Below are 225,581 nucleotides of genomic sequence, written 5' to 3'. Positions count from 1 at the left end.
CCGGGGCGCCTTGAGCGTCTGCCGGCGGTCGATCGTGCTCGACCGCTCGTCCCTCGCGGCCTCCGCGCGTTCTCCCTTTCGGCACCCGCGCGCCCCTTCGGCTCACTCGCCGGAGCTTGCCAGGGCTTGCGGCGGGACAACGACCGTGTCAGGGCGAGGCGATGGACGCGACAACGGCGATCACCACGGTGATGGCGATCATCACGCCGAAGACGTAGAGGAGCTTCTTCTGGCCATTCGGGGGATTCGGGTCGAGCACAGGCATGGAGCCAGTCTCGCACCTCAGCATTCGTCCTCGATCGTCCGGTCCCGGCCGGCCAGGATGCCGACGGCGATCTGCGGCACGATCAGCCCCGCCATCAGCGCGATCGGCAGCCCCCAGCCGCCACTGTGCTGGTAGAGCACGCCCACCAGCAGCGGTCCGGGAATGGAGATCAGATAGCCGGTGGACTGCGCGAAGGCCGACAGCCGTACCACGCCGATGCCGGTCCTCGACCGCATGCCGATCAGGGTGAGGGCGAGCGGGAAGGCGCAGTTGGAGATACCCAGCAGCAGCGCCCAGGCCCAGGCTCCGGCGGCCGGCGCGAAGAACAGGCCCGCGTAGCCGGTCAGTCCGCACAGGCCGAGGGCGACGACGATCGGGCCCTGGGTCCTCATCCGGGTGGCCAGCCGCGGGATGACGAAGGCGAGCGGCACGCCCATCACCATGGTCACGGCGAGCAGCACGCCGGCCGTGCCGGCCGAGACCCCCGCGTCACGGAAGATCTGCGGCATCCAGCCCATGGTGATGTACGCGCCGGTGGCCTGGAGGCCGAAGAAGCAGCCGAGCGCCCATGCGGTGCGGCTACGGGTGACCCGTGGGGCCCGGATGTCCTGGGCCGGTGCGGCCGGAGTGCTCCGCGCGGCCGCGCCGCGGTCGCGGACCAGGCCTGTCCAGGGCAGTACGGCGAGGGCGGCGAGGACCGCCCAGATCCCGAGGCCGACCCGCCAACTGCCGCCCAGCGCCTCGGTCATGGGCACGGTGGCAGCCGCGGCGGCAGAGGTGCCGAGCGCCAGCGCCATCGAGTAGAGCCCGGTCATGGAGCCGACACGGTCGGGGAAGTACCGCTTGATGATCACCGGCATCAGGACGTTGCTGACGGCGATGCCCATGAGGGCGAGCGCGCTGGCGGCGAGGAAGCCGACTGTGCCGCCGGCGAAGGGCCGGATCAGCAGCCCGGTCGCGATGGCGGCCATGCCCGCGCAGACGACGGCCCCGGCGCCGAAGCGCCGGGCAAGCCGCGGTGCCGCGATCCCGAAGAGCGCGAAACAGAGCGGCGGTACGGAGGTGAGGACGCCGGCCACGCTGCCACTCATGTGCAGCCCGACCCGGGCCTCTTCGAGGAGCGCGCCGAGGCTGGTGATGGCGGGGCGGAGATTGAGTGCCGCGAGGACGATGCCTGCGATCACGAGCCGGGTGAGCCAGGCCGCGGGCCGCGAGGCCAACGGTTCCGCGGCGGTACGGTCGGTGGTGGCGGGGCTCAGCGTCTGGGTCTCGTCGGGCATGTGGCCATCATAGAATCATGGGATGATTGGTTGTCCAATCCCGTACGAGTCTTGTGCACAAGGAGCACCATGGCGCTGACCTCTCCCCGGCGTTCCGCACTCTCCGACCAGGTGATCGCCCAGCTGCGGAACCAGATCACCTCGGGCGAGTGGCCGGTAGGTTCCCGGATCCCCACCGAGCCGGAACTGGTCGAGCAGCTGGGCGTGGCCCGCAACACCGTCCGCGAGGCGGTCCGCGCGCTCGCGCACAACGGACTCCTGGACATCCGGCAGGGTTCGGGGACGTATGTCGTGGCGACGAGCGAACTGGCCGGCGTCATGCACCGCCGCTTCGCGGACGCCAACCCCCGGCATATCGCCGAGCTGCGCTCCACCCTCGAGTCCTCCGCCGCCGAGCTGGCCGCCGAGCGGCGTACGGAACGCGATCTCAAGCAGCTGGACACCCTCCTCGCCCGCCGCGAGGAGGCGTGGGCCACGGGCGACGCGGAGCAGTTCGTCGCCGCGGATGCGACATTCCATCAGGCGGTGGTGGCCGCTTCGCACAATGAGGTGCTGACCGAGATCTACGCCGACCTGGGCGATCTGCTGCGGGACTGGCTGCGCGACGACATCGGCCGCGAACTGCGCCCGGAGAACCATATGGACCACGCGCGGATGGTCGAGGCGATCCGCGCGGGCGACGGTGACGCGGCGGCCGCGGAGGCGGCGGGCTACCCGTTCATGTGCCTGCGGAATCCCGCAGGGGCTGGTGGCTGACCCAGACCGTGCTCACCTCCTTCCAGCAGCGGTCGGTGAGCTCTGCGTAGCCGGCCGGGCCTATCTCGACGGGCGCGCTGTCCGCGTCGACGTCCCACCAGCGCTCGCACTCGATGTGCAGCCGGACGCGGTCGGTCTGGGGGTACGGGTTGTGGCAGTAGGCGGTGGCCCGGGAGCCGTCGACGACGGTGCGGCAGTCGGCCTTGAAATCCCGCGGCTCGGACTGGGGCTTCGAATCTTCGGGGGGCGGCTGGGAAACGGCGGTCGGCGGCGCCCACAGCAGGGCCAGCACCGTCACCGTGGTCAGTACGGAGGCGAAGCACAAGGTCGTACGCACAAGCAGGACCTCCTCGGCCGTACTGCGGCGCGAAATAGCCGCGGCTGCACCACAAGGGGGATTGCCTCTCCAGCGTCGCCTTCCCGGCGGTGCGCCGCGCGCTCCGGGGGCCCGAACGGGCGACGCCCCGCTCCCCGCACAGGGCGGGAAACGGGGCGTCGTTCTCGTACGAGGGGGTTCTTGTACGGAGGGTTCAGGCACCCATCATGTGCACGCCACCGTCGACATGGACGATCTCGCCGGTCGTGCGCGGGAAGAAGTCCGAGAGCAGACCGACGACACCGCGGCCGGCCGGGTCAGGGTCGGCCAGGTCCCAGCCGATCGGGGCGCGGTGGTTCCACACGTCCGCGAGCTCCTCGAAGCCCGGGATGGACTTCGCGGCAATCGACTTGATCGGGCCGGCCGCGATCAGGTTGCAGCGGACGTTCTTGGCGCCGAGGTCGCGGGCGAGGTAGCGGTTGGTGGACTCCAGGGCCGCCTTGGCCACGCCCATCCAGTCGTACTTCGGCCAGGCGATCGTCGCGTCGAAGGTGAGGCCGACGACCGAACCGCCGCGCTGCATCAGCGGGAGGCAGGCCATGGTGAGCGACTTGTAGGAGTACGCCGAGACCTGGACGGCCGTGGAGACGTCCTCCCAGCTCGCTTCGAGGAAGTTGAACGCGCCCTGCGGGCCGAAGGCGATCGAGTGCACGATGCCGTCGAGGCCCGAGTCGTCGCTGGAGTGCTCACGGATCTTGTCCGCGAGGCCGTCCAGGTGCTCCTGGTTGGTGACATCCAGCTCGATGACCGGGGCGGGCTTGGGCAGCCGCTTCGCGATGCGCTCGACCAGTGAGAGTCGGCCGAAGCCGGTGAGGATGACCTCCGCGCCCTCCTCCTGGGCCACCTTGGCGGCGTGGAAGGCGATGGACCCCTCGGTGAGGACGCCTGTGACGAGAATGCGCTTGCCGGCGAGGATTCCACTCATGTGATCAGTGACCCATGCCCAATCCGCCGTCAACGGGGATGACGGCTCCAGTGATGTACGAGGCGTCGTCGGAGGCGAGGAAGCGCACCGTGGCGGCGATCTCCTCCGGCTGCGCATAGCGGCCGAGCGGCACCTGCGAGACGATGCCCGCGCGCTGCTCGTCCGTGAGCACCTTGGTCATGTCGGTGTCGACAAAACCGGGTGTGACGACGTTGAACGTGATGTTCCGCGAGCCGAGCTCACGGGCGAGGGAGCGGGCGAAGCCGACGAGACCGGCCTTCGATGCGGCGTAGTTCGCCTGCCCCGCCGAGCCCAGCAGACCGACCACGGAGGAGATCAGTACGACGCGGCCCTTCTTGGCCCGCAGCATGCCGCGGTTGGCGCGCTTCACGACCCGGAAGGTGCCGGTGAGGTTGGTGTCGAGGACGGTGGTGAAGTCGTCCTCGGACATCCGCATCAGCAGCTGGTCCTTGGTGACACCGGCGTTGGCGACCAGCACCTCCACCGGACCGTGCTTCTCCTCGATCTCCTTGTAGGCCTGCTCCACCTGCTCGGTGTCGGTGATGTCGCACTTGACGGCGAGGAAGCCGGCCGGCGGCTCGCCGGAGCGGTACGTGATCGCGACCTTGTCGCCGGCTTCGGCGAACGCGCGGGCGATGGCGAGGCCGATGCCCCGGTTTCCTCCGGTGACGAGAACCGAGCGGCTCAACGGATCACCCTTTCGATAGCGGTCTGGTACCTCGAAAACCTATCGGTCCCGCCCGCATTACGGAGAATCGGGCCCTGACAGCGCCGTACTGCAGTCACTGTCGGGTCCCTACAGAATTACCGAGCCGCGGCTTTGCACGAGCCGCCGCGCGAGCTCGTCGATGCGGCCCTTCGGCTCCGACTACGGCAGGCCGATTCATTCGCCCCGGCCGGCCGGCCCTGCACGCGGTGTACGGAACGGATGGGGGACACCGGCCCCCGGGTACTCCCCATTCGTCAGGCGACGGCCACTGGGGTGGTGGGCGCCACCGCGCCGTTGTCGATGACGAGCAGCAGGTCGCCCACGGTCGCGTCCCTGCCGAGCCCCAATTCCGAGACGGGCCGTGAACCGGGGATCTCACGTGCGCTGACAGGAGGGAGATACAGCTCGTTCTCTCTCCCCTGGAAGGCGAGGATCACCCATGTCTCGTCGCGTCCTATGCGTGAGGCCACAGTGTCAAGACGGTCGGGAAGCACAGCGCAGACCACGGTGAGCCGTTGATGTTCGGCTCGGGGGAAGGCCGAAATCATCTCCAGGACGCCGGGGGCGGAGAGGGTGCCTTCCAGCAGTTGCGCGACGGCGGCTCGGTCTGCCGAACGGTCGTCGTCCTGCACCGCGTGGACGAACCGCACGATCGGCAGACCGTCGTCGAGCACCTGCCGCCAGCGCGACAGCATGAAGTCGATGTGCAGGGCGTCCTCGCGGGCCGCTCCTACGTCACCGGCCTTCTCGCCGATCGCCGCCAGCCAGGCGTTGACCTCTGCCCAGCGCCAGACGAGGGAGCGGCCGACCGTACCCTCGGGCTCCGGGAACGCCGGGGCGTCATGACGCCGCTCGCCGTTCACCCACTGCAGGACGTTCTGCCGGGTGCGGCCGGCCCGCTCGGCGATGTCCGATACGCCGACCAGGTCCGGGTCGAGCCGGAGCAGACGCAGCTGGGGCAGCTCCTGGTGCAGCCGCACGACCAGGCGGTGCGCCGCGTCAATGGCACTGTCCCCGCTTTCCGACACATCCAGGAGATGCTTGCCCCGGTGCCGGGTGAGCAGCCCGTCGAACTCGTCGAAGATGACGCCGACCGCCACGTCGTCGTCCACGCTGATGCCGTCCACGACGAAGACAAACTCGTATTCCATCGCGCCCCAACCCCCCTTGATCGTGCTCCACGAACCCGCGCCAGGGTCCGCCACCCCTCTGAGGGCAGACTTACCCAGTGCACGTACGTTGTCAAACGACAACACCGCCACCCGGGGCACGGCGCGGGTCCCCCTCAGGGAGCGGGCACAGCTTCGCGCGCCGCGCGAGGTTCCGTGCCGTGCGCCCGGGATTCTTCGCCGTACCCGGCACCGGGATGGTGAGGCACCCTTCGGCACAGGTGCAGTACAGCCGCCCCCAGTGCCCTTCCTTGCGCAGTGTCCAGCCGGCGGCAACGAGCCACTTGAGGACTTCGCGGATCTCTTTGTGCTGGTGATCCGCCGGTGACACTTCGCGCCCGACCATCCACCATCTCCCCAACGCTCACGGCGGTACCGGGAGTTGACTGTCAACTCCGCGTGACCGAGAGACTACCCCTGGGGTACGACAATCGGCGAAATCGCACGTCGATGCGGCATTTGAGACCTCCGGCCGGTCATTCGCGGTCAGCGGTCACGAGGGAGGAGGCAGCGGATCTGCCTGCCGACGGGTGTCGGCCGTGACGTCCCAGCCGGGCGCGAGCAAATCCATGAGCGGGAGCCCACAGCCGGACTCGGCAGTGGGGGCGCCGAGTTGGACGCCAGTGCGGCGTGATGCGAGTGGTCCGCGGTTCCTGGACTACTCGGCGAGCTCCACCTGGTGGGGATCCGGTGCGCAGCGCCGCCTGTGCTCATGAGGTAGTTACCGCGATTTCCGGTTCGGAGCCGGGTGGGAGGCGTGCTTCACTTCCGCGTAGTGATCCGAGGCCGTGAGAAGGGGAGGCCGCTTGTGGCCCATGACATCGATCAGACGTTCACCGCGCTGCCGCTGCGGGCCCTCGCCGACGCGGCACTCGCGCGGGCGCGGGCGCTCGGCGCCGAGCACGCCGATTTCCGCTTCGAGCGCGTGCGCAGTGCGGCGTGGCGGCTGCGCGACGCCAAGCCCGCCGGTTCATCGGACACCACGGACCTGGGGTACGCGGTGCGGGTGGTCCACGGCGGTGCCTGGGGCTTCGCCTCAGGGGTCGATATGACGATGGACGCGGCCGCCAGGGTCGCCGGCCAGGCGGTCGCGATGGCGAAGCTCTCGGCGCAGGTGATCGCGGCGGCGGGCTCCGACGAGCGGGTGGAGCTGGCGGACGAGCCGGTGCACGCGGAGCGGACCTGGGTCTCCGCATACGAGATCAACCCGTTCGAGGTGCCCGACGAGGAGAAGACGGCGCTGCTCGCGGAGTGGAGCGCGCGGCTGCTGCGGGCGGACGGCGTTGCGCATGTGGACGCCTCGCTGCTCACGGTCCAGGAGAACAAGTTCTACGCGGACACGGCGGGCACCGTCACCACGCAGCAGCGGGTGCGGCTGCATCCGCAGCTCACGGCCGTCGCCGTCGACGAGACGACTGGCGAGTTCGACTCGATGCGCACGATCGCGCCGCCGGTGGGGCGCGGCTGGGAGTATCTGACCGGCACGGGCTGGGACTGGGAGTCCGAGCTGGAGCAGATCCCGGCGCTGCTGGCCGAGAAGATGCGCGCGCCGAGCGTCGAGGCGGGACGCTACGACCTGGTGGTCGACCCGTCGAATCTCTGGCTGACCATCCATGAGTCGATCGGCCATGCCACCGAGCTGGACCGGGCGCTGGGGTACGAGGCGGCGTACGCCGGGACGTCCTTCGCCACCTTCGACAAACTGGGGAAGCTGGCGTACGGCTCCTCGATCATGAATGTGACGGGCGACCGGACCGCCGAGCACGGTCTCGCCACGGTGGGCTTCGACGACGAGGGCGTCGAGGCTCAGTCGTGGAACCTCGTCAAGGACGGCACGCTGGTGGGTTACCAGCTGGACCGGCGGATCGCGAAGCTGACGGGTCTCGGCCGGTCCAACGGCTGCGCCTACGCGGACTCCCCGGGCCATGTGCCGGTGCAGCGGATGGCGAACGTGTCACTGCAGCCGGAGCCGGGCGGCCTGTCGACGGAGGATCTGATCGGCGGGGTGGAGCGCGGCATCTATGTGGTCGGCGACCGGTCGTGGTCGATCGACATGCAGCGCTACAACTTCCAGTTCACCGGGCAGCGCTTCTTCCGTATCGAGAACGGCAGGCTGGCCGGTCAGCTGCGCGATGTCGCGTACCAGGCGACGACGACGGACTTCTGGGGCTCGATGGAGAAGGTGGGAGGCCCGCAGACGTACGTCCTGGGCGGCGCCTTCAACTGCGGGAAGGCCCAGCCGGGCCAGGTCGCGGCGGTCTCCCACGGCTGCCCGTCTGCGCTGTTCCGCGGCGTCAACATCCTCAACACGACGCAGGAGGCGGGCCGATGAGAGCGCCCCGCACGCCGTTCAGTCTCAACACCACGCAGGAGGCCGGTCGATGAGCCGCAACAGCAAGCCGCACGAGACGGTCGAGCGGGCGCTGGAGCTGTCCACCGCCGACAGCTGTGTCGTCATCGCCGACGAGCACTCCTCCGCCAATCTGCGCTGGGCCCGCAACGCCCTGACCACCAACGGTGTGACCCGCGGCCGCACCCTCACCGTCATCGCGACCGTCGACGGCGCCGAGGGCACCGCCTCCGGTGTCGTGTCGCGGTCCGCCGTCACCGCTGCCGATCTCGAGCCGCTGGTACGGGCCGCGGAGGCCGCCGCACGCACAGCCGGGCCCGCCGAGGACGCCCAGCCGCTCGTCGAAGGGGTCCCGGCCTCCCCGGACTTCACGGACGCGCCCCTCGAGACGTCCTCAGCCGTCTTCGCAGACTTCGCGCCCGCGCTGGGCGAGGCCTTCGCCCGCGCCAAGGCCGGTGAGCGTGAGCTCTACGGCTTCGCCAACCATGAGCTGACCTCCACCTACCTCGGTACGTCGACCGGGCTGCGGCTGCGGCACGACCAGCCGAACGGGACGCTGGAGCTCAACGCCAAGTCCCCGGACCGCGCCCGTTCCGCCTGGGCCGGCCGTTCGACGCGGGACTTCAAGGACGTGGACCCGGCGCAGCTGGACGCGGAGCTCGCGCAGCGCCTCAGCTGGGCTCAGCGCCGAATCGAGCTGCCCGCCGGGCGGTACGAGACGCTGCTGCCGCCCACCGCCGTGGCCGATCTGCTGATCTACCAGCTGTGGTCGTCGACGGCGCGGGACGCGGTGGAGGGCCGTACCGTCTTCTCCAAGCCGGGCGGCGGCACCCGCGTCGGCGAGAAGCTGTCCGATCTTCCGCTCACGCTGCGCAGCGATCCGAACGAGCCGGGCCTGGAGTCCGCGCCCTTCGTGATCGCGCACTCCTCCGGCGACGACGCCTCGGTCTTCGACAACGGCCTGCCACTGTCGAGCACCGACTGGGTACGCGACGGAAAGCTGGAGCATCTGGTCACCACCCGGCACAGCGCCGGTCTGACGGGCCTGCCGGTCGCGCCAGGCGCCGGCAATCTGATCCTGGACGGCGGCGGTGAGCGTTCGCTGGACGAGATGGTGTCCGCGACGGCCCGCGGGCTGCTGCTGACCTGCCTCTGGTATATCCGCGAGGTCGACCCGGCGACGCTGCTGCTGACCGGTCTCACCCGGGACGGCGTCTATCTCGTGGAGAACGGCGAGGTCGTCGGCGAGGTCAACAACTTCCGCTTCAACGAGTCGCCGGTCGACCTGCTGTCGCGGGCCACCGAGGCCGGCCGCACCGAGAAGACGCTGCCGCGCGAGTGGGGCGACTGGTTCACCCGGGCCGCGATGCCCGCGCTCCGGGTCCCGGATTTCAATATGAGTTCGGTCAGCCAGGGCGTATAACCTCGGAGGAGTCTGTATGCACAGACGTCCCCCCCAGCACACCGAAGGAGACGCGAGACCCGTGACGGACATCGTCGACGAACTGCAGTGGCGAGGGCTGATCGCTCTCTCCACTGACGAGGACGCATTGCGCAAGGCGTTCGCGGACGGTCCCGTCACGTTCTATTGCGGCTTCGACCCGACCGCGCCCAGCCTGCACCTCGGCAACCTGGTCCAGATCCTCACCATGCGCCGGATCCAGCAGGCGGGGAACCGCCCGCTGGGCCTCGTCGGCGGTGCCACCGGTCTGATCGGTGACCCGAAGCCGAACTCGGAGCGCACGCTGAACGCTCCGGAGGTCGTCGCGGCCTGGGTGGAGCGGCTGCGCGGGCAGATCGAGCGCTTCCTCGATTTCGACGGTCCGTACGCCGCGACCATGGTCAACAACCTGGACTGGACGTCGGGGCTCTCCGCGATCGACTTCCTGCGCGACATCGGCAAGTACTTCCGGGTCAACAAGATGATCGCGAAGGAGGCGGTCGCCCGGCGGCTGAACTCCGACGCGGGTATCAGCTACACCGAGTTCAGCTACCAGATCCTGCAGGGCATGGACTTCCTGGAGCTGTACCGGCGGTACGGCTGCACCCTGCAGACAGGCGGCAGCGACCAGTGGGGGAACCTCACCGCGGGCACCGACCTGATCCACCGGGTCGAGCCCGAGGCCGAGGTGCACGCGCTGGCCACACCGCTGATCACCAAGGCCGACGGCACGAAGTTCGGCAAGACGGAGTCCGGCACGGTCTGGCTCGACCCGGAGCGGACCACGCCGTACGCCTTCTACCAGTTCTGGCTGAACGCGGACGACCGGGACGTCTCCAAGTTCCTGCGGATCTTCAGCTTCAAGTCCCGCGAGGAGATCGAGGAGCTGGAGAAGCTGACCGAGGAGCGGCCGCAGGCGCGTGCCGCGCAGCGGGCGCTGGCCGAGGAGCTGACGACGCTGGTGCACGGCGCTGACCAGTGCGCCGCGGTCGTCAATGCGTCGAAGGCGCTCTTCGGGCAGGGCGAGCTGGCCGAGCTCGACGAGCCGACGCTGCGGGCGGCGCTCTCCGAGCTGCCGCACGCCCAGGTCGCCGAGCTGGGCCCGGTCGTGGATCTGCTCGCGGAGGTGGGTCTCGCGCCGAGCAAGTCGGCCGCCCGCCGCACGGTGAAGGAGGGCGGGGCCTACGTGAACAACGTGAAGGTCACCGCCGAGGACGCCGTACCGGCGAAGGAGGAGCTGCTGCACGGCCGCTGGCTCGTGCTGCGCCGGGGCAAGAAGAACCTGGCTGCGGTCGAGGTCACGGCCGGCTGATCAGCCGCTGCAGAAGAACCGAGTCCGGTGGCGGCCGGGTGAGCTTCGTTGCTCACCCGGCCGCCGCCGTACCCGGCTCAGGCTCTCTGCCTCTTGCTCCGCATCGCGGTGTAGGCCATTTCGCCGAGGAAGACGATGACGACGGCCGCCAGGAGCTGGAGTCCGTGCCGGCCCCAGTCGATGCCCTTGGTCTCGGCGATGCCGAGACCCATCGCGAGCCAGTTGCCGAGCGCAGCGCCGACGATGCCGCAGATGGTGGCCAGCCACAGGGGCATGTGCTGCTTGCCGGGAAGGATCGCTTTCGCGATCAGGCCCAGCACGAAGCCCACGATGATCGCCCACAACCAGCCCATGGCTGCCTCCTCGTACGTGCTCCGCATGAGCAGTTACGCCGTCAGTCTCGGCCTGTCCGCGATACAGCGCATGTCGGGCGGCGCCATACGCGCTACGGCGCAGTCGGGACACGCAGGCGGGGCTCCCCCCGCTCTCGTAGGTGTCGGAGTCGCGGCGTACGGTGGAAGGCGTCAGGACCTGGGAGCGTCCGGCGTGGAAAATCGGTGGTGGAACCTGATGCGGAAGCATGGCAGTACGGAGGTCTTCCGGATCACGGGAGCCCGGCAGGGGCTCGCGGACGACGTCCGTGGCCGGCAGCGCCGCTATGTGATTTCGATGTCGGTGCGGACCGTGGCGGTGATCCTCGCCGCCGTCCTGTGGAACGTCGAACGTCATGTGGCGATCGTGGCGCTGGTGCTCGGTGGGCTTCTTCCCTACATTGCCGTGGTGATCGCCAACGCGGGCCGGGAGAACGCGCCTTCGCTGCCGTCGACCTTCGTTCCAACCCCTTCCCGGCCGATGATCACGCCTTCCCCGGGACCGCCCACAGCCGCCGCGGCGGAGGACGAGCCGGAAGCCGGAGCCTCCGAGCGGGACCGTCGAGAGCGCGACCAGAGCTGATTTCACGGGGGCTGCGAAGCTCAAGAAAAGCTCAGATCAATCATGAAGTTCCGGTGCACCACACCCCGTTCCCCGTGACATACTTCGTAAGCGCTCCGCATCCCCCGTCGGAGCGACGGACCGACGCCGGGCAGCTCCCCCCGTGGCTGCTCGGCGTCGCCTTGTTTGGGATGAACATCAGTGAGTGACGAAACACCGATCTGCTCCGCCAAGGGCTGCCGCACCCACGCCGTCTGGGTACTGGCGTGGAACAACCCGAAGCTGCACACTCCTGAGCGCCGCAAGACCTGGCTCGCCTGCGACGAGCACCGTGAGCATCTCTCCCACTTCCTTGACCTGCGCGGTTTTCTCAAGGATGTGGTGACGCTCGAGGAGTGGGAGCGTGGCTCCTCCGGAGCGGGCTCGGGCTAGGATGCCGACTCGGGCTCGGATGCCGGCTCGCGCGGCCCGGAATCCGGCTCAGCCGCCGATCGCTGACATCGGCCGGTCGGGCTGCAGGAACGACGGGTCGTCAAGGCCCGATCCCGCCTTCTTGCCCCACATCGCCACCTTCCAGATGCGCGCGATCTCCGCGTCGGGTGCGTCCGAGCGCAGCGCGTCGCGCAGGTCCGTCTCCTCGCGGGCGAACAGACAGGTGCGCACCTGGCCGTCGGCGGTGAGGCGGGTGCGGTCGCAGGCCTGGCAGAACGGGCGGGTGACGGAGGCGATGACGCCGACCCGGTGCGGTCCGCCGTCCACGGTCCAGCGCTCGGCGGGCGCGGATCCACGCTCCTCGTCGCCCTCCGCGGTGAGCGTGAAGCGCGTACGCAGGGACTCCAGGATGTCGCCGGCGGTGATCATGCCGTCGCGCTTCCAGCCGTGCTGAGCGTCGAGCGGCATCTGCTCGATGAAGCGCAGCTCGTAGTCGTTGGCCACGGCCCAGGCGAGCAGGTCGGGGGCTTCGTCGTCGTTGAGCCCCGGCATCAGAACCGTATTGACCTTGACGGGGGTGAGGCCGGCGGCGCGGGCGGCCTCCAGGCCGTCCAGCACATCGCGGTGGCGGTCGCGGCGGGTGAGGGTCTTGAAGACGTCGGGCCGCAGAGTGTCGAGCGAGACATTGACCCGGTCCAGGCCGGCGGCTTTGAGCGCGGCTGCCGTGCGCTTGAGTCCGATGCCATTGGTGGTCAGCGACATCTGGGGGCGGGGCTCGAGAGCGGCGCACCGCTCGACTATGCCGACCAGCCCCGGCCGCAGCAGCGGCTCCCCGCCGGTGAAGCGGACCTCGGTGATGCCGAGGTCGGTGACGGCGATACGCATCAGCCGGACGATCTCGTCGTCACTGAGCAGATCCGGCTTGGCGAGCCACTGCAGACCTTCTTCCGGCATGCAGTACGTACACCGCAGATTGCACCGGTCGGTCAGCGAAACTCGCAGGTCAGTGGCCACACGGCCATAGGTGTCGATGAGCACGGTGGGCCCCCTCCCCGCTTGGCGGATCTTATTGCCTCTGAGCCTACGCCAGAGGGCTGACAACTCCGGGGCCCGATTGTCACGAGGAGCGGCACGGCCGTGTCGTAGGACTCTACGACGCGGCCGTGCCCGGCACTCGGTACTGCGTCCCGGATCAGTGTGCTCCGATCCCGGTGAGGGACTTGACCTCGAGCTCCGCGTACTTGCCCTTGTCGGCCTCTTCCTTCGACAGGAGGGAGCCGAGCCAGCCGAGGAGGAAGCCCAGCGGGATCGAGACGATGCCCGGGTTCTCCAGCGGGAACCAGTAGAAGTCCGCTGTCTTGAACATCGAGGTGGGCTTGCCGGAGACGACCGGCGAGAAGAGCACCAGCACCACCGACGCGGTCAGGCCGCCGTAGATGGACCACAGGGCGCCCTGTGTGGTGAACCTCTTCCAGAACAAGCTGTAGAGGATCGTCGGCAGATTCGCCGATGCGGCCACCGCGAAGGCGAGTGCGACCAGGCCCGCCACGTTCAGATCACGGGCGAGCGCTCCGAGCGCGATGGAGACGACGCCGATGGCGACCGTCGCCCAGCGGGCCGCGCGGACCTCCTCCTTCTCGGTGGCCTTGCCCTTGCGGATGACATTCGCGTAGATGTCGTGCGCGAAGGACGAAGAGGACGCCAGGGTGAGGCCCGCGACCACCGCGAGGATGGTGGCGAAGGCGACCGCGGAGATCACCGCCAGCAGAATCGAGCCTCCGGCGGATCCCGCTCCGCCGCCGATCTCCAGGGCTGCCAGCGGAGCCGCCGTATTGCCCGCCTTGTTCGAGGCGATGATGTCGCCGGGCTTGAGCAGCGCGGCGGCACCGAAGCCGAGCACGATCGTCATCAGATAGAAGGCGCCGATGATGCCGATCGCCCAGATCACCGACTTACGGGCGGCCTTGGCGGTGGGCACGGTGTAGAAGCGGATCAGGATGTGCGGCAGGCCCGCGGTGCCCAGTACCAGCGCGATACCGAGCGAGATGAAGTCCAGCTTCGAGGTGCCGGTGGCGCCGTACTTGAGGCCGGGCTCCAGGAACGCCGATCCCTTGCCGCTGTTCTTCGCCGCCGAGCCGAGCAGGTCCGAGAGGTTGAAGTTGAACTTCAGCAGGATCAGGAAGGTGATGAGCACGGTGCCCGCGATGAGCAGGACGGCCTTGACCATCTGCACCCAGGTGGTGCCCTTCATACCGCCGATGGTCACGTACACGATCATCAGTACACCGACCAGCGCGACGATCGCGATCTTGCCCGCGTCGCTGGTGATGCCGAGCAGCAGCGAGACCAGTACGCCCGCGCCCGCCATCTGCGCCAGCAGATAGAAGATCGAGACGACGATGGTGGAGGTGCCGGCGGCGGTGCGGACCGGGCGCTGGCGCATCCGGTAGGCGAGGACGTCGCCCATGGTGTAGCGGCCGGAGTTGCGCAGCGGTTCGGCGACCAGCAGCAGCGCGACCAGCCAGGCGACCAGGAAGCCGACGGAGTACAGGAAGCCGTCGTAGCCGAAGAGGGCGATGGCGCCCGCGATTCCGAGGAAGGAGGCGGCGGACATGTAGTCGCCGGAGACCGCGAGGCCGTTCTGGAAGCCGGTGAACTGGCGGCCGCCGGCGTAGAAGTCGGATGCGCTCTTGGTCTGACGGCCGGCCCACACGGTGATGAAGAGGGTCGCGACGACGAAGCACGCGAACAGTGTGATGATCAGCGGCCGGTGCTCGCTCGCCCCTCCTCCGGCGGCGAACTGGACCGTGGGATACGCGGCGTACGCGGCGCTCATGCGTCGGCCTCCATACGGGACTTGATCGCCTCGGCCTTCGCGTCGAGCTTCGTGGAGGCGTAACGCGCATACAGCCAGGCGATGAGGAAGGTGGTGGCGAACTGGGAAAGTCCGAAGACGAGGGCGACGTTGATGTTGCCGATGAGCTTCGTGCCCATGAAGCCGCCGGCGTAGTTGGACAGCAGGACGTACAGCAGGTACCAGGCGATGAAGGCGACGGTCAGGGGGAAGGCGAAGGAGCGGTAGGTGCGGCGCAGTTCGCCGAATTCCGCACTCTCCTGCACCTCGACGAACGCCTCTGTCGTGGGCTGAGCGGGGCTGGTGTCCAGACCGCCCGGGGGCGACGGTGCATCGGTAGCCACGGAATCTCCTCGCGACGCGGGTGCGGTGGGGAAGGACTTGGGGATGCTCACAGCGGAACCTCACGGTCGGGGACGGTTTGATGTTGCTCCACCCCCTGACAACGGCACGGAGAGCGCGTCGAAGTGGTTCAGCGTCGGCCTTTTTCTTCCCGGTTTCTTCTCGAACTCATTGATGGGGCCGCATGATCAGCGATAGCTTCGCTGGTCATGTACCCGCCCATTCGCGTCTGTCTGGGCGGTTGTCACGGATGATGTGGAGAACCCATGGCTCATCTGGGATCCAGACGGCGGCGCGCACTCGCCCTGCCCGCAGGTCTGGCGCTCACGGCCTCGCTCGGCTTCCTTCCCGCGGGAGCCGCCTCGGCAGCCCCGGCGGACGAGGTACCCGCCGCGGTGGTGACCGACGGCCCGAAGCTGTCGTACGTCGTGAACGTCAAGGGCGGGCAGGGCACCGCCAAGTCGGTCAAGAAGGCGATAGCCAAGGCCGGCGGTTCGGTGGTGATCGCCTACGACCGGATCGGCGTCATCGTCGTCCACTCGCAGAACCCGGACTTCGCCAAGACGATCCGCCAGGTCAGGGGCGTCGCCTCGGCCGGCGCGACGCGTACCGCGCCGATCGCCGCCGCGAGCGACACCTCGATCAACTCCGAGCGCCCGCTCACCGCCCAGGAGGCGAAGACCGCGGCGGCGCAGGCCGAGTCGGGACAGGACCCGCTCGAGCCGCTCCAGTGGGACCTGCCCGCCATCAAGGCGGACAAGGCTCACGAGAAGACGCTGGGCAGCAAGAAGGTCACGGTCGCGGTCATCGACACGGGTGTCGACGACACGCACCCCGACCTCGCGCCCAACTTCAACGCCAAGGCGTCGGCCAACTGCGTGAGCGGCAAGCCGGACACCACACCCGGCTCCTGGCGGCCGGCCGCCGGCGAGAGCGACCACGGCACGCATGTCGCGGGCACGATCGCCGCGGCCAAGAACGGTATCGGCGTCACCGGTGTCGCGCCGGGCGTCAGGGTCGCCGGCATCAAGGTGGCGACGACGGCCGGATTCTTCTACACCGAGTCCGTCGTCTGCGGCTTCGTCTGGGCCGCCGAGCACGGCGTCGATGTGACCAACAACAGCTACTACACCGACCCGTGGCTGTTCAACTGCAAGAACGACCCCGACCAGGGGGCCCTCGTCGAGGCCGTCACCCGCGCCACGCGGTACGCCGAGCGCAAGGGCACCGTGAACGTCGCCGCGGCCGGCAACTCCGAGATGGACCTCGCCGTCGACGAGATCACGGACACCACGAGCCCCAACGACACCACCCCGGTCGAGCGGGTGATCAACCCGCGTGAGTGCCTGGACATCCCGTCCCAGCTCCCCGGTGTCGTCACCGTCACCGCGCTCGGCGCCAAGGGCCTGAAGGCCTCGTACTCCAACTACGGCCTCGGCATGGTCGACATCTCCGCCCCGGGCGGCGACTCGACGGCCTTCCAGAAGCCGGACGCTCCCGCCACCGACGGCCGGATCCTCTCCACGCTGCCGGGCGGCAAGTACGGCTACAAGGCCGGTACGTCGATGGCTTCGCCGCATGTCGCGGGCGTCGTCGCGCTGATCAAGTCGAAGCACCCGCACGCTTCGGCGGCGCAGGTGAAGGCGCTGCTCTACGCGGAGGCCGACGACACGGCCTGCACCAACCCGTACGACATCAACGGCGACGGCACGGTCGACGCGGTGTGCGAGGGCGGCAAGCGCAACAACGGCTTCTACGGAACGGGTGTCGCCGACGCCCTGGACGCGGTTCGCCGGTAACAGTGCTTCTTGGGGGCCGGACGCGGACTGCCGCGTCCGGCCCCTGTGCGTGTCTACGGCTTCCTGTGGCACTCGGGTGGCACTCAGTGCCATAGTGCGTGCATGGCTCACACATCCTTGAGCGGTACGCCTGCGAGCGGTCCGTCTTCGAGCGGTCGGTCGTCGGCCGGTACGGCCCACGCGTGGGCGGCGCTCGGCGGCGATCCCGCGCTCCTCGACCGCGTCCGGTACGAAGGCACGGGCGGGCTGCCCGCCCAACTGCCTGTCATGGAGCTGGCCCGCTCCTGCGTGGCGGTCTGCGCACTGGCCGCCGCCGAGCTCGCCGCGCGCCGCACCGGCGGCCGGGTCCCGGCCGTCCGGGTCGACGACGGAGCGGTGACCGCGGCATTCCACAGCGACCGGCTGGTGCGGGTCGACGGCGTGGCACCCACGACCTTCGCTCCGCTGTCCCGCTTCTGGCGGGCGGGCGACGGCTGGGTCCGTACGCACGCCAACTACCCGCACCACCGGGCCCGGTTGCTGGCCGCGCTCGGGCTGCCCGGCGACGCGGGCGTGGAGGCCGTCGCCGCCGAGATCGGCGGGCGCCGGGCCGCGGAGGTCGAGGAGACGGTGTACACGGCCGGTGGTCTCGCGGTGGCCGCCCGTACGCCCGAGGAGTGGGCGGCGCACGAGCAGGGATCGCGGGCCGCCGCGCACCCGCTGCTGACGATCGCGCCGGTCCATGAGCGCGACGAGCAACCACCGCGCATCTTGCCGGAGTTGACGGGCGAGACCCTGCTTCCGGCCGCCGGGCTGCGGGTCCTGGATCTCACCCGGGTGCTCGCCGGGCCGGTCGCCACCCGCACTCTCGCCCTGCTCGGCGCGGATGTGCTGCGGATCGACGCTCCCGGGCTGCCGGAGAGCCAGGAGGCGCACAACGACACGGGCATGGGGAAGCGGTCGACCCGGCTGGACCTGGGCGACCGGGTGGGCGACCGGCGGATCTTCGAGGAGCTGCTGGAGAGCGCCGATGTGGTGGTGCTGGGCTACCGTCCCGGCGCGCTGGAGCAGTTCAACGGGATGACGGCCGACGCGCTCGCCGTACGCAACCCGGGGCTGGTGATCGCGCAGCTCTCCGCGTGGGGCCGGTACGGGCCGTGGGCCGAACGGCGCGGCTTCGACAGTCTGGTGCAGGTGGCGACCGGTATCGCCGCGATCGAGGGCGGTGAGGGACAGCCCGGCGCGCTGCCCGCCCAGGCGCTGGACCACGGCACCGGATATCTGCTGGCGGCCGGGGTACTGCGCGCACTCACCGAGCAGCACGACGAGGGCAGAGCCCGGCTGGTGCGGCTCTCCCTCACCCAGACGGCGGCCTGGCTGATGAACCGGCTCACGAAGGATCCGGCCGAGGAGGCCAAGGAGACCGAGGGGACCGAGGAGACCGAGGAGTCCGGTGCGTACGACTCCGAGCGGTGGCTCACGGAGACGGACAGCCCCATGGGCCGACTGCGGCACGCCCTGCCGCCGGTCTCCTTCGCCGGCGGCCCGGCCAACTGGTCGCGTCCGCCCGGCTTTTGGGGGTCGGACGCGCCCGAGTGGCGCTGAGCACGGTTGCGGAGGCTACCGTTGCCCGTCCGCCCGTCGTGCCCCGCCCGTACCTGGAGTCACCCGTGTACCACGAGAGTTCCTGGGAGCCGCTGCCCGCACGGTCCGTCGCAGAGCTGACGCTGCGGTTCGTCCTCACCGTCATCGTGCTGCCACTGCACTGGGCGATGCTGCTGGCGGGCTTCGCGTTCTTCCTCGCGATCGCTTTCGTGGGCGATCTGTTCGCGCTGATCCCGGGGTTCGAGAAGGGCTTCGAGAAGACCATCGACGCGCTGGGCGACCGGCTGCAGGTCTGGCCGCGCTGGTTCGTGTCGTGGCCCGAGCTCCGGCACGAGGGCGACACGGCCTTCTACGGACGGCGCGCGGACAAGGAGGTGGCGGACTGGACGCGCAAGGCGACCGCGCCGCGCGGCAAGAACAAGGCTGTGCCGCCGTGGACCTGCGAGATTCCGGTACGCAAGTACCGTGCCGTGGGCGCCGGTTACGTCCTGCGGGCGGCCGAGGCGCAGGGCTGGGCCCTGCGCCACGACGAGTACTCCGACCTGCCGCACGAGATCAGGCTGCGCCGCGTCCCCGAGCCGCAGACGCCGGACGCGGGGAGCACGGCGGCTTCATCCGGCGATCCGGGTCAGGCCCCCTCGGTCACGGCTTGATGATGACCTTGAGCGCGGTGCGCTCGTCCATCGCCTTGTAGCCGGCCGGGACGCCGTCGAGGCCGACCGACAGATCGAAGACGGGCGAGGGGTCGATCGTGCCGTCCAGGATGTCGGGCAGCAGCTCGGGGATGTAGGCGCGGACGGGCGCGACGCCACCGCGCAGGGCGATGTTCCGGTCGAACATCACGCCGAGATCCAGGCCGGTACCGCTGCCGTGGGGCACGCCCACGTAGCCGATCGCGCCGCCGTCGCGGGTGATCCCGACGGCCGTACGCATCGACTGCTCGGTGCCGACGGCCTCGATCACGGCGTGCGCGCCCTGGCCGCCGGTCAGCTCGCGGACTGCCGCGACGGCCGTTTCGCCGCGCTCGGCGACGACATCGGTGGCGCCGAAGGTCTTCGCGATGTCGGTACGCACCTGGTGGCGGCCGAGGGCGATGATCCGCTCGGCGCCGAGCCGCTTGGCAGCCAGCACGCCGCACAGCCCGACAGCCCCGTCGCCGACGACCGCGACCGTGGAGCCGGCCCGCACCCCGGCGCCCACGGCGGCGTGGTGTCCGGTGCCCATGACGTCGGAGAGCGCGAGCAGCGCGGTCAGCAGCCGGTCGTCGGATGCGGCTTCGGCCGGGAGCTTGACGAGGGTGCCGTCGGCGAAGGGCACGCGCACGGCCTCGCCCTGACCGCCGTCGAAGCCGACCGAGCCCCAGAAGCCGCCCTGCGGGCAGGACGTGTGGAGGCCCTCGCCGCAGAAGTCACAGGTGCCGTCGGACCAGACGAAAGGAGCGACGACAAGATCGCCGGGCGCGAAGCCGCTGACCGCGGAACCGGCCTCCTCGACCACGCCGAGAAACTCGTGTCCGATGCGCTGCCCCGGCTGGCGCGCGGACTCGCCGCGGTACGCCCACAGGTCACTGCCGCAGATGCAGGCGCGCAGGACACGCAGCACCACATCGGTGGGCTGCTGGATCGCCGGATCGGGCACCTCCTCCACGCGGATGTCGTGCGGAGCGTGGATGACGGTGGCGCGCATGCGGCGAATCCTTGCTGATCAGACGAGTGTCATACGGATGTACGACTCTCACGGTACGCCTGCGGAACCCGCACCAGCACGCCAGTGGCCAGCAGCAGCTGCGCCGCGCAGTAGGTGAGCATGATCCAGAAGCCGGGCAAGGGTGGCTGCGGCCACCCGGCGACGTCGGTGGCGATCAGCGTGTCGGAGAGCAGAAAGAGCGCCCCGCCCGCGCCCGCGACGGGGCCGAGTCCGCTGGAGCGGCAGGCCATGGCGGTGAGCAGCAGCGAGTAGCCGGCGACCGGGATACGCAGCTCGGCGGGGAGGTCGGGCCAGAGCAGCGCGACGGTACCGACGAGGGCGGTGCCGTACACCGCCGCGAGCGGTGTGGACGTATGTGTACGTCGGAAGAGGACCAGGTAACAGAGGTGTCCGGCGGCGAACGACCCCATGCCGACGAGAAAGGCCCAGTCCGCGTCGCCGAGCAGGAAGACGTCGCCGACCCAGCCGAAGAGCAGTGCGGCGACCAGCGTCCGGGGCGCGCCGCGGGTGACGGCGTACGCCGCGAGCAGCGGTATGAGGAGGGGCTTGGCGATCTGGTGCCCGATGTCCGTGCCGAGGCCGAGGCAGGCCAGATCGCAGCCGACGGCGAGGAGGAAGGAGAGGAGGAGGGCCCGGCCGATCCGGTCACGGGACGCCGCACGGCTCGCGACGGCGGTGCCGACCTGCGGCACCGCGCTCACGCGGCGTGCTCCGGCGCGGGAGCCGCCGCCGGGGTCCCGGACTCCGGCGCGGGAGCGGCCGCCGGAGTCCGGGGCTCCGGCTGCCAGCCGGGTCCGCGGAAGACCCGCCCGGCCCGCTCGCTCCAGGTGCCCGCGGCCCGTACGTCCCGGGCGATCGCCGCGTACTCATGCGTGGCGACCCGCAGCGGGTTGGAGGTCTCGATGTTCTTGGTGAGCCCGAACACGGGCCGCTCGGTCTCGGGCGTGAACGACCCGAAGAGCCGGTCCCAGACGATCAGGATCCCGCCGAAGTTCCGGTCCAGATAGCCGCCCTGGGAGGCGTGGTGCACCCGGTGGTGGGAGGGCGTGTTCAGTACGTACTCGAAGGGCCGCGGCAGCTTGTCGATCCGCTCGGTGTGCACCCAGAACTGGTACACGAGATTGGCGGACGAGCAGAAGGCGAGCGCGGCCGGATGCACACCGCACGCGATGAGCGGCAGATAGAACGGCCAGGCCGTCAGACTCGTCCAGGGCTGGCGCAGCGCCGTGGTGAGGTTGAACTTCCGGCTCGAGTGGTGCACGACATGGCAGGCCCACAGGATCCGGATGACGTGGTGGCCGCGGTGGGACCAGTAGTAGAAGAAGTCCTGCGCGAGCAGCATCAGCAGGATCGTCCACCACAGGACGGGGACGCGCGCGGGGGTGAGCTCGTAGACCGCGGTGTAGATCGCGACGATGGGGATCTTCCACAGGAAGTCGAAGACGAGACTGCCGAGCCCCATGCCGACGCTGGTGGCGGCGTCCTTGGCGTCGTATCCGGCGGCGTCGTCGTCCGGATGGAGGCGGACGGTCACCATCTCCAGGACGCTGAGCAGCACGAAGGCGGGTATCGACCACAGCACGACATCGGGCAGGTTCGGCATGGGTGCACCGTAGAGGCGGGGGCCGGGCGCGGCTAGACGTTGTTACCGACAAGTATGCGAGACGAGATGTCAGCAACCTTTGGTGACTTCTGCCAAGTCGACATGCGTACGGTCCGGCCCGGCCGGCGCCCCTCAGACGCCCACCGCGCCCAGCAGCGACCCCGCCCCGTACGTCACCGCCATCGCCATCGCTCCCCCGCCCAGGTTCCTCAGCACCGCAGGGCCCGCCGCCGCCGCGCCCAGGCGGGCGCTCCACCAGCCCGTCAGGGCGAGGGCCGTCAGCACCGAGCCCACGGTGACGTACAACCGCATCGACGCCGGCGGCAGGACGATCGCCAGCAGCGGCAGCAGCGCGCCGACCGTGAAGGCCAGGAAGCTGGCGCCTGCCGCGTGCCAGGGGTTCGCCAGTTGGTCCGGGTCGATGCCGAGCTCCACGCGCGCGTGGGCGCGCAGTGCGTCCCGTTCGGTGAGCTGCTGCGCCGCCTCCCGTGCCACTTCCTGGGACAGGCCGCGGGACATCAACAGGCCGGCCAGCTCATCGAGTTCCTCCTCCGGCTGTTCGCGCAGCTCGCGTCGCTCCATGGCCAGCGCCGCCTTCTGCGAGTCGCGCTGCGTGGACACGGAGACGTACTCGCCGACCGCCATCGACATGGAGCCGGCCAGTAGTCCCGCCAGTCCGGCGGTGAGCAGGGTGTCGCGCGAGCCGGTGGCTCCGGCGACGCCGACGACGAGGCCCGCGGTGGAGACGACGCCGTCGTTGGCGCCGAGTACCGCTGCGCGGAGCCAGTTGAGCCGCGCGCCGAGGGCCCCGCCGTGAGCTTCGTCGTGGGGTCCGTCGTGGGGTGCGTCAGTCACCCCGGGAGGGTCTCACCCGGCCCGTCACCAGACGCGCACCGACCCGCCCCGCGCGAACGCGGGGCTCGTCGCGCCGGCCGGTATCTCTGCCAGGGGCTCGGCGATCTCCTCGACCGTCGGACCGACCTTCGCCGCGATCGGGTCGAGGAGGCCGAGGTCGAAGCCGTACACCCGCGCGGCGTTGCCGCCGGCCATCGCCGCGACCTCGTCCCTCGGCAGACCCGCGTAGGCGATGCGGAGACCTTCGCGGGAGTACGGAGCCGTGCCTTCGTCGTGCGGATAGTCGCTGCCCCACATGATCTTGTCGAGGCCGATCCGGCCGCGCAGCGGCACCTCGTGCGGGCGCATGAAGCTCGCGCCGACGAAGCAGTTGTCGCGCCAGACCTCGCTCGGGCCCTTGCCCATCGAAGCGGCAAGCCCGGCACCGAACTTGGACTCGGCGGTGGCGGCCTTCGTCGCCGCCACCAGGCGCGAGTGGTAGTAGTCCAGCATGTCGAGCACGCCCGGAATCCAGCCGGATCCCTGTTCGGTGAGGACCAGTTTCAGCTCCGGGTGGCGGCGGAAGGCGCCGCCGAAGATCAGGTGCCACAGGGCCCGGTGCGAGAACCAGGTGGTCTCCACCATGAACACCGCGCGGGCCGCCGGTTCTTCGCCCAGCGGCGGGGACGCCGAGCCGCCGTGGTGGTTGACCGGTATGCCGAGCTCGGCGCAGACCGCCCAGATCGGGTCGTACGTCTGCGAGTACAGCTCGGGCAGGCCCGAGCCCGGCGGCGTACCGGGCAGCAGGATCCCCCCGGTGAGTCCCGCCTCCTTGATCCGGTGGATCTCGCGGACGGCCGCGTCCACGTCGTTGAGCAGGATCTGCGCGACGCCCGCCCGGCGCCCGGGGGCCGCCGCGCAGAAGTCGGCGAGCCAGCGGTTGTGGGCGCGCAGTCCGGCCCAGCGCTGTTCGTACTCCTCGCGCGTCGGCGCCGGGGCCATCAGCGAGGCGCTGGGGAAGAAGGGCGGGATGGTGTTGGGGAAGACGACCTCGGCGACAATGCCGTCCGCCTCAAGCTCGGCCGTCCGCCGGTCCGAGTTCCAGTTGCGGTCGGCCGTGTCGGCGAGGAGGTCCTCGTACGGATTGATGTACGTGGCCGCCCAGGCGTCGAAGTCGTCGTGGTACCTCTTCTCCAAGTACGGCTTGTAGTCGAGGAGATCGGCCCCGGCGTGGCAGTCGGCGGAGATGACGGTGTAGCGGTCCGTCATGACGACGCTCCCAGAACCGGGAAGTCGTTGTCGGTCAGCCAGTGGCGGCCGACCTCTCGCGACCTCGCCCACGACGCCTCGACGGCCGACTGGTCGTCGGACTGGCCCAGTTCGGCCGGCGTCGGGCCGATCCGCCGGGCGATCGGCTCCAGCACGGACACATCGAAGCCGAAGACCTCCGCCGCGGCCAGGCCCAGCATGCGTCGGGTCTCGGCGACCGGGATGTCGTGGAAGGTGTTCTTCAGCCAAGCGCGGGTGTTGGGCCAGGTCCCTTCCGGATGCGGGAAGTCGCTGCCCCAGAGGATGTTGTCGACGCCGATCTCGTACCGCTGGGCGAGCTCGCGCCGCTTGGTGTTGGTGGCGCAGATGAAGATCTGCCGGTCGAGATACTCGCTCGGCGGCCGCTTCAGCTCGGCGAACGGCGACAGCTTCTTTCCGCCGTGCGCGCCGAGATAGAGCCGGTCCATGAACCAGAGGAGGTTCGGCAGCCACCAGCAGCCGGACTCGGCGACGCCGAACTTCAGGCCCGGGTGACGCTCGAAGACGCCCGACCAGAGCAGGAACCACAGCGGGCGGGCCGGCCACCAGGTCACCTCCGAGACATAGATGCCCAGGTGGTCGCCGTACTCATGGCGCGGCGCCGCGCCGGAGTGGGTGACCACCGGCATGCCGGTCTCGGCCGCGGCGGCCCACACAGGGTCGTAACGGCGCTCGTGGTACGGCGCCTTGTCCACCCACATCGAGGGGATCATCAGCGCGCCGAGCCCGGACTCCTTGGCCCGGTGGATCTCGGCGACGACCCTGTCGACCTCGCCGGTGACGGGCAGCAGGGCGACCCCGCAGTGGCGTGCCGCGTTCTCCGCGTTGCCGCCGACGAACTCCGCGAGCCAGCGGTTGTGCGCCTGCGCGCCCGCCATGCCGAGGTCGGGGTCCTGGTCGCCGGAGAGTCCCAGGCCGACCCCGAAGGGCGCGGCGGTCCGGCTGTCGACGGCGTCCGCGTCCGGGAAGACGACTTCGGCCGCCACTCCGTCGCCGTCGAGCTCCTTGATCCGCTGGGTGGTGTCCCAACCTCCCTTCAGGCCCTCGGAGTTGTCGCTGAACCACTGTGTCGCGAAGGCTTCGTTGCGTACGCCGAGCCGGTTCATCTCCTCGCGGCGCGCGTCGCGCCCGGCGAGGAAACCGTCGAAGGCCCGGTGGAACCTGCTGTCCAGATAGGGCCGGTACTGCTCGGTCGGCAGTCCGGCATGGCAGTCGGAGGAGATGATCAGGTACGGGTCCGACATCACGCATCCCTCAATCGAGAATGAAGCTTTCCAGGTACGACGGGTTGGCGCGGTCGAGCATCGACTGCGACCTGGCGCGGATCTGCCGGTCGCTGTGCTCGCTCTCCGGCAGCATCCAGAACCGGTCCGCACGGATCCCGTCCACGACGAGTGCGGCGACTTCCTCGACCGGCGTGAACGTCACCTCGTGCCCGGCGTCCCTCATCGCCGCCTCCCACTGGTCGAGGCTGCGGTACGGCGTCCTGCGCGGCCGCTCCTTGGCGTACCGATGGGGCCGGTTGCGGTGCGACTCCCACAGTCCGGTGCGCAGCATGTGCGGTCCCGGGAAGAGCACGGACGCCCCCACGCGCGCGTGCTCCGCCTTCAGATGCGCGTACAGCGACTCGGTCATCGTCACGACGGCAGCCTTGGTGACGGCGTAGACGGAGGCGGTGGGCAGCGGGGCGATCCCGCCGTCGCCCGACGAGGTGTTGACGACATGGCCCGGCTCGCCGCTCTCGATCATGCGCGGCACAAAGGCCTGGATGCCGTGGAAGACGCCCCAGACGTTGACGGCGAAGGCCCATTTCCAGTCGTTGGGCTCGTGTTCCCACATCCGGCCCTCGGCACCGGAACCGACGCCCGCGTTGTTGCACAGCACATGGACGGCGCCGAAGGTCTTGTACGCCACGTCCGCCAGCGCGAGCACGGAGGCCCGGTCGCTGACGTCGACGGTGCGGGCGAGCACCTGGGCGCCTTCTTCGGTCAGTTCGTCCGCGGCCTCGCGCAGCGCCTTCTCCTCGACGTCCGCGAGGACGACCTTCAGGCCGTCCGCCGCGAACCGGCGCGCCATCGCACGGCCGATGCCGCTCGCGGCGCCCGTGACGACGGCGATCTGTCCCGCCGTCAGCTCCATCGGACGCTCCCCTCGGGCGGGCCGTCGAGGATCTGCTGCGGGTCGTCGTAGCGCTGATGGATGTACGGCAGCAGCGCCTGCGCGCTGACCCGTTCCGTGACCCGGCCCTTCTGGTCGGTGGTCTTCTCGCCGATGGTGAGCTCGACGACACGGCGTACGGGGAGGTCGGCGACGGGGTCGTACATCGACTCGCGCAGCACCACATCGCCGGTGATCTTCTCCAGTCTGCGGAACTTCTCGTTACGGGTGCAGTGGACGAGGACCGGGTCGGCGTCGAAGCCCTGGCCGTCCACGGCGGGCAGGAATTTGAAGTAGAAGTCGAGCTTCTCGGCCGGCTCGGGCAGCGGAAGCGGTCCGTCCACCGCGCCCCGCACCTCGACGAAGGCGATGCCGTGCCGGGCGAGCACCGCCCGTACGACCAGGCCGTCGCGTTCGACACCGACCTCGCCCAGCTTCTTCGGCTCGCCGAAGACCTCACGGCCGCCGATCAGCGCGCGCTCATGGGTCATCGGCATGACCAGGGGGTACCAGCCCTCGCGGCCGTCGTGCAGCGCGGCGACCGCAACAGAGCCGGCGCCGAGCGGATAGCCGGGCAGGTCGACCTTGCTGATGGCGGCCCGTACGAGCGGCCGCTCGGTGGGCTTGAGCGGCGGTGGCAGTACGGCCGCCACCGCGTCCGGGTCGCTCTCCCACACCGCCACCACGCCCGTGGACCAGATGTCGGGGAGCTTGGAACTGGATGCGCGGGCCGCGGCGATCTCCGCCTCGGTGCGCGCGCCGTACCGTACGCGTGCCATGTCGTACCGCCCTTCGTGGAGTGTCCTTTCCGGGGGTCTGTAACACAGTTACACCGGAGCCGATGAAGGGTAAAGAGCCGTGCACGTACCGGAATTGGGGGCACCATGCCGAGAACCGCCCTGACCCGCGACGAGGTCCTCGACTCGGCTGCCGCCCTCGTCAGGCAGCACGGCCCGCAGGCCCTGACGATGCGCAAGCTGGCCGCCGAGCTCGGTACCGCCGTCACCTCGATCTACTGGCATGTGGGCAATCGCGAGTCGCTGCTGGACGCGCTGGTGGAGCGCACGGTCCAGGAGATGGGCGCCATCCGGCCCACCGGCCGTACACCCTCCGAGCGCGTCGTCTCGGTCGCGCGCAGGCTCCGCCGTGAGCTGCGGGACCGTCCTCATCTGATCGCGATGGTCCACGAACGGGGGCTCACCGAAAGGATGTTCCTGCCCGCGCAGCAGGCGCTCGTCCATGAGGTGCACGCGGCCGGGCTGCGCGGGGCGCGCGCCGCCGAGGCCGTGCGCGCCGTGCAGTTCCAGGTCGTCGGCTTCGTACTCGTCGAGCGCAACCGCGAACGCTCGCCCGTCCAGTCGCCGGGCGAGGGCGAGTTGTGGGAGGGCGCCGGCGCGGCGGAGCACGACCTCGCGCTGGCCCGCGCGCTGGCGCGGCCCGCCGATCCGGAGAAGCTGTTCACCGCCTCCGTACGGGCGCTGGTGAGCGCCCTGCTGGACGACTGAAACCAGACGGCTCAAAGCGGACGACTGAAACGTGACGACAGGAAGACGACAGGAATCGAACAACAGGAATGGGACGACAGCGACCGGAGGGGCTGGGACAACGCCGCCGCGCCTGCCTGCGAAACCGCTGCAGGCAAGCGGGGGTTGCTCGCCCGGGCCTGGTTCCACGTCCCCCGAAGGAGCGACAGCTACCGCCTGCCCGCTCCGCCCCGGAGCGGTCGACGGCCACCCCGGCCTGGCCCCGGTCACCGACGGGCCTCGTCACGGACCCGGTCACCGAGCCGGGCGGATGGGGGACTGTCAGTCCCGGCCCGTATTCTCTGTGACCATGCTCGACGACCGTACAACCGCAGCAACAGTGTGGCCGGCCGCGTACCCACAGGGGTACGCGGTCGTCGACGTGGAGACCACCGGACTCGCCCGCGACGACCGGATAATCTCCGCTGCGGTGTACCGCCTCGACGCCCGGGGCAATGTCGAGGACCACTGGTACACCCTGGTCAACCCGGAACGGGATCCGGGCCCGGTGTGGATCCACGGTCTGACCAGCGATGTGCTGGAGGGCGCCCCGATCTTCGGCGAGATCGCGGGTGAGTTCTCCGAGCGGCTCGACGGCCGGGTCCTCGTCGCGCACAACGCCATCTTCGACTGGTCGATGATCGCCCGGGAGTACGCGCGCGCGGAGCGGACCGCGCCCACCCGTCAGCGACTGTGCACCATCGCACTCTCCAAGGAGCTGCGGCTGCCGCTGCCCAACCACAAGCTGGCGTCGCTCGCCGCGCACTTCGGTGTCGTACAGCAGCGGGCGCACCACGCGCTCGACGACGCACGCGTGCTGGCCGAGGCGTTCCGGCCGAGTCTGCACACCGCGGCCCGCGACGGGGTGCGGCTGCCGCTGCTGGAGTGCCGCCCGCTGACCGAGTGGTCGGACTCCCCCGCCACCCCGCGGATCGGCTACCAGGCCTCGTACGGGCAGAGCAGTTGGCGGCCCTCGCGCAAACGCCCGCCCTGCCCCTATCCCAACCCCGGGCGGTACGAGGCGGACAGGCCGCTCACGCAAGGCATGCGGGTGGCCTTCTCCGGCGACACCTCCGTCGACCGCGAGCTGTTGGAGGACCGGGCGATCGAGGCGGGGCTGCATATCGCCTCCGGCGTCTCCCGGCTGACCAGCCTGCTGGTGACCAACGATCCGGAGGCGTCGACCTCGAAGACGGTCAAGGCGAAGTCGTACGGCACACCGGTCATCGACGAGGCGGCCTTCACCCAGCTGTTGCGGGACGTGGCTCCGGCACCCGCATCGGAGTGAACCCGGCGCGACTCGCCCGGCGACCGCTCGCCCCGTGGCGCCTCGCGTCCCACCCTGTGGCGCATGGCACGTTGCGAGGTATGCGGAAACGACTACGGCATGTCCTTCGAGGTGCACGCGCAGGGCGCGGTGCACGTCTTCGACTGCTTCTCCTGCGCCATTCACCGTATGGCGCCCATCTGTGAACACTGCCGGGTCCAGATCATCGGCCAGGGCGTCGAGGTCGAGGGCCACTGGTTCTGCGGCGGGCACTGCGCCCGCGCCGACGGGAGGGCGGGCATCGTCGACAAAGTCTGATCCCACGGCCCACAACCCACGGCCCCAGGCCCCGCGCCCGGGGGCCGCACCCCGACCCCCACCCGCCGCACCCCATGGCCCGAGTTGTACGGTCATGGGGTGTACCGCTTCCTGTTGTCCCGGCAGTGGGTGATCCTCACCCTCATCGCCCTCGTCCTCATCCCCGCGATGATCGAGCTGGGCTTCTGGCAGCTTCACCGGCACGAGCACCGGGTCGAGCAGAACACCCTGATCTCGCGGAACCTCAAGGCGAAGCCCGTCCCCGTGACCGAGCTCACCTCCCCGGGGCACACCGTCCCGCGCACCGACTACTGGCGCCAGGTCACCGCTACCGGCACCTTCGACACCGCGCGCGAAGTCGTCGTACGCCGCCGCACCTCCGCCGACGACCGGGTCGGCTTCCATGTGCTGACCCCGCTGGTCCTGGCCGACGGCCGGTCGGTCCTGGTCAACCGTGGCTGGGTCCCGTCCGCCGCCGACCAGAAGTCCTTCCCGCCCGTACCCGCCGCGCCCAAGGGCACCGTGACCGTCACCGGCCGGCTCAAGGCCGACGAGACGACGAGTGCCAGCGGAATCAAGGACCTGTCCGGTCTGCCTCCCCGCCAGATCATGCTGATCAACAGTGCCCAGCAGACGAAGTCGCTGGGCCGGCCCGTCCTCGGCGGCTATCTGGAACAGAGCGGGCCCGAGCCCTCCGGCGGCAACCCGGAACTGATCCCCGAACCCGACCACGAGTCCATCGGCCCGCACATGGCGTACGCGGTCCAGTGGTGGCTGTTCGCCGCGGCCGTACCTGTCGGCTGGGTGACACTCGTACGCCGCGAGAAGCGCGACCGCCAGTCGGCCGAGGCCGGGAGCGCCCCGGAGCCGGCCCCCGCGACTGCTTAACGGCCGCGTTCGGCGGGAACACGCCAAAGCGTGACCCAACGTATCGAGGACTACGCGCTCATCGGCGATCTGCAGACCGCGGCGCTGGTGGGCAAAGACGGTTCCATCGACTGGCTGTGCCTGCCCCGCTTCGACTCGCCGGCCTGCTTCGCCGCGCTGCTCGGCGACGAGGAGAACGGCCACTGGCGGATCGCCCCCAAGGGCGCGGGTCCGTGCACCCGCCGCAGCTACGTCGGTGAATCGCTCGTCCTGGAGTCGGTGTGGGAGACCCGGACCGGCACTGTGAAGGTCCTCGACTTCATGCCGCAGCGCGACACGGCGCCCGATGTCGTCCGGATCGTGGAAGGCGTCAGCGGCACGGTCGAGATGAACGCGACCCTGCGGCTGCGTTTCGACTACGGCTCCGTCGTGCCGTGGATGCGGCGCTCGGACGGGCACCGGGTGGCGATCGCGGGCCCCGACTCCATATGGCTGCGCAGCGAGCCGCAGGTCAAAACCTGGGGACAGCAGTTCAGCACCCGCTCGTCGTTCACGGTCGGACCGGGCGAGAAGGTGGCGTTCGTCCTCACCTGGCATCCCTCGCACGAGCCGCGGCCGGGGCTCGTCGACCCGTTCGATTCGCTGGAGCAGAGCCTGGAGGACTGGACCCAGTGGTCCTCGCGCTGCCGGAGCGACAGCCCGTACCACGAGGCCGTCGTCCGCTCCCTGATCACTCTCAAGGCACTCACCTTCGCGCCGACCGGCGGGATCGTCGCCGCGCCCACCACGTCACTGCCGGAGGAGATCGGCGGCGTACGCAACTGGGACTACCGCTTCTGCTGGCTGCGTGATTCCACCCTCACGCTGGACGCGCTCATTTCGGCCGGCTACCTCGACGAGGCCGCGGCCTGGCGCGACTGGCTGCTGCGGGCAGTGGCCGGCGACCCCGCCGATCTGCAGATCATGTACGGGCTGGCCGGCGAGCGCCGGCTGCCCGAGACGGAGCTGCCGTGGCTGAGCGGGCACGAGGGCTCCGCGCCGGTCCGTACTGGCAACGCGGCCGTACACCAGCTGCAGCTCGATGTGTACGGAGAGGTCATCGACTCCCTCCATCTGGGGCGGGAGGCGGGCCTGTCCTCGGAGGAGCACGCCTGGAATCTGCAGCTCAGCCTGCTCGGCTTCCTGGAGTCGAAGTGGCGTGAGCCGGACGAGGGGCTGTGGGAAGTACGGGGCGCGCGCCGCCACTTCGTGCACTCCAAGGTGATGTCGTGGGTCGCGGCGGACCGTGCCGTACGCACCCTGGAGCAGCGCCCCTCGCTGCGCGGCGACGTGGCACGGTGGCGGGCGATGCGGGACGAGGTGCACCGGGAGGTGTGCGAGAAGGGGTACGACCCGGTACGGAACACCTTCACGCAGTCGTACGGCTCCGAGGAACTCGACGCCGCGGCGCTGCTGATCCCGCGGGTCGGCTTTCTGCCGCCCGACGATCCACGGGTGATCGGGACGGTGGACACCGTACGTGCGGAGCTCGGCCACGACGGTCTGGTGCGCCGCTACAGCACGGACAACAAGGCGGTCGACGCGCTGCCGGGAGGCGAAGGGGCGTTCCTGGCCTGCTCGTTCTGGCTGGCGGACGCGCTGCGGATGACGGGCCGGGTGAAGGAGGCCAGGGAGCTCTTCGAGCGGCTGCTCACCCTGCGCAACGATGTCGGTCTGCTCGCCGAGGAGTACGACCCGGTGAGCGGGCGCCAGGTCGGGAACTTCCCTCAGGCCTTCAGTCATATCGGGCTGGTGAACACGGCCCTCGCACTGGGCGGGGAAGACACGGCAGGATAGGCCCATGGATCTTGGACTGAAGGACCGCGTCTATATCGTCACGGGTGCGTCGCGGGGGCTGGGCCACGCATCCGCCCGTGCGCTTGTCGCCGACGGCGCGAAGGTCGTCATCAGCGGGCGCGGCGAGAAGGCGGTCGCGGACGCCGCCGCGGAACTCGGCCCGAACGCCGTGGGTCTCGCCTCCGACAACGCCGACCCGGCGTCGGCGGAGCGCCTCGTCGCGGCGGCGCGGGCACAATTCGGACGCCTCGACGGCGTACTGATCAGCGTGGGCGGCCCGGCACCGGGCTTCGCCGCGGACAATACGGACGAGCAGTGGGAGGCGGCCTTCCAGTCGGTCTTCCTGGGCGCGGTGCGCCTGGCCCGCAGCGCGGCGGCGGCGCTGGGCGAGGGCGGCGTCATCGGCTTCGTCCTGTCCGGCTCGGTCCATGAGCCGATCCCGGGGCTGACGATCTCCAACGGCCTCCGTCCGGGCCTGGCCGGTTTCGCCAAGTCCCTCTCGGACGAGCTGGGCCCGCGCGGCATCCGGGTCGTCGGCCTGCTGCCGGCCCGTATCGACACGGACCGGGTGCGCGAACTCGACGCGCTGTCGGGCGACGCGGAGGCGGCACGTACGGCGCACGAGTCCCGCATTCCGCTGCGGAGGTACGGCACCCCGGAGGAGTTCGGCAACGCCGCGGCGTTCCTGCTGTCGCCGGCGGCGTCGTACTTGACGGGAGTGATGCTCCCGGTGGACGGGGGCGCGCGGCACGGGTTCTAGGGCGTTGCGGGGCGCCCCCCTCAACTCACCCGTTGCGCCCCATGCTTCGCCGCCCTGAGGCGGACCTCCGCCGGTAGCGACGCCAGGCCCGCCGAGTCCCGTGCGTGTGCCACCGCCTCGTCGGTCAGGCGCGCCAGCGTCTCGACGGGCGCCGCGTGCGGTTCCAGCAGCAGGTCCACCCGGGCCTCGGGCGTGCTCCGGCGGCCGGTCAGTCTCACCCGGGCGCGGGCGACCCCGTCCAGGGCCTTCGTCTCGCCCTCCAGTACGCCCTCCAGCGCGCGGCCCCGCAGCAGCGCGCCCTCGCCGTCGCCGCTGTCGACCAGGACCTCCGCCAGCCGGGAGCGCCGCAGTTGGGCGAGCAGCCACCACACGGCGAGCAGCACCAGCACCGCGAGCGCCGCGATGACCGTCGGCCACCACCAGCCCTCGTCCCGCCAGCGGTACCGGTCCGCCCTGCTCAGCAGCACATCGTGGCGCCCGTCCCAGGGCCACCAGGACGGCACGGAGAGCCCGGCCCCCGCCGCCATGACCGCGCCACCCACGCAGAGCAACACCAGCCCGGCCAGGCCCAGCAGGAACCGGTTGACCACTCGCAGCTTTGCGCCCATCGCGCCCTCACCTCTTCTTCGCCGGCGGCCTGACGACGTGTACGGCCAGGGCCGGCGGCCTGGCGAGGCCGAGTTCCTTGATGGCGGTGGCCAGCGCCGAGTCCAGATCGGCGCGTACGTCGTCGAGTTCACGGAAGTGGGACTGCGCCCGCACCGAGACCCTGGCGCGTCCCATCCGTACGCGTGCGGACTGCACCCCGGAGACCTCCATCGCCCGGTCCCGCAGCACGAGCGCCGCGGCCGCCCGGTGAAGACCGGCGCGTACGGCAGGGGTGTCGCGGCGCATCGGCAGCAGCGACCGCAGTCCGGGTGTCACAGCGAGGACGATCAGACCGACGCCGAGGAGCATCACGACCCCCGCGCACGCCAGCACCCCCACCTCCTCCAGCCGCCATTTCGCGAGATGCTCCGCGGTGGCGCGGCGCCATTGCATGGCCGGGCGGTCGGCCCGTACCGCCGCGATGTCGTACAGCAGCAGACCCGCGCCGCCGAGCACCACCACCGCCAGCAGCCCGGCCGGGACCCGGCGCACCGACCAGAAGCGTCCGGCCCTGCCGCCTTCGCCGTCCAGGACCGGAACCGGCTCGTACGCCGCTGCCGATGCGGACTGGTCCAGATCGAGTACGGGTGGTGCGGACTGTGGCTCGCTCATCGGATCCTCCCCTGAGCCGCGCTGCGCGAGTGGGCGGAGTGCAGCCGCTCGACCAGCACGGCCACCTCGGGCACGTCCATCCCCGCCAACGCCTTTACCCGCTGGACGACTCGATGACGCACGGCACCGCACTGAGCGCCGATGTCGGAGGGATAGTCGAGTTCGAGGCTGACCCGCACCCGGGCGGCGTCATGGTGGACCGTCACCGTGGCGTGGGGTGGTGAGCCGCCCTCCGGTACGCCGTCGAGCGCTTCCCGCGCCGCCTGCGAGGCGATCTTCGCCACGACCCGGTCGGCGATCGTGGTCGCGCCGCGCTCGGCGGCCGCGACGCTCCCCCTGCCTCCGGCGGGGGGACCCCCGGCGGCCACGGCGTCACCGCCGCCGGTCGCCGCGGTCACGACCCCGGAAGAAGTAGCCGGGTTCCAGGTCGCCCTCGAGGAAGCGGCCTGCGACAAAGCCGACCACCCCCAACGCGGCCACCAGCAGGAAGGCGCCGAAGCCGCCGAAGTATCCGGCGAAACCGAGCGCCATGCCGGCCATCAGGCCGACCACCGCCATGCTCATCGTGAGCTCCTCTACTGGAGACGCGGCTCCGGCTCGTCCTCTTCTTCATCGGGCAGTTTCACATCGCTGACCGCGATATTGACCTCGACGACCTCGAGACCTGCCATCCGCTCCACCGCCGAGACGACGTTCTCGCGGACCGCGCGGGCGACTTCGGTGATGGAGACGCCGTAGTCGACGACGATCTCGATGTCGAGGGCCGTCTGCACCTCGCCGACCTCGGCCTTCACGCCTCGGGTGACATTGGACCTGCCGCCGGGCACACGGTCGCGGACCGCGCCGAGGGTACGGGAGAAGCCGCTGCCCATCGCATGGACACCGAGCACTTCGCGGGCCGCGAGTCCGGCGATCTTCTCCACCACGCCGTCGGCGATGGTGGTACGGCCGCGGGACGCGGGATCACCGCCGCCGCGTTTGATCCCCGGCGGCTTTCTGAGACCTTCGCCCGAGCCCGACGGATCGTTACCAGCGGCCTCGGACCGGTTCCACTGAGCGGTGTCGTTCATCGCCGTTCGTCCTTTCCGGGCGGTGGTGGACTCCGCTGCCCACATTAAGTGCGGTTGCCCGGTTTCGCGCCAGGGATGCTGCAGGCTGGAGCAGTGACCACTGCTGATGCGGTACGGCGACGGCTCGGCCTCGGCAGGCTGCTGCCGCTGGGCGGGGCGGCGGACGGGGCCTGGCTGACCGAGCAGGCGGCCGGCACGGTGCTGCGGCGCGCGGCGGCCGGGGTACGGGGGGTGGTGCTCGGGCGGCTCAGGCTGGGGCTCGCCGACCCGGACTCGACGGCTCGGCCTGCCGTACCGACTCCGCCGAGCGCACTGCCGCCGGGGCCGCTGCGGATCGAGGCGGATTTCGCGGCCTCGGCAGTGGAGCCGCTGCCGGCTGCCGCGGCGGCCCTGCGCGCCGCGCTGTTCACGGCCGCGGTGGATCTTCTGGGGCTCGAGGTCTCGGAGGTGGATCTGCGGGTGACGGAGCTGCTGGACAGCGCCCCGGAAGCCCCGGCCCCCGCGCCCCCACCCGGGGGACGGGCCGGGGTACGGGCCGTCACCGCGAGCGACCCGGCGGGCACGGCGGCATCCGGAGCGCCGGGTGTCGCACATCTGACGGCCGCGCTGGGCACGGCGGTGCACCTGGCCCCCGGCCATGTCCGCGTCGAGGTGGCGACGGCGAGCGGGTATCACCCGCTGGATGTGGTCCGGGCGGTCCGCGAGGCGGTGACGGCGGCGCTCGCGGACGGCCGCCCGGTGACGGTGCTGGTCACCTCGGTACCGGCATGACCCGGTACCTGCGTGAACCGGTACCTGCGTCGGTACCGGCGTGAACCGGGGCGGTACCGGCGTGAACCAGAGTGCTACCGGGGTGACCAGGGTGGCCGGGCGGATCAGTCCGCAAGGCCCGCCAGGTCGCGCAGGCGGCGCGCCTGCGCCGCGCGCTCCGCGGTGCGCTGGTCCTCGTACGAGCGGGTGCCCGCACCCTGCAGCAGCGCCTTCGTCTCGATCACCGCGTCCCGCGGCGCCGCCAGCAGCGCGGACGCCAGGTCCCGTACCGCACCGTCCAGTTCATCAGCGGGCACGACGAGGTTGGCGAGACCGGTACGCTCCGCCTCGTCCGCGTGGACGAAACGGCCGGTCGCGCAGATCTCCAGCGCGCGGGCGTAGCCGACGAGCGACACCAGCGGGTGCGTGCCCGTGAGGTCCGGGACGAGCCCGAGGCTGGTCTCGCGCATGGCGAACTGCACGTCCTGCGCGACGACCCGGAGGTCGCAGGCGAGGGCGAGCTGGAAGCCGGCTCCGATCGCATGGCCCTGGACGGCCGCGATCGTCACGACATCGCTGCGGCGCCACCAGGTGAACGCTTCCTGGTACTCGGCGATGACCGCGTCGAGCTCCTCGTCGGAGCCCCGTGCGAGGTCGAGGAAGGACGGCTCGCCGTCGAAGCCCTCAGGCGTGAACGCCTGCCGGTCGAGACCGGCGGAGAAGGACTTGCCTTCGCCGCGCAGCACCACGACCCGCACATTGCCCGGCAGTGACCGTCCCGCTTGCGCCAACGCCCGCCACAGAGCGGGAGATTGGGCGTTGCGCTTGTCCGGGTTGGTCAGGGTTACCGTGGCAACCGCGTCCTCGACGGTGAGCCGTACGCCGTCCTTGTCGAGCACAGAGTCGAGCGAAGCCATGGGGTGCCTCCGGTTCGGGAACAGTCACTGCAAACGAAGATAAGTGACTGCACAGTAACCACCCGGTCGACCCTGCGACCGACCGGGTGGCCACCGTAGAAACCGGTGGGCCGAAGGAAGCCTCGGTCGTCAGGCCGAGGCGGCCTTCTTGCCTCGCGTCGCTCCGCCGCGTCCCCGCAGCGTGACTCCGGACTCGCTGAGCATCCGGTGGACGAATCCATAGGAGCGGCCTGTCTCTTCGGCCAACGCCCGGATGCTCGCACCGGAGTCGTACTTCTTCTTCAGGTCTGCCGCGAGCTTGTCACGCGCGGCGCCGGTAACCCGGCTGCCCTTCTTCAGAGTCTCGGCCACCCGTGCCTCCTCATGGGAAGTGCGCTCTGGACTCTCATGATCACCCCTAGAGAGCTTCCTGGCCACCCATTCGGCAAGGTCCGTGCGACAAGCTTTGCCGTGCGCCGAGCGGACATCACTACCGGAATCTCTGATTCCGCAGGTCGGTGTTCGCACGTCCGAACGGGTTCCCGGCAGAAGTGCCAGGTCAGCGCAGCGCAAGGGGCACAGGCAGGACCAGAGGCCCGGACGGAAGGAATCCGCTCGGTGCCACACCGTGGTACGAGACGTTCTCACACAGATGATGGATCACCCGTAAGCCGAATGATCCATACGGAGTGGATCAGCGGCGGATCAGCGGCAGAGCAGTCCGGACCGGGACGGGGCGGGGCGGGGCGGGGCGAGCCGGGATCAGGCGAGCGACACCAGGTCCGCGTAGTCCGCGCCCCACAGATCCTCGACCCCGTCCGGCAGCAGGATGATCCGCTCCGGCTCCAGCGCCTCGACCGCGCCCTCGTCGTGCGTGACGAGGATGACGGCGCCCTTGTAGGTGCGCAGCGCGCCGAGGATCTCCTCGCGGCTGGCCGGGTCGAGGTTGTTCGTGGGCTCGTCGAGAAGCAGGACGTTCGCGGACGAGACGACCAGGGTGGCCAGCGCGAGACGGGTCTTCTCACCGCCGGAGAGCACCCCGGCCGGCTTGTCGACGTCGTCACCGGAGAAGAGGAACGAACCGAGCGTCTTGCGCACCGCGACGAGGTCGAGGTCGGGCGCGGAGGAGCGCATGTTCTCCAGGACCGTGCGGTCCGGGTCGAGCGTCTCGTGCTCCTGTGCGTAGTAGCCGAGCTTGAGACCGTGACCCGGGGTGACCTCTCCGGTGTCCGGCCGCTCCACGCCCGCGAGCAGCCGCAGCAGTGTCGTCTTGCCCGCGCCGTTGAGGCCGAGGATGACGACGCGCGAGCCCTTGTCGATGGCGAGGTCCACATCGGTGAAGATCTCGAGTGAGCCGTACGACTTGGACAGGCTCTCCGCGGTCAGCGGGGTCTTGCCGCAGGGTGCGGGATCGGGGAAGCGCAGCTTGGCGACCTTGTCGGAGACACGTACCGCCTCCAGACCGGACAGCAGCCGCTCGGCGCGCTTGGCCATGTTCTGCGCGGCGACGGTCTTGGTGGCCTTGGCGCGCATCTTGTCGGCCTGGGAGTTGAGGGCCGCGGCCTTCTTCTCGGCGTTCTGGCGCTCGCGCTTGCGGCGCTTCTCGTCGGCCTCGCGCTGCTGCTGGTAGAGCTTCCAGCCCATGTTGTAGACATCGATCTGCGAGCGGTTGGCGTCCAGGTAGAAGACCTTGTTGACGACCGTCTCGACGAGGTCGACATCGTGGGAGATCACGATGAAGCCGCCGCGGTAGGACTTCAGGTACTCACGGAGCCAGACGATCGAGTCGGCGTCGAGGTGGTTGGTGGGCTCGTCGAGGAGCAGGGTGTCGGCGTCCGAGAAGAGGATGCGCGCGAGCTCGACGCGGCGGCGCTGACCGCCGGAGAGCGTATGCAGCGGCTGGCCGAGCACCCGGTCGGGCAGTCCGAGCGCGGCGGCGATGGTGGCGGCCTCGGCCTCGGCGGCGTAACCGCCCTTGGTCAGGAACTCCGTCTCCAGGCGCTCGTACTTCTTCATCGCCTTCTCGCGGGTGGCGCCCTTGCCGTTCGCCATCCGCTCCTCGTTCTCACGCATCTTCTTCAGTACGGAGTCGAGGTCCCGGGCGGAGAGGATGCGGTCGCGGGCGAGGGTGTCGAGGTCGCCGGTACGCGGGTCCTGCGGGAGGTAGCCGACCTCGCCGGAGCGGGCGATGGAGCCGGCGGCGGGGATGCCCTCACCCGCGAGGCACTTGGTGAGCGTGGTCTTGCCCGCTCCGTTGCGGCCTACCAGGCCGATGCGGTCGCCTTTGGCGATACGGAAGGAAGCGGACTCGATGAGGACGCGTGCGCCGGCGCGCAGCTCGATACCGGAAGCGGTGATCACGGAAAGACTCCAGGGCGGTATGGACGGCGGAAGGGACGGACGTGGGAGCTTCGACGCCGTCTAATGCGCAAGGAGAATTGCCATACGAACCAGTCTAGCGGGGCTGTGCAAGTGCTTTACGCCTACGAGGCGGCCGCCGACGGCGGGGACGGCGCGGTGCAGGCGAGCCGGCCGCGGAGTCAGCGGGCCCCCGGAGTCGTACGACAAAAGGGGCGAGAGGTACCGGCCTGGCCGATACTCGGCGCAGGGCGGCGGGCTGCCGCGCCCGTGGAGCAGAGGGTGATGGCCCATGCAGTTCGACGACGACGCCGATCTGGACACTTCCGAGGTCCAGGATGTGCGCGGCAGCCGCATTCCCGGCGGCAGGGCCACCGTCGGCGGCGGCATCGTCGGCGTCATCGCGTTGATCCTGGGGCTCCTCTTCGGGGTGGGGCCCGACCAGCTCGGGCTGTCGTCGGGCGACACCGACCCGGCAGCGACGGCGTCGTCGCAGGCGCAGGTCAATCAGGCGTGCAGGCGGGGCTCGGACGCCAACACCAGGGAGGACTGCCGGATCGTCGCGGTGGTCAACAGTGTGCAGGACTACTGGCGGGCCGAGTTCCCGCGGCGCCAGGGGCGTTACTCGGACGCGCAGACAGTCATGTTCACGGGCCGGGTGGGTACGGCGTGCGGGACCGCGACCTCGGCGGTCGGCCCCTTCTACTGCCCCGGCGACCGGAAGGTCTATCTGGACCTCGGCTTCTTCGACGAACTGCGGACCACGTTCGGGTCGAGCGGCGGTCCGTTCGCCCAGGCGTATGTGGTGGCCCATGAGTACGGCCACCATGTGCAGAACCTGACAGGCGCACTGCAGCGGGCACAGGACGGGGGACAGGGCGCCAACAGCAATGCCGTGAAGGTGGAGTTGCAGGCGGACTGCTACGCCGGGGCGTGGGCGCACCATGCGACGACCACGCCCGACGAGGCCACCGGCCGGCCGCTGCTGACCTCGCTGACGGCGGCGGACATCCAGGACGGCCTGAACGCGGCGGCGGCGGTCGGCGACGACCGGATCCAGGAGAAGTTCCAGGGCCGGGTCACTCCGGAGACCTGGACGCACGGCTCGGCTGCGCAGCGCCGGCAGTGGTTCTACAACGGCTTCCGCACGGGCGACATGGCCCGGTGCAACACTTTCGCCTGAGCGCCCGACTGCCGGGCGTTGTCAGTGGCCGGTGCAAGACTGAGACACAGATCACACCCCTACCGTCGAGCATGAAGGAGTGATCGAGATGTCGCAGTCACCGAGCATCTGTCCGACGCTGGTGTACACGGACGCGAAGGCCGCGATCAAGCAGCTCACCGAGGCCTTCGGCTTCGCCGAGCACGCGGTGTACGAGGACGAGGCAGGCGCGGTGCTGCACGCCGAGCTGACCTTCGGCAACGGCATGGTGATGCTGGGGAGCAAGGGCACCGGCAGCGAGTTCGACAAGCTGATGGAGGGCGGCGGGCCGACGGGTGTGTTCGTCCATGTCGACGATGTCGACGCACATCACAGCCATGCGGTGGAGCATGGCGCGGACATCGTGATGCCGCCGACCGACCAGGACTACGGCGCGCGTGACTACATGGCGCGCGATATCGAGGGCAATGTGTGGAGCTTCGGCACGTACACACCGGGGGCGGAGGAGTCCTAGCCTCCCCCGCCACGCGCCGACATCCGCCGCCGCTCGTCGGCTTCCGCCGCGTTCGGGCCCGGCTAGACGCCTCCGGTGTGCACCTGGAACGCGGCCCGGCGCACGGCCTTGGCCAGGGCCGGGTCCGGGTGCGCGGCAGCCAGCGCGACCAGGACCTGGACGGTACGGGGGTGGCCGCCGGCCCGGACCTCGTCGAGCAGCGCCGGGACCGTGCCCTGCACCGCGGAGTCGAGATGGCGCAGCAGCAGCTGGGGCTCGCCGTGGTCGGCGACGGCCGCCGCGGTGTCCACCCAGAGCCAGGTCGCTTCCTCACGGGTGAGGACCTCGGCGGCGTCCTCGGGGTCCGCTCCCTCGTACTCGGCGAGCCAGAGCAGGACGTAGGGGCGCAGCGAGGGCTCGTCGGCGGCTGCGCGGACGTCTGCCTCGGCGGGGGCGCCGACAACGCGCAGGGCCTCGAAGGCGAGTCCGCGCAGCAGGGCGTCCTCGCCACGTGCGACGCCGAGGAGCTCGGCTACCGCGCTGGAGACGGTGCGGGCCGCGAGCCAGGCGCGGTACTCGGCGCGGGCCGGGCCGGGGGTGAGGCGGGCGCAGCCGCGCAGCATGTCTTCGGCGGGCTGCTCGATATTGCCGGCGGGGCTCTGTGCGGCCACGCAGATCTGCTCGAGCTTGACCCAGACCGCCCAGTTGCCGAGCGGGGTGAGCGTGGCGGACCGGCCCTGGTCCAGGGTCAGGGCGCCGACGGCGGAAAGGCCCTCCAGAGCCCAGTCGAGAAGAAGGGAGACAGGAACGTCCGGCCGGGACTCGGGGTCGGACCCGGGCCCGGACTCGAGCTCGGTCTCCAGCTCGGTCTCGAGCGCGGTCTTGGCCTCGGAGTCGGCGCCGACGGCCCGTGGTTCGGACTGAGGACCGTGGGCGACCTCGCAGCGCTCCTCGCGCAGTTCCACGACACGCTGCTGCAGGAGGTCGAGCAGGACCGGTACGAGCACGGGGCCGGCCGACAGCTGGAGGAGGGAGAGCACCTGGGGGACGGCCTCGACGACCTCGGCGACCGCGCTGGGGGCGACATCGTCGGGCGCGGGATGGACCAGCGACCAGGCGTCGAAGAGGGCGACCCAGCCGCGCAGCACGGCCATGTCGTCACGGTCCCAGGCGCGCAGCCGCCAGCCGGGGCGTGCGGTGTCGCCGTGCAGCTCGACCAGGCCGGCGAGGCGGGCGCGGTCCCAGCCCGCGCGTACCTGGCGCGGGGTCAACTCCAGGGCGGCCGCGGCCCGATCCTGGGCGCGGTCGGCAAGCGGGGCGGTGCTGGGGTCCCGCTCGACGGCGGCCCAGCGGGCGATCCGTACGGCGTCGGCGAGGACCGCCCGCGCCTGGCGGGCGAGCTCGGCGGGGGCCGGCGTGCCCTCGGGAGGCCGCGGGACAGGCCGGGTGCGCCGGGTCGTCACGGCCCGCCGTGCGGCGGCCAGCGATCGCGGGCGGACAAGACGGAGTCTGGAGTTGCGCGCCAATTGCTCATCAGGCTTTCGGGACGTCACGGGGAGCAGTCTTCCCGCTGACAGCCCGAAAGCCCAAACGGAACCTGGTCGGCCGGACTGAGCGGCCGTCCTGCCAGGCATTACCCGTCGGCTGTCCAGGAACTACATCGGGCAGGAACTACATCAGGGGGGTGAGGAAACGGCGGAGGGCTTCCTCGTAGCGTGTCGGGTCGGCGTTCCACATCGCGGCGTGCGGGGCATGCTGGACGGTCTGCAGGCTGATCAGCTGCGGGCGGCGGGCGGCGAGTTCGCGGGACGGAAACCACGGCGCGAGGGTGTCGTCCGGGCCGTGGTAGATCAGCGTCGGTACGCGCATCGTGTCCGGGTCCGCGGCCTCGAGCAGCCGGTCGCCGTGCAGTCCCGTTCTGCCCTGCGCAGCCCTGACGGCGAGCGTCAGCAGCGGCCCCGGGGTGCCCCGGGCAGCGGCCAGATTGCGCAGCGTGGCTTCCCAGTCGAGGACCGGTGAGTCCAGTACGAGTCCGTTGATCCGGTCGCGCAGCGCGGAGTTGGCCGTGGCGTGCAGGGCCATCGAGGCGCCGGTGGACCAGCCGTGGAGGACGATGCGCTGGGCGCCGTAGCGCACGGCGTAGCGGATGGCGGCGTCCAGGTCGCGCCACTCGGAGTCGCCGAGGTGACCGAGGCCGTCCGGGGATCTGGGGGCGCCGAGATCTCCGCGGTAGGCGAGGGCGAGCACCGGGAACCGGTGGGCGTGCAGAAACTTCATGATGTTCATGGGGTGTTCCCGTGTGGCGCCCAGGCCGTGCACAGTGATCACCCAGGTGTCGCGGGCGCCGGGTACGAACCAGGCGGGCAGCGCGCCCAGTTCGCCGGGGATGTCGATATCGCTGTACTTGAGGCCGAGCGCGCTGCCCGGGTCGCCGCTGTGCACCTGCGGGGTGAGCCGCACCCGGGTGCCCGGTTCCAGGCTGCCGTGGGTGACGCGTTCCAGTCGGCGTACGACGGTGTCGGCGGCGTGCGGGACATCGTCGAGGACGGGGCCGACGACCGCGTGGACGTCCGGGCCCTCGATTCCGTACGTACCGGGGCGCAGCGAGGCGAGGCTGCGGGTCAGCGTCAGCCGGCCCGGGGCCGTGGCGTGCACGGTGAGCCGGGGGTCACCGGGCAGGGGCCGGCCGGGCGGCGCCTTGAGCGCGAGGTCGCTGGCGTAGCGGCCGGCCGCTATCGCGGCCGCGCCGACACCGATCAGAGTGGTGACGGCTACCGCCGTCGCTGTTGCCGGGCGCACCGTTCCAGTGTCGGCACCCCCGCGCCGTGCGGCCAGTGGACGGGGGCCGCCGGTGTCTGCGGAGGCCTCCGGCGCCGAGGCGGTCGGCACGTCAGCGGGGCCGGCCGTAGCTCTGAAGCTTGTCCGCCACCTCGTGCAGCTGGGACCGGGAGAGCAGGGTGGGCGAGTAGCCGGGCAGCGCTGCGGCGGTCAGCCAGAGCCGGCACATCCACTCCAGCTGGGCGGTGCGGTCGTAGGCCTGGTCGAGGGAGTCGCCGTAGGTGACCGTGCCGTGGTTCTGGAGGAGGCAGCCGGTGCGGTCCCGCAGGGCGCACAGCATGTTCTCGGCCAGCTCCTCCGTTCCGTACAGGGCGTACGCGGCGACGCGCACGGGGCCGCCGAGGGCGGCCGCCATGTAGTGGATGAGCGGCAGCTCGGGGACGAGGGTGGAGACGGCGGTGGCGTGCACGGCGTGGGTGTGCACGACGGCGACGGCGGTGGTGTTCCGGTAGACCTCGAGGTGCAGCGGCAGCTCGCTGGTGGGGGCGAGATCGCCGAGGACCTGGTTCCCGTCGAGATCGACGGCGACGGCGTCCTCGGGAGTGAGCCGGTCGTAAGGCACTCCGCTCGGGGTGACCAGGACGAGTCCGCCGACCCGTACCGAGACATTGCCCGAGGTGCCTACCACCAGGCCTTCCGCCGCTGTTCTGCGGGCCGTGGCCACGAGGTCTTCCCACGCCCGCTCGATCGCGTCCTGCCGCACCTGATCGGTCATGCGGCGATCCTGTCAGGCGGGGCCGGGAGGCCACAGAGGTCACGGTGACGGAGATCACTCAAATCACCAGAAAAGGCGCCTTCCGCGCCGCCGCTCCCGCCATCGCCGCGGTGATCGGCGAGCGGAGTGACGGATCCTCACTTGCGGACACCGCAAAGCCCGTCTCAGTTCATCTTCCGTTCACCCAGATTAACTACGTTCGCCGAGCCACTGACGTCAAACGATTGCCTGGGTAAATGGAACACATCACCTTGCTGCTCGCGATTGTGATCGCGACAGCTCTCGTGTTCGATTTCACGAACGGTTTCCACGACACCGCCAACGCGATGGCGACGACCATCTCGACCGGCGCTCTGAAGCCCAAGACGGCGGTGGCCATGGCCGCCGCGCTCAACCTCGTCGGCGCGTTCCTGTCGGTGGAGGTCGCCAAGACGATCTCCAGCGGCATCGTCACCGAGTCAGGCATCACACCCGAAGTCATCTTTGCTGCGCTCGTCGGCGCCATCCTCTGGAACCTGATGACCTGGCTGATCGGCCTGCCGTCCAGTTCCTCGCACGCCCTCATGGGCGGTCTGATCGGCGCCACCATCGCCTCGGTCGGCGTCAGCGGCGTCAATGGCGGCACGGTCGTCACCAAGGTGCTGATCCCCGCGATCGCGGCCCCGCTGGTCGCCGGCCTCGCGGCGTTCCTCGCCGCCCGGCTGACGTACAAGATCGGCAAGAACGCCGACGAGAAGGCCACCGCAAAGGGCTACCGCGCCGGCCAGATCGCCTCGGCGGGCCTGGTCTCCCTGGCCCACGGCACCAATGACGCCCAGAAGACCATGGGCGTCATCACGCTGGCGCTCGTCGCCGGCGGCGTCCTCTCCCCCGGCTCCAACCCCCCGATGTGGGTCATCCTCTCCGCCGGTCTCGCGATCGCGATGGGCACCTACCTCGGCGGCTGGCGCATCATCCGCACCCTGGGCACGGGCCTCACCGACCTCCAGCCGCAGCAGGGCTTCGCCGCCCAGACCAGCGCGGCCAGCGTCATTCTCGCCTCCTCCAACCTCGGCTTCTCCCTGTCGACCACGCACTCCTGCTCCGGCGCCGTGATGGGCGCGGGCCTGGGCCGCAAGGGCGGCGTGGTCCGCTGGTCCACCGCCACCCGGATGTTCGTCGCCTGGGGTCTGACCCTGCCGGCCGCGGGTCTGGTCGCCGCGGGCTCGGAGTTCGTGTCCAGGCAGGGCGACTGGGGTGTCGCGGTCGTCGCGGCCTTCCTGATCGGCGCCTGCGCCGCGATCTGGTTCATCTCCCGCCGCCAGGTGGTCGACCACACCAACGTCAACGCGGTGGACGCCGACGCCGAGCCCGCGGGTGTCGTGACCACCGCCATCGCGGCCGTCACCCCGCCGCCGGCCGGCACGCCCGCGCAGGACTTCAAGACCACCATCCCGGCTCCGGCCCCCACCGACTCCGAGCCGACGCAGCCGGCCACGGTGTAAGGACAGATCAGCATGAACATCGACTGGGCAGCTCTCGGCTCCGTCTTCGGCGTGAGCCTCGTCGCCACCGTCGCCCTCGTGGGTCTGTTCACCCTGGGCATCGTCGGCCTGACCAAGCAGGAGTCGGCGGCCGCGCAGGGCGGTTCCGCGGCCCTGGCACGCACCGGCGCGTACGCCTGCTTCGCGCTCTGCGCGGCGGCCGTGGCGTACGGGATCTATCTGATCGTCATCTGACGGCACGGTTCACCGGCTTCACGAGTTGCATCAACCGCTTCACAGGCCGGGCCGGGCACCCCTTCGGGTGACCCGGCCCGGCTCTCGCGTCGCGGGCGACGTGACGGTACGGCCCGTTTTCGACACCTGGCGGAAAACCGCCCCACATGTGTGCCCCAACACACTCTTGCATCGCAGGTCAAAGGCAAGTTGACGGTCGTTCTCGCAGCGTGGTGGACTGCCGAAGCCATCTACGGCGGCAGAAGAGGAAGCCGGTGCAAATCCGGCGCGGTCCCGCCACTGTCACCGGGGAGCAGTCCCCGGAAGCCAGGAACTCTCACCGCCGGTCACGTCGAACCAGGGCGCGGACACCCTGAGTGAGGACATATCGCCATGCCCGGCTGCGGTTCAGTTCCTGCTGTGAGTACGAGGGTCGTTCGAGGCGAAGCGTCGGCCTGAACCCATGCGTGCCGACCGTGAATTCGTGTACGGCGCCACCGCCGGCCTGGCCGGCGACCTGCTGCTCGGCGATCCCCGCCGCGGGCATCCGGTCGCCGCGTTCGGGCGGGCCGCGGGCGCTGTCGAGCATGTCCTGTGGCGTGACCACCGTGGCTGGGGCGCACTGCACACCGCCGTGTGCGCCGGAGGCGCCGCGGGTGCCGCCGCGGTTCTCGCGCGCGGTGTACGGGGCCGCGGCCGCGCATCCGTCGCACTGATCGCCGCGGCCACCTGGGCCGTCGTCGGAGGTACGTCGCTGGGCCGCGAGGCGCGGGCCATCGGCGGCGCGCTCGCCGCCGGTGACGTGGACGTGGCGCGGGAGCGCCTGCCGCATCTGTGCGGGCGCGATCCGCAGGCGCTGGACGAGCAGCAGATCGCACGCGCCGTCGTCGAGTCCGTCGCCGAGAACACCTCCGACGCCGTGGTGGGCGCGCTGGTCTGGGGCGCCGTCGCGGGCGTGCCGGGTCTGGTGGGGTTCCGTGCCGTCAACACGCTGGACGCGATGGTCGGGCACAAGTCGGCCAAATACCGGAGGTTCGGCTGGGCCTCGGCGCGGCTCGACGATGTGGCCGGCTGGCCGGGGGCCCGGCTCACCGCGGGACTCGCGGTTCTCGCGGGCGGGGATGCGCGCGGAGCCGTACGGGCCTGGCGGGCCGATGCGAAGAAGCACCCGAGCCCGAACGCGGGCCCGGTGGAGGCTGCGTTCGCGGGGGCGCTCGGCGTACGGCTGGGCGGGACCCTCTCGTACGGCGGCCGGGTGGAGCACCGTCCCGTACTCAACTCCACCGGGCGCCCGGTGGAGTTCGGCGACATCGAACGCGCCGTACGGCTCTCGCGGCGCGTCGGCTGGCTGACACTGGCGACCTGCGCGGCGGGCCGCCTGGCGGGTCACGCACTGCGCGCGCGGCGCGCGGGAAAGGGGCGGGGATGAGCAGGCGCAGAGGCGGCGGGCTGCTGGTGGCGGGGACCACGTCCGACGCGGGCAAGAGCGTCGTCACGGCCGGGATCTGCCGATGGCTGGTGCGGCGGGGGGTGAAGGTCGCGCCCTTCAAGGGGCAGAACATGTCCCTCAATTCGTTCGTGACGCGCGAGGGCGCGGAGATCGGCCGGGCGCAGGCCATGCAGGCGCAGGCCGCGCGCGTGGAGCCGAGCGCGCTGATGAATCCCGTGCTGCTCAAGCCGGGCAGCGACCGGTCGAGCCAGGTGGTCCTGATGGGCAAACCGGTGGGCGAACTGAGCGCCCGCGGGTTCTTCGGGGGGTCTGAGGGGGCGTCCCCCGGGAAAATGCTGCGCGGTGGGCGGCAGGAGGCGCTGCTCGGGACCGTCGTGGAGTGCCTGGAGGAGCTGCGGGGCACGTATGAAGCCGTGATCTGCGAGGGGGCGGGCAGTCCGGCCGAGATCAATCTGCGGCGTACGGACATCGTGAACATGGGCATCGCGCGAGCGGCACAGCTCCCGGTGCTGGTGGTCGGAGACATCGACCGCGGTGGGGTCTTCGCCTCGTTCTTCGGGACCACCGCGCTGCTCAGCGCCGAGGATCAGGCGCTGGTCGCCGGATACATCGTCAACAAGTTCCGCGGCGATGTGTCGCTGCTGGAGCCCGGTATCGAGATGCTGCGCGGGCTGACCGGGCGGCACACATACGGGATTCTGCCGTACGCCCACGGGCTCGGCATCGACGAGGAGGACGGGCTGCGGGTCTCGCTGCGCGGCGCGGTACGGGAGTCGGTGGTCGCGCCGCCCGTGGGCGAGGACATACTGCGGGTCGCGGTCTGTGCCGTGCCGCTGATGTCCAACTTCACGGACGTGGACGCGCTGGCCGCCGAGCCGGGTGTCGTCGTGCGGTTCGTGGACCGGGCCGAGGAACTTGTCGACGCCGACCTGGTGGTCGTGCCGGGAACCCGGGGCACGGTCAGGGCCCTGGAGTGGCTCAAGGAGCGCGGGCTGGCCGACGCGCTGGCGCGCCGGGCTGCCGAGGGGCGGCCCGTGCTCGGTGTCTGCGGCGGTTTCCAGCTCCTCGGCGAGCACATCGAGGACGAGGTCGAGTCGCGGGCGGGCCGTGTCCAGGGGCTTGGACTGCTGCCCGTGCGGGTGCGGTTCGCGCGCGAGAAGACCCTCGCCCGGCCGGTCGGCGAGGCCCTGGGTGAACGCGTGGAGGGCTACGAGATCCACCACGGCGTCGCCGAAGTACTCGGCGGCGACACGTTCATCTCCGATGGCGACGGACACAGCCTGGACGGCTGCCGGGTCGGCGCCGTCCGGGGTACGCACTGGCACGGATCGCTGGAGAGCGACGGCTTCCGCCGGGCGTTCCTGCGCGACGTCGCCGAGGCCGCGGGCCGGCGGTTCGTGCCCGCGCCCGACACCAGCTTCGGCGCGCTGCGCGAAGAGCAGCTGGACCGCCTCGGCGATCTCATCGAAGAACACGCGGATACGGATGCGCTGCTGCGGCTCATCGAGTCGGGCGCACCCTCAGGACTTCCCTTCATCGCACCTGGAGCGCCATGAGCACCGAGAGCACCGTGCTGTTGCTGTCCACCGCCGATACGGATCTGCTGGCGGCCCGGGCCTCCGGCGCGCCCTACCGCATCGGCAATCCGACCCGTATCGATGTGGCGGAGGAGCTGCCCGCGCTCATCGCGGGCGCGTCCGTCGCGGTCGTACGGCTGCTCGGCGGGAAGCGGGCCTGGGAGGACGGGCTCGCGGTCCTCAAGGCGTCCGGGATTCCGACCGTGCTGCTGGGCGGCGAGGCGGTGCCCGACGCGGAGTTGATGGCCGAGTCGTCCGTGCACGCGGGTGCTGTCGCGGAGGCCCTGCAGTATCTCGTCGAGGGCGGGCCCGGGAACCTCGTCGAGCTGTCCCGGTTCCTGACGGAGGACGTGCTGCTGGCCGGTCACGGTCGTGCCGCGGACGCGCGGGACAGGCACAGTGCCGAGCCGCAGAAGATGCCGGAGTGGGGCGTGCACGGCGCGCGTGCGTATGTGGAGGGGCGGCCGAGCGTCGGCGTGCTCTTCTACCGCGCGCACCAGCTCTCCGGCAACACCGGATTCGTCGACACGCTGTGCGACGCGATCGAGGCCCGCGGGTCCAACGCCCTTCCCGTGTACTGCGGTTCGCTGCGCGGCGCCGACGCCGAGCTGTACGAGCTGCTCGCCAGGACCGATGCGCTGGTCGCCACGGTGCTGGCGGCGGGCGGCACGCGGGCGAGTGACGCCAGCGCCGGCGGGGACGACGAGGCCTGGGACATCGGCGCGCTCGCCGAGCTCAATGTGCCGGTGCTGCAGGGACTGTGCCTGACCTCGTCGAAGGCCACCTGGGAGGCGTCGGACGCGGCCCTGTCCCCCATGGACGCGGCGATGCAGGTGGCGATCCCCGAGTTCGACGGGCGGATCATCACGGTCCCGTTCTCCTTCAAGGAGCAGGGCCCCGACGACGTGCCGGTGTATGTCGCCGACCCGGAGCGCGCCGGACGCGTTGCCGGAATCGCCGTACGCCACGCCCGGTTGAAGCACAAGCCGAACGCCGAGAAGAAGCTCGCGCTCGTCTTCACCGCCTACCCGACCAAGCATTCACGGGTCGGCAACGCCGTCGGTCTCGACACCCCGGCGTCCGCCGTGCGGGTGCTGGACGCGCTGCGCGACGCCGGTTACGCCGTGGAGGGCTACCCCGACAACGGCGACGAGCTGATCCACCGGCTGATCAACGCCGGTGGTCACGATGTGGAGTGGCTGACCGAGGAGCAGCTGGCCGCCGCCCCCGCGCGCGTGCCGCTCGCCGACTACCGCGCCTGGTTCGACAAGCTGGAGCCGGACCTGCGCGACGGAATGCTGGAGCACTGGGGCGAGCCGCCGGGCAGCCTGTACGTCGACGGCGACGAGATCGTGCTGGCGTCCCTGCAGTTCGGGAACGTCGTCGTGATGATCCAGCCGCCGCGCGGCTTCGGCGAGAACCCGATCGCGATCTACCACGACCCCGATATGCCGCCCTCGCACCACTACATGGCGGCGTACCGCTGGCTGGACAACAGCTTCGGCGCGGACGCGATCGTGCACATGGGCAAGCACGGCACCATGGAGTGGCTGCCGGGCAAGGGGCTCGGACTGTCGGCGGGCTGCGGTCCTGACGCGGTGCTCGGCGAACTGCCTCTGGTGTACCCGTTCATCGTCAACGACCCGGGCGAGGGCACCCAGGCCAAGCGCCGCGGTCACGCCACCGTCGTGGACCATCTGGTGCCGCCGATGGCGCGTGCCGACACCTACGGCGACCTGGCCAAGCTGGAGCAGCTGCTCGACGAGTACGCGCTCGTCAGCGATCTCGACCCGACGAAGGCGCCGGCCGTACGGGCGCAGATCTGGACGCTGGTGAAGGCCGCGGAGCTGCACCACGATCTGCATGTCGACGAGCAGCCGGACGACGGCGAGTTCGACTCGTTCGTCATGCACATCGACGGCTATCTCTGCGAGATCAAGGACGTCCAGATCAGGGACGGTCTGCACATCCTGGGCGGCGGCCCGGAGGCCGAGGCCCGGGTCAATCTCGTACTGGCCGTGCTGCGCGCCTCTCAGGTGTGGGGCGGCACGGCGAACGCGCTGCCGGGCCTTCGGGCTTGTCTCGCCGAGCACTTCGGCCTGGTGGAGAAGGAGCTGCTCGGCGAGCCGGGTGCGCCGGTGAAGGTGCCGGTGGAGCTCACGGAGCTGGTCGAGGGCCCCGCACGGACCGGTGCCGACGCGATCGATCTGCTGGAGCAGCTGTGCCGACGGCTCGCGGAGGGCATGGAGGAGCGCGGCTGGGAGGTGTCCGCCGCGGCCGGTCTGGTGGCTGAGGTGCTGGGCAGCGCTGTGCCTTCCGGGGTGACACCCCCTGGACCCCTCTGCCCGGACGCGGTGGCCGTGCTGGGCTTCGCCTGCGCGGAGGTCGTGCCGCGACTGGCCCGTACGACGGACGAGATCGACCATATTCTGCTGGCGCTGGACGGCGGATACGTACCGGCCGGTCCTTCCGGGTCACCGACGCGCGGTCTGGTGAATGTGCTGCCGACCGGCCGCAACTTCTACTCCGTCGACCCCAAGGCGATTCCGTCCCGGCTGTCGTGGGAGGTCGGCCAGGCGCTGGCCGACTCGCTCGTGGCCCGCTATCTCACGGACACGGGTGAGTACCCCAAGTCGGTGGGTCTGACGGTGTGGGGCACATCCGCGATGCGCACCCAGGGCGACGACATCGCCGAGATCCTGGCGCTGCTGGGCTGCCGGCCGGTCTGGGACGACGCGTCGAGGCGGGTCACCGGCTTCGAAGTCGTGCCGGTCGCCGAGCTGGGCCGTCCGCGCATTGATGTGACGGTGCGCATCTCCGGCTTCTTCCGGGACGCCTTCCCGCATGTGGTGGGGCTGATCGACGACGCGGTACGGGCAGTGGCGGAGCTGGACGAGCCGGCCGAGTCCAACTACGTACGGGCGCATGCCGACGAGGACACCGCCGAGCACGGCGACCGGCGGCGCGCCACGGCCCGGATCTTCGGCTCGAAGCCGGGTGCCTACGGTGCGGGGCTGCTGCCGCTGATCGATGCGCGGAACTGGCGCAGCGACGCCGACCTGGCCGAGGTGTACGCGGTGTGGGGCGGTTATGCGTACGGGCGCGGGCTCGAAGGGCGGGCGGCGCGCGGGGACATGGAGACGGCGTTCCGGCGGATCGCGGTCGCCGCGAAGAATGTCGACACCAGGGAGCACGACCTCGTCGACGCCGACGACTACTTCCAGTACCACGGCGGGATGGTCGCGATGGTGCGGCATCTGACCGGTGAGTCGCCCGAGGCGTATGTGGGTGACAGCGCCACGCCGGACCAGGTGAAGACGCGCACGCTGGGTGAGGAGACGCACCGGGTGTTCCGGGCGCGGGTGGTCAATCCGCGCTGGATGGCGGCGATGCGGCGGCACGGCTACAAGGGCGCGTTCGAGATGGCCGCGACGGTGGACTACCTGTTCGGGTACGACGCCACGGCGGGTGTCGTGGATGACTGGATGTACGAGAAGCTCTCCGCGGAGTACGTCTTCGACCCCGAGAACCGCGCGTTCATGGAGAAGTCGAACCCGTGGGCGCTGCGGGGCATCACGGAGCGGCTGCTGGAGGCGGCGGACCGGGGGCTGTGGGCGGAGCCGGACGCGGAGACGCTGGAGCGGCTGCGGGCGACGTATCTGGAGCTCGAGGGTGATTTGGAGGGGGACGCGTGAGGGTTGCGCCTGCAGCGGGCTGCAAGAACCGGGGCTCCGCCCCGGACCCCGCGCCTCAAACGCCGGCGAGGCTTGATTCGAACCGAAGCCCCCTGGTTACGGGAAGGGGCGGGGTGGGGGAATCTCCCCGCCCCAACACGATCGAGGAGTCCGCATGAGCACCCCATACCCCTTCACTGCGATCGTCGGCATGGACGACCTGCGGCTCGGGCTGCTGCTGAATGCCGTCTCCCCCGCCGTGGGCGGTGTGCTCGTGCGTGGTGAGAAAGGGACCGCCAAGTCGACCGCCGTACGTGCGCTTTCCACATTGATCCCGGAGGTTCCGGTGGTCTCCGGGTGCCGGTTCTCGTGCGACCCCGCGTCGCCGGACCCGGCGTGTCCCGACGGTCCCCACGAGCTCGGCGGCGGTGTGGCGCGCCCGGCGAGGATGGTCGAGCTGCCCGTCGGCGCGTCCGAGGACCGGCTCGTCGGTGCCCTCGACATCGAGCGGGCGCTGGCCGAGGGTGTGAAGGCCTTCGAGCCGGGGCTGCTCGCGGACGCGCACCGCGGGATTCTCTACGTGGATGAGGTCAACCTCCTCCACGACCACCTCGTCGACCTGCTGCTTGACGCGGCCGCCATGGGCGCTTCGTACGTCGAGCGTGAAGGCGTCTCGGTGCGGCACGCCGCCCGTTTCCTGCTCGTGGGGACCATGAACCCCGAAGAGGGCGAGTTGCGGCCTCAGTTGCTGGACCGCTTCGGGCTCACCGTCGAGGTCGCGGCCTCGCGGGAGCCCGATCAGCGGGTGGAAGTGGTGCGGCGGCGGCTCGCGTACGACGACGATCCGGCCGGATTCGCCGCTCGCTGGGCGGACGAGGAGTCGGCCCTGCGGGCCCGGATCGTGGCCGCGCGGGCGCTGCTGCCCGACGTCCGGCTGGGGGACGGCGCGTTGCGGCAGATCGCCGCGACCTGTGCGGCCTTCGAGGTGGACGGTATGCGCGCCGACATCGTGATGGCCCGTACCGCAACCGCGCTCGCCGCGTGGGCGGGGCGTACGGAGGTGCTCGCCGAGGATGTACGGCAGGCCGCTCTGCTGGCGCTCCCCCACCGGCGGCGGCGCAATCCCTTCGACGCCCCCGGCCTCGACGAGAACAAGCTCGACGAGACCTTGGAGGAATTCGGCGACGACGATCCGGACCTCGACCCGGACCCCGATCCGGACGGGCCGGGCGGGGGCGGGCAGCCGCCGCAGGGCGGGCCCGAGGTGCCGCCGCAGGGCGGGCCCGAGGTGCCGCCGCAGGGCGATGGCGGACAGGGCGACACGCCCGCGCAGGCGGAGCCGGCCGAGGGTGGTACTCCGCAGGCCGGCGGCGGTGAGCAGCAGCCCGTACGGGCCGCCGAGCCGTTCCGTACGAAGATGCTGAGCGTGCCGGGTCTCGGCGAGGGCGCGGCGGGGCGCAGGTCCCGTGCGCGGACCGAGCACGGCCGCACGACCGGTGCGCGGCGGCCCCAAGGGGCGCTCACCAAGCTGCACTTGGCGGCGACCGTGCAGGCCGCGGCCCCGCACCAGCGGGCGCGCGGGCGCAGCGGCCGGGGTCTGGTGGTCCGCCGGGACGATCTGCGGCAGGCGAACCGCGAGGGACGCGAGGGGAACCTGGTGCTCTTCGTGGTGGACGCGTCGGGTTCGATGGCGGCCCGGCAGCGGATGAGCGCGGTGAAGGGTGCGGTGCTTTCGCTGCTGCTCGACGCCTACCAGCGGCGCGACAAGGTCGGGCTGATCACCTTCCGCGGGAAGGACGCGGAGGTGGCGCTGCCGCCGACCTCGTCGGTGGACGCGGCCGCCGCTCGTCTTCAGACGCTGCCGACGGGCGGCCGTACGCCGCTGGCGGCCGGGCTGCTCAAGGCGCACGACGTGCTGCGGGTGGAGCGTATGCGCGATCCTTCGCGCCGGCCGCTGCTGGTCGTGGTGACGGACGGCCGGGCGACGGGCGGGGTCGATCCGGTGGCGCTGGCGTCGCGTGCGGCGCGGCTGCACTCCGCCGAAGGGACAGCCGCGATCGTCGTGGACTGCGAGTCCGGGCCCGTACGGCTCGGTCTCTCGAGCACACTGGCCGTCGATCTCGGCGGCACCGCCGTCACCCTCGACGAGCTGCGCGCCGACTCCATCGCCGGGCTTGTCAAGGACGTTCAGACTGCAAGGAGGGCCGCGTAATGCCGCAAGGACAGCCGTCCGTCGTACCGGACGACGGACTCACCACCCGCCAGCGCCGCAACCGCCCGCTCGTCGTCGTCCACACGGGCATCGGCAAGGGCAAGTCGACGGCCGCGTTCGGGCTCGCGCTGCGCGCCTGGAACCAGGGGTGGCCGATCGGGGTGTTCCAGTTCGTCAAGTCCGCGAAGTGGAAGGTCGGCGAGGAGAACGCGCTGAAGGTCCTCGGTGCCTCCGGCGAGGGCGGTCCTGTCGACTGGCACAAGATGGGCGAGGGCTGGTCGTGGGTGCAGCGCGACAAGCAGCTGAACAACGAGGAGGCGGCGCGCGAGGGCTGGGAGCAGGTCAAGCGCGATCTGGCGGCCGAGACGTATCAGCTGTATGTGCTGGATGAGTTCGCGTACCCGATGCACTGGGGGTGGGTGGACACGGACGAGGTGATCTCGGTGCTCCGGGACCGGCCGGGGACGCAGCATGTGGTGATCACCGGCCGCAACGCTCCGGCGGAGCTCATCGGGTTCGCCGATCTGGTGACCGACATGTCCAAGGTCAAGCACCCGATGGACACCGGTCAGAAGGGGCAGCGGGGCATCGAGTGGTAGCACGTCTCGTCATCGCCGCGCCGTCTTCCGGCAGCGGCAAGACCACCGTCGCGACGGGCCTGATGGCGGCCTTCGTCGCGGCGGGCCTCTCCGTGTCCCCGCACAAGGTCGGCCCCGACTACATCGACCCGGGCTATCACTCGCTCGCCACGGGACGCCCGGGGCGGAATCTGGACGCGTATCTGTGCGGTACGGAGCTGATCGCCCCGCTGTTCGCGCACGGCGCGGCGGGCTGCGACCTGGCCGTGGTCGAAGGCGTGATGGGGCTGTACGACGGGGCGGCGGGAGCCGGTGAGCTGGCGTCCACCGCTCAGGTCGCGAAGCTGCTGCGGGCGCCGGTGGTGCTGGTGGTGGACGCGTCCTCGCAGTCGCGGTCGGTGGCGGCGCTGGTGCACGGTTTCGCGTCCTGGGATCCGCAGGTGCGGATCGGGGGCGTGATTCTGAACAAGGTGGGGTCGGAACGGCACGAGGAGCTGCTGCGGGAGGCGCTGGACGAGTCGGGGGTGCCGGTGCTGGGGGTGTTGCGGCGGTCCGACTTCGTGGGGACGCCGAGCCGGCACCTGGGGCTTGTGCCGGTCGCCGAGAGGCGGGCGGAGGCGGTGGCCTCGGTGGAGGCGATGGCGGAGGCGGTACGGGCGGGGTGCGATCTGGAGGCGCTGCTGGGGTTGGCCCGCAGCGCGCCCGCGTTGCCGGATGCGCCGTGGGACCCGGGGGTGGCCTGCGGCGCTGTTCCCCTACCCGCCCCTTCCCGCAACGGGGGCTCCGCCCCGGACCCCGCGCCTCAAACGCCGGCGAGGCTGAAAATGTCGGCCGGGCCGCACAATCAAGCCCGCCGCGGGCCACTCGTCGCCGTCGCCGGCGGGCCCGCGTTCACGTTCTCCTATGCCGAGCACACCGAGCTGCTTGCCGCCGCCGGCGCGGAGGTCGTCACGTTCGACCCGCTCCGGGACGAGCAACTGCCCGACGGGACACGGGGGCTCGTCATAGGCGGCGGCTTTCCCGAGGTGTACGCCCCCGAGCTGTCCGCCAACGACGCGCTGCGCAAGGCCGTCGCCGAGCTGGCACACTCCGGCGCGCCGGTCGCCGCCGAGTGCGCCGGGCTGCTGTATCTCGCACGCGCCCTGGACGGAATGCCGATGTGCGGTGTCCTGGACGCCGAGGCGCGGATGTCGCAGCGGCTCACACTCGGCTACCGGGAGGCCGTCGCGGTGAGCGACAGCGTCCTCGCGGCGGCCGGGACACGGATGCATGGGCACGAGTTCCACCGCACGGTCGTCGAGCCGGCCGCAGGGCCCGACCCCGCGTGGGGGATGCACCGGCCCGAGCAGCGCGTGGAGGGATTCGTGCAACAGGGCGTACACGCGAGCTATCTGCATACGCACTGGGCGGCCACGCCCGGCATGGCACGCAGATTCATTGAAAGGTGCGGGGCATGAGCAGCAGGCTGATCGGTGTCGGAGTCGGGCCCGGCGACCCGGAGTTGGTGACCGTGAAGGGCGTACGCGCGCTTCGGGAGGCCGATGCCGTCGTCGTACCTGTGATGGCCGGGTCCGACGGGACTGATGGGGGTGAGCCCGGACGCGCCGAGGCGACCGTCCTGCACTACGTGGGCGCGGAGAAGGTCGTACGCGTCGTCTTCGCGCTCAACGAGCGCACCGACCGTGGCCGTCGTGAGGCCGCCTGGGACGCCGCGGGCAAGCGTGTCGCCGAGTTGCTGCGCGCGCACGGGTCCGTCGCCTTCGCGACGATCGGCGATCCCAATGTGTACTCGACGTTCACCTATCTCGCGCAGACCATCTCCGAACTGGTCCCGGGTACCGCCGTGGAGACCGTGCCCGGCATCACCGCCATGCAGGATCTGGCGGCCCGCAGCGGCGCCGTCCTCACCGAGGGCACCGAGCCGCTGACCCTGGTGCCGGTGACCGCTGGAGCGGCCGTGCTCAAGGACGCCCTGAAGGGACCCGGCACGGTCGTCGCGTACAAGTTCGGGCGGCTCGCCGCGGAGGTGGCCACCGCGCTGCGCGAGACGGGACGTACCGAGGGCGCGGTGTGGGGGTCGGCGCTCGGGCTGCCCGAGGAGTCGATCCGGCCGGCCGCGGAGCTTGCCGAGGGAGCGCTGCCGTACCTCTCGACGCTGATCGCGCCGGCGCCGCGCGACGGTGGCCGCGGAGGCAAGCTGTGAGTTCACCACTCTCCTCGCTCGGCGGGCCGCTCGGCGGGCCGTTCGGCACGTCACTCGGCACGTCACTCGGCGAGGCCGACCAGCAACCAGATGAAGCCCACGCCTCCCGCCGTGCACAGCAGGGTGGAGCGGGCGGGGTGGGTGTGGTGTGCCTCGGGGAGGATCTCGGCCGCGGCGAGATAGAGCAGGGCGCCGCCGAAGAAGCCGAGATAGCTGCCCAGAAGTTCGGCCGGAATCGTGAACAGCAGCGTGGACGCCGCACCGACGATCGGAGCGAGTGCGTCCGCGACGAGCATCGCGATCGCCTTCCTCCGCGTGTTCCCGTACAGGCTGGTGATCGTGTACGTGTTGAAGCCGTCCGCGAAGTCATGGGCGATGACGGCGAGCGCCACGGCCGCGCCCATACCGCCACCCACCTGGAACGCAGCGCCGATGGCGACGCCGTCCATCAGGCTGTGGCCGACCATCGCCGCGGCCGCCGTCAGCCCCACCTGGGGCACTCTCTCGTCCTCGTCCGCGCCGTGCGCCGCCTGACGGACGGCCAGCAGCCGTTCCACCAGGTGCGCCGCCAGGAAGCCGCCGACGAAGAGCAGCAGCCCCTGCGGCACCCCGAACACCTTGTTGCCGGCCGCCTCCACTGCCTCCGGCAGCAGGTCCAGGCCGACCACGCCGAGCATCAGCCCGCCGGCCAGGCCCAGTACGAGGTGGCGGCGGTCGGTGACGCGTTGCGCCGTCCAGCCGCCGAACAGCGTCATCAGGAACGCGCCGAGCGCGACGAACACCGCCATGCGCCCTTGCTAGCGGATTGACCCGTCTCTTCGCACCATTCCGATCGAGATCCGCCCGAATCACCCGAATGACCCGAGAGGACCCCCGCTCATGGCCGATGCCGCCACCCACGGCAAGGTGACCTTTGTCGGCGCCGGCCCTGGCGCCGCCGATCTGCTGACGTTCCGCGCCGCGCGTGCCATCGCCGACGCCGACATCGTCATCTGGGCGGCGAGCCTGGTGCAGGCCGACGTCCTTGACCACGCCCGCGAGGGCGCCGAGATCCTCGACTCGGCGGCCATGTCACTGGAGGACGTCGTCGCCGTGTACGAGCGGGCGCTCGACGAGGGCCTGCGGGTCGCCAGGATCCACTCCGGCGACCCCGCCCTGTGGGGCGGCACGCAGGAGCAGCTCGACCGGTGTGTGGACCTCGGCCTGGAGGTCGAGATCGTGCCGGGCGTCTCGTCGTTCTCGGCGGTCGCCGCGATCGCGCAGCGCGAGCTGACGATCCCGGAGGTCGCGCAGTCCGTGATCCTGACCCGGCTCGGCGGCGGCAAGACACCGATGCCGCCGGGCGAGGAGGTACGGGAGTTCGCGCGGCACGGCACGACGATGGCGCTCTTCCTGTCGGCGGCGCGCTCGGGCCAGTTGACGCAGGAGCTGCTGGAGGGCGGCTATCCGACGAGTACGCCGGTGGTCATCGCGTACCAGGCGACCTGGCCGGAGGAGCTGATCCTGCGCTGCACGATCGGCACGCTGGAGGAGACGGTCAAGGAGCACAAGCTCTGGAAGCACACGCTGTTCCTGGTCGGTCCGGCGCTGGCGGCTTCCGGGACGCGCTCGCATCTGTACCACCCGGGGCACTTCCACGGCTTCCGGAAGGCCGACCCGGCCGCCCGCAAGGCGCTGCGCGCGCAGGGCGCAACGCCATGATCACGGTCATCGGTACGGGGACGGGCGCGCCGCTCTCCGTACGCGACGCCGAGGCGCTCGCCGAGGCCACGCTGCTGGTGGGTGCCCGGCGGCATCTGACGGCGGCGTGCCGTGCGGCCGATGTACCCGCCGACGCGGAACAGCTGGTGCTGGGGCCGCTCGCGCCCGCGCTGGACGTGATCGAGAAGAGGCTGGCCGGCGGCGGGGCCGGCGTGGTGGTGCTGGCTTCGGGCGACCCCGGATTCTTCGGGATCGTACGGGCGTTGGCCGAGCGTTTCGGCGCGGACGCGCTGGACGTACGGCCGGGGGCGCCGTCGGTGGCGGTCGCCTTCGCGCGGATCGGGCTGCCGTGGGACGACGCGGTCGTCGTCAGTGCGCACGGCCGTGATCTGCGGACCGCGGTCAATGTGTGCCGTGCGCATCCCAAGACGGCTGTGCTGACCGGTCCCGGCTCGGGGCCCGCGGAGCTGGGCGCCGAGCTGGCGTACCGGGCCGCGGAGCGGACGCTGGTGGTGGCGACGGCGCTCGGCGACCCGGAGCACGAGCGGATCGAGCGGATGTCGCCCGCGGAGGCGGCGGCGCGTGAGTGGGACGCGGTGAGCGTGGTGCTCTGCCTGGACGAACGGCGGGCGCTGTCGCCGGTGCAGCGGACGGTCTCGGTGCCCATCGGTCCGGACCGGTGGGCGCTGTCCGAGGGAGAGTTCGAGCACCGCGACTCGATGATCACCAAGTTCGAGGTACGGGCGCTGGCGCTGGCGCGCCTCGGGCCGCGTACGGGCGACCTCGTGTGGGACATCGGCGCGGGGTCCGGTTCGGTGGCGGTGGAGTGCGCGCGGTTCGGCGCGGCCGTGGTGGCCGTGGAGAAGACCCCCGACGGCGTGGAGCGGATCCGCGCGAACGCGGCCGCGCACGGTGTGGACGTACGGGCCGTGCACGGCGCGGCGCCCACGGTGCTGTCTCATCTGGCGGACCCGGACGCGGTGTTCATCGGCGGCGGCGGCGCGGAGCTGCCCGCGATCGTCACCGCGTGCGCGCGGCGGGCCCGGCGCACGGTGGTCGTCGCGCTGGCCGCGCTGGACCGGGTGGCGGCGGTACGGGGCGCGCTGGCCGCCGCCGGGTTCGTGTCCGACGGCGTACTGCTGCACTCGTCACGGCTGGCCCCGCTGCCCGGAGATGTGACACGGCTGGCGTCCGCCAACCCCGTCTTCCTGCTGTGGGGCGACCGCCCCGCGGATTCGGTGAACGAAGGAGCAATTCAGTGATCGGCCTGATCTCCGCGACGGCGGCGGGCGCCGCCGCCCGCGACCGGCTGGCCGCGGCCTGGCCCGGCCGCACCCGGGTCTACGAGGGCCCGGTGCGCGAGTCGGTGGAGCGCGCGTTCGCGGAGTGCGAGCAGCTGGTGTGCTTCCTGGCGACGGGCGCGGTGGTACGGCTGATCGCCCCGCTGCTCTCGGACAAGTCGGCGGACCCGGGCGTGGTGTGCGTGGACGAGGGGCAGCGGTACGCGGTGTCGCTGCTGGGAGGCCACGGCGGCGGCGCGAACGAGCTGACGGCGGAGGTCGCGGACGTCCTGGGCTGCACCCCGGTGGTGACGACGGCGACGGACGCGAGGGACATCCCTGGTCTGGACACGCTGGGCCTGCCGGTGGAGGGCGCGGTCGCGGCGGTGACGCGGGCGGTGCTGAACGGCGAGCCGGTGGCGCTGCGGGCGGACGCGGTGTGGCCATTGCCGCCGCTGCCGCCGAATGTGGGTGCCGACGTGGCTGCTGACGGTGCCGCCGTCCTCCGGGTGACCGACCGGCTCGTCGAACCGGGCGCACAGGAAGCCGTGTTGCGGCCCGCGTCGCTCGTCGTCGGGGTCGGAGCGTCCAAGGGTGCTCCCGTCGAGGAGGTGCTCGGGCTCGTCGAGGAGTCGCTGCGTGACGCCGGGCTCTCCGTACTGAGCGTCGTGGAGCTGGCGACGGTCGACGCGAAGGCGGAGGAGCCCGGGATCGTCGGGGCCGCGGAGCGGCTCGGAGTGCCGGTCGTCACGTACGCGGCGGACGAGCTCTCCTCGGTCACCGTGCCGAACCCGTCCGATGCGCCGCTCGCCGCCGTGGGGACGCCCTCGGTCGCTGAGGCCGCCGCGCTCGTGGGCGGCGGCGAACTCCTGGTCCCGAAGCGGAAGTCGAGCCCCGAGGGGCGTGCGGCGATGGCGACCTGCGCGATCGTGCGCAGGCCGCCGCGCGGCCGGCTGGCCGTGGTCGGGCTCGGGCCCGGGGCCCGCGATCTGGTCACCCCGCGCGCCACCGAGGAGCTGCGGCGGGCCTCCGTACTGGTCGGGCTCGATCAGTACGTCGACCAGATCCGCGACCTGCTCAGGCCCGGCACGCGCGTGATCGAGTCCGGCCTCGGGGCGGAGGAGGAACGGGCCCGTACGGCTGTCGCCGAGGCCCGCGCCGGGCATGCGGTCGCGCTGATCGGGAGCGGTGACGCGGGTGTGTACGCGATGGCCTCGCCCGCGCTCGCCGAGGCGTCCGACGACATCGACGTGGTCGGCGTACCGGGCGTGACCGCGGCACTCGCGGCAGCCGCGATCCTGGGGGCGCCGCTCGGGCACGACCATGTCTCGATCAGCCTGTCCGATCTGCACACGCCGTGGGAGATCATCGAGCGCCGGGTGCGGGCCGCCGCGAAGGCGGACATCATCGTCACCTTCTACAACCCGCGCAGCCGCGGCCGCGACTGGCAGCTCCCGAAGGCGCTGACGATCCTCGCCGAGCACCGGGAACCGGGGACGCCGGTGGGTGTCGTGCGCAACGCGTCGCGCGTGGACGAATCCAGCCGCGTGACGACTCTCGCCGGACTGGATCCGGCGACGGTGGACATGATGACGGTCGTGACGGTCGGCAACACGGCCACGCGCGAGATCGCGGGCCGCATGGTGACGCCGCGCGGCTACCGGTGGCAGTCGTGAGGGCCCGCGGCGACGCGCTCGCGGTCGCGGAGGCGTGCGGGGCGCGTGTGGTGTGCCCCGGCAGCGAGGCGGCCGCCGACTGGGCACCCCACCACGCGGGCGCGGACGCAGGCACGGGCGCAGCCCCGGGCACGGGCGCTGACGCAGGCACGGGCGCTGACGCAGGCACGGGCGCAGCCCCGGGCACGGGCGCAGCCCCGGGCACGGGCGCTGACGCAGCCCCAGGCACGGGCGCAAGCGCGGGCGCAGGTGCTGACGCAGGCGCAGCCCCAGGCACGGGCGCAGGCGCAGGCACGGACCACCACGGCCGACCCATGTTGCACCCCGGCAGCGCCCAGGCCTGTCCCCCATCGCCGGCGACAGCCGGCACCGCACCCTTCACCCACCGCCGCCACTCCGGAGTCGCCTCGTGACCCGCGTCGTCCACCCCATCGAGCAGGAGTCGTTCCGGCGGCTCCGGTCCCGGCTCGATACCAGCGGATTCCAGCCACTGACGCGGGCCGTCGTGGAGCGGGTCATTCACTCCGCGGCCGATCTCGAGTACGCCACCGATCTCGTCTGCGACGAGGCCTCCCTCGTCGCCGCGCACGACGCGCTGCACACCGGTGCGCCGGTCGTCGCCGATGTCGAGATGGTCGCCGCCGGGATCACCCGGCGCGAGACCGTCTGCCGGCTCAAGGACGCCGAGTCCGGCCCGGGGCTCACCCGTTCCGCGCACGCGATCCGTCTCGCGTACGAGCAGGTCGGGCCCGGCGCGATCTGGGTGATCGGCTGTGCGCCGACCGCTCTTGAGGAGCTCCTCGTCCTCGACGCCGCTCCCGCGCTCGTCATCGGGCTGCCCGTCGGTTTCGTCGGCGCGGCCGAGTCGAAGGCCGCGCTGCGCGAGAGCGGGCTGCCGGCCGTCAGCAACGTGTCCGAAAAGGGCGGCAGCGCGGTCGCCGCGGCCGCGCTCAATGCTCTGCTGTACCACCCCCACACCAAGGAGAACGCGTGACCACCCCGCCCGCACTGCTGATCGCCGGCCACGGCACCCGCGACGAAGCCGGGGCCGAGGCCTTCCGGGACTTCGTACGGGAGCTGGGGCGGCGCCATCCCGAACTCCCCGTCGCGGGCGGCTTCATCGAGCTGTCCCCGCCGCCGCTCGGCGACGCCGTCACCGAACTGGTGGAGCAGGGCGTGAACCGCTTCGCCGCGGTGCCGCTGATGCTGGTGTCGGCGGGGCACGCCAAGGGCGACATCCCGGCGGCGCTGGCCCGCGAGCGGGAGCGGCACCCCGGGATCTCGTACACCTACGGCCGCCCGCTCGGCCCGCACCCGTCGCTGCTGCGTGTCCTGGAGCGGCGGCTCGACGAGGCGCTGGGCTCCACGGTCCGTACGCCCTCCGACCGCGCCGATGTGACGGTGCTGCTGGTGGGCCGCGGTTCGACCGACCCGGACGCCAACGCCGAAGTACTCAAGGCGGCCCGGCTGCTGTGGGAGGGGCGGGGGTACGCGGGTGTGGAGACGGCGTTCGTCTCCCTCGCCGCCCCCGATGTGCCCAGCGGTCTCGACCGGTGCGTGAAGCTGGGGGCGCGCCGGATCGTCGTACTCCCGTACTTCCTGTTCACCGGCATCCTGCCGGACCGGGTGCGTCAGCAGACGCAGGGCTGGGCGGCGGCGCATCCCGAGGTGGAGGTGGTGTCGGCCGATGTGATCGGCCCCACCGAGGAGTTGCTGGACCTGGTCATGGAGCGCTACCGGGAGGCCGTCGCCGGCGACATCCGGATGAACTGCGACTCCTGTGTGTACCGGATCGCGCTGCCTGGCTTCGAGGACAAGGTGGGCATCCCGCAGCAGCCGCACTTCCACCCGGACGACGACGGTCACCACCACGGCCAAGGCCACGGCCATCACCCACACGGCAGCCATGCGCACTCACACTGACGCATACGATCTGCGCCACCACGGTGACGCGGAGGTGCGGGGCGCGCACCTCACGGACCTCGCGGTCAATGTCCGGGCCGGCACCCCCCCGGACTGGCTGCGCGAGCGCATCGCCTGCTCGCTGACGACCCTGGCGGCGTATCCGGACGGGCGGGCGGCGCGCGCGGCGGTCGCGCAGCGGCACGGTGTGCCGGTGGAGCGGGTGCTGCTGACGGCGGGGGCCGCGGAGGCATTCGTGCTGCTGGCCCGCGCCCTGACGGTACGTCAACCACTGGTCGTGCACCCGCAGTTCACGGAGCCGGAGGCGGCGCTGCGGGACGCGGGCCACGAGGTGGCGCGGTTGCTGCTGCGCGAGGCGGACGGCTTCCGGCTCGATCCGGCGGCCGTTCCCGACTCGGCGGACCTGGTGGTGATCGGCAATCCGACGAACCCCACGTCCGTACTGCATCCGGCCGCCGACATCGCCGGACTGGCCCGCCCCGGACGGGTGCTGGTGGTCGACGAGGCTTTCATGGACGCGGTGCCCGGCGAGTCCGAGTCGCTCGCGGGCCGGACCGACGTCCCGGGTCTGGTGGTGCTGCGCAGCCTCACCAAGACCTGGGGTCTTGCCGGTCTGCGGATCGGCTATGTGCTCGCCGGGCCGGAGACGATCGAGGCGCTGGAGCGGACCCAGCCGCTGTGGCCGGTCGCCACGCCCGCGCTGGCCGCGGCCGAGGCGTGTATGGAGCCGGCCGCGCTCAGCGAGGCCGCGCAGGCGGCGCACGGGATCGCGACGGATCGGGCGCATCTGCTGGCGGGGCTTGCGGAGTTCGAGGAGGTACGGGTGGTGGAGGCGGCGGAGGCTTCCTTCGTCCTCGTCCATGTGCGCAGTGGCGCCGAGGTGCGGGAGCGGCTGCGCGGTCTGGGCTTCGCGGCCCGGCGCGGTGATACGTTCCCGGGGCTCGGGCCCGACTGGCTGCGGCTGGCGGTACGCGACCGGGCGACCACCAACCGCTTTCTGCAGGCGCTGGACCAGGCGCTCACCATGGTCGGCGGCTGAGTCGGCGGCTGACGCCCCGCACAGCCTTGCGTGCGGGGCGCCGTAGGCCGGTGTCAGCTCCTGGACCGTGCGCGGGCCAGCACCGTCGCGGCGCCACCGGCCGCCAGCAGCAGGACCGCGCCGCCCGCGAGGTACCGGGTTGTGGTGCTGCCGCCGGTCTCGGCGAGGTCCTCCTTGGCGGGGGCCTCGCCGGACTGCGCCCGCACGCCGTGGCTCGGCCCGGGGGACGGTTCCCGCGCGGCGGACGGCGCGGGCGACTCGCAGGTCGCCTCGGCGAGCGTGACCGTGCCGTTGACCTCGGCGACGTTCAGCTTGAGCGGGTTGACCGACACCTTCAGCTCGAGCGCGGTGGCGGCGGCCGTACGGGACGTGGTGTGCCGCTTCGACAGATCGAGCGTCACCTCGCCGACCCCCGGCACCGCGACCCGGGTGGTGCCGCCGGTGGAGAGCGTGACCTTCTTGCCGAGCACGGTCACCGGGCCGAGCAGATTCGACTCGGCCACCGGCTGCTTGCCCGCCTCGCAGACGGCCTTCGACGTGACCTCCTCGACCTCGACGAGCGCGAGCAGCGGCAGTCCCGGCACATGCAGCCCGGCGCGGGCGAGGTTGGTGTAACCCTCGGCCCGGTGCCGGTCGGCGGTGGCCTTCGCGGTGGCGATGTCCGCACGCAGCACCTGGAAGGGCCTGCCCTGGTCGACCCCGTCCAACTGCACGGTCAGCGCGGTCTTCTCGGCACTGGCAGGGGCCTGCACCTCGTTGAGCGTGGCCTTGAGCGGGACGTTGACGGTCTTGTTGAGCAGGGACACATCGAGCCCGGTACGGAGCACGGCCGCACTTGCCCGTCCCTCGCCGCCGCCCCCGGTGGCATGCGCCGGGGCGGCGAGGACGGCGATGGCCAGGGGGCCTGCGACCAGCGCGGTGGCGGCCGTCGCGGCGGCCCAGCGGCGTGCGGGCATGCGGAAGGTGTGGCTGTTCAAGGTGGTGGAACCCCTACAGGAGACTTGGCGCCGCGCCCGCCCCCACGGGGACGCATGGACGGTGGCGACTTGAGACACCGGAATCCTTGCGCACCGAGAGTGAACTGACAGACACCTGACGTGAGTTCACCCCAAAGTGGGGTTTCCATGCCCGGCATTCGATTGTTGAGGTACGAGTGTTCCCGCGGGGCCACCCCTGTCACCGCGAACGGATGAGTTCGCCGTTCAACCGCACCGCCCCGCGCGTGAAGTGCTTCGACGAGCGGTGCAGTCTCGGTCACGCTGGGTCACCGTGCGCCGCGCCACAGGGAGCGGCGCCCCCTCAGCCGACCACACGGCCGTTGAGGATCACGCGCCGCGGCGCCGCCAGAGCCCTGACGTCCGCCCGCGGATCCGTGTCGTAGACCACCAGGTCCGCCGGCGCGCCCTCCTCCAGCACCGGGCGGCCCAGCCACTGACGTGCTCCCCAGGCCGTCGCGGACAGCGCCTGGAGCGGCGGGATGCCCGCCTTCACCAGTTCCGCCACCTCCGCGGCGACCAGACCGTGGGCCAGCGAGCCGCCCGCGTCCGTACCGACGAAGACCGGGATGCCCGCGTCGTACGCCGCGCGCACCGTGTCGTAGCGGCGCTCGTACAGCCTGCGCATATGGGCGGACCAGTCGGGGAACTTCGCTTCGGCGCCCGCCGCGAGGTCCGGGAACGTCGCGATGTTGACCAGCGTCGGGACGATCGCGACGCCCCGCTCCGCGAACAGCGGGATGGTGTCCTCGGTGAGCCCCGTGGCGTGCTCGATGCAGTCGATGCCCGCCTCGACCAGGTCCCGGAGCGCCACCTCGGCGAAGCAGTGGGCGGTCACCCGCGCGCCCAGCCGGTGCGCCTCGGCGATCGCCGCGGCGACCTCGCCACGGGGCCAGCAGGCGGTCAGATCGCCCGCGTCCCGGTCAATCCAGTCGCCGACGAGCTTGACCCAGCCGTCGCCGCGCCGCGCCTCCTGCGCGACATACGCGACGAGGTCGCCCGGCTCGATCTCGTGGGCGTAGTTACGGATGTAGCGGCGGGTGCGCGCGATGTGCCGGCCCGCTCTGATGATCTTCGGCAGGTCCTCGCGGTCGTCGATCCAGCGGGTGTCGGAGGGCGATCCGGCGTCGCGGATGAGCAGCGTGCCCGCGTCCCGGTCGGTGAGCGCCTGCTTCTCGCTGGTCGTCTCGTCGACCGCGCCGTGATGGTCAAGACCGACATGGCAGTGCGCGTCGACCAGACCGGGCAGCGCCCAGCCCTCGACGGTCAGCGCCTCGGCGCGCGGCCGGTCGTACGTGATCCGGCCGTCCACCGCCCACAGCTCGTCCCTGACGTCGTCGGGACCGACGAGCACCCGCCCCTTCACATGCAGCACCACGTGATCGCTCATGTCCAGCACTGTACGAGGCGCTGAGTACCCTCGGCGCAGTAGGCCGAACACACCTTCGCGAAGAGAGCACCACCGTGACGCATCCCCTCCTCGATCCGGCCCCGCTGACCGCCGCGCACTTCGCGGCCATCGAGGGGCGGGTCGCCGCACTGCTCGACACCGAGCAGGACGTGGTGATCATGCAGGGCGAGGCGCTGCTCCCGCTGGAGGGCTGCGTCCGCGGCGGTGCGCGGCCGGGATCGACCGCGCTGAACGTGGTCACGGGACCGTACGGGCAGACCTTCGGGAACTGGCTGCGCGACTGCGGGGCGAGCGTCGTCGACCTCGAGGTGCCCTTCCACGCCGCGGTGACCGCGGCACAGGTGGAGCAGGCGCTGGCCGCGCACCCGGAGATCGACTTCGTCTCTCTGGTGCACGCCGAGGCGGCGACCGGAAACACCAACCCGGTGGCGGAGATCGGCGAGGTGGTACGCCGGCACGGGGCGCTGTTCATGCTGGACGCGGTGGCCTCGGTGGCCGCCGAGCCGCTGCTGCCGGACGTCTGGGGCGTGGACCTGTGTGTGATCGGCGCGCAGAAGGCGATGGGCGGCCCGGCCGGGGTGTCCATGGTGTCGGTGAGCGGGCGCGCCTGGGAGCGGTTCGCCGCCAACCCGGCCGCACCCCGGCGCTCGTACCTCTCCCTCCTCGACTGGAAGGAGCGCTGGATCGACGGCGGCCGCAAGGCGCTGCTGCACGCTCCCGCCCAGCTGGAGATGCTGGCGCTGGAGGCCTGTGTGAAGCGGATCGAGGCGGAGGGCCTCGATGCGCTGATGGCACGTCATGCCTCGGCCGCGGCGGCCACGCGCGCGGGCGCACTGGCGCTCGGCGGCGGTCTCGAGCCGTACGTCCGCGAGGCGCGGGAGGCGGCGCCGGTGGCCACAACGCTGCGTTCCCCGGCCGGAGTCGACGCCTCCGAGCTGGTCGCGAAGGCACTCGCGGCCGACCCGTCGCTGCCGCTGATCGCGGGTGGCGGGTCGCTGGCCAAGGAGATGCTCCGGGTCAATCACTACGGCGTGGACGCCACTCGCGGCACGGTGCAGTCCTCGCTGGCGGCGCTGGGCGCGGCTCTCGGCGGGTCGGGTGTGGCGGTGGACCTGGAGGCGGCCCGGCGCGCGGTCACCGAGGCCTGGCGCTGACCCGTGCTCTTCTCGGCGAACAGCATTTCTCCGGGAACTAAAGTCGGCGTTAATTGAAATAGACGGGAAGCTGCTTTATTACGAGCAGCTTCCCGTATTCTTCTGCCCCCGTTCCACGATCCTAAACACCAAGGTTTCGACAGGATCGAACGACGTAATTCGGGCGGATCTCGAGAGAGTTACCGACGTGTGACCGACTCCACAACGCGTCCGATTCGCCCCGCTAATTCCGGCGCAAAAGCCCCGAAAGCACCCCATCGCCATGCCGACGCTCACGCCCGCGCGATAACACAAAGAGGCACAGCACCCAACCCCTTCCCTCGATGCATTTTCTGAATTTGCTCGGTAAATTTCCTCTGCATGACCGCCGCACAAGAAGACCTTGTACGAGCCAAGACCCCGAGCGAATTCCTGGAGATCGCCACCCCACGAGTGGAGGACGGAGCCGCGATCTGGCGCATCGCCCGCGACTCCGAGGTCCTGGACCTCAACTCCTCGTACAGCTACCTGCTGTGGTGTCGCGACTTCGCCGCCACCTCCGTGGTGGCGCGCGGCTCCGACGGTGAGCCCATCGCCTTCGTCACCGGCTACGTACGTCCCGACCGCCCCGAGGCACTCGTCGTCTGGCAGGTTGCCGTCGACCATGCGCACCGCGGCCGGGGACTCGCCGGCGTACTGCTGGACGCGCTGACCGCCAGGGTCACCGACGGCCCCGGGATCCGTGAGATCGAGACGACCATCACCCCGGACAACACCGCCTCCGACCGCCTTTTCACCTCCTACGCCCAGCGCCACGGGGCGCGGCTGGAGCGCGAAGTCCTCTTCGACGGCGAGCTGTTCCCCGAAGGAACGCACCAGCCGGAAGTGCTCTACCGCATCGGCCCCCTCTCCGCCTGACCCCCCACATCTGGAGACTGCTGTGACCATCACCCCGCCCGCCCTGAGTGTCTTCGAGACCCTGGAGTCGGAGGTGCGCAGCTACTGCCGCGGTTGGCCCGCAGTGTTCGACCGCGCGCAGGGCAGCTACCTCCACGACGAGGACGGCCACACCTACCTCGACTTCTTCGCCGGCGCCGGATCGCTCAACTACGGGCACAACAACCCGGTGCTGAAACGCGCGCTGATCGACTACATCGAGCGCGACGGCATCACGCACGGCCTCGACATGGCCACCACGGCCAAGCGCGCGTTCCTGGAGTCGTTCGAGAATGTGATCCTGCGGCCGCGCGACCTGCAGTACAAGGTCATGTTCCCCGGCCCGACCGGCACCAACGCGGTCGAGTCGGCGCTCAAGCTGGCCCGCAAGGTGAAGGGGCGCGAGTCCGTCGTCTCGTTCACCAACGCCTTCCACGGCATGTCGCTGGGCTCGCTCGCCGTCACCGGCAACGCCTTCAAGCGCGCCGGCGCCGGTATACCTCTGGTGCACGGCACGCCGATGCCCTTCGACAACTACTTCGACGGCCAGGTCCCGGACTTCCTCTGGTTCGAGCGACTGCTCGAGGACCAGGGCTCAGGACTCAACAAGCCGGCTGCCGTCATCGTCGAGACGGTGCAGGGCGAGGGCGGCATCAATGTCGCCCGCGCCGAGTGGCTGCGTGCCCTGCAGGACCTGTGCCACCGCCAGGACATGCTGCTGATCGTCGACGACATCCAGATGGGCTGCGGCCGTACCGGCGGCTTCTTCTCCTTCGAGGAGGCCGGCATCACGCCGGACATCGTCACCCTGTCGAAGTCCATCAGCGGCTACGGACTGCCCATGTCGCTCTGCCTGTTCAAGCCGGAGCTGGACATCTGGGAGCCGGGCGAGCACAACGGCACCTTCCGCGGCAACAACCCGGCGTTCGTCACCGCCGCCGCCGCGCTCAACACCTACTGGGCCGACGGCCAGATGGAGAAGCAGACCCTGGCGCGCGGCGAGCAGGTCGAGCGTGCGCTGCTGGCCATCGTCGAAGAGAGCGGGGGGACCGGACTGAGCTTCCGCGGCCGCGGCCTGGTGTGGGGCCTGGAGTTCGAGGACAAGGCACGTGCCTCGGCGGTCTGCGCCCGCGCCTTCGAGCTGGGGATGCTGCTGGAGACCTCGGGCCCGGAGAGCGAAGTGGTGAAGCTCCTGCCCGCGCTCACCATCTCCCCCGAAGAGCTGGACGAGGGCCTGCGCATCCTGGCCCGTTCCGTCCGCGAGACGGCCTGACACCCCCGTACGAGAAAGGCAGCAACTCACCGTGATCGTCCGATCGTTCAAGGACATCGAGAACACCGAGCGCCATGTGAAGGCCTCTTCCGGCACCTGGGAGAGCAAGCGCATCGTGCTCGCGAAGGAGAAGGTCGGCTTCTCGCTCCACGAGACCGTGCTGTACGCGGGTACGGAGACGTCGATGTGGTACGCGAACCACATCGAGGCCGTGCTCTGCGTGGAGGGCGAGGCCGAGCTCACCAACGACGAGACCGGCGAGACCCACTGGATCGAGCCCGGCACGATGTACCTGCTGGACGGCCATGAGCGCCACACCATGCGCCCCAAGACCGATTTCCGCTGTGTCTGCGTCTTCAACCCGCCGGTCACCGGACGGGAGGACCACGACGAGAACGGCGTCTACCCGCTGCTCACCGAGGAGGGCTGAACGATGACCACCGCCCCTGTACGCACCGACCTGTACCCGACCCGCGGCGCAGCCGAGATGACAACCCCGCGGCAGGACCCGGTCGTCTGGTCCGCGCCCGGAGCGCCGGGACCGATCGTCCCGTCCGCGCTGATGGGCTTCGAGCGGGACGGCTTCCTGACCGTCGACGAGCTGATCACGCCGGACGAGGTCGCGCTCTACCGCGCCGAGTTGGACCGGCTGGTCGCCGACCCCGCGGTACGTGCCGACGATCGCTCGATCATCGAGCCGAAGTCCCAGGACGTGCGCTCGGTCTTCGAGGTGCACCGGCTCAGCGAGATCTTCGCCGGTCTGGTGCGCGACGAGCGGGTGGTGGGCAGAGCCCGGCAGATCCTCGGCTCGGACGTGTACGTCCACCAGTCCCGTATCAATGTGAAGCCGGGCTTCGGCGCCTCGGGCTTCTACTGGCACTCGGACTTCGAGACCTGGCACGCCGAGGACGGTCTGCCGAACATGCGCACCGTCTCCGTCTCGATCGCGCTGACCGAGAACCGGGACACCAACGGCTGTCTGATGATCATGCCCGGATCGCACAAGACGTTCCTCGGCTGTGCGGGCGAGACGCCGAAGGACAACTACAAGAAGTCGCTGCAGATGCAGGACGCGGGCACTCCGTCGGACGAAGCGCTGACCCGGTACGCCGACCGGCACGGCATCCGGCTCTTCACCGGCCGGGCCGGGTCGGCGACCTGGTTCGACTGCAACTGCATGCACGGCTCCGGGGACAACATCACCCCGTACCCGCGCAGCAATGTCTTCATCGTCTTCAACAGCGTGGAGAACGCTGCGGTGAAGCCGTTCGCGGCGCCGGTGCCCAGGCCGGAGTACATCGGGGCGCGGGACTTCACTCCGGTGCGGTAAGCCACTTCCGGCCGGCGGCCGGCCCGCGGCGAAGCCGCCATGGGACACAGCATCGGGGCGCGGGACTTCACTCCGGTGCGACAGCCCCGCGACAGCCCGTCCCGTACGGGAAGGCCCGGCGCCCCTCTCTCGGAGGGGGCCGGGCCTTTTCCGTGCCAACTGCCCTACAGCGCCGGGTAGTCGATGTAGCCCTTGTCGTCACCGCCGAAGAACGAGGCCGTGTCCGGGGTGTTGTACGGGCCTTCGGCCTTGAGCCTGGCCGGCAGGTCCGGGTTGGCCAGGAACAGCGCGCCGAAGGCGAGGATGTCCGCGATGCCGTCCTCGATCAGCCCCAGCGCCCCGTGGTCGGTCGGGCCCTCGGTCGCCGGGTTGAGGATGAAGGTGCCGCTGAACTGCTTGCGCAGCGCGAGCGTCACCTCCCTGAATCCCGGGACCATCTCGACGACATGCAGATAGCCGAGGCCGAGCGGCTCCAGCTCCTTGACCAGCGCGGGGTAGGTCGCCTCCGGGTCGGTCTCGGCGATGTCGTTGTACGCGTTGCCGGGAGAGACCCGCAGTCCGGTCCGCTCCGCGCCGATCGCCTCGGCCACCGCCTTCGTCACCTCGACGGCGAAGCGAATGCGGTTCTGGACGGAGCCGCCCCACTCGTCGGTGCGCAGGTTGGTGTTGTCGGCGAGGAACTGGTGGATGAGGTAGCCGTTGGCGCCGTGCAGTTCGACGCCGTCGAAGCCTGCTTCTATGGCGTTGCGGGACGCGGCGACGAACTCGCCGATGACGGCCGGGATTTCGGCGGCGGACAACTCGCGCGGGGCGATGAAGTCCTTGGGGCCCTCCTGCGTATAGAGCTGCCCGGCGGCGGCTACGGCGGACGGAGCCACGCTCACCAGCTCCTGGTCCGGCCAGAGCACCGGGTGGCCGATGCGTCCGGCGTGCATGATCTGGGCGAAGATCTTCCCGCCCTTGGCGTGCACGGCGTCGGTGACCTTGCGCCAGGCGGCGATCTGCTCGTCGCTGTGCAGGCCCGGAGTGTTCGGGTAGCCCTGGCCGAGGACCGAGGGCTGGATGCCCTCGGTGATGATCAGGCCGGCCGATGCGCGCTGGCCGTAGTACTCGACAGTGGAGTCGGTGACGGTGAGCCCTTCGCCGAACGCCCGGCTGCGGGTCATCGGCGCCATGGCGATCCGGTTGCCGAGCTGTGTGCCGGACAGGTCGATCGGGTCGAATGCGGTGGTCATGAAAGCTCCCCAGAATTTACGTGGTCGGCCAAGTAAGCGCGCCGAGAGTCACTGTAGACCATTAATTGGCCGACCAAGGTAAAGTTTTTGGGGACACTGTCCACCAGACAGTCGCCACCCCTCCTGAGGAGGCCCCGATGAAGCCCGAGACCGCGGCCGACCCCGTCTGTACCGAGGCGCTGCCGAGCTCCGCGCTCGGCGGCCCCGTCAGCCATGCCGTCTCCCGGGTCGCCCGGCTGCACCGTATGGCGGCGGGCAAGCTGCTCAGGGGAGCCGGCCTCTACCCGGGGCAGGAGTTCGTGATGATGCATCTGTGGGACGCGGGCCCGGTGCGCCAGTCCGAGCTGATCAAGGCCGTCGAGCTCGACCCCTCCACCGTGACCAAGATGCTCCAGCGCCTGGAGCAGGCCGGACACGTCCGCCGCTGCCCCGACCCGGGCGACCGGCGCGCGGTGCTCGTCGAGGCCACGGAGGAGAGCTGCGCCCTGCACTCCGCGGTGCAGGCGGCCTGGGCGAATCTGGAGGAGCACACGCTCGCCGGGCTCGACCCGGACGAGCGCCGGGAGCTGACCCGGCTGCTCGGGAAGGTCGAGGAGAACCTCTGCGTCCAGACCGCGGACTGCCCCGGTCAGCCGGACAGGACGTCGAGCACCCAGTCCACCTCGGCGGCGGAGTTGTAGAGGTGGAAGGCGGCGCGCAGATTGCCCGCCCGCTCCGCGAGGGTGATCCCCGCGCGGGCCAGTTCCGGGACGCGGTGGCCGAGCCCCGGCACGGCGACAATGCCGGACTCGCCGGGCACCGGTTCATGGCCCAGCTCCGAAAGCCCCGCCCGGAACCCCCGGGCGAGCGCGGTGTTGTGGGCGTGTACGGCGTCGATTCCGGTCTCCTCCAGCAGCGCCAGTGACTGCCTCGCGCCGTGGTACGAGAGGAAGGCGGTGGGTTCGTCGAACCGCCGGGCCGAGTGCGCCAGCTCCTCGATGGGTCCGTAGGTGGTCCCCCACAGAACCTCGGCGGCGAAGGTCCCCGCATGGATCGGCACCAGGGTCTGCTGCGCCTCCTCGGTCACGGTGAGGAAGGAGGCGCCGCGGGGGCAGAGCAGGAACTTGAAGCCGCCGGTGACGGTGAAGTCCCACGCGCCCGCGTCCAGCGGCAGCCAGCCCGCCGACTGGCTGGCGTCGACGAGCGTACGGGCGCCGTGTGCGGCCGCGGCGGCCCGGACCGCGGGCAGATCGGCGATCCGGCCGTCGGCGGACTGCACCGAGGAGAAGGCCACCAGCGCGGTGCCCGGACGCACCGCATCGGCCAGCTCGTCCAGCGGTGCGTACCGCAGCTTGAGATCCCCGCGTACCAGGAACGGCGTGATGACCGAGGCGTACTCTCCCTCGGGGAAGAGGACTTCCGCGCCGGTCGGCAGCGAGCTCGCGATCAGTCCGACATGCACCGAGACCGAACCACCGACGGCGACCCGCTCCTCGTCCACACCGGTGAGGCGTGCGAAGGACTGCCGGGCGGCGGTCACCTCGGAGAAGTCACCGGCGCCGCCCGGCCGCCCGGCCGCGAGCTCCTCGGCCAGCGCGGTCACCGCCGCGACGGTCCTGCGGGGCAGCAGCCCGCAGGTGGAGGTGTTCAGATACGTCGTGTCCGGCGCGAACTCGGCGCCGCCCAGGGTCTCCATGGGATCACCCTGCGATGCTCTCAACGCCTGGTCAACCGCCAATTGTTGAGGGGAACCATTCAGCAGCGCTCAAGCATGGGCTCCGGGCTGCGGAACCTCGCACGAGCCGTCGGTGTCACAGGCGGCGGCGTCCGCGCCGATCGGGGTGATCGCCCGGCCCTGCCACGCCTGCTCCAGCGCCTGGGTGAAGACCTCGGCCGGCTGGCCGCCGGAGACGCCGTAGCGGCGGTCGAGGACGAAGAACGGCACACCGGTCGCGCCCAGCTCGGCGGCCTCGCGCTCATCCGCCCGTACGTCGTCGGCGTACGCGTCCTCGTCGGCAAGGACCGCCCGGGCCTCGTCCGCGTCCAGACCGGCCTCCACGGCGAGCTCGAGGAGGATCCCGGCGTCGAAGACCGACCGCTCCTCGGCGAAGTTCGCCCGGTAGGCGAGGTTCAGCAGCTCGTCCTGGCGGCCGCGGGCCTTGGCCAGGTGCAGCAGCCGGTGGATGTCGAAGGTGTTGCCGTGATCACGGCCCTCGGTCCGGTATTCGAGCCCCTCGGAGCGCGCGTTGGAGGCGACGTGCTCCTCCATCGACTGCGCTTCCTCGATGGTGCGCCCGTACTTCTTCGCCAGCATGGGGATCACCGGGCCGGTCTCGCCCTTGGCGCGGTTGGGGTCGAGCTCGAAGGAGCGGTGCACCACCTCGACCTGGTCGCGGTGGGCGAAGGCCGCGAGTCCCTGCTCGAAGCGCGCCTTGCCGATGTAGCACCAGGGGCAGGCGATATCGCTCCAGATCTCGACGCGCATCTTCTTCATCACTCCAGGGTCGTACGGTGCGGAGGCCACCTCCGCCAAGAGGTGAACGCGCACCGGGACTGCCTCATTCCGCGGAGGCCGCCTGTGTGAGGTGCAGCACGATCGATTGCCGGGACCGAATTCCCAGACCGAATACCCGGTCGGAGGGGCGTCGGTGTTCGCGGCCGGCCCTGACACCAGGGCCGGCCGCATGTGCGTCTCGCCGGGGCGGGCCTATTCCTCTGCGAAGATCTCCTCTGCGCAGGATGCGGTGATGGTCCGGGCGAGCCAGTGCCGCAGGATCTCGGGATCACTGCAGCTGGTGATGCGTTCGCGGGCGCCGACGGGAACGGCGATGTCGCGCTGCTCGAGCAAGAGCAGGATGCTCTGCGCGATGCCCTGGGCGCGGCCTTCGTCTCGGATCTCTTCCGAGAGGGGTGAGGTGTAGAAGGAGAGGTCCACGACCACCAGGTTCCTCCAGTGTTGTGCGGCCGGGAGTCTGCCCAGGCCTTGTGCTGTGAGTTCGACGATGGGGTCTGCGATGGTTTCCGGTGTGTCCCGCAGTGCGGTGGAGAGTGCTTTGAGTATGGCACCGATGCCCGGATCCGCGGCGTGCGTGATGGCCGACAGGGTGGCGAGTGCCAGGTCCTTCCGGGCCTCGGCCGTGTCGGTGATCCGCGGCATGTTGTGAGGGCCGGCGACGAGGGGCGCAGGGTGAGGGCGGGCCATTGGGGCGGGCCGATATGGGTGGTGCGGGAGGCCCATTCGGCGGTGGTGCGGTCCTGGCAGACGACCAGCAGGAGGGGCTGGAGTTGGTACTTCGTGTGCAGGTAGGACAGGTAGTAGGCCCAGCTGGCGGGTTTGGCGGGGTCCCTCTTGCCCTGGGCTTCGACGGCGAGGAGGAGCGAGTCGCCGTCTTCGGTGTCGAGTCGTAACAGGGTGTCGACGCGGCGTTCGACCGGCCGTGCCTCAGTGAGGTCGGTGGGCATGACGGTGACCGAGGTGGGTGGGGCGAAGTCGACGCCCAGCGCTTCGGAGACCCGGGAGAAGAGTCCGGGGTACTCCTGGAAGATGCGGTGCATCGCCTCGTGAGGTGAGCTGACCATGCGGGTCCTTGTCGGTTACGGGGTGGTGCGAGTCGAGCGGCAGAAGTGTCAATGGCACATGCCGATGGCGACTCTCGTGGCGAGCGTAGGAAGACAAGGCGGTCTTGGCTCGGGGAAGTTGAGGCAGTTCACTCGCAAGAGTGGGCGTGGCGGGTGTGCACTCGGGCTTCGGTACGAGGTCCAGTTCGGCCCGCACCGTCTCGCGGGGGACAGGTCCCCGGCGTCACACCTCACCGTCCGCCGGCGCTTCGACCAGGAGCGGCCCGCGCCCCGAGTCCTCGTCGGGGGACGACTGTTGGGCTTGAGGCTCGGAAGTCCCGCGCCGCGCCAAATGGGGCCGGGAAGCGCTCCCTCGGGCCGGTCCGGTGGTGGCGGTCGTCGTGCTGACGATTCTGTACCGGATCGGCATGCCGAGAGTGCCGCTAGGCGCGCGGCACTGTGAGGCGAAGCACCAGGTGGGTGTCGGCGCGCGGCTCGTCCGGGTCGGGGAACCAGTCGTGGTGCGCGTAGAAGGACTGGGCGCGCCTGTTCTGCTCGAAGACCTCGAGGCGGGCGGTGCGGACTCCGGCGCGCTGCCAGGACTCGACGCAGGCCGAGTGCAGGGCGGTGCCTATGCCGCCGCGCCACCGCTTCGGGTCCACATGGAGCTGGGTGAGTGTCATGACCGTATCGACCTCGCGGAAAGCGGCGACTCCGGCGACGGTCCCGTCCTTCTCTGCGCAGAGCACCGCGCCGCGCTCGATGGCGGCGGCCCAGCCCGCGCGGGTGCGGGCGCGCTCGGCGGGGCCGTCGAAGGCGTCGTCAGGGATGTGGCCGCGGTAGTAGCTCGCGCGGGCTTCGGCGTGGAGGGCGGCGATGGCATCCAGGTCGGCGGGAACGGCTGTTCTGATCATGGTGGTGGGGACGCCGGGAGATCAGCCGGCGGTTGCGACCCGGCTGAAGGCGGCCCGGTAGGCGCTCGGTGTGAGGCCAAGGCGGCGCTGGATGTGCTGGCGCAGCGAGTCCGCCGTGCCGAGCCCGCTGGCGCGGGCGACCTGGGCCATGGGCAGGGTGGTGGTCTCGAGGAGTTCGCGGGCGCGTTCGATGCGCTGGTGGAGCAGCCACTGCAGGGGGCTGCGGCCGGTCTCCGCGTGGAAGCGACGGGTGAGGGTGCGGATGGAGACGCCGGCGTTGCGGGCGAGGTCGGTGAGGGTGAGGGGCTCGTCGAGGTGCTGCATGGCCCACGCGCGGGTGCAGGCGAACGAGACTCCGCGTTCGGCCGGCAGCGGGGTGTCGGTGAACTGGGTCTGGCCGCCGGGGCGTACGGGGGCGACGAGCGCGAGGCGCGCGACGTTGTTGGCGACGGCAGCGCCGTAGTCGGTACGGATGATGTGCAGGCACAGGTCGATCCCGGCCGCGTAGCCGGAGGAGGTCATGAACTGCCCGTCCTGCACATAGAGAACGTCCTCCTGAAGGTCGACGGCCGGGAACCGGTCGCCGAGTTCGCGGGTGTACGTCCAGTACGTCGTCGCCGCCCGGCCGTCCAGCAGGCCCGCCTCGGCGAGCGCGAACGCGCCGGTGCAGATGGAGGCGATCCGCTTGCCGTCGGCGGCGGCCTTCCGCAGCGCGTCCAGGATCCGCGGGTCGAGTGCCTCCCGGGAGCCGGTGCCCGCGACGATCACGGTGTCGGAATCGTCCATGGCGTCCAGGCCGTTCGGGATCTGCACATCGAGGCCGCTGCTGGTGGTGACGGGTCCGGGGTCGACGGTGCAGAACACCGTCTCGTAGCCGGGCGCCCCGTCCACCTGCACCTTCGCGAAGAGCATCTCGGGCGTTGCGATGTTGAACATCGACACGGGCGGGGCGGCGACGACGGCGACACGGTGCACGGGCTGCTGGGGCGGCAGGGGCTGCGCGGAGTACATGGCCAGATCCTCCGGACGTATGGCATTCAGGCCACTACTGTAGGCCGCCGTCGATCCCGAGGATGGGGGCCATGTCAACGAACACAGCCCCTCAAACCGCCTCCGCCGACCCGGATTTGGCCCCGCCGGGCCGCAGACCCTCGCCCGTGCTCGCCCTCACCGCCGCGCTCCTCGGCTTCGCGCTGATCACGCTGGACACCTCCGTCGTCAATGTCGCGCTCCCGGTGATCGGCTCGGTTCTCGGCGGCGGCATGTCGGGCCTGCAGTGGGTCCTGGACGCGTACACGCTGGCCTTTGCGGCCATGCTGCTGTCCACGGGTGCGTTCTCGGACCGGATCGGCGCCGGCCGCGCGTACGCCGTGGGCATCGCTCTGTTCACCGCCGCATCGGTGGCCTGCGGTCTGGCGCCGAACCTGGGCGTTCTGATCGGGTCGCGAGTGGCGCAGGGGCTCGCCGCCGCGGTGGTCCTGCCGACGACGCTCGCGCTCGTACGCCAGGCGTACACCGATCCGCTGCAGCGGGCTCGTGCGGTGTCGCTGTGGGCGGCGGGCGGTACGGCGGCGATGGCGCTGGGCCCGGTCGCGGGCGGTGCGCTGATCACGGCCTGGGACTGGCGCGGCATCTTCTTCATCAATGTGCCGCTCGGCCTGGCGGGTCTCGCGCTCGCGACCAGGGTGCCGCGCTCGGAGCGGCGGCCCGCGCCGCTGGATCTGCCGGGGCAGCTGGCCGCGGTGGTGGCGCTTGCCGCGCTGGCGTTCGCCGTGATCGAGGGCGGGCGGCTCGGTCTTGTCGCGCTCGGTGTCACTGCGGTGAGTGCGTTCGCGTTCGTACGGATCGAGGCGCGGCAGCCACATCCGGTGGTGCCGCTCGGGCTGTTCCGCACCCGTACGGTCGCGGTGGCGATCGCGGCCGGGTGCGCGGCGAGTGTCGCCTTCTACGGGGCGATCTTCGTCTTCAGTCTCTACTTCCAGCAGGTACGCGGAGAGCGGGCGCTGGCCGCGGGGCTGCTGTTTCTGCCGATGACGGCGCTGATCGCGGTGGTGAATGTGGTGTCGAGCAAGCTGGCTGCCCGCTTCGGTGCCGGGCTGCCGATGGTCCTGGGACAGCTGCTCGCCGCGGCTGGAGCACTGCTGCTGCTTCTGGCCGGCGCGGACACGCCAGTGCTGCTGGTGTCCTTCCTGCTGGTGCCGCTGGCGCTGGGCTGCGGGCTCGCGCTGCCGCCGCTGATCGCCACCATGATGGACGCGGTGCCGGCGGAACGGGCCGGACTGGCGGCGGGTGTGCTGAACGCCGGGCGCCAGACCGCGGGCGGGCTCGCCATCGCGGTCTTCGGCTCACTGGTCGCGGACGGCTTCGTCTCCGGGCTGCGGATCAGCATGCTCGTCAGCGCGGTGCTGCTGGCGGTCACCGCGGCGGCCACGGCGCGGCTACGGCTGGGCCGTTGAGCCTGCGGCGGGTCACGATCCGTCGCGCAGCCCCTCGGGCCAGCCCTCGCGGAACTCGATCCGGTCGAAGGTCACCACACAGCCCTCGCCCACCGGGGACTGCGCCAGGAAGCCGACGAGCGCGGCCCCGGCCTGCTCCTCCGTCCCGAGGGCGAAGATCCGCACAAAGGTCCAGTGCTCGCCGTCCGTCGAGGCGTGGAAGGCGAAGGCCTTGCCGGTGCGGCTGATCCGCAGCCATGCGCTGTCGCCCGCCACCTCGAAGGAGTTGGCGTCGTCGGAGTGGCCGCGGGTGACGACCGTGCAGATGGTGGGCTTGTCCGGGGAGAGTTCCAGGCAGAGCTTGGCCCACTCCCGCTCGCCGACGTGCAGATAGAGGACACCGGCGTCGAAGGCCGCGGCGAAGCCGACGGTGACCCGGGCGATGAGCTGGAAGTCGCCCTCCGGCGCACCGAGCAGGCGGGGCGCGTCGGAGACGGGCTCCAGCGCCTCGCCCGCGGGCGGTACGAAGCGGTCCTGCCTGGCTCCCGCCCAGCCGGTCAGCACCCCTTTCTCGTACGACCAGTTGGCGTCGGGGCCGTAGGAGCGCAGCGGGAAGGGGAGCTCGGGCAGGTCGATCGGCTCGGTCACCGGCTCAGCTTCCCGGAGTTTCGAGGCGGCCGTCCACCCGACGCGGCAGCCCCAGCGGGTTTTCGTCGCGCAGCTCGGGCGGGAGCAGCGCCTCGGGCGTCGTCTGGTACGTGACCGGGCGCAGCCAACGCTCGATCGCGGTGGCCCCGACCGAGGTGGAGCCGGAGGTGGAGGCCGGGTAGGGACCGCCGTGGTGCTGGGCGGGGGCGACGGCGACACCGGTCGGCCAGCCGTCGACCAGGACGCGGCCCGCGAGCGGGGTGAGTTCGGCGAGCAGCTCCGCGCCCCGGCCCTCGCCCGCGGCCTCAGACTCGGAGAGGTGCAGGGTGGCGGTGAGGTTGCCGGGCAGTCGGCCGAGGACCTCGGTGATCTCGGCCTCGGACTCGTACCGCGCGACGACCGTGACCGGGCCGAAGCACTCCTCGAGCAGCAGGTCGTGCGGCCCTTCGGCGGCCAGCAGCCGGGCCGGCACGGAGAGGAAGCCGGCGCTCACGGTGTGATCACCGCCCGCGCCGGGCGTGATCGGGGCCTCCACCTCCGGGAGTTCGGCCCGTTCGCGTACGCCCTCGACGAAGGCGCCGCGCATCCGGTGGTCGAGCATCACGCCGGGCTCGGTCTCGCTGACTGCCGCCGTCAGCGACTTGAGCAGCCGGTCGCCCACGTCGCCGGCGGGAGCGAGCACAAAGCCGGGCTTGGTGCAGAACTGGCCCCCGCCCAGCGTCATCGAGCCCGCGAGCCCGGCGCCGAGCTGCTCGGCCCGCTCGCCGGCGGCCGCCTCGGTGATCACAACGGGGTTGAGGGAGCCGAGCTCGCCGTGGAAGGGGATGGGGGTGGGCCTGGCGGCCGCGGCGTCGAAGAGCGCGCGCCCGCCGCGTACGGACCCGGTGAAGCCGGCGCCCGCGACCAGCGGGTGCCTGACCAGCTCGACGCCCGCCTCGAAGCCGTGGACGAGGATCACGACGTCTTCGGGCAGGCCGACCTGGTGGGCGGCCCTGCGCAGCACGGAGGCGCACAGTTCGGAGGTGCCGGGGTGGTCGGGGTGGGCCTTGACGACGACCGGGCAGCCGGCCGCGAGCGCGCTCGCGGTGTCTCCGCCGGGTACGGAGAAGGCGAGCGGGAAGTTGCTGGCGGCGTAGACGGCGACGACGCCCAGCGGGATCTTGAAGCGGCGCAGATCGGGCCATGGCGGCGTACGGCTGCCGTCCGCGTGGTCGATGTGGATGTCGAGGAAGGCGCCCTCGTCGACGACCTCGGCGAAGGCCCGCAACTGGGCAGTGGTGCGGGCGAGTTCACCGGTCAGGCGGGTGGGGCCGAGCGCGGTCTCCGCGTCGGCGGCCTCGATGACATGTTCACCGGCCTCGTCGAGCAGGTCGGCGGCGGTGCGCAGCAGCCGCGCGCGTACACTCCGGTCGGCGAGTGCGGGGCGGGCGGCGTGTGCGGCGCGGACCGCGCGGTCGATCTCCTCAGTGGTTGACTCGACCGCAACCTGCTCACGCGGCTTCCCGGTTCGGGGGTCGACACTCCAGACTGGTGCTGCTGCCACCGCGGCTTCCTTCCGGTCTTCTGCCATCCCTCAGGATTTGTTCGGTATTCTGAACAGTGTTCCCGATGGTGAATATATGGGGACTCTATTTCCGGGCGTTCTGCGCGGTCAAGAAGGGGCGAAGAGCAATGTCAACTGCGGATTCCGGCGGAGCACAGGTCAAGTCCGCGGTGCGGACGGTGGAATTGCTCGAGTACTTCGCCGGGCGCCCCGGCATGCACTCCCTCGCCGCGGTCCAGGAGGCCGTCGGCTACCCCAAGTCCAGCCTCTACATGCTGCTGCGCACCCTGGTCGAGCTCGGTTGGGTGGAGACGGACGCGACGGGCACGCGGTACGGCATCGGCGTGCGCGCCCTGCTGGTGGGCACCTCCTACATCGACGGCGACGAGGTGGTCGCGGCCGCCCGCCCCACCCTGGACCGGCTCTCCGACGACACCACCGAGACCATCCACCTCGCCCGGCTCGACGGCACCAACGTCGTCTATCTCGCCACCCGGCAGTCGCAGCACTATCTGCGCCCCTTCACCCGCGTCGGCCGCCGGCTGCCCGCGCACTCCACCTCGCTGGGAAAGGCGCTGCTCGCCACCCACAGCGACGAGCAGGTGCGCAAGATGCTGCCGGAGACCCTGGCGTCGCTGACCGAGCACACCATCACCGACCGGGAGAAGCTCATCGAGGAGCTGCACCTCGTCCGCGAGCAGGGCTACGCCGTGGACCGCGAGGAGAACACCCTCGGACTGCGCTGCTTCGGCATCGCCATTCCGTACCGCACCCCGGCGCGGGACGCCATCAGCTGCTCGGTGCCGGTGGCCCGGCTGACCCCCGGCCATGAGCAGATGATCAAGGACGCGCTCTTCGACGCGCGCGACCGGCTGACGCTGGCGACCCGGAGGCTCTGAATGTCCCCATTGTCCCCGCGCGTCACGCTGCGCAACGTGACCGACAGCGATCTGCCGGTCTTCTTCCGGCACATGAGCGACCCCGAGTCGAACCTGATGGCCGCCTTCACCAGCAAGGACCCCACCGACCGGGCCGCTTTCGACGCCCACTGGGCGCGGATCCTCGTCTCCGACGCCGTCATACGGACCGTTCTCGCCGACGATGTGGTCGTCGGCCACACCGCGGTGTACGGACCGCCCGAGGAGCGCGAGGTCACGTACTTCATCGACCGCGCGTACTGGGGCCGCGGCGTGGCCACCGCCGCGCTGCGCGCGCTGATCGAACTCGTACCGCAGCGTCCGCTGCACGCCCGCGCCGCCGCCGACAACGCCGGCTCGATCCGGGTCCTTCAGAAGTGCGGATTCTCCGTGACCGGCGAGGACCGGGGTTACGCGCATGCCCGCGGCGCCGAGACCGACGAGGTGCTCCTCACCCTGGCGGGCTGACCTTCTCCGCCGCACGGCGGAGAGGGATCGTCGCAGCGCAGGAGGTGCGGGGCTCCCGGAGCCGGGAGCGTAAGGGGCATGAGCCCGCACAGTGTTCCCCGGTCCCGCCCCTTCCCGAAGGCGGGGGCAGGCCCCCGCACCCCCGAGCGCCGGCTTCGCGGCGCACCCGAGCGGCACAGCCCCGCACGCCGACTGCTGCGGGCGCTGACCATCGCCTCCTGCGTCCCGTATCTCTCGCTCAAGATCGCCTGGATCGCGGGCAGCAGGATCGGCATCCCCGACGGCAGTGTGCTGCTTGAGCACCGCGGTCTGATGGCCGCGGCCAACAGCGTCACCGTCCTGATGGACGGCGCGGTCATCGTCCTGGCGCTGCTGCTCACCCAGGCATGGGGCCGCCGGGTCCCCGCCTGGCTCCTCGCCACGCCCATCTGGATCGCGGGCGGTCTGCTCGCCCCGATCATGGTCGGCTTCCCGGTCCAGTTGCTGACCCACGCCGTCACCGGAGCCCGGTCCCAGCCGGCCGGGGACGAACCCTTCCTCGACGAGTGGGTCTTCGGGGTCGTCTACACGGGCTTCATCGTCCAGGGCCTGGCCCTTGGAAGTCTCTTCGTGCTGTACGCGCGGGAGCGCTGGAGCCATGTGTGGCGGGGCCGGGTCTGGGACCTGCCCGGGGCAGCCACCGGGCGGACGGTGAAGGTGACCACCGTGGCCGCCGCCGTGCTCGCGCTCTTCCCCGCCACGATGCGCCTGCTGTGGGCCTGCGGCGCGACAACCGGTCTCTCCGCGACGCGGATCGAGCAGCGTACGGCCGACTTCTATGTGCTCGAAGGGATCAGCGCCCTGTTCGTGGCCGTCGCCGTGGCCGGAGCACTGCTGCTCGCCTTCCGCCTGGGCCCCGCACTGCCGCTGAAGGTTCCGCTGGCCATGGCCTGGCTGGGCTCGGGCGCGGTGGGCTGCTGGGGCATCTGGTTGCTGATCGCCGCGGTGCTGCCGGGAGGCGAAGAAGGCGAGCGGGCATCGGGGTTGATGGCTCTGACCTACGCTGTGGGCATGATCGTCGGTCTGCTCGTCGTCACCGGGACCGCCTCGTTCCTGCGGCGGCGCGGCGCGTGAAGAGAGTGCTGGGGGAGTTCGGCCGGGCGCTGTTCGGGATGCGGGCCAGGCTGCGCTGGCTCCATCTGATCCTGGGCGGCGCCCTGTTGATGCCGTACTGGCTGGTGGGCACGGTGGTCGTCGGCCCCCTCGTCGGCGCCGAGAGCATATTCTCCAACTCCGTTGCCCTGCAGTTCGGTGCGTACGGAATCGCCCTGCCGATAGCCGCGGCGACCGCGCTCTTCCCGCTGGCCAGACCGCTCTCGGTGGCCGCTGCGAAGGCGCTGTGCGGGGTGCCCGCCGAGCGGTTCGCGGAGGGGCCGGCGCGCTCGCGGGCCGCGCGGCTGCGGACCTCGGGCTGGTTCACGCTGCATGTGGGGATCGGTGCGCTGATCAGCGGTGCCACGCTCGCGCTGCCGCCGTTCGCCGTGACGTTGATCCTGCTGCCGCTCTCCGGAGGGCTCAGGGACTTGATTAGGGTCCCCGACTCCCTCGACCACGCCTGGGCACTGGCGCTGTGCCCGTTCGCCGGGATCGCCATGCTGACCGCGCTCGCCGCCTGCGCGGCGGCGGCCGGGGCGCTGCTGGCCCGCCAGGCGCCGGTGCTGCTCGGCCCCACGCCCGCGGACCGGCTGGAGGCCGCCGAACGCCGGGCCACCGAACTCGCCGAGCGCAACCGCCTGGCCCGCGAGCTGCACGACTCGGTGGGCCACGCCCTCAGCGCCGTCACCCTGCAGGCGGGCGCGGCCCGCAAGGTCCTGGACAGCGATCCGGAGTTCGTACGGGAAGCACTGGCCGCGATCGAGGAGACCACGCGGCGCACGGTGGGCGAACTGGACTCCGTACTGGGCCTGTTGCGTCAGGACGAGGACGGAGCGGCCCGGCTCACCGGGCCGACCCTGGACACCCTGGACGGTCTGATCGACCGCAGCGGCGTCCCGGTGTCGCTCACGGCCGACGGCGACCTGGCCGCCGTCCCCGCGCTCGTCTCGCGCGAGGCGTACCGCATCGTCCAGGAGGGGCTGAGCAACGCCCTGCGCCACGCCGGGGCGTTCCCGGTGTCCCTGTGGATCGCCCTGCGCGGCGAGGAGTTGGAGATCACGATGGAGAATCCGCTGCCCGACAGGGCCCCGGTGATCCGCCCGGGAGGCGGCCGTGGTGTGCGCGGTATCGCCGAGCGGGCCGCGCTGCTCGGCGGACACGCGCAGGCGGGCCCGCAGGACGCGGTGTGGCGGCTCTCGGCCCGCCTCCCGCTGGCGGGCCGGCGATGAGCGCGATCCGGGTGGTCCTCGCCGACGACGAGCGGATGGTCCGTACGGCACTGCGCGTCATCCTCGACGCCGAACCCGATCTTGAGGTGGTCGGCGAGGCGTCGACCGGCGCGGAGGCGGTGTCGGTGGTGCGTGAGCTGCGCCCCGATGTGGTCCTGATGGATGTGCGGATGCCGGAGATCGACGGCATCCGGGCCACCGAGCAGATCCTGGCCACGCTCGACGGGCCGCCGCGGATCGTGGTCGTGACGACCTTCGAGAACGACTCGTATGTGTATGACGCCCTGCGCGCCGGAGCGGCCGGATTCCTGCTCAAGCGCGCCGCGGCGGAGGAGCTCGTCCAGGCGGTCCGGCTGGTGGCCCGCAGCGATTCGCTGCTCTTCCCGGCCGCCGTGCGTTCACTGGCCGCCGAGTACGGCCGCAGCCGGCCCGCGGCTCCCCCGCCGTGGGCGGCCCGGCTGACCGAGCGCGAGGCCGAAGTGCTGCGGCTGATGGCGACGGGCCTGACCAACGCGGAGATCGCCGGGCGGATGGGCGTAGGACCTGCGACGGCGAAGACCCATGTGGCGTCGGTCCTGGCGAAGACGGACACCCGGGACCGTACGCAGGCGGTGATCGCGGCGTACGAGTCGGGCTTCATCTCGCCTCGCTGAGGCCCGTCCGCCGGCCGCTCCGGATGAAGAATTCCTGAGAAACCGGGCAGGCAGGGAACGTCATCCTCCGCCCCGTTCGTCCCTTCTACGGGATGAACAAGACGATCAGGAATGCTGCGGTCTTCAGCCTGCTGCTGGTGCTCGCCCTACTACTGCGGGCGACCTGGGTCCAGGCGTACGAAGGCAGAGCGCTGGCGGACGACGACCACAACCGACGGAAGATCATCGCGCAGTACGCGCAGCCGCTCGGCGACATCATCGTGGCCGGGTCGCCGGTCACCGGCTCGAAGAGGACGGCGAGCAGTGATCTCGCGTACAAGCGCACCTACACCGATGGCTCGCTCTACTCGGCCGTCACGGGCTACAGCTCGCAGGCGTACGGAGCCACGCAGCTCGAAGGCATCTACAGCGAGGTCCTCGACGGGACCGACAGCCGGCTGAAGAACCCGGTCGACGCGCTCACCGGGAAGCAGCAGAAGCCCGGCGATGTGGTGACGACCATCGACCCGGCGGTGCAGAAGGCCGGCTACCGGGCGCTCGGCGACACAAAGGGCGCGGCCGTCGCCATCGACCCGAAGACCGGGAAGATCCTGGGAATGGTCAGCACACCCTCGTACGACCCGTCGAAGATCAGCGGGACGACGGACGGCGACGTCTGGCAGAAGCTGCTCGCGGACCAGGACAAGCCGCTGGTCAACCGGGCACTGCGGCAGCCGCTGCCGCCCGGCTCGACGTTCAAACTGGTTGTCGCGGCCGCGGCGCTGGAAGACGGTCTCTACGGCTCGGCCGACGAGAGGACCACGAGCCCGAATCCCTACACACTGCCCGGCACGCGCAGGGTCCTGGAGAACGAGAACACCGCCGCGCCCTGCGAGAACGCCTCCATCCGCACGGCACTGCAGTACTCCTGCAACAACGTCTTCGGGAAGATGGCCGCCGATCTGGGGCAGGACAAGGTCAGGTCGATGGCGCAGAAGTTCGGCTTCAACGACACGACGCAGGACGTGCCGGTGCGGGCCTCGGCGAGTCTGTATCCGACGGGCATGGACAAGGCGCAGACGGCGCTGTCGGGCATCGGCCAGTTCGATGTGACCGCGACGCCGCTGCAGATGGCCATGGTCTCCGCGGCAATCTCCAACGACGGTGTGCTGGAGTCGCCGCACATGGTCTCGAAGGTCGTCGACGCGGACAGCAACACGCTGCAGTCCTTCGAGGACGAGAAGTCGCAGCGGATCGTCTCCTCCTCGACCGCCGAACAGCTGCGCAGCGCGATGGTGACGGTCGTGAACGACGGCACCGGGACCAACGCCAAGGTCGACGGGGCCGAGGTGGGCGGCAAGACGGGTACCGCGCAGCACGGCGAGAACAACAGCAAGACGCCGTACGCCTGGTTCACCTCGTACGCGAAGGACTCGTCCACCGGCAAGGAGGTCGCGGTCGCCGTGATGGTCGAGGATTCGGGCGCGGCCCGCTCGGAGGTCAGCGGCAACGGTCTGGCCGCGCCGATCGCGCAGAGGATGATGGCGGCGGCCCTGAAGTGAGGGTCGGGGACCCTCACTTCAGGGCGGGCCCTGACTCCGGGGTGGGGCTGCCGTCACTCCAGGGCGGAGGCTGCTTGCCGTCGGGGCGAGACTACTTGGCGCCGAGCAGCTGCTCGACCGGGTCGATCGCGAAGTAGACGGCGAACAGCGCCGCCGTGCCCCACAGCAGCCAGTGCACCTCGCGCGCCCTGCCCAGCACCGCCTTGATGACGACGTAGGCGAGGAAACCGGCGCCGATGCCGTTGGTGATGGAGTACGTGAACGGCATGACCGCGATCGTCAGGAAGGCCGGGATGGCGATGTCGTACCGCTCCCAGTCGATGTGCCGCACCTGTGCCATCAGCAGGAAGCCGACAGCGACGAGCGCGGGCGCCGCGGCCTGCGCCGGGACGACGGTGGCGAGCGGGGTGAGGAAGAGCGCGAGGCCGAACAGCGCGCCGGTGACCACGGAGGCGAGGCCGGTGCGGGCGCCCTCGCCGACACCGGCCGCGGATTCGATGTACGAGGTGTTGGAGGAGGCGGAGGCCGCGCCGCCCGCGACAGCCGCCACGCCGTCGATCAGCAGTACCCGGCCGAGGTTCGGGACCTTGCCGTTCTCGTCGAGGAGACCCGCCTCGTTGGAGACACCGACGACGGTGCCCATGGTGTCGAAGAAGTCGCTCAGGATCAGTGTGAAGACCAGCAGGACAAGGGTGACGACGCCGATCTGCTCGAAGGCGCCGAAGGGGCTGAAGTCGCCGACGAGCCCGAAGTCGGGGGCGGAAACGATGTCGTCGGGCACGGCCGGCACGGTCAGGCCCCAGGCGAGCGGCTCGATGTCGGCGATCTCGTTGATGACGATCGCGAGGAGCGTCGTCGCGACGATGGAGATGAGGATGGCGCCCTTCACCTTGCGGGCCATCAGCGCGACGGTGAGCAGCACGCCGAGACAGAAGACCAGGACGGGCCAGCCGGAGAGGTGACCGCTCGCGCCGAGCTGGACGGGTACGGAGCCGGTGTCGCCTGGGATGCGGGTGGCGAAGCCCGCGTCGATGAAGCCGATGAAGGCGATGAAGAGGCCGATGCCGACGCTGATGGCCTGCTTGAGCGACGGCGGAATGGCGTGCATGACGGCTTCGCGCAGCCCGGTGACGACCAGGACGCAGATGAGGATGCCTTCGAGGAAGACCAGGCCCATCGCGTCGGGCCAGCTCATCAGGGGCGCGATCTGGAAGGCGACGACCGCGTTGAGCCCCAGTCCGGCGGCGATGGCGAGCGGCAGATTGCCGCCGAGGCCCATGATCGCGGTCATCACGGCGGCCACCAGGGCAGTGACGGTGACCAGTTGGGGACCGGAGAGATGGGCGCCGAACTTGTCCTCGGCACTGCCCAGGATGATCGGGTTGAGGACGAGAATGTAGGCCATCGTGAAGAACGTGGCGAAGCCGCCGCGTATCTCTCGCCCGAAGGTCGAACCTCGTGCGCTGATCTGGAAGTAGCGGTCGACCTGTGCGGACATGGCTCTCCTCGGGGGTATCAATCCGGCCTGCGGGTAGCTGGATTGTGCCCACGGGAGGAGCGTTTCAGGTTATGCGCGTGTTACGTCATATCCGCCCGGCGCTTGATCGTCGCGATGCGGCGCCCAGCGTAGGTCAACTGCCCGATCCCGTAAGGCGTCTCAGCCGGCGGGGCCGGCGGTTGCGCTGACGCTGCTGGGGCTCCGCCCCGGACCCCGCGCCTCAATCGCCGGCGAGGCGTGATTTTTCATTCAAGCCCGTCCGGCGGTTGAGGACAACGCCCGAAGGGCGTACGGGTCCGGGGGCTCGCCCCCCACGCGGCGGCGTCGCATATCGACCCGGCGGGAAGGGGCGGGTCGCGGATCAAGCCAGGCCTTCAGGCCAGCCGGGACAGCGCTTCCGACACCAGCGTCAGGTCCGCGTCGGAGGCCAGTCCGGCGTGGTAGAGCCGCAGTTGGTTCGCGCCCAGCCCGGCGGCGCGGGCGGCGTCGTTCGCGAGCGTGCCGGGGCTGCCGCCCATGCCGCCGACGACCGTGAAGTTGGCGGCCAGCACGGAGTCTTCGGCGCGCTGGTCCGCGAAGGGTGTCAGCAGCCGAGGCCCGCCGGTGCAGGGCACGACCACGCCGTCGGCGACGGACAGGATGTGCGCCGGATCGACGCCGGCGTTCGCACCGCAGTGGTACGCGACGGGGTCGGCGTGCAGCAGTACCTGGAAGCCGTCCGGGGCGGCGGCCCGTACCGCGGCGACCGTGTCCTCCTGGAGCGTACGGGCAGTTCGTGTCCGGAACTCCAGGGTGACCGCGGCGAGTTCGGCGCCGAGCAGCTTCTCGATCCCGGCGTCGGCCGGCGCCGCGCCCTGCCAGACCGGCGCCAGGCCGTGCCGTACGGCGGCGGCCAGCAGGTTGGGCTCCAGGCCCTGTTGTACGTAGCCGTCGCGGCAGGCGGTACAGAAGCAGAGCGACATCAGATACTGCGCCGCGTCGCCGAGGCCCACGCCCGCGATCTTGTCGTGGGCGTGCAGATGCGCGAGGCCGTACCAGCCGCAGGACTCCAGCTCGGTGCCGAGCGCACCGGGCCGTGTCGCCGCCTCCGCCGCCAGCTCCACCACCAGGGCACGGACGGCGGGCTGCGCGATACAGGGCGCCCAGGGGTAGCGATCGCCGTAGGCGTTGACGACCGACGTGTCCGGACGCTCGGCGCCGAGGCGGGAGTTGTGGGCGAGGACCACCCAGGTGTGCACGTCGAGTCCGGCTTCGGTGAGGGCGGCGGCCGCTTCGCCGTAGGCGTCGCCGGGAGCCCAGGCCCCGGCGGCGTACGGGCGCAGCTCCCGGCCCGCCCAGCGAGCCTCGTCCATGTCGTAAAGCACGGCGGCGTGCTGTGCGGTGACGATCCGGTGCCGGGGGTGGCGCGGCGTCAGGGCCCGGGTGGAGTGGTAGGCGGCGGCCAGGGTGACCTGCTGGACGCCGAGGTCCGCGATCCGGGAGGCGGCGTGCGGGTCGCCTACGACGTCCCACGGGTAGAGGAAGGCGGAGGCCTTCACGCGCGCTCCTCCAGCAGGGCGCGGCCGCGCTCGATCAGTGCCGCCAGGGCCTTGATGTGGAGGGCGAGGGGTTCGCTCAGCGGCGGCCGCACCTCGCCGACGTCCAGACCTTCCAGCCGCACGCCCGCCTTGACGAGGGACACGGCGTAGCCGCGCCCGAGATTGCGCAGTTCGACCAGCGGCACGTAGAAGCTGTCCAGCAGTCTGCCGACCGTCTTGTCGTCGCCGGTGGTCAGCGCGCGATGGAAGGCGAGCGCGATGTCGGGCGCGAAGGCGAAGACGGCGGAGGAGTACAGGGTGATGCCGATGCCGCGGTAGGCGAGACCGGTGAGTTCGGCGGTGGGCAGCCCGTTGAAGTAGAGGAAGTCATGGTCGGGCAGGTCGCGGCGGACGGCGCTGACGATGCGCTGCATCAGATCGAGGTCGCCGCAGCCGTCCTTGAGGCCGATGATGCCGTCGACCTGCGCGAGTTCGACGACGGTCTCGGGAGCGAAGACGGCGTTGTCGCGCTGGTAGACGATGACGTCGAGGGGGGTGGCGGCGGCGAGTGCGGTGTAGTGGCTCAGCAGTCCGCGCTGGTCGGCGACGACGAGGTACGGCGGCATGGCGAGGAGCCCGTCCGCGCCCGCCTCTTCGGCGAGCTTCGCGAACTGGACGGCGAGCGCGGTGCCGTAGCCGGTGCCGGCGACGACGGGCACCTCGCCCGCCGTCTCCTCGACGGCCGCGGCGATGCAGTCGCGGAACTCCTCCGGGGTCAGGGCGTGGAACTCGCCCGTACCGCAGCAGGCGAAGACCGCGGCCGCGCCCGCGTCGATACCGGTTCTCACGTGGGCGCGGAAGGCATCGAGGTCGAGGGTGCCGTCCGGCCCGTACGCGGTGACGGGGAAGAACAGCGGTCCTTGAGCCCGGATGAGCCGGGCGGCGAGCGGGGCTGAGGTCACGGGCGCTCCCTGGGCCGTACACGGAGCCTCCGCGGCTCGTGCACAATTCTGATCGACGTCCACATTCCTGAACGCCGCCACGCTAAGGCAGCCGGATGGCACCGGTCAAGACGGAAAACCGCAACTCAGAGGCGGAGTCGGCCCCTCCGCGCCACACTTGACGGTGCCCGGACCACTCCCTAGCGTGTCCATGCATGTGAATGCCGTCTACGGACCTGAGCATTTTCGAGGAGATCCGCCCATGCCCGCTCCCCGCACCGTCCTGCTCACCGGCGCCGCAGGCGGCCTCGGCACGCTGATGCGGGGGCTGCTGCCCGCGTACGGCTACGAGCTCCGCCTCTTCGACGCCACTCCCATCGAGGGGGTGCCGGACGCGGTCACCGCCGACCTCGCCGACAAGGAGGCGCTGCGCGAAGCGGTACGGGGCGTCGACGCGATCATCCACCTCGCGGGGATCTCGCTGGAAGCCCCCTTCGAGAAGATCCTGCGCGCGAACATCGAAGGGACGTACAACCTCTACGTGGCGGCTCGCGAAGAGGGCATCGAACGCATCGTCTTCGCCTCCAGCAACCACGCGGTCGGCTTCACCCCGCGCCCGCACGGGCAGCCGCCCTTCGCGTCCAACCAGCTGATCCCCATCGACACCCCGCGGCGCCCCGACACCTTCTACGGCCTGTCCAAGTGCTTCGGCGAGGATCTGGCCCAGCTCTACTGGGATCTGCACGGCCTCGAGACCGTCTCCGTCCGCATCGGCTCCTGCTTCATGGAACCGACGTCCGTACGGATGCTGTCGGTCTGGATGAGCCCGGGCGACGGCGCCCGCCTCTTCCACGCCGCCCTCACCGCCGAGAACGTCGGCCACGCCGTCGTCTACGGCTCCTCCGCCAACACCCGCCTGTGGTGGGACCTCACAACGGCGCGCGCTCTCGGCTACGAGCCGCAGGACGACTCGGAGCAGTACGCCGAAAAGCTCGTCGCGCAGCAGGGCGAACTCGACCCGGACAACCCGGACCACGCACACCTGGGCGGCCACTTCACCACCAACCCGCCCCAGTGGCCGTACTGATCGCACCCAGGAAATTCGCGTGCCGAGCGGGCCGTGCCCCGGCCAGGATGTGGGCCATGGCCAAGCCCTTCGGATTCAGCTACGCGCAGCACGGCGACGGCAGCGTCGTCATCACCCACCGCGGCCGCGCGGCCGGCACGCTGCGCGGCGCCCGCGCCGAGAAGTTCCTGGCCGAAGTGGAGTCGGGCGACGCCCAGCTGGTCATGGCCCGCTGGACCGGCGCGTACAAATTCGGCAATGAGCGCACGGCCCGCAACCACCCGCGCAACAGATAGCCCGAAGGTAAGGGAACGGTAAAGCGCCCTCAATCGTTATCCCTTGCATGACAGCTATGACCCCCGGCTCGAACATCCCTCTCTCCGTCGCCCGCGTGGTGGTGGACGTCGCCGCCCCGGTGCGGCTCGACGTATCGGGCCTGCTGCTCACCGCCGACGGCAAGGTGCGCTCCGACGACGACTTCATCTTCTACAACCAGCCGGCGGGCCCCGGTGTCAGCTACCGCTCCGGCGGCGGCAGTGCGCCCGACGCGATCGTGGTGGACACCGCCGCCGTCCCGCCCGGTATCGAGAAGATCGTCGTCACGGCGAGCCCGGACGCCGCGGGACAGACCTTCCAGGGCATCGAGCCGACCGCCACCATCCGCAGCGCCGACGACGGCAGCGCGCTCGCCACGTTCACACCGCCGCAGCTCGGTGCCGAGACCGCGCTGGTCGTCGTGGAGATCTACCTCCGTAACGGCGCCTGGAAGGCCCGTGCGGTCGGCCAGGGCTACGCGAACGGGCTGGCGGGCATCGCCACCGACTTCGGCGTCTCCGTCGACGAGGAGCCCGCCGCCGCGCCCGCTGCGGCCGCCCCTGTGGCGCCGGTGGACCCGCGCCTGGCCGCGGCTCCGCCCGCCCCCTCCGCGCCGCCGGCCGCACCCGCCGCCGGCGCCGGAAAGATCAACCTGGACAAGGGCCGGGTCAGCCTCCAGAAGAACCAGACCGTCTCCCTGGTCAAGGGCGGCCGACCGCTGCTCTCGCAGGTCAAGATGGGCCTCGGCTGGGAGCCCGCGTTCGGCGGCAAGGACATCGACCTCGACGCCTCCGTCATCGCCTACGGCCCCAACCGCAACCACCTGGACAGCTGCTACTTCGGCAAGCTCTCGATCCTGAACGGCGCAGTCAAGCACTCCGGCGACAATCTGACGGGTGAGGGCGCGGGCGACGACGAGGTGATCGTCGTGGATCTGGGCCGGCTTCCTGCCGAGGCGACGGGCCTGGTCTTCACCGTCAACTCATTCTCGGGACAGAAGTTCACCGAGGTGGCCAAGGCCTACTGCCGGCTGATCGACGCGGCGACGGGCGAGGAGCTGGTGCGCTTCGATCTCACCGGCGCGGAGCCGCAGACCGGCGTCATGATGGCGAAACTGATCAAGCAGTTCTCGGGCGAATGGGACATGACCGCCATGGGCGATTTCGTGAAGTCCCGCACCGTGCGCGGCATGGTGAAGCCGGCCGCCCAGGCACTGTGACCCGCCGAGCACCGTGACCTGCGCCGCCGGGGCCGCCATCGCTGCTAGGTGATGGCGGGCCCGGGGGCCAGGTCCTCAGAGTTTGGCCAGCTTGGAGTATGGGCTCAGGATTCTTCCCTGACGCCCCGAGAAGTCGACGAGCACAGCGGCGTTGTCGCCCTCGACTGCGATGACTCTTCCGAGTCCGAACTGGTCATGCGAGACCCGGTCCCCCACTTCGTATTGCTCAATGGGTGGGGCAGCCGCGGCCGGTTTGTTGAAGGGACTGGAGGGCAGGTAGCGCCGGGATCCGGCTGACTTTGTCATTACCTCGAGTATGCGCCCTCGGGCCCCCGCCACGCCACGTCAGAACAGCGCGCTATAAGCATTGAGCGCGGGCTGGCCACCGAGATGGGCGTAGAGCACGGTCGCTTCGGACCCGATCTCACCACGTGTGACCAGGTCTGTCATCCCGGCCATCGACTTCCCCTCGTACACCGGATCCGTCACCATCCCCTCCGTACGGGCCGCAAGACGCATCGCATCCAGCGTCGTGGCGTCCGGGATGCCGTATGTCCCCGCGTGGTACCGCGCGTCCAGTTCGATGTCCTGATCCGGCAGCTCGCGCTCCACTCCGATGAGTGAGGCGGTATTGCGTGCGATGCGCCCGATCTGCTCCCGGGTCCGCTCGGGGGCGGCCGAAGCGTCGATGCCGATCACTCGCCTCGGCCGGCCGCCGGCCTCCTCGAGCGCCGCGAAGCCCGCGATCATTCCGGCCTGTGTACTGCCGGTGACCGAGCAGACCACGACGGTGTCGAAGAAGACCCCTGACGCCCGCTCCTGCTCGGCCACTTCGTACGCCCAGTTGGCGAAGCCGAGCCCGCCCAGCGGATGATCGGAGGCACCGGCCGGGATCGCATACGGACGGCCGCCGCTCTCCTCGACATCGCGCAGTGCCTGCTCCCAGCTCTCCTTGACGCCGATCCCGAACCCGGCGCGCACCAGCCGGACGTCGGCGCCCGCGAGCCGGCTGATCAGGATGTTGCCGACCTTGTCGTACACGGCGTCCGGCCAGTCGACCCAGCTCTCCTGCACCAGTACGCAGCGCAGCCCGGCGTGGGCGGCGACGGCCGCGACCTGGCGGGTGTGGTTGGACTGCACTCCACCGATGGACACCAGGGTGTCGCAGCCCTTGGCGAGGGCGTCGGCGACGAGGTACTCCAGCTTGCGCGTCTTGTTGCCGCCGTAGGCGATACCGGAGTTGCAGTCCTCGCGCTTGGCCCACAGTTCCGCGCCGCCGAGGTGGCGGGTCAGCCGGTCGAGCCGGTGCACCGGCGAGGGACCGAACAGCAGCGGATAGCGCTTGTACGAGGTGATCGACACGCTGACTCCCTTGATTCGGATGATCAGAGAAGGTCCGGTTCGTCCGCAAGCTCTTCGAGCGCGCGCCAGATCCGCGCGGTGACCCGGGCCGCCTCGTCGGCATCGCCGGCGGCGCACGCTTCGATGAGCCGCCCATGCAGCTCGGCCGACCGCAGCGCGCTCGCCTCGGCGAACTGCCGCCACTCCAGTCGGCGGATCAGCGGGGTGTGGCGCGCGATCGTCGCCGCGACGGCGCGGTTGCCGCAGGCCCGTACGAGTACGTCATGCAGCTCGTCGTCGGCCTGCAGCGCCTCGCCGACGGCACCGGTGCGGGTCGCGCTCTCGAAGCGGCTGTTCGCCTCACGCATCTCGACGATGTCCTCGCCCGTGAGCAGCGGTACGGCGGCCCTCGCGGCCAGCTCGTGCATGGCGCGCACGACGACGGCGGCCTCGCGCACGGCGCGCGGGTCGAGCCGCGTCACCCGCGTATAGCTCTGCGGCTTGGTCTCGACGAGCCCTTCCTCCGCGAGCCGTGCCAGCGCCTCGCGCACCGGGGCGCGCGAGAGCCCGAGCCGCTCGGCGAGGCCGACGTCGCGCACGGGATCTCCCGGCGGCAGCTCGCCGCGCACGATGGCGTCCCGGATCGCCGTGTACGCCGTGTCGCGCAGCAGAGTCCGCCGTACCGGCCGCAGTGCACCCATGAACTGACATGTTAGATGTCAGTTCACAGGCGCACAACGGCCGCGCTCATCCCTGGCTCACTTCCCGGGCTCACGCCGAGGACTCGATTCCGGGGCTCACTTCCAGGGCCAGTCGGCATCCCGGCCCCGCTCGAGCAGCGGCACCATGCGGAAGGCCGCGTCCGTGAGTCCCCCGAAGGTGTGCCGGTTCGGCTTGCCCGACGGCGCGTGGCCGGCCCGGTAGCCCGCCAGGTTCCAGGTGTAGACCGGGATGTCCGCCGGGACCTGCTCGGTCGGGTCGCCGTGGTAGCTGTACGCCGCCTGCTCGTCGGTGACGATCAGCACCCGGTCGTGCTTCTTGTAGTGCTTGCGGACCGCCTCGGTGGTGTTGGTGCCGCCGAGGTCGCCGAAGCGCTCAAGGACCTTCAGTACGGACTCGCCCTTGCGGTACTTCACGGACGCGCTGCTCGTACCGAACTCGACGAGATCCGCGCGGTCCGCCCGCATCGCCACCGCCGCGCCGAACACCGCCGCCGCGTCGGCGCGGTTGAGCTCGGAGCGGTCCGAGAGCCGCGCCCACATGGAGCCCGAACGGTCGACCAGGATCAGCGTCCGGCCGGGCAGTGCGGGCACATTGGCCAGCGAGTGGCCGAGCGCCCGCTCCAGCGGGTGCGACCAGCGCAGCGACGGCGCGTGCTGGTACGCGGCGAGGTAGCGGAAGGGGAACTGCCGCGATGCGGCGACCACTTCGGGATCCGAGATCTCCGCGGCGACCTGCGCGGCGACCTGGTCCGAGACGCCGGCCTCGTCGAAGTTCCGCAGGTTGCGGACCAGCGCCATCGGACCCATGGACGGGATGACGGCCTCCCAGGCCGCCGCGTCCATCGGACCCTGCAGCCAGCCCGCGAGCGCCTCCCAGGTCATGCCCGCCTCGGCGAGGCGCGCCGCGCCGTCGGGCGCGGTGATCACCGCGCGCCGCTCGGCGGCCGGCACCGCCATCAGCGCCCGGTGGGCGGTGAGCGTGCGGTTCGTGGCGGGCGGCTCGGCCGTGTCCGGGTTGTGCCGGCGGTCGAGGGCGTACTGGAACAGCGCGCCCTGCCACGGCTTCCCGGGGTCGGGCGAGGCGTGAACAAGGTTGAGGATGTCGCCGAAGCGGTAGCCCTTGGAGGCGGTGTCGTACTTCAGCAGCGACTTTCCGCTGTAGAGGCGGGACACGGCGTCCGCGATACCGCGCTTGACGGGCTTGGGGACATTGCGGCCGTACTGCGAGGTCCAGTAGCCGAGCATTTCGCCGGGCTCGTCGGCACGCCGCAGTACGGAGTCGACGACCTGACGGTTCGTCGGACCCGCGGTCACGGACGCGTCGAGACGCGCCTTGACGTATTCGGCGGCGCCGACAATGGAGGCGGTCCGCATATTGCCCTCGCCGCGCAGCCACGCGAGCAGGCCGGCGGTCCACTCCGGGTCCTCGACGGCGAGTCGGCGTACGAGGGTGGTGAAGCGGTTGTCACGGTCGCCGCCGGACTCGTAAAAGGTCTGCTGCGAAACGAAGTTGGCGACGGCCAGCAGAAAGAGCTCGGAGCGTGCGTCGCGCCCGGCGCCGATGCCGCCCTGGTGGGTGCGGACGGCGCGACCGGTCGACCGCACGGGCGAGACGGTCCCTGCCTTGGTGGTACGGGTGTTGAAGCGTGCCATGTGAATTCCCCCGAATTCCTGGGGGAAGCGCAGCAAAAGGGGTGCCCGAGATCAGGAGTCGGCGACGGACTTGTGCCGGGCGTGATTCCGGATTTCACCACCAGCCGTGGCTGGGCGGGATTCGAACCCGCAGCCTCCCGGTCCGAGGAAGTAACCGTTGCCTGCGCACCGGGCACCCCGAATGCTGAGCCTCCCGAGATCAAGAGTGGCTGCGGCGTGATTTCGTTGGAAGAAGTAGCCGCGGCCTTCGCACCGGGAGGTGCATGAAATTGTGGTGTGTCCAGAGATCGAGGCCGGCGGAACCGACAAGGTGCTCTGCCAACTGAGCTACACCGGCCCGAAGCCGGTGACGGGACTCGAACCCGCGGCCTCCCCATGAAGAGTGGAAGTAGGTCCTGCCTTCGCACCTGGACGAGATTCACCTTAGGAGGGCAACGTCCGGGTGCGCCAAGGGTTTTCCGGGGCAGCGACGGTCGCCGTGAAGACGGTGCGTGAACACATCGCCGCGGCCTGCCGCTACGCCCGCACCGGCACGAGGCCGGTACGGGCGTACAACCGGGGCGGCGTCAACGGCACCGTCAGAGGTGCCGTCAGAGGTGCTGCTACTGGCGCTTCCAGGGTCCCGTGATCGCGAGCATGATGCCCGGGGTCTGGATGTTGGCGTAGAGCGTCCGGCCGTCGGGCGAGAAGACGACTCCGGTGAACTCGCTGTACTCGGGCTCCGCCGCGGTGCCGATGTTCAGCTCGTTGCGCGCGATCGGATACGTACGGCCGCGCTCGGTCGCGCCGAAGAGGTGCTGGACACCCTCGCCGTCCTCGGCGATGACCAGGCCGCCGTACGGCGAGACGGTGATGTTGTCCGGGCCGTCGAAGGCGCCGTCCTTGGACGGGTCGGGGTTGACGCCGAGCAGCACCTTCAGCGTGAGGGTGCGGCGCTTGGGGTCGTAGAACCAGACCTGGCCGTCGTGCTGGACGGGGCTCTCCTCGCGGGCGTACGAGGAGACGATGTACACACCGCCGTCGCCCCACCACATGCCTTCGAGCTTGCGGGCGCGGGTGATGTCCTTGTCGGCGAACTGCTTGCGCACGGAGACGGTGCGGCCGTCGCGGTCTGGCACGTCGACCCAGTCCACGCCGTAGACCGTGCCGATCTTCGTGGCGCGGGACAGATCGTCGACGAAGCGGCCGCCGGAGTCGTAGCACTTGGTCGCCTGGAGTACGCCGGCGTCGTCGGCGAGCTTGCGCAGCTGTCCGCGGCCGTGCCTGAAGCCGTGCGGCGGGACCCAGCGGAAGAGCAGGCCGTTGGGGCCGGAGGCGTCCTCGGTCAGAAAGGCGTGGCCGCGCTTGGGGTCGATGACGACGGCCTCGTGGGCGTACCGGCCGAAGGCCTTGATGGGCTTCGGGTCGCGGTTGGCGCGCCGGTCGCAGGGGTCGACCTCGAAGACATAGCCGTGGTCCTTGGTCATACCGTTCTTGCCGGCGAGGTCCTCGGTCTCCTCGCAGGTGAGCCAGGTGCCCCACGGGGTGCGCCCGCCGGCGCAGTTGGTGGAGGTGCCGGCGATGCCGACCCACTGGGCGACCTCGCCAATGCGGTGCACCTCGACGACCGAACAGCCGCCGGAGGCCGCCGGGTCGTAGACGAGGCCCTCGCTGAGCGGCACCGGGTACTTCCAGCCGGAGCGGGGGCCCTTGAGCTCGTGGTTGTTGACGAGGAGGGTCACTCCGCGCGGGCCCTCGAAGGTGGCGGTGCCGTCGTGGTTGGAGGGGGTGAACTCGCCCGAGTCCAGCTTGGTGACACCGCTGTGGGTGATGATCCGGTACGAGAATCCGGCGGGCAGCGCGAGGATCTTCTCAGGGTCGGACACCAGCGGTCCGTAGCCGGGGCCGTGGCTGCCGTGGCCCCCGTGTCCGGCCTGCTCCGCGGTGTCGGCGGCGTCCTCCGCGGCGAGAGCGCCGGGTGCGGTGGCGAGCGTGCCGACGGCGCCGGTGAGGACGACTCCCGCGCCGGTGAGCGCGGACTGTCTGCTGAATTGCCTGCGGGTGAGCGGCATCGAGGTCTCCTGAGGGACGCATCCGACTGGCTGATGACGGCCACACACTTCCGCCCGCGCATAAACGGCACTTGAACACCGACCGACATCGAGACCCCCGGGGCTCAATTCCTGCCCCGCCGCAGTCTGCGCCGCAAAGCCGACGCCCCCGGGGTGCTCCGGGGCCTGCCCCAGCCTTCGGCCTGCGCCGCGAAGCCGACGCCCGGGAGCCCGAGGAACTCGCCCGGCCACGGGCGGCATCCACCCAACCAACGGCCCACGACCGCGCCGTGCGCACGTCCTTCGCCGCTGCGCCGCGAAGCCGGCGCAGCCGGGGTGCGGGGTGCGGGGTGCGGGGTGCGGGGTACCCCGCACCCTCCGCCCGGGGGGCCGGGGGCCTGCCCCCGGTTACGGGAAGGGGCGGGCTGGGGGAAACCCCCCTCAGCCACCCGGCCGCGACCGCGCCTTGAACGCCGCCTTGCGGGCTTCCTTCGCCGCCCTCTTGTCCGGGTGCAGCCGGCCCATCGCCTCCAGTACGTCCGCAGTCGCCGGGTGATCCACCCGCCACGCAGCGTCGAAGAAGCCGCTGTGCTGGCCGACCAGCCCCTCCACCAGGTCCCGGAGTTCCTCCAGGTCCCCCTCCGTGTCCAACTGCGCCGCGATCGTGTCGATCGCCAGCCAGAAGATCATCGACTCCGGCGGCGGCGGCACGTCCGACGCGCCACGCTCCGCCAGCCATACCCGGGCCAGGCCACCCAGTTCCGCGTCGTCGAGGACCGCGCGGACCGCCGGCTCGGCCTGTGGGCCCACCAGGGTCAGCGCCTGCTGGCAGTGGAGGCGGCGCAGTGGAGCTCCCGCGTCCGCGCCGCGCGCCGCCGCGAGGAGTTCGCGCGCGGAGTCGGCCGGCGTGCGCCGGGCCAGCCACTGCTCGGTCTCGGCCCGTGCCGACAGCTCCGGGTAGTGCGCGAGCCCGTCCAGGAGTGCGTCCGCCTCCTTGTCCGCCAGGTCCCCGACCGCCGGCGCGTTGATGCCCGCCTCCCGCATCCGGGCCCTGATGCCGTACAGGCCGAGCGGAGTGAGTTTGACCATCCCGTACCGGGACACGTCCTCGTCGTCGACCGGAGGCGCCGGCTCCTCACCCTCCTCCGCCATCAACGCCTCGTCCACCGGCCGGTATTCGACCAGACCGATCGGCTCGAGCAGCCGGAACTGGTCGTCCAGCCGCATCATCGCGTCCGACACCTGCTCCAGTACGTCGTCGGTGGGCTCACCCATGTCGTCGGGCACGATCATCGACGCGGCCAGCGCGGGCAGCGGCACCGGCTCATCACCCGCGCCGCCCTCGGAGACGGTCAGGAGATACAGGTTCCCGAGGACCCCGTCGAGGAACTCGGACTCCGTCTCCGGGTCCCAGTCGAGCGTCTCGAAGTCGATCTCGCCGTCCTCGCCGATGGCGCCGGCCAGGTCCTCCAGAACAGGAGCGGTGGCGTCCGCGTGCACGGCCTCCAGGGCGTCCTGCCAGATCGCGAGGATGTCCTGCGGCCCGCCCGAGACGATCAGTTCGAGGTTCTCGCCCGCGCTGACCGTGCCGTACTCCGCATCGTCGTCCTGCGGCTCTTGGACTTCCACCAGCCCGGCGTCGACGGCGAGGCGCCATGCCTCGCTCGCGTATGCCGGACCGTCGTCTTCGGCACCGAGCCCCAGCTCCTCCGCGGCCACGGGCAACTGCTCGTCGACGAGTTCGCCGCCGGCGCCGACCCGCGTCCCGGGACCCGCCCAGCGGGCGAGCCGGACGGCCCTGGTCAGCAGCGGCGTGGCCAACGCGTCCCGCGCCAGCTCCGCGTCCGAGTGCAGCCGCACCGGCGGCAGGGTGGGGCGGTCTTCCGACATCTGGTGGTTCTCCTCGGGGCGTACGGGTGCGGGCGGCCCGGTGGGCGGCCCCCAGCGTAGACGCATTTCACCGGGTTTCGCCGAGCCCGGGCAGTACGCGCAGGGCATGCCGGGCGTCGCGCAGGCTCCCATGTACCGATTCACCCGCCCGTCGGTCGCCGTACACCCATCAACCCTTGACAACTCCCCTACAAAACCAAGAGATTGACGCGCGTAGAACCATTTTGCGCCACCCCTCATCCCTCACTCCCGGAGTTCGTTGATGCCTTCCTCCGTCGTACCGAGAACCACCGCCGTCTCGGCCGTCGTCGCCGTCGCGCTGGCCGCAGGCCTGCTCGCAGGTTCCTCCGCGGCCTCCGCGGCCTCCGCCGCCGCCTCCGCCGGTGAGGTCCGGATCCATGACATCCAGGGCTCCACCCGGATATCCCCGCTGGTCGGGCAGCAGGTGACCGAGGTATCCGGCATCGTCACGGGCGTACGGACCTACGGCTCCAAGGGCTTCTGGTTCCAGGACCCGCAGGCCGACGCGGACCCCGCCACCAGCGAGGGCGTCTTCGTCTACACCGGCTCCAACCCGACCGTCGCCGTCGGCGACCAGGTGCTGGTCTCCGGCACCGTCGGCGAGTACATCCCCGGCGGCACCTCCTCCGGCAACCAGTCGCTCACCCAGATCGCCAAGCCGACCGTCACCGTGGTCTCGTCCCAGAACCCGCTGCCCGCGCCGGTCACCGTATCCGCCCGGTCGGTCCCCTCGGCGTACGCCCCCGCCGGTGACGCGGCGGCCGCCGGCAGCATCAACGCGCTGCCGCTGAAGCCCCGCGCCTACGCCCTGGACTACTACGAGTCGCTCGAGGGCAGCAACGTACGCATCGGCACCTCACGCGTCGTCGGCGCGACCGACCCGCACGCCGAGCTGTGGGTGACGGTGAAGCCGCACGAGAACCCGGTCCGGCGCGGCGGCACGCTCTACAACTCGTACACCGCGCAGAACACCGGGCGGCTCCAGATCCAGTCGCTGACGCCGCTCGCCGAGAAGCCCTTCCCCACGGCGAACGTCGGGGACGTACTGTCCGGCACAACCGAAGGACCCCTGGACTTCAACCAGTTCGGCGGCTACACACTGACCGCGCGGACCCTCGGCACGGTGCAGAACCGTGGCCTTAAGCGTGAGGCGACGCGCAAGCAGCGCGACGGCGAGCTCGCGGTCGCCACCTACAACGTGGAGAACCTCGACCCGTCCGACCCGCAGGCGAAGTTCGACGCGCTGGCGGGCGCGGTCGTGACCAACCTCGCCTCGCCCGACATCCTCGCCCTGGAGGAGATCCAGGACGACAACGGCGCCAAGAACGACGGCACGGTCTCGGCCGAGGAGACGCTGAAGAAGTTCACGGCGGCGATCACCGCGGCCGGCGGTCCCGCGTACCAGTGGCGCACCATCAACCCCGAGAACAACAAGGACGGCGGCGAGCCGGGCGGCAACATCCGTCAGGTCTTCCTCTTCAACCCGGAGCGGGTCTCCTTCACCGACCGCGCGGGCGGCGACGCGAAGACGGCTACCGCTGTCGTACGGGAGGGGGGCCACGCTGCCCTTACCCTCTCCCCCGGCCGGATCGACCCGTCCAACGCCGCCTGGAGCGACAGCCGCAAGCCGCTGGCCGGCGAGTTCACCTTCCGCGGCCGTACGGTCTTCGTGATCGCCAACCACTTCGGCTCGAAGGGCGGCGACGAGTCGCTGACCTCGCACCATCAGCCGCCGAACCGTTCCTCCGAGACCAAGCGCCTCCTGCAGGCGCAGGCCGTGAACGCCTTCGTCAAGGACATCCTGAAGGCCGATCGCCGCGCCGATGTCCTGACCCTCGGGGACATCAACGACTTCGAGTTCTCCGCGACGACGAAGGCTCTGACGGACGGCGGTGCGCTCTACCCGGCGGTCAAGTCCCTGCCCTGCTCGGAGCGTTACTCGTACGTCTTCCAGGGCAACAGCCAGGTTCTCGACCAGATCCTGACGAGCCCGTCGATCCATGACTTCGCGTACGACAGCGTGCACATCAACGCGGAGTTCGCGGACCAGAACAGCGATCACGACCCGCAGGTCCTGCGCTTCCGCCCGTAGTCGCTCGCAGTACCGCCGAAACACCGCAGTACGGCAGTACGTTCAGTACGGCAGTACCGTCGGCTGCACGCCCGCGCTGAGGCTCAGCGCGGGCGTGTACCGGTTCACGCCGCCACCTGTCACTCCGGGGAAGCTCCGCACCTTCTCCCACTGCGGAGTCCTCGACCCGACCCCGTCGCCGGGCGCGGCCAGCGCCTCGCGGTGTGCCTCGGCGCTCTCCCACTCCGCGTAGTTGAGCACCCGGGTCCCGTCGACGCTGATGTGAAAGTGCCCGGAGATCCCGCCCGGGTGCGGGTGCGGATCCGTTCCCAGGGCTTCGAAGACGCCGTTCACCCAGGCGTGTTGGCGCTCGGCGTCCGGCCCGTCGAACTCCACGTCCACGATCACCACACAGCCCGGGATCCGCCGGTCGTCCGTCCCGAGGCCGCCGCTGCGGTAGAGCTCGTAGGAGTGCGGCCCGAGCCGCCGGATGCCGGGCACCGCCGCGTCGATCTCCTCGTTCCTGTCGTCCCGGTAGGCGCGGAGGAACTCCTGGTAGGCGTCCTCGTCCTGCCACTGCGAGTAGTGGAGGAGCGTCCTGCCGTCCTCGCCGACGCAGACGCTGTACGAGAGCAGTCCGGCACAGGGCCAGTCCCGGCCCTGCCAGGCCTTGGAGATGCCCTCGACGGCGGCCCGCTGCCGCTCGGGGGTGCCGACGTCCCAGGTGGACGTTTTGACGAGGCCGACCCCGGCGTGGGTGAGGTCGGGCCGGGAGTCGGGCTGCACGGTCACGGTCATGGCGATGCCTCCTCGCTCGGCACGCCCCTTGTGGCGCGCCGCCGATCGCCATCCTGAAACGTGAACCATGGTTGAGGTCAACCGCGGTCAACCGCGGTCAACCGCCCACGCCCACATCGTTGTTGGGCGCGCCGTCCCCCACCGGCGGCAGATCGCCACGCTCGACCGGCGCGGTGGGCACCTGCTGCGGCAGGATCTCGTCCAGCTCCCGGTCGTCCGCGTGGTGCGCGGCCTTGGCGGCGCGCCGCAGGGTGTCGCGGTCCACGGCCCCGTCGGCGCCGATCCGTACGACATGACCGTCCTCGGCCCGCGCGTACTCGTGCGCGTTGCCGGACGTCCGGTACCAGAATGTGCCGTCCCGCTCGCACTTCACGGGCCCTCCCTCCGCCGGATACACGGAACGCTCCGCGCAGTTGGCCTCGGTCAGCGTTCCCCGGTCGACCTCCAGCCGTATCCGGCCGCCGCTCTTGGAGACGTACACGCCGGAGAAGCCGTCGCCGCCGGAGACTCCGACAGACTGCTTCGCGAGGTTGTAGCCGTCGACGTCGGTGACGTAGATGTGCTCCATCGCGGACTGCATATACCGGGCTCGCGCCTCCAGTTGGGACCGGTCGGGCGCCGGTCGTGAGGATCCCGACGGTTTCGACGATCCTGCCGGTCCCGAGGGCTCTGACGCTCCTGAGGCGGCCTTCTCGGTGCCGCAGCCGGTCAGGACGAGAGGCAGCAGGAGAATCAGCGGGAGGTGGCGCACGGCTCGGATCATGGACACATCCTGCCGGGCGAGGCACAACGAACCGGCCGTGGCCGCGATCACCGTTCGGTGACGGGTAGCGGAGCGCGCGGTTCCCGCGCCGGCGGCGTGCCGGCGGTACCGGCTCACGACGACGGGTTCCGGAACGGACGGACGCGTCGACACCACCCCCAAGGCCGAACGCACACTCAACAGTTCAGCTCTGCTTGCCTCTCACCGCAAGAAAATCTAAGTGGACCTTCACGCTCTGCACGGCCGAAACTGCCGTATGACCACATCCCGCCCTTTCGGCCGCGCGCTCTGCGCGATGATCACGCCCTTCACCGACGCCGGTGAACTGGACCTGGACGGCGCCCGGAATCTGGCGGACCATCTGGTGGCCGAGGGCTGCGACGGCCTCGTTCTGAACGGCACCACAGGTGAGTCGCCGACCACCTCGGACGCAGAGAAGACCGCTCTCGTACGGGCGGTGGTGGAGGCGGTCGGCAACCGCGCGTCCGTCGTCGCGGGCGTGGGCAGCGCGGACACCCGGCACACCGTGGAGCTGGCGCAGGCCGCCGAGGCGGCGGGCGCGGACGGGGTGCTGGTGGTGACGCCGTACTACAGCCGTCCGCCGCAGACGGCTGTCGAGGCGCACTTCAGGCGGGTCGCGGACGCGGTCGGCATCCCGCTGATGCTGTACGACATCCCGGGCCGCACCGGCACCCGTATCGAGCCGGACACGCTGATGCGCCTGGCCGGGCATCCGCGGATCGTGGCCGTCAAGGACTGCGCGTACGACCTGCTCGGCTCGACGAAGGTGATCGCCCGGACCTCGCTGGCCTACTACTCGGGCAGCGAGGAGCTGAATCTTCCGCTGTACGCGGTGGGCGGTGCGGGCTTCGTCAGCACGGTCGCGAATGTCGCGCCGCGGCAGCTGCGGGCCGCGCTCGACGCATACGACGCGGGGCAGGTCGCCGAGGCCGCCCGCCTGAATCAACTCACGGCCCCGCTGGCCGAGTTGATGATGGCGTCGGGCCTGCCCGGCACGGTGACCGTGAAGGCACTGATCGACGCGGGGCCGGTGCGGGAACCGCTGCAGCCCGCCGGCCGCGAGGCGACCGACGTCCTGCGCAGGGCGTACGAGGAGCTGCTCGCATCGACGTCCAGCCCGTCCGGCGTCTGAGGACCGGGTCCGGGCGGAGCCCTGAGGACGCCTCGGTTGTGGGAGGTTGCGGTTCTCCCGTCACGATCTTCCTAGCCCACGTACTCCCAGTGCTGCTCGTCGCTCGTCCGAACCGAGGCAGTTTTGAAGTGCTCTCCCGGCTGAAGCCGGGAGATTCCTGCTTACCTTGCGGCAGCGGGCTTGACGTGCTTCGCGCGCCTGACGACTGCCCTCCCGGGAACAGCGCCGGGACGTGTTGGGGGCCGGGACCTTGTGCAGGGTGCCGCCGTACTGGGCGGTCTTGTACGTCAGCATCGTGACCGTACGGCCCCACGCTTCGCCGGTGATGGAGCGGTTCAGCCCCGACTTCTGGGCGACGTTCTTTCCCGGCAGCTCGACCGTGCCCCTGGCGGACGTGACCATGTTCGTGATGGTGAGTGCTTCGACCACAATCGTGCCGTACTGCCTGGCGATGGCGGTGGTCGTCCGGTGCTGCCAGTCCAAGGCCCGACGCTTGGCTTTCGCGCGCAGTCCTGCGATCTGGTCATAGGTGTGGTGCAGACGGCGGCTCACGTCGTCTGCAACCTGCACGCCCACCCGAGCTGAGCGGAAGATCAGCCATTGGTGATCGCTCTGGTGCGGCAGGAAGCAATGGCGGGAAAAGGTTCATCCGCGACCCCGGATCCGCACAGCGGAGCGCCCTCCCGGGACCGTCCCGGGGCCGTGGGAGGGCGCTCAGTGATGACCAACGATGACAACTGGCGACAGCTCAGCCGCAGGTCAGTGCGGTTGGGCGTCAGTTGTGGCTGTGCAGGACCTCGTTGAGGCCGCCCCAGACCGCGTTGTTCGGGCGGGCCTCGACGGCGCCGGTGACCGAGTTGCGGCGGAAGAGGATGTTGCTCGCGCCGGACAGCTCGCGGGCCTTGACGATCTGCCCGTCGGGCAGGGTGACCCGGGTACCGGCGGTGACGTACAGACCGGCCTCGACGACGCACTCGTCGCCGAGCGCGATGCCGACGCCCGCCTCGGCGCCGATCAGGCAGCGCTCGCCGATGACGATACGGACGTTGCCGCCACCGGAGAGCGTGCCCATGGTGGAGGCGCCGCCGCCGATGTCGGAGCCGTCGCCGACGACGACGCCCGCGGAGATCCGGCCCTCGACCATCGACGTGCCGAGCGTGCCGGCGTTGAAGTTGACGAAGCCCTCGTGCATCACGGTGGTGCCCTCGGCGAGGTGCGCGCCGAGGCGGACGCGGTCGGCGTCTGCGATGCGCACGCCCTTGGGCGCGACGTAGTCCGTCATCCGCGGGAACTTGTCGATGCTCGTCACGGCCAGGTGCAGACCCTCGGCGCGAGCGTTCAGCCGGACCTTCTCGACGTCGTCGACGGCGACCGGGCCGAGCGAGGTCCAGGCGACGTTGGTGAGCAGGCCGAAGAGGCCGTCCAGGTTCTGGCCGTGCGGCTTGACCAGGCGGTGCGAGAGCAGGTGCAGACGCAGATACGCGTCGTGCGCGTCCAGCGGCTTGTCGTCGAGCGAGGCGATGACCGTACGGACGGCGACGACCTCGACGCCGCGGCGGGCGTCCGGGCCGAGCGCCTTGGCGGCGCCCTCGCCGAGCAGCTCGACGGCGCGCTCGGCGGTCAGCCGCTCGGTCCCGGCGGGGCCGGGCTCGGTGGACAGCTCGGGGGCGGGGAACCAGGTGTCGAGGACGGTGCCGTCGGCGGTGAGCGTGGCGAGCCCGGCGGCGACGGCGCCGGTGGTGCGAGGAGCAGTGGTGTCGGTCATGACAGAAAACTTAACCGGCCGGGGCGGGCGGGTGCGAACCGGTCTCAGGTGCCGGTCGCGCGTCCGCCCCGTCCCACCCCCGCCAGGTCAGGGGCGCAGGCTGTGATTGTCGAGGACGGCGGTCTTCACGAGGGCGCTGATCCTCACCAGGGTGTCCTTCGTGGTGACCTTTCCATCGAGCTTTCCACCGGCGAGATAGAGCTTGCGTTCACCGCGGTACTCGAATGTCTTCGGGTCGAGCAGCAGCTCCTCCCGCAGGTTCAGGTCACGGGTGAACGTGGAGCCGGGCTCGTACACGGCCAGGGCGGGCCGGCCGATCGCGTCCTTGACGGGCCGGTGGTCGATCTTGACGCCGGGGATCTCGCCCAGTGCCCGGTAGAGCGAGGCCCGTACCTTCGGTGGAATGAAGTCCACGTCGGAGAACACGAGCATGATCCGCCGGTAATTGGCGGCGTCCTTGGAGCCCTGAAGATTGTCGTCGATCGTGATCACGCCCCGAAGGGCCTGGAACAGCTTCTGCGGGTCGTCGGGCAGCTTCGCCACCTTTTCCGCACCTTGCGGCGGGCGCGGTTCAGCCGGGAGCGGACGGTGCCCACCGGGATGGAGAGCGCGTCGGCGACCTCCTGATATCCGAGATCCGCCCAGGCGACCAGCAGCAGGACATGGCGGTCACCGGCCGACAGGGACGCGAGGGCGTCGGCCAGAGAGGCGTGTGAGGCCTGGGCGGTGACCCGGCTGTCGGCGCGGTCGACCCAGACTCGGCAACCGGGTCGTTCCCGGTGCGGGCCAGCGCTCGCAACGCCCTGACCTCCGCGCGGCGCTGCTTGCCGATGAGGTTGGCGGCTATCCCGTACAGCCAGGGCCTGGCGTTCTCCCGGCCCAGGTCGTAGCGCGACCGGGTCCGGAAGGCGCTGAGGAAGGTGTCGGCGGTGATGTCGTCGGCCGCGCCGTCACCGAGGCGGCGGGCGGCATAGCGGTGGATGTCCGGCGCCCCGGAGCGCGGAATGGGGTTCACGGAGCTCCCGGCCGCTCCCGCGACAGCCACGCAGACGGGACCGGGAATGGGACCGGCGGCGCCGGCCTCACGCACCCCGCTGTCGCCCGTCAGACACGCCCGCGCGCCGCCGCCGGCCATTCCGCTCAGCCGATGATCCGCGCCAGCATCTCGCGCGCGAACTCCGCCTCGTACGGCACGTCGGTCAGCAGCACCTGCAGGCAGATGCCGTCCATCAACGCCACCAGCGCCCGCGCGGTGACCGGATCGGTCCGCCGGGCCAGGATCTCGGCAAGTCCCTCGCACCACTCCGCCGCGACCGGCCGCAGCGCGGGCCGCCGCAGGGCAGCCAGATAGAGCTCGTACTCCAGCTCAACCCCGGTGCGCTCACCCGCGAGCCACTCCCCCATCAGCCGCGCGAGCTCCTCCGCGATATCGGCGTCCGGGTCGGCGAGCGCGCCACTGTCCCGTACCGCCGCCGCGAACCCCTCGTTGGTCTGGCGCAACGCGGCAACCAGCAGCTCGTCGAGGGAGTCGAAGTGGTACGTCGTCGAGCCGAGTGGCACATCCGCCTCGGCAGCCACGGTGCGATGACTGAGCCCGGCGATCCCGTTGCGCCCGACCACCCGTATCGCGGCGCCGATGATGCGCTCGCGCCGTTCGGGGTCGTACCGGCGCGCCATCAGTGGGCTCCGCCCATGCTGAGCACCACGACGCCGGCGATCACCAGCGCGATGCCCGCGATCTTGACCAGGCTGGTCGACTCGCCCAGGAACACCATGCCGATGACGGCGATCGCGGCCGTGCCGACGCCCGCCCAGATCGCGTACGCGGTGCCCACCGACAGCGTCTTCAGTGTGCGCGCGAGCAGCGAGAAGGCGAGCAGATAGCCCACGACGGTGAGCAGCGAGGGCCACAGCCTGGTGAAGCCCTCGCTGTACTTCATGGCCGTCGTCCCGGCCACCTCCGCCGCGATCGCCGCGGCCAGCAGTCCGTATCCCATGCGTACGAGTGTACACATCGTTGCGTACGGCAGTACACAACGGCGGATCAGGCAATATATGTACGGGCGCAAGCAACAGGCGACCAGGTATCCCCAGGAAAGGTGGCGGCCGATGTCCGACCAGGAACGCGGACCGCTGCTCGGGCAGCTCGCACGCATCTACCGCGACTACCTCACCGCCGTCGTCCTGCACGGCCAGGCGGCGGCCGAGACCCTCGGGCAGAACCCCACCGATGTGTACGCGCTCAACGCCCTGGAACTCGCGGGGCCTCTGACCACCGGCGGGCTCGCCGAACGCATCGGTCTCTCGCAGAGCGCCACGACCCGGCTCGTCGACCGCCTCGAGCGGGCCGGCTGGGTGCGCCGCGGCCCCGATCCGGCCGACCGCCGACGGGTCGTGGTCGAGGCCGTGCCGCTCACCCCCGAGCAGGACGAGGCGGCGTTCGGCGCGGCCCGCCGCCGGATGGCCGAGGTCTTCGACGGCTTCAGCGCCGACGAACTGCGGGTCCTCTTCCGCTACTTCGAGCAGGCCGCGCCCGCGCTGCGCGAGGCGACGGCCGAGACCAGGGGCGGGGCGCGGGCCGCGACGAAGGGCAGGGCGAAGGGGGCGCGGTGACGCGTCCCGGCCCGTCCCGCTACGGTGTCCCGTCCGACCAGGCACAAGACGCGCGGGAGACACACCAGTGGCATACGGAAACACGCCGCACGCAGGCCCTCCAGGCTGGGGCGGCTGGATGCCTCCGCCGCCACCCAAGCCCGGAGTGATTCCGCTGGCTCCGCTCGGCCTCGGCGATGTCCTGGGCGGTGCCTTCGCGACGATCGGCCGCTACTGGAAGCAGCTGTTCGGCATAGCCGCGGCCGCCTACGGAGCGGCGGCCGCCGTGGTCGCGGTGGCGACGGTTGCCGCCTATGCGGTCGTGGGGAGCCACCTCCCCCGCGTCTTCGCCGACGAACGGACCCCCGCCTGGGCGGACGTCCGGCCCCTGCTCATCGCCTTCGGCTGCGTCTGGCTCATCGGCGTGCTGGCGATGCTGTTCGCCACGACGATGGTCTACGCCGCCTGTTCGGCGATCGTGCAGGAAGCGGTACTGGGCCGGCCGACCACCTTCGGCGCCATCTGGCGCCGGGCCCGCGCCCGCGTCCCCGCGGTGATCGGCACGGTCTTCCTCACCGGCCTGATCCTGCTGGTCCCGTTCGCGCTGTTCCTGCTGGCCTTCGTCACCATGATGATCGCCCTCCTCGCCGTGGGTACCGGGCCGCTCATCGTGCCGCCCTTGGCCTTCCTGGGCGCCTTGGTGACCACACCGCTCGCCGCCTGGCTCTGGGGGAAGTTCAGCCTGGCACCGGCTGCGGCCGTCTTCGAGGGCCAGGGTTCGCTCGCGGCGATGCGCCGCTCCTCGCAGCTCGTACGCGGCGGCTGGTGGCGGATCTTCGGCAGCATGCTGCTCGCGTTCCTCATCGCCGCGGTGGCGAGTTACCTCATCCAGCTGCCGGTGAACCTGCTGGGAATGTTCCCCGGCGCGATCGGCACCTCGGACCTGGGCTCCGACCCCACGGCCTTGCAAGTCGTGGTCTCCATGGGCGGCCTGCTGATCGCGCTGATGGTGAGCCAGCTGATCGGCCAGATCTTCGTCGCCGCCTTCCCACAGCTGGTGGCCGGCCTGCTCTACGTCGACCAGCGCATCCGCAAGGAGAACCTGGCCCCGACCCTCGCCGAGGCCGCCGCCGTACCGCCCGCGTACTAGTCGATCCGGTCGAACCAGTCGATCCGGTCCATCTGGTCGATCAGCGTCTCCTCGGCGGCCTGGTCGTCGGGCGTGAGATCGATGTGCAGTCTGTTCTTGACGGTCTTCCGCTCGCCCACAGGCACAAAGGTGATCCCCGGCAGGGCGGACTCGTCGGCCCCGATGACGATCTCGTCCTCGGCCTCGAAGACCACCTTCCAGTCCAGGACCTGGCTCCAGAAGCGGGCGAGCGCCGGCAGATCGTGGGAGTCGATGACGACGGTGTACAGAGAAACGGCCATGCCCGCCAGTCTGACTGGCGGGCATGGCCGTTTGCCGGATCTCGAGGTGTCCGGCTCAGACGTTGAAGCCGAGCGCGCGCAGCTGCTCGCGGCCGTCGTCCGTGATCTTGTCCGGGCCCCACGGCGGCATCCAGACCCAGTTGATCTTCAGCTCATTGACGATGCCGTCCGTCGCCGCCTTCGCCTGGTCCTCGATGACATCGGTCAGCGGGCAGGCCGCGGACGTCAGCGTCATGTCGAGGGTGGCGATATTGGCGTCGTCGATGTGGATGCCGTAGATCAGGCCGAGATTGACGACGTCGATACCCAGCTCGGGGTCGACGACGTCGTACAGCGCCTCGCGGACTTCTTCCTCGGAGGCCGGCTTCAGCGCGGCTCCTGCGTTCTCGGTCATGCCGTCTTCCTCTCCGCGCCGTCTCCCAGTGCCTGGGCGGTCGCGTCCTTCCACGCCATCCAGCTCAGCAGAGCACACTTCACACGGGCCGGGTACTTGGAGACGCCGGCGAACGCGACCGCGTCCTCCAGCACCTCCTCCATCGCGTCGTCCGGCTCGATCTGCCCCTTGGACTGCATCAGCTCCAGGAAGGTCGCCTGGATCTTCTGCGCCTCGGCAAGCTCCTTGCCGACCAGCAGCTCGTTCAGCACGGAGGCGCTGGCCTGGCTGATGGAGCAGCCCTGGCCCTCGTAGCTGACATCCGCGATGAGCGAGCCCTCGTACCGCACACGGAGTGTGATCTCGTCGCCGCACGTCGGATTGACGTGGTGCACCTCGGCGTCGCCATCCCGCAGACCGCGCCCGTGGGGGTGCTTGTAGTGGTCCAGGATGACTTCCTGGTACATCGAATCCAGCTTCACGCGTCAGTCCCTCATCCGAAGAAGTTACGGACGTGCTCCAGGCCGTCGACCAGGGCGTCGACCTCGGACGGCGTGGAGTACAGATAGAACGACGCTCGCGTGGTCGCAGGAATTCCGTACCGCAGGCAGACCGGCCGCGCGCAGTGGTGGCCGACCCGGACCGCGATGCCCTGCTCGTCGAGGACCTGGCCCACGTCGTGCGGGTGGATGTCGCCGAGCACGAAGGAGATCGCCGCGCCGCGCTCCTCGGCCGTGGTGGGGCCGATGATGCGCAGGTCCGGGACCTCGAGCAGCCGCTTCACCGCGTACTCGGTGAGGACGTGCTCATGCTGGGCGATGTTCTCCATGCCGATCGAGGTGAGGTAGTCCACGGCCGCGCCGAGGCCGACGGCCTGGGCGATCGGGGGCGTACCGGCCTCGAACTTGTGCGGCGCCGGAGCGTACGTCGACGAGTGCATCGACACGGTCTCGATCATCTCGCCGCCGCCGAGGAACGGCGGCAGGTCCTCGAGCAGCTCCTGGCGGCCCCACAGCACGCCGATGCCCGTCGGGCCGCACATCTTGTGGCCGGTGAAGGCCACGAAGTCGGCGCCGAGCGCCTGTACGTCCAGCGGCATGTGCGGCGCGGCCTGCGAGGCGTCGACCAGGACCAGCGCGCCCACGTCCTGCGCCCGGCGCACGAGCGCCTCGACCGGGTTGACCGTGCCCATGATGTTGGAGACCAGCGTGAAGGAGACGATCTTCGTCTTCTCGGTGATGATCTCGTCGATGTTGGACAGATCGAGGCGGCCGTCGTCGGTGAGGCCGAACCACTTCAGCTTCGCGCCGGTGCGCTGCGCGAGCAGCTGCCACGGAACGATGTTGGAGTGGTGCTCCATCTCCGTGATGACGATCTCGGTCTCGTGGTCCACGCGGTAGGGCTCGTCGGCCCAGCCGAGCATGTTCGCCACGAGGTTGAGCGACTCGGAGGCGTTCTTGGTGAAGATCACCTCGTCGCGGCTCGGCGCGTTGATGAAGGCGGCGACCTTGTCGCGGGCGCCCTCGTACAGCGCCGTGGCCTCCTCGGCGAGCACATGAATACCGCGGTGGACGTTGGCATTGTGCTGTTCGTAGTACTCGCTCAGCACATCGAGCACCTGGCGCGGCGTCTGTGACGTCGCCGCGTTGTCCAGGTACACGAGCTTCTTCCCGTCGTGGATCACGCGGTCCAGGATCGGGAAGTCCTTGCGGATCGCCTCGGTGTCGAGGAGGCCCGGCAGCTGTGTCACGCGGATACGCCACCCTTCGTGTATGCCTCGTAGCCCTCGGCCTCGAGCTTGTCGGCGAGCTCGGCGCCGCCGGACTCGGCGATGCGGCCGTTCGCGAACACGTGCACGAAGTCGGGCGTGATGTAGCGCAGGATGCGCGTGTAGTGGGTGATCAGCAGGGTGCCGACCTCGCCGGTCTCACGGACGCGGTTGACGCCCTCGGAGACCTGACGCAGCGCGTCGACGTCCAGACCGGAGTCGGTCTCGTCCAGGATCGCGATCTTCGGCTTGAGGAGCTCCAGCTGAAGGATCTCGTGGCGCTTCTTCTCACCGCCGGAGAAGCCCTCGTTGACATTGCGCTCGGCGAAGGCCGGGTCCATCTGGAGCTGCTCCATCGCGGACTTGACCTCCTTCACCCAGGTACGCAGCTTGGGGGCCTCGCCGCGGATCGCCGTCGCCGACGTACGCAGGAAGTTGGATACCGAGACGCCGGGGACCTCGACCGGGTACTGCATGGCCAGGAACATGCCGGCGCGGGCGCGCTCGTCGACGGTCATCTCCAGGACGTCCTCGCCGTCCAGAGTCACGGTGCCACTGGTGATCGTGTACTTGGGGTGGCCCGCGATGGAGTACGCGAGGGTCGACTTGCCGGAGCCGTTGGGGCCCATGATGGCGTGGGTCTCGCCCTGCTTCACGGTCAGGTCGACGCCCTTGAGGATCTCCCGGGGGCCGTTCTCGGCCTCGACGGAGACGTGCAGGTCGCGGATTTCAAGCGTTGCCATGGGTGACTCAGGACTCCTGGGTGACGGAGACGAGCACATCGTCCCCTTCGATCTTGACGGGGTATACGGGCACGGGGCGTGTCGCGGGCAGTCCGGACGGCTTGCCGCTGCGGAGGTCGAAGCTGGAGCCGTGGAGCCAGCACTCGATCTGGCAGTCCTCCACCTCGCCCTCGGACAGCGAGACATTCGCGTGCGAACAGATGTCGTTGATCGCGAACACTTCGCCGCACGTGCGGACGACAGAGACCGGCGTGCCGTCGAGTTCCACCCGCTTCGGGGTGTCCTCCTCCAGCTCGCTCAGCCCACAGGCTCGGACGAAGGCTGTCATCAGACGGACGCCTCCAGCTCCGCGTCGATCTTGGCGAGCAGGCGCTCCTCGAGATCGGGCAGGCCGATCTTCTGGACCAGCTCGGCGAAGAAGCCTCGGACCACCAGGCGGCGCGCCTCTCCGGCCGGGATGCCACGGGACTGCAGATAGAAGAGCTGCTCGTCGTCGAAGCGGCCGGTGGCGGAGGCGTGACCGGCGCCGACGATCTCGCCGGTCTCGATCTCCAGGTTCGGTACGGAGTCGACGCGCGCGCCGTCCGTGAGGACGAGGTTGCGGTTCATCTCGTACGTGTCCGTGCCCTCGGCCCTGGCCTCGATCAGGACGTCGCCGATCCACACCGCGTGCGCGTCCTGGCCCTGCAGCGCGCCCTTGTAGGCGGCGTTGGAGCGACAGTGCGGGGCGTTGTGGTCGACCATGAGGCGGTGCTCCTGGTGCTGACCCTGGTCGGTGAAGTACAGACCGAAGAGCTCGGCCTCGCCGCCGGTGCCCGCGTAGGAAACACGCGGGTGCAGGCGTACGACATCGCCGCCGAAGGTGACGACGATCGACTTGAAGGAGGCGTCCCGGCCGACCAGCGCGTTGTGCTGGGAGACGTGGACGGCCTTGTCGTCCCAGTCCTGGACGGAGACGACGGTGAGCTTCGCTCCGTCGCCGAGCAGGTAGTCGACATTGGAGGCGAGCACCGCGTCACCGGTGTGGTCGATGACCACGACGGCCTCGGCGAAGGCGCCGAGCTCGATGACCTGGTGGGCGTAGGCGGTGCCGCCCTCGCCGTGCACGGCGATGCGGACCGGCTCGGTGAGCACGGTGTCCTTGGGCACGGTGACGACCGAGGCCGTCTCGAAGGAGGAGTACGCCTGGGCGGCGACACGGTCCACCGGGGTGCCCGCCCTGCCGAGCCGCGCGTCGTCACGGCCGACGGTCTCGATGATGACGCCCTCGGGGGCGTCGATCGCGACCTTGATGGCGCTGCCGGTCGCGACGGCGGTGCCGTTGTGCAGACCGGCCAGCCGCTCCAGCGGAGTGAAGCGCCACTCCTCCTCGCGGCCGTGCGGCACCGGGAAGTCCGCCACGTCGAAGGACGGCGGCGCACTCATGCGGGTGGCGACGGTCGACTCGGCGGCCACCGCGATCGAACCGGCAGTGGTGGAGCCCGCCGGAATGTTCTGAGCCTCAGCCATGGCTGTCGTCTTGCTCTCTTCCTACGTCGAAAAACAGTCGCTGCTCTGGGAGGGCGGGGGCCTTAGCCGACCGACCCCTCCATCTGCAGCTCGATCAGCCGGTTGAGCTCCAGCGCGTACTCCATGGGCAGTTCCTTGGCGATCGGCTCGACGAAACCGCGCACGATCATCGCCATCGCCTCGAACTCCGTCATACCGCGGCTCATCAGGTAGAAGAGCTGGTCGTCGGAGACCTTGGAGACGGTGGCCTCGTGGCCCATGGACACGTCGTCCTCGCGGACGTCCACGTACGGGTAGGTGTCGGAGCGGGAGATCGTGTCGACCAGCAGCGCATCACAGAGCACATTGGACTTCGCGCCCGGCGCGCCCTCGCCGATCTCGATCAGACCGCGGTAGGAGGTACGGCCGCCGCCTCGCGCCACCGACTTGGAGACGATGTTGGAGGAGGTGTTCGGGGCCATGTGGACCATCTTGGCGCCGGCGTCCTGGTGCTGGCCCTCGCCCGCGAAGGCGATGGACAGGGTCTCGCCCTTGGCGTGCTCGCCCATCAGGTAGACGGCCGGGTACTTCATGGTGACCTTGGAGCCGATGTTGCCGTCGACCCACTCCATGGTCGCGCCCTCGTACGCCACGGCGCGCTTGGTGACCAGGTTGTAGACGTTGTTCGACCAGTTCTGGATCGTCGTGTAGCGGCAGCGGCCGCCCTTCTTGACGATGATCTCGACGACCGCGCTGTGCAGCGAGTCCGAGGAGTAGATCGGGGCGGTGCAGCCCTCGACGTAGTGGACGTAGGCGTCCTCGTCGACGATGATCAGCGTCCGCTCGAACTGGCCCATGTTCTCCGTGTTGATACGGAAGTAGGCCTGCAGCGGGATGTCGACCTGCACACCCTTCGGCACGTAGATGAACGAGCCACCGGACCACACGGCCGAGTTCAGCGAGGCGAACTTGTTGTCGCCGACCGGGATGACGGTGCCGAAGTACTCCTGGAAGAGCTCCGGGTGCTCCTTCAGCGCGGTGTCCGTGTCGAGGAAGATGACGCCCTGCTCCTCCAGGTCCTCACGGATCTGGTGGTAGACGACCTCGGACTCGTACTGGGCGGCGACACCGGCGACCAGGCGCTGCTTCTCCGCCTCCGGGATGCCGAGCTTGTCGTACGTGTTCTTGATGTCCTCGGGCAGGTCCTCCCAGGACTCCGCCTGCTTCTCCGTGGACCGCACGAAGTACTTGATGTTGTCGAAGTCGATGCCCGACAGGTCCGAGCCCCAGCTCGGCATGGGCTTCTTGTCGAACAGCCGCAGGCCCTTGAGCCGCAGCTTCAGCATCCACTCCGGCTCGTTCTTCTTCTCCGAGATGTCGCGGACGACCGCCTCGGAGAGGCCGCGCTTGGCCGTGGCACCGGCCGCGTCGGAGTCGGCCCAGCCGAATTCGTACGTACCCAGGCCCTCGAGTTCGGGGTGGGCAGTCTCCGTGGGGAGAGTCATGCGGGGTTCCTCCCGGCCGTGCTTGCAGATGCTGATGGTGTGGTGGTCTGGGGTGAGCTGTGCGGGATGAACGTCGTACAGACGCCGTCACCATGGGCGATGGTGGCCAGACGCTGTACATGCGTTCCCAGGAGACGCGAGAAGACCTCTGTCTCCGCCTCGCACAGCTGCGGGTACTGCTCGGCGACATGGGCCACCGGGCAGTGGTGCTGACAGAGCTGCTGACCGACCGGTGCGTTACGCGCCGTAGCAGCGTACCCGTCGACACTCAGGGCCTTGGCCAGCGCTTCGGTGCGCTCCTCGGGTGCCGCGGCGTCCACCGCCTTGCGGTAGGCCTCAGCCTGCGTGCCCATCCGGTCCCGGGCAAACGCGGCGACGGCCGCCTCTCCCGCCGCACCGCCACCCGCGGCTCGCTCGATCCACCGGAGCGCGTCGACGGCCAGCGTGTCGTACGACTGGTCGAAGGCGTCCCGGCCGCAGTCGGTGAGGGCGAACACCTTGGCGGGTCGCCCCCGGGTGCGCGCGCCGTAGATCCGCTGCTCACGGGGCTCAACGACATTGTCGGAGACGAGCGAGTCGAGGTGACGGCGTACGGCTGCCTGGGTGAGGCCGAGGCGCGTCGCGAGGTCGGCCACGGTGGACGGGCCGTGGTCCAGGACGGATCGCGCGACCCGGTTGCGTGTGGAGCGCTCCCCGGTCGCGAGTTCCTCGTGAGGAGCCTCGCCAACGTTTTTCACAACGCCATTGTTGCGTAATTCCTCTGACTGTGACAACCGACGTCCAAGGGGTGATCCGGTGCGCTTCATCACTAAGGGTTACCTAAGCACCGGGGCGGCCCGGGCCCCGCGCCCCGGGGCCCCCGGCCCCCCGCCTAGACTTCCCGGCATGCGAAGCGAGCCCGTCGTCCAGATCCGTGGCCTGGTCAAGCGGTACGGATCCAAGACGGCCGTGGACGGCCTCGATCTCGAGGTCCGCCAGGGCTCCGTGACCGCCGTCCTCGGCCCCAACGGAGCCGGCAAGACCACCACGATCGAGACCTGCGAGGGCTACCGGCGCGCCGACGCGGGCACGGTACGCGTCCTGGGCCTCGACCCCGTCGCCGACGCCGGCAGACTCCGCCCCCGGATCGGCGTGATGCTCCAGTCCGGCGGCGTGTACTCGGGGGCCCGCGCCGACGAGATGCTGCGCCATATGGCCAAGCTGCACGCGCATCCGCTGGATGTGGACGCGCTGATAGAACGGCTGGGTCTCGGCAGCTGCGGCCGTACGACCTACCGGCGGCTCTCCGGCGGCCAGCAGCAGCGGCTCGCGCTGGCGATGGCCGTCGTCGGCCGCCCCGAACTCGTCTTCCTGGACGAGCCGACCGCCGGCCTCGACCCGCAGGCCCGCCGGTCCACCTGGGAGCTCGTACGCGAACTCCGTGCCGACGGCGTCTCGACCGTTCTCACCACCCACTTCATGGACGAGGCCGAGGAGCTCGCCGACGATGTCGCGATCATCGACGCGGGCCGGGTCATCGCCGAGGGCAGCCCCGAGGAGCTGTGCCGGGGCGGCGCCGAGAACACGCTGCGTTTCACCGGGCGGCCGGGGCTGGACCTCGGCTCGCTGCTCAAGGCACTGCCGGACGGCACTGCGGCGGCCGAGCTCACGCCCGGGGCGTACCGGATCACGGGCGAGGTCGGTCCGCAGCTGCTGGCGACCGTCACGTCCTGGTGCGCACAGCACGGTGTGATGCCGGACGGGATCGCCGTCGAGCGCCACACCCTCGAGGATGTCTTTCTTGAGCTCACCGGCAAGGAGCTGCGTTCATGAAGTGGGACGACACCGGTCTCGACCGGGGGTCCGGGGGTTGCCCCCCGGGACGACACAGCCTTGAGCTCACCGGCAAGGAGCCGCGTTCATGAGCCTCGGTACGTACACGCCGAAGCCCGGCGCCGCGCCGCTGCCCCGCATGATCGCGGCGCAGACCGCCTTCGAGACGAGGATGCTCCTGCGCAACGGCGAGCAGCTGCTGCTCACCGTTGTCATCCCGTCGCTGCTGCTGGTCCTCTTCTCCACGGTCGACATCCTCACTCTGCCCACGGAGACAACGGGCGGCAGCGGCAAAGCCGTCGACTTCCTGGCGCCCGGCGTGCTCGCACTCGCCGTGATGTCCACCGCCTTCACCGGCCAGGCCATCGCCACCGGCTTCGAGCGGCGGTACGGAGTCCTCAAGCGGCTCGGCGCGTCGCCGCTCCCCCGATGGGCCCTGATGAGCGCCAAGACGCTCTCCGTCCTGGCCACCGAAGTCCTCCAGATCGTGCTGCTGACCGTCATCGCCTTCGCGCTCGGCTGGTCCCCGCACGGCAACCCCGTCTCCGTACTCCTGCTGCTCGTCCTCGGCACCGCCGCCTTCTCCGGCCTCGGTCTGCTGATGGCCGGGACGCTCAAGGCCGAGGCCACCCTGGCCGCCGCCAACCTGGTTTTTCTGCTGCTCCTGGTGGGCGGCGGAGTGATCGTGCCGCTGGACAGGTTCCCGGACGGCGTCCAGTCGGTGCTCGCGCTGCTGCCGATCTCGGCGCTCTCGGACGGTCTGCGCGATGTGCTCCAGCACGGCGCGGGAGTGCCGTGGGGCGATCTCGGGATCCTCGCCGTCTGGGCTGTGCTCGGACTCGGCGCCGCCGCGCGGCTCTTCCGCTGGGACTGACCCACGGGCCAGTATGAGCCTGCCAAGATCCGCACGGTGGGAGGCCTCGATGGAGCGGACTGCCGCACTGCGACTGGACGCGGAGTGGGCGAAGGTCAGGTCCGGCAGAGCCGGAGCCTCCCCCCGGGAACGCGAGCGCATGCTGACCGACCTGATCGCCGCGCTCGCCGCGCACGCCGCGGACGACCTCTCGCTCACCGCCCGGCTGAGCCTGCGGTACGGCGATCTGGCCCGCCACCACTTCGACACCGGTCGCCGCGAGGACGCGCTGACCGCCGTCGACGAGGCGATCCGGCGCTGCGAGGAGCCGGCCAGACATGACGAGGAGCACGCCCGCTGGTACGCCCGCGCGCTGATCAGTCAGGCCGTCTATCTGGCCGAGCCGCTCAGCGACGAGCTGGGTCTGCCTCGCTACGCCCTCCATCCGATGGGCGAGCAGCCTCGTCCGGTGACCGCGAGGACGGACTCGCCGCCCTGGCGGCAACCCGCCGAGCCATTGAGGTCTGGGAGCGCCTCGAACGCTCGGACCCGCGCAACCAGGAGGGCCTCGCTCAGGCGCATGCCTTCCTCGGCGACCGGTTGGAGGAGCTGGGCCTGCCGGTGGAGGCTGCGTCCTGGGCCGTACGGGCCGAGCGTGAGTTCCACGCCCTGTGGTCCGCGCCCGACCCGCGCGAGGCGGCGCATGCGGTGGCCCTTGAGCACCTCGACGACCAGCTGGAACGCAGACTGCGGCGCTGCCCTTTCGACGGCGGCCTGACACATCTGCGGGCGCAGGACCTGCTTCCGGAGCGGCTGCTGCCGCTCGCGGTCCTGGCGGCACGGATCGAGGGCGTGGATCCGGATGCGATCGCCGAAGGGCTGGGGCTGGACGGCGCGGAGGTCCGGCGGATCCTGCGGGCGCGGTCGTGGCGGGCGGTGTGGCGGTTCGACGTACGGGACGGCGCCGATGGGTCCTGGACCCCGATGACGTACCCGTGGCGTGGCACGGACGCCGTCACGGACCGCAGCGCGGAGGCGGTGGCGGCGGAGCTGACCGACGCGTTCCTGCACTCGCCCGACTGCCCGCCGTCCTCGGTGCACTGGCGGATCGCCGTGTGGTGGGAGGAGGAGGACCATCTCGACGGCTCGCGCTTCCGGCTGGCGTACCCGCCGTCCTGACCGCACCGGCAGGATTCGCCGGACCGGACCCCTCGTGAAAACGTGCACAATCGTCCGCCTACGATAGGGCCCGTGCAGACCCCTCTCGCCCAAATCGCCCAGCGCTGGACGCCCACGCCCCAAACGCTCCGGCGCGCCGCGCTCTCCGCCGTCGTGATGAGCGTGGTCATCATCGTCACCGGCGGCGCGGTCCGGCTGACCAGCTCCGGTCTCGGCTGCGACACCTGGCCGAAGTGCACGGACGACAGCCTCTTCGCCACCCCCGAGCAGGGCATCAACGGCGCGATCGAGTTCGGCAACCGGATGCTGACATACGTCCTGTCGGCGGCGGTCGGCTGGGCGATCGTCGCGGCCCGCGCCACCAAGCCGCTGCGGCGCGGGCTGACCCGGCTCGCCTGGTCACAGTTCTGGATCGTGATGGGCAACGCCGTGCTCGGCGGCATCACGGTCTGGGCAGGCCTCAACCCCTGGACCGTGGCCGGGCACTTCCTGCTCGCCACCGGGCTGCTCACGGTCGCCACCATTACCTGGCAGCGCACCCGCGAGGGCGACGGCACACCGCGCCCGCGCGTCCCGCGCCCGGTCCGCAAGCTGTCCTGGGCGATCGTCGCCGTCTCGGCGCTGCTCGTCGCGCTGGGCACGACGGTGACCGGTTCCGGCAAGCACGCCGGCGACAGCAGCGACGTACCGCGGATGCCGTGGGACTGGGCCGCCGCCGCACATATCCACGCCTTCGCCGCCTGGGCGGTCTGCGCGCTGGCCGTGGCGATGTGGCTGGTGCTACGGGTGGTCGACGCTCCCGACGACACCCGGGCGCGCGCCCGCGACCTGCTGATCGTGCTGCTCGCCCAGGGCGCCATCGGCTATGTCCAGTACTTCACGCAGGTCCCGGAGGCGCTGGTCGCCGCGCATATGCTCGGCTCCGCGCTGATGTGGATCGCGGTGGTGCGCCTCGCGCTGAGCCTGCGCGAGCGTCCGCAGACCAACGCGGAGATCCCGGCCCGGACCGACCCGGCGCTCTCCAACGTCTGACGGACAAGCATCTGACAGGCAGGCGTCCGACGGGTAATCGTCCGGCAGTCAGGGCCTGGCCGTCAGGCGTCCGACAGTGCGTAGACGCGGCGGGCATTGCCCGCCGCGATCATCCCGGCGACCCGTTCCGCGTCCGCACGGGCCCAGGCGCCGTCGCCGACCCAGCCGCCGAGCACCCGGCTGAGCGCCTCCCGGAAGATCCGGGCGCCCACCACATGCAGCTCCGGCAGCCCGCGCGCACCGCTGGAGAAGAGCAGCTTCCCGAACGGCGCGAGCTCCAGGATCTCCGCGAGTACGGCGGCGGCCCGAGCCCCTGTGTGTACGAGAGCGGGCCCGAGATCGGCGTACACATGCGGGAAGACGCTTGCCAGATGCGCGGCATGGCGGTGGTACGGATAGCCGTGCAGCAGCACCAGATCGGTGGAGAGACCGGCGGTGGCGGCCGCGAAGCCGGTGAGCAGCATCGGATCCTCTACCCCGACATACAGCTGGAGCGGCAGCCCGGAGGCGACCGCGATCCACAGCAGATGCCGCACCAGTACGGGATCGGTGAGCCTCCCGCCGACCTGCCGCGCGGCCAGCCAGCGCCCGGCGGCCCCGCGCACCTCCCCGGGGCCCGGCGGCTCGGGGGCGAGGGCGAGTCCGTGGCCCACTGCGGCGACGGAGGTGAAGGCAACGGCGGAGGCGGCGGCCCCGTGCACGGCCTCGGCGAGGTTCGCGAGGAAGCTCTCCACGGTGCCCGAGGTGTCGGCGACCTGCTCCGCGAGGAGTTCGAGACGTACGATCTCGCGCGCCTCGGCCGAGCCGGCCGCGGCGATCTCGCGCGGGCCCGTGAGATCCCCCGGCAGCCCGGTGTCCACCAGATATGTGGAGATTCCGCTGCCCCGCAGCAGCCGTCTGCCCGCCTCGAGCACGCCGAGCTCGCGGCGCCGGGCGAGATAGCGGGCGGGCGGGCAGTGCGGCTCAAGACCCAGCAGCGGCGGGCACCAGCGCCGTACGGCGAAGCCGGTCTGGGTGTCAAAGAACGTGGTGCCCGGCGCGGGCGGCCCCGCAGTCCTGCCCAGATGCGCCTCGAAGGTACCGAGGCCCAGCTCCGTACGGAGCACTCCGTGGCAGTACTGGTCCACGAGGGTCGGGGTGTCGATCATCCGGTCTCCCTGTCATGGACCGTGCTTCCACAGTCCTAACGGGTGACACCCCGACGAGGTGTTGCTCAGTCGTTGGACGGACCGCCGACCTGGATGCCCGCCATCCGGGTCCACTCGTACGGCCCAGTGCGGACCTTCGCCGCGAACTCGCCGTCGAAGGACTCGTGCAGCGTGATTCCGGCCTTCTCGGCCGCGGCCTGCGCGATGGGGTGGGTGGGCGCGACAAGGTCGCCCCAGGCGCCGTCCTCGCCGACGAGCACGACGCGGGTGCCCGCCTGACCGATGTACTCGAGCTGCCCCTCGGCACCGCCGTGCGCCTTGGCGAAGGCGCCGATCTGCTTGGCGAGCTTGGCCGCCTTGCGCTCTGCCTGCTTGGTGTCTGCCATGCATCGATGCTACTTGCGGGTACGGCGCCCTGGCGACGCCGGGGTCACGTGGTGTGGGCCACTGGGCCTCCGCCCCGGGCCCCGGGCCTCAAGCGCCGGACGGGCTGGAAACTGCTGCCGCCGGACGGGCTGGATGTGCCGGCCGCCGGACGGGCTGGATGTGCCGGCCGCTAGCTCAGGAAGGGATCCACCGCGACCGCCACGAAGAGCAGCGACACATAGGTGATGGACCAGTGGAAGAGCCGCATCTCCTTGAGCTTGCCGCCCGTCGCCCCGGACTTGGCACGGCGCTGCAGCGAGTGCGCCTCCCAGAGCCACCAACCACCGGTGACCAGCGCCACCGCGGTGTAGAACCAGCCGGTGTAGCCGAGCGGCGTCAGCAGCAGCGAGACGGCGACCATCACCCAGCTGTAGAGGACGATCTGCCGGGCCACCACCGTGTTGGAGGCGATGACCGGAAGCATCGGCACGCCCACGCGCGCGTAGTCCTCCTTCACCTTCATCGACAGCGGCCAGTAGTGCGGCGGCGTCCAGAAGAAGATGACCAGGAAGAGGATGACCGCGGCCCACGACATCGAGTTGGTGGCGGCGGACCAGCCGATCAGGACCGGCATACAGCCGGCGATGCCGCCCCAGACGATGTTCTGTGCGGTACGGCGCTTGAGGATCATCGTGTACACGATGACGTAGAAGAGCAGCGCGCCCAGCGCCAGCGCGGCGGACAGCCAGTTGACGAGGAGCCCGAACCAGAGCGTGGAGACGGCGGCGAGGGCGAGACCGAAGACCAGGCACTCGCGCGGCGACACCATTCCGGTGACCAGCGGACGCTGCGACGTACGGTCCATCAGGGCGTCGATGTCGCGGTCGATGTACATGTTCAGCGCGTTGGCGCCGCCTGCGGAGAGGTAGCCGCCGATGCACGTCGTGAGCACGAGCCAGAGGTCGGGAACGCCCTGCGCGGCCAGGAACATCACCGGAACGGTGGTGATCAGCAGCAGCTCGATGATCCGCGGCTTGGTCAGCGCCACGAATGCCTTGACGCGGGCCCCGAACGGACGATGGCCCCCCGGGCTGGGAGTCAAGACGACCCCTGCGGGTCGGGACTCGACGGCCGTCACGCACACCCCTGACAGAGAAATCCCAGCAAGCTCCCGGCGTGAAGACCCGGTAAAGACTTGCGCGTACCACGCCACTCTAGACGTTGCCCAGACGCCGATCTTCGCGGGGGTGGGCTCGTGTTGAGCGGCGGCCGCACGGCGCGCGTATACACCGCCGACAGGCGGAGACGACGCTGTGGCGGCACCCTGGCTGTGTCCGACTTTTTGAAAGGCATGCACTCGAAAAGAGGTGCGTTGCTCCGGGGGTAGGCTCGACAACGCCCGGTGCTTCCGTCGTCACCGGGATACGAACATGTGGAGAGGAGCCCTGACCCAGGGTGAGCACCAAGCCGACCACCACAGACCTCGAGTGGACCGATCTGGACCAGCGGGCCGTTGATACCGCCCGCGTCCTGGCCATGGATTCCGTACAGAAGGTCGGCAACGGCCACCCCGGTACGGCCATGAGCCTCGCGCCCGCCGCGTATGTTCTGTTCCAGAAGCTCATGCGGCACGACCCCGCCGATCCGGACTGGACCGGCCGCGACCGGTTCGTGCTCTCCGCGGGGCACTCGTCTCTGACCCTCTACATCCAGCTCTACCTGGCCGGGTACGGCCTTGAGCTCGACGACCTCAAGTCCTTCAGGACCTGGGGTTCGAGGACCCCGGGCCACCCGGAGTACGGGCACACCCCGGGCGTAGAGACGACGACCGGCCCGCTCGGGCAGGGCGTCGCCAACGCGGTGGGCATGGCCATGGCCTCCCGCTACGAGCGCGGCCTGTTCGACCCGGACGCAGCTCCGGGCACCTCGCCGTTCGACCACACCATCTGGGCCATCGCCGGTGACGGCTGCCTCCAGGAGGGCATCTCCGCCGAGGCGTCCTCGCTGGCCGGGCACCAGAAGCTGGGCAATCTGGTGCTGCTGTGGGACGACAACCACATCTCCATCGAGGGCGACACGGAGACGGCCGTCTCCGAGGACACCCTCAAGCGGTACGAGGCGTACGGCTGGCACGTCCAGCGTGTCGAGCAGAAGCCCAACGGCGACCTCGACCCGGCCGGTCTCTACAAGGCCCTGAAGGCGGCGCAGGCCGAGACGGAGCGCCCCTCCTTCATCGCGGTCCGCTCGATCATCGCCTGGCCCGCCCCGCACGCGCAGAACACCGAGGCCGCGCACGGCTCGGCGCTCGGTGAAGAGGAGGTCGCGGCCACCAAGCGCATCCTCGGCTTCGACCCGGAGAAGAGCTTCGAGGTCTCCGACGAGGTCCTCGGGCACACCCGTGAGGCGCTCGACCGCGGCCGCGAGGCCCAGGGCGAGTGGGAGAAGTCGTTCGCCGCGTGGCGCACCGCCAACCCGGAGCGCGCCGTCGAGTTCGACCGGATCCGCTCGGGCGAGCTCCCGGCGGGCTGGGAGGAGGAGCTCCCGGAGTTCGAGACCGGCAAGGGTGTCGCCACCCGCGCCGCTTCCGGCAAGATCCTGCAGTCGCTCGGCGCGGTCATTCCCGAGCTGTGGGGCGGCTCCGCCGACCTGGCGGGCTCGAACAACACGACGATCGACAAGACGTCGTCGTTCCTGCCCGACGGCAACCCACTGCCGGGCGCGAACAAGTACGGCCGCACGATCCACTTCGGCATCCGTGAGCACGCCATGGCCGCGACCATGAACGGCATCGCGCTGCACGGCAACACCCGTATCTACGGCGGCACCTTCCTGGTGTTCTCGGACTACATGCGCAACGCCGTGCGGCTCTCGGCGCTGATGCACCTGCCGGTGACGTACGTGTGGACGCACGACTCGATCGGTCTCGGCGAGGACGGCCCCACCCACCAGCCGGTGGAGCACCTGGCCTCGCTGCGCGCGATCCCGGGCCTGAACATCGTCCGTCCGGCCGACGCCAACGAGACCGCCATCGCCTGGCGCGAGATTCTCAAGCGCTACACCAAGGAGTTCGGCAAGGGCGCCCCGCACGGCCTTGCGCTGACCCGCCAGGGTGTGCCGACGTACGAGGCCAACGAGGATGCCGCCAAGGGCGGTTACGTCATGTTCGACGCCGAAGGGCCCGACGGTCAGAGCACGGCGCCGCAGGTCCTGCTGATCGGCACCGGCTCCGAGGTCCAGCTGGCCGTGGAGGCACGCGAGCAGCTGCAGGCCGCGGGCGTCCCGACCCGGGTGGTCTCGATGCCGTCCGTCGAGTGGTTCGAGGAGCAGGACCAGGCGTACAAGGACAGCGTCCTGCCGCCGGCCGTGAAGGCCCGTGTCGCGGTCGAGGCCGGTATCGGTCTGACCTGGCACCGCTTCGTCGGCGACGCGGGACGCATCGTTTCGCTGGAGCACTTCGGCGCTTCGGCCGACGGCAAGGTCCTCTTCCGCGAGTTCGGCTTCACTGCCGAGAACGTGGCCGCTGTCGCCCGGGACTCGCTCGAAACCGTCAATGGCCTGGAAGCCGCCGCGCGCTGACGCCGGTATACGACAAGTAGGAGATGCAACTCTCATGACAGACGCACTCAAGCGCCTCTCCGACGAAGGCGTCGCGATCTGGCTCGACGACCTGTCGCGCAAGCGGATCACGTCCGGCAATCTCGCCGAACTGATCGACCAGCAGCACGTCGTGGGCGTCACCACCAACCCCTCGATCTTCCAGAAGGCCATCAGCAGCGGTGACGGTTACGAGCAGCAGCTCGCCGACCTCGCCGTGCGCAAGGTGACCGTCGAGGAAGCCGTACGGATGATCACGACGGCGGACGTCCGCGACGCCGCCGACATCCTGCGACCGGTGTTCGACGCCACCGGCGGCCAGGACGGCCGGGTCTCCATCGAGGTCGACCCGCGCCTGGCGCACAAGACCGCGGCGACCATCGCCGAGGCCAAGCAGCTGGCCTGGCTGGTGGACCGTCCGAACACGCTCATCAAGATCCCGGCGACGAAGGCCGGCCTGCCGGCGATCACCGAGGTCATCGGGAAGGGCATCAGCGTCAATGTCACGCTGATCTTCTCCCTGGAGCGCTACCGCGAGGTCATGGACGCCTATCTGGCCGGTCTGGAGAAGGCGAAGGCCGCCGGCCTGGACCTCTCCAAGATCCAGTCCGTGGCGTCCTTCTTCGTGTCCCGTGTGGACACCGAGATCGACAAGCGGCTCGACGCCCTGGGCACCCCGGAGGCCAAGGAGGCCCGCGGCAAGGCGGCCCTGGCCAACGCCCGTCTCGCGTACCAGGCGTACGAAGAGGTCTTCAGCAGCGACCGCTGGGCCGCGCTCGACAAGGCGCAGGCCAACAAGCAGCGTCCGCTGTGGGCCTCGACGGGCGTCAAGGACCCGGCGTACAAGGACACGATGTACGTCGACGAGCTGGTCGCCCCGGGCACGGTGAACACCATGCCGGAGGCCACGCTGGAGGCCACCGCCGACCACGGTCAGATCACCGGTGACACGGTGCGCGGCACGTACGAGCAGGCTCGCGCCGAGCTCGACGCCATCGAGAAGCTCGGGATCTCCTACGACGAGGTCGTGCAGCTGCTCGAGGACGAGGGCGTCGAGAAGTTCGCGACGGCCTGGAACGATCTCCTCAACTCGACCGAGGCCGAGCTCAAGCGCCTCGCTCCTTCGGAGGGCTGACCAACTTGTCCGGTCTCAGCGGAGCCAACCCGCTCCGTGACCCCGCAGACCGACGGCTCCCGCGTATCGCGGGGCCGTCGGGCCTGGTCATCTTCGGTGTCACGGGCGATTTGTCACGTAAAAAGTTGATGCCAGCCGTCTATGACCTGGCCAACCGCGGATTGCTGCCGCCGGGCTTCTCGCTCGTCGGTTTCGCCCGCCGTGAGTGGAAGGACGAGGACTTCGCACAGGTGGTCCACGACGCCGTCAAGGCCCACGCCCGTACGCCGTTCCGCGAGGAGGTCTGGCAGCAGCTCATCCAGGGGATGCGCTTCGTCCCGGGCAACTTCGACGACGACGACGCCTTCGAGCAGCTGAAGTCGACCATCGAGGACCTCGACAAGAAACAGGGCACCGGCGGCAACTTCGCGTTCTATCTGTCCGTACCGCCGAAGTTCTTCCCGAAGGTTGTCCAGCAGCTCAAGAAGCACGGGCTCGCCGACCAGAAGGAAGGCTCCTGGCGCCGCGCGGTCATCGAGAAGCCGTTCGGCCACGACCTGGTCTCCGCCAAGGAGCTCAACCAGGTGGTGCACGAGGTCTTTCCGCCCAACGAGGTCTTCCGGATCGACCACTACCTCGGCAAGGAGACCGTCCAGAACATTCTGGCGCTGCGCTTCGCCAACACCCTCTTCGAGCCGATCTGGAACCGGTCGTACGTCGACCACGTCCAGATCACCATGGCTGAGGACATCGGCATCGGCGGCCGCGCCGGCTACTACGACGGTATCGGCGCCGCCCGTGACGTCATCCAGAACCACCTGCTCCAGCTGCTCGCGCTGACCACGATGGAGGAGCCCGCCTCCTTCGACGCGGACGCGCTCGCGGCCGAGAAGACCAAGGTGCTGGGCGCGGTGAAGCTGCCCAAGGATCTGTCCAAGAACACGGTGCGCGCACAGTACGCGGCGGGCTGGCAGGGCGGCGAGAAGGCCGTCGGCTATCTCGAGGAAGACGGCATCGACCCCAAGTCGAAGACCGACACCTACGCGGCCATAAAGCTGGGGATCGACAACCGCCGCTGGGCCGGAGTCCCGTTCTACCTCCGTACCGGCAAGCGGCTCGGCCGCCGTGTCACGGAGATCGCGGTGATCTTCCAGCGCGCCCCGCACTCCCCCTTCGACCACACGGCCACGGAGGAGCTGGGCCAGAACGCCCTGGTCATCCGCGTCCAGCCGGACGAGGGCGTGACCCTGCGGTTCGGCTCGAAGGTGCCCGGCACCTCGATGGAGGTGCGGGACGTCTCGATGGACTTCGCGTACGGCGAGTCCTTCACGGAGTCCAGCCCCGAGGCGTACGAGCGCCTCATCCTCGATGTCCTGCTCGGCGACTCCAACCTCTTCCCGCGCGTGGAGGAGGTCGAGCTGTCCTGGAAGATCCTCGACCCGATCGAGCAGTTCTGGGACAAGCACGGCAAGCCCGCGCAGTACCCGGCCGGGACCTGGGGCCCGGTCGAGGCGGACGAAATGCTCGCACGAGACGGACGGAGCTGGCGTCGGCCATGAAGATCGACCTTACGGACACCACTGCCAGCAAGATCAACAAGGCGCTGGTGCAGGGGCGGCGGGCCGTCGGCACGCAGGCCGTCGGCATGGTGCTCACCCTTGTCATCGTCACCGACGAGGAGAACGCCTACGACGCGCTGAAGGCGGCCAACGATGCGTCCCGCGAGCACCCCTCGCGAAAGCTCGTCGTCATCAAGCGGGTCTCACGTTCGCCGCGCGACCGGGCGAAGGCGCGCCTGGACGCCGAGGTGCGGGTGGGCACTGACGCGGGCACCGGCGAGACGGTCGTCGTGCGGCTGTACGGCGAGGTCATCAACCACGCCCAGTCGGTGGCGCTGCCGCTGCTGCTGCCGGACGCGCCGGTGGTGGTCTGGTGGCCGGTGAACGCGCCGACCGACCCGGCCAAGGACCCGCTGGGTGCGCTGGCACAGCGCCGGGTGACGGACACATACGCCTCCGAGCAGCCGGTGCAGGAGCTGGCGGGGCGTGCCGAGGTGTACACCCCCGGCGACACCGATCTCGCCTGGACCCGGATCACACCGTGGCGCTCGATGCTCGCGGCTGCTCTGGACCAGGTCAGCTGCGAGGTCACCGCGGCGGAGGTGGAGGGCGAGGAGTTCAACCCGAGCTGCGAGCTGCTCGCCATGTGGCTCGCGGACCGGCTGAAGGTGCCGGTGAAGCGCTCGTTCTCCGCCGGTCCCGGCCTCACCGCCGTACGGATGGAGACCTCCTGCGGTCCGATCGTGCTGGACCGGGCGGACGGCTCGCTGGCGACGCTGTCGATCCAGGGCCAGCCGGACCGGGCGGTGGCGCTCCAGCGGCGTGAGACGGCAGAGCTGATGGCGGAGGAGCTGCGGCGGCTCGACCCGGACGACATCTACGCGTCGGCGCTGCGGTTCGGCGTGGACCGGCTGGCCACTCCGGCGGAAAACGGGGCTGACGATACGTCCAGGTCCGGTGCGTCGAAGTCCGATGCCAAGCCCGCCTCCGCCGCCGCCAAGAAGGCCGCTCCGGCCAAGAAGGCGGCGGCCAAGTGAGTGCTCCGCAACTCGTCGTCCACCGTGACAAGGAGTTGATGGCGCAGGCCGTCGCGGCCCGGCTGATCACGAAGATCGTGGACGCCCAGTCAGCGCGCGGCTCGGCGTCGGTGGTCCTGACGGGCGGCCGCAACGGCAACGCCCTGCTGGCCGCCCTCGACAGCTCACCGGCCCGGGACGCGATCGACTGGCCGCGGCTCGACCTGTGGTGGGGCGACGAACGGTTCCTCCCGGAGGGCGACCCGGAGCGCAATGTCACGCAGGCCCGCGAGGCTCTGCTGGACAGGGTGTCGCTGGATCCGTCCCGGGTGCATGCGATGCCCGCGTCGGACGGCGAGTACGGCAACGACGCGGACGCGGCCGCTGCCGCGTACGCAGCCGAACTCGCCGCCGCGGCGGGCCCGGAGGACCACGGCCCGGTGCCGACGTTCGACGTACTGATGCTGGGCGTCGGCCCGGACACGCATGTGGCGTCGCTCTTCCCGGAACTGCCTGCGGTCCGTGAGACGGAGCGCACGGTGGTCGCCGTCCACGGCGCGCCGAAGCCGCCGCCGACCCGTATCTCGCTCACGCTCCCGGCGATTCGCGCGGCACGCGAGGTGTGGCTGCTGGCGGCGGGTGAGGACAAGGCGAAGGCGGCGAGGATCGCGCTGTCGGGCGCGGGCGAGGTGCAGGCTCCCGCGGCGGGCGCGTACGGACGCAGCCGGACGCTGTGGCTGCTGGACGCCGCGGCGGCCGCACAGCTGCCGCGCGACCTGTACCCGCCGGCGTCGCCCTGACCGTGGGGCTCCGCCCCGGACCCCGCGTCTCAATCGCCGGCGAGGCTGAATTGTGCCGCCTAATCAGCCCGTCCGGCGTTTGAGGACACTCCCTCTACGCCCTGAGGGCGTGGGGGGACCCCCGGAAGGGCGTCCGGGGTCCGGGGCGCAGCCCCCGTCACGGGGAAGGAGCGGGTAGCGGAACAAGCCCTGCCGCAGGCGCTCACCCCGCCCGGTTCTCCACGCGCCGCACGAACTTCAGCCCGGACCAGTCCTCCCCCAGCGCGGCGACCTTCACATCGACGATGCCGAGCGGGAGGAACAGGTCCCGCAGCGCGTTCTCGGTGATGTCGCTCGCATGGCCGGCGGCCTTGCGCGGCCATGCGATCCAGAGCATTGCCGGGTCCGCCAGGTGCTCGACGAGCGTCGTCGCATCGGCTGCCAGATCGCCGTGCGTACGGTAGAAGGCCAGCGTCACATCGGCGTCCCGTGAACCGCGCTCGCCGACCCTGACACCTTCGGGCAGCTCGGGAATCGTCCAGTCCCGGGGCCGGTGTCTGAGCGCGACGCGCCGGCCCGGCTTGATGCCGAGCTTCTTGGCCGGCGGAGTGCCCGAGTAGCCGGATGTGGTCATACGGGGATTGTCGCGCCGTCATCGGCCGCACCGCAGCCCGTCGTCCGCTCCTCCCGTATCAGGAACGGCTCCAGCAGCCCCGGTACCGCTTCCGAGGCGAAGGCCAGGCCCTCGCCCTCCGCCGCGTCGTACACCGAATAGGCCCCGGCTCCCGCGGCCGTCGTCGCCGTCAGTGTCAGCACTCCGGCCCGACGCTGGAAGACCGACTGCTTCAGCGTCCAGCCGATGACCCCGCTCCGCTGCAGCGCGACCGTCGCGCGACGGACCGTGCCGGAGCGGGCGACCAGATAGGCGCCGCTGATGCCGTGGCCGAGGTTGCGGTACGCGTCCAGCGCGAGGATCACCGCGATCGGCACCGCCACCGCCGCGCAGGCGGCCGCGAGATACAGCAGGACGGAAGTGACGCGGGCGCCCAGGACAGCGAGCACCAGCACCGGCGGCAGCGACGCCGCCAGCGCCCATCGCAGCCGGCGGGTGCGCGCCGCCCGTGGGTGGCCGGTCAGCCGGGCCGCGCTCGTCGGGGTCACGGTCTCGCGCAGCACCTGCGCGGACACCTCGTCGGCCATCGCACGCGGCGCGGCCGGCAGCAGCACCGTGAGGTCCGCGTGTTTGTCATCGTCGTCCTTGACGAGCCCGGTGGCGACGGCGTCCACCCGGGCGGCGCCGAACATCCGCACGCCCAGCGGCTCGACGAGTTCGACGCCGCGCAGCCGCCTCTCCTCCATGGAGATCGAGCGGGCGGTGAACAGACCACGCCGCACCCGCAGCGTGCCGCCGGGCTCACGCTCCAGGCGGTAGTTCCACCACATCTCGATCCAGAGGCCGAGCGCGCCGACGACGCCCGCGACCCCGGCCGCGACGACGAGCACCACGAGCATCCAGACGACCGGGGTGTCCCGGAAACGGTCCCCGACCCAGTCGATGACCTTGCCCTGCGCCCCGAACCACTCGCTGACCTGCATCACACCGCCGACCGCCGCGCCGCCCAGCAGCGGGGCGACGAAGGAGACCGGCGCATACCGGATCCAGGACGGGTCGAGTGCGGCGAGCGTGCCCTCGCGGTGGGTGCCGGACGGGTCGGCGGCCCGCGCCAGCAGCTCCCTGCGCAGGCGCTCGCCCTCCGCCCTGCTGACCGGGTCCAGCTCCACCGTGGACTCGCCGCCCGCAGTGTGCTCGCCGGTGCCGATACGCACCTTGACCAGGCCGAGGACACGCAGCAGCGGGTTGGCGGTCAGATCGACGCTGCGGATGCGCTCACGGGCCAGCGAACGGCGTTGGACCAGCAGCAGTCCCGTGTGGAGTTCGGCGCGCTCAGGGCCGATGCGGTAGCGGGTCCGGCGCCACCGTACGTAGTCCGCGCCCGTGCCCGCGGCGATGAGCAGAAGCGCCCCGGCCAGCACCCGGCCGAACGCCTGCCACAGCGGCATGGCGCCCGCGAGGCCGAGGGCGATGGGCAGCCCGGCACCCGCGGCCACGCCCGCCATGACGAGCGCGGTGACCAGGACCGTACGCCGGTCGAGTCGCCGCCAGCCGTCCTGCGGGGAACTCATGTCGCGTCCCCGGGCGTGGCCTGGGTGATCCGGGTCAGCTGTTCGGCGAGCTCCGCTGCGAGCTCATGGTCGAGCCCCTCGATCTTGATCGCACCTTTGGAGGAGGCGGTGGTGACGATGACCGTGGCGAGCCTGAAAGCCTGTTCCAGCGGCCCGCGCAGCGTGTCCACGGTCTGGATCCGGGACATGGGTGCGATCCGCCATTCCTGCCAGAACGCGCCCGTACGGACATAGACCGCTTCGTCCGTGACCTCCCAGCGGTGCACCCGGAACCACCACGCGGGGAAGAAGGCGGTGCAGGCGAGGCCCAGCACCCCCAGCACCCAGGCGACCGTCAGCAGCCATGGCCGTGCGGGCGCGATCAGTGCGCCCAGCACGGCCAGGACCGCCACCGGTACGGCGGTCGTCAGCAGCCACTGCACCCGCCACCAGCCGACGACCCGCTCATTGAGCGTGTTGTCCGGCGGCCTCAGCCGCACCGCACCCTCCCCCGTCATCTGCTCAACGACCGCGTAGCGTGCGGTACTTGGCGACGAGCGTCGAGGTCGAGCTGTCCAGCTGCTCGCCCCTTCCTTCGGTCAGCACCGGCTCGATCTTCTTCGCGAGAACCTTGCCGAGCTCGACACCCCACTGGTCGAAGGAGTCGATGTTCCAGATCGCGCCCTGGACGAACACCTTGTGCTCGTACAGGGCGATCAACTGCCCCAGCACGGACGGCGTCAGCTCCTCGGCGAGGATCGTCGTCGTCGGGTGGTTGCCCCGGAACGTCTTGTGCGGCACCAGCTCCTCGGGCACGCCCTCCGCCCGTACCTCCTGCGGGGTCTTGCCGAAGGCGAGCGCCTGCGTCTGCGCGAAGAAGTTGGCCATCAGCAGATCGTGCTGGGCGACCAGACCCGGCGCCAGGTCCGCGACCGGATTGGCGAAGCCGATGAAGTCCGCCGGGATCATCTTCGTGCCCTGGTGGATGAGCTGGTAGTACGCGTGCTGGCCGTTGGTGCCGGGCGTGCCCCAGACCACCGGACCGGTCTGCCAGTCCACCGGATTGCCCTCGCGGTCCACGGACTTGCCGTTGGACTCCATGTCGAGCTGCTGGAGGTAGGCGGTGAACTTGCTCAGATAGTGGGAGTACGGCAGCACAGCATGCGTCTGCGCGTCGAAGAACTCGCCGTACCAGACCCCCAACAGGCCCAGCAGCAGCGGCGCATTGGCCTCCGCCGGGGCCGTACGGAAGTGCTCGTCGACCAGGTGGAAGCCGGCGAGCATCTCCCGGAAGCGGTCCGGGCCGATCGCGATCATCAGCGAGAGGCCGACGGCGGAGTCGTAGGAGTACCGCCCGCCGACCCAGTCCCAGAACCCGAACATGTTCGCCGTGTCGATGCCGAAGCCGGCGACCTTCTCGGCGTTCGTCGACACCGCCACGAAGTGCTTGGCGACGGCCTCCTGGCCGGCCTGGAGACCGGTGAGCAGCCAGTCGCGGGCGGATGTGGCGTTGGTGATGGTCTCGATGGTGGTGAAGGTCTTGGAGGCGATGATGAAGAGCGTCTCGGCAGGGTCCAAGTCCCTTACGGCCTCGTGCAGATCGGCCCCGTCGACGTTCGACACAAAACGGAACGTCAGCTCGCGTGCGGTGTAGGAGCGCAGTACCTCGTACGCCATCGCCGGGCCCAGATCGGAGCCGCCGATGCCGATGTTGACGACGTTCTTGATGCGCTTGCCGGTGTGCCCGGTCCACTCGCCCGACCTGATCCGGTCGGAGAAGGCGCTCATCTTGTCGAGCACCGCGTGCACCGCGGGCACCACGTTCTCGCCGTCCACCTCGATCACGGCGTCACGCGGGGCGCGCAGCGCCGTGTGCAGAACGGCGCGGTCCTCGGTGGTGTTGATCTTCTCGCCGCGGAACATCGCGTCCCGCAGCCCGGATACGTCGGTGGCCACGGCCAGCTCGCGCAGCAAGGCCAGCGTCTCGTCGGTCACCAGATGCTTGGAGTAGTCGAGGTACAGATCGCCGACCTGGAGGGTGTACCCGGTGCCGCGCGCCGTATCGGCCGCGAACAGCTCCCGCAGATGCGTCTCCCCCAGCTGCTCGCGGTGCTTGCCGAGAGCAGCCCATTCGGGCGTCCGGTTGAGCCTGGTACGGCCTTCTGCGTTCATCTCAGCCCACTTCTTCTCGTACCTGCCTGCATGCCCCACTGCGTCTCCAACCTAATTGATCAGCGGGGTCAGCGACGCGACAGCCGACACGAAGAGGCCGGCCGCCAGCAGAGCGGGTGTGTTCGGTCCCCAGGCGGCGGCCGCCGCACCGCCCAGCAGTGCGCCGAGCGGGGCTCCGGCGACCGCGAGCGTACGGAAGGCGGAGCTGATCCGGCCCAGCATCGCCGCCGGACTGCGCTCCTGCATCAGCGTCGTCCGATTGACGTTCCACACCATGCCCATGACCCCGAAGACCGCCATCGCGGTGATCGTCACCCACAGCTCGCGCACCGATCCCATCGCGACCAGGCATCCGGTCTGCACGATCCCGGCGGCGAACACGCTCCGTATTCGGCCGAGGCGCTCGGAGAGCCTGCGGGCCAGCAGACCGCCGACCGCGCTGCCCGCCCCGACGGCCGTGATCACCGCCGCATACCCGCCGTTCCCGGCGTCCAGCCAGCCGGTGACATGGACGACGAGGGTGGCGATGAGAGCGCCCATGCCGATGTTGCAGAGGGTGGTGGCGATACAGAGTCCGCGTTGCGCGCGGTCCCGCCACAGGGTCCGCAGCCCTTCCCCGATCTCGCCGCGCAGGGTGCTGCCCGTCGCTCCGGTAGCCCTCGATGGCGCAGTGACCCGCAGCGAGGCGACGAGGGCCGCCGCCACGACATACGTCGCCGCATCCGCCGCGTACGGCACGGCGGCGCCCACGACGAGCAGCACCGGTACCACCGGCGCGGCCAGGAAGCCGCCGACGATCTGCTGTGCGGTCATCAGCCTGGCGTTGGCACTGCCCAGCGCCTCGGCCGGTACCAGCGAGGGCAGCAGGGCGGTGGCTGCGTTGTCGAAGAGCGTCTGGAGCGTGGTGAGCGCGAAGGCGAGTCCGAACAGCAGGGCCATCGAGCCCAGATCCAGCCACACCGCGACGGCGAAGGCGGCCATCAGCGCGCCCCGCAGCAGATCGACGGCCCACATCGCCCGCTGCTGGTCAACCCGGTCGGCGACCGCGCCGCCCAGGAGTCCGAACAGCAGCCAGGGCAGATAGCCGCACGCCGTCACCGAGGCGATCAGCAGCGGGTCGTCGGTCAGTGAGGCGGCGAGCAGCGGCATCGCGGCGATCTGGAGCGAGTCGCCGAACTTCGAGACGACGGCGGCCGTCCACAGCCGTCCGAACCCCCCGCGCCATGCGGGTGTTCGCGCCTGTGCCGCTTCGGTCGCCGTCACAACATCCCCTTCCGGTCCGTGATTCAGAACCGTAAGGGGTGCCACTGACACCGAAGCAAAAAATCCGGCCGGGCACCTTGGGTGTCCGGCCGGACCGCAACTTCTAGATCTCGCCCCGCAGTTTGGCGAGCGCCTCGGCGAGGATCGCCTCGCCGTCCGCGTCGCTGCGCCGCTCGCGTACGTACGCGAGGTGCGTCTTGTACGGCTCGGTGCGCGGCGGGTCCGGCGGGTTGTCCCGGTCCTGGCCGGCCGGGAACCCGCAGCGCGGGCAGTCCCAGTTGTCCGGGACCTGTGCGTCACTGGCGAAGCTCGGCTGCGTCTCGTGCCCGTTGGAGCACCAGAAGGAGATGCGGAGGCGTGGCGCGGACTCGCCTCGCTCAGCCTCGCCCATCGGCCCCGCTCCGACCCGGCTTCCCCGGATCGCGTTGCCACTTGCCACGGTCGTAACTCCCTGCGTGATGGTGCTGCACAGCGTCTCACAGCGGCTGCGCCGCGAGTGCCCCAGTCTACGTAAGGCCCAACGCTCGTCCAGTGATTGGAGTTACACCCGACCCCGGGACGCGGAAGGCGTGGGTCAGCTGTCCAGCTTCATCAGCAGACCAAGTACGACAATGCACGCAAACCACAGCAGACCGATAACCACAGTGATGCGGTCGAGGTTGCGCTCGGCGACCGAGGAACCACCGACCGAGGACTGCATACCGCCACCGAACATGTCGGAGAGACCGCCGCCCTTCCCCTTGTGCATCAGCACCAGCAGCATCATCAGCAGGCTGAAGACGATCAGGGCAATCGAGAACCCGACAATCACGGCTGGACCAACTTCCTCGGACTGAATGGATGACGGGGGCCGAGTGGCATTTCCATGATGCCTGCTCGGCCCCCGCAAGGGTACGACGGATCTGCGCTACCGCATACTTACTGGTCGCGGAACCGGACGATCTTGACGAACTCCTCGGCGTCCAGCGACGCACCGCCCACCAGAGCACCGTCCACATCGGGCTGCGCCATGATCGCGGCGACATTCCCGGACTTCACCGAGCCGCCGTACTGGATGCGGACCTTGTCGGCCAGCTCCTGGGAGTACAGCTCGGCAAGACGCCCGCGGATCGCCCCGCAGACCTCCTGCGCGTCCTCGGGGGTCGCGACCTCGCCGGTACCGATGGCCCACACCGGCTCGTACGCGATCACGATGGACTCGGCCTGCTCGGCCGGGATGTCCTTCAGCCCGCCGTCGAGCTGCGCCAGCGTGTACTGGACCTGGTTGCCCGCCTTGCGGATGTCCAGGCCCTCGCCGACGCAGAGGATCGGGGTCAGGCCGTGCTTGTAGGCCGCCTTCACCTTGGCGTTGCAGAGCTCGTCCGTCTCGGCGTGGTACTGGCGGCGCTCGGAGTGGCCCACGACGACGTAGGTGCACTTCAGCTTGGACAGCATCGAGCCCGAGATCTCACCGGTGTACGCACCTGAGTCGTGCGCCGAGAGGTCCTGGGCGCCGTACTTGATCTTGAGCTTGTCGCCGTCGATCAGGGTCTGTACGGACCGCAGGTCGGTGAAGGGCGGCAGGACGGCGACCTCGACGGCGTCGTAGTCCTTGTCCGCCAGGGCAAAGGCGAGCTTCTGGACGTGCGCGATGGCCTCGAGGTGGTTGAGGTTCATCTTCCAGTTGCCCGCCATGAACGGGAAACGGCCCTGAGCAATATCAGTCATAAGGGGGTCAGTCCTCCAGTGCGGCGAGGCCGGGGAGCGTCTTGCCCTCGAGGTACTCGAGGCTGGCGCCACCACCGGTGGAAATGTGGCCGAATGCGTTCTCGTCGAAACCCAGCGTGCGTACGGCAGCGGCCGAGTCGCCGCCGCCGACGACGGTGAAGCCGTTGCTGTCGAGCAGCGCCTGAGCCACGGCCTTGGTGCCCTCGGCGTAGTCGGGGTGCTCGAAGACGCCGACCGGACCGTTCCAGAAGACGGTCTCGGCGTCGGAGATCTTCGACGCGAAGAGCTCGCGCGACTTCGGGCCGATGTCCAGGCCCTCCTTGTCGGCGGGGATCTTGTCCGCGTCGACCGTGATGAAGTCGGCCGGGGCCTTGGTCTTCAGATCGGGGAACTCGCCCGAGGCCAGGACGTCGACCGGAAGCACCAGCTCGACGCCGTTCTTCTCGGCGCGCTCCATGTACTCGGTGACGGTCGGGATCTGGTCCTCCTGGAGGAGGGAGATGCCGACCTCGTAGCCCTTGGCCTTGAGGAAGGTGTAGGCCATGCCGCCGCCGATGAGGATGCGGTCGGCCTTGCCGAGCAGCGAGTCGATGACACCGAGCTTGTCGGAGACCTTGGCGCCGCCGAGGATCACGACATAGGGGCGCTCGACCTCCTCGGTGAGCTTCTTGAGGACACGGACCTCGGTGGCGATGAGGTAGCCGGCGGCGTGCGGCAGGCGGGCGGGCAGGTCGTACACCGAAGCGTGCTTGCGGTGTACGGCTCCGAAGCCGTCGCCGACGTACACATCCGCGAGCTCGGCGAGCCGGTCGGCGAAGGCGCCGCGCTCCGCGTCGTCCTTGGACGTCTCACCGGCGTTGAAGCGGAGGTTCTCGACAACGGCGACCTGGCCGTCGGCGAGGCCCGCGACGACGGCCTTGGCCGAAGCGCCGACGGTGTCGGTCGCGAACGCGACCTCGGCGCCGAGCAGCTCACCGAGGCGCTTCGCGGCCGGGGCGAGCGAGAAGGCCGGGTCCGGAGCACCCTTGGGGCGGCCCAGGTGGGAGGCGACAACGACGCGCGCGCCCGCCTCGGCGAGCTTGGCGACCGTCGGCACAACAGCTCGAATACGGCCGTCGTCGGTGATGGTGGTGCCGTCGAGCGGCACATTGAGGTCGGCGCGGACGAATACCCGCTTGCCGGCGACCCCGTCGGCGAGAAGTTCGTCGATCGTCTTCATGAATAGGGCTCCTCAGGCTGGACGTGCGACAGGGCTCGGACTGCGCTGCGTTGCGCTGCCCGAGCCCTGTCGTTCACATGTTGCTGCTCTCGTTACTGATTAGAGCTGACCGCCGACGAAGACCGTGAGGTCGACCAGACGGTTGGAGTAGCCCCACTCGTTGTCGTACCAGCCGATGACCTTGACGTTCTTGCCCTGGACCATGGTCAGGGAGGAGTCGAAGGTGCAGGAGGCCGGCCAGTTGACGATGTCCGAGGAGACGATCGCGTCCTCGGTGTAGTCCAGGATGCCCTTGAGCTCACCCTCTGCGGCCTTCTGGAACGCGGTGTTGACCTCGTCCTTGGTGACCTCACGCTCGAGCTCGATGACCAGGTCGGTCACGGAGCCGGTGGGGACCGGGACGCGCATCGCGATGCCGTCGAGCTTGCCCGCCAGCTCCGGGATGACCAGCGCGGTGGCCTTGGCGGCACCGGTGGTGGTCGGGATGATGTTCTCGGCGGCGGCGCGGGCGCGGCGCAGGTCCGAGTGCGGGAAGTCCAGGATGCGCTGGTCGTTGGTGTACGCGTGGACCGTCGTCATCAGGCCCTTGACGATGCCGAAGTTCTCGAGGAGAACCTTGGCCATCGGCGCCACACAGTTCGTGGTGCAGGAGGCGTTGGAGATGATGTGGTGGTTGGCCGCGTCGTACTTGTCCTGGTTGACGCCCATCACGATGGTGATGTCCTCATCCTTGGCCGGAGCCGAGATGAGGACCTTCTTGGCGCCGCCGGCGATGTGCTTCGCGGCGTCGGCCTTCTTCGTGAAGATACCGGTGGACTCGATCACGATGTCGACGCCCAGCTCGCCCCACGGAATGTCGGCGGGGTTGCGCTCGGACAGCACCTTGATGGTGCGGCCGTCGACGGTGATGGTGTTCTCGGTGTGCGACACGTCGGCCTTGAGGCGGCCCAGGATGGTGTCGTACTTCAGCAGGTGGGCGGTGGTCGCAGTGTCACCAAGGTCGTTGACAGCCACGATCTCGATGTCAGCACCCTGCTCCAGCAGCGCGCGGAAGTAGTTACGACCGATGCGGCCAAAGCCGTTGATGCCTACGCGGATCGTCACGAACCGATCTCCTCGTTGGTACGCCGGTTTTCGACGCCGGCGAGCTGTATGGGATGTCCCCGACCGCCTACGACCCTACCCCCCTGGCGGCGCCGGAGTGACATCGAGAGGGTCCGTGCGTGGCCCGGCGGACCCTACCCCCCAGTAGGGGTGAGAGCCGCCGGACCTCCGCCGGGACAGGGCGTTGTGGCCGACCCGGTCCCGGCTACGCAGCGTCAGCGCCGGAGGGCGCTCAGCGCCTTTCCGATGACCTGCTTGCGGTCGGCCGCGCCGGGCACATGCTCCAGACCGAAGCCCAGCAGCACGGTGTCCCGGGTGGTGACGGCCGCCTGTGTGTGGAAGAGCGCCTGGGCACGCGCCCAGTCGCCCGCGTTCCCGGGGCTGCCGGCCGGCGGTCCGGGGACGTTCCACGGTCCGAGGGCGGTCTCGAAGCCCTCGGGACCCTGCGCGGTCCCGGAGACGACGAGCCTGGTGTCGTCGACGAAGGCGCCGATTCCGCCGGTGCCCGGGTCCGAGACATAGGAGACGGAGAGCTCGACCTGCTTGCCCGCGTAGGCGCTGAGGTCGACGGAGACCGGCTGCCAGCCGTTGGAGGAGCCGGTGAAGCGGTTCCAGGCGCCGCTGGTGCCGGTCGCCGTGCAGCCGCTGTCGGCGACGGTCAGATAGCGGGCGAGGAAGGGGTGGCCCGCCACATAGAAGCCTTCCTCGCACTGGACGGGCACCGTGGTGGTGGTGCCGCCGTTGGCGTCCGGCAGGGTCGTCCAGTCGTCCTGGCCGACCGTGTGCGCCTCCACGATGACGTTGTCGTAGCCGCGCTCGGTGTCGTAGCTGAGCTGGAACTGCAGGCTCGGCTTGGCGCCGGCCGCCGTCCCGGACAGGTCCACGGTCCGTGCCAGCCGCATGTACGCGTTGTCCTGGTGCTTCGCCGCCGCGAACCAGGAGCCTTCGGCCGGCTCGAACGGGGTGCGGATACCTGGGAAGTCACCCGCGGGCGCGCTCCTGAACTTCGGGAACTGGTCGGGCTTCAGGGTGTCCGAGGTGACGGTGTACGCACCGGCCAGGTCGAGCGGGTTGCCGGGCGCATCGGCGAGAGAGGCCTTCGCACCCGCGAGTTTCCCGGCGCCCGCGAAGGACGGCGGGGACTTGAGCCCGATCCGGTTGTAGGCGCCGAGGTAGTACTGGGAGAAGTCGTTGGAGTCGGCGCCGCCGAGGTCGATATTGCCGCCGGCCTGCTCACCGGCGTTGATCAGCTTGCCGCCCTCATTGAGGAAGTCCCGTACGGCCCGGGTGGTCGCCGCGGAGGGCTGGTTGGCGCCGGTGTACCAGACGACCGTCTCGAAGTTGCCGAGTACGCCGAGGGCGTTCGGGACGCCCTGTGTGGCGACGTCCCAGACAGCAGCCTTGTGGCCGTTGTCGGCGAGGGCCTTGGTGTATGCGGCGGTGTGCTGCGCCGCGACGGCGCCGCCCTCTTCCGCGAGCACCAGCGTGTCGCCGCGCGGCCGTTCGGCGATCGTGTACGTGAAGTGCTCGCTGGCGGTCGGCTTTCCGGCCCTGGTCTCGCCGGTGAACCAGACCTCGACCTTGTCTCCGACGTCGCCGTCCTGCACCTTGGCGCGGTACTCGTCGAAGCGGATGTTGTCGTCGCCGCCGTAGGTCTCGCCGCCCTTCCAGGCCTTGAGTGCCTGGTCGTGCGTACGGCCGCCGTTGACGCGGTACTTGAGCTCCTTGTCGCGTACCGACTTGCGGGCGACGACGGACACTTCCTGGTCACCGCCGCGCGCGTAGGAGGTGGTGAAGGCGTCAGGGGTGAAGTCCGCGGCCGTCAGCCCCAGCGAGGAGGACGGCTGGTCGGCGTGGGCGGCGGTCTCGGCAACGGAGAGCGCGAACGGGATGTTCTTGGCGAACTCCTGCTGGATCAGCTTCTCGTCGTCCGGGAAGGTGAAGACCGAGGCGCAGTCGGCCGCGTTCCAGGGGTCGTTGGGGTCGATGCGCGAGGCAGTTCCGCAGGTCGACATCTCCGGGGTGTACATCATCATCCCGTTGACGTTGGCGGCGTGTCCGTCGGCCTCGCCATTGGTGGTGTAGAGCTCGGAGGAGACCTGTGGGCGGTAGCCGGGAACCGCGGACTTCTCGGGCGTACCGGCGAGGGACTTGTAGAGGACGTCGTCCGGCGTCGGGGTCGCGACCTGCCAGCCGACTCCGTACAGCAGCAGCTGGGCCGCGGAGTGGTAGTTGATGCCGTACTCGAAACCGATGCGCTTCTCGAAGGCGTCGAGGGCCCTGGTCTCGGGCTCGGAGGCAGGGCCGGTGCCGCGGAAGGTCTCGTCGGCCGGGTCGGGGGACGAACCCTCGTTGTCGTAGCCCCACTTGTAGGCGAAGTTGCGGTTGAGGTCCACGCCGTCACCGGGGGCGATCTTGCCGTCACCGTTGTTGTCGCGCAGATTCTTGCGCCACTGGCGCTGGTCGGCGCCGGTGAAGGTGTAGTCGTAGCCATCGGGGTTGGCGGAGATGACGAACCACAGCTCGGTGGAGTCCACGATCTTGGTGACCCGCGGGTCCTTGCCGTAGTTGGCGAGGTAGTAGTGCATCAGCCGCCGGGTCATCTCGGGGGTGATCCACTCGCGGGCGTGCTGATTGGAGGCGTACAGCGTGGAGGGCTTGGAGCCGTCCTTGTACTTCTTGGCACCCTTGCTGATCTTGAGAGCGAGGATGTCCTGGCCCTTGAGGGTCTTGCCGATGCTGACGACCTTGGTCAGGTTCGGGTTGGCCTGTCCGGTGGCGAGGATCTCGCGCTGCAGGCCGTTGTCGCCGCTGTACGGGCGGAAGACGCCGTCGCCCGCGGCCGCCACGCGCTTCTCGGACTTGGCCGAGACCGTGTGCTCGGTGATGTCGACGCCCTGCCCGCGCAGTTCGCCGGCCTGCTTCTTGGTGAGGAACAGTTCGACGGTGGCGGTGCCTTTGTCGGGCACCTGCTCGGTCAGTTCATGAGCGTCGGTGCCTGCGGCGAGGATCAGCGGCACCTGTGCCTTGCCGACTTTCGCGTGCCATACGGAGAGTCCGTCGCCGCCCTCGCTCCCCTGTTGAGCTTGGGCGATCGGTGCCGCCGCCAGTCCGGCTGCGAGCAGTGAAGCCGCTGCGAGGATCGATCTCGCTCTGCGTCTCATTAGCCCCCCTTGCTGTTGTGTGCCACGAAAGTGGCCAGACGCCAGGCTCATGTCACCTCATGATCATGTCAAGAGTGCTTACCGGTGGACACAACGACGCTGTCGGCGCCGCGAGGGCGCCGACAGCAGTCGGTGAATTGTGGAGGCTGACATTCAGCGGACACTCAGCCGACGAGGCCGTCCGCCATCTCCTCGGTGAGATTGGACTCCGTACCCGGAATGCCGAGGTCCTGGGCCCGCTTGTCGGCCATCGCCAGCAGCCGGCGGATCCGGCCCGCGACCGCGTCCTTGGTCAGCGGCGGGTCGGCGAGCGCCCCCAGCTCCTCGAGAGAGGCCTGCTTGTGCTCCATCCGCAGCCGGCCGGCGGCGGCGAGATGCTCGGGCACCTCCTCGCCGAGGATCTCCAGCGCGCGCTGCACCCGGGCACCGGCGGCGACCGCGGCGCGGGCCGAGCGGCGCAGGTTGGCGTCGTCGAAGTTGGCGAGGCGGTTGGCGGTGGCGCGCACCTCGCGTCGCATCCGCCGCTCCTCCCAGGCCAGTACGGACTCGTGCGCCCCGAGACGGGTCAGCAGCGCGCCGATCGCGTCCCCGTCCCGTACGACGACACGGTCCACGCCGCGTACCTCGCGGGCCTTGGCGGCGATGGAGAGCCGACGGGCCGCGCCGACCAGGGCGAGGGCTGCCTCCGGACCGGGGCAGGTGACCTCGAGCGAGGAGGAGCGGCCCGGCTCGGTGAGCGAGCCGTGCGCCAGGAACGCGCCGCGCCAGGCGGCCTCCGCGTCACAGGTGGCGCCGGAGACAACCTGTGGCGGCAGTCCGCGGATCGGGCGGCCGCGGCCGTCGACCAGACCCGTCTGACGCGCCAGCTGGTCACCTCCTGCCACCACCCGTACCACGTATCGGGAGCCGCGGCGCAGTCCGCCCGGCGCCATCACCATCAGCTCGGAGCTGTGCCCGAAGATCTCCAGGATGTCCCGCTTGAGCCGCCGCGCCGCGATCCCTGTGTCCAGCTCCGCCTCGATCACAATGCGACCGCTGACCAGGTGCAGCCCGCCCGCGAACCGAAGAATCGCCGAGACCTCTGCCTTTCTGCAGCAGGTCCGGGTGACGGGAAGCCGGGAGATTTCGTCCTTCACCGCTGCCGTCATCGCCATGGGCCGATCCTTCCATGCATCCGAAAAATACGGTCGTACGCGGCGGCCAACAGCTCCGGGTCGTGCTTCGGAACTCCGTCGGGCGAGGCCACGGGCGCCAGCTCGACCGCGGCGCCGAACCGCCTGGCGGCGTCGGCGAGGGACTCGCGGTCGGGCACAGCGGCCTCGTCGGCCAGCACCACGTCCAGGGCGAGTTTAGGCGCGTGTCGTCCCAAAACCTCCAAATGACGCTGCGGTGAGAAGCCATCGGTTTCACCGGGCTGCGGCGCGAGGTTGAGCGAGAGGACCCGGCGGGCTTTCGTCTCGATCAGCGCGTCCAGCAGCTCGGGCACCAGCAGATGCGGGATCACCGAGGAGAACCAGGAGCCAGGGCCGAGCACCACCCAGTCGGCGTCCAGGACGGCGGCAACGGCCTCGGGGACGGCGGGCGGGTCGTGCGGGACGAGGTGCACGGACTGCACCTCACCGGGTGTCAGCGCGACGGTCGCCTGGCCGCGCACCGTGTCCACATCGTCGGGGCGCGCCGGGTCATGGCCCCGTACCAACGCCTGCAGCTCCAGTGGCACGGCGGACATCGGCAGCACCCGGCCGTGCGCACCCAGCAGTTTGCCGACCAGGTCCAGGGCCAGGACATGGTCGCCGAGCTGCTCCCACAGGGCCACTATCAGCAGATTGCCGACCGCGTGTTCGTGCAGTTCGCCCTGGGACTGGAAGCGGTGCTGGATCACCCGGGCCCAGGTCTGGCCCCAGTCGTCGTCGCCGCACAGCGCCGCCAGGGCCTTGCGCAGGTCACCGGGCGGCAGCACGCCGAGCTCGTCGCGGAGCCGGCCGCTGGAGCCGCCGTCGTCGGCGACGGTGACGACCGCGGTGAGGTCGCCGGTGATACGGCGCAGGGCGGTGAGCGACGCGGACAGGCCCATGCCGCCGCCGAGCGCGACAACCTTGGGCTGCGCGCCGCGTTTCCGTCCCGACAGCGCGTGCGTGGACCTGCGCAGCCGCCGCAGACGGAGATTGCGTCCGGTCACTCGCGCCCCATGTCCCGGTGGACGACGACGGTCTCGATCCCGGCCGAGGAGAGCCTGGCGGCCAGCTTCTCGGACGTGGCGACGGAGCGGTGCTTACCGCCGGTGCAGCCGACCGCGATGGTGACGTACCGCTTGCCCTCGCGCCGGTAGCCCGCGGCGATCAGCTGGAGCAGCTCGGTGTAGCGGTCCAGGAACTCCTTGGCGCCGGGCTGGTTGAAGACGTAGTTCGAGACTTCTTCGTTGAGGCCGGTGAAGGGGCGCAGCTCCGGGACCCAGTGCGGGTTCGGCAGGAAGCGCATGTCGACGACGAGGTCGGCGTCGACCGGCAGTCCGTACTTGAATCCGAACGACATCACCGTGGCGCGCAGCTCCGGCTCCTCGTCGCCCGCGAACTGGGCGTCCATCTTGGCGCGCAGCTCATGGACGTTCAGGCTGGAGGTGTCGATCACCAGATCGGCGTCGCCGCGCAGCTCACGCAGCAGATCACGCTCGGCGGCGATGCCGTCGACGATCCGGCCGTCGCCCTGGAGGGGGTGGGGCCTGCGGACCGACTCGAAACGGCGGACCAGGGCGTCGTCGGACGACTCGAGGAAGACGATCCGCCGGGTGACCTGCTTGGAGTCGAGGTCGGCGAGGGATTCGCGGAGGTTGTCGAAGAACCGCCGGCCGCGTACGTCGACGACGACGGCGATCCGGGCGACATTGCCCTGCGAGCGGGCGCCGAGCTCCACCATGGTGGGGATCAGCGCGGGCGGCAGGTTGTCGACGACGAACCAGCCGAGGTCCTCCAGACACTTCGCGGCCGTGCTGCGCCCGGCGCCCGACATTCCGGAGATGATGACCAGCTCGGGGATGGCCGCGTCAGCGGCTCCGCCGGGCTCGGTCGTGGTGCCCGTACTCACGTCTGCTGCTCCGTCTCCATCGTGCTCAGTCATGTCGTGCTGCCCCCGTCGCTCTCTTCAATGATCTCTCCTGTTGCCGTATTCACGGCAGGCGCGGCAGGAGCCGCCTGGGCGAGGGCCACTACGACGGCCTCCGCCGTCTTCCGGCCCATGCCCGGTACCTCGCAGATCTGCTCGATTGTCGCCTGCTTCAGCCGCTTCACCGAGCCGAAATGCTTGATCAGAGCCTGCTTCCGGGTGTCGCCGAGGCCGGGGATCGCGTCCAGCGGGCTTGTCCTGATGCGATGGCGCCGCTTGGAGCGCTGGTAGCGGATGGCGAAGTCGTGAGCCGTGTCACGGACCCGCTGAAGCAGATACAGGCCCTCGCTCGAGCGGGGCAGGACCACGGGGTCGTCGTCGTGCGGCAGCCAGACCTCTTCGAGGCGCTTGGCGAGGCCGCAGACGGCGACATCGTCGATGCCGAGCTCGTCGAGGGCACGCTGAGCGGCGGCCACCTGGGGCTGTCCGCCGTCGACGACGACGAGCTGGGGCGGGTATGCGAAGCGCTTGGGCTTTCCGTCGTCGTCGGGGGTGTCGTCACCGATCCACTCCCCCGTCTTGTCTTTTTCTGCGAGGTAGCGCCTGAAGCGGCGGGCGACCACCTCGTGCATGGACCGGACGTCGTCCTGCCCCTCGCCGTGCCAGATTTGCTCGTCGCCGACACGACCCTTGATCTGGAAGCGGCGGTACTCGCTCTTGCGGGCCAGGCCGTCCTCGAAGACCACCATGGACGCCACGACGTCCTGGCCCTGAAGGTGCGAGATGTCGAAGCACTCGATCCGCAGCGGCGCCGAGTCGAGGCCGAGGGCCTCGGCGATCTCCTCCAGTGCGCGGGAGCGGGTGGTGAGATCGCTGGCGCGTTTGGTCTTGTGCAGGCCGAGCGCCTGTACGGCGTTGCGCTGGACCGTCGCCATCAGGTCCTTCTTGTCGCCGCGCTGCGGGATGCGGAGCGAGACGTGCGAGCCGCGGCGGTCGCTCAGCCACTGGGTGACCGCGTCGGTGTCCTCGGGGAGGGCGGGGACGAGCACCTCCTTGGGGACGGCATCACCGCGCTCCTCGCCGTACAGCTGCTGCAGGGCGTGTTCGACGAGGCCGGCGGTGTCGACGGCCTCGACCTTGTCGGTGACCCAGCCGCGCTGGCCGCGGACGCGTCCGCCGCGGACGTGGAAGATCTGTACCGCGGCTTCGAGCTCGTCCTCGGCGACGGCGATCAGATCGGCGTCGGTGGCGTCGGCCAGCACGACGGCGTTCTTCTCCAGGGCCCGCTTGAGGGCCCCTATGTCGTCGCGCAGCCGGGCGGCCTTCTCGTACTCCATCTCGTCGGCGGCCGCCATCATCTGCTTCTCCAGGCGGCGGATGTACGTGCCGGTGCGGCCGGCCATGAAGTCGCAGAACTCCTCGGCCAGTTCGCGGTGTTCCTCGGGGGTGACCCGGCCCACGCAGGGCGCCGAGCACTTGCCGATATAGCCGAGCAGACAGGGCCGGCCCTTCTGGGCGTGGTTCTTGAAGACCCCGGCGGAGCAGGTGCGTACGGGAAAGACGCGGAGCATCAGGTCGACGGTCTCGCGGATCGCCCAGGCATGTCCGTACGGACCGAAGTAGCGCACCCCCTTCTTCTTGGCGCCACGCATGACCTGGACCCGCGGAAAGTCCTCATTGAGGGTGACCGCGAGATACGGATAGCTCTTGTCGTCCCGGTACTTGACGTTGAACCGGGGGTCGAACTCCTTGATCCAGGAGTACTCCAGCTGCAGCGCTTCGACCTCGGTGGAGACGACGGTCCACTCGACGGAGGCCGCCGTGGTGACCATGGTGCGGGTGCGCGGGTGCAGATTCGCCAGATCCTGGAAGTAGTTGGCCAGGCGCTGGCGCAGGCTTTTGGCCTTCCCGACGTAGATCACCCGGCGGTGCTCGTCGCGGAATTTGTAGACCCCCGGGGAGTCGGGGATCTGTCCCGGCTTGGGGCGGTAGCTGGAGGGGTCTGCCATATCGACCACCCTACTGGCGGGCGGTGACAGTGCGGTCATGTCCGGGCGCCCGGCACCGTGGGGGAAGCGCCGGGCGCCCGGGTCTCGTCGGGGCTCCGCCCCGAACCCCTCCCCCTACGGGGGACCCCCACCTCAAGCGCCGGAGGGGCTGAAAAATTCAGCCCGCCCGGCGTCCGAGGGCACGACCGAAGGTCGTCCGCGGTCCGGGGCGGAGCCTCCGGCCGATCATTCGCGGCGGCGCAGACGGACGGCCGTCAGCCCGCACAGGGCGAGGGCCGCGAGGGCGCCTGCTCCGGCGGCCGCCGAGGCGAAGGTGACGGCGCCGTTCCGGTCGTTCTCCTCATGCGCGGCGTAGCCGCCCGCGCCGCCCTTCCTCGCGTACGCCGACCCGGGGAGCTTGTCCGCGTACGCGGACCTGACCCGGGCCCGGTAGGCGGCGAGCGTCGTGCCGTGGCTGCCCACCGCCCGTATCGCGTCCTCGTCCAGCGGGAGGACCTTCGCGCCCTTGTTGACGTACCAGGCGTCGATCTGCGGTTCACGGAAGACCGTGCCGCCGGGCAGCTTGCGGGCGCCCTGCTCCACGTACCGGATCTCGTCGTCGCCGGTGGCGATGTTGACCACCTGCCACCGACCGCTCTGGCGGGCCGTCCACAGCGAGGCCTTCTGACCGTCGGACGACACCGCCTGGGCGGCAAGGAACTCCAGCCGGGCGACGGGAGCGCCCGCTTTCCCGGCCACGAACTCCGGCGTGAGCGTGTAGACGGGGACGGTGCCGCCTTCGACGCGGGGAGCGGCCGCCGCCCTGGTGGCGGCCCCGTCGCGGGCGAAGAAACGGGACAGGGTCTGAAGGGTTGCGGGGGCCGTGGCGGCGCGCCCTGCCTCGGCACGGTCCGCCGCGGAGGGGCCGCCGGCGCCGGTGCTCGCGGCGGTGGCCGTGCCGATGGCGCCGAGGGAGAGACAGGCCGCGAAGGCCGCGGTGACGGAGGCGCGTGGGGTCCTCTTCATCGCACTCACGCCCCGATCCGGTAGAGCGAGTGGGTCCAGGAGAAGGAGTCGTTGTCGACGTACCAGGCGTGGGAGGCCCAGTTGTAGCGGTCGTTGGAGGGCCATGGATCGCCCCAGTGGACCCAGCTGTCGGCGTCGTCGTAGCCGTAGATCACATGCATGTGCCCACCACCGCTCGACCACTGGATACGGGTCTCGACGGGGCGGTTGGCGTCGATCTCGGTCTGTACGGTCGGGTAGCGCAGCCAGCCTGTGACATACGACCCGGAGTTGATGCCGGCCCAGCGCAGGCCGGTCTGGACATTGCCGAGCGTGGCCTGCGAGTTGGGGCACTCGCTGCCCTGCTGGCGGCTGAAGGCGGCGTTGCAGAACTGGTTCTGGGAGTAGTTCCTGCCGAAGTACGCCGCGATGGTGTTGCCACCGGCCGCCCAGCACCAGTTGGTCTTCTGCTGCGCCTGCATGGTGATGTCCAGGCGCTTCCAGGCGAGGGTGGCACGGGTTACGGAGGGGGCGTCCGTCTGCGCGGCGGTCTGCGCGGCGGTCGCCGTCGGCATGGGCAGGGTGATCAGTGCAGCCAGGACGGCCACTGCGGCAGGCAGCCGTCTCTCGGTGTTGCGCATCGCGTTCCTCCCGAGGGGGGTGGGGATGGAGGAGCGCGTCCGGACGCTGCGGATGAGCATCAGTCCTTGTCGAGACCAGGTCAACACGCTTCAATGCGGGGTGACACGCGCTGTGAATGCTGCGGCCGGGATGTGAACACCTCCGTCCCGCTCCACCTGCACGCCTGTCGCCGCCCACCCACAGCGGTTCGCCACCCTCGTGAACATTCACTCGATCCCTGAAACCCCTGAGACCCCCGAGATCCCTGAGATCCCCGAAAGCCGCTGGAGGAACCATGGGGCACACCGAGGCCGATCTGGCACAGGTGCTGCACACCGGCCCGTTCCATCTGGCGCTGCGCGCCGCCCTCGCGGTGCGTGGACTGCCGCTCCAGCGAGTGCAGCACCACCTCGCCCACCGCGGCATCAAGGTCGGGGTGACCAGTCTCAGTTACTGGCAGCAGGGTGCGCGCCGCCCACAACGGCCCGAGTCGCTGCGCGCCGTACGCGCCTTGGAGGAGGTGCTCGAGCTGCCCGGGAACTCGCTGATACGGCTGCTCGGCGTCGGCGAAGGCGGCGCGCGCGGCGATGTCGAGCGCCCCGCCGCGCGCTCGTACCGCTCACTGGTGGAGGCGTCCGGCGCCGTTGAGCAGCTGCTGGCCGACCTCGAGCAGCCGACGGACGGTGGGCTGCACACGGTCGGGCACCATGAGCGAGTGCGGATCGGGGCGGGGCGCGAGCTGGTGGGGCGCGACTCGCAGCACGTCGTACGCGCCCACCGTGACGGCATCGACCGCTATCTGGCCATCCACCACGGCGACCCGGGCTGCGACCCGGCCCGGGTGGAGGTGAGTGCGCTGGAGAACTGCCGCACCGGGCGGGTGCGGTGGCACCGGGAGACCGGGGTGCTCGTCGCAGAGCTGCTGTTCGACGCCCGGCTGCGCGCGGGTGAGACGTACTTCTTCGGCTACGGCTTCGAGGACGGGACCGGCGGGCCGAGCGGTGAGTATGTGCGGGGCTTCAGCTTCGCGGGCGGGCAGTACGTCCTGCAGGTGCGCTTCGACGAGGGTGCGCTGCCGGTGCGGTGCCGCAGGTTCGCGCAGGCCACGACGGGTACGCCGCGGGGTGCCCGGACGGATCTGACGCTGAGCGGACGGCACCGTACGGTCCACACCGTGGAGCAGGGCGTACGGCCCGGGATCCTCGGGATCGACTGGGACTGGGAGTGAGCAGCCGACCTGTTGACGGCTCAGGCCTCGGGGGCCGCGACGAGCTTGCCGCCCGCCACCTTGACCGGGACCTCGGGGAGCGGCACGGTCGCCGGGCCGCGGACCGCCTTTCCGGTCGTGACGTCGAAGCGGCTGCCGTGGCAGGGGCAGTTGCCCTCGGTGCCCTCGAGCTTGTCGAGGACGCAGCCCGCGTGCGTGCACTGTGCGCTGAAGGCCTTGTACTGGCCCTCGGCCGGGCAGCTGACGACGAGGCGCTGCTCGCGGTAGAGCTTGGCGCCGCCGACCGGGACGGCATCGGCCGGGCCGAGGTCGACGGGCGCGGTCGGCGTGGGGTTCTCGGCGTGACCGAGCTTCGATTCGGTGGAGCAGGCGGCGACTCCCAGCCCGGCGGCCCCGGCGAGGGCGGCGCCTTTCAGCACGGTGCGGCGGGCGGTGGACTGGCCGGACATGGAATCTCCACTGATCAGGGCATTGGTCGGACGGGGACGTCGCGGACGGGATGTCGCGGACGGAGTGTCGCGGACGGAGTGTCGGTGACAGACCCGACGATACCGGCGGAGAACGGCGGCCCTGCGTGCGGGCCACCTGTTACGTCCTGGGGCGATGGGTTACGTTCTGGGCCGTGATCGTCGTCGCCGGAGAGTCCTTGATCGACCTGGTCCCGCAGGGGGGCGGCGAGCCGTTGCCGATGCTGCTGCCGCGGCTCGGCGGCGGTCCGTACAACACGGCTGTCGCCCTGGGACGGCTCGGCGCACCGGTCACCTTCTGCTCGCGTGTCTCGACGGACGGTTTCGGCGAGGCGCTGCTGGCCGGGCTGCATTCGGCGGGTGTCGGGACGTCCCTGGTACAGCGCGGCCCCGAGCCGACGACGCTCGCGGTCGCGGCCATAGGCGCGGACGGCTCCGCCGGGTACGGCTTCTACGCGCAGGGCAGCGCGGACCGGCTCTTCGAGCTGCCGCCGCCGCTGCCGGATTCAGTACGTGCCCTGGCGCTCGGAACCTGCTCGCTGGTGCTGGAGCCGGGCGCGACCGCGTACGAGGCGCTGCTGCGGCGGGAGGCGGGGCGCGGGGTCTTCACTTTGCTCGACCCGAACATCAGGGGCGGTCTGATCCCTGACGCGGACGCCTATCGGGCGCGGCTCGCCGGGTGGCTGCCGTATGTGTCGCTGCTGAAGCTCTCGGAGGATGACGCGGAGTGGCTCGGCGGCGTGCCCGAGGGGCCCGCGGCAGTGGTACTGACGCGAGGTGCGGCGGGGATGACAGTACGGACGCGGGGCGGGCTGGAGGTCTCGGTTCCGGCCACGCCGGTGTCGGTCGCCGACACGATCGGCGCGGGCGACACGGTGAACGCGGCGCTGCTGCACAGCATCGCGGCCCGGGACGCCCTGTCGGCGGACGCGTCGGCCGTGCTGGACGCGCTGGACGCGGACGGCTGGCGTGACGTGCTGCGCTTCGCGTCACGGGCGGCGGCGGTGACATGCTCCCGCACGGGTGCGGAGCCGCCGTACGCGTCGGAGCTGGACGGCTGACGGCGGCGGGAGGAGCCGGGGCCGTCCGGCAGCCGGTTCGTCCTCAAGCGCGGGGACGGGCTGGAAAATCCAGCCCGTCCCGCGTCGCTTGAGGACACGACGGTGACCGGCGTCAGGCCTTGCGGGCCCGGCTGGTCCGCGCCGTCGCCGTCTTCTTCGCCGGGGCCGCCTTCGCGGCGACCGCGTTCTTCGCCGCAGCGGTCTTCTTGGCCGCCGTCTTGTTCACCGCTGTCTTGTTCACCGCCGACTTGTTCACCGCCGTCTCGTTCACCGACGCCTTCTTCGCCGGCGCCTTCTTCGTGGCCCTGCGGGGCGCGGGCACCACCGCGTCGCTGATCCGGTCGGCGTCCAGGATGTCCCGCAGGAACTTGCCGGTGTGGCTGGTCGGGACTCCTGCGACCTGTTCCGGGCTGCCTTCGGCGATGACCAGGCCGCCGCCGTTGCCCCCTTCCGGACCCATGTCGACGACCCAGTCGGCGGTCTTGATGACATCCAGGTTGTGCTCGATGACGATGACCGTGTTGCCCTTGTCGACCAGCCCGGACAGCACATGGATCAGCTTGCTGATGTCCTCGAAGTGGAGGCCGGTCGTCGGCTCGTCCAGGACGTAGACCGTACTGCCGGTGGAGCGCTTCTGGAGCTCCGACGCCAGCTTCACCCGCTGCGCCTCACCGCCCGAGAGCGTCGGCGCCGACTGCCCCAGCCGGACATAGCCGAGGCCCACCTCGTTGAGTGTCCGCAGATGGCGGGAGATCGTCGGGACGGCCTCGAAGAACTCCAGCGCCTCCTCGATCGGCATGTCCAGCACCTCGGCGATGGACTTGCCCTTGTAGTGGACCTCCAGGGTCTCCCGGTTGTAACGCGCTCCGTGGCAGACCTCGCACGGGACATACACATCCGGCAGGAAGTTCATCTCGATCTTGATGGTGCCGTCGCCGGAGCAGTTCTCACAGCGGCCGCCCTTGACGTTGAAGGAGAACCGGCCGGGGAGGTAACCCCGGACCTTGGCCTCCATCGTCTCCGCGAAGAGCTTGCGGACATGGTCGAAGACACCGGTGTACGTCGCCGGGTTGGACCGGGGCGTACGGCCGATGGGCGACTGGTCGACGTGCACCACCTTGTCGACGAGGTCGTCGCCGTCGACACGGGTGTGGCGTCCCGGCACCGACTTGGCGCCGTTCAGCTCGCGGGCCAGGTGGGTGTAGAGGATGTCGTTGACCAGCGTCGACTTGCCGGATCCTGAGACGCCGGTGACGGCCGTCAGCACCCCGAGCGGGAAGGAGACGTCGATGTCGCGCAGATTGTTCTCACGGGCGCCGTGGACGGTGAGCCGGCGTCCCGGGTCCACCGGCCGGCGGATGTCCGGCGTCGGGATGGACCGCTTCCCGGACAGATACTGACCAGTGATCGAACCCGTGTTGGTCAGCAGCTCCTTCAACGAGCCGGAGTGCACGACCTTGCCGCCGTGCTCACCGGCGCCCGGTCCGATGTCGACGACCCAGTCGGCCACCTTGATGGTGTCCTCGTCGTGCTCGACGACGATGAGCGTATTGCCCATGTCGCGCAGCCTGACCAGGGTCTCGATGAGCCGGTGGTTGTCGCGCTGGTGCAGGCCGATGGACGGCTCGTCCAGGACGTAGAGCACGCCGACCAGGCCGGAGCCGATCTGAGTGGCGAGCCGGATGCGCTGTGCCTCGCCGCCGGAGAGGGTGCCGGCCGCGCGGTTCAGCGAGAGGTAGTCGAGGCCGACGTCGACCAGGAACTTCAGCCGTTCGTTGACCTCCTTGAGAACCCGCTCGGCGATCTTCTTGTCGCGGGCGTTCAGCTTCAGCTCGCCGAGGAAGTCCGCGCACTCGCTGATCGACATCGCGGCGATGTCGGCGATGGACTTCTCCATCACCGTGACCGCGAGGACGATCGGCTTCAGCCTGGTGCCCTGACAGGTCGGGCAGGGCACCTCGCGCATATAGCCCTCGAAGCGCTCCCTGCTGGAGTCGCTCTCGGCCTCGCTGTGCCGCCGCTTGACGAACTGCACGGCCCCTTCGAAGGCGGGGGTGGTGTAGGCGCGCTCTCGTCCGTATCTGTTGCGGTAGCGGACCTCGACCTGGGTCTTGTGCCCGTACAACAGGGCCTTCTTGGCACGCTGCGGCAGTCCGGCCCAGGGCATGTCGGTGGAGAAGCCGAGTGCCTGGGCGAGGCCGCCGATCAGCCGCCCGAAGTACTCCTTGGTGTGGCCGTGCGACCAGGGGTGGATCGCCCCTTCGTCGAGGGACTTCTCCTCGTCCGGGACGATCAGCTCGGGGTCGACCTCCATGCGGGTGCCGATGCCGGTGCAGTCGGGGCAGGCGCCGAAGGGCGAGTTGAAGGAGAAGGAGCGGGGCTCCAGCTCCTCGAAGGAGAGATCGTCGTACGGGCAGTAGAGGTGCTCGGAGTACATCCGCTCACGCTCGGGGTCGTCCTCGGCGAGGTCGACGAAGTCGAGCACGACCATGCCGCCGGAGAGGCCGAGCGCGGTCTCGACCGAGTCGGTCAGCCGGCGCTTGGCGCTGTCCTTGACGGTGAGACGGTCGACGACCACCTCAATGGTGTGCTTCTCCTGCTTCTTCAATGTGGGCGGCTCGGAGAGCTGAATGGTCTGCCCGTCGACCCGCGCCCGGCTGTACCCCTTGGTCTGCAGATCGGCGAAGAGGTCGACGAACTCTCCCTTGCGCTCGCGCACCAGCGGCGAGAGCACCTGGAAGCGGCTGCCCTCGGGCAGCTCGAGGACCCTGTCCACGATGGCCTGCGGCGACTGGCGCGTGATGGGCCGGCCGCACTCGGGGCAGTGCGGCTTGCCGATACGGGCGAACAGCAGCCGGAGGTAGTCGTAGACCTCGGTGATGGTGCCGACCGTCGAGCGCGGGTTGCGCGAGGTCGACTTCTGGTCGATGGAGACGGCCGGGGAGAGGCCCTCGATGAAGTCGACGTCCGGCTTGTCCATCTGTCCGAGGAACTGCCGGGCGTATGAGGAGAGCGACTCTACGTACCGGCGCTGCCCTTCGGCGAAGATCGTGTCGAACGCGAGGGACGACTTGCCCGACCCCGAGAGCCCGGTGAAGACGATGAGAGAGTCACGCGGGAGGTCGAGCGAGACGTTCTTGAGATTGTGCTCGCGAGCGCCACGAACGATGAGACGGTCGGCCACGCCGGTGCGCACCTTTCTTGAGATAAGCGGGGGCACAGCCCCCGTCCCAGACTAGGGGGGCCGCCGGATCGATTGAATCCAAGCTGTGGATCGGCTGCTGTCATCCAGGATGCCGGATACCTCTGACGAGCCTATAGCACGCGCATTCGAATTACGGCTGCGCTCCACCACCTTCACCCGATCGTGTGGCGCGACTATCGTCAGCCCCATGATCGATCCACTGCGCGACCTGGCCTCTGTACGTGAAGCGACCGACCGGCTCCTCAGCGCAGCCGCCGGACTGGGCGACGTCGGCACCGCGGAACCGTCGCAGCTTCCGGGCTGGAGCCGCGGTCATGTCCTGGCCCATCTCTCCCGTAACGCCGAAGCACTCGTAAATGTTCTCGAGGGCCGCCCGATGTATGTGAGCGCCGAGGCGCGCGAGGCCGACATCGAGCGGGACGCCCCCCGCCCCCTGGCAGCCCAGCTCGCCGATGTGCGTGACACCGCCGCCCGCTTCCAGGCCGTGGGCGCCGTCCCCGCCGACTGGAGCCGCACCGTCGAGCTCCGCAACGGTGTGACGGATGTCGCGGCCCGCGTCCCGTTCCGCCGGCTCATCGAGGTCGAGCTGCACCACGTGGATCTGGGCATCGGCTACGCGCTGGAGGACCTGCCGGAGGAGTTCACCGGGCGGGAGATCGCCTTCCTCGCGCAGCGCTTCTCCGGCCACGCGGACGTCCCGCCGACCCGGATCGTCGCGGACACCGGCGAGTGGCAGACCGGCGGTGAGGACGGCGCCCCGGTCACAGTCTCCGGGGCCGCCCCCGCGCTGCTCGGCTGGCTCGCCGGCCGTCGCGACGGAGCGGACCTGGACACCGCGGGAGCCCTGCTTCCCGCACTGCCCCCGCTATAGGCTTGGCCCATGACGTACAGCGGAGTGGTGAAGGTCGGCGGCCGGGCCGATGTGCACGAGTTGACGGACCTGATGATCTCCAAGGTCGCGGTCGGCCCGATGGACAACAACTCCTATCTGCTGCGCTGCCGGACCACCGGCGAACAGCTGCTGATCGACGCGGCCAACGAGCCCGAGACCCTGCTCCATCTGATCGGTGACGACTCCATTGCGTCCGTGGTCACCACCCACCGCCACGGGGACCACTGGCAGGCGCTGGCCGAGGTCGTCCGGGCAACCGGCGCACGCACCTTCGCCGGCCGTTACGACGCCGAGGGCATTCCCGTCCCGACCGACGTACCGGTCGAGGACGGGGACACGATCCGCGTCGGCCGCGTCGAGCTGACCGCCCGCCATCTCGTGGGCCACACCCCGGGCTCCATCGCCCTGGTCTACGACGACCCGCACGGCCCGCCGCACGTCTTCACCGGCGACTGCCTCTTCCCCGGTGGGGTCGGCAACACCTGGAAGGACCCCGAGGCCTTCGCAAGCCTGATCAACGACGTCGAGAAGAAGCTCTTCGACCAACTCCCGGACGAGACCTGGGTCTACCCGGGCCACGGCAAGGACACGACGCTCGGCGACGAGCGGCCGCATCTGCCGGAGTGGCGCGAGCGCGGCTGGTAGCCGGGCAGATCACGTCAGCAGCGAGCTGCCTTCGGGTATCTCCACCCAGCGGCGCGGCGGTCCGTCGCCCATAGCCCCGCCATGTCGGCTGCGTACGCGAGCGTATGGGCGTCCCACATCTCCGTGGACTTGTCCCAGTCCCAGAAGCGGTACAGCCAGTGGGAGTCGGGAGACTTCTCGTACGCGTCAAGGCCCACCTCCTCGTGGTGCACCTCGACGCCGCCGCGGGAGAGCGTGCCGAAGGTGCCGCCCTTGGGGTTGAAGTACAGGTGGGGTCGGGTCCAGGGGACCGCCCCGACGACGAGCAGCGCCGCGGCATTCTCCTGCTGGCCGTGGCACACCGCCCCCAAAGGGCCGAGCGTCCTTCGTCGTCCTTCGCGTCCACGTCCGCTGCGGCGCTTCGCCGCGCTCCTGATGGAACGCCCCAAGACCTGGTCGCTGGGACAGCCCAACGACCTGGCCTCGGCGGCACGTTACGCCGGTGAGCAGCGGGAGGTGGTCCAGCGCGCGCTGGCGGCGTACGCCCCGGAGACCATGGCGGTCTTCGACGTCGACCTCGGGCACACCGACCCTCAGCTGGTCATCCCTACGGCGGATCGGTCCGCGTCGACGGTCCGGCCCGCCGGATCACCGTGACGTACTGAGCGCATTCACGTACGCCCGTCAGGCCTCGACGCTGTCCTTCCGAGCCTCCTTCTCGGCCGCTTCCCGCTCGGCCTTGTTCCTGGAGGCGATCAGGCTGGTGATCGTGGTGATGACCAGCACGCCGCAGATGACCGCCAGCGAGAGGGGGATCGAGATCTCCGGGACATGCACGCCGCTCTCATGCAGGGCGTGGAGGACCAGCTTGACGCCGATGAAGCCGAGGATGACCGACAGGCCGTAGCTGAGATGGACCAGCTTCCTGAGCAGTCCGCCGATGAGGAAGTACAGCTGCCGCAGACCCATGAGGGCGAAGGCGTTGGCGGTGAAGACGATGTACGGGTCCTGGGTCAGACCGAAGATCGCGGGGATGGAGTCCAGCGCGAAGAGCACATCGGTGGTGCCGATGGCGAGCATGACCACCATCAGCGGGGTCAGGACGCGCTTGCCGTTGCTCCGGATGAAGAGCTTGGTGCCGTGGTACCTGTCGGCGACGCCGAAGCGGTTCTCGATGGACTTGAGGAGCCGGTTCTCCTCGAACTCGTCCTCCTCCTCGTCGGAGCGCGCCTCCTGGATGAGCTTCCAGGCGGTGTAGATCAGGAACGCGCCGAAGATGTAGAAGACCCAGGAGAAGCTGGCGATGATCGCGGCGCCGGCGGCGATGAATATCGCGCGCAGGACGAGCGCGATCAGCACGCCTACGAGCAGCACCCGCTGTTGGAGGTGGGACGGCACCGAGAACTTCGCCATGATCAGGACGAAGACGAAGAGGTTGTCGACACTGAGCGACTTCTCGGTGATGAAGCCCGCAAAGAACTCGCCCGACGCCTGGCTTTCGCCGAATACCAGCAGGCCGAGCCCGAAGAGCGCGGCAAGGACGATCCAGACGACGGTCCAGATTCCGGCTTCCTTGATCGACACGTCATGGGGCTTGCGCCCGATGAAGAAGTCGATGGCGATCAGAGCGCTCAGACCAAGAATGGTGAGCACCCAAAGGGTCCATGAAACGTCCACTGCGCCTCCGGCGTCGTACGGCTACTGATCAGCGTCGTCGCTGCCGGAGGTCTCCTCCACCCGAGCGGCCGCTGCCGCACCACGGGCCGACGCCCCGGGACCGATGCCGGTCCGTACTGACGGGAACGCCGCGAGTCGGGAGTACTCCCCTCCGCGTAAAGAAGAGTACAGGAAAGACCAAAGGTAGGTAAAGGAGTTGGTAAAGCGGATGCCAAGTGTGCAGGTCAGCGACGCCAGGAGCGACGGGCTTCGGTCACCTGATCCAGTACCTGCCGCAGCACCCCGCTGCCCGGCGGCACCAGCAGCGGCTGGTAGGTCCAGGCGTGCCCGACCCAGGGATCGGCCAGGTGGTCGTCGGGGACCGGCGTGATGCGCAGCAGCGAGCGCCAGAGCGGATCGAGCACCGGGCCGTACGCGCTCGCGTCCTCGCGGTCCGCGACCATCAGCAGATGGACGCCGACCGCCGGGCCCTCGTCGGCGAGGTAGCGCAGCTGGGTGACCGCGCGGTCGTCGAAGCCGTGCGGGAAGTCATTGACGATCAGCAGCTGTTCCGCGGTGTCCAGATCGGGCGGAAGCGAGTCGGCCGCGCCGCCGCGCACCGCCATCGTCACCAGGTCCACGCGCTGGGTGAGCTTGGCGAGTACGGCGCTCACGCCCTGGGCGCCGGCCGCCGGCGGCCCGGCGAGGGCTCCGGAGTCGACCAGCGGGGCGAGCGAGGAAGCCGCCGTGCCCGCCGGGTCGATGACATGGACCGTGAACTCGCCCGGCGGATAGACCGCGAGCAGACGGGCTGCGTGCGCTACCGCGGAGTCCAGGGCGAGCTTGCGCAGCTGCGCCTCGTCCAGCACCATCGCGGCCTCGGAGCCGGAGCGACCGCTGTCCACCCACAGCCCGCGCTCCAGCGGCAGCCGTACCAGGAACGGAATGCGCAGGTCCGGGCTCTCGGGCAGATGGAGATCGCCGACGCGCAGCGCCATCGGGATCTCCATGGGGACGCGGTACGCGTGCCAGGTGGGGTTGTCCCAGCGCGCGAAGGCGGGCGGCAGGGCCGGCTCGACGACGTCGGACTCGGCGGCGAGCTGGGCCAGGTCCCGGTCGAGGACCTGGCGGGCCTGGTCTGTCAGCTGCTCGCACTTGGCGCGAGCCGCCTCGCGGGCGGCGTCACCCACGCCGCCGATCCGGCTGCGCGGGTCGGACAGGACCGTGTCGAGCTCCTTGTCCATCCGGGACTCGGCGAAGTCGACGGCGCTGCGGTACGCGGCTGCGCTGCGGGCCAGATCCTCGAACATGCCCCAGATCTGGTTGTAGAGCCGCTCCTCCATGGACCAGCCGGTGGCGTCGCCCGCGACGGGCTGAGCCGACTGACCCGGCTGGGCGGGCGGTGCGGCCGGGGGCGGCGGCGGAGGTGCGGCGGACTGCCGGCGCGGGTGCGCATAGTCGATGGGCCCGCCGGGGCCCGGCGCGGCGTCGGGCGTGGGCGTCTGCTGGGGGCCCGTGGGCCCGCCCGGTGCTCCGGGCTGCCGACCGGGACCGGAGGGGCCGTCGGGAACCGTCGCGTCCGGGCCGGGCGCGGGGCTCGAGTTCGGCCGCGGCATCGACGGTGTGGACGGCGTGGACGGAGTGGTGAACGCGCCGTCGGCACCGCGCATACGCAGTTGCGCCGGTTCGGCCCGGGGTGTGCGCGGAGCCGCCGTTTGCTGGATGCCTGTGGCTGTCTCGCGGGCCGTCGTCAGCCCCTGGTCCTCCAGCAGCTCCGCGAGCCCGCCCGCGTATCCCTGGCCAACGGCCCGCACCTTCCAGGCGCCTTGGCGGCGGTACAGCTCAACCGCGACGAGCGCGGTCTCGGCGTCGAGGCCGGTGATGGTGAAGCTGGCCAGCTCGGCGCCGTCCCGGTCGGCGATCGCCACGAAGGGAGCCGCGGTGGCGCCGAAGTGGGCCGGACCGCCGCTGCCTTCGGGGAGCGCGAGCAGCACGTTCACCTGGTGCACCGCCTCTGGCACTGCCTCCAGGTCGATGGTGAACCGGGGTGCCTCGGTGGCCTGCGGGGACACCTCGACCCCGGGCAGTGTGGGCGCTCCGGGGTGCGCGATCCACTCGTCGCGTACTGTCCCCCGCTCGTCGGCGCAGGTGGTGCAGGCCACGACCGGATGACCGGCGGACACCCGTATCTCCAGGCGGGCGTGGGGCAAGGGGTGGTTCTGCCCCCGGACCAGCTCGGCCGTCATCGCCTCTGTCCCCTCAGTGCTGTGCGGTGTTCGGTGGTGGTAATGGGTGCAGCTCCCGGCGGCCTGGTGCCTCCGGGAGCTGCGTCGTCCGTACGAGCCGTGCCTACAGGTGCGGCAGGATCGACGGCATGAGGTCCTGGAAGGTCCGGCCGTTGGCCGGGTTGCCGAGGGCCGTCATCTGCCAGCCGCCGCCCGCCCGGTGCACCTTCGCCATGATCTGCGCGGTGTACTGGCCGCCGCCGTCGAGCGTGTAGCGGGCGAGCTCCTGGCCGTTGGTCTCGTCGACGATACGGCAGAAGGCGTTCTGCACTTCCTGGAACGTCTGGCCGGTGAAGGAGTTCACCGTGAAGACGATCTGGTCGATGTGGACCGGCACCCGCTGCAGGTCGACGAGGATCGCCTCGTCGTCGCCGCCCGAGCCCGCTCCGCCGACCAGGTTGTCGCCGGTGTGCTTGACCGAGCCGTCGTCGCTGACGAGGTGGCGGAAGAAGACCACGTCCACCGGCTGCTTGTCGGCGAACAGCACCGCCGAGGCGTCCAGGTCGATCTCACGGGTGCGCGAGCCGAACAGACCGCGGCGCGGCGCCGCCTGCCAGCCGAGCCCCATCCTCACCGCAGTGAGGGTTCCCCCGTCGCTCTTCTGCAGGCTGATGGCCTGACCCTTGGTCATGTTGACCGTCACGCGCTGTCCCCTTCTCCCGAATAACTGCCGCCCATATGTGCGGTTGTCCTGCACCCTACGCAGTGGCGCCGAACACACAGCACACTTGGCTCGTTTTTGTGTCGGTCTTGCAACACACAGGTGTGCGGGGCTCAGGCGAGTCCCGCCTCCTTCATCTGCCGCAGTTCCTTCTTCAACTCGCTCACCTCGTCACGCAACCGCGCGGCGACCTCGAACTGCAGGTCGGCTGCCGCGGCCCGCATCCGGTCGGTCATCTCCTCGATGATCCCTGCCAGTTCGGCCGCGGGACGGTCGGTGAGCACCTCGCCCTTCTTGCCGGCCTTGCCTGCCTTGCCGCCGAGGGCCGGGACCGGGGCCTTTGCTCCCTTGCCGGGCTTGTCGGCCTTCGCCTGCCGGTAGCCGGTGCCGAGCAGCTCCTCGGTGTCGACCTCCTCGCGCGCAATGGTCGCGACGATGTCGTTGATCTTCTTCCGGAGCGGTTGTGGGTCGATGCCGCGCTCGGTGTTGTACGCGATCTGCTTCTCCCGGCGTCGATTGGTCTCCTCGATGGCCTTCTCCATCGCCGCGGTGATCTTGTCCGCGTACATATGGACCTCACCGGAGACATTGCGCGCCGCGCGGCCGATGGTCTGGATCAGCGAGGTGCCGGAGCGCAGGAAGCCCTCCTTGTCGGCGTCGAGGATCGCCACCAGCGACACCTCGGGCAGGTCGAGCCCCTCACGCAGGAGGTTGATGCCGACCAGAACGTCGTACTCACCGGCGCGCAGTTCGCGCAGCAGCTCGACCCGGCGCAGGGTGTCGACATCGCTGTGCAGATACCGGACCTGGATGCCCAGTTCGAGGAAGTAGTCGGTGAGGTCCTCCGCCATCTTCTTGGTGAGCGTGGTGACCAGCACACGCTCGTCCTTCTCGGTGCGCTCGCGGATCTCGTGCACCAGGTCGTCGATCTGGCCCTCGGTGGGCTTGACGACGACCTGCGGGTCGACGAGGCCGGTGGGACGGATGATCTGCTCCACGAAGCCGTCGCCGCGCGAGAGCTCGTACTTGCCGGGAGTCGCGGAGAGGTAGACGGTCTGGCCGACCCGCTGCTGGAACTCCTCCCACTTCAGCGGACGGTTGTCGAGCGCGGACGGCAGCCGGAAGCCGTGGTCGACCAGGGTCCGCTTGCGGGAGGCGTCACCCTCGTACATCGCGCCGATCTGCGGAACGGTCACATGCGACTCGTCGATGACGAGCAGGAAGTCCTCGGGGAAGTAGTCGAGAAGGGTGTTGGGCGCGGTGCCGGGGTCGCGGCCGTCGAAGTGCATGGAGTAGTTCTCCACGCCGGAGCAGGAGCCGATCTGGCGCAGCATCTCGATGTCGTACGTGGTGCGCATGCGCAGCCGCTGGGACTCCAGCAGCTTGCCCTGCTTGTCCAGCTCGGCCAGGCGCTGCTCGAGCTCCTTCTCGATGCCGTTGACCGCCTTCTCCATGCGCTCAGGTCCCGCCACATAATGGCTGGCCGGGAAGACGTGGAGCGACTGGTCCTCGCTGATGATCTCGCCGGTGAGCGGGTGCAGGGTGGAGAGCGCCTCGATCTCGTCACCGAACATCTCGATGCGGACGGCGAGCTCCTCGTAGACCGGGAAGATCTCGATGGTGTCGCCGCGGACCCGGAAGGTGCCGCGCGCGAACGCCACGTCGTTGCGCGTGTACTGAATGTCGACGAAGCGGCGCAGCAGCTGGTCGCGGTCGATCTCCTCGCCGACCTTGAGCGGCACCATCCGGTCGACGTACTCCTGTGGGGTGCCGAGGCCGTAGATGCAGGAGACGGAGGCGACCACGACCACATCACGCCGGGTGAGCAGGGAGTTCGTCGCGGAGTGGCGCAGCCGCTCGACCTCCTCGTTGATCGAGGAGTCCTTCTCGATGTAGGTGTCCGACTGCGGGACGTACGCCTCGGGCTGGTAGTAGTCGTAGTACGAGACGAAGTACTCGACGGCGTTGTTCGGCAGGAGCTCGCGGAACTCGTTCGCCAGCTGGGCGGCCAGGGTTTTGTTCGGCGCCATCACCAGCGTGGGGCGCTGAAGCTTCTCGATCATCCAGGCGGTCGTCGCCGACTTTCCGGTGCCGGTCGCGCCGAGCAGGACGACATCCTTCTCACCTGCGCGGATACGCCGCTCCAGGTCGGTGATGGCCGTCGGCTGGTCGCCGCTCGGCTGGTAGCTGCTGACGACCTCGAAAGGCGCCACCGTACGTTCGATCTTGGAAACGGGCCGCATGGATCCACCGTACGACGCACCACTGACAGCCGGTGGGTGATGCACAGTGGATCAAACGGTCACCAGTCGGTGGCGCGCGGGGATTCCTGGCGCTGGGCCGTGCGGCGCGGGGCCCTCTCGGCAGCCCAGGCGGCGGGCTGTCCGTACGACGGCTTCCGCTGGGAGGGCACGCCGGGACGCACGGCTTGCCCCGCCTCGGGGCGCAGCCGGTGCGGCTCGCCCATCACCAGCAGTGGGTCGAACATCACCACTACTGCGGCGAGCAGCAGGAAGACCGCCGGGCCGATCAGCAGGGGCGCCAGCAGAGTGGCGGGCGACCCGCTCTGGCCTGTGGGGCCGGCCGGCCCGTGCAGATGGACGCTGACCGCCGCCATCCCTGTGTAGTGCATACCGCTCACCGCGACGCCCATGACCAGGCTGGCGCCCAGGCTCGCCATGAAGCCGTGGATCGATACGGCTGCCCAGAGGGCGGAGGTGGCGGCCACGACGGCGATCACCACGGAGAGGGAGACGGTCAGGGTGTCGTACTCGAGGCGTCCCTGGAGTCGCATGCCGGCCATGCCGAGGTAGTGCATGCTGGCCACTCCGAGGCCGGTGATCGTGCCGCCGGTGACCAGGGCCATCGGGCCCGCGCCGCGGTAGCCGACGATAAAGATCCCGATGCCGACCATGACGATCGCGACGGCGAGACTGGCGAAGGTGGTCGGCTTGTCGTAGCCGATCGGTGCCTCGGCGACGGTGAAGCCCATCATCGCGACAAAGTGCATGGTCCAGATGCCCGAGCCGATAGCGGTCGCGCCGAGTGCGAGCCACCCCGGTTTGAAGGAGCGTCGGTTGCGGACCGACCTGGTGGTGCAGCGGAGACCCAGGGCCCCGCCGAGGCACGCCATGAAGTACGCCGCCACGGGTGTGACGAGGCCGTAACTGAACCCATCCACAGTGCCCTGCATGCCCGTATGCCCTCCGCTCCTTGGGTGATCCCCGTGATCCCTGACGGAACGTCTGGTCCGGGGGCGAGAGTATGGCTGGCGCCAGCGTAAGCAAACATGTGAGCGGAGACTTATCGACACGGAAATTGTCACGTGAAGCGTTCTGGGCGGTTCCGTTCACGTTGTGTCCACACTTCGCCTGCTCCTCGTTGGCCGACTGCTGCCACCCTCGGCCGGCCCGGCCCTGGTGGATGGTTCGGAGTGGACGGCATCACCACCGACAACCCCGATGTCGTACGGGACGCGGTGGGCTCAGCCCGGCCGATCCGCCGTTGTCAGTGCCCGGTCGTACGGTGGTCCGCATGAAGAGCTTCGAGTGGGCCGTCGTGGGCACGGACATCGGACCGCTGTTGCTCGCCGCGACCGACGAGGGCCTGGTGAGCGTGGTTTTCCATGCCGAGGCGGCGGTGCGGGACAAGGCGCTCGGGCGGCTGGCCGGGCGGCTCGGCGCCGAGCCGGTGGAGGACGGGGCGGGGTTGCTGGCCGAGCCGATACGTCAGCTGGCGGCGTATTTCGCGGGCGGCCTGCGCGAGTTCGACCTGCCGCTGGACTGGACGCTGTCCGGCGGGTTCAACCGGCAGGTGCTGCGGGAGCTGGCGGACGGGGTGCCGTACGGCACGGTCGTCGGGTACGGCGATCTGGCGGCGCGCGTGGGGCAGCCCGGCGCGGCGCAGGCTGTGGGCGCGGCGATGGGGTCCAATCCACTGCCGGTGGTGGTGCCCTGCCACCGGGTGGTGGAGACGGACGGCGGGCTGGGCGGTTTCGGTGGCGGCCTGGAGACCAAGCGGAAGCTGCTGGCGCTGGAGGGAGTGCTGCCCGAGCCACTGTTCTGAGCGGCTTTCCCTCCTGCGGCTCCAGGCTCCCCTCCGGCATCGCTCGCCGACGGCTGCCCCAAGGGCCTTGTGCCGACCGCCCAGAGGGATGCCCCGAGAGCCGCTCCGACTGCTCCGGCAGCTCCTGGGGCCGCGCACCCCGGACACGGTTTCGTACGCGCGTGCGGGCTGGCACACTGCGCCAGTGACTACCAGCCCAGACACACCTGACATATCCGTCGCCCCTGACGCGGCGCACGCTTCCGAGCCCGGAAGCTACGTCGCCCGGCTGCCGATCGGCGAGCCGCTGCCGCTCGCCGACCACTCGCTCACCCGCTGGGAGACGTTCCCGTTCACGGGCGAGCTGCGGGTCAAGCCGCTGACGGCCCCGGCGCTGCCCGAGCCCCCGCGCAGCGGCGAGGGCGGGCCCGGGGAGTGCCGTACCTGCGCCTCGCCGGTGGAGGAGTCGCTCCGGGCGGACGATCACTGGCGGCTGGACGCGGTCGGGGACCAGGACCGGCTGTCGGCGGTCGTCATGCTGCGGCCGCACAGCCACCACACCTTCACCGACCTGTCGGCGGAGCGCGCGGAGGAGCTGCTGCCTCAGGTGCCCGGCGCGGAGCGGCGCGCCGCCCGCATCAGGATCGCGGCCTCCCTCGCGGCCGGCGGTGGAACGGCGTACGCGCGGTGACCTCGATCGACAAAGCCGCGGCTCTCGCCCCCGTATCGGCGGACGAACTGCCCGCGCTGCGGCGGCGTATCACCGCCGTACTCGTCGCCAGCCAGATCCTCGGCGGGCTCGGCGTCGCGACCGGTATCGCGCTGGCCGCCGTCCTGGCGCAGCAGGTGAGCGGGACCGAGGCGCTGTCCGGGCTCGCCCCGACCGCCACCGTGGCCGGGACCGCGCTGCTCTCCATGCCGCTGGCCGCGCTGATGACAGCCCGTGGACGGCGGCCCGGGCTCGTCCTCGCCTATGCGATCGGGGCGTTGGGCGCGGGCGTGGTCGTGCTGGGCGCGGTCATCGAGAACTTTCCACTGCTGCTCCTCGGCATGGCCGCGTTCGGCGCCGGTTCGTCGGCGAATCTGCAGGCGCGTTTCGCGGCCGCCGATCTGGCCGAGCCCGAGCGGCGCGGCCGTGCCATCTCCAATGTCGTCTGGGCGACCACGATCGGTGCGGTGCTCGGCCCCAATATCGCGGCCCCCGCGGGCCGCAGCGTCTCCGGGATCGGCATTCCGGCCGCCGCGGGCCCGTTCGTCTGGGCTGCCGGGGTGTTCCTCGTCTGCGCCGTGCTGGTCCTCGTCCTGCTCCGCCCCGATCCGCTGCTGACCGCCCGCGCTCTGTCCCCGGCCGACCGCTCCCCCGAAGGGCGCTCGCTGCGGGCCGGGATGCGGGCCGTACGCGCGTCTCCGATGGCCCGGCTCGCGCTGGTCACCGTGGCCGTATCGCACACCGCGATGGTGTCGATCATGTCGATGACGCCGGTCGCCCTCAGCCACCACGGTGCGGGGATCCAGCTGATCGGCCTGGTGATCAGCGGTCATATCGCGGGCATGTACGCCCTCTCGCCGCTGATGGGCTGGCTGGCCGACCGTATCGGCAGGCTCGCGGTGATCGGGCTGGCCGTTGGACTCCTCTCCGCGGCCGCGCTGCTGGCCGGTACGGCGGGAACGAGCCACGGGCAGACCGCGGCCGGTCTCTTTCTGCTCGGTCTCGGCTGGTCGGCGGGCGTGGTGTCCGGGTCGACGCTGCTCACCGACTCCGTGCCGCAGCCTGCCCGCGCCGCTGTGCAGGGCCTGTCCGACCTGGCCATGAGCACTACGGCGGGCATCGGAGGCGCGGCCGCCGGCCTGATCGTCGCGCGGGCGAGTTACGGCTGGCTGAACCTGGTGGGCGCCTGCCTGCTGCTGCCGATGGCGGCGCTCGCCGTGCGCAGAGCGCTCAGCCGACCGGTTCGCTCAGCCGAGGGGAGCCGGTGAGGAGGCATCGGGCACCACACGGCCGGGGCCGGCAGGAAGCCCGGATCCAGGAAATTCACCGCCCGGAAATCTTTCGCCGACCAGCGTCTTCGCTGGTCGGCGACTCCGTCTTTGGTGCACCCAATGTTGCTCGCCGGGGCGGGGCCTCAGCCCCTGTCCAACATGGCGTGAACGCGCCAAACTCGCGATGCAGCACACCCCCCACGCACGGCATTTCCCCGAGTTCCCCCGCCTCGGACAGGAGAGACCGATGTCAGCAGTGCGCCCAGGACGTTGTCTCGCTTCAGCCGCCGTCACCAGCCTCGTCACGGCCCTGGCGGCCGCAGGACCCGCCGCCGCGGCCGAACCGCCCGCCCCCGCGGCGCCAGGAGCTTCGTACAAGGCGGCCCACGACACTCTCGGCCCGCAGAAGCTCACCGCCGAACAGCGCAGACTCACCGTCAGGAAGCAGGTGGAGGCGGCAAGATCGTACGACGGTGTCTCCACGCGCTCGGCGCAGGCCGGATACGTGGTCTCCGGCGGGCTGCACCAGTCGCAGAAGACCTCGTACTGGTGCGGCCCCGCCACGCTCGTGATCGCCCAGTCCGCCCATGACGAGGTGGCCGGCCGCTCCCAGCAGACCGCCGCGACCCTCCTCAAGACCACAACCAGCGGCACCGCCTGGTACGGCGTCAACATCAACGTCCCGAATCCGACCGGCTATCCGATCGCGGACGCGCTCAACAACCGCCTTCCGGGCGCGGGTTACGTGCCGAAGGCGCTGCCGTACTCCCCCACCGCCACCGACAAGGCGAACTTCAAGCAGCACATCGTCCACAACACCGACAACGACTACGCGATCGCGGGCAACACCTGGGAGGTGCCCGGCGGGCCCCATCTCGTCGGCCACCCCAATATCGAGATCTTCCACTGGGTCGCGATCGACGGATACAACAGCGACACCTCGGCCGGACAGGTCAGCTACCTCGATCCCGTGGGCGGGGTGAGCACCAGCGTCATCTCCTGGGCGGGCAGCGTGCCGAAGTCGGCGCGGATCTCCTCCGACACCATCACCACGATCATGGGTGGCCGTGGGTACGTCTGGTAGATCCCGGCCCCGGCGCCCGGCAGTCGGTGCGGCACTGCTGGCGGGCATCGTTCTCACCGGATGCTCGCCGGCCCCCGCCCCCGCCCCCACCCCGGCGCCGAATCACACCGCACGGTCGGCGCCTTCCGCCAGTGGGACCACGCGGACCGCCTGCGAGGTCCCGCTGCCCGCAGCCTGGCGCACCGCCTTCGCCGCCGGCGAGCTCAGGGTCCCGGCAGGCGAGCGGGCCGTCCTCACCGAGGTGGGGCCCGCGGCCCGCTGGACCGTCGTACAGCTCTCGGACGACCGGCGGCGACGCGCGGCCCTCGTCCGGGACGGCAGGTCTCCGCGCACGCTCCTCGACTTCGCCGACCCCGTCGAACACCAGCTGCTCAGCGCCGACGTCGACGGCCGGTGGGCGGCCTTCGTGGTGCTCGAGGGCCGTACACTCGCCAGCCCCTGGACCCTGCGCAGCTGGGACGAGCGCACCGGCCGTACCCGCGTACTGGCCCGCTCCGGCGGGCGGCCCGGCCCGCTGCCGCAACCCGTCGTACGCGGCGGGAGGGTCTTCTGGGCCCAGGGGACGGGCGGCGGCAAGGCCACCGTCTACGTCGCGCCCGCGTCGGGAGGCGCGCCGCACGCCCTGCACACCGGCGTCCTCGACACGCCCTTCGCCGCGGGCGGGCTGCTCGCCTGGCGCGAGGCCGACGCGTCCGGCACGGCCACCCGTCTGTCGGCGGTGTCGTTCGCGACGATGCGCGCCGCGCCGCTGCCCGCGCCGCTCGCGAAGCTGCGCGACTTCCGCTCGGCAGCCTCCGACGGCTCGAGCACCTCGGACGGCTCGAGCACCTCGGACGGCTCGGACGGCTCGGACCGCTCGGACCGCTCGGACCGCTCCACCTGGGCGTGGATCACCGGCGAGCAGGAGCCGAAGCTGATGGTGTGGCGTGAGGGGCAGCCCGCGCCGGTCGCGGAAGTGACCGGTTCGCCCGCGGCGGAGGGCATCGACCAGGTGGACATCAGCGGCGAGTTGGTCACCTGGCGTACGCCGGAGGCCGCGTACGCCCTCGACCTCCGCTCGGCGGCGTACTCCCGTATCACCCCGCAGTACGGCTATGCCCAGGCCAGAGGCGGTGCGCTGGCCATCGCTCACAGCGAGGGGGATGCGAAGGCGGCAGGCTCGCGCTCGGTGATCCAGGTGATACGGGCGGACCGGCTGCCGAAACTGCCGGAGTGCGGCTGACGTTTGCGCAACCCGCCGCTGTGTCAGAGATGGTGACATGCCATCACACGAGCTTGCGCTGTCCGAAGAAGTGGGGGAGGCGCTCGCCGCGCGCCGCCCCGTCGTCGCCCTGGAGTCGACGATCATCGCGCACGGACTGCCGCGTCCGCGCAATCTGGCCGTCGCCGAGGAGCTGGAGGAGCTCGTACGGCTCGGGGGCGCCGTTCCGGCCACCGTCGCCGTGCTGGACGGCCGGGCCCATATCGGACTGGACAAGGGTCAGTTGGAGCGGATCGCACGGGATGACGACGTGCGAAAGTTCGGCCATCGGGATCTCGCGCCCGCGCTGGCGGCCGGGGCCAGCGGGGCGACAACCGTGTCGGCGACGGCATTCCTGGCGGCGCGGGCCGGTATCCGGGTCTTCGCGACCGGCGGGCTCGGCGGTGTACATCGCGAGTGGACCGAGACGCAGGACGAGTCGGCGGACCTGCGGCTGCTGGCGCAGACGCGGATCGCGGTGGTGTGCGCGGGCGTGAAGTCGATCCTTGATGTGCCGGCGACGCTGCAGCGGCTGGAGACGTTGGGCGTCGGCATCCTCGGATACGGCACCGACCGCTTCCCCGGCTTCTATCTGACCTCGTCCGGCGAGCCCGTCGACTGGACGGTCCGTACGCCGGAGGAGGCGGCGGAGGTGATCCGGGCGAAGGAGGCTCTCGGCGGCCCCGAGTCGGCGCTGATCGTCGCCAATCCGGTGGCGGAAGGGGAGCAGCTGGATCCGGCGCTGCACGACCGGGTGCTCGGCGAGGCGCTGGACGAATGCCGGGAGCGGGGCATCCGCGGCCAGGCCGTGACCCCGTTCCTCCTCGACTATCTGATGCGGCAGACCGAGGGGGCTTCGGTGGAGGCCAACCTGGCGGCGGTGCGCGGCAATGTGCGGCTGGCGGCGCGGATCGCGGCGGCCCTGTGACCGAGGACGCAGCGACCGAGCGCACACCGACCGAGGACGCAGTGACGGAGAGCACGCCGACCGAGGACGCGATGACCGGGGCCTCGGTGACCGAGGCCCCGGTGACGGCCGGGGCGCTGCTCGTCATCGGGGATGTCGTCACCGATGTCGTGGCCCGCCACCGCTCCCCGCTCGCCCGGGGGACGGACACGGCGGCCCGGATCCGTGTTCTGCCGGGCGGGGCGGGCGCCAACGCGGCTTGCTGGGCGGCGCATTGGGGCTGCGGAGACGTCCGCTTGCTGGGGAGGGTCGGCGACGGCGAGGCGGGCTGGCACGAGAAGCGGCTGCGGAACGCGGGCGTCCGCCCTCTCCTGATCCCGGACCCGGAGGCCCCGACCGCCACCGTCATCGCCCTCGTCGACGCGACCGCCGAGCGGACGTTCCTCACCGACAGTGGCGCGGTGCTGCGGATATCCCCGGCAGACTGGTCGCCGTCGCTGCTGGACGGCGTCGCCCATCTGCATCTCTCCGGCTATCTGCTCTTCGCCGACAGCAGTCGCCAACTGGCCCTGCTCGCCCTTGAGTCGGCGCGGGCCCGCGGTGTCCCGGTGAGTGTGGACCCCGCCTCGGCGGGCTTCATCGCCGAGCTCGGCGTGGACCGCGTGCTGGCAGCGCTCGACGGCGCGGACGTCCTCATCCCCAACGCCGACGAGGCGCGCCTGCTCACCGGCCTGTCCGACCCGGCAGGCGCCGCCGCCGTACTGAGCCGCCAGGTCCCGCTCACCGTCGTCACCCTGGGCGCCGAAGGAGCGCTGGTCGCGGAGTCCGGCAGGGTCACGGCCCGCGTCCCGCCGGTCCCCGCCGATGCGGTGGACACCACGGGCGCCGGCGACGCCTTCACCGGCGCCTTCCTCGCCGCCCGGCTGGCAGGGGCGGATGCCCGGGAGGCCGCCGCGCAAGGCTGCCGGGCGGGCGCGGAGGCGGTGAGGGTGATCGGCGGCAGGCCGTAGCGCCTCAGCCCAGTCCGCCCCACGCCGGACGGCTCGCGTCGTCGGCCCGTACGAGCACACCGGCCGCCTCTCCCGGGCCCACCTCGTCCTCGTACCGTTCGAACGCGGGCAGCGTCCAGCGCTCGCTCTCCTCCGTACGCCGTCGGAGCGCAGCGGACGACAGCCGCAGATGCACGCTGAGATCGAACGGGAACCAGTGCCCGAGAAGGAACGGCCCGTGCAGCAACAGCACGCCGCCGGGCGGCAGTTCAACATGCGGGCTGCGGGTCGCCCGGTCGGTCACCGGATCCCACAGATCGGGCAGCACACGCCCGCTGCCACCCGCCTCCAGCGGACCGAAGACCTCCCGCCACAGGGCCCCGGTGTCGAACCAGCCGCTGTAGTACGAGTCCGGATCCTCGCGCCCGTACTCGTACCGCAGCGAGGAGGGCCGGAGAAACCCGCCCGTCCCGACCACGAGCACGCTGCGCCCGCGCAGCCGCAACGCCTCGGCGACCCGCTCCGCGAGCGCACCGGTCGGCGCGGCGGGAGCGCCGTCGACACCGATGCGCAGCCAGGGACTGCCGTCCTCGGCCTCGGTCTCCACGACCCGGCCGACGAGCGCATCGGCCAGCCGCTCCCAGGTGATCGCTTCGAGTCGCACGCGCTCATCATCGCCCGGACGGGTGCCTGCGCGGCACATCGGAGCCGTCCGCCGGCCCGGCCACCCCGCTACTTGCCGGCGCAGGGCGGGGCGTCCGCGTCGTCCGACAGCGGGCTGCCCGCGGGCAGCAGATACGTGACGTACAGCACGACCGGCTCGCTGCCGAGGTTGCGTCCGATGTGCCGGTGGTTCTTGCCGGACGGCTCGATGAAGGCCGTGCCGGCCGGGCTCACCTCGACGGAGCAGTCGTCCAGAGTCCGGGTCAGCGTCCCGGACTTGACGACGGCGAGGAGCTGTCCGGCGTGGGTGTGCCAGCCGGTGTACCCGCCCGGCGCCACCGTGATCGTCCGTACGACCACATCGGTGCGGCCCTTGGCCTTCAGCTTCAAGGTCCCCTGGGACACGCCCTGCGCGAGCAGCGTCGCAGAGACGCCGCTGCCGGGCGTGGCGTTGGCGGCGGACGGCACGGTCGCGAGCGCCCCCAGACAGCCGACCAGGACCATCGCGGTGCGGGCGCGCCCCTGCCGTCTGCTCTGCGGCATCAGCCCTCTGAAACCCATGGAACCCTCCAACTCCTCGGCGCGGCCCCGGCGTTCCCTGGCGAACACCCGCCCGCACTGTCGCCAAACTGCCCCAAGGTATCCGATGGGCGCCCGGCCGAACGCGTACTCTGACGATCTCGACGCCGCGATCAGCCCCATCGGCCGAATCGGCAGGAACCGGGCCGTCCCTGTCGAATCGGCCGCTTCCTGAGTGGATACCTCCAGTGACCCAGTGCTCCACCTGCTCCGTCCCCGTCCACACCCAGTTCGCCTCCCCGGACCTGATCGAGCAGATCGTGTACGGCGGCCTGGATCCGGCCACCGACCCGGCCTGGGAGTCCTCGGGCGCGGCGACCCGGGAGGAGTACGGGCGCTGGTGCGGCCATCTGTGCGGTATGACCTGTCTGCGCATGGCCCTCGGTCCAGGGTCCCCCTCGCTCTTCGAACTGCGCGACGGAGCGCTGAAGTACGGCGCCTACACGGAGGACTCCAACGGTGCCGTCCACGGCCTGATCTACGCGCCGCTCGCCACGTACGCGCAGGAAGTACACGCGCTGACGGCCACCGTCCACCGCCAACTGGCTCCGGAGGAGATCCTCGCGCTTCTCGACGAGGGCAGGACGGTGATGGCCTCGGTGCACTACGAGATCCGCAACCCGGACCGCCCGGCGCCCGGCAGAGGCGGCCATCTGGTGCTGCTCACGGGGCGTACGGAGGACCTCGTGCACTTCCACAATCCGTCCGGGACGACGCCGGAGACGCGAGCGGCCGACCTCCCGCTGGCCGGCTTCGCCCGCTTCTTCGCGGGTCGGGGGGTCTCCTTCGCGCCCGGAATGACACCGGACCAGGGACCGGAAACGGGACCGGCACCGGCACCGGCACCGGCACCGGCAAAGGGGGCAGGAAACAGCGGGCCGGGAAATGGCCGGGAAAAGGGCCGGGAATGGGAGCGGGCCCGGGGGCGTAGCCGGCCCCCGAGCCCTGTGATGCCACCCATGTCGCACGCCGGCACGCTTGAGAACCCGGGTCAGTCGTTATGTCGCCGCGTCCTGCCTTTGGACCACCGCGTATCGAGCTACGCGGGCCGGACTTGAACCGGCATCTCGACGCACCAGGGCCCGGGCCCGGTCGATCCGGCGATCGGCGGCGAATGCTGAGTCTGGAGCAATAGTCTGAGATTGATCGCGGTCTGCCTCTGCCGAATTGGGCTACCGCGGCCCGTACGTACGGAAAATGCCGCGGGGAGGAATCGAACCTCCACTGGAACCGCTCAGTCACGACAAGCTTCAGTTTCAGCTTGCGCTCCTCGCGCACCCCGTCCGCACACAGGCGGACGGGGAGTCATTGAGGCTACCCGAACAGATAGCCAAATACAGCGTCGCCCACCCGCTGGTCGGTGACGTCCGCGCCATTCGCCTCCTCGCGGGCGAACTTCACGGCCTGCTGGAGCTTCTCCACCCGCTCGAGCAGTTCGTTCACCCGCCGGGCCGGCAGCGCACCGGAGAACTTCACGGTCGTCCAGTAACCCACCGGAATGTCCTCGTAGTACACCTCGACCTGCGCCGGGTGCTTTTCGGTCGCCTCGGCCTTCACATGGTTGCGGGGGACCTTCTTCGTACGCAGAGTCCTTACCGACTCGGTCTTCCAGGCGTCGGTCGACGGGTCCTGCGTCCACGACTCCGAAGCGTCAAGCACCGGCAGCTTGCGCACAAAAGTATTGATGTCCGTCAACTGCTTCTCGAGGAAGAGGAGATACGCCACCGGAACCTCGCTCACCAGAACGCGTCCGTCCACCGTCACATCGGCGCGCGCGGCGCAGTTGGCCCAGTCCTTGGTGGCTGTGACGTCGAACAGCCGGGTCAGCGTCTTCGCGGTCTCGCGCAGCACGTCCTCGGCCTTGACCTGGACCCGTGTGGACTCGGGCGGAAGCTGCTCGCCCTCCTCGTCCTTGGGCTGGTACGTACGTGAGATGCCGGCCAGCAGCGCAGGCTTCTGCAGCCCGTGATGGGCCGCCGTCAGGTCCTGGTGCGCCTTGGACTTGACGCCTTTCTCGACTGCGATGATCTGATTGAGTTTCGCCACGTCGATCAAGCTAGCAAGACCTGTCACCACGCTCGAACGATTATTCAGATCCCTCGGGAGTACGCACCATGGAGACAGCCGTCATCGCGGTCATAGGCACTCTGCTGGGCTCAGTGGCCACTCACTACTTCCAGCGCCAGACCGCCGAGCGCGCCGCTGCTCTCACCCGTGCCGAACAGCTCCGTCAGGAACGGATCTCCGCGTACAGCGCCTTCGCGGGCGCGCTCGTCGACTACCGGCGCGGTCAGAACGACCGCTGGCACCGGGCGAAGGAGAGACCGGGCAGCGCGCTGGCCGAGGAGGCGCGTATCGACTCGTACCGGCTGCGTTCCTCCGCCCATCAGGCGCTGATCCGCGTCCAGTTGGTCTGCGACGACGCGGCGGCGCTGGAGCTGGCCGCGTATGCCTTCGAGGTCACGAACTGTATGCATGAGGCGCCGGACGAGGCGGACCGCTCGCAGCGTTCGGAGCAGGCCCGCGAGACGCTGTCCGAGTTCATCGGGGCGGCGGCGCCGGGCGTGCGCTGAGAGTGCGCAGGGGGCGGCCTTCGAGATAGCGGGCGATGTCCTCGACGGCTCCCTGGAAATACCCCTCGTAATTGCGCCGGGTGACATAGCCGAGGTGCGGCAGGCCGAGGAAGTTCGGCGCGGAGCGCAGCGGATCGTCGGCCGGCAGCGGCTCGGTCTCGAAGACGTCGGAGCCCGCTCCGGCGATCCAGCCGTCGCGCAGTGCCCGCACCAGCGCCGCCTGATCGACGATCGCCGCTCGCGAGGTGTTGACCAGATAGGCCGTGCGCCGCATGCGCTTGAGCTCGCTCGCGCCGATCAGACCGCGCGTGCGGTCGCTGAGCTGCAGATGTACGGAGACGAAGTCCCCGGCCTCGAGCAACTCCCCCAGGGTGCGCGCTCGTACGACGCCGACCTCGGCGGCCCGCTCCTCGGTGAGGTTCTGGCTCCACGCCATGACGTCCATGCCGAAGGCCCGGCCGACGCGGGCGACTTTCGCGCCGATCTTGCCGAGGCCGAGCAGCGCGAGCCGGCGTCCGTGCAGATCGGCGCCGATGGTGCTCTGCCAGGGGCCGTTCTGCTGCAGGGCCGAGCCCTCCTGAACCACGTTCCGCGCCAGGCCCAGGATGAGCGCCCAGGTCAGCTCGGCGGGCGGTTCGGAGCTGCTGGCGGTGCCGCAGACAGTGACGCCGTGGCGGGCGGCGGCTTCGAGGTCGATGGAAGCGTTGCGCATACCGGAGGTGATGAGCAGCTTGAGGCGCGGCAGGCGGGCGAAGAGTGCTGCGGGGAAGGGGGTGCGTTCACGCATCGCGACGAGGATCTCGCAGTCGCCGACGGCTTCCGCAACCTCTTGCTCGGACGTGAAATGGCTCTGCAGCGACCGTACTTCGACATCCGGTGCGAGGGCGGACCAGTCCGCCGTGGACAGCGCGACATCCTGGTAGTCGTCGAGTACGGCACAGCGCAGCGTCATGGGAGCGGAGCGTACCTGGTGAGTAGGCTGCGGACATGGACCTGGTGGTGATCGAACCACTGAAGCTCCGGCACTGCGCGGAGTGCCGTCAGGGCCCTCTTCCGCTGCACCTCCTCGAGTTCAACGCGCCCATCTGTCTGGACTGTGCTGACCTTGCCCATCTGGTGTATCTGCCGCGCGGTTCCGCTGCTCTCACCCGCCGGGCCCGCGAGGCGAGTTCGCTGTGCGCGGTGGTGATCCGCTTCAATCGCCGCCGTAAGCGGTACGAACGCCAGGGGCTGCTGGTCGAGGAAGCGGCGCTGGCCAGGGCGGAGTCGTCGTGCCTGGCGGACGCGGACGCGCGGGCCCGCCGCCGCGAGCGGGACGCGGTCCGCCGCGCGGCCGAGGATGTACGTTTCACCGCCTCGTTCGCCGCGGAGATCCAGCGGCTGTTCCCGGGCTGCCCGCCGGCGCGTGCCCGGGATGTCGCCGCGCACGCCTCGGTGCGGGGCAGCGGCCGGGTCGGCCGCACCGCGGCGGGCCGTTCCTTGGAGGAGGGAGCGGTCACGGCCGCGGTGCGGGCTTCCGTACGGCATCTCGACACGGAGTACGACACCCTGCTGATGGCCGGAGTCGCCCGCCATGAAGCGCGGGCCGGGGTGGCGTCGGTGATCGATGCGGTACTGGCGTCCTGGCGCGCCTAGGCGGAACGCCGACGGGTGACACCGGGACCCAGGGCACCTCCTTCGCCCTCCCCCGCGCCGGCCGCGCGAGGTTCGGGGGCCGCTGGACCCGGCGGATCCTGCACACGCGAGTTCACGCAAATCCAACAGATCTGTGGACTCAGTGCTAATGACGTCCCCGTAGGACTCAGGGACGCTGGTAAACACCGGTCGTTGAGACGGACCTGCCCCTCGTCGGCATCCGCCAACTGGGAGAGGTTCACGTCCGCTGTGTCCGCCACTCCAGCGGCAGCCGGTCCGGCTACAGCCCCGGGCCCGTGTACGGCGGTAATTGGCAGATGAAGCAGGGAGTTTCTGCGTGACAAAAATCAGACGTCCAAGATTCCTGCGCTCCCTGGTGGCGGCACTCGTCTCGCTGGCCACGGTCGCGCTTGCACTCACCACCGCGCAGTCGGCTGCGGCCCAATCCGACACCATGGCGGGGCCGTTGGCTCCCGTCCCGGCGAGCGAGTACAGCCAGTACCGGCTCACCATCGACCGTGCGAAGCAGTACGACGCCTTCGGTGCCGCGATACGCGGCGTCGAGAAGAGCGGCGCCGTCACCACGAACGGGGTGCTCGGCGTGGCACTGTCGGGCCAGCACGCCGGACGACCCTTGTGCCACACCACCGGGATCAACGGCACGTTCCTGTACAACGGCTTCTGCTGGGACAAGGACGACGACACGTCCGCGGGCGGCTGGACCCCGCAGGGCCTCACCGCGTCGCACGACGCCCAGCCCGGCGGGACCGTCGCCGGCCACCACCTGTACGTGGCGTCCTGGCACTACGACAACAATGAGTTCGCACGGATCTCCATCGTCAACTCCACCGGCAAGGAATGGTCCTACGGCCACGTCCTGCTGGTCGAGCCGACGGGCGACGAGAGCAACGCGAACTTCAAGCCGGTCACCAAGACCCACGCCGACGGCGCGGTCTGGTACGGCAACAAGCTGTTCATCGCCAACGGCAACCAGCTGCAGGTCTACGACTTCCAGCACCTGTGGAAGATGCAGCAGAGCTCCAAGACAGTCGGCATCAACAACGGTGTGTCGTCGGCGCGTTACCACCAATGGGCCCTGCCCATGGTGGGCCGCTACACCATCGGAGACACCGGCGCCGAACCGGGGGCCTGCCCTGCGCCCCACCAAGCGGGGCGCGCGTGTCTCGGCTCGCTGAGCCTGGACCGGAGCGGACCGGTGGACCATCTCGTGTCGGGCGAGTACTACCAGGACAAACACGGCCCGGTGGCCCATCTGGCGCGCTGGCCCCTGAACTCGACCACCGCCCTGCCGGCCGCGGACAACGGCGACACCGTGGGCACGAGCACCGCGAGCGGCGGCTTCAAGGCACCGGTCCAGCAGTTGCAGGGCGTCGCCACGGACGGCACCTACTACTACCTGGCCGCCGAGTGCCCCAAGGGGTACATGGGTGACAACGATCCGGCCAACGGCTACTCGTGCATCTACCAGGCGAAGCCCGGAACCGTCGGAACGGTGCTGACCCGATCGCCGAAGTACACCCAGAACCTGTCCTACGCGCCCTCGTCCGGCCGCCTGTGGGGCCTCAACGAGGTCAGCGGCCAACGCTCCGTGTTCTCCCTCAAGCCCAGGGCCGCCGACCACAGCGTCTACCTGAGCAACTCCTACAGCGCCCTGTGCGCGGGCGGCGGCGGCAAGACCGGGAACGGCGCCCCGGTCATCCAATGGGGCTGCAACAACGCCCGGGACGAGCGCTGGGTGTTCGAGAACACCACGGACTCGAACGGCAAGACCGCCTACTTCGTGCGTAACGAGTACTCGGGCAAGTGCATGGGATCCGCCTCACACCTCAATGACGGCGCCGGGGTGATCCAGTACACCTGCAACGGGGCCGTCGATGAGAAGTGGTGGTACGACAGCGGCAGCAAGACGCTGCGGAACGTCTACTCCGGTAAGTGCCTCGCCATTGGTGCCACCGCCACGAAGGGCACGCAGTTGATCCAGTACACGTGCAACGGCAAGCCCGATGAAAGCTGGGAGCAGATTCCCCGCTGAGGTGAACACCCACCTCACAGGGCGATACACCTAGGCCGCGCCGCCGCGCTCGTGGGCAGGCCGGGTACGGCGGTAGAGGACGATGCCGCCGAGCAGCAGCGCGGCGCTCGCGGGCACGGCGAAGGCAACCTGTCCGGAACCGGTGTGCGCGAGTGCGGCGGAGGACCCGGGCGTCGCTTGGTGCAGCGTCGGCCTGTGCGGCGCTGCGGCTTTCGGCGGAGTGGCGGGCCTCGGCCGTACGGGCGGCTTGCCGGAGGTGTTGGACGAGGAATTGCCGACGGCGGCATTGCCGATGCCGACGATGTTCACAGAGTTCCCGGTGACATTGATCGGCACGTCGATCGGAAGCTGTACGTCATTGCCGGAGAGGACACCGGGCGAATCCATTTCACCGCTTTCGGTGGTGGCACCGCCGCTGCCTGTCGTGTGGGCGCCCGGCTTCGGCTGCCCTCCGTGCGAGGTGTTGGCGCAGGAGTTGCCTGCTGCCGGGTTGAGCAGTCCAACGACATTGACGGTGTTGCCGCACACGTTGACCGGGACGTTCACCGGAAGCTGCACCGTGTTGCCGGCCAGCAGTCCGGGCGAATGAGCCGCACCGCCGTCCGCGTTCGAGTCGGCGTGCGCGTTCCCCGCCATGGCGAGCGCGCCACCCGTGAGCATCACGGTGGCCAGACCCTTTCGGTGAACCTGCCTCATGGGTTCCCTGCCTTCAGGAGAAGTTCGCGGGCCCTCGCCCGCACCGGAACCAACGCCGATGACGCCATTCGAGTTGTGGCAAAATACGTCTTTCACTCCATCGAGTGTGCGTCTTATCGAATTTCTCTCGTGACCGACCTTCTCGACCGACCCGGCTTACCTGCCTCACCCGTCGTAGTCCTGGATGCGGCGCCCCTGCCGCCGTTCGGTCAGTTCCGGGAGCTGCTCGGTGAGTTCGGCGGTGATGCCGGGCACGTCGAGGGTCAGCAGCTGCCGGTCCCGCATCAGAATCCGCCCGTCGACGACGGTGGTGCGTACGTCGCCGGAGCGCGCGCTGTGGACGAGCGTGGCGGCGATGTCATGCAGAGGCTGGGTGTGCGGACCGGTGAGATCCACCAGGATCAGATCGGCCCGGCGTCCGGGCGCGAGCGCACCGACCTGGTCTCCGAGCCCAACCGCCCGTGCGCTCTGGGTGGTTGCGTGGCCGAGTGCCTGGCGGGCGGTGAACCAGGCCGGATCGTTCTCCACGGACTTCTGGACGAGCGCGGTGAGCGCCATGCTCTCCCACACGTCCAGAGTGTTGTTGGACGCGGCACCGTCGGTGGCCAGCCCGACGGGAATGCCGGCCGTGGCCAGTGCCCTGATGGGTGTGGTGTCCCAGGCGAACTTGAGGTATCCCCTGGGCGCGCTGGCGACCGCGATCCGTCCCGTGCCCCTCTGCAGTACGGACAGATCCTTTTCGGTGATCCCGGTGCCGTGCGCGATGAGCAGATCGACGTCCAGCAGCCCGGCCCGTTCCAGCACCTCGATGGGCGTACGCCCGCACCGGGCAAGGCTGTTCTCCGTCTGCGCCTTGTTCTCGGCGGCGTGGATGTGTACGAGGAGCCCGTGCCGGCCCGCGAGTTCGGCGGTGGCTGCCAGGTCGGCGTCGTCGACGGTGTACGGGGCGTGCGGAGCGAGCGAGGTGGTGATCCGGCCCTCCGCCGCGCCGCGCATCCGCAGTGCGAAGTCGACCGAGCGCTCGCGCCCTTCGGCCCCCTGACTGGAGAAGTAGGCCGCGCCGAGGTTGGCGCGCAGCCCGCTCTCGGTCACTGCGGCGGCCACCTTGTCCATCGAGAAGTAGTGGTCGGCGAAGGTGGTCACCCCGCCACGGATCATTTCGGCACAGGCGAGCTGCGCGCCGAGTTCGACGACGCGGTCGGTGAGATTGGACTCGATGGGCCAGATCCAGTCGTTGAACCACTCCTCCACGGGCATGTCCTCGGCGATTCCGCGCAGGGCGACCATCGGTGTGTGGGTGTGGCAGTTGATCAGGCCGGGCATGGCGAGCTGCCCGCGCCCGTCGATGCGCTGGACGGCCGGGAGGCCGGACACGGCACGCGCGGAGGTGACGGCCTCGATGAGCCGGCCGCATACGACGACGGCGGCGTCCTGGAAGAAGCCGATCCCCTTCTCTTCGTCGTGCACGAGGGCGATACACCCGTCAATGATCAGATCCGCGGGCCGCTCGGCGTCCGCAGCAACCATGTGGTCCTCCTTCTGACGTCCTCGGGCTCCCAGTCTGTCGGTCCGGGTCTGTCCGCGGACACATCGAGGGATGCGCCCGTGCGGGTGGTTTCCGGACGAATTCGGCGTCCCGGCGTACTGCTTCGTGGCCCGATTGCCGTAGCCGCAACACACGCCGCCCGCGGCCCCCGATGGAAGGACCGACTCCTCGTGCCCACTTCGAAGCAGCGCACTCTCCTCGCCGTCGCCGGTGCCACCGTCGCCCTACTGACCGTGGGTGCACCCGCCTCCCCCGCCGCGCTCGGCAGTGAACAGGCGAAGGCACCCAGGGCCTCGTCCACGGCGGCGCGTGGTGCGCCCTACATCGAGACGCGGCTGTTCTTCGGTACGGAGCGTCCGGACGGCGGCCCCGATGTGACCGACCGGCAGTTCTTCGCGTTCATCGACCGGAGTGTCACGCCGAGCTTCCCGTCCGGGCTGACAGTCCAGGACGGCCGCGGACAGTGGCGGGACTCCAACGGCACCATCGAGCGGGAGCGTTCGTACGAGCTGATCCTGCTCTACCCGGCCGCGGAGGCGCACGTACGCGACCCGCAGATCGAGCGGATCCGCGAGGCCTACGCCGCGGCGTACGCACAGGACTCGGTGGCCCGGCTGGACGAGCCAACGCTCGCCGACTTCTGAGAGCGGCCTTTCTGAGAGCGGCTTTCTGCGAGCGGTCTTTCTGCGAGCGCACGGCTCAGTAGCGCACGGGCAGGGAGAGCAGCCCTCGGGCACGCATCGAAGGCCGCCATCGCACTTCGCTGTGCGGGACGTCGAGCTCCAGCCGCGGAAACCGCTCAAGCAGCGCGGCAAGAGCGATCTCGGTCTCCATCCGGGCCAGGGGGGCGCCCAGGCAGTAGTGGATGCCATGGCCGAGCGCGAGGTGGCCGGTGGCGTCGCGGCCGATGTCGAGGCGGTCGGGGTCGGTGAAACGGTGCGGGTCGCGGTGGGCGGCCGCGAGCGAGAGCAGGACGGTCTCGCCCGCCGGGATCGTGACGCCGCCGATGGTGATGTCCTCGGTGGGGAAGCGGCGGATGGCCAGCGGTGCGGGTCCGTCGAAACGCGCCAACTCCTCGACGGCGCCGCCCAGTCGGCCAGGGTCGGCGCGCAGCGCGACCAGTTGGTCGGGGTGGCCGAGCAGGGCCAGGGTGGCGTTGCCTATGAGGTGGACGGTGTTCTCGTATCCGGCGAACAGGATGAGGAAGGCCAGGGACATCAGCTCGTCCTCGTTCAGCCGGTCTTCCTCGTCGCGTACCGCGATCAGGGCGGAGAGCAGGTCGTCGGCCGGCTCGGCGCGCTTGCGGGCGATGAGCTGGGTGAAGAACGCCAGCATGCCCCCGACCGCTTCCTTCGCCCGTGACGGCTGCGCAGGATCAGGGGCAACCAGGGCGTCGGTCCACGCCCGGAAATCGCGCCGGTCTTCCGAGGCCACGCCGAGCAGGTCGCAGATGACGTTGATCGGCAGCGGCGCGGCGTACGAGGCGATCAGATCGGCGCGGCCGTGCGGGGCGATGGCGTCCAGCAGCTGGTCGGCTGTCTTCCGGATCGGCTCGCGCAGCTGCGCGATGCGACGCGGGGTGAACGCCCGGGACACCAGACGCCGGATGCGGGTGTGGTCCGGCGGGTCCATGTTGAGCAGATTCGCGTCCAGCGCCGGCGGCAGCGCGAGCCCCCGGTAGCCGCCGGGTGCCGCGTTGCGCTTGTCCAGGGAGAGCCGGGGATCGGCGAGTGCCTGACGTACGTCGTCGTAGCGGGTGACCAGCCAGGCGGGCAGCCCGTCCGTCCCGGCGATCCGGTGCACGGGCCCGGCCTCGCGGAGCCGCGCGTACACGGCGTAGGGGTCGGCCATCAGCTCGCTCGTCGGATCTTGGAGTGCCATGGCTCCACCCTAGAGGCGCCGCATTCCGGAGCTTTCGACGGCTGCCTGCCGTATTCCGGCCCGGCAGTGGGCAGTTGTCCTTCATGACGGACCGCCCGCTGCTCCTCCTCGACGTCGACGGCCCCCTGAATCCGTACGCGGCGCGTCTGCCCCGCCTGCGCGGCTACGCGACACACCGCCTGCACCCCTCCTACTGGCTCTCCCACCAGCCCCCGGGCTCCCGCCGCCACCGCCGGGGCCTGCGCATCCATCTCAACCCGGCCCACGGCCCACGGCTGACGGGCCTTCCCTTCGAACTGGCCTGGGCCACCACCTGGATGCACGAGGCCAACACCATGATCGCCCCGGGCATCGGCCTGCCCGCCGACCTCCCGGTGATCGAGTGGCCGGAACTCTTCGCGAAGGACCCGGACGGGCTGTACTGGAAGACCCGGCCGCTGCTGGAGTGGGCGGTGGGGCGCCCGTTCGCCTGGGTGGACGACATGATCACGGACCTGGACACGGCGCATGTCGCGGCCCACCACGACGCACCCGCGCTGCTGCTGCGGATCCATCCGCGGCGGGGGCTGCGGGAGGAGGACTTCGCCACGCTGGTCAGGTGGGCGGAGGGCTTGTGACCTGCCGGGCCCCAGTGTCGCTGGGGCCCGGGCGAGCGAGCACCAGACGGTCTTCAAGACGGCGTCACTGACGTCGATGCCCCAGAAGGCCATGCTCCGGCTTCCAGCGGTCGGCCAGGAGCAGACCGTGAAGTGTCAGCGCGCTTCGCTCAGTTCGAGCAGATGGCCGTCGGGATCGCGGAAGAAGCAGCGGACCTCCGCATCGTGGTCCACGGGTGGGGTCAGGAATTGCGCGCCCCGGGCGCGCAGCGCGGCGTAGGCCGCGCGGCAGTCAACCACGCGGAAGGTCATCTCATGGCTGACCCGGTCGGCGTCAGCGGGCGGGGTGAACGTCACGGTGGGCTTGTCCTCTGTGGGCTCGCCGCCAGTGACCAGCAGCATCCAGGTTCCGCAGAGGCGCAGGACGGCGCTGGTTCCACCGTACTCGCGGACGATTTCGGCGCCCACGACGTCGCGGTAGAAGTCGCGGGACCGGGCGAGGTCGCTGACCACCAGCAGATGGGTCAACTCCGCTCCGCGGGGGAAGTCGGTCGTCATCTCCGGGCCCTTCGGTCGAACGTCGGTCACTACTCGGTGCGTTGTGTCACGGGGGCACTCGTACGGTCGCCCAGGAACTCGTACCAGCGCCGCTGCAGGCAGGGGTAGAGAGTGTCCGCTTCGACGAGGTCGAGGAAGGAGTCGACTGTCGCCGTCAACCGCTCCTGCAGCGCGTCGTCGACCAGTTCGCCGTCTTCGGCGAAGGCCTGATGGGCCTGCGCGAGACTGAACATGTCGGGGTAGACACGGGCGCCGAGGTGCTCCAGCGGAACGCGCAGCGACCACAGACCCCGGTTGCCGCCCAGCATGGACGGGGAAGCCGAGACGAGCAGCGCCTGTTTGTCCTTGAACGGCTGGGGCCGGAACCGTGACACCCAGTCGATGGCGTTCTTCACCGCGCCCGGTACCGAGGCGTTGTACTCGGGGGAGGCGATGACGAGCGCATGGACCTCCTGGATGCGGTCGCGCAGTGCGGCGGCGCCCTCGGGCAGCCCCTGGGCCGCCTCGACATCTCCGTCGTACGAGGGCGTGTCGAAGTCACGGAGGTAGGCGAGTTCGGCCGTGGCGCCGTTGCGTTGCACGAGCGTGGCGACCAGCGCCGCCAGCCGGGAGTTCATTGAGCCGGTCCGAAACGAGCCGCACAGCACGAGCACGCGCAGCGCCTCTCGGGGGGCATGGACGGACATGGCTCGGTCACCTTCCGGCGCGTGGGGCACATTCGTCATGATCGTGACTTTCTGTTTGCGGCCTCGCGGTCTCGTTCAGGAACCAGGGCGCACTCGTCGGGGCCCCCAGCCAGAGCGAACTCGCACCAGACGCGCTTTCCCTCCGCGAAAAGATCCTGACCCCACTGGTCGGAGAGCGCATCCACGAGCAGGAGCCCCCGGCCGTGCTCGTCGTCTCCCCTGAGCCCTCCCTGGCGGGCGGGCTCAGCGGAGGCGTCGGCGACCTCCATCCGGAGGACGGCGCAGGGGCTGACATCCGTTGCCGGCGTGACGAAGAGCGCGAGGCCGACCTGGCCGTCACCGTGGGCCACAGCGTTGGTGACCAGTTCACTCGCGAGTAGCCGCAGGCTCTGCGCCATCCCCACGGGGGTGCCCCAATCGGCCAGGACGTCCTCGACGAGCCGACGGGCGGAGCGCGGCGCCGTGGGCGCCGGTGGGAGCTGGAAGAGAGCCTTGCGCTGATCCGCCGTCCGGGTGCACACACGCGTCGCGTTCATGGTCATGCCGATCAGAGATCGTGGGACATAGCGGTTGATATGTCCACTACGATAGCACTTGTGGTTGATGTATCAACTTTTTTGACAGACCTGCCTCGCGACGGTCAGGGGCGGAGGCCGAAGGGCCCGAGAACGCCATAGTCGATCCTCAGCGACTCGAACATCGCGTAGGCGTTGTCGAAGGTGAAGACGTCGGCCGCGCCGAGCCGGCCCTTCCATGCCGGCACAGTCCTGTCGGTGGCCTCCTGAGTGACGGCGTCAAGGTACGCCTTGAACACTGCCCACGGATTGTCCGGGTACTGGGCGAACATCGGCGTCGGGTCCACCGAGGCGATGGCCGCCCGCGCGTTGCGGTCGAGGTCATGCATGTACTCACGCTGGATCTCAACGTCCTCACGGGTTCCGAGTCGCGTGAGGTGCCCGCCGACGTAGGTCTGGAAGGGAAACTCGAGGGCATGCTCATGCGCCTCGATCCAGCCGGGGATGTCAGTGGACATGGCAAGGTTCATGAACGGGACCCAGCCGGGGAAGACGACGTCGGCGAGCATCAGCACGCGCTGCCTCGGGGCGTAGATGAAGATGTTGTCCGGGCTGTGGTTCGGACCCTTGTAGGAGAGCTTCAGCAGCTGGTCGCCGACCTCGAGCCGTAGGGAGTCGGAGAAGACGCGGGTCGGCAGCGGCCGGTTCGGATCGCGCACCTCGGCCAGGAGGTGGCGTGTGCGCTCGTGGGCGATGCGCACCGCCTTGCTCGGGTAGATGCCGGCGGCGCCGATGTGGTCGGCGTGGTGGTGCGTGTAGACAACGTGCGTGATCGGCTGCGAGGTCACCTCCGCGATCGCGCGCAGGATGTTGTGGCCGATCGTCGGCGGGGCGTCCACCACGATGACGCCGGCCCCAGTCACCAGGAAGATCATCTGGTAGGTGCCGTCGGTGAGCCAGTACAGCCGGTCCCGGATCTCTTCGACCAGGTACCCCTTCTCAGGAATCTTCGGTCCTCGAGCCGCGGGTGGAACAGGGGCGTAGGTGGCCTCGGCCGCCGCGGCGACGCCGGGCCGCAGAAGCGGTTCGAGCAGCACGCCCGCAGCAGGCACCGAGGCAGCCAGGGCCGAGTACTTCAGGATCGACCGCCGGTTCGGGGGCTGGGTCGGCTCGGGTTGGTCCTTCGTCGTCGACATGGCTCTGTCTCCTTAATGACGACTTATGACGACCATGGTTGATGCGTCAACTGAACCCCTAACGTAAGAGCGTGAAGTTGACGTGTCAACCAAATGGCGCTGCCTCGACGCAATGGCTGTGTGATGAGCCAGGAGGGTTGTCGTGTCCGATGGGCAGGGGGCGAGCCTGTCGGATCATGGGGCGCCTGGCTCGAGTGGTGACGGCCGCCCCGCCGCGCAGGGCTGGAACCCGGCGTCCGACCGCATTGCCGCCGCTGCCCCTGTGATCCGTACGGCGGCTCGTACGGCTCGTACGGCTACTCGGCTCCGGTACGACTGCCCAAGCGGTGGACCACGGTTTCCGAGATGTCGGCGAGGGCTTCCAGCTGATCGCGGGAGAGCGCATCGACGAAAATACGGCGGACGTTGTCCGCATGCAGGGGGGCCACCTCGCGAATGGCCCGCAGCCCCTCGGGAGTCAGCTCGGCGATGGCGCCGCGGGCGTCAGTGGGGCACTCTTCGCGGCGTACCAGTCCTCGATTTTCCATCCGGCGCACCTGGTGCGACAGCCTGCTCTTCTCCCACCGTGCCTGCGCTGCTAGCTCCTGCATCCGCAGCCGCCGGCCCTTGGCCTCGGACAGCGGGGCGAGAACCCGGTAGTCGGCCATGGACAGCCCGCCGGCCCGGCGCAGTCCCTGGGTGACCTGCTCTTCAAGCAGCTGGCTCATGGCGATGAAGCCCTGCCAAGCGCGTTTTTCCACGTCGTCGAGCCACTGAGGTTCAGTCACTGACCGAGGTTAGCGCCGCATTGATTGACACATCAACTCGTGTTGGCCAGGTCGACCGTGCACTGGCGCATTGCGGCGCTGAGGCCGAGGTGTCTCGGCCGCATCACTGGCCGCATCACTGGGCCAGGATCCCGTCAGCGTCAGGAAGCGGCCGTCTTGCCGTCGACGCGGAGGCTCTCGACCGTCTCTTCCGGCGAGCCGGCGACACATCCGTGGTCCTGAGCAGGCAGCACGGTCGCTCAGTCCGTCATCTGCCGAGCAGCGCGGCGAGCGCGCCGACCGGGTCGGTGTCCGGAGTGCCGCGGGGCCACCAGTCCTCGCGGTCCGCGTCCGATTCATAGCCGTACCAGAGGCCGTTGCGGCCGAAGCGGAGCTGCAGCGTGCGGGTGGAGAGATGGTTGCGCCAGGGCCGGAAGTGCGGGAAGTCGGCGGCGATCAGAGCCGGGCGGGCGCGGTCGAAGGGACCGGCGGGCGGGTCCCAGGGTTCTTCGAGTACGGCGAGGGCTTCGAGCCCTCCCTGGCGCCAGGCCGCCACCGCGCGGGCCAGGTCGGTGGGAGTGTGATCGGTGGCGGCTGCCAGATCGCGGTAGAGGGCGCGGGTGGAGGCGGTCAGGCCCGAGCCGGGGTGGGCGGCGGCCAGGCGGACCGCGTCCTGCCATTCCGTCAGCTCCGCGGTGGGGTCCGTGCCGGTGGTGAGGAGGGTGTGGGCGCGGGCGGCCGCCTCGGTGGCAAGGAGATCCAGGGCGAGCGGGTCGGGCGCGCCGGGCGAGTGGGGGTAGGACGGTGGACGGCCCGGATGGGCCGGAGCCGGGAACGGGGGCGGAAGGGCCGGTAGCGAGCGAGGGGCGAGAGCCTCGCGGGCCGGGACCGTCGGAACGGCAGTGGCGGCGGCCGCGGTGGTGCGCTCGGCGGCCGAGCGGGCCGCGTTGCGATGAGCGAGTGAGGCGAGGATTTCCCGTTCGCCCATGCCGCGCATCAGGAACAGCACGAACGGGTCCTCGTCCAGCAGCCGGGCCGTCTGGTAGCAGAGCGCCGCCGCGTGCTTGCAGGGGTAACCGTCGTCCGGGCAGGAGCAGTCGGGGATCAGGTCGCCCGGCGTGGGCAGGAGGTCCGCCACGGTCGCCAGCGCGTGCGGCACGTCCTTGTCGAGCAGGGCCGCGATGTGGTCGGGTCGGGCCGCCGCGGCGGCCAGGAAGTCGTCCCAGTCGCCGTCGGAGAGGGTACGCAGGCGGATCTCCGTACGGTACGGGCGCGGTCTGCTGCCGTGGACGTACGCCACGACCCGGCCCGGCGTGACCGTGATCGCGTCGACATGGCCGCGGCCCGCGTACGCACGGCCCCGGACGAGGCGGGCCCGGTCCAGGGCCGAGTCCTCCAGCGCCTCCACCCAGGTGTTGCCCCACCAGCTGGACGCGAACTCCTCGCCGGTGAGGGGCTCCAGGGCGGGGAACGTCCGGCGGCGGTCGTCGTGGCGGGGGCGGGCGGGTTGGGAGCGCGGGGTCATGAGGGCCTCCGCAGGGAGACGAGGTCGGCCAGCTCACGGTCGGTCAGTTCGGTCAGGGCCGCCTCTCCGGAGCCGAGGACCGCGTCCGCCAACGCCCGCTTGGACGCCAGCATTTCGGCGATGCGGTCCTCCACCGTGCCCTCCGCGATCAGTCGGTGGACCTGCACCGGCTGTGTCTGGCCGATGCGGTACGCCCGGTCGGTCGCCTGCTCCTCCACGGCAGGGTTCCACCAGCGGTCGAAGTGGATGACATGGCCGGCCCGGGTCAGATTCAGACCGGTGCCGGCGGCCTTGAGGGAGAGGATGAAGACCGGGATCTCTCCCGACTGGAAGCGGTCCACCATGCGCTCGCGCTCGGCTACGGGGGTGCCGCCGTGCAGGAGCTGGGACGGGATCGCCAGGGACGTGAGGTGCGCCGCGAGGATGCGGGCCATGGAGACGTACTGGGTGAAGATCAGGACCGAGCCGTCCTCGGAGAGGATCGTCTCCACCAGTTCGTCGAGGAGAGCCAGTTTGCCGGAGCGGCCCGCCAGCCGGACGGTGCCGACGCCTGTCGCAGCGCCGCGCTCCTTCACGCTGTGCTCTTTCAAAAACTGCGCGGGATGGTTGCAGATCTGCTTGAGCCCGGTGAGCAGCTTCATCACCAGACCACGGCGCGCGATGCCCTCCGCGCCCTCGATCGCCGCCATCGTCTCCCGTACGACGGCTTCGTAGAGGGACGCCTGCTCGCGAGTGAGCGCGACGGGATGGTCGGACTCCGTCTTCGGCGGCAGTTCGGGCACGATGCCCGGATCGGACTTCTTGCGGCGCAGGAGGAAGGGGCGCACGAGCCGGGCCAGCCGCTCGACCGCGTCGTCGTCCTCACCGTTCTCGACGAGGCGCGCGTGCCGGGAGCGGAAGGCCTTCAGCGGGCCGAGCAGTCCGGGAGTCGTCCAGTCCAGCAGCGCCCACAGCTCGGAGAGGTTGTTCTCGACGGGGGTGCCGGTCAGAGCGACGCGGGCCGGGGCCGGGATGGTGCGCAGGGCTTTGGCCGTCGCCGAGAACGGATTCTTGACGTGCTGCGCCTCGTCGGCGACGACCATCCCCCAGGTGTGCGCGGCCAGCCGGTCCGCGCTCGTCCGCATCGTGCCGTACGTGGTGAGGACGAAGCCGCCGTCGAGCTCGGGCAGTGCGCGGTCGGCGCCGTGGAAGCGGCGCACCGGTACGCCGGGTGCGAAGCGGGTGATCTCCCGCTGCCAGTTGCCGAGCAGTGAGGCAGGGCAGACGACCAGCGTCGGGGCCGTCCGGGCACGGTGGAGGTGGAGGGCGATCAACGTGACCGTCTTGCCGAGGCCCATGTCGTCCGCGAGGCAGCCGCCGAGCCCGAGCGAGGTCATCAGGTCCAGCCAGGCCAGGCCCCGCAGCTGGTAGTCGCGGAGCGTGGCGGCAAGGCCCGCCGGAGGCGCGACAGGTGCGGAGGCCGTGATGAGCCGGTCGCGCAGTGCCGCCAGCGTGCCCGTCGGCACCGCCTCCACCGTCTCGCCGTCCACCTCCGCCGTGCCGGTCAGCGCCACGGCCAGCGCGTCGACCGGCTCGAGCAGCCCCAACTCCCGTTTGCGCGCCTTCCGTACGAGACCGGGGTCGACGACCACCCACTGGTCCCGCAACCGCACGATCGGACGGTGCGACTCGGCCAGCGCGTCCATCTCCCGCTCGGTCAACGGATCGCCGTCCAGCGCCAACTGCCAGTTGAATTTGAGCAGTTCCGCGCTGTCGAAGAACGGTGTGCCGTCCGTCGCCGAGCCGGGCGCGGACCGTACGACCGCGGCGGCCGAGAGCGTACGCGCCAGCTCCTTCGGCCAGTGCACCGCTACCCCGGCCGCGGCCAGGCGTGCCGCGCCCGGTCCCAGCAGCTCGTACAGCTCGTCCTCGGTCAGCGGGAGCACATCGGGCACGTCCCGTTCCAGCAGCCGGGCGAGTGGCGGCCAGACCCGGGCCGCGCGGCGCAGCGCCAGCACCGCGTCGATCCTGGCGCGCGGCCCGAAGTCCTCGTCGCCGTCGCCCGCCCACAGCCGGGTCGCGTCGATGACGAGCGTCGGGTCGGCGAGGCTGTGCACCTGGACGAGGGCCGCACCGGCATTGCGCTCCGCGCCGTCCTCCTCGGCGATGTCGAAGAGCTCGAACGCGGACAGGTCGAGGCGGAGCGAGACCCGCACTCCTGCGTCCATGCCCGCCGCGGCCTCCGCCGCCCACTCCCGCGCGGCGGGCAGATGCTGCGCGGAAAGGGCCGCGAACGGCGCTCCCGCTGCATACGGCGCGGCAGGCGTACGCGGCAGGGTGTCGGCCACCGCGTCGAAGAACGACCGGACCAGCGCCTCGGGCTCCGGCAGCCGCAACGGCCGCAGCTCACCGACGGGAACGGCATGCGCCTCGTACGGCATGGCGGCTGCGATCGCCCGCAGCTGGGCGATGTCGTCGGCGTCCAGCGGGCCCGCCCGCCATGCGTCATGGTCGGTCGCGGTCAAGCCGGGCAGCAGCCTGCCGCGCGCCACCAGATGGACCGCGTGCAGCGCGGCAGCGCCCCAGCAGGCCGCGGCGGGGTGCGCGGCCGGGTTCCGACGGGCTCGGGTCAGTAGCGGTACGGCTTCGGCGACCGGCAGCAGTACGGCGGGGACCGTGCGGCTGCGGACGCCGGTGCCGTGCCGGCGTACGACCGTGAGCTCGCCGCTCGCGTCCCGGAGCCGGTCGCCGTCCGGGTCCCAGAAGGCGACCCGCCCCTCGCGCGGCAGTGCGGCCGGCACAAAGACCGCAGCGCAGGTGTGCAGCAGCAGCCGCATGTCGGACGTCATCGGGTCACCTCCCTCTGCCGATCACGTACCGGAGTACTGGATCTACGACCTTACGGGTGAGGTCTGACAACGGGCTCCGACAGCCGGCAGGGACGGCTCGGCAGGCGCCTCGGCGGACGCCGCCGTCGCCCGCAGCTTCCGCTCGGACACTCCTCGCGGTTGCTGCCCACGAGCAGCTCGACACCACACTCCGGCGCAGGCAGCCGCAGGCCGTCGGTCACCGGCTCAAAGGGCATAAACTTGAGCGCCGCCTCACCCCACAGCGCCGATCTCGGCCTAGGCAGGCGTCCGGTCGTCAGGGACGCCAGGACGTTTCCTACCCGGCCGGGCCCGCGCTCACCCGGCAGCGCGGCCGAGGCGGCGGAACTCAGGCGGCAGCGCGGCCGAGGCGGCGGAGTTCAGGCGGCGGAGCTTACGCGGCAGGACTTATGCCGCAGGGGCCTACGCGGCGGGAGGCACCGCGGGCGGCAACGGCGGCACGGGCTGGACCGGCGACGACTCCACCGGCCGACTCTCCTGCGACGGTGACTCGGGCTGCGACTCCGGCTGCGCGGGATGCGGCGGCAAGGCCTGCTGCGGCTCGGACGGGGACTGCGCGGGCTGCTGGGCCCGTTCCAGGAAGCGCAGCAGCTCCACCGGGAACGGCAGCACCAGGGTGGAGTTCTTCTCGGCCGCGACGGCGACGACCGTCTGCAGCAGCCTCAACTGAAGGGCAGCCGGCTGCTGGGACATCTCCTTGGCGGCCTCGGCGAGCTTCTTGGAGGCCTGGAGTTCGGCGTCGGCGTTGATGACCCGGGCCCGGCGCTCACGGTCCGCCTCGGCCTGGCGCGCCATCGAGCGCTTCATCGCCTCGGGCAGGGACACGTCCTTGATCTCGACCCGGTCGATCTGCACACCCCAACCGATCGCCGGACTGTCGATCATCAACTCCAGTCCCTGGTTGAGCTTTTCGCGGTTGGAGAGCAGATCGTCCAGATCGCTCTTGCCGATGATCGACCGCAGTGATGTCTGCGCCATCTGCGAGACCGCGAAGCGGTAGTCCTCGACCTGGACGATGGCATCGGGGGCGTCCACGACCTTGAAATAGATCACGGCGTCGACCCTGACGGTCACGTTGTCCCGCGTGATGCCGTCCTGCGCGGGCACCGGCATCGTCACGATCTGCATATTGACCTTACGCAGCCGGTCGATGAAGGGGACGATCATGGTGAAGCCCGGGCCCCTGACGTCGTCACGCAGCCGGCCGAGGCGGAAGACCACGCCCCGCTCGTACTGCTTGACCACCCTCGCGCCCGCCATCGCGTACAGCACACAAGCGGACGCGGCCGCCGCGCCCGCAGCCACCAGCTCCTCGACCATCAGGGCACCCCCTACCGTCCGAGCCGGATGTTAATTACCACGGTATGCCCGGTATACCCCCTCGGTCGAGCTCTCACCCGCCCCTACCGCCCCACCTCAGCAGGAAGGCCGCACCCCGGTGCGGGTGCGGCCTACGGGCGGCTTCTAGAGGCGCTTGCGCACGAGGGCGACGAGCTCGGCCGTGTGATTGCGCCGCACCCAGGCGATCCCGCCGAAGATGACGAAGAGGATGACGGGCGTGATCGCGTACTGGCCGTCGAACACGGTCATCTGCGTGATGAAGGCGCCGATCATCAGCCCCATGAAGGCGAGCGCCGAAAGACCGGAGAGGATCGGGATCACCAGCGCGATCGCACCGGCCAGCTCCAGACCGCCCGTCAGATACATGAACCAGTCGCCGAAGCCGATCTTGTCGAAAGCCTCCGTCGCGGAGGAGTGGGCGACAAGCTTGGGTCCGGCGCTCGGGATCGCCATGAACACCGCGAGCACAATCTGGAGCGTGCGCACCGCGAGGTGCGAGCGGCGGCTCAGCGTCGTTCCGGTAGCGGTGGCGGCGGCGGTGTTCGAGGTGGTGACGGGGGTTGCTGCGGACATTATGGTCTCCTCCGGTAAGCGTTCCGTAGTGCTTTCGGAGAGGTAGACCGGGAGGGGGCCCAGGACTCATCGCCGCCCCGGGCCCAACTTCAAAATCTTCAACTGCGCCTGTCCGGCGCCTTGGGCCGCGCCCGGACCCGGCTTCGAGGGCTCATATCGCGAACCAGCCGTGCCCGCCGTACCAGTGGCGGCCTGCTCGCAGATGGTCGCCGACGGCGCGCTCCACGCCCGTTCGGCGCGGCAGGGCGTCCCTCGCCAGCTCTGGATCGCCGAACACGAACGCGACCGGAGCGCCGTCGTCGGCTTCCTTCTCCTCGTACGCGGTCCGGAAGCGGTCCTGGAAGCGGACGATGTTGGAGTCCTTCGGCAGATACTCGGCGAGCTGGGGGTCGAGCAGCCAGGAGTGACAGGTGGCCACGCGGTAGGGCTCTTCGGGGAAGTGGCGGGCGAAGAACTCCCGGGCTCTCGCGAGGGACCGGTCGCACGCCTCGGGCGTGATCGGCCCGAGGAAGTCCGGGATATGCACATTCAGGGCGAGGTCGCCCGGCCCGAACGGCAGCCCGGCCGCCCGCACGGCCTCACCGGTACGGCCGCCGAGCCGGGAACGCTGGAACTGCAGCCGCCCCAACTGGTAGATCTCGCCCCGGAAGTGCAGCCCGATCCAGCCAGGTATCAACAGCCCGCCCGTGCCGCGCCGCCGTCGGTGAACGGCGACATTGCGCCCGAGGTCGGCGAGCGTACGGCGGGAGACGTCGTCCGGGACGGACTGTTCCCGGTGGTAGGCCCGTACGTACGGGAGCGCGGCGACGAAGACGTACACCGGGAGCCAGCGGCCGACCGCCCCGGACTTCTCGGGCAGCCGCGGCAGTTCCCCGCCACCGCCGATCTTTCCCATGTCCTGGACCAGCTCCCGCACGCCCGCCTTCAGGAGCCGGCGCAGCCCGGGGTCCGACATCATCCGGTCCCGCAGGGCGAGGAGTTCATTGATGTCCTCGTGCGGTACTGCCAGATCCACCAGTGCCTCGGCCAGGCCGTCCGCGTCCGGCAGCTCCACCAGCACGTTCGGCACCGGTGGCCCCTCCCCGGACTTCCGCGGATCCTGGCCCGGCGGACTGCCGTGCTCTGCCATGGGCTGCTTGTCCACTTCTCAGCTCCTCGACGTCGGACTCGGAGACGGGACCGGATGGAAAAGGGACCGGGTACGGACCGAACACTGACCTGATACTGGTGCATCCTGGAGTAGGAGATGCGAATGTCATGCGCACTGGGAGTGAACCGACAACTGCACGCAGTCCCCTGCGGTTGCGCTTCTGGCTGACTGTATGGGGCCTGATCTGGGCCGCTGCGGGCACAGCGGCCTTCACGCTGGCCGGACGCCCTGGCTGGGCGGCGGCGTGCGGAGCGCTGCTGCTGATCGTCACGGTCGATCTCGCCATGGTTCTGCGCCATATCCACCAGGGTCCGCACTACCAGCCGGGTCGCGACATACCGCCGTACGAACCGGACCACGGCGGCCGTCGGCCCAGACCCGGTCAGTAGATGTGGACGTTGGCCCCGAACAGCCCGAGCCCAGTGGATGCGGCCTGCCGCCAGGCTCGCAAGGGCCCGTCCAGGACGAGCTCCTCGCCCTCGTGGTGGTCGAGCCAGACCTGGTCCTCGGCCGCGACCCGCTCCTGCGGGGTGAAGGTGAGGGCTTCCTCGACCGCCGGCAGCGTCCGCCGGACCTCGTCCGAGGTCAGCAGGAAGTCCCCGCACCACCCCGGCAGCTGCGCGGCCCGCCGGGGACCTATCGCATGGAACAGCGCGCTGAGGGCGTAGTCCTTGGTGAAGACGGCGATGTACGGAGGCACTGCCTCGGCGAACGCCTCCCATATGTCGTAGAGGTGGAATCCGCAGTCGTCGCAGCAGTGCAGTTCGTTCAGGGGGATCTCCGACGTCAGCCGCAGGAAGGTATTGACGGCCTCGCCCCGCTCGCTCCCCAACGGCAGGTCGCGCCAACTCCGGTGATCGGGCAGCGGATCGGCGCACCATGCCTGCCAGGCCCGCTGCGCCTGTGGCGACTCCCGGTGCCGCTCGATCAGCGGCTGGACCCGCGGCATCAGGCTCGCGATGACGTCGTCCTCGTGCGCGGTGATCGACCACGCGGAAGTGATCCCCATGGCAGTGCCCTTCCCCCGTCTCCACCGTGGATCTACGACGTTACGGGGTGGGTCTGACAACGGAGCGAAACAGCCTTCCCCAGGCCTCCGTCGGGCCTTCGCCGGGCCTCCATCAGGCTTCCGCCGGGCTTCCTCACGCCTCCGCGTCGAAGCGCGCAGCCTTCAGATACTCCGGCTTCGGGTCCAGCGCCGCCGCCAGGCGGAAGTGACGCTTCGCCTGCTCCGGGCGGCCGGCCCGCTCGAAGGTGCGGGCAAGTGCGAAGTGCGCGAAGGCATTGTCCGGCTCGCGCTCCAGGACCAGCTCGAACTCGAGCTCGGCCGGACGCAGTTGGGCTGCGGCGAAGAAGGCGCGAGCCCTCAGCAGCCGCGCCGCGGTGTTCTCCGGGTGGGCCGCGATCACCGAGTCCAGCAGCTTCACGGCCCCGCGCGGATCCCTCGCGGCCAGCAGATGCTCGGCCGCGCGGTAGTCGATGACGTGCGTATCCGGGTTGCTCTTGGGCACGGTCGCATCCTTCCCTCAGTTGGACGGTTCCAACACCGGGTCGGGCAGCCATATTCCGAACAGAAGACAAACCAACAGCTCAGCCGGGCGGCCGGACAGCCGAATCGAGTGCAAGCTGCTCCCCGAAGCCGGCAAGACACCCAGCGGCACGAGCGGGCCCCACGATCGACGGATGTCTAACGGGAGCCGGACTCCGCGGCTGCCCGCCGGGTCAGCTCCGCCCAGACCTTCCGCACCTGCGGCTCCAGCTGTTCCAGCGGCCCGTCGTTGTCGATGACCAGATCCGCGATGGCCCGCCGCTGCTCCCGCGTGGCCTGCGCGGCCATCCGCGCACGCGCCTCGGACTCGGCCATCCCGCGCAGCCGTACCAGCCGGTCCAGCTGGGTCTCGGGCGACGCGTCCACCACGATCACCAGGTCGTACAGCGGCGCCAGATTGTTCTCGGTGAGCAGCGGTACGTCATGGATCACGACCGCGTCCGGCCCCGCTGTGCCCTCCAGCTCCATCGAGCGCGCTCCGACCAGCGGATGGACGATCGCGTTCAGCGCCGCCAGACGGTCGGGGTCGGAGAAGACGATCGAGCCGAGCCTCGGCCGGTCCAGGGTGCCGTCGGCAGCCAGGATCTCGGGGCCGAAGGCTTCGACGACGGCAGCGAGCCCGGGCGTTCCGGGCTCGACGACCTCGCGAGCGATCTTGTCGGCGTCGATCAGCACCGCTCCGTACGAGACGAGCAGACGGGAGACTTCGCTCTTGCCGGCTCCGATTCCGCCGGTCAGGCCCACCTTCAGCATGAGCCGCAGCCTACGCGAGCGCTCTACGCGTCGCCCTCCCGCTCCGCGAGGAAGCGTTCGAATTCGAGGCCGATCTCGTCGGCGGACGGCAGGTCCACCGGCTCGGCGACCAGACTGCCCCTGGTCTCGGCACCCGCCACGGCGTCGTACTGATGCTCAAGTCCCTGCACCAGCGCCACCAACTCCTCGTCGCCCTCACCGATCTGCCGCTCTATCTCGGTCTGGGTGCGATGCGCCTCGGTGCGCAGCGAATGGGCAACGCCCGGCAGAACCAGGCCCGTCGCGGCCGTGATCGCCTCCAGGGCGGTCAGCGCGGCGTCCGGGTACGAAGAGCGGGCGACATAGTGCGGCACATGCGCGGCAACGCCCAGAACGTCGTGTCCGGACTCCATCAGGCGGTACTCGATCAGCGACTCCGCGCTGCCCGGCACCTGCGCCTCGTCGAAGGGGCTGCGGTGGCCCGGCATGAGGTCCGTGCGGTTGCCGTGCGGGGTGAGCCCGACGGGGCGGGTGTGCGGGACGCCCATCGGGATGCCGTGAAAGTTGACCGAGAGGCGCACTCCGAGCCGCTCGACGATCTGCGCGACGGCGCCGGCGAAGCGCTCCCACTCCACATCCGGCTCGGGTCCCGACAACAGCAGGAACGGCGCGCCTGTGGCGTCCTGGACGAGCCGGACGTCGAGTGTCGGGGTCTCGTAGCCGCTCCAGCGGTCGCGCCGGAAGGTCAGCAGCGGGCGCCGGGCCCGGTAGTCCACGAGCCTGTCGTGGTCGAAGCGGGCCACGACCTGGTGGGGAAGCGTGTCGAGGAGGTTGTCGACGATCTGCTCGCCGGTCTCACCCGCGTCGATGTATCCGTCGAAGTGGTACAGCATGACCAGGCCGCCCGAGTCCTGCGCGAGCGCCATGTCGACGACCGCGAGGCCCTTCGGCTCCCATTCGTACAAATCCTGCGGATCAAGCACGGTTACCGCTCCTCCTCGTGTTCGTAGAGAAGAACGCGCGGTGACGTACGGGCATTCCCGCCTCACACGATGAACACCTCTGAGGGGAAGCCCAGTTCACGGCAGCGGGTTCACACCGAACTGATCCAGATCTTGACATGACCATAGCCCGCCCCTACGGTCACGGGCAGTCAGAGTTCACAAACTCGCCCGTCGTTCATATACAAGAACAGGAAGGCGCCCCACATACGTACCCGAAAACTGCTCCCCGCCTTACTGTCCTCCGCGCTCGCGACCGGCGGCCTGTCCTTGCCGGCTGTCCCGGCACAAGCCGCCACAGTCATCGATGTGACCACCGCCGCCCAGCTGAAGTCCGCGCTGTCCGCCGCCCGCCCGGGCGACACGATCCAGCTCGCCGACGGCCGGCCTGGACATGGAGGGCGTCCCTTTCCGCACGTCCAGCCGCAACGGCGTGATCAGGAACTCGCGGATCTACGACACCGGCAACAACGGCAGCGGCATGGGCGAGGGCGTCTACGTCGGCTCCGCGAGCACGCTCTCCGACAAGAGCGACAACATACAGATCCTCGGCAACACCATCGGCCCGGACGTCGGCGGCGAGGCCGTCGACATCAAGGAAAGGCACCACCGGGGCGAAGATCACCCGCAATTCCTTCGACGGCCGCGGCCTGACCGGCGCCAACTTCGACGACTCCTGGATCGATGTGAAGGGCAACCAGGTCCTCGTCGAGAACAACACCGGCAAGAACACCACCAACAACGGCTACGAGACCCACAGCCAGCAGAGCGGCTGGGGCTGCGGCACCGTCTTCCGCGGCAACACATCCGATCCGCGCGGGGCCACCGGCTCCAAACAGCTCGCCATCAATGTCACCAACCACAGCTCGAGCTGCCCGACGACCGTCTATGCGAGCAACACCGTCACCGGCGGCAAGGGCCTGACCAACATCCCGGTCACGCCGTAGCCAGAAATACGGCGGAATGAAGGCAATGAAGGTGCGGAATGACGTAAGGCCCGCTCCCCAGGGGGAGCGGGCCTTACTTTCAGCTAGTCACCAGCTGGGGCAGAGCGTCAGCTCTGGCCGCCGGCCAGCTTCTCGCGCAGGGCAGCCAGGGCCTCGTCCGACGCCAGGGCGCCGGAGTTGTCGTCCGACTCCGAGGAGTACGAACCGCCCGAGACACCCGCCGGGGCACCGCCGGCCGGGGCAGCAGCGCCCTCGGCGGCAGCGGCCTCGTCGGCCTCGCGGGACTTGATGACCTGGGCCTGGTGCTGCTCGAAGCGCTGCTGCGCCTCGGCGTACTGGGTCTCCCACGCCTCGCGCTGGGTCTCGAAGCCCGCCAGCCAGTCGTTGGTCTCCGGGTCGAAGCCCTCGGGGTAGATGTAGTTCCCCTGGTCGTCGTACGACGCGGCCATGCCGTACAGCGTCGGGTCGAACTCGACCGAGGCCGGGTCGGCACCGAAGGACTCGTTGGCCTGCTTCAGCGAGAGGCTGATGCGACGACGCTCGAGGTCGATGTCGATGACCTTGACGAAGATCTCGTCGTTGACCTGGACGACCTGCTCCGGGATCTCCACGTGGCGCTCGGCCAGCTCGGAGATGTGGACCAGGCCCTCGATGCCCTCGTCGACGCGGACGAACGCACCGAACGGAACGAGCTTGGTGACCTTACCCGGGACGACCTGACCGATCTGGTGGGTCCGGGCGAACTGCTGCCACGGGTCTTCCTGCGTCGCCTTGAGCGACAGGGAGACGCGCTCGCGGTCCATGTCGACGTCGAGAACCTCGACGGTGACTTCCTGGCCGACCTCGACAACCTCGGAGGGGTGGTCGATGTGCTTCCAGGAGAGCTCGGAGACGTGGACGAGACCGTCGACGCCACCCAGGTCCACGAAGGCACCGAAGTTGACGATCGAGGAGACGACGCCGGAGCGGACCTGACCCTTCTGCAGGGTGGTGAGGAACGTCTGGCGAACCTCGGACTGGGTCTGCTCGAGCCAGGCGCGGCGGGACAGGACCACGTTGTTGCGGTTCTTGTCCAGCTCGATGATCTTCGCCTCGAGCTCCTTGCCCACGTAGGGCTGGAGGTCGCGGACGCGGCGCATCTCGACGAGGGAAGCCGGCAGGAAGCCACGGAGGCCGATGTCGAGGATGAGACCACCCTTGACGACCTCGATGACGGTACCGGTGACGATGCCGTCCTCTTCCTTGATCTTCTCGATGGTGCCCCAGGCACGCTCGTACTGAGCGCGCTTCTTCGAGAGGATCAGGCGGCCTTCCTTGTCCTCCTTCTGGAGAACCAGGGCCTCGATCTCGTCGCCGACCTTGACGACCTCGTTCGGGTCGACGTCGTGCTTGATCGAGAGCTCGCGGCTCGGGATGACGCCTTCGGTCTTGTAACCGATGTCGAGCAGGACCTCGTCCCGGTCGACCTTCACGATGACGCCGTCGACGATGTCGCCGTCGTTGAAGTACTTGATCGTCTCGTCGATCGCGGCGAGGAAGGCTTCCTCGTTACCGATGTCGTTGACCGCTACCTGCGGAGTGGTGGCGGTGGTCTCGGTGCTGCTCGTCATGTGGGTAAGGGCTCCGGTACGGACGGTGAGTCGTAGGTACTGCTACGCCGAGAGCCCGTATCGCAGCTGCAGAAGCCGGACAGCCTGGGAAGCGCCGACCCAAGAAACCTGGGCGGCGCCTCGTGAACCGAGGGGACATGCATACAGATGCGAGCGCGGCCTGCTCTGTCTGAGGCGCGCAGGCCCGCAGCGCAACTTGTAGCATACGGGGGCAGCCGGGCACGGTCAATGCGCGAAGGCGCACACCCGGGGCGGAACGCCCCATACCCGGCACAACTAATGTTTGCCGAGGCCACCGTGGCCGCCATTGGTCGCGCTGAACGCAAACTACAACGACGGTGACGATGTTCCAAGATTTTGAGCCGGAAGCCACCCGCCGTAACGCCGGGGACTCGGAGAGCAGCCGCGCCAGCCGCGGCTGGTGGGACCGGAACGCCGACGAGTACCAGACCGAACACGGAGCGTTCCTGGGGGACGACCGTTTCGTGTGGGGGCCGGAGGGTCTCGACGAGGCGGAGGCCGGTCTGCTGGGGCCCGCAGGGTCGCTGAAGGGACTCTCCGTTCTCGAGATCGGCGCGGGCGCGGCGCAGTGCTCACGCTGGCTGGCCGCACAGGGCGCGCGCCCGGTGGCCCTGGACCTCTCCCACCGGCAGCTCCAGCACGCGCTTCGGATCGGCGACAGTGCCGGCCACGTACCGCTGGTGGAAGCGGACGCGGGGGCGCTGCCGTTCCGGGACGGCTCCTTCGACCTGGCGTGCTCGGCCTACGGCGCGGTTCCGTTCGTGGCCGAGCCGGTGAAGGTCTTCCAGGAGGTACGGCGTGTACTGCGGCCGGGCGGGCGGTGGGTCTTCTCGGTGACGCACCCGATTCGCTGGGCCTTCCCCGACGAGCCGGGGCCCGAGGGGCTCTCGGTGGCCGCTTCGTACTTCGACCGCACTCCGTACGTCGAACAGGACGAGCGGGGGCGCGCGGTATACGTCGAGCACCACAGGACGCTCGGCGACCGGATCCGGGACGTGGTGGCGGGAGGCTTCCGGCTGGTGGACCTGGTCGAGCCGGAGTGGCCGGCCTGGAACAGCCAGGAGTGGGGTGGCTGGTCCCCGCTGCGCGGACATCTGATCCCGGGGACTGCAATCTTCGTCTGCGAGCGCGACTGAGGTCATCGGCCGAGCCTGTGGAACGAACTCTGGCAATGAGCTTGTGGAACGAGCTCGCGGAATGAGCTTGTGCACCGAGCTCGCGGAATGAGCTTGTGCACCGGGCTTGCGTCAGGGCCTGCGCCAGGACCATCTGAATCAGCTCCCCCGGCATCTTGCGAGACTGGGGCGGTGATCCGCGAAGACGTCCTCGCCGGCCTGCCCGTACAGAGCGCCGTGCCCGCGCTCAGGCATGCGCTCGACACGCACGGCTGCGCGGTGCTGTGCGCGCCGCCCGGGACCGGCAAGACCACGCTCGTACCGCTGGTGCTGTCCGGGCTGGTGGGTGGCGGTCCTGTGCGGCGTGTGGTGGTCGCCGAGCCGCGGCGGATCGCGGCGCGGGCCGCGGCGCGGCGGATGGCGTGGCTGCTCGGCGAGCAGGTCGGCGGGAAGGTCGGTTTCACCGTGCGCGGGGAGCGGGTGGTGGGGCGCGGGACGGTGGTGGAGGTCGTGACCACCGGCGTGCTGCTGCAGCGGCTGCAGCGCGACCAGGAACTGGCCGGGGTCGATGCGGTGATCCTCGACGAGTGCCACGAGCGGCATCTGGACGCGGACACGGTGGCCGCGTTCCTGCTGGACGTACGGGCCGCGTTGCGGCCGGAGCTGCGGCTGGTCGCGGCCTCGGCGACCACGGACGCACAGGGCTGGGCGCGGCTGCTCGGCGATGCGCCGGTGGTGGAGGCGGCCGGGGTCGCGCATCCGGTGGAGGTGGTCTGGGCGCCGCCGGCGCGGCCCGTACGGCCGCCGCACGGGATGCGGGTCGATCCGGCGCTGCTGACCCATGTGGCCTCGGTGGTGCGGCGGGCGCTGGCCGAACGCGCGGGCGATGTGCTGTGCTTTCTGCCCGGAGTGGGTGAAATCGGCCGGGTCGCGAGCCAGTTGGCGGATGTGGGCGCGGAGGTGCTCCAGGTCCACGGGCGGGCGCCGGCCGCGGTGCAGGACGCGGTACTCGCGGGCTCTTCAGGGGTACGGAGGGTGGTGCTGGCCACCTCGGTCGCGGAATCGAGCCTGACGGTGCCGGGCGTGCGGGTCGTCGTGGACGCGGGTCTGGCGCGCGAGCCGCGTACCGATCACGCGCGGGGCCTGAGCGCGCTGACCACGGTGCGGACCTCGCAGGCGGCGGCGCGGCAGCGGGCGGGGCGGGCCGGCCGCGAGGCGCCGGGCACGGTGTACCGCTGTTGGACCGAGGCGGAGGACGCCCGGCTGACGCGGTTCCCGTCGCCCGAGATCAAGGTCGCCGACCTGGCTGCGTTCGCGCTGCAGGCGGCGTGCTGGGGCGATCCGACGGCCTCCGGCCTGGCGCTGCTCGACCCGCCTCCGGCCGGTGCGCTGGCCGCGGCGCGTTCGGTTCTTGCCGTGGTCGGCGCGGTGGACACGGCAGGCCGGGCGACCGAACGGGGCGTACGGATGGCCCGCCTTGGCCTGCATCCGCGGCTGGCGCGGGCGCTGCTGGACGGCGCACAAGAGGTGGGCACGCGCCGGGCCGCGGAGGTGGTCGCACTGCTCAGCGAGGAGCCACCGCGGGAGTACGGCGACGACCTGGCCACGGCCTGGCGCACGGCGCGCCGTGGCGGCGACGCGTATGCGGGGCGCTGGAGGGCGGAGGCGGGGCGGCTGGAGTCGTCGCTGTCCGTTCGCCACCCCGCGTCGTCCCGCAACCGGGGCTCCGCCCCGCACCCCGCGCCGCAATCCCCGGCGGGGCCTGGTTCCGACGACGCCGTCGCCGGGCTCGTCGCGGCGCTCGCGTTTCCCGAGCGGGTGGCCCGGGCCCGGGGCGAAGGGGCGTTCCTGATGGCCTCCGGGACCGGGGGCGAGCTCGTCGCCGGGTCGCGGCTGCGCAGCGCGCCCTGGCTCGCCGTCGCTGTCGCGGACCGGCCCGCGCATGCCGCCTCGGCGCGGGTACGGCTCGCCGCCGTCATCGACGAGGACACGGCGCGTACGGCCGCATCGCATCTGCTCGTCGCAGGCGAGGAGGTCCACTGGGAGAACGGCGATGTCGTCGCCCGCGAGGTGGAGCGGCTCGGGGCCGTCGAGCTCTCCGCGCGCGCACTGAAGGACCCGGACCCCGCTCTCGTACGCGAAGCCCTGCTCGAGGGGCTACGGCGCGAGGGGCTCCGGCTGCTGCGCTGGACGCGGGAGGCGGAGGGGCTGCGCGAGCGGCTCGCCTTTCTGCACCGGGAGCTGGACGCGCCCTGGCCGGATGTGTCGGACGCCGCGCTGCTGGACCGCACCGATGAGTGGCTGGAGCCGGAGCTGTCCAGGGCCCGGCGGCGGGCCGATCTCGGACGTATCCAGGCCGGCCAGTCGCTGCAGCGACTGCTGCCCTGGGCGAGCGGCGACGCGGCCCGGCTCGACGAGCTGGCGCCGGAGCGGATCGAGGTGCCGAGCGGCTCCCGGATCCGGGTGGAGTACGGCGGGGCCCAGCCGGTCCTGGCCGTGAAGCTCCAGGAGCTGTTCGGGCTGCGCGAGACGCCCACGGTCTCGGGCGTGCCGGTGCTGGTGCATCTACTCTCCCCCGCCGGGCGGCCGGCGGCGGTCACCGCGGACCTGGCGTCCTTCTGGAAGGACGGATACCGGTCCGTACGGGCGGAGTTGCGCGGTCGCTATCCCAAGCATCCCTGGCCCGAGGACCCGTCGACGGCCGAGCCGACCCGGCACACCAAGGCGCGGCTCAGCAGGGAAGCCGGAAGCTGACCCGGAAGCCGACCCGGAGCTGACCCGGAGCTGACCCGGAGCTCAGTCGGAGCTGTTCCGAAGAGCATTCCTGAGCTGATTCGGATGCCGGCGGGTCGGGGCGCAGTGGGCCGTCAGGCAGGGACCGGCTCCGGCTCGCGCTCCACGGCCGGGGCCTGCGGCCGGCGCCCGCGGGCCTCGAGGACCAGCGCGAGTGCCAGCAGTCCACCGCTCAGGACCAGGAAGCCCCATGGCAGGTACGAGGTCATCAGCAGCACCAACTGCCGCTGGGACTTGACCAGTTCGACGGTGGAGTCCACATAGTCCGGGCGCATCTTCACATGCCCGGCGAATGCGGTGACCTTGTCCCGGCCGCCCAGCAGCGTGCCGCCGCGCAGCTCCTCACGGTGGATCTCCTCGCCGTTCACGGGACCGCCGGTGACCGGGTCGACCCAGAACATCCGCTTGGTGGTATACCAGCGGGTGGTGCCGGTCTGCTTCTCCAGCGTGGTCGCGTCGATGCCGGGGATCGGCATCTTCTTCGGGTACGGCACCTTGGTCCACGGGATGGTCTGCTCGAAGTAGTAGACGTCGAGCCCGCGGAACTTCTGCGTCCCTTTGTAATGAATGGGCGCGGACGTACGCGCCTGGGCGTCGAAATACTGGTAGTCCCGCTTCTCGGCGAGGAACGGCCACTTGAACTCGATGCCCTCGCGCCGCACCGCGTCGCCGTCGACCATTTCGCCGGTGGCGTGCACGGGCGCCTGGCTGTGCGCGTCGAAGATGTAGCGCTCGGGGATCTGGGAGACCATCTTGCCGTCGGGGCCCTGGACGTAGGAGAGCGAGTCCCAGACGACGACGTCACGGCCGGCGCTGCGCTCGATCTTCTCGGACTCCTCCACATTGCCCTTGAGGGTCTGCACGATGGTGACCTTCTCGACCTGCTTCGCCTGCAGGGAGCCGTAGTCGAGCAGGGTCGCGGGCTTCGCCTCCAGCACCATCTCCTGGTACTGGCTGGGCGGAATCTTCACCAGCCTCGGGAAGGCGTACCAGCGCAGCAGCGGTGAGAGCGTGGCGAAGAAGACGGCGAAGGCGAGGAGTACGAGGCCGGCTCTGCGGCGCATGGTCCGGCCCTCCTACTTCTTGGGGCCGGGGACGGTGGTCAGCAGCGGCTCGGGCGAGGTCTCGCCGGGAGGTGCGCCGATCGCCGTGATGGTGAGGACGAGGGCGAAGGCGGCGGCCAGTCCGATGGCGGCTGCGACGAGGGCGCGCATGCTCGGCCTCCCGGGGAACTCGGATCCATTCCGGATCTGATAGAGCGTCAGGGCGGGGGCACCGTAGCAATCCAGCCGCGAGATGAGAACACGTTGCACCACCGACACATGGCACCGCCCCCCTGCCCTGTGGCGGCAGAGGGGCGGTGCGGAAGTGCTGAATGGCTGGTCGGACGGCCGGTCGGGCCCTCGGGTCAGGCAGCCGGTGCGGCGACCTTGAGCTCGATGGTCACGGTCGCGCCGCCGGCGGTGGTGAGGCGGAGCAGGAAGGTGCCCGTCGCGTCGTCCGCGTAGATCTTCGGGAGCTTCAGGACTCCGTTGGCGTCGGTCTTCAGCTCGGTGAGCGTGCGGACCGTCTTGCCGTCGGCGTCCTTGAAGTACGGACCCTTGTCGTTGACCACCGGCTTGTCCGCCGGGTTGTCCGCCGGGTTGTCCGCGGCAGTGATCATAGTGGCGGTCACCGCCACACCCGAGGCGATGGCGCCCTTGTAGGTGGCCTTGACCTCGACGGCGTCTGCGAACTCGGTTCCGGGGGCTGCGGTCAGAACCTTGTCGTCGGTCCTGGCGATCGCGTCCGCGGCCCGCGCGGTGACGGTCGCGGTGAAGTCGACGACGGGCACCCGCGGGCCCACCACCTTGGCCCGGACCGTGAACGTGCCGGTCTTCTCACCTGCCTGGAGGGTCGGCGCCGCGACCGTTCCGTCCGCGCCGGTGTGGAGGACGACGCTCTTCTTCCCGCCGGCGAAAACGGCATCCGTGTCGCCGACGATCTCGAAGCCCACGGCCTGCAGCGGGACGGTCCGGCCTGCGGCGTTCTTCACCCGCACCGTGGGCCGCGCCGTGAACTCGTGGCCGGCCATGGCGGCCAGCTCGGCGGTGCCCGCGTCCTCGAGACGGGTGACGGGCGACGGGCTCGGCGGCGGCGTCGGCTTCGGCGTGGGGGGCGGGGTCGGGCTCGGGCTGGGCTTTCCGCCCGTGCCGCCACCCGGCTTCGACGGTGAGGGAGCCGGGGTCGGGCGGGTGCTGCCGGGAGTGGACGGAGTCGGCGTGGGGGTCGGAATGGGGCCCGAGCTGTCGGGAAGGTCGCCGACCGGCAGCACACCGGTGCCGTCCGGAACCCCGTGGGTGCCGCGCTTGTAGAAATCGAACCAGGACAGGACCGTACTCAGATATTCCTGCGAGTGGTTGTAGCCGAGGATCGCGCGGTCGAGGTCGGCCTTGAGCGCCAGGTCGCGGCCGTCGGCGCAGAGATAGCGTCCCGCGGCGAGCGCGGCGTCGTAGATGTTGTTGGGGTCCCTGCGTCCGTCACTGTTGGCATCCTCGCCCCACTTTTCCCAGGTGGAGGGGATGAACTGCATCGGGCCGACCGCGCGGTCGTGCGTCGCGTCGCCGTCGTAGGCGCCTTTGTCGGTGTCCGAGATGTTCGCGAAGCCGACGCCGTTGAGGACCGGCCCGAGGATCGGGGAGAACGTGGTGCCGTTGGCGTCGACCTTGCCGCCGCGCGCCTGTCCCGACTCCACCTTGCCGATCGCGGCGAGCAGCTGCCACGGGACGTGGCAGCCGGGGTCCGAGCCCGCGATGGTCTGCTCGGCCTGCTTGTACGCCGCGAGTACGGTGGCCGGAATGCCCGCTTCGGCTGTACCTGTCGCGGGCAGATCGATCGAAGTGGCCGGTTTGTCAGGTGTGTTCAGCGGCGGAAGGTCGGTGTAGTACGGGGAGTTGCCGGTGACCGGAGTGCCGGGGGGCGGGGTCGCATCGGACGCTTCCCGACTGCCGCCCGCGGTGGCGTGCGTGGCGCCGGGCGCCCCGGAGGCGGAGAGCGCGGCCACGGCAACCGCGGCAACCGCGGTCGTCGTCGCTCCCTTGCGCAGTCGGCGGCCGAATTGCGCTGCCATACGTCTTTTCCTCCCCGTCGGCGACTGTTCGCGCTCCCCAGCGCGCACTCACGTGACCCTACGACACCTACGGGCCCCGGAACACCGGACCTTGACCGTTTTTCACCCTTCCGCTACCTCCCGGTCGCCCGGGATTCCCGGTCAGCAACTTCACGCATACTGGGCGCCATTGATCGACGACGGTCCAGGGGGACACCATGCCGTTCACGCTGAGCCATGCCGCGGCGGTGTTGCCGGGCATCAGGAGAGACGGGACCGCGCGCGGACCGCTCGTCGCGTCCGCGCTCGTCACCGGCTCGTTCGCCCCCGACATGACCTACTTTGCGGACACCGCGATCCCGGGCGCCATGGAGTTCGGCGAAGTGACGCACTCGGTGGCCGGAATCCTCACGGTGGACGCGCTGATCGCCGCGGCGCTGGCGGGGCTGTGGCTTCTGCTGCGCGAGCCGCTGCTTGCCCTGGTGCCGTACGCGTGGCGCGGCAGGGCCCACGCCTTCGTCCGGGGAGAGGACTGGCGTGGGCGTGGACTCCCGGCGCTCGCGGCCCTGTTCTATGTCTCGGCGGTCCTCGGATCGACCACCCATGTGGTGTGGGACAGCTTCACGCATCTGGACCGCTGGGGCATGAAGGTCTTCCCGTTGCTCGGCGAGATCGTCGCCGGCTTCCCGATGTATCTCTACTTCCAGTACGGCGGCTCCGCGCTCGCCCTGCTTGCCCTCGGCTGGTTCACCGGGTCCGCCCTGCGCCGGCAGTCCCGCTCGGAGGCGCCCGCCTCCCTCCCCGTACTGCACGGGCGGGAGCGATGGTGGGCCTGGGCGCTGCTGGCGGGGTGCGTGGCGGCCGGGGTCGTGCACCGGTGCCTGCGCTTTTACGCGTACTGGGGGGAGATCCGCACGCCGCTCGACATCATCCCGACGGCGTGCTTCGGGGCGGGCGCAGGGCTCGCCCTGGGGCTGGTGCTGTACGCCGTGGGGGTACGGCTGCGGCACCGCTCGCGCACGGACACCCCCGGTTCCGTGCTGCCGCCGGTGCGTTCCGGCAGGGGATCAGGCTGATCCCGCGCCGGAACGCACACGGTCGGGGTCAGTGCGCGGCGGACTCCCAGTCGGGGCCGACGCCGACCGAGACATCCAGCGGTGCGCGCAGGGACACGGCCGAGGACATCTCCCGGCGGACCAGCTCTTCCACCCGGTCGCGCTCGCCCGGCGAGACCTCCAGGACGATTTCGTCGTGGACCTGGAGCAGCAGCCGGGAGGAGAGCTTCGCCTCGCTCAGCGCCCGGTCCACGTTCAGCATCGCGATCTTGACGATGTCCGCGGCCGTGCCCTGGATCGGGGCATTGAGCGCCATACGCTCGGCGGCCTCGCGGCGCTGGCGGTTGTCGCTGTTGAGATCCGGGAGATAGCGGCGCCGGCCGAGCATCGTCTCCGTGTATCCCGTGGCGCGTGCCTCGTCGACGACGCGGCGCAGATAGTCGCGGACTCCGCCGAACCGCTCGAAGTAGGTGTCCATCAGGCCGCGCGCCTCGGCCGCCTCGATGTTCAGCTGCTGGGAGAGGCCGAACGCCGAGAGGCCGTACGCCAGTCCGTAGGACATGGCCTTGATCTTGCGGCGCATCTCCGCGTCGACCGCGGACCGCTCCACGGCGAACACCTGGGAGGCGACGGTGGTGTGCAGATCCTCACCGGAGGCGAACGCCTCCAGCAGGCCTTCGTCCTCCGACAGATGCGCCATCACGCGCAGCTCGATCTGGCTGTAGTCGGCGGTCATCAGCGACTCGAAGCCCTCGCCGACGACAAAGCCGTGGCGGATGGCGCGGCCCTCGTCCGTACGCACCGGCACATTCTGCAGATTCGGGTCGGTGGAGGAGAGCCGGCCGGTCGCGGCCACGATCTGGCTGAAGCTGGTGTGGATACGGCCGTCGGCCGCGATCGTCTTGATCAGGCCCTCGACGGTGGAACGCAGCCGGGCCTGTTCACGGTGGCGCAGCATGATGACCGGCAGCTCGTGCTCGGTCTGGCCGGCCAGCCAGGCCAGCGCGTCCGCGTCGGTGGTGTAACCGGTCTTGGTCTTCTTGGTCTTGGGGAGATTCAGCTCACCGAAGAAGACCTCCTGCAGCTGCTTGGGCGAGCCGAGGTTGAACTCGTGCCCGACGGCGGCGTGCGCCTCCTTCACGGCCTGCTGCACGGCACCCGCGAACTGCTGCTCCATGGCCTCCAGATGGGAGCGGTCGGCGGCGATGCCGTGCCGCTCCATGCGGGCCAGCAGCTCGGAAGTGGGCAGCTCGACGTCGTGCAGCAGGTCGGCCGCACCGACCTCGATCAGCCGCGCGGTGAACGCCTCACCGAGGTCGAGGACCGCGCGGGCCTGCGCCATCAGGGCGTCGGCCTCGGCCTGTTCGTCCGAGCCGAAGGCGAGCTGGCCGTCGGCGGCGGCCGGGGCGAGCTCACGGCCCAGATACTCGACGGCGAGCGCGTCCAGCGCGAAGGAGCGGCGGCCGGGCTTGACCAGATAGGCGGCGAGCGCGGTGTCCATGGTGACGCCGTCGACGCTCCAGCCGTGCTCGGGGAAGACCCGCATCGCGCCCTTGGCGTTGTGCATGACCTTCGGCCGGCCGGCATCCGCGATCCAGTCGGCGAAGGCCCGCTCGTCGGCCTCGTTCAGCTGGGTGGTGTCGAACCAGGCGGCAGGTCCCGCGGCCGTGGCGAGCGCGATCTCGGCGACGCTGCCGGTGCCCAGCCCCCAGGTGTCGACGGTGGCCACGCCGAGCGGCTGCCTGCCGTGCTGCTCGAGCCAGGGGGCGAGCTCGCCGGTGGAGAGCGCCGTGCCGTCCAGCTCGACGGCGGCGGCGGGGGCCGGGGCCTCCTCTTCCTCGGCGCCCGGGTCGACCGCGAGGAGCCGCTCGCGCAGGCTCGGGTTCCGGATCTCCAGGACCTCCAGGAACCCCTTCAGCGCGGTCCTGTCGTACGGCGCGCGCTTGAGGTCGTCGACGGCCTTCGGCAGCTCCACGTCCCGCACCAGCTCGGTGAGGTGGCGGTTGAGCTTGACGGAGTCCAGGTGGTCGCGGAGGGCCTGTCCGACCTTGCCCTTGACCTCGTCGGCGCGCTCCATCAGCTCCGCGAACGAACCGAACTGGCTGATCCACTTCGTGGCGGTCTTCTCACCGACACCCGGGATGCCCGGCAGGTTGTCCGAGGGGTCGCCCCGCAGGGCGGCGAAGTCCGGGTACTGCTGAGGCGTGAGGCCGTACTTCTCCTCGACCTTCTCCGGGGTGAAGCGGGTCAGCTCGGAGACGCCCTTGGTGGGGTAGAGCACGGTGGTGTGCTCGCTGACCAGCTGGAAGGAGTCGCGGTCACCGGTGACGATCAGCACTTCGAAGCCGGCGGCCTCGGCCTGGGTGGCGAGGGTGGCGATGATGTCGTCCGCCTCGAAGCCGTCCACCGCGAAGCGCACGGCGTTCATGGTGTCCAGGAGCTCGCCGATCAGCTCGACCTGGCCCTTGAACTCGTCCGGGGTCTTGGAGCGGTTCGCCTTGTACTCGGGGAAGTCCTGCGAGCGCCACGTCTTGCGCGAGACGTCGAACGCCACCGCGAAATGCGTGGGCGACTCGTCGCGCAGCGTGTTCGCCAGCATCGACGCGAAGCCGTAGATGGCGTTGGTCGGCTGACCGGTCGCGGTCGTGAAATTCTCCGCGGGCAGCGCGAAGAACGCCCGGTACGCCAAGGAGTGCCCGTCCATGAGGAGCAGGCGCGGTCGGTTGTCTGGGGTCTTCTTCGATGCCGTCTCAGCCACGGCCACGATCCTGCCACGTACCACTGACATTCCCGACCGTGGCAGGATCGGGGCACACAGCACGCCGCAGGCTCGAAGGAGAGCGCGATGGCCAGCAAGCCTCCCATTGGTGACCCGGTCCAGGACGCGCCGCAGGTCGCGGCCCCGCATCAGGCGGCGGCCGGTCTTCCCGCCATCGGGCACACCCTGCGCATCGCCCAGCAGCAGATGGGAGTGCGCCGCACGGCGCAGACCCTGCTCAAGGTCAATCAGAAGGACGGCTTCGACTGTCCGGGCTGCGCCTGGCCCGAGGGCGACAAGCGGCACATGGCGGAGTTCTGCGAGAACGGCGCGAAGGCGGTCGCCGAGGAGGCGACGCTGCGCCGGGTCACGCCGGACTTCTTCGCCGCGCATCCCGTCGCGGACCTCGCCTCGCGCAGTGGGTACTGGCTGGGGCAGCAGGGCCGTATCACGCAGCCGATGTACCTGCCGGAAGGCGCCGACCAATACGAGGCGGTGACCTGGGAGCGAGCCTTCGCGATCATCGCGGAGGAGCTCACGGCGCTGGCATCGCCCGACGAGGCGCTCTTCTACACCTCGGGCCGCACCAGCAACGAAGCGGCGTTCCTGTTCCAGCTCTTCGCCCGCGAATTCGGCACCAACAATCTTCCCGACTGCTCGAACATGTGCCACGAGTCCTCCGGCTCGGCGCTCACCGAGACGATCGGCATCGGCAAGGGCAGCGTCTCGCTGGAGGACATCCACGAGGCGGACCTGATCATCGTCGCCGGGCAGAACCCCGGCACCAACCATCCCCGGATGCTCTCGGCCCTGGAGAAGGCCAAAGCGGCGGGCGCGAAGATCATTTCGGTGAATCCGCTGCCCGAGGCCGGCCTCGGGCGGTTCAAGAACCCGCAGACCCCGCGGGGCATGATCAAGGGCGTCGCGGTCAACGACCTCTTCCTGCAGATCCGCATCGGCGGCGACCAGGCACTCTTCCGGCTGCTGAACAAGCTCATCCTCGAGACGGACGGGGCCGTCGACGAGGCGTTCGTACGCGAACACACCCATGGCTACGAGGAGTTCGCGGCCGCGGCCCGTGCCGCCGACTGGGACGAGACCCTCGTCGCGACCGGCCTCGAACGCGCCGTGATCGAGCAGACGCTCGCGATGGTCCTGGCGTCGAAGCGCACCATCGTCTGCTGGGCGATGGGCCTGACCCAGCACAAGCACGCCGTGCCGACCATCCGTGAGGTGGTCAACTTCCTTCTGCTGCGCGGCAACATCGGCCGCCCGGGCGCCGGCGTCTGCCCCGTGCGCGGGCACTCCAATGTCCAGGGCGACCGCACCATGGGCATCTTCGAGCGGCCCGCCCCGGCCTTCCTGGACGCCCTGGAGAAGGAGTTCGGCTTCGCTCCGCCGCGTCACCACGGCTTCGACGTCGTACGGTCCATTCAGGCGCTGCGCGACGGGGAGGCGAAGGTCTTCTTCGCCATGGGCGGCAATTTCGTCGGCGCGACGCCGGACACCGAAGTGACCGAGGCCGCGATGCGCAAGGCCCGCCTCACGGTGCATGTATCGACGAAGCTGAACCGCTCGCACGCCGTCACCGGCACCAGGGCGCTGATCCTGCCCACCCTCGGCCGTACCGACAAGGACATACAGGCGGGGGGCAAACAGTTCGTGACCGTCGAGGACTCGATGGGCATGGTGCACGCCTCCCGCGGCAATCTCCCCCCGGCGAGCCCCCATCTGCTGTCCGAGCCGGCCATCGTGGCCCGGATGGCGCGTGCGGTGCTCGGCCCCGGCTCGGTCACGCCCTGGGAGGACTTCGAGAAGGACTACGGCTCCATCCGCGACCGCATCGCGCGCGTGGTGCCCGGCTTCGAGGACTTCAACGCCAGGATCGCCCGCCCCGGCGGCTTCACGCTCCCCCACGCACCGCGCGACGAGCGCCGCTTCCCCACGGCCACCGGCAAGGCCAATTTCACCGCCGCACCCGTTGAGTTTCCCGAGCTGCCCGCGGGTCGGCTGCTGCTGCAGACGCTGCGCTCGCACGACCAGTACAACACCACGATCTACGGCCTCGACGACCGCTACCGCGGCATCAAGGGCGGCCGCCGGGTCGTCATGGTGAACCCCGAGGACGCGCGGGAACTGGGCCTGGCGGACGGCTCGTACACCGATCTCGTCAGCGAGTGGAAGGACGGCGTCGAACGCCGTGCCCCCGGTTTCCGGGTGGTGCACTACCCCACCGCGCGTGGCTGCGCGGCCGCGTACTACCCGGAGACCAATGTGCTGGTGCCGCTGGACTCCACGGCGGACACCAGCAACACCCCGGCGAGCAAGTCCGTGGTGGTCCGGTTCGAGCGCGGGGCGTGAGGCACGACGGCTGAGGGACGGGGAACGACGACTGAAGAGCGGGGAATGAGGCATCCCGTCTAAGCGTTCGCTCAGGCATCTGATAAGACGGTGCACACAGCACGCAACGTACTGACGATCGGAGCCGGGCCCCATGGGCGAGCAGACCAATGTGAAATTCCCGCAAGAGGTCATCGACGAATACGCCGCGCTCGGGGTCGATCTGCCCGCGCTCTTCTCCGCCGGCCATCTGGGCGAGCGCATGGGCGTGCAGATCGTCGAGGCCTCGGCCGAGCGCGTCGTCGGGACGATGCCCGTCGAGGGCAACACCCAGCCCTACGGACTGCTGCACGGCGGCGCGTCCGCCGTGCTGGCCGAGACCCTCGGCTCGGTCGGCTCGATGCTGCACGGCGGGACCTCCAAGATCGCCGTCGGTGTGGACCTCAACTGCACCCACCACCGCGGCGTCCGCTCCGGCCTCGTCACCGGAGTCGCGACACCGGTGCATCGCGGCCGCTCCACCGCCACGTACGAGATCGTCATCACCGACGAGCAGGACAAGCGGGTCTGCACGGCCCGGCTGACCTGTCTGCTGCGCGACACCGGCGGGCCGGCCGGGGCCGGCAGCTGATCCTCCGCAGACTTGTTGTGTCACCGATCGTGACGGCTTAGCGTGCCCCCATGGGGACCAAGCCGCACATCTCGGTCGGGTACGCCACCTACGCACTTCTGGTCACGCTTGCTGTCGCGGGCTGCACGGAATCCTCCTCGTCCGGGCAGCCCGCCACGTCAACACCTGTACCGCAGAAGTCCTCACCTGCCGATATATGCACAAGTCTCGTTTCCTACTGGGCGAAAGAGACACTCAAGGGCAGCAAGTGGTCAGGAATCGACTGGGAGCAGAAGGGGCTGTCCAACGAGCAGTACGCCATCCATGAGGAGATCGTCGCCGCGGCCCGTGCCGAGGAAAAGCGCCAAGGCCGTGTCGCGGCCCTCGCCTTGATCGATGTCCAGGCCCGGCAGAAGTGCGCTGCCCAGAACGGCGCGACCGGCAGCTCGGAGAACTGGCGTCCGCCGAAACCAGCGGCGTCATCGGACCGGTAGAACCGTCCACCGGAGGTCCACGCACCGAGTCCCCCGAGATCACCTGCAACGCCAACACCGATTACCGGACGGCTCGTTGGCCTCGTCCCGCGCTCGCCGCCGCTGCGGCCACCGCTCCGGTCCTCGCCACGGCACAGCTCGTCCCGCACCGGCCCGAGCCGAACCCGGGCTCGCACCCGGACCCCCGCCCGGGCTCGTCACGCGTATCGCGTACGACGGGCCGATCGGCCAACCGGACGTCCACGCCCGCGTCTTCACACCGCGCCTTCGGCTCGCCATCGCCTGCGGATCACCGATCACCGATCACCGATCATCGATCACCGATTACCGATTACGCATCCACCGGCCATGTCACCACGACGTGGACCAGCGTCCGACCGGCCCCGCCCTTCGCCATACGCCCTGGTACGACCCGCAACATCACTGTTCAGGCCACGGCGCGAAGCCGCACGGGGATCCCCCCGCGACATGAAACTGGCCTTCCGCGATGTAACGCTACGTAACAATGACGTAATCAAGATTCCGGGCTCCGTTCTCAACCGGGCCCACGCCGCCGATCTCGCCGGGGCTCTCCACGCCCCCTCTCGGCCATCGACACCAAGATCAACTCAATCCCCTTAGCGGAACTGCACGTTCTCACCATGTGGTCAAAACTCCGGGACGCCGAAAGCCCGATCTGTCCACAGTCCCACCACGGAGCCTTGGCCTCGGCATAACAAGAACGTCACATCCTGCCGCCCTGCCTCCCTGACCCCGCCACCTCCGCTTAGAGTCACCGCCAGTCACCGCGCCGCCGGGCGCATCACAGCACGGCCGTGTACCCCCCAGTACGGCCCGGCGACCAAACGGCACCTCAGGAGAGGTGCCGCGCCAGGGAAAGGATTTATCGTGCGAAAGCGTTCCTTGCTCATCCTCACCACCGTGGTCACCACGGGAGCACTCACACTCTCCGCCTGCGGTTCGCGCGACGACAGCAAGGGGACCGACAGCGGCAACAAGACCACTGTGGTCATCGGCGTCGACGCACCGCTGACCGGCTCGCTGTCCGCACTGGGCCAGGGAATCAAGAACTCCGTGGACCTCGCCGTCAAGACCGCGAACAAGAACAACGAAGTCCCCGGCATTGAATTCAAGGTCGAATCCTACGACGACCAGGCAGTTCCTGCCTCCGGTCAGGCCAACGCCACCAAGCTCGTAGGCAACAAGGACGTTCTGGGTGTAGTCGGCCCGCTGAACTCCGGCGTCTCGCAGTCGATGCAGGGCGTCTTCAACACGGCGAACCTCACGCAGGTCTCTCCGGCCAACACCAACCCGTCGCTGACCCAGGGCGACAAGTGGGGCCAGGGCGAGAAGAAGCGTACGTTCAAGACGTACTTCCGCACCGCCACCACGGACGTCGTCCAGGGCAAGTTCGCCGCCCAGTACCTGTACAACGACGCCAAGAAGAAGAAGGTCTACGTCGTCGACGACAAGCAGACCTACGGCGCCGGCCTCGCCGCGATCTTCTCCGACGAGTTCAAGCGTCTCGGCGGCACCATCGCCGGCACCGACCACGTCACGGTGAAGGAGACCGACTTCTCCAGCACCGCCGACAAGGTCAAGTCCTCCGGTGCGGACTCGGTCTACTTCGGTGGCCAGTACCCCGAGGGCGGTCTCCTCTCCGACCAGGTCAAGAAGGCCGGAGCGAAGATCCCCACCATGGGTGGCGACGGTATCTACGACCCCGCCTTCATCAAGGCCTCCGGTGTGGCGAACGACGGCGACCTCGCGACGTCCGTCGGCTACCCGGTCGAGAAGCTCCCGACCGCCAAGAAGTTCATCGACGACTACAAGGCGGGCGGCTACAAGGACCCGTACGCGGCGTACGGCGGCTACTCGTACGACGCCGCCTGGGCCGTCATCCAGGCCGTCAAGTCTGTCGTCGCCGCCAACGACGGCAAGGTGCCGGCCGACGCCCGCGCCAAGGTCACCGAGGCCATGTCCAAGGTCTCCTTCGACGGTGTGACCGGCAAGGTCGCCTTCGACGAGTTCGGTGACACCACGAACAAGCAGCTCACTGTCTACTCCGTCAAGGGCAGCGACTGGGCGGACGTCAAGAGCGCCACGTTCAAGGACTGATCCACCGCATTGCCCCGCACCAAATGAACCAGACCGCGCGAGGGCGCAACAAGCGCCCTCGCGCGGTGTCATATCCGACACGCTCATCGGAGGCCCTGCGGTGAACGAACTGCCGCAACAGCTGGCCAACGGCCTTGCCCTCGGTGCCCTTTATGGCCTCATCGCCATCGGGTACACCATGGTCTACGGCATCGTCCAGCTCATCAACTTCGCCCACGGCGAGATCTTCATGATCGGGGGCTTCGGCGCCCTCACCACCTATACCTGGCTCCCCAGCGGAACCTCACTTCTGGTGGCGATACCCCTCATGATCATCGGCGGCGCAATAGCCTCCGTCGCCGTCGCCACCGCCGCGGAACGCTTCGCCTACCGGCCGCTGCGCAGTGCGCCACGGCTTGCCCCGCTGATCACCGCGATCGGCCTTTCCATCGCCCTGCAGCAGCTTGTCTGGGGCTTCTACCCGGACGCCAAGAAGGCCGTGAGCTTCCCGGAGTTCACGGGTGAGTCCTTCAACGTCCTGGACAACCTGTCGATCCAGCGCGCCGACGCCTTCGTCCTCGTCCTCGCCCCGCTGTGCATGCTCGGCCTCGGCTTCTTCGTCTCGAAGAGCCGCAGCGGCCGCGCCATGCAGGCCACCGCGCAGGACCCGGACACCGCCAAGCTGATGGGCATCAACACCGACCGCATCATCGTGATGGCCTTCGCCATCGGCGCCGCGTTCGCCGCGGTCGCGGCGGTCGCCTACGGCCTCGACAAGGGCCAGATCAACTTCGAGATGGGCTTCATCCTCGGACTGAAGGCGTTCACCGCCGCAGTCCTCGGAGGCATCGGCAACATCTACGGCGCCATGGTCGGCGGCGTGGTCCTGGGCCTCGCGGAATCCCTGTCGATCGCCTACATCGAAGAGATCCCCGGCATGCAGCAGCTCGGCGGCGGCGCCTGGTCCAACGTCTGGGCTTTCGTACTCCTCATCGTCGTGCTTCTCGTCAGGCCACAGGGTCTGCTCGGTGAGCGCGTCGCGGATCGGGCGTGAGAACCATGACCACCGACACCACCAAGACGGCCGACGCCGCCATCCCGGCGGACAGCGCCTCCCGCGTCACCGCGCTCCGCTGGCTCACCGCGGTCGGCGGCCTCGCCACCATCGTCAGCACCTTCCTGTCCTGGACGTACACCAGCAAGTTCCCCGGAGACCTCACCGTCTACGGGTACCCCGGCGGTCTGCAGGTCCTCACCCTGGTGATGGGCCTGGTCATCGTCCTGTACGCGCTGGCTTCGCTGGGCATCAAGGGGCTGGGCTGGCTCGCGCCGGCCGGCACCACCAAGGCCCTGAAGCTGCTGGCCCTCGGCGCCTTCGGCACCACCTGGTTCGCCGTGATCGCCATCGCCGTCGAGCTCGGCGGTGTGATCAACCTCGAGCCCGGCGGCTACGTCGCCGCCGTGGCCTCCGCGATCCCTGTCGCCACGGCGTTCATGCTGCCGGACGACAGCCGCGAGGTCTCCCGGCCCAAGGCCCTCCCCTCCTGGGCCGAGATCCTGATCATCGTCGGCTCCTTCGGCGTCGGCATGTACGTGATCACCTACGGCATCGACACCGAGTACGCCGAGCTGTTCACCGGCTACCTCATCGCCGCCGGCTTCGCCGTCGCCGGGCTCTTCAAGGCCGGCCTCGTCGGGCGGCTCTCGGCGCTCACCGCCAAGTACCGCCAGGTGACGCTCATCGCCGCGTTCGTCGCGGCCGCGGCGTTCCCGTTCACGCAGAACACCGACACGTACACGCTCATCGCGGTCAACATCCTCATCTTCGCGACCGTCGCCCTGGGCCTGAACATCGTCGTCGGTCTCGCGGGTCTCCTCGACCTCGGATACGTCGCCTTCCTCGGCGTCGGCGCGTACACCGCGGCCCTCGTCTCCGGGACCACGGCGTCCGCGTTCGACGTGCAGTTCCCGTTCTGGGCCGCCGTCCTCACCGGCGCCGCCGTCTCGCTGATCTTCGGCGTCGTCATCGGCGCTCCGACCCTGCGACTGCGCGGCGACTACCTCGCCATCGTCACCCTCGGCTTCGGTGAGATCTTCCGTATCACCGTGGGCAACCTCGACGGCGTATCGGGACCGCAGATCACCAACGGCCCGAACGGCATCCCGAACATCCCGGACCTCGTGTTCTTCGGGTTCAACTTCGGCGAGCCGCACACGGTCCTGGGCTTCGAGCTCGGCAGCTACGCCAACTACTACCTGCTGATGCTGCTCGCGATGATCCTGGTCATCCTGGTCTTCAGCCGGGCGGGCAGCTCCCGTATCGGCCGGGCCTGGGTCGCCATCCGCGAGGACGAGACCGCCGCAACCGCCATGGGCATCAACGGCTTCAGGGTCAAGCTCATCGCCTTCGCCCTCGGTGCCACTCTGGCCGGCCTCGCCGGCACGGTGCAGGCTCACGTCCAGCACACCGTGGTCCCCGAGATGTACCAGTTCGCCGGCCCCGTCCCGCCCAACTCCGCCTTCCTGCTGGCGGCCGTCATCCTCGGCGGCATGGGCACCATCAGCGGACCACTGGTCGGCGCCACGCTGCTCTACATGATCCCGGCGAAGCTGCAGTTCCTCCAGGACTACCAGCTCCTCGGCTTCGGCATCGCGCTGATCCTGCTGATGCGCTTCCGTCCTGAGGGCCTCATCGCCAACCGCCGCGCCCAGCTCGAATTCCACGAGACCGACCAACTCGACGTCCCGGACAAGGGCCTTCCGGACTCCGGCGTCGGCATCGCCAAGGCGGGGGCGTGAAGGACATGACGACCACCACCACGAACACCACGACCGAGACCGTGCTGGACGCCAGCGGAGTCACCATGCGCTTCGGCGGCCTCACCGCCGTGCGCTCGGTCGACCTCACGGTCCGGGCGGGCGAGATCGTCGGCCTCATCGGTCCCAACGGCGCGGGCAAGACCACCTTCTTCAACTGCCTCACCGGTCTGTACGTCCCCACCGAGGGCAAGGTCACCTACAAGGGCACCGTCCTGCCGCCCAAGCCCCACCTCGTCACCAAGGCAGGCGTCGCCCGGACCTTCCAGAACATCCGGCTCTTCGCCAACATGACGGTCCTGGAGAACGTCCTCGTCGGACGCCACACCCGGACCAAGGAGGGCCTCTGGTCCGCCCTGCTGCGCGGCCCCGGCTTCAAGAAGGCCGAAGCCGCCTCGCACGAGCGGGCCATGGAGCTGCTGGAGTTCATCGGTCTGGCGCACAAGGCCGATCACCTCGCCCGCAACCTCCCCTACGGCGAGCAGCGCAAGCTCGAAATCGCACGAGCCCTGGCCAGCGAGCCCGGCCTGCTGCTCCTCGACGAGCCCACCGCCGGAATGAACCCGCAGGAGACCCGGGTCACCGAAGAACTCATCTTCGCCATCCGGGACCAGGGCATCGCCGTTCTCGTCATCGAGCACGACATGCGCTTCATCTTCAATCTGTGCGACCGCGTCGCCTGCCTGGTCCAGGGCGAGAAGCTCGTCGAGGGGACGGCCGCGGTCGTCCAGGGTGACGAGCGCGTCGTCGCCGCCTACCTCGGTACGCCCTTCGAAGGCGCACCGGGCGCAGCTGAGGTCGCCGAAGTCGAGGCGGCTGAAGCACAGAGCACCACCAGCACGGAAGGGGAAACCCAGTGACCGCTCTGCTCGAGGTCGAAGACCTCAGGGTCGCCTACGGCAAGATCGAAGCCGTCAAGGGCATCTCCTTCAGCGTCGAGGCCGGCCAGGTCGTCACCCTCATCGGCACCAACGGTGCGGGCAAGACCACCACCCTGCGGACGCTGTCCGGGCTCCTCAAGCCCTCCGGCGGCCGGATCATCTTCGACGGCAAGCCGCTCAGCGGCGTTCCGGCCCACAAGATCGTCTCGCTGGGCCTGGCCCACTCCCCCGAGGGACGGCACATCTTCCCGCGGCTGACGATCGCCGAAAACCTCCAGCTCGGTGCCTTCCTGCGCACCGACAAGGCGGGCATCGAGAAGGACATCCAGCGCGCCTACGACCTCTTCCCGATCCTGGGAGAGCGCAGGAAGCAGGCGTCCGGCACCCTCTCGGGCGGCGAGCAGCAGATGCTGGCGATGGGCCGTGCGCTCATGTCGCAGCCGAAGCTGCTGATGCTGGACGAGCCGTCGATGGGTCTCTCCCCGATCATGATGCAGAAGATCATGGAGACCATCGTCGAGCTGAAGTCCCAGGGCACCACCATCCTGCTCGTCGAGCAGAACGCCCAGGCCGCCCTCTCGCTGGCCGACCACGGCCATGTGATGGAGGTCGGCGAGATCAAGCTGACGGGCACCGGCCAGGACCTGCTGCACGACGAGAACGTCCGCAAGACGTACCTCGGCGAGGACTGAGCCGTACGCATACGGAGAGGCCCGCACCCCGAGCTCGGGGTGCGGGC

209 protein-coding genes, 6 pseudogenes and 1 riboswitch are annotated in these 225,581 nt (G+C 70.2%); of the genes and pseudogenes, 94 read left to right on the top strand and 121 right to left on the bottom strand.

Annotated elements, in window-relative coordinates:
* Positions 1-148 precede the first annotated feature (148 nt).
* Both ACFWDI_RS13240 and ACFWDI_RS13235 read right to left on the bottom strand, forming a co-directional pair.
* Positions 149-265 (bottom strand): SGM_5486 family transporter-associated protein, encoded by a 117-nt coding sequence (locus ACFWDI_RS13240; RefSeq protein WP_327322740.1) that lies wholly within the window; start codon positions 263-265, stop codon positions 149-151.
* A gap of 17 nt (positions 266-282) precedes the next feature.
* Positions 283-1,545: a CynX/NimT family MFS transporter gene (locus tag ACFWDI_RS13235; protein ID WP_385303561.1), complete on the bottom strand. Its 1,263-nt coding sequence runs from the start codon at positions 1,543-1,545 to the stop codon at positions 283-285.
* Positions 1,546-1,614: 69 nt separating this feature from the next.
* On the opposite strand from ACFWDI_RS13235, the gene ACFWDI_RS13230 reads away from it, so the two are divergent.
* On the top strand, positions 1,615-2,301 hold the full coding sequence (locus tag ACFWDI_RS13230) for a FadR/GntR family transcriptional regulator (protein WP_385303560.1): 687 nt from the start codon (positions 1,615-1,617) through the stop codon (positions 2,299-2,301).
* Here ACFWDI_RS13230 and ACFWDI_RS13225 read toward each other — a convergent pair.
* From ACFWDI_RS13225 to ACFWDI_RS13205, 5 genes are all read right to left on the bottom strand, one after another.
* Entirely contained in the window at positions 2,264-2,638 is a 375-nt protein-coding gene (locus tag ACFWDI_RS13225) for a hypothetical protein (RefSeq protein WP_385303559.1), read from the bottom strand. The two genes, ACFWDI_RS13230 and ACFWDI_RS13225, sit on opposite strands and share 38 nt — an antisense overlap.
* Positions 2,639-2,831: 193 nt before the next feature.
* Positions 2,832-3,602, bottom strand: coding sequence for an enoyl-ACP reductase FabI (gene fabI, locus ACFWDI_RS13220; protein ID WP_385303558.1), 771 nt, complete (start codon positions 3,600-3,602; stop codon positions 2,832-2,834).
* Between the two features lie 4 nt (positions 3,603-3,606).
* Positions 3,607-4,311, bottom strand: coding sequence for a 3-oxoacyl-[acyl-carrier-protein] reductase (fabG, locus tag ACFWDI_RS13215; protein WP_385303557.1), 705 nt, complete (start codon positions 4,309-4,311; stop codon positions 3,607-3,609).
* A gap of 275 nt (positions 4,312-4,586) precedes the next feature.
* On the bottom strand, positions 4,587-5,483 hold the full coding sequence (locus ACFWDI_RS13210; protein ID WP_385303556.1) for a helix-turn-helix transcriptional regulator: 897 nt from the start codon (positions 5,481-5,483) through the stop codon (positions 4,587-4,589).
* 91 nt (positions 5,484-5,574) lie between these two features.
* Entirely contained in the window at positions 5,575-5,847 is a 273-nt protein-coding gene (locus tag ACFWDI_RS13205; protein WP_385303554.1) for a hypothetical protein, read from the bottom strand.
* A 462-nt stretch (positions 5,848-6,309) separates the two neighbouring features.
* On the opposite strand from ACFWDI_RS13205, the gene ACFWDI_RS13200 reads away from it, so the two are divergent.
* The 3 genes from ACFWDI_RS13200 to tyrS all read left to right on the top strand — a co-directional run bounded on the left by ACFWDI_RS13200 (position 6,310) and on the right by tyrS (position 10,604).
* A complete protein-coding gene (locus ACFWDI_RS13200; RefSeq protein ID WP_385303553.1) occupies positions 6,310-7,833 on the top strand; it encodes a TldD/PmbA family protein in 1,524 nt (507 codons plus the stop codon).
* A gap of 49 nt (positions 7,834-7,882) precedes the next feature.
* A complete protein-coding gene (locus ACFWDI_RS13195; protein WP_385303552.1) occupies positions 7,883-9,274 on the top strand; it encodes a metallopeptidase TldD-related protein in 1,392 nt (463 codons plus the stop codon).
* 61 nt (positions 9,275-9,335) lie between these two features.
* Positions 9,336-10,604 carry a tyrosine--tRNA ligase gene (gene tyrS, locus ACFWDI_RS13190; protein ID WP_327322749.1) on the top strand — a complete coding sequence of 423 codons (1,269 nt, stop codon included), beginning with the start codon at positions 9,336-9,338 and terminating at the stop codon, positions 10,602-10,604.
* A gap of 77 nt (positions 10,605-10,681) precedes the next feature.
* Here the strand turns inward: tyrS and ACFWDI_RS13185 are convergent, their stop codons facing one another.
* Positions 10,682-10,957, bottom strand: coding sequence for a GlsB/YeaQ/YmgE family stress response membrane protein (locus ACFWDI_RS13185; RefSeq protein ID WP_327328265.1), 276 nt, complete (start codon positions 10,955-10,957; stop codon positions 10,682-10,684).
* Positions 10,958-11,174: 217 nt separating this feature from the next.
* Here ACFWDI_RS13185 and ACFWDI_RS13180 point away from each other — a divergent pair, with 217 nt between their 5' ends.
* The gene (locus tag ACFWDI_RS13180; protein WP_327322750.1) at positions 11,175-11,558 is read left to right on the top strand and encodes a DUF3099 domain-containing protein; all 384 of its coding nucleotides are present in this window, start codon (positions 11,175-11,177) and stop codon (positions 11,556-11,558) included.
* Between the two features lie 180 nt (positions 11,559-11,738).
* Positions 11,739-11,969, top strand: a complete 231-nt coding sequence (locus tag ACFWDI_RS13175; RefSeq protein WP_385303550.1) for a hypothetical protein — start codon at positions 11,739-11,741, stop codon at positions 11,967-11,969.
* Positions 11,970-12,017: 48 nt separating this feature from the next.
* Here ACFWDI_RS13175 and moaA read toward each other — a convergent pair whose 3' ends face one another.
* From moaA to ACFWDI_RS13160, 3 genes are all read right to left on the bottom strand, one after another.
* On the bottom strand, positions 12,018-13,007 hold the full coding sequence (gene moaA, locus ACFWDI_RS13170; RefSeq protein WP_385303548.1) for a GTP 3',8-cyclase MoaA: 990 nt from the start codon (positions 13,005-13,007) through the stop codon (positions 12,018-12,020).
* Positions 13,008-13,161: 154 nt separating this feature from the next.
* Entirely contained in the window at positions 13,162-14,805 is a 1,644-nt protein-coding gene (locus ACFWDI_RS13165; RefSeq protein WP_385303547.1) for a cation acetate symporter, read from the bottom strand.
* Positions 14,802-15,167: a DUF485 domain-containing protein gene (locus ACFWDI_RS13160; protein ID WP_327322754.1), complete on the bottom strand. Its 366-nt coding sequence runs from the start codon at positions 15,165-15,167 to the stop codon at positions 14,802-14,804. Before ACFWDI_RS13160 ends, ACFWDI_RS13165 begins: the two co-directional genes overlap by 4 nt.
* Positions 15,168-15,431: 264 nt before the next feature.
* Here ACFWDI_RS13160 and ACFWDI_RS13155 point away from each other — a divergent pair, with 264 nt between their 5' ends.
* The 3 genes from ACFWDI_RS13155 (at position 15,432) to ACFWDI_RS13145 (ending at position 19,201) form a co-directional block, all read left to right on the top strand.
* Entirely contained in the window at positions 15,432-16,964 is a 1,533-nt protein-coding gene (locus ACFWDI_RS13155) for a S8 family serine peptidase (protein WP_385303546.1), read from the top strand.
* Between the two features lie 102 nt (positions 16,965-17,066).
* The gene (locus tag ACFWDI_RS13150) at positions 17,067-18,548 is read left to right on the top strand and encodes a CoA transferase (RefSeq protein ID WP_385303545.1); all 1,482 of its coding nucleotides are present in this window, start codon (positions 17,067-17,069) and stop codon (positions 18,546-18,548) included.
* Between the two features lie 65 nt (positions 18,549-18,613).
* Complete coding sequence (locus ACFWDI_RS13145) at positions 18,614-19,201, top strand: hypothetical protein (protein WP_385303543.1); 588 nt, start codon at positions 18,614-18,616, stop codon at positions 19,199-19,201.
* Here ACFWDI_RS13145 and ACFWDI_RS13140 read toward each other — a convergent pair.
* From ACFWDI_RS13140 to ACFWDI_RS13105, 8 genes are all read right to left on the bottom strand, one after another.
* A complete protein-coding gene (locus ACFWDI_RS13140; RefSeq protein ID WP_385303541.1) occupies positions 19,191-20,234 on the bottom strand; it encodes a zinc-dependent alcohol dehydrogenase family protein in 1,044 nt (347 codons plus the stop codon). The two genes, ACFWDI_RS13145 and ACFWDI_RS13140, sit on opposite strands and share 11 nt — an antisense overlap.
* A gap of 29 nt (positions 20,235-20,263) precedes the next feature.
* Positions 20,264-20,947 carry a lysoplasmalogenase gene (locus tag ACFWDI_RS13135; RefSeq protein WP_385303586.1) on the bottom strand — a complete coding sequence of 228 codons (684 nt, stop codon included), beginning with the start codon at positions 20,945-20,947 and terminating at the stop codon, positions 20,264-20,266.
* Positions 20,948-20,952: 5 nt separating this feature from the next.
* Complete coding sequence (locus tag ACFWDI_RS13130; protein ID WP_385303540.1) at positions 20,953-21,858, bottom strand: sterol desaturase family protein; 906 nt, start codon at positions 21,856-21,858, stop codon at positions 20,953-20,955.
* 132 nt (positions 21,859-21,990) lie between these two features.
* Positions 21,991-22,713 (bottom strand): VIT family protein, encoded by a 723-nt coding sequence (locus ACFWDI_RS13125; protein ID WP_385303538.1) that lies wholly within the window; start codon positions 22,711-22,713, stop codon positions 21,991-21,993.
* Positions 22,714-22,737: 24 nt separating this feature from the next.
* Complete coding sequence (locus ACFWDI_RS13120) at positions 22,738-23,961, bottom strand: amidohydrolase family protein (protein ID WP_385303537.1); 1,224 nt, start codon at positions 23,959-23,961, stop codon at positions 22,738-22,740.
* Entirely contained in the window at positions 23,958-25,244 is a 1,287-nt protein-coding gene (locus ACFWDI_RS13115) for an amidohydrolase family protein (protein WP_385303535.1), read from the bottom strand. The genes ACFWDI_RS13120 and ACFWDI_RS13115 overlap by 4 nt, the downstream gene beginning before the upstream one ends.
* A 10-nt stretch (positions 25,245-25,254) precedes the next feature.
* Positions 25,255-26,139: an SDR family NAD(P)-dependent oxidoreductase gene (locus ACFWDI_RS13110; RefSeq protein ID WP_385303533.1), complete on the bottom strand. Its 885-nt coding sequence runs from the start codon at positions 26,137-26,139 to the stop codon at positions 25,255-25,257.
* Positions 26,130-26,936, bottom strand: a complete 807-nt coding sequence (locus ACFWDI_RS13105; protein ID WP_385303531.1) for an acetoacetate decarboxylase family protein — start codon at positions 26,934-26,936, stop codon at positions 26,130-26,132. The genes ACFWDI_RS13110 and ACFWDI_RS13105 overlap by 10 nt, the downstream gene beginning before the upstream one ends.
* A 105-nt stretch (positions 26,937-27,041) precedes the next feature.
* Here ACFWDI_RS13105 and ACFWDI_RS13100 point away from each other — a divergent pair, with 105 nt between their 5' ends.
* From ACFWDI_RS13100 to ACFWDI_RS13075, 6 genes are all read left to right on the top strand, one after another.
* Complete coding sequence (locus ACFWDI_RS13100) at positions 27,042-27,662, top strand: TetR/AcrR family transcriptional regulator (RefSeq protein WP_385303529.1); 621 nt, start codon at positions 27,042-27,044, stop codon at positions 27,660-27,662.
* Positions 27,663-27,990: 328 nt separating this feature from the next.
* Positions 27,991-28,968 (top strand): DEDDh family exonuclease, encoded by a 978-nt coding sequence (locus ACFWDI_RS13095; RefSeq protein WP_385303527.1) that lies wholly within the window; start codon positions 27,991-27,993, stop codon positions 28,966-28,968.
* A 63-nt stretch (positions 28,969-29,031) separates the two neighbouring features.
* Positions 29,032-29,265 carry a hypothetical protein gene (locus ACFWDI_RS13090; RefSeq protein WP_266542878.1) on the top strand — a complete coding sequence of 78 codons (234 nt, stop codon included), beginning with the start codon at positions 29,032-29,034 and terminating at the stop codon, positions 29,263-29,265.
* A gap of 99 nt (positions 29,266-29,364) precedes the next feature.
* Complete coding sequence (locus tag ACFWDI_RS13085) at positions 29,365-30,153, top strand: SURF1 family protein (RefSeq protein ID WP_385303526.1); 789 nt, start codon at positions 29,365-29,367, stop codon at positions 30,151-30,153.
* 30 nt (positions 30,154-30,183) lie between these two features.
* A complete protein-coding gene (locus ACFWDI_RS13080) occupies positions 30,184-31,968 on the top strand; it encodes a glycoside hydrolase family 15 protein (protein ID WP_385303525.1) in 1,785 nt (594 codons plus the stop codon).
* Between the two features lie 4 nt (positions 31,969-31,972).
* Positions 31,973-32,728 carry an SDR family oxidoreductase gene (locus tag ACFWDI_RS13075; protein ID WP_385303524.1) on the top strand — a complete coding sequence of 252 codons (756 nt, stop codon included), beginning with the start codon at positions 31,973-31,975 and terminating at the stop codon, positions 32,726-32,728.
* Between the two features lie 20 nt (positions 32,729-32,748).
* Here the strand turns inward: ACFWDI_RS13075 and amaP are convergent, their stop codons facing one another.
* From amaP to ACFWDI_RS13050, 5 genes are read right to left on the bottom strand one after another with little or no spacing between them, the layout of a single operon-like run.
* Positions 32,749-33,336, bottom strand: coding sequence for an alkaline shock response membrane anchor protein AmaP (amaP, locus tag ACFWDI_RS13070; protein WP_385303523.1), 588 nt, complete (start codon positions 33,334-33,336; stop codon positions 32,749-32,751).
* A 7-nt stretch (positions 33,337-33,343) separates the two neighbouring features.
* The gene (locus ACFWDI_RS13065) at positions 33,344-33,988 is read right to left on the bottom strand and encodes a DUF6286 domain-containing protein (RefSeq protein ID WP_385303522.1); all 645 of its coding nucleotides are present in this window, start codon (positions 33,986-33,988) and stop codon (positions 33,344-33,346) included.
* The gene (locus tag ACFWDI_RS13060; RefSeq protein WP_385303584.1) at positions 33,985-34,356 is read right to left on the bottom strand and encodes an Asp23/Gls24 family envelope stress response protein; all 372 of its coding nucleotides are present in this window, start codon (positions 34,354-34,356) and stop codon (positions 33,985-33,987) included. The genes ACFWDI_RS13065 and ACFWDI_RS13060 overlap by 4 nt, the downstream gene beginning before the upstream one ends.
* 4 nt (positions 34,357-34,360) lie before the next feature.
* Positions 34,361-34,552, bottom strand: a complete 192-nt coding sequence (locus tag ACFWDI_RS13055) for a hypothetical protein (protein WP_327322774.1) — start codon at positions 34,550-34,552, stop codon at positions 34,361-34,363.
* Between the two features lie 11 nt (positions 34,553-34,563).
* Positions 34,564-35,058 (bottom strand): Asp23/Gls24 family envelope stress response protein, encoded by a 495-nt coding sequence (locus ACFWDI_RS13050; RefSeq protein ID WP_385303521.1) that lies wholly within the window; start codon positions 35,056-35,058, stop codon positions 34,564-34,566.
* A 75-nt stretch (positions 35,059-35,133) separates the two neighbouring features.
* Between ACFWDI_RS13050 and ACFWDI_RS13045 the strand changes: the two genes are divergently transcribed.
* Positions 35,134-35,829 carry a hypothetical protein gene (locus ACFWDI_RS13045; RefSeq protein ID WP_385303519.1) on the top strand — a complete coding sequence of 232 codons (696 nt, stop codon included), beginning with the start codon at positions 35,134-35,136 and terminating at the stop codon, positions 35,827-35,829.
* Positions 35,830-35,933: 104 nt separating this feature from the next.
* Here ACFWDI_RS13045 and ACFWDI_RS13040 read toward each other — a convergent pair whose 3' ends face one another.
* The 3 genes from ACFWDI_RS13040 to abc-f form a co-directional block, all read right to left on the bottom strand.
* A complete protein-coding gene (locus ACFWDI_RS13040) occupies positions 35,934-36,725 on the bottom strand; it encodes an enoyl-CoA hydratase/isomerase family protein (protein ID WP_362688398.1) in 792 nt (263 codons plus the stop codon).
* 129 nt (positions 36,726-36,854) lie between these two features.
* A complete protein-coding gene (locus ACFWDI_RS13035; protein WP_006123601.1) occupies positions 36,855-37,076 on the bottom strand; it encodes a helix-turn-helix domain-containing protein in 222 nt (73 codons plus the stop codon).
* 390 nt (positions 37,077-37,466) lie between these two features.
* The gene (abc-f, locus tag ACFWDI_RS13030) at positions 37,467-39,065 is read right to left on the bottom strand and encodes a ribosomal protection-like ABC-F family protein (RefSeq protein WP_385303518.1); all 1,599 of its coding nucleotides are present in this window, start codon (positions 39,063-39,065) and stop codon (positions 37,467-37,469) included.
* Between the two features lie 289 nt (positions 39,066-39,354).
* Between abc-f and ACFWDI_RS13025 the strand changes: the two genes are divergently transcribed.
* A complete protein-coding gene (locus ACFWDI_RS13025) occupies positions 39,355-40,245 on the top strand; it encodes a neutral zinc metallopeptidase (RefSeq protein WP_385303517.1) in 891 nt (296 codons plus the stop codon).
* An 88-nt stretch (positions 40,246-40,333) separates the two neighbouring features.
* The gene (locus ACFWDI_RS13020) at positions 40,334-40,738 is read left to right on the top strand and encodes a VOC family protein (RefSeq protein ID WP_385303516.1); all 405 of its coding nucleotides are present in this window, start codon (positions 40,334-40,336) and stop codon (positions 40,736-40,738) included.
* Positions 40,739-40,800: 62 nt separating this feature from the next.
* Here the strand turns inward: ACFWDI_RS13020 and ACFWDI_RS13015 are convergent, their stop codons facing one another.
* The 3 genes from ACFWDI_RS13015 to ACFWDI_RS13005 all read right to left on the bottom strand — a co-directional run bounded on the left by ACFWDI_RS13015 (position 40,801) and on the right by ACFWDI_RS13005 (position 44,270).
* The gene (locus ACFWDI_RS13015) at positions 40,801-42,270 is read right to left on the bottom strand and encodes a hypothetical protein (protein ID WP_385303514.1); all 1,470 of its coding nucleotides are present in this window, start codon (positions 42,268-42,270) and stop codon (positions 40,801-40,803) included.
* Positions 42,271-42,388: 118 nt separating this feature from the next.
* Positions 42,389-43,516, bottom strand: coding sequence for an alpha/beta hydrolase (locus ACFWDI_RS13010; protein WP_385303512.1), 1,128 nt, complete (start codon positions 43,514-43,516; stop codon positions 42,389-42,391).
* Positions 43,517-43,607: 91 nt separating this feature from the next.
* Positions 43,608-44,270: a class II aldolase/adducin family protein gene (locus ACFWDI_RS13005; protein ID WP_385303511.1), complete on the bottom strand. Its 663-nt coding sequence runs from the start codon at positions 44,268-44,270 to the stop codon at positions 43,608-43,610.
* A gap of 236 nt (positions 44,271-44,506) precedes the next feature.
* Between ACFWDI_RS13005 and ACFWDI_RS13000 the strand changes: the two genes are divergently transcribed.
* The 9 genes from ACFWDI_RS13000 to cobI all read left to right on the top strand — a co-directional run bounded on the left by ACFWDI_RS13000 (position 44,507) and on the right by cobI (position 57,661).
* Positions 44,507-45,754 (top strand): anion permease, encoded by a 1,248-nt coding sequence (locus ACFWDI_RS13000; protein WP_385303510.1) that lies wholly within the window; start codon positions 44,507-44,509, stop codon positions 45,752-45,754.
* A gap of 12 nt (positions 45,755-45,766) precedes the next feature.
* Positions 45,767-45,988, top strand: coding sequence for a hypothetical protein (locus tag ACFWDI_RS12995; RefSeq protein WP_362688416.1), 222 nt, complete (start codon positions 45,767-45,769; stop codon positions 45,986-45,988).
* Between the two features lie 195 nt (positions 45,989-46,183).
* Positions 46,184-46,325, top strand: a riboswitch (cobalamin riboswitch).
* Positions 46,326-46,430: 105 nt separating this feature from the next.
* Positions 46,431-47,396, top strand: coding sequence for a cobalamin biosynthesis protein (locus tag ACFWDI_RS12990; protein ID WP_385303507.1), 966 nt, complete (start codon positions 46,431-46,433; stop codon positions 47,394-47,396).
* Positions 47,393-48,973, top strand: coding sequence for a cobyric acid synthase (locus ACFWDI_RS12985; RefSeq protein ID WP_385303506.1), 1,581 nt, complete (start codon positions 47,393-47,395; stop codon positions 48,971-48,973). Before ACFWDI_RS12990 ends, ACFWDI_RS12985 begins: the two co-directional genes overlap by 4 nt.
* Positions 48,970-52,689, top strand: coding sequence for a cobaltochelatase subunit CobN (gene cobN, locus ACFWDI_RS12980; protein WP_385303505.1), 3,720 nt, complete (start codon positions 48,970-48,972; stop codon positions 52,687-52,689). The genes ACFWDI_RS12985 and cobN overlap by 4 nt, the downstream gene beginning before the upstream one ends.
* A 154-nt stretch (positions 52,690-52,843) precedes the next feature.
* Complete coding sequence (locus ACFWDI_RS12975) at positions 52,844-54,880, top strand: putative cobaltochelatase (RefSeq protein WP_385303504.1); 2,037 nt, start codon at positions 52,844-52,846, stop codon at positions 54,878-54,880.
* A complete protein-coding gene (gene cobO, locus ACFWDI_RS12970) occupies positions 54,880-55,479 on the top strand; it encodes a cob(I)yrinic acid a,c-diamide adenosyltransferase (protein WP_385303503.1) in 600 nt (199 codons plus the stop codon). The genes ACFWDI_RS12975 and cobO overlap by 1 nt, the downstream gene beginning before the upstream one ends.
* Positions 55,473-56,915 (top strand): cobyrinate a,c-diamide synthase, encoded by a 1,443-nt coding sequence (locus ACFWDI_RS12965; RefSeq protein ID WP_385303502.1) that lies wholly within the window; start codon positions 55,473-55,475, stop codon positions 56,913-56,915. The genes cobO and ACFWDI_RS12965 overlap by 7 nt, the downstream gene beginning before the upstream one ends.
* Positions 56,912-57,661, top strand: a complete 750-nt coding sequence (gene cobI / locus ACFWDI_RS12960) for a precorrin-2 C(20)-methyltransferase (RefSeq protein WP_385303501.1) — start codon at positions 56,912-56,914, stop codon at positions 57,659-57,661. Before ACFWDI_RS12965 ends, cobI begins: the two co-directional genes overlap by 4 nt.
* 62 nt (positions 57,662-57,723) lie before the next feature.
* On the opposite strand, the gene ACFWDI_RS12955 is transcribed toward cobI, so the two are convergent.
* A complete protein-coding gene (locus tag ACFWDI_RS12955; RefSeq protein ID WP_385303499.1) occupies positions 57,724-58,449 on the bottom strand; it encodes a ZIP family metal transporter in 726 nt (241 codons plus the stop codon).
* Between the two features lie 91 nt (positions 58,450-58,540).
* Between ACFWDI_RS12955 and cobM the strand changes: the two genes are divergently transcribed.
* The 6 genes from cobM (at position 58,541) to cobC (ending at position 65,280) form a co-directional block, all read left to right on the top strand.
* On the top strand, positions 58,541-59,362 hold the full coding sequence (cobM, locus tag ACFWDI_RS12950) for a precorrin-4 C(11)-methyltransferase (RefSeq protein WP_326649088.1): 822 nt from the start codon (positions 58,541-58,543) through the stop codon (positions 59,360-59,362).
* Positions 59,359-60,624 carry a precorrin-6y C5,15-methyltransferase (decarboxylating) subunit CbiE gene (gene cbiE, locus ACFWDI_RS12945; protein ID WP_385303498.1) on the top strand — a complete coding sequence of 422 codons (1,266 nt, stop codon included), beginning with the start codon at positions 59,359-59,361 and terminating at the stop codon, positions 60,622-60,624. The genes cobM and cbiE overlap by 4 nt, the downstream gene beginning before the upstream one ends.
* Entirely contained in the window at positions 60,621-62,318 is a 1,698-nt protein-coding gene (gene cobJ, locus ACFWDI_RS12940) for a precorrin-3B C(17)-methyltransferase (RefSeq protein ID WP_385303497.1), read from the top strand. The genes cbiE and cobJ overlap by 4 nt, the downstream gene beginning before the upstream one ends.
* 409 nt (positions 62,319-62,727) lie before the next feature.
* Entirely contained in the window at positions 62,728-63,312 is a 585-nt protein-coding gene (locus ACFWDI_RS12935; protein ID WP_385303496.1) for a precorrin-8X methylmutase, read from the top strand.
* Complete coding sequence (locus tag ACFWDI_RS12930) at positions 63,309-64,241, top strand: sirohydrochlorin chelatase (protein WP_385303494.1); 933 nt, start codon at positions 63,309-63,311, stop codon at positions 64,239-64,241. Before ACFWDI_RS12935 ends, ACFWDI_RS12930 begins: the two co-directional genes overlap by 4 nt.
* Positions 64,225-65,280, top strand: coding sequence for an Rv2231c family pyridoxal phosphate-dependent protein CobC (cobC, locus tag ACFWDI_RS12925; protein WP_385303493.1), 1,056 nt, complete (start codon positions 64,225-64,227; stop codon positions 65,278-65,280). The genes ACFWDI_RS12930 and cobC overlap by 17 nt, the downstream gene beginning before the upstream one ends.
* A gap of 53 nt (positions 65,281-65,333) precedes the next feature.
* Here cobC and ACFWDI_RS12920 read toward each other — a convergent pair whose 3' ends face one another.
* Positions 65,334-66,257, bottom strand: a complete 924-nt coding sequence (locus ACFWDI_RS12920) for an SCO1860 family LAETG-anchored protein (protein ID WP_385303492.1) — start codon at positions 66,255-66,257, stop codon at positions 65,334-65,336.
* 322 nt (positions 66,258-66,579) lie between these two features.
* Positions 66,580-67,665 (bottom strand): amidohydrolase family protein, encoded by a 1,086-nt coding sequence (locus tag ACFWDI_RS12915; RefSeq protein ID WP_385303491.1) that lies wholly within the window; start codon positions 67,663-67,665, stop codon positions 66,580-66,582.
* Between the two features lie 74 nt (positions 67,666-67,739).
* On the opposite strand from ACFWDI_RS12915, the gene ACFWDI_RS12910 reads away from it, so the two are divergent.
* The 5 genes from ACFWDI_RS12910 to thpD all read left to right on the top strand — a co-directional run bounded on the left by ACFWDI_RS12910 (position 67,740) and on the right by thpD (position 72,358).
* Positions 67,740-68,840 (top strand): pyridoxal-phosphate-dependent aminotransferase family protein, encoded by a 1,101-nt coding sequence (locus ACFWDI_RS12910; RefSeq protein WP_385303490.1) that lies wholly within the window; start codon positions 67,740-67,742, stop codon positions 68,838-68,840.
* Positions 68,841-69,200: 360 nt separating this feature from the next.
* Positions 69,201-69,737 (top strand): diaminobutyrate acetyltransferase, encoded by a 537-nt coding sequence (gene ectA / locus ACFWDI_RS12905; protein WP_327322801.1) that lies wholly within the window; start codon positions 69,201-69,203, stop codon positions 69,735-69,737.
* 22 nt (positions 69,738-69,759) lie between these two features.
* Positions 69,760-71,028, top strand: coding sequence for a diaminobutyrate--2-oxoglutarate transaminase (ectB, locus tag ACFWDI_RS12900; protein ID WP_327322802.1), 1,269 nt, complete (start codon positions 69,760-69,762; stop codon positions 71,026-71,028).
* Between the two features lie 31 nt (positions 71,029-71,059).
* Positions 71,060-71,458, top strand: a complete 399-nt coding sequence (locus ACFWDI_RS12895; protein ID WP_327322803.1) for an ectoine synthase — start codon at positions 71,060-71,062, stop codon at positions 71,456-71,458.
* Positions 71,459-71,461: 3 nt separating this feature from the next.
* Entirely contained in the window at positions 71,462-72,358 is an 897-nt protein-coding gene (gene thpD, locus ACFWDI_RS12890; RefSeq protein ID WP_385303489.1) for an ectoine hydroxylase, read from the top strand.
* A 164-nt stretch (positions 72,359-72,522) separates the two neighbouring features.
* Here the strand turns inward: thpD and ACFWDI_RS12885 are convergent, their stop codons facing one another.
* Positions 72,523-73,593, bottom strand: a complete 1,071-nt coding sequence (locus ACFWDI_RS12885; protein WP_327322805.1) for an alkene reductase — start codon at positions 73,591-73,593, stop codon at positions 72,523-72,525.
* A gap of 137 nt (positions 73,594-73,730) precedes the next feature.
* Here ACFWDI_RS12885 and ACFWDI_RS12880 point away from each other — a divergent pair, with 137 nt between their 5' ends.
* Complete coding sequence (locus ACFWDI_RS12880; protein ID WP_385303487.1) at positions 73,731-74,273, top strand: MarR family winged helix-turn-helix transcriptional regulator; 543 nt, start codon at positions 73,731-73,733, stop codon at positions 74,271-74,273.
* On the opposite strand, the gene ACFWDI_RS12875 is transcribed toward ACFWDI_RS12880, so the two are convergent.
* From ACFWDI_RS12875 to ACFWDI_RS12855, 5 genes and pseudogenes are all read right to left on the bottom strand, one after another.
* Entirely contained in the window at positions 74,222-75,268 is a 1,047-nt protein-coding gene (locus tag ACFWDI_RS12875; RefSeq protein WP_385303486.1) for an aminotransferase class V-fold PLP-dependent enzyme, read from the bottom strand. The genes ACFWDI_RS12880 and ACFWDI_RS12875 overlap by 52 nt on opposite strands.
* 69 nt (positions 75,269-75,337) lie before the next feature.
* Positions 75,338-76,057, bottom strand: coding sequence for a DsbA family oxidoreductase (locus ACFWDI_RS12870; protein WP_385303583.1), 720 nt, complete (start codon positions 76,055-76,057; stop codon positions 75,338-75,340).
* Positions 76,058-76,279: 222 nt separating this feature from the next.
* A pseudogene (locus ACFWDI_RS12865) lies at positions 76,280-77,151 on the bottom strand (hypothetical protein).
* Positions 77,152-77,573: 422 nt separating this feature from the next.
* Positions 77,574-78,044: a GNAT family N-acetyltransferase gene (locus ACFWDI_RS12860; RefSeq protein ID WP_385303485.1), complete on the bottom strand. Its 471-nt coding sequence runs from the start codon at positions 78,042-78,044 to the stop codon at positions 77,574-77,576.
* A gap of 21 nt (positions 78,045-78,065) precedes the next feature.
* The gene (locus tag ACFWDI_RS12855; RefSeq protein WP_385303484.1) at positions 78,066-79,055 is read right to left on the bottom strand and encodes a GlxA family transcriptional regulator; all 990 of its coding nucleotides are present in this window, start codon (positions 79,053-79,055) and stop codon (positions 78,066-78,068) included.
* 71 nt (positions 79,056-79,126) lie between these two features.
* Here ACFWDI_RS12855 and ACFWDI_RS12850 point away from each other — a divergent pair, with 71 nt between their 5' ends.
* On the top strand, positions 79,127-80,500 hold the full coding sequence (locus tag ACFWDI_RS12850; protein ID WP_385303483.1) for an MFS transporter: 1,374 nt from the start codon (positions 79,127-79,129) through the stop codon (positions 80,498-80,500).
* Positions 80,501-80,512: 12 nt separating this feature from the next.
* Here ACFWDI_RS12850 and ACFWDI_RS12845 read toward each other — a convergent pair whose 3' ends face one another.
* Both ACFWDI_RS12845 and ACFWDI_RS12840 read right to left on the bottom strand, forming a co-directional pair.
* The gene (locus ACFWDI_RS12845; RefSeq protein ID WP_385303482.1) at positions 80,513-81,127 is read right to left on the bottom strand and encodes a DUF1349 domain-containing protein; all 615 of its coding nucleotides are present in this window, start codon (positions 81,125-81,127) and stop codon (positions 80,513-80,515) included.
* 4 nt (positions 81,128-81,131) lie between these two features.
* Entirely contained in the window at positions 81,132-82,670 is a 1,539-nt protein-coding gene (locus ACFWDI_RS12840; protein WP_385303480.1) for an aldehyde dehydrogenase (NADP(+)), read from the bottom strand.
* 128 nt (positions 82,671-82,798) lie between these two features.
* Between ACFWDI_RS12840 and ACFWDI_RS12835 the strand changes: the two genes are divergently transcribed.
* The 6 genes from ACFWDI_RS12835 to ACFWDI_RS12810 all read left to right on the top strand — a co-directional run bounded on the left by ACFWDI_RS12835 (position 82,799) and on the right by ACFWDI_RS12810 (position 88,612).
* Positions 82,799-83,569, top strand: a complete 771-nt coding sequence (locus ACFWDI_RS12835; RefSeq protein ID WP_385303479.1) for an IclR family transcriptional regulator — start codon at positions 82,799-82,801, stop codon at positions 83,567-83,569.
* Positions 83,570-84,055 (top strand): GNAT family N-acetyltransferase, encoded by a 486-nt coding sequence (locus ACFWDI_RS12830; RefSeq protein ID WP_385303477.1) that lies wholly within the window; start codon positions 83,570-83,572, stop codon positions 84,053-84,055. It abuts the gene before it with no gap.
* 78 nt (positions 84,056-84,133) lie between these two features.
* Complete coding sequence (locus ACFWDI_RS12825) at positions 84,134-85,168, top strand: hypothetical protein (protein WP_385303476.1); 1,035 nt, start codon at positions 84,134-84,136, stop codon at positions 85,166-85,168.
* Between the two features lie 38 nt (positions 85,169-85,206).
* On the top strand, positions 85,207-86,418 hold the full coding sequence (locus ACFWDI_RS12820; protein WP_385303582.1) for a sensor histidine kinase: 1,212 nt from the start codon (positions 85,207-85,209) through the stop codon (positions 86,416-86,418).
* Complete coding sequence (locus ACFWDI_RS12815) at positions 86,415-87,071, top strand: response regulator (protein ID WP_385303475.1); 657 nt, start codon at positions 86,415-86,417, stop codon at positions 87,069-87,071. The genes ACFWDI_RS12820 and ACFWDI_RS12815 overlap by 4 nt, the downstream gene beginning before the upstream one ends.
* A gap of 92 nt (positions 87,072-87,163) precedes the next feature.
* On the top strand, positions 87,164-88,612 hold the full coding sequence (locus tag ACFWDI_RS12810; RefSeq protein WP_385303474.1) for a peptidoglycan D,D-transpeptidase FtsI family protein: 1,449 nt from the start codon (positions 87,164-87,166) through the stop codon (positions 88,610-88,612).
* A 91-nt stretch (positions 88,613-88,703) separates the two neighbouring features.
* On the opposite strand, the gene ACFWDI_RS12805 is transcribed toward ACFWDI_RS12810, so the two are convergent.
* From ACFWDI_RS12805 to ACFWDI_RS12795, 3 genes are all read right to left on the bottom strand, one after another.
* Complete coding sequence (locus ACFWDI_RS12805) at positions 88,704-90,110, bottom strand: NCS2 family permease (protein ID WP_385303472.1); 1,407 nt, start codon at positions 90,108-90,110, stop codon at positions 88,704-88,706.
* Between the two features lie 374 nt (positions 90,111-90,484).
* Positions 90,485-91,648: a hypothetical protein gene (locus tag ACFWDI_RS12800; RefSeq protein WP_385303471.1), complete on the bottom strand. Its 1,164-nt coding sequence runs from the start codon at positions 91,646-91,648 to the stop codon at positions 90,485-90,487.
* Positions 91,645-92,589, bottom strand: a complete 945-nt coding sequence (locus ACFWDI_RS12795) for a 5-dehydro-4-deoxyglucarate dehydratase (RefSeq protein WP_385303470.1) — start codon at positions 92,587-92,589, stop codon at positions 91,645-91,647. Before ACFWDI_RS12795 ends, ACFWDI_RS12800 begins: the two co-directional genes overlap by 4 nt.
* 241 nt (positions 92,590-92,830) lie before the next feature.
* Between ACFWDI_RS12795 and ACFWDI_RS12790 the strand changes: the two genes are divergently transcribed.
* From ACFWDI_RS12790 to ACFWDI_RS12780, 3 genes are read left to right on the top strand one after another with little or no spacing between them, the layout of a single operon-like run.
* The gene (locus ACFWDI_RS12790; protein WP_385303469.1) at positions 92,831-93,655 is read left to right on the top strand and encodes an NAD-dependent epimerase/dehydratase family protein; all 825 of its coding nucleotides are present in this window, start codon (positions 92,831-92,833) and stop codon (positions 93,653-93,655) included.
* 56 nt (positions 93,656-93,711) lie between these two features.
* Positions 93,712-93,930, top strand: a complete 219-nt coding sequence (locus ACFWDI_RS12785; RefSeq protein WP_327322824.1) for a hypothetical protein — start codon at positions 93,712-93,714, stop codon at positions 93,928-93,930.
* A 47-nt stretch (positions 93,931-93,977) separates the two neighbouring features.
* Positions 93,978-95,168, top strand: coding sequence for a TerD family protein (locus tag ACFWDI_RS12780; protein ID WP_385303466.1), 1,191 nt, complete (start codon positions 93,978-93,980; stop codon positions 95,166-95,168).
* A gap of 75 nt (positions 95,169-95,243) precedes the next feature.
* Here the strand turns inward: ACFWDI_RS12780 and ACFWDI_RS12775 are convergent, their stop codons facing one another.
* The 6 genes from ACFWDI_RS12775 to ACFWDI_RS12750 form a co-directional block, all read right to left on the bottom strand.
* Complete coding sequence (locus ACFWDI_RS12775) at positions 95,244-95,474, bottom strand: hypothetical protein (protein ID WP_215093417.1); 231 nt, start codon at positions 95,472-95,474, stop codon at positions 95,244-95,246.
* 39 nt (positions 95,475-95,513) lie between these two features.
* Complete coding sequence (locus ACFWDI_RS12770; protein ID WP_385303464.1) at positions 95,514-96,530, bottom strand: 1-aminocyclopropane-1-carboxylate deaminase; 1,017 nt, start codon at positions 96,528-96,530, stop codon at positions 95,514-95,516.
* Between the two features lie 23 nt (positions 96,531-96,553).
* Entirely contained in the window at positions 96,554-97,210 is a 657-nt protein-coding gene (locus tag ACFWDI_RS12765; protein WP_385303462.1) for a GntR family transcriptional regulator, read from the bottom strand.
* A gap of 96 nt (positions 97,211-97,306) precedes the next feature.
* Positions 97,307-98,884, bottom strand: coding sequence for a TROVE domain-containing protein (locus ACFWDI_RS12760; protein ID WP_385303460.1), 1,578 nt, complete (start codon positions 98,882-98,884; stop codon positions 97,307-97,309).
* 602 nt (positions 98,885-99,486) lie between these two features.
* Positions 99,487-100,935 (bottom strand): alkaline phosphatase PhoX, encoded by a 1,449-nt coding sequence (locus ACFWDI_RS12755; protein ID WP_385303459.1) that lies wholly within the window; start codon positions 100,933-100,935, stop codon positions 99,487-99,489.
* Positions 100,936-101,355: 420 nt separating this feature from the next.
* Positions 101,356-102,804 carry a hypothetical protein gene (locus ACFWDI_RS12750; protein WP_385303456.1) on the bottom strand — a complete coding sequence of 483 codons (1,449 nt, stop codon included), beginning with the start codon at positions 102,802-102,804 and terminating at the stop codon, positions 101,356-101,358.
* Between the two features lie 262 nt (positions 102,805-103,066).
* On the opposite strand from ACFWDI_RS12750, the gene ACFWDI_RS12745 reads away from it, so the two are divergent.
* Positions 103,067-104,917 carry an endonuclease/exonuclease/phosphatase family protein gene (locus ACFWDI_RS12745; RefSeq protein ID WP_385303454.1) on the top strand — a complete coding sequence of 617 codons (1,851 nt, stop codon included), beginning with the start codon at positions 103,067-103,069 and terminating at the stop codon, positions 104,915-104,917.
* A gap of 42 nt (positions 104,918-104,959) precedes the next feature.
* Here ACFWDI_RS12745 and ACFWDI_RS12740 read toward each other — a convergent pair whose 3' ends face one another.
* Together ACFWDI_RS12740 and ACFWDI_RS12735 are read right to left on the bottom strand one after the other, a co-directional pair.
* Positions 104,960-105,688, bottom strand: a complete 729-nt coding sequence (locus ACFWDI_RS12740) for an antibiotic biosynthesis monooxygenase (RefSeq protein WP_385303581.1) — start codon at positions 105,686-105,688, stop codon at positions 104,960-104,962.
* 103 nt (positions 105,689-105,791) lie between these two features.
* A complete protein-coding gene (locus ACFWDI_RS12735) occupies positions 105,792-106,457 on the bottom strand; it encodes a hypothetical protein (RefSeq protein WP_385303453.1) in 666 nt (221 codons plus the stop codon).
* Between the two features lie 256 nt (positions 106,458-106,713).
* On the opposite strand from ACFWDI_RS12735, the gene dapA reads away from it, so the two are divergent.
* Positions 106,714-107,610 carry a 4-hydroxy-tetrahydrodipicolinate synthase gene (gene dapA / locus ACFWDI_RS12730; RefSeq protein ID WP_385303451.1) on the top strand — a complete coding sequence of 299 codons (897 nt, stop codon included), beginning with the start codon at positions 106,714-106,716 and terminating at the stop codon, positions 107,608-107,610.
* A gap of 60 nt (positions 107,611-107,670) precedes the next feature.
* Here the strand turns inward: dapA and ACFWDI_RS12725 are convergent.
* From ACFWDI_RS12725 to ACFWDI_RS12700, 6 genes and pseudogenes are all read right to left on the bottom strand, one after another.
* Positions 107,671-108,165, bottom strand: a pseudogene (locus ACFWDI_RS12725) (zinc ribbon domain-containing protein); the annotation flags it as partial.
* Between the two features lie 220 nt (positions 108,166-108,385).
* Complete coding sequence (gene dapD / locus ACFWDI_RS12720; RefSeq protein ID WP_385303448.1) at positions 108,386-109,375, bottom strand: 2,3,4,5-tetrahydropyridine-2,6-dicarboxylate N-succinyltransferase; 990 nt, start codon at positions 109,373-109,375, stop codon at positions 108,386-108,388.
* 87 nt (positions 109,376-109,462) lie between these two features.
* A complete protein-coding gene (locus ACFWDI_RS12715; protein ID WP_385303445.1) occupies positions 109,463-109,918 on the bottom strand; it encodes a hypothetical protein in 456 nt (151 codons plus the stop codon).
* Positions 109,864-110,366, bottom strand: a pseudogene (locus ACFWDI_RS12710) (RNA polymerase sigma factor); the annotation flags it as partial. The pseudogene ACFWDI_RS12710 and the gene ACFWDI_RS12715, both read right to left, overlap by 55 nt.
* A gap of 149 nt (positions 110,367-110,515) precedes the next feature.
* Complete coding sequence (locus tag ACFWDI_RS12705; RefSeq protein WP_385303443.1) at positions 110,516-111,052, bottom strand: TetR/AcrR family transcriptional regulator; 537 nt, start codon at positions 111,050-111,052, stop codon at positions 110,516-110,518.
* A complete protein-coding gene (locus ACFWDI_RS12700) occupies positions 111,052-111,372 on the bottom strand; it encodes a multidrug efflux SMR transporter (RefSeq protein ID WP_327322840.1) in 321 nt (106 codons plus the stop codon). The genes ACFWDI_RS12705 and ACFWDI_RS12700 overlap by 1 nt, the downstream gene beginning before the upstream one ends.
* A 112-nt stretch (positions 111,373-111,484) precedes the next feature.
* Between ACFWDI_RS12700 and ACFWDI_RS12695 the strand changes: the two genes are divergently transcribed.
* The gene (locus tag ACFWDI_RS12695) at positions 111,485-111,988 is read left to right on the top strand and encodes a MarR family winged helix-turn-helix transcriptional regulator (RefSeq protein WP_385303441.1); all 504 of its coding nucleotides are present in this window, start codon (positions 111,485-111,487) and stop codon (positions 111,986-111,988) included.
* Positions 111,989-112,106: 118 nt separating this feature from the next.
* Complete coding sequence (locus ACFWDI_RS12690) at positions 112,107-113,117, top strand: hypothetical protein (protein WP_385303438.1); 1,011 nt, start codon at positions 112,107-112,109, stop codon at positions 113,115-113,117.
* A gap of 50 nt (positions 113,118-113,167) precedes the next feature.
* On the opposite strand, the pseudogene ACFWDI_RS12685 reads toward ACFWDI_RS12690, so the two are convergent.
* The 9 genes and pseudogenes from ACFWDI_RS12685 to ACFWDI_RS12645 all read right to left on the bottom strand — a co-directional run.
* Positions 113,168-113,398 (bottom strand): annotated as a pseudogene (locus tag ACFWDI_RS12685) (VOC family protein); the annotation flags it as partial.
* Positions 113,399-113,453: 55 nt separating this feature from the next.
* Positions 113,454-113,792, bottom strand: coding sequence for a metal-sulfur cluster assembly factor (locus ACFWDI_RS12680; protein WP_326649154.1), 339 nt, complete (start codon positions 113,790-113,792; stop codon positions 113,454-113,456).
* Positions 113,789-114,253 (bottom strand): Fe-S cluster assembly sulfur transfer protein SufU, encoded by a 465-nt coding sequence (gene sufU, locus ACFWDI_RS12675; RefSeq protein WP_327322844.1) that lies wholly within the window; start codon positions 114,251-114,253, stop codon positions 113,789-113,791. The genes ACFWDI_RS12680 and sufU overlap by 4 nt, the downstream gene beginning before the upstream one ends.
* 11 nt (positions 114,254-114,264) lie before the next feature.
* Positions 114,265-115,521, bottom strand: a complete 1,257-nt coding sequence (locus ACFWDI_RS12670) for a cysteine desulfurase (RefSeq protein WP_385303436.1) — start codon at positions 115,519-115,521, stop codon at positions 114,265-114,267.
* Positions 115,518-116,282, bottom strand: coding sequence for a Fe-S cluster assembly ATPase SufC (gene sufC, locus ACFWDI_RS12665; RefSeq protein ID WP_327322846.1), 765 nt, complete (start codon positions 116,280-116,282; stop codon positions 115,518-115,520). Before sufC ends, ACFWDI_RS12670 begins: the two co-directional genes overlap by 4 nt.
* Before the next feature lie 7 nt (positions 116,283-116,289).
* Positions 116,290-116,610, bottom strand: coding sequence for a non-heme iron oxygenase ferredoxin subunit (locus ACFWDI_RS12660; RefSeq protein WP_385303435.1), 321 nt, complete (start codon positions 116,608-116,610; stop codon positions 116,290-116,292).
* Entirely contained in the window at positions 116,610-117,791 is a 1,182-nt protein-coding gene (gene sufD / locus ACFWDI_RS12655; RefSeq protein ID WP_385303433.1) for a Fe-S cluster assembly protein SufD, read from the bottom strand. Before sufD ends, ACFWDI_RS12660 begins: the two co-directional genes overlap by 1 nt.
* 62 nt (positions 117,792-117,853) lie before the next feature.
* On the bottom strand, positions 117,854-119,275 hold the full coding sequence (gene sufB, locus ACFWDI_RS12650; protein ID WP_385303431.1) for a Fe-S cluster assembly protein SufB: 1,422 nt from the start codon (positions 119,273-119,275) through the stop codon (positions 117,854-117,856).
* Positions 119,272-120,012, bottom strand: a complete 741-nt coding sequence (locus tag ACFWDI_RS12645; protein ID WP_385303429.1) for a helix-turn-helix transcriptional regulator — start codon at positions 120,010-120,012, stop codon at positions 119,272-119,274. The genes sufB and ACFWDI_RS12645 overlap by 4 nt, the downstream gene beginning before the upstream one ends.
* Positions 120,013-120,160: 148 nt before the next feature.
* Between ACFWDI_RS12645 and ACFWDI_RS12640 the strand changes: the two genes are divergently transcribed.
* The 5 genes from ACFWDI_RS12640 (at position 120,161) to ACFWDI_RS12620 (ending at position 124,151) form a co-directional block, all read left to right on the top strand.
* Entirely contained in the window at positions 120,161-121,087 is a 927-nt protein-coding gene (locus ACFWDI_RS12640) for an ABC transporter ATP-binding protein (RefSeq protein WP_385303428.1), read from the top strand.
* A gap of 88 nt (positions 121,088-121,175) precedes the next feature.
* Entirely contained in the window at positions 121,176-121,961 is a 786-nt protein-coding gene (locus tag ACFWDI_RS12635) for an ABC transporter permease (protein WP_327322852.1), read from the top strand.
* 49 nt (positions 121,962-122,010) lie between these two features.
* On the top strand, positions 122,011-122,718 hold the full coding sequence (locus tag ACFWDI_RS12630; RefSeq protein WP_385303426.1) for a hypothetical protein: 708 nt from the start codon (positions 122,011-122,013) through the stop codon (positions 122,716-122,718).
* Complete coding sequence (locus ACFWDI_RS12625) at positions 122,649-123,119, top strand: hypothetical protein (protein ID WP_385303424.1); 471 nt, start codon at positions 122,649-122,651, stop codon at positions 123,117-123,119. The genes ACFWDI_RS12630 and ACFWDI_RS12625 overlap by 70 nt, the downstream gene beginning before the upstream one ends.
* Positions 123,120-123,191: 72 nt before the next feature.
* Positions 123,192-124,151: a heme A synthase gene (locus ACFWDI_RS12620; RefSeq protein ID WP_385303422.1), complete on the top strand. Its 960-nt coding sequence runs from the start codon at positions 123,192-123,194 to the stop codon at positions 124,149-124,151.
* A 62-nt stretch (positions 124,152-124,213) separates the two neighbouring features.
* Here ACFWDI_RS12620 and ACFWDI_RS12615 read toward each other — a convergent pair whose 3' ends face one another.
* The 3 genes from ACFWDI_RS12615 to ACFWDI_RS12605 form a co-directional block, all read right to left on the bottom strand.
* The gene (locus ACFWDI_RS12615; RefSeq protein ID WP_385303420.1) at positions 124,214-125,299 is read right to left on the bottom strand and encodes an amidohydrolase family protein; all 1,086 of its coding nucleotides are present in this window, start codon (positions 125,297-125,299) and stop codon (positions 124,214-124,216) included.
* 65 nt (positions 125,300-125,364) lie between these two features.
* Positions 125,365-125,685 (bottom strand): hypothetical protein, encoded by a 321-nt coding sequence (locus ACFWDI_RS12610; RefSeq protein ID WP_385303417.1) that lies wholly within the window; start codon positions 125,683-125,685, stop codon positions 125,365-125,367.
* Between the two features lie 170 nt (positions 125,686-125,855).
* Positions 125,856-126,803 (bottom strand): heme o synthase, encoded by a 948-nt coding sequence (locus ACFWDI_RS12605; protein WP_385303416.1) that lies wholly within the window; start codon positions 126,801-126,803, stop codon positions 125,856-125,858.
* A 317-nt stretch (positions 126,804-127,120) separates the two neighbouring features.
* Between ACFWDI_RS12605 and tkt the strand changes: the two genes are divergently transcribed.
* Genes tkt through pgl form a run of 5 tightly spaced genes read left to right on the top strand, consistent with a single transcriptional unit; the run spans position 127,121 to position 133,748 of the window.
* Positions 127,121-129,241 carry a transketolase gene (tkt, locus tag ACFWDI_RS12600; protein ID WP_385303414.1) on the top strand — a complete coding sequence of 707 codons (2,121 nt, stop codon included), beginning with the start codon at positions 127,121-127,123 and terminating at the stop codon, positions 129,239-129,241.
* A 34-nt stretch (positions 129,242-129,275) separates the two neighbouring features.
* Positions 129,276-130,394 carry a transaldolase gene (gene tal / locus ACFWDI_RS12595; protein ID WP_385303413.1) on the top strand — a complete coding sequence of 373 codons (1,119 nt, stop codon included), beginning with the start codon at positions 129,276-129,278 and terminating at the stop codon, positions 130,392-130,394.
* Positions 130,395-130,399: 5 nt separating this feature from the next.
* Positions 130,400-131,932 carry a glucose-6-phosphate dehydrogenase gene (gene zwf / locus ACFWDI_RS12590; protein WP_385303411.1) on the top strand — a complete coding sequence of 511 codons (1,533 nt, stop codon included), beginning with the start codon at positions 130,400-130,402 and terminating at the stop codon, positions 131,930-131,932.
* The gene (gene opcA, locus ACFWDI_RS12585) at positions 131,929-132,969 is read left to right on the top strand and encodes a glucose-6-phosphate dehydrogenase assembly protein OpcA (RefSeq protein WP_385303409.1); all 1,041 of its coding nucleotides are present in this window, start codon (positions 131,929-131,931) and stop codon (positions 132,967-132,969) included. The genes zwf and opcA overlap by 4 nt, the downstream gene beginning before the upstream one ends.
* The gene (gene pgl / locus ACFWDI_RS12580; protein WP_385303407.1) at positions 132,966-133,748 is read left to right on the top strand and encodes a 6-phosphogluconolactonase; all 783 of its coding nucleotides are present in this window, start codon (positions 132,966-132,968) and stop codon (positions 133,746-133,748) included. The genes opcA and pgl overlap by 4 nt, the downstream gene beginning before the upstream one ends.
* A gap of 202 nt (positions 133,749-133,950) precedes the next feature.
* Here the strand turns inward: pgl and ACFWDI_RS12575 are convergent, their stop codons facing one another.
* From ACFWDI_RS12575 to ACFWDI_RS12495, 17 genes are all read right to left on the bottom strand, one after another.
* Positions 133,951-134,361, bottom strand: a complete 411-nt coding sequence (locus tag ACFWDI_RS12575; protein WP_385303405.1) for a DUF3052 domain-containing protein — start codon at positions 134,359-134,361, stop codon at positions 133,951-133,953.
* On the bottom strand, positions 134,358-135,911 hold the full coding sequence (locus ACFWDI_RS12570; RefSeq protein ID WP_385303404.1) for a PH domain-containing protein: 1,554 nt from the start codon (positions 135,909-135,911) through the stop codon (positions 134,358-134,360). The genes ACFWDI_RS12575 and ACFWDI_RS12570 overlap by 4 nt, the downstream gene beginning before the upstream one ends.
* Entirely contained in the window at positions 135,908-136,408 is a 501-nt protein-coding gene (locus tag ACFWDI_RS12565) for a PH domain-containing protein (RefSeq protein ID WP_385303403.1), read from the bottom strand. The genes ACFWDI_RS12570 and ACFWDI_RS12565 overlap by 4 nt, the downstream gene beginning before the upstream one ends.
* Positions 136,409-136,412: 4 nt before the next feature.
* On the bottom strand, positions 136,413-138,062 hold the full coding sequence (pgi, locus tag ACFWDI_RS12560) for a glucose-6-phosphate isomerase (RefSeq protein ID WP_385303401.1): 1,650 nt from the start codon (positions 138,060-138,062) through the stop codon (positions 136,413-136,415).
* A 51-nt stretch (positions 138,063-138,113) separates the two neighbouring features.
* Positions 138,114-139,325: an MFS transporter gene (locus tag ACFWDI_RS12555; RefSeq protein ID WP_385303399.1), complete on the bottom strand. Its 1,212-nt coding sequence runs from the start codon at positions 139,323-139,325 to the stop codon at positions 138,114-138,116.
* A 103-nt stretch (positions 139,326-139,428) separates the two neighbouring features.
* Complete coding sequence (locus ACFWDI_RS12550; protein ID WP_078947476.1) at positions 139,429-139,764, bottom strand: RNA polymerase-binding protein RbpA; 336 nt, start codon at positions 139,762-139,764, stop codon at positions 139,429-139,431.
* Positions 139,765-139,899: 135 nt separating this feature from the next.
* Entirely contained in the window at positions 139,900-140,136 is a 237-nt protein-coding gene (gene secG, locus ACFWDI_RS12545) for a preprotein translocase subunit SecG (protein WP_326649177.1), read from the bottom strand.
* A 107-nt stretch (positions 140,137-140,243) separates the two neighbouring features.
* Positions 140,244-141,032 (bottom strand): triose-phosphate isomerase, encoded by a 789-nt coding sequence (tpiA, locus tag ACFWDI_RS12540; RefSeq protein WP_327322868.1) that lies wholly within the window; start codon positions 141,030-141,032, stop codon positions 140,244-140,246.
* A gap of 7 nt (positions 141,033-141,039) precedes the next feature.
* Positions 141,040-142,251, bottom strand: a complete 1,212-nt coding sequence (locus ACFWDI_RS12535; protein ID WP_385303396.1) for a phosphoglycerate kinase — start codon at positions 142,249-142,251, stop codon at positions 141,040-141,042.
* Between the two features lie 99 nt (positions 142,252-142,350).
* On the bottom strand, positions 142,351-143,355 hold the full coding sequence (gap, locus tag ACFWDI_RS12530) for a type I glyceraldehyde-3-phosphate dehydrogenase (protein WP_385303394.1): 1,005 nt from the start codon (positions 143,353-143,355) through the stop codon (positions 142,351-142,353).
* Between the two features lie 215 nt (positions 143,356-143,570).
* Positions 143,571-146,519 (bottom strand): M14 family zinc carboxypeptidase, encoded by a 2,949-nt coding sequence (locus ACFWDI_RS12525; RefSeq protein ID WP_385303392.1) that lies wholly within the window; start codon positions 146,517-146,519, stop codon positions 143,571-143,573.
* 164 nt (positions 146,520-146,683) lie between these two features.
* Entirely contained in the window at positions 146,684-147,673 is a 990-nt protein-coding gene (gene whiA / locus ACFWDI_RS12520) for a DNA-binding protein WhiA (protein WP_215093490.1), read from the bottom strand.
* Entirely contained in the window at positions 147,664-148,698 is a 1,035-nt protein-coding gene (gene yvcK / locus ACFWDI_RS12515) for a uridine diphosphate-N-acetylglucosamine-binding protein YvcK (protein WP_327322872.1), read from the bottom strand. The genes whiA and yvcK overlap by 10 nt, the downstream gene beginning before the upstream one ends.
* Positions 148,695-149,633: an RNase adapter RapZ gene (rapZ, locus tag ACFWDI_RS12510; RefSeq protein ID WP_385303390.1), complete on the bottom strand. Its 939-nt coding sequence runs from the start codon at positions 149,631-149,633 to the stop codon at positions 148,695-148,697. Before rapZ ends, yvcK begins: the two co-directional genes overlap by 4 nt.
* Positions 149,630-151,627 (bottom strand): excinuclease ABC subunit UvrC, encoded by a 1,998-nt coding sequence (gene uvrC / locus ACFWDI_RS12505; protein ID WP_385303388.1) that lies wholly within the window; start codon positions 151,625-151,627, stop codon positions 149,630-149,632. The genes rapZ and uvrC overlap by 4 nt, the downstream gene beginning before the upstream one ends.
* A 225-nt stretch (positions 151,628-151,852) precedes the next feature.
* Positions 151,853-152,632, bottom strand: a complete 780-nt coding sequence (locus ACFWDI_RS12500; RefSeq protein WP_385303387.1) for a hypothetical protein — start codon at positions 152,630-152,632, stop codon at positions 151,853-151,855.
* 5 nt (positions 152,633-152,637) lie between these two features.
* Positions 152,638-153,252, bottom strand: coding sequence for a papain-like cysteine protease family protein (locus ACFWDI_RS12495; protein ID WP_385303384.1), 615 nt, complete (start codon positions 153,250-153,252; stop codon positions 152,638-152,640).
* 275 nt (positions 153,253-153,527) lie between these two features.
* On the opposite strand from ACFWDI_RS12495, the gene ACFWDI_RS12490 reads away from it, so the two are divergent.
* Complete coding sequence (locus ACFWDI_RS12490) at positions 153,528-154,460, top strand: hypothetical protein (RefSeq protein ID WP_385303383.1); 933 nt, start codon at positions 153,528-153,530, stop codon at positions 154,458-154,460.
* Between the two features lie 20 nt (positions 154,461-154,480).
* Here the strand turns inward: ACFWDI_RS12490 and ACFWDI_RS12485 are convergent, their stop codons facing one another.
* On the bottom strand, positions 154,481-154,909 hold the full coding sequence (locus ACFWDI_RS12485; RefSeq protein WP_385303382.1) for a Rieske (2Fe-2S) protein: 429 nt from the start codon (positions 154,907-154,909) through the stop codon (positions 154,481-154,483).
* 173 nt (positions 154,910-155,082) lie between these two features.
* Between ACFWDI_RS12485 and ACFWDI_RS12480 the strand changes: the two genes are divergently transcribed.
* The gene (locus ACFWDI_RS12480) at positions 155,083-155,988 is read left to right on the top strand and encodes a carbohydrate kinase (protein WP_385303381.1); all 906 of its coding nucleotides are present in this window, start codon (positions 155,083-155,085) and stop codon (positions 155,986-155,988) included.
* 112 nt (positions 155,989-156,100) lie between these two features.
* Here ACFWDI_RS12480 and uvrA read toward each other — a convergent pair whose 3' ends face one another.
* Positions 156,101-159,172, bottom strand: a complete 3,072-nt coding sequence (gene uvrA, locus ACFWDI_RS12475; protein ID WP_385303379.1) for an excinuclease ABC subunit UvrA — start codon at positions 159,170-159,172, stop codon at positions 156,101-156,103.
* Positions 159,173-159,380: 208 nt separating this feature from the next.
* On the opposite strand from uvrA, the gene ACFWDI_RS12470 reads away from it, so the two are divergent.
* Positions 159,381-160,064, top strand: a complete 684-nt coding sequence (locus tag ACFWDI_RS12470; RefSeq protein WP_385303377.1) for a maleylpyruvate isomerase family mycothiol-dependent enzyme — start codon at positions 159,381-159,383, stop codon at positions 160,062-160,064.
* A gap of 9 nt (positions 160,065-160,073) precedes the next feature.
* Positions 160,074-160,730, top strand: coding sequence for an MBL fold metallo-hydrolase (locus tag ACFWDI_RS12465; protein WP_385303376.1), 657 nt, complete (start codon positions 160,074-160,076; stop codon positions 160,728-160,730).
* Positions 160,731-160,744: 14 nt separating this feature from the next.
* On the opposite strand, the gene ACFWDI_RS12460 is transcribed toward ACFWDI_RS12465, so the two are convergent.
* Positions 160,745-161,080, bottom strand: a complete 336-nt coding sequence (locus tag ACFWDI_RS12460; RefSeq protein ID WP_385303589.1) for a hypothetical protein — start codon at positions 161,078-161,080, stop codon at positions 160,745-160,747.
* 40 nt (positions 161,081-161,120) lie between these two features.
* Here ACFWDI_RS12460 and ACFWDI_RS12455 point away from each other — a divergent pair.
* A pseudogene (locus ACFWDI_RS12455) lies at positions 161,121-161,374 on the top strand (LD-carboxypeptidase); the annotation flags it as partial.
* Between the two features lie 19 nt (positions 161,375-161,393).
* Here the strand turns inward: ACFWDI_RS12455 and ACFWDI_RS12450 are convergent.
* The 5 genes from ACFWDI_RS12450 to ACFWDI_RS12430 form a co-directional block, all read right to left on the bottom strand.
* A complete protein-coding gene (locus ACFWDI_RS12450) occupies positions 161,394-162,386 on the bottom strand; it encodes a TerC/Alx family metal homeostasis membrane protein (protein ID WP_385303374.1) in 993 nt (330 codons plus the stop codon).
* Between the two features lie 224 nt (positions 162,387-162,610).
* The gene (locus ACFWDI_RS12445) at positions 162,611-164,611 is read right to left on the bottom strand and encodes a TerD family protein (RefSeq protein ID WP_385303372.1); all 2,001 of its coding nucleotides are present in this window, start codon (positions 164,609-164,611) and stop codon (positions 162,611-162,613) included.
* Positions 164,612-164,714: 103 nt separating this feature from the next.
* Positions 164,715-165,293, bottom strand: coding sequence for a TerD family protein (locus tag ACFWDI_RS12440; protein WP_026237542.1), 579 nt, complete (start codon positions 165,291-165,293; stop codon positions 164,715-164,717).
* A 131-nt stretch (positions 165,294-165,424) separates the two neighbouring features.
* Positions 165,425-167,554 carry an excinuclease ABC subunit UvrB gene (gene uvrB / locus ACFWDI_RS12435; protein WP_385303371.1) on the bottom strand — a complete coding sequence of 710 codons (2,130 nt, stop codon included), beginning with the start codon at positions 167,552-167,554 and terminating at the stop codon, positions 165,425-165,427.
* 59 nt (positions 167,555-167,613) lie between these two features.
* Complete coding sequence (locus ACFWDI_RS12430; protein ID WP_385303370.1) at positions 167,614-168,504, bottom strand: MHYT domain-containing protein; 891 nt, start codon at positions 168,502-168,504, stop codon at positions 167,614-167,616.
* A gap of 341 nt (positions 168,505-168,845) precedes the next feature.
* Here ACFWDI_RS12430 and ACFWDI_RS12425 point away from each other — a divergent pair, with 341 nt between their 5' ends.
* The 7 genes from ACFWDI_RS12425 (at position 168,846) to ACFWDI_RS12395 (ending at position 175,576) form a co-directional block, all read left to right on the top strand.
* Positions 168,846-169,376 carry a methylated-DNA--[protein]-cysteine S-methyltransferase gene (locus ACFWDI_RS12425; protein WP_385303368.1) on the top strand — a complete coding sequence of 177 codons (531 nt, stop codon included), beginning with the start codon at positions 168,846-168,848 and terminating at the stop codon, positions 169,374-169,376.
* A 184-nt stretch (positions 169,377-169,560) separates the two neighbouring features.
* Positions 169,561-170,046, top strand: coding sequence for a hypothetical protein (locus ACFWDI_RS12420; protein WP_385303366.1), 486 nt, complete (start codon positions 169,561-169,563; stop codon positions 170,044-170,046).
* Positions 170,043-171,332 carry an MFS transporter gene (locus tag ACFWDI_RS12415; protein WP_385303364.1) on the top strand — a complete coding sequence of 430 codons (1,290 nt, stop codon included), beginning with the start codon at positions 170,043-170,045 and terminating at the stop codon, positions 171,330-171,332. The genes ACFWDI_RS12420 and ACFWDI_RS12415 overlap by 4 nt, the downstream gene beginning before the upstream one ends.
* A 250-nt stretch (positions 171,333-171,582) precedes the next feature.
* Complete coding sequence (locus ACFWDI_RS12410; RefSeq protein WP_385303363.1) at positions 171,583-172,419, top strand: hypothetical protein; 837 nt, start codon at positions 171,583-171,585, stop codon at positions 172,417-172,419.
* A complete protein-coding gene (locus ACFWDI_RS12405) occupies positions 172,403-173,641 on the top strand; it encodes a hypothetical protein (RefSeq protein WP_385303361.1) in 1,239 nt (412 codons plus the stop codon). Before ACFWDI_RS12410 ends, ACFWDI_RS12405 begins: the two co-directional genes overlap by 17 nt.
* A gap of 37 nt (positions 173,642-173,678) precedes the next feature.
* Positions 173,679-174,587 (top strand): pseudouridine-5'-phosphate glycosidase, encoded by a 909-nt coding sequence (locus ACFWDI_RS12400; protein ID WP_362691933.1) that lies wholly within the window; start codon positions 173,679-173,681, stop codon positions 174,585-174,587.
* A gap of 71 nt (positions 174,588-174,658) precedes the next feature.
* Entirely contained in the window at positions 174,659-175,576 is a 918-nt protein-coding gene (locus tag ACFWDI_RS12395; RefSeq protein ID WP_385303580.1) for a carbohydrate kinase family protein, read from the top strand.
* 4 nt (positions 175,577-175,580) lie between these two features.
* Here ACFWDI_RS12395 and ACFWDI_RS12390 read toward each other — a convergent pair whose 3' ends face one another.
* Both ACFWDI_RS12390 and ACFWDI_RS12385 read right to left on the bottom strand, forming a co-directional pair.
* Positions 175,581-176,219 (bottom strand): uridine kinase, encoded by a 639-nt coding sequence (locus ACFWDI_RS12390; protein ID WP_385303359.1) that lies wholly within the window; start codon positions 176,217-176,219, stop codon positions 175,581-175,583.
* A 68-nt stretch (positions 176,220-176,287) separates the two neighbouring features.
* Positions 176,288-176,779, bottom strand: coding sequence for a cupin domain-containing protein (locus ACFWDI_RS12385; protein ID WP_385303357.1), 492 nt, complete (start codon positions 176,777-176,779; stop codon positions 176,288-176,290).
* A gap of 206 nt (positions 176,780-176,985) precedes the next feature.
* Here ACFWDI_RS12385 and ACFWDI_RS12380 point away from each other — a divergent pair, with 206 nt between their 5' ends.
* On the top strand, positions 176,986-177,855 hold the full coding sequence (locus ACFWDI_RS12380) for a peptidase (RefSeq protein WP_385303356.1): 870 nt from the start codon (positions 176,986-176,988) through the stop codon (positions 177,853-177,855).
* A gap of 256 nt (positions 177,856-178,111) precedes the next feature.
* Here ACFWDI_RS12380 and ACFWDI_RS12375 read toward each other — a convergent pair whose 3' ends face one another.
* Positions 178,112-178,843, bottom strand: coding sequence for a hypothetical protein (locus tag ACFWDI_RS12375; protein ID WP_326649212.1), 732 nt, complete (start codon positions 178,841-178,843; stop codon positions 178,112-178,114).
* 68 nt (positions 178,844-178,911) lie between these two features.
* Between ACFWDI_RS12375 and ACFWDI_RS12370 the strand changes: the two genes are divergently transcribed.
* Positions 178,912-179,370 (top strand): hypothetical protein, encoded by a 459-nt coding sequence (locus tag ACFWDI_RS12370; RefSeq protein ID WP_385303354.1) that lies wholly within the window; start codon positions 178,912-178,914, stop codon positions 179,368-179,370.
* Here the strand turns inward: ACFWDI_RS12370 and ACFWDI_RS12365 are convergent.
* Positions 179,339-180,322: a D-2-hydroxyacid dehydrogenase family protein gene (locus ACFWDI_RS12365; RefSeq protein ID WP_385303353.1), complete on the bottom strand. Its 984-nt coding sequence runs from the start codon at positions 180,320-180,322 to the stop codon at positions 179,339-179,341. The genes ACFWDI_RS12370 and ACFWDI_RS12365 overlap by 32 nt on opposite strands.
* Before the next feature lie 35 nt (positions 180,323-180,357).
* On the opposite strand from ACFWDI_RS12365, the gene ACFWDI_RS12360 reads away from it, so the two are divergent.
* Positions 180,358-181,005 (top strand): DUF2293 domain-containing protein, encoded by a 648-nt coding sequence (locus tag ACFWDI_RS12360; protein WP_385303351.1) that lies wholly within the window; start codon positions 180,358-180,360, stop codon positions 181,003-181,005.
* Positions 181,006-181,342: 337 nt separating this feature from the next.
* Entirely contained in the window at positions 181,343-183,058 is a 1,716-nt protein-coding gene (locus ACFWDI_RS12355; RefSeq protein WP_385303350.1) for an RICIN domain-containing protein, read from the top strand.
* Positions 183,059-183,088: 30 nt separating this feature from the next.
* Here ACFWDI_RS12355 and ACFWDI_RS12350 read toward each other — a convergent pair whose 3' ends face one another.
* Both ACFWDI_RS12350 and ACFWDI_RS12345 read right to left on the bottom strand, forming a co-directional pair.
* Positions 183,089-183,754: a chaplin gene (locus ACFWDI_RS12350; RefSeq protein WP_385303348.1), complete on the bottom strand. Its 666-nt coding sequence runs from the start codon at positions 183,752-183,754 to the stop codon at positions 183,089-183,091.
* A gap of 165 nt (positions 183,755-183,919) precedes the next feature.
* Positions 183,920-185,281 carry an amidohydrolase gene (locus ACFWDI_RS12345; RefSeq protein ID WP_385303346.1) on the bottom strand — a complete coding sequence of 454 codons (1,362 nt, stop codon included), beginning with the start codon at positions 185,279-185,281 and terminating at the stop codon, positions 183,920-183,922.
* Positions 185,282-185,470: 189 nt separating this feature from the next.
* Between ACFWDI_RS12345 and ACFWDI_RS12340 the strand changes: the two genes are divergently transcribed.
* Complete coding sequence (locus tag ACFWDI_RS12340) at positions 185,471-185,944, top strand: DUF3574 domain-containing protein (protein WP_385303342.1); 474 nt, start codon at positions 185,471-185,473, stop codon at positions 185,942-185,944.
* A 55-nt stretch (positions 185,945-185,999) separates the two neighbouring features.
* Here ACFWDI_RS12340 and ACFWDI_RS12335 read toward each other — a convergent pair whose 3' ends face one another.
* A complete protein-coding gene (locus ACFWDI_RS12335) occupies positions 186,000-187,181 on the bottom strand; it encodes a cytochrome P450 (RefSeq protein ID WP_385303339.1) in 1,182 nt (393 codons plus the stop codon).
* A gap of 83 nt (positions 187,182-187,264) precedes the next feature.
* Here ACFWDI_RS12335 and ACFWDI_RS12330 point away from each other — a divergent pair, with 83 nt between their 5' ends.
* Entirely contained in the window at positions 187,265-187,798 is a 534-nt protein-coding gene (locus ACFWDI_RS12330; protein ID WP_385303337.1) for a hypothetical protein, read from the top strand.
* A 135-nt stretch (positions 187,799-187,933) separates the two neighbouring features.
* Here ACFWDI_RS12330 and ACFWDI_RS12325 read toward each other — a convergent pair whose 3' ends face one another.
* From ACFWDI_RS12325 to ACFWDI_RS12280, 10 genes are all read right to left on the bottom strand, one after another.
* Positions 187,934-188,365: a VOC family protein gene (locus ACFWDI_RS12325; protein WP_385303335.1), complete on the bottom strand. Its 432-nt coding sequence runs from the start codon at positions 188,363-188,365 to the stop codon at positions 187,934-187,936.
* Positions 188,365-189,021: an NADPH-dependent FMN reductase gene (locus ACFWDI_RS12320; RefSeq protein ID WP_385303334.1), complete on the bottom strand. Its 657-nt coding sequence runs from the start codon at positions 189,019-189,021 to the stop codon at positions 188,365-188,367. Before ACFWDI_RS12320 ends, ACFWDI_RS12325 begins: the two co-directional genes overlap by 1 nt.
* A 35-nt stretch (positions 189,022-189,056) precedes the next feature.
* Positions 189,057-189,557, bottom strand: coding sequence for an ATP-binding protein (locus ACFWDI_RS12315; RefSeq protein WP_385303332.1), 501 nt, complete (start codon positions 189,555-189,557; stop codon positions 189,057-189,059).
* 104 nt (positions 189,558-189,661) lie between these two features.
* Positions 189,662-190,732 (bottom strand): MBL fold metallo-hydrolase, encoded by a 1,071-nt coding sequence (locus ACFWDI_RS12310; RefSeq protein WP_385303330.1) that lies wholly within the window; start codon positions 190,730-190,732, stop codon positions 189,662-189,664.
* A gap of 296 nt (positions 190,733-191,028) precedes the next feature.
* Entirely contained in the window at positions 191,029-191,499 is a 471-nt protein-coding gene (locus ACFWDI_RS12305; protein ID WP_385303327.1) for a MarR family winged helix-turn-helix transcriptional regulator, read from the bottom strand.
* Between the two features lie 247 nt (positions 191,500-191,746).
* A complete protein-coding gene (locus ACFWDI_RS12300; RefSeq protein WP_385303325.1) occupies positions 191,747-193,003 on the bottom strand; it encodes an SWIM zinc finger family protein in 1,257 nt (418 codons plus the stop codon).
* Complete coding sequence (locus ACFWDI_RS12295; protein WP_385303323.1) at positions 193,000-195,831, bottom strand: DEAD/DEAH box helicase; 2,832 nt, start codon at positions 195,829-195,831, stop codon at positions 193,000-193,002. Before ACFWDI_RS12295 ends, ACFWDI_RS12300 begins: the two co-directional genes overlap by 4 nt.
* Before the next feature lie 441 nt (positions 195,832-196,272).
* Positions 196,273-197,190: a slipin family protein gene (locus ACFWDI_RS12290; RefSeq protein ID WP_385303321.1), complete on the bottom strand. Its 918-nt coding sequence runs from the start codon at positions 197,188-197,190 to the stop codon at positions 196,273-196,275.
* A 144-nt stretch (positions 197,191-197,334) separates the two neighbouring features.
* Positions 197,335-197,784: a DoxX family protein gene (locus tag ACFWDI_RS12285; protein ID WP_385303319.1), complete on the bottom strand. Its 450-nt coding sequence runs from the start codon at positions 197,782-197,784 to the stop codon at positions 197,335-197,337.
* 151 nt (positions 197,785-197,935) lie between these two features.
* Positions 197,936-198,928 (bottom strand): acyltransferase domain-containing protein, encoded by a 993-nt coding sequence (locus ACFWDI_RS12280; protein ID WP_385303318.1) that lies wholly within the window; start codon positions 198,926-198,928, stop codon positions 197,936-197,938.
* Positions 198,929-199,041: 113 nt separating this feature from the next.
* Between ACFWDI_RS12280 and ACFWDI_RS12275 the strand changes: the two genes are divergently transcribed.
* The gene (locus ACFWDI_RS12275) at positions 199,042-199,323 is read left to right on the top strand and encodes a DUF6343 family protein (protein WP_385303316.1); all 282 of its coding nucleotides are present in this window, start codon (positions 199,042-199,044) and stop codon (positions 199,321-199,323) included.
* Here the strand turns inward: ACFWDI_RS12275 and ACFWDI_RS12270 are convergent.
* The 4 genes from ACFWDI_RS12270 to ACFWDI_RS12255 all read right to left on the bottom strand — a co-directional run bounded on the left by ACFWDI_RS12270 (position 199,317) and on the right by ACFWDI_RS12255 (position 202,198).
* Positions 199,317-199,943, bottom strand: coding sequence for a hypothetical protein (locus ACFWDI_RS12270; protein WP_385303314.1), 627 nt, complete (start codon positions 199,941-199,943; stop codon positions 199,317-199,319). The two genes, ACFWDI_RS12275 and ACFWDI_RS12270, sit on opposite strands and share 7 nt — an antisense overlap.
* 133 nt (positions 199,944-200,076) lie before the next feature.
* The gene (locus ACFWDI_RS12265; RefSeq protein WP_326649229.1) at positions 200,077-200,445 is read right to left on the bottom strand and encodes a tetratricopeptide repeat protein; all 369 of its coding nucleotides are present in this window, start codon (positions 200,443-200,445) and stop codon (positions 200,077-200,079) included.
* 176 nt (positions 200,446-200,621) lie between these two features.
* Entirely contained in the window at positions 200,622-201,236 is a 615-nt protein-coding gene (gene coaE, locus ACFWDI_RS12260) for a dephospho-CoA kinase (RefSeq protein WP_385303313.1), read from the bottom strand.
* Between the two features lie 23 nt (positions 201,237-201,259).
* Positions 201,260-202,198: a PAC2 family protein gene (locus ACFWDI_RS12255; protein WP_385303311.1), complete on the bottom strand. Its 939-nt coding sequence runs from the start codon at positions 202,196-202,198 to the stop codon at positions 201,260-201,262.
* A gap of 225 nt (positions 202,199-202,423) precedes the next feature.
* On the opposite strand from ACFWDI_RS12255, the pseudogene ACFWDI_RS12250 reads away from it, so the two are divergent.
* Positions 202,424-203,163: pseudogene (locus ACFWDI_RS12250) on the top strand (sheath polysaccharide-degrading enzyme).
* A gap of 107 nt (positions 203,164-203,270) precedes the next feature.
* Here the strand turns inward: ACFWDI_RS12250 and rpsA are convergent.
* A complete protein-coding gene (gene rpsA / locus ACFWDI_RS12245) occupies positions 203,271-204,773 on the bottom strand; it encodes a 30S ribosomal protein S1 (protein ID WP_327322919.1) in 1,503 nt (500 codons plus the stop codon).
* A gap of 344 nt (positions 204,774-205,117) precedes the next feature.
* On the opposite strand from rpsA, the gene ACFWDI_RS12240 reads away from it, so the two are divergent.
* Positions 205,118-205,930, top strand: coding sequence for a class I SAM-dependent methyltransferase (locus ACFWDI_RS12240; RefSeq protein ID WP_385303308.1), 813 nt, complete (start codon positions 205,118-205,120; stop codon positions 205,928-205,930).
* A gap of 171 nt (positions 205,931-206,101) precedes the next feature.
* Positions 206,102-208,663 carry an ATP-dependent helicase HrpB gene (gene hrpB, locus ACFWDI_RS12235; RefSeq protein ID WP_385303306.1) on the top strand — a complete coding sequence of 854 codons (2,562 nt, stop codon included), beginning with the start codon at positions 206,102-206,104 and terminating at the stop codon, positions 208,661-208,663.
* Positions 208,664-208,776: 113 nt separating this feature from the next.
* On the opposite strand, the gene ACFWDI_RS12230 is transcribed toward hrpB, so the two are convergent.
* The 3 genes from ACFWDI_RS12230 to ACFWDI_RS12220 form a co-directional block, all read right to left on the bottom strand.
* The gene (locus tag ACFWDI_RS12230) at positions 208,777-209,766 is read right to left on the bottom strand and encodes a DUF3068 domain-containing protein (RefSeq protein WP_385303305.1); all 990 of its coding nucleotides are present in this window, start codon (positions 209,764-209,766) and stop codon (positions 208,777-208,779) included.
* A gap of 12 nt (positions 209,767-209,778) precedes the next feature.
* A complete protein-coding gene (locus tag ACFWDI_RS12225; protein WP_385303303.1) occupies positions 209,779-209,916 on the bottom strand; it encodes an SPW_0924 family protein in 138 nt (45 codons plus the stop codon).
* Between the two features lie 194 nt (positions 209,917-210,110).
* Positions 210,111-211,811: a lytic murein transglycosylase gene (locus ACFWDI_RS12220; protein ID WP_385303302.1), complete on the bottom strand. Its 1,701-nt coding sequence runs from the start codon at positions 211,809-211,811 to the stop codon at positions 210,111-210,113.
* Positions 211,812-212,008: 197 nt separating this feature from the next.
* Here ACFWDI_RS12220 and ACFWDI_RS12215 point away from each other — a divergent pair, with 197 nt between their 5' ends.
* Positions 212,009-212,866: a DUF4184 family protein gene (locus tag ACFWDI_RS12215; protein WP_385303300.1), complete on the top strand. Its 858-nt coding sequence runs from the start codon at positions 212,009-212,011 to the stop codon at positions 212,864-212,866.
* Between the two features lie 28 nt (positions 212,867-212,894).
* Here the strand turns inward: ACFWDI_RS12215 and polA are convergent, their stop codons facing one another.
* Positions 212,895-215,603, bottom strand: coding sequence for a DNA polymerase I (gene polA, locus ACFWDI_RS12210; RefSeq protein WP_385303298.1), 2,709 nt, complete (start codon positions 215,601-215,603; stop codon positions 212,895-212,897).
* 87 nt (positions 215,604-215,690) lie between these two features.
* Between polA and ACFWDI_RS12205 the strand changes: the two genes are divergently transcribed.
* The 8 genes from ACFWDI_RS12205 (at position 215,691) to ACFWDI_RS12170 (ending at position 225,534) form a co-directional block, all read left to right on the top strand.
* A complete protein-coding gene (locus ACFWDI_RS12205; protein WP_385303296.1) occupies positions 215,691-217,964 on the top strand; it encodes an FdhF/YdeP family oxidoreductase in 2,274 nt (757 codons plus the stop codon).
* A gap of 133 nt (positions 217,965-218,097) precedes the next feature.
* Positions 218,098-218,574: a PaaI family thioesterase gene (locus tag ACFWDI_RS12200; RefSeq protein ID WP_385303294.1), complete on the top strand. Its 477-nt coding sequence runs from the start codon at positions 218,098-218,100 to the stop codon at positions 218,572-218,574.
* A 50-nt stretch (positions 218,575-218,624) separates the two neighbouring features.
* Positions 218,625-219,047, top strand: a complete 423-nt coding sequence (locus tag ACFWDI_RS12195) for a hypothetical protein (RefSeq protein WP_385303292.1) — start codon at positions 218,625-218,627, stop codon at positions 219,045-219,047.
* 888 nt (positions 219,048-219,935) lie between these two features.
* Positions 219,936-221,165 carry a branched-chain amino acid ABC transporter substrate-binding protein gene (locus ACFWDI_RS12190; RefSeq protein WP_385303290.1) on the top strand — a complete coding sequence of 410 codons (1,230 nt, stop codon included), beginning with the start codon at positions 219,936-219,938 and terminating at the stop codon, positions 221,163-221,165.
* 100 nt (positions 221,166-221,265) lie between these two features.
* Positions 221,266-222,198 (top strand): branched-chain amino acid ABC transporter permease, encoded by a 933-nt coding sequence (locus tag ACFWDI_RS12185; RefSeq protein WP_385303288.1) that lies wholly within the window; start codon positions 221,266-221,268, stop codon positions 222,196-222,198.
* A 5-nt stretch (positions 222,199-222,203) separates the two neighbouring features.
* Positions 222,204-223,943: a branched-chain amino acid ABC transporter permease gene (locus tag ACFWDI_RS12180; RefSeq protein ID WP_385303579.1), complete on the top strand. Its 1,740-nt coding sequence runs from the start codon at positions 222,204-222,206 to the stop codon at positions 223,941-223,943.
* A gap of 5 nt (positions 223,944-223,948) precedes the next feature.
* On the top strand, positions 223,949-224,821 hold the full coding sequence (locus ACFWDI_RS12175) for an ABC transporter ATP-binding protein (protein ID WP_385303578.1): 873 nt from the start codon (positions 223,949-223,951) through the stop codon (positions 224,819-224,821).
* Positions 224,818-225,534, top strand: a complete 717-nt coding sequence (locus ACFWDI_RS12170; RefSeq protein ID WP_327322933.1) for an ABC transporter ATP-binding protein — start codon at positions 224,818-224,820, stop codon at positions 225,532-225,534. The genes ACFWDI_RS12175 and ACFWDI_RS12170 overlap by 4 nt, the downstream gene beginning before the upstream one ends.
* Positions 225,535-225,581: the final 47 nt, after the last annotated feature.

It is taken from the genome of Streptomyces sp. NPDC060064, from assembly GCF_042736455.1.
Taxonomy (GTDB): Bacteria; Actinomycetota; Actinomycetes; order Streptomycetales; family Streptomycetaceae; genus Streptomyces.
Note: the sequence above shows the minus strand (reverse complement) of the source record. Positions and strands in the feature narration are given on the sequence as shown.

Bases quoted from the DNA above. Each gene is read 5' to 3' on its own strand.
- ACFWDI_RS13240 (WP_327322740.1), bottom strand. From the start codon at position 265: ATGCCTGTGCTCGACCCGAATCCCCCGAATGGCCAGAAGAAGCTCCTC.
- ACFWDI_RS13235 (WP_385303561.1), bottom strand. From the start codon at position 1,545: ATGCCCGACGAGACCCAGACGCTGAGCCCCGCCACCACCGACCGTACC.
- ACFWDI_RS13230 (WP_385303560.1), top strand. From the start codon at position 1,615: ATGGCGCTGACCTCTCCCCGGCGTTCCGCACTCTCCGACCAGGTGATC.
- fabI (WP_385303558.1), bottom strand. From the start codon at position 3,602: ATGAGTGGAATCCTCGCCGGCAAGCGCATTCTCGTCACAGGCGTCCTC.
- ACFWDI_RS13210 (WP_385303556.1), bottom strand. From the start codon at position 5,483: ATGGAATACGAGTTTGTCTTCGTCGTGGACGGCATCAGCGTGGACGAC.
- ACFWDI_RS13205 (WP_385303554.1), bottom strand. From the start codon at position 5,847: ATGGTCGGGCGCGAAGTGTCACCGGCGGATCACCAGCACAAAGAGATC.
- ACFWDI_RS13195 (WP_385303552.1), top strand. From the start codon at position 7,883: ATGAGCCGCAACAGCAAGCCGCACGAGACGGTCGAGCGGGCGCTGGAG.
- ACFWDI_RS13185 (WP_327328265.1), bottom strand. From the start codon at position 10,957: ATGGGCTGGTTGTGGGCGATCATCGTGGGCTTCGTGCTGGGCCTGATC.
- ACFWDI_RS13180 (WP_327322750.1), top strand. From the start codon at position 11,175: ATGCGGAAGCATGGCAGTACGGAGGTCTTCCGGATCACGGGAGCCCGG.
- ACFWDI_RS13165 (WP_385303547.1), bottom strand. From the start codon at position 14,805: ATGAGCGCCGCGTACGCCGCGTATCCCACGGTCCAGTTCGCCGCCGGA.
- ACFWDI_RS13155 (WP_385303546.1), top strand. From the start codon at position 15,432: ATGGCTCATCTGGGATCCAGACGGCGGCGCGCACTCGCCCTGCCCGCA.
- ACFWDI_RS13150 (WP_385303545.1), top strand. From the start codon at position 17,067: ATGGCTCACACATCCTTGAGCGGTACGCCTGCGAGCGGTCCGTCTTCG.
- ACFWDI_RS13140 (WP_385303541.1), bottom strand. From the start codon at position 20,234: ATGCGCGCCACCGTCATCCACGCTCCGCACGACATCCGCGTGGAGGAG.
- ACFWDI_RS13130 (WP_385303540.1), bottom strand. From the start codon at position 21,858: ATGCCGAACCTGCCCGATGTCGTGCTGTGGTCGATACCCGCCTTCGTG.
- ACFWDI_RS13120 (WP_385303537.1), bottom strand. From the start codon at position 23,961: ATGACGGACCGCTACACCGTCATCTCCGCCGACTGCCACGCCGGGGCC.
- ACFWDI_RS13115 (WP_385303535.1), bottom strand. From the start codon at position 25,244: ATGTCGGACCCGTACCTGATCATCTCCTCCGACTGCCATGCCGGACTG.
- ACFWDI_RS13110 (WP_385303533.1), bottom strand. From the start codon at position 26,139: ATGGAGCTGACGGCGGGACAGATCGCCGTCGTCACGGGCGCCGCGAGC.
- ACFWDI_RS13105 (WP_385303531.1), bottom strand. From the start codon at position 26,936: ATGGCACGCGTACGGTACGGCGCGCGCACCGAGGCGGAGATCGCCGCG.
- ACFWDI_RS13100 (WP_385303529.1), top strand. From the start codon at position 27,042: ATGCCGAGAACCGCCCTGACCCGCGACGAGGTCCTCGACTCGGCTGCC.
- ACFWDI_RS13095 (WP_385303527.1), top strand. From the start codon at position 27,991: ATGCTCGACGACCGTACAACCGCAGCAACAGTGTGGCCGGCCGCGTAC.
- ACFWDI_RS13090 (WP_266542878.1), top strand. From the start codon at position 29,032: ATGGCACGTTGCGAGGTATGCGGAAACGACTACGGCATGTCCTTCGAG.
- ACFWDI_RS13075 (WP_385303524.1), top strand. From the start codon at position 31,973: ATGGATCTTGGACTGAAGGACCGCGTCTATATCGTCACGGGTGCGTCG.
- amaP (WP_385303523.1), bottom strand. From the start codon at position 33,336: ATGGGCGCAAAGCTGCGAGTGGTCAACCGGTTCCTGCTGGGCCTGGCC.
- ACFWDI_RS13065 (WP_385303522.1), bottom strand. From the start codon at position 33,988: ATGAGCGAGCCACAGTCCGCACCACCCGTACTCGATCTGGACCAGTCC.
- ACFWDI_RS13055 (WP_327322774.1), bottom strand. From the start codon at position 34,552: ATGAGCATGGCGGTGGTCGGCCTGATGGCCGGCATGGCGCTCGGTTTC.
- ACFWDI_RS13050 (WP_385303521.1), bottom strand. From the start codon at position 35,058: ATGAACGACACCGCTCAGTGGAACCGGTCCGAGGCCGCTGGTAACGAT.
- ACFWDI_RS13045 (WP_385303519.1), top strand. From the start codon at position 35,134: ATGCTGCAGGCTGGAGCAGTGACCACTGCTGATGCGGTACGGCGACGG.
- ACFWDI_RS13040 (WP_362688398.1), bottom strand. From the start codon at position 36,725: ATGGCTTCGCTCGACTCTGTGCTCGACAAGGACGGCGTACGGCTCACC.
- ACFWDI_RS13025 (WP_385303517.1), top strand. From the start codon at position 39,355: ATGCAGTTCGACGACGACGCCGATCTGGACACTTCCGAGGTCCAGGAT.
- ACFWDI_RS13020 (WP_385303516.1), top strand. From the start codon at position 40,334: ATGTCGCAGTCACCGAGCATCTGTCCGACGCTGGTGTACACGGACGCG.
- ACFWDI_RS13005 (WP_385303511.1), bottom strand. From the start codon at position 44,270: ATGACCGATCAGGTGCGGCAGGACGCGATCGAGCGGGCGTGGGAAGAC.
- ACFWDI_RS13000 (WP_385303510.1), top strand. From the start codon at position 44,507: ATGGAACACATCACCTTGCTGCTCGCGATTGTGATCGCGACAGCTCTC.
- ACFWDI_RS12995 (WP_362688416.1), top strand. From the start codon at position 45,767: ATGAACATCGACTGGGCAGCTCTCGGCTCCGTCTTCGGCGTGAGCCTC.
- ACFWDI_RS12990 (WP_385303507.1), top strand. From the start codon at position 46,431: ATGCGTGCCGACCGTGAATTCGTGTACGGCGCCACCGCCGGCCTGGCC.
- ACFWDI_RS12985 (WP_385303506.1), top strand. From the start codon at position 47,393: ATGAGCAGGCGCAGAGGCGGCGGGCTGCTGGTGGCGGGGACCACGTCC.
- cobN (WP_385303505.1), top strand. From the start codon at position 48,970: ATGAGCACCGAGAGCACCGTGCTGTTGCTGTCCACCGCCGATACGGAT.
- ACFWDI_RS12975 (WP_385303504.1), top strand. From the start codon at position 52,844: ATGAGCACCCCATACCCCTTCACTGCGATCGTCGGCATGGACGACCTG.
- cobO (WP_385303503.1), top strand. From the start codon at position 54,880: ATGCCGCAAGGACAGCCGTCCGTCGTACCGGACGACGGACTCACCACC.
- cobI (WP_385303501.1), top strand. From the start codon at position 56,912: ATGAGCAGCAGGCTGATCGGTGTCGGAGTCGGGCCCGGCGACCCGGAG.
- ACFWDI_RS12955 (WP_385303499.1), bottom strand. From the start codon at position 58,449: ATGGCGGTGTTCGTCGCGCTCGGCGCGTTCCTGATGACGCTGTTCGGC.
- cobM (WP_326649088.1), top strand. From the start codon at position 58,541: ATGGCCGATGCCGCCACCCACGGCAAGGTGACCTTTGTCGGCGCCGGC.
- cbiE (WP_385303498.1), top strand. From the start codon at position 59,359: ATGATCACGGTCATCGGTACGGGGACGGGCGCGCCGCTCTCCGTACGC.
- cobC (WP_385303493.1), top strand. From the start codon at position 64,225: ATGCGCACTCACACTGACGCATACGATCTGCGCCACCACGGTGACGCG.
- ACFWDI_RS12915 (WP_385303491.1), bottom strand. From the start codon at position 67,665: ATGAGCGATCACGTGGTGCTGCATGTGAAGGGGCGGGTGCTCGTCGGT.
- ectA (WP_327322801.1), top strand. From the start codon at position 69,201: ATGACCGCCGCACAAGAAGACCTTGTACGAGCCAAGACCCCGAGCGAA.
- thpD (WP_385303489.1), top strand. From the start codon at position 71,462: ATGACCACCGCCCCTGTACGCACCGACCTGTACCCGACCCGCGGCGCA.
- ACFWDI_RS12885 (WP_327322805.1), bottom strand. From the start codon at position 73,593: ATGACCACCGCATTCGACCCGATCGACCTGTCCGGCACACAGCTCGGC.
- ACFWDI_RS12880 (WP_385303487.1), top strand. From the start codon at position 73,731: ATGAAGCCCGAGACCGCGGCCGACCCCGTCTGTACCGAGGCGCTGCCG.
- ACFWDI_RS12875 (WP_385303486.1), bottom strand. From the start codon at position 75,268: ATGGAGACCCTGGGCGGCGCCGAGTTCGCGCCGGACACGACGTATCTG.
- ACFWDI_RS12870 (WP_385303583.1), bottom strand. From the start codon at position 76,057: ATGCGCGTCGAGATCTGGAGCGATATCGCCTGCCCCTGGTGCTACATC.
- ACFWDI_RS12860 (WP_385303485.1), bottom strand. From the start codon at position 78,044: ATGATCAGAACAGCCGTTCCCGCCGACCTGGATGCCATCGCCGCCCTC.
- ACFWDI_RS12855 (WP_385303484.1), bottom strand. From the start codon at position 79,055: ATGTACTCCGCGCAGCCCCTGCCGCCCCAGCAGCCCGTGCACCGTGTC.
- ACFWDI_RS12850 (WP_385303483.1), top strand. From the start codon at position 79,127: ATGTCAACGAACACAGCCCCTCAAACCGCCTCCGCCGACCCGGATTTG.
- ACFWDI_RS12835 (WP_385303479.1), top strand. From the start codon at position 82,799: ATGTCAACTGCGGATTCCGGCGGAGCACAGGTCAAGTCCGCGGTGCGG.
- ACFWDI_RS12830 (WP_385303477.1), top strand. From the start codon at position 83,570: ATGTCCCCATTGTCCCCGCGCGTCACGCTGCGCAACGTGACCGACAGC.
- ACFWDI_RS12825 (WP_385303476.1), top strand. From the start codon at position 84,134: ATGAGCCCGCACAGTGTTCCCCGGTCCCGCCCCTTCCCGAAGGCGGGG.
- ACFWDI_RS12820 (WP_385303582.1), top strand. From the start codon at position 85,207: ATGCGGGCCAGGCTGCGCTGGCTCCATCTGATCCTGGGCGGCGCCCTG.
- ACFWDI_RS12815 (WP_385303475.1), top strand. From the start codon at position 86,415: ATGAGCGCGATCCGGGTGGTCCTCGCCGACGACGAGCGGATGGTCCGT.
- ACFWDI_RS12810 (WP_385303474.1), top strand. From the start codon at position 87,164: ATGAACAAGACGATCAGGAATGCTGCGGTCTTCAGCCTGCTGCTGGTG.
- ACFWDI_RS12805 (WP_385303472.1), bottom strand. From the start codon at position 90,110: ATGTCCGCACAGGTCGACCGCTACTTCCAGATCAGCGCACGAGGTTCG.
- ACFWDI_RS12790 (WP_385303469.1), top strand. From the start codon at position 92,831: ATGCCCGCTCCCCGCACCGTCCTGCTCACCGGCGCCGCAGGCGGCCTC.
- ACFWDI_RS12785 (WP_327322824.1), top strand. From the start codon at position 93,712: ATGGCCAAGCCCTTCGGATTCAGCTACGCGCAGCACGGCGACGGCAGC.
- ACFWDI_RS12780 (WP_385303466.1), top strand. From the start codon at position 93,978: ATGACAGCTATGACCCCCGGCTCGAACATCCCTCTCTCCGTCGCCCGC.
- ACFWDI_RS12775 (WP_215093417.1), bottom strand. From the start codon at position 95,474: ATGACAAAGTCAGCCGGATCCCGGCGCTACCTGCCCTCCAGTCCCTTC.
- ACFWDI_RS12765 (WP_385303462.1), bottom strand. From the start codon at position 97,210: ATGGGTGCACTGCGGCCGGTACGGCGGACTCTGCTGCGCGACACGGCG.
- ACFWDI_RS12760 (WP_385303460.1), bottom strand. From the start codon at position 98,884: ATGGCACGCTTCAACACCCGTACCACCAAGGCAGGGACCGTCTCGCCC.
- ACFWDI_RS12755 (WP_385303459.1), bottom strand. From the start codon at position 100,935: ATGCCGCTCACCCGCAGGCAATTCAGCAGACAGTCCGCGCTCACCGGC.
- ACFWDI_RS12750 (WP_385303456.1), bottom strand. From the start codon at position 102,804: ATGTCGGAAGACCGCCCCACCCTGCCGCCGGTGCGGCTGCACTCGGAC.
- ACFWDI_RS12745 (WP_385303454.1), top strand. From the start codon at position 103,067: ATGCCTTCCTCCGTCGTACCGAGAACCACCGCCGTCTCGGCCGTCGTC.
- ACFWDI_RS12735 (WP_385303453.1), bottom strand. From the start codon at position 106,457: ATGATCCGAGCCGTGCGCCACCTCCCGCTGATTCTCCTGCTGCCTCTC.
- dapA (WP_385303451.1), top strand. From the start codon at position 106,714: ATGACCACATCCCGCCCTTTCGGCCGCGCGCTCTGCGCGATGATCACG.
- dapD (WP_385303448.1), bottom strand. From the start codon at position 109,375: ATGACCGACACCACTGCTCCTCGCACCACCGGCGCCGTCGCCGCCGGG.
- ACFWDI_RS12705 (WP_385303443.1), bottom strand. From the start codon at position 111,052: ATGGCGCGCCGGTACGACCCCGAACGGCGCGAGCGCATCATCGGCGCC.
- ACFWDI_RS12700 (WP_327322840.1), bottom strand. From the start codon at position 111,372: ATGGGATACGGACTGCTGGCCGCGGCGATCGCGGCGGAGGTGGCCGGG.
- ACFWDI_RS12695 (WP_385303441.1), top strand. From the start codon at position 111,485: ATGTCCGACCAGGAACGCGGACCGCTGCTCGGGCAGCTCGCACGCATC.
- ACFWDI_RS12690 (WP_385303438.1), top strand. From the start codon at position 112,107: ATGCCTCCGCCGCCACCCAAGCCCGGAGTGATTCCGCTGGCTCCGCTC.
- ACFWDI_RS12680 (WP_326649154.1), bottom strand. From the start codon at position 113,792: ATGACCGAGAACGCAGGAGCCGCGCTGAAGCCGGCCTCCGAGGAAGAA.
- sufC (WP_327322846.1), bottom strand. From the start codon at position 116,282: ATGGCAACGCTTGAAATCCGCGACCTGCACGTCTCCGTCGAGGCCGAG.
- ACFWDI_RS12660 (WP_385303435.1), bottom strand. From the start codon at position 116,610: ATGACAGCCTTCGTCCGAGCCTGTGGGCTGAGCGAGCTGGAGGAGGAC.
- sufD (WP_385303433.1), bottom strand. From the start codon at position 117,791: ATGGCTGAGGCTCAGAACATTCCGGCGGGCTCCACCACTGCCGGTTCG.
- sufB (WP_385303431.1), bottom strand. From the start codon at position 119,275: ATGACTCTCCCCACGGAGACTGCCCACCCCGAACTCGAGGGCCTGGGT.
- ACFWDI_RS12640 (WP_385303428.1), top strand. From the start codon at position 120,161: ATGCGAAGCGAGCCCGTCGTCCAGATCCGTGGCCTGGTCAAGCGGTAC.
- ACFWDI_RS12635 (WP_327322852.1), top strand. From the start codon at position 121,176: ATGAGCCTCGGTACGTACACGCCGAAGCCCGGCGCCGCGCCGCTGCCC.
- ACFWDI_RS12630 (WP_385303426.1), top strand. From the start codon at position 122,011: ATGGAGCGGACTGCCGCACTGCGACTGGACGCGGAGTGGGCGAAGGTC.
- ACFWDI_RS12615 (WP_385303420.1), bottom strand. From the start codon at position 125,299: ATGATCGACACCCCGACCCTCGTGGACCAGTACTGCCACGGAGTGCTC.
- ACFWDI_RS12610 (WP_385303417.1), bottom strand. From the start codon at position 125,685: ATGGCAGACACCAAGCAGGCAGAGCGCAAGGCGGCCAAGCTCGCCAAG.
- tal (WP_385303413.1), top strand. From the start codon at position 129,276: ATGACAGACGCACTCAAGCGCCTCTCCGACGAAGGCGTCGCGATCTGG.
- opcA (WP_385303409.1), top strand. From the start codon at position 131,929: ATGAAGATCGACCTTACGGACACCACTGCCAGCAAGATCAACAAGGCG.
- ACFWDI_RS12575 (WP_385303405.1), bottom strand. From the start codon at position 134,361: ATGACCACATCCGGCTACTCGGGCACTCCGCCGGCCAAGAAGCTCGGC.
- ACFWDI_RS12570 (WP_385303404.1), bottom strand. From the start codon at position 135,911: ATGAGTTCCCCGCAGGACGGCTGGCGGCGACTCGACCGGCGTACGGTC.
- ACFWDI_RS12565 (WP_385303403.1), bottom strand. From the start codon at position 136,408: ATGACGGGGGAGGGTGCGGTGCGGCTGAGGCCGCCGGACAACACGCTC.
- pgi (WP_385303401.1), bottom strand. From the start codon at position 138,062: ATGAACGCAGAAGGCCGTACCAGGCTCAACCGGACGCCCGAATGGGCT.
- tpiA (WP_327322868.1), bottom strand. From the start codon at position 141,032: ATGACTGATATTGCTCAGGGCCGTTTCCCGTTCATGGCGGGCAACTGG.
- ACFWDI_RS12535 (WP_385303396.1), bottom strand. From the start codon at position 142,251: ATGAAGACGATCGACGAACTTCTCGCCGACGGGGTCGCCGGCAAGCGG.
- ACFWDI_RS12525 (WP_385303392.1), bottom strand. From the start codon at position 146,519: ATGAGACGCAGAGCGAGATCGATCCTCGCAGCGGCTTCACTGCTCGCA.
- whiA (WP_215093490.1), bottom strand. From the start codon at position 147,673: ATGGCGATGACGGCAGCGGTGAAGGACGAAATCTCCCGGCTTCCCGTC.
- rapZ (WP_385303390.1), bottom strand. From the start codon at position 149,633: ATGACTGAGCACGATGGAGACGGAGCAGCAGACGTGAGTACGGGCACC.
- uvrC (WP_385303388.1), bottom strand. From the start codon at position 151,627: ATGGCAGACCCCTCCAGCTACCGCCCCAAGCCGGGACAGATCCCCGAC.
- ACFWDI_RS12500 (WP_385303387.1), bottom strand. From the start codon at position 152,632: ATGAAGAGGACCCCACGCGCCTCCGTCACCGCGGCCTTCGCGGCCTGT.
- ACFWDI_RS12495 (WP_385303384.1), bottom strand. From the start codon at position 153,252: ATGCGCAACACCGAGAGACGGCTGCCTGCCGCAGTGGCCGTCCTGGCT.
- ACFWDI_RS12490 (WP_385303383.1), top strand. From the start codon at position 153,528: ATGGGGCACACCGAGGCCGATCTGGCACAGGTGCTGCACACCGGCCCG.
- ACFWDI_RS12485 (WP_385303382.1), bottom strand. From the start codon at position 154,909: ATGTCCGGCCAGTCCACCGCCCGCCGCACCGTGCTGAAAGGCGCCGCC.
- ACFWDI_RS12470 (WP_385303377.1), top strand. From the start codon at position 159,381: ATGATCGATCCACTGCGCGACCTGGCCTCTGTACGTGAAGCGACCGAC.
- ACFWDI_RS12465 (WP_385303376.1), top strand. From the start codon at position 160,074: ATGACGTACAGCGGAGTGGTGAAGGTCGGCGGCCGGGCCGATGTGCAC.
- ACFWDI_RS12445 (WP_385303372.1), bottom strand. From the start codon at position 164,611: ATGACGGCCGAGCTGGTCCGGGGGCAGAACCACCCCTTGCCCCACGCC.
- uvrB (WP_385303371.1), bottom strand. From the start codon at position 167,554: ATGCGGCCCGTTTCCAAGATCGAACGTACGGTGGCGCCTTTCGAGGTC.
- ACFWDI_RS12430 (WP_385303370.1), bottom strand. From the start codon at position 168,504: ATGCAGGGCACTGTGGATGGGTTCAGTTACGGCCTCGTCACACCCGTG.
- ACFWDI_RS12425 (WP_385303368.1), top strand. From the start codon at position 168,846: ATGAAGAGCTTCGAGTGGGCCGTCGTGGGCACGGACATCGGACCGCTG.
- ACFWDI_RS12410 (WP_385303363.1), top strand. From the start codon at position 171,583: ATGTCAGCAGTGCGCCCAGGACGTTGTCTCGCTTCAGCCGCCGTCACC.
- ACFWDI_RS12400 (WP_362691933.1), top strand. From the start codon at position 173,679: ATGCCATCACACGAGCTTGCGCTGTCCGAAGAAGTGGGGGAGGCGCTC.
- ACFWDI_RS12395 (WP_385303580.1), top strand. From the start codon at position 174,659: ATGACCGGGGCCTCGGTGACCGAGGCCCCGGTGACGGCCGGGGCGCTG.
- ACFWDI_RS12385 (WP_385303357.1), bottom strand. From the start codon at position 176,779: ATGGGTTTCAGAGGGCTGATGCCGCAGAGCAGACGGCAGGGGCGCGCC.
- ACFWDI_RS12370 (WP_385303354.1), top strand. From the start codon at position 178,912: ATGGAGACAGCCGTCATCGCGGTCATAGGCACTCTGCTGGGCTCAGTG.
- ACFWDI_RS12365 (WP_385303353.1), bottom strand. From the start codon at position 180,322: ATGACGCTGCGCTGTGCCGTACTCGACGACTACCAGGATGTCGCGCTG.
- ACFWDI_RS12360 (WP_385303351.1), top strand. From the start codon at position 180,358: ATGGACCTGGTGGTGATCGAACCACTGAAGCTCCGGCACTGCGCGGAG.
- ACFWDI_RS12350 (WP_385303348.1), bottom strand. From the start codon at position 183,754: ATGAGGCAGGTTCACCGAAAGGGTCTGGCCACCGTGATGCTCACGGGT.
- ACFWDI_RS12345 (WP_385303346.1), bottom strand. From the start codon at position 185,281: ATGGTTGCTGCGGACGCCGAGCGGCCCGCGGATCTGATCATTGACGGG.
- ACFWDI_RS12335 (WP_385303339.1), bottom strand. From the start codon at position 187,181: ATGGCACTCCAAGATCCGACGAGCGAGCTGATGGCCGACCCCTACGCC.
- ACFWDI_RS12330 (WP_385303337.1), top strand. From the start codon at position 187,265: ATGACGGACCGCCCGCTGCTCCTCCTCGACGTCGACGGCCCCCTGAAT.
- ACFWDI_RS12320 (WP_385303334.1), bottom strand. From the start codon at position 189,021: ATGTCCGTCCATGCCCCCCGAGAGGCGCTGCGCGTGCTCGTGCTGTGC.
- ACFWDI_RS12315 (WP_385303332.1), bottom strand. From the start codon at position 189,557: ATGAACGCGACGCGTGTGTGCACCCGGACGGCGGATCAGCGCAAGGCT.
- ACFWDI_RS12310 (WP_385303330.1), bottom strand. From the start codon at position 190,732: ATGTCGACGACGAAGGACCAACCCGAGCCGACCCAGCCCCCGAACCGG.
- ACFWDI_RS12300 (WP_385303325.1), bottom strand. From the start codon at position 193,003: ATGACCCCGCGCTCCCAACCCGCCCGCCCCCGCCACGACGACCGCCGC.
- ACFWDI_RS12295 (WP_385303323.1), bottom strand. From the start codon at position 195,831: ATGACGTCCGACATGCGGCTGCTGCTGCACACCTGCGCTGCGGTCTTT.
- ACFWDI_RS12290 (WP_385303321.1), bottom strand. From the start codon at position 197,190: ATGGTCGAGGAGCTGGTGGCTGCGGGCGCGGCGGCCGCGTCCGCTTGT.
- ACFWDI_RS12285 (WP_385303319.1), bottom strand. From the start codon at position 197,784: ATGTCCGCAGCAACCCCCGTCACCACCTCGAACACCGCCGCCGCCACC.
- ACFWDI_RS12275 (WP_385303316.1), top strand. From the start codon at position 199,042: ATGCGCACTGGGAGTGAACCGACAACTGCACGCAGTCCCCTGCGGTTG.
- ACFWDI_RS12270 (WP_385303314.1), bottom strand. From the start codon at position 199,943: ATGGGGATCACTTCCGCGTGGTCGATCACCGCGCACGAGGACGACGTC.
- coaE (WP_385303313.1), bottom strand. From the start codon at position 201,236: ATGCTGAAGGTGGGCCTGACCGGCGGAATCGGAGCCGGCAAGAGCGAA.
- rpsA (WP_327322919.1), bottom strand. From the start codon at position 204,773: ATGACGAGCAGCACCGAGACCACCGCCACCACTCCGCAGGTAGCGGTC.
- ACFWDI_RS12240 (WP_385303308.1), top strand. From the start codon at position 205,118: ATGTTCCAAGATTTTGAGCCGGAAGCCACCCGCCGTAACGCCGGGGAC.
- ACFWDI_RS12230 (WP_385303305.1), bottom strand. From the start codon at position 209,766: ATGCGCCGCAGAGCCGGCCTCGTACTCCTCGCCTTCGCCGTCTTCTTC.
- ACFWDI_RS12225 (WP_385303303.1), bottom strand. From the start codon at position 209,916: ATGCGCGCCCTCGTCGCAGCCGCCATCGGACTGGCCGCCGCCTTCGCC.
- ACFWDI_RS12220 (WP_385303302.1), bottom strand. From the start codon at position 211,811: ATGGCAGCGCAATTCGGCCGCCGACTGCGCAAGGGAGCGACGACGACC.
- ACFWDI_RS12215 (WP_385303300.1), top strand. From the start codon at position 212,009: ATGCCGTTCACGCTGAGCCATGCCGCGGCGGTGTTGCCGGGCATCAGG.
- ACFWDI_RS12205 (WP_385303296.1), top strand. From the start codon at position 215,691: ATGGCCAGCAAGCCTCCCATTGGTGACCCGGTCCAGGACGCGCCGCAG.
- ACFWDI_RS12200 (WP_385303294.1), top strand. From the start codon at position 218,098: ATGGGCGAGCAGACCAATGTGAAATTCCCGCAAGAGGTCATCGACGAA.
- ACFWDI_RS12195 (WP_385303292.1), top strand. From the start codon at position 218,625: ATGGGGACCAAGCCGCACATCTCGGTCGGGTACGCCACCTACGCACTT.
- ACFWDI_RS12180 (WP_385303579.1), top strand. From the start codon at position 222,204: ATGACCACCGACACCACCAAGACGGCCGACGCCGCCATCCCGGCGGAC.
- ACFWDI_RS12175 (WP_385303578.1), top strand. From the start codon at position 223,949: ATGACGACCACCACCACGAACACCACGACCGAGACCGTGCTGGACGCC.